At 65.7% G+C, this 230,686-nt stretch carries 186 protein-coding genes, 6 tRNA genes and 3 pseudogenes (2 of these 195 running past the window's edge); 77 read left to right on the top strand and 118 right to left on the bottom strand.

Features of this window, described 5'->3' with window-relative positions:
• The 3 genes from CA260_RS08975 to CA260_RS08965 form a co-directional block, all read left to right on the top strand.
• Window positions 1-11, top strand: the 3' portion of a protein-coding gene (locus tag CA260_RS08975; RefSeq protein ID WP_111982368.1) for a GMC oxidoreductase. Its footprint begins 1,663 nt before the window's first position; 11 of the gene's 1,674 nt are visible here — the last part of the coding sequence; its start codon lies beyond the left edge, outside the window; the stop codon is at window positions 9-11.
• Window positions 12-50: 39 nt separating this feature from the next.
• A complete protein-coding gene (locus tag CA260_RS08970) occupies window positions 51-812 on the top strand; it encodes a 4'-phosphopantetheinyl transferase family protein (RefSeq protein WP_172461763.1) in 762 nt (253 codons plus the stop codon).
• Window positions 813-938: 126 nt separating this feature from the next.
• The gene (locus CA260_RS08965) at window positions 939-2,339 is read left to right on the top strand and encodes a TIGR03013 family XrtA/PEP-CTERM system glycosyltransferase (RefSeq protein WP_111982366.1); all 1,401 of its coding nucleotides are present in this window, start codon (window positions 939-941) and stop codon (window positions 2,337-2,339) included.
• 107 nt (window positions 2,340-2,446) lie between these two features.
• On the opposite strand, the gene CA260_RS08960 is transcribed toward CA260_RS08965, so the two are convergent.
• Window positions 2,447-3,175 carry a J domain-containing protein gene (locus tag CA260_RS08960; protein ID WP_172461762.1) on the bottom strand — a complete coding sequence of 243 codons (729 nt, stop codon included), beginning with the start codon at window positions 3,173-3,175 and terminating at the stop codon, window positions 2,447-2,449.
• A gap of 181 nt (window positions 3,176-3,356) precedes the next feature.
• Here CA260_RS08960 and CA260_RS08955 point away from each other — a divergent pair, with 181 nt between their 5' ends.
• From CA260_RS08955 to CA260_RS08910, 10 genes are all read left to right on the top strand, one after another.
• Window positions 3,357-4,223, top strand: coding sequence for a hypothetical protein (locus tag CA260_RS08955; RefSeq protein ID WP_111982364.1), 867 nt, complete (start codon window positions 3,357-3,359; stop codon window positions 4,221-4,223).
• Window positions 4,224-4,623: 400 nt separating this feature from the next.
• On the top strand, window positions 4,624-5,538 hold the full coding sequence (locus CA260_RS08950; protein WP_111982363.1) for a cupin-like domain-containing protein: 915 nt from the start codon (window positions 4,624-4,626) through the stop codon (window positions 5,536-5,538).
• A gap of 34 nt (window positions 5,539-5,572) precedes the next feature.
• On the top strand, window positions 5,573-12,847 hold the full coding sequence (locus CA260_RS08945; RefSeq protein WP_111982362.1) for a polyketide synthase: 7,275 nt from the start codon (window positions 5,573-5,575) through the stop codon (window positions 12,845-12,847).
• Window positions 12,844-19,296: a non-ribosomal peptide synthetase gene (locus CA260_RS08940; protein ID WP_111982361.1), complete on the top strand. Its 6,453-nt coding sequence runs from the start codon at window positions 12,844-12,846 to the stop codon at window positions 19,294-19,296. Before CA260_RS08945 ends, CA260_RS08940 begins: the two co-directional genes overlap by 4 nt.
• Before the next feature lie 30 nt (window positions 19,297-19,326).
• Window positions 19,327-20,457: a glycosyltransferase family 2 protein gene (locus CA260_RS08935; protein WP_238149658.1), complete on the top strand. Its 1,131-nt coding sequence runs from the start codon at window positions 19,327-19,329 to the stop codon at window positions 20,455-20,457.
• The gene (locus CA260_RS08930) at window positions 20,451-21,563 is read left to right on the top strand and encodes a polysaccharide deacetylase family protein (protein ID WP_111982360.1); all 1,113 of its coding nucleotides are present in this window, start codon (window positions 20,451-20,453) and stop codon (window positions 21,561-21,563) included. The genes CA260_RS08935 and CA260_RS08930 overlap by 7 nt, the downstream gene beginning before the upstream one ends.
• On the top strand, window positions 21,551-22,816 hold the full coding sequence (locus tag CA260_RS08925; protein ID WP_111982359.1) for an O-antigen ligase family protein: 1,266 nt from the start codon (window positions 21,551-21,553) through the stop codon (window positions 22,814-22,816). The genes CA260_RS08930 and CA260_RS08925 overlap by 13 nt, the downstream gene beginning before the upstream one ends.
• Window positions 22,817-22,874: 58 nt before the next feature.
• Window positions 22,875-24,233, top strand: coding sequence for a phenylacetate--CoA ligase family protein (locus CA260_RS08920; protein WP_111982358.1), 1,359 nt, complete (start codon window positions 22,875-22,877; stop codon window positions 24,231-24,233).
• Window positions 24,233-25,354 (top strand): glycosyltransferase, encoded by a 1,122-nt coding sequence (locus CA260_RS08915; RefSeq protein WP_111982357.1) that lies wholly within the window; start codon window positions 24,233-24,235, stop codon window positions 25,352-25,354. Before CA260_RS08920 ends, CA260_RS08915 begins: the two co-directional genes overlap by 1 nt.
• Window positions 25,345-26,526, top strand: a complete 1,182-nt coding sequence (locus CA260_RS08910) for a glycosyltransferase family 4 protein (RefSeq protein WP_111982356.1) — start codon at window positions 25,345-25,347, stop codon at window positions 26,524-26,526. Before CA260_RS08915 ends, CA260_RS08910 begins: the two co-directional genes overlap by 10 nt.
• A 9-nt stretch (window positions 26,527-26,535) precedes the next feature.
• Here CA260_RS08910 and CA260_RS08905 read toward each other — a convergent pair whose 3' ends face one another.
• Window positions 26,536-28,641: an NAD-dependent epimerase/dehydratase family protein gene (locus CA260_RS08905; RefSeq protein WP_111982355.1), complete on the bottom strand. Its 2,106-nt coding sequence runs from the start codon at window positions 28,639-28,641 to the stop codon at window positions 26,536-26,538.
• On the bottom strand, window positions 28,638-29,828 hold the full coding sequence (locus CA260_RS08900; RefSeq protein WP_172461761.1) for a glycosyltransferase: 1,191 nt from the start codon (window positions 29,826-29,828) through the stop codon (window positions 28,638-28,640). The genes CA260_RS08905 and CA260_RS08900 overlap by 4 nt, the downstream gene beginning before the upstream one ends.
• A 442-nt stretch (window positions 29,829-30,270) precedes the next feature.
• Between CA260_RS08900 and CA260_RS08895 the strand changes: the two genes are divergently transcribed.
• From CA260_RS08895 to CA260_RS08880, 4 genes are read left to right on the top strand one after another with little or no spacing between them, the layout of a single operon-like run.
• Complete coding sequence (locus CA260_RS08895; RefSeq protein ID WP_111982353.1) at window positions 30,271-30,903, top strand: polysaccharide deacetylase family protein; 633 nt, start codon at window positions 30,271-30,273, stop codon at window positions 30,901-30,903.
• 27 nt (window positions 30,904-30,930) lie between these two features.
• Window positions 30,931-32,172 carry a hypothetical protein gene (locus CA260_RS08890; protein ID WP_238149657.1) on the top strand — a complete coding sequence of 414 codons (1,242 nt, stop codon included), beginning with the start codon at window positions 30,931-30,933 and terminating at the stop codon, window positions 32,170-32,172.
• A 5-nt stretch (window positions 32,173-32,177) separates the two neighbouring features.
• Entirely contained in the window at window positions 32,178-33,119 is a 942-nt protein-coding gene (locus CA260_RS08885; RefSeq protein WP_111982352.1) for a methyltransferase domain-containing protein, read from the top strand.
• Window positions 33,116-33,868, top strand: a complete 753-nt coding sequence (locus CA260_RS08880) for a glycosyltransferase family 2 protein (protein WP_172461760.1) — start codon at window positions 33,116-33,118, stop codon at window positions 33,866-33,868. Before CA260_RS08885 ends, CA260_RS08880 begins: the two co-directional genes overlap by 4 nt.
• Before the next feature lie 5 nt (window positions 33,869-33,873).
• On the opposite strand, the gene CA260_RS08875 is transcribed toward CA260_RS08880, so the two are convergent.
• The 9 genes from CA260_RS08875 to CA260_RS08835 form a co-directional block, all read right to left on the bottom strand.
• Window positions 33,874-35,421 (bottom strand): oligosaccharide flippase family protein, encoded by a 1,548-nt coding sequence (locus CA260_RS08875; protein ID WP_111982350.1) that lies wholly within the window; start codon window positions 35,419-35,421, stop codon window positions 33,874-33,876.
• A gap of 46 nt (window positions 35,422-35,467) precedes the next feature.
• Window positions 35,468-37,279: a hypothetical protein gene (locus tag CA260_RS08870; protein ID WP_238149656.1), complete on the bottom strand. Its 1,812-nt coding sequence runs from the start codon at window positions 37,277-37,279 to the stop codon at window positions 35,468-35,470.
• Window positions 37,228-38,232 carry a UDP-glucose 4-epimerase GalE gene (gene galE, locus CA260_RS08865; RefSeq protein WP_238149655.1) on the bottom strand — a complete coding sequence of 335 codons (1,005 nt, stop codon included), beginning with the start codon at window positions 38,230-38,232 and terminating at the stop codon, window positions 37,228-37,230. Before galE ends, CA260_RS08870 begins: the two co-directional genes overlap by 52 nt.
• Before the next feature lie 5 nt (window positions 38,233-38,237).
• Window positions 38,238-39,056: an alpha/beta hydrolase gene (locus tag CA260_RS08860; RefSeq protein ID WP_111982349.1), complete on the bottom strand. Its 819-nt coding sequence runs from the start codon at window positions 39,054-39,056 to the stop codon at window positions 38,238-38,240.
• The gene (locus tag CA260_RS08855) at window positions 39,056-39,829 is read right to left on the bottom strand and encodes a serine aminopeptidase domain-containing protein (protein ID WP_111982348.1); all 774 of its coding nucleotides are present in this window, start codon (window positions 39,827-39,829) and stop codon (window positions 39,056-39,058) included. Before CA260_RS08855 ends, CA260_RS08860 begins: the two co-directional genes overlap by 1 nt.
• On the bottom strand, window positions 39,826-41,169 hold the full coding sequence (locus tag CA260_RS08850; RefSeq protein WP_111982347.1) for an outer membrane beta-barrel protein: 1,344 nt from the start codon (window positions 41,167-41,169) through the stop codon (window positions 39,826-39,828). Before CA260_RS08850 ends, CA260_RS08855 begins: the two co-directional genes overlap by 4 nt.
• Before the next feature lie 66 nt (window positions 41,170-41,235).
• Window positions 41,236-42,009: a polysaccharide biosynthesis protein gene (locus CA260_RS08845; protein ID WP_238149654.1), complete on the bottom strand. Its 774-nt coding sequence runs from the start codon at window positions 42,007-42,009 to the stop codon at window positions 41,236-41,238.
• A 2-nt stretch (window positions 42,010-42,011) separates the two neighbouring features.
• On the bottom strand, window positions 42,012-43,535 hold the full coding sequence (locus tag CA260_RS08840; protein ID WP_111982345.1) for an XrtA system polysaccharide chain length determinant: 1,524 nt from the start codon (window positions 43,533-43,535) through the stop codon (window positions 42,012-42,014).
• Window positions 43,536-43,592: 57 nt separating this feature from the next.
• A complete protein-coding gene (locus CA260_RS08835; RefSeq protein WP_111982344.1) occupies window positions 43,593-44,216 on the bottom strand; it encodes an XrtA/PEP-CTERM system exopolysaccharide export protein in 624 nt (207 codons plus the stop codon).
• Between the two features lie 357 nt (window positions 44,217-44,573).
• Here CA260_RS08835 and CA260_RS08830 point away from each other — a divergent pair, with 357 nt between their 5' ends.
• Entirely contained in the window at window positions 44,574-45,374 is an 801-nt protein-coding gene (locus CA260_RS08830) for an SDR family oxidoreductase (RefSeq protein ID WP_111982343.1), read from the top strand.
• A gap of 125 nt (window positions 45,375-45,499) precedes the next feature.
• Window positions 45,500-46,615 carry a DNA topoisomerase IB gene (locus tag CA260_RS08825; RefSeq protein WP_111982342.1) on the top strand — a complete coding sequence of 372 codons (1,116 nt, stop codon included), beginning with the start codon at window positions 45,500-45,502 and terminating at the stop codon, window positions 46,613-46,615.
• 221 nt (window positions 46,616-46,836) lie between these two features.
• Here CA260_RS08825 and CA260_RS08820 read toward each other — a convergent pair.
• The 7 genes from CA260_RS08820 to rlmE form a co-directional block, all read right to left on the bottom strand.
• Window positions 46,837-46,912 (bottom strand) — tRNA-Lys (locus tag CA260_RS08820).
• 28 nt (window positions 46,913-46,940) lie between these two features.
• A tRNA-His gene (locus CA260_RS08815) sits at window positions 46,941-47,017 on the bottom strand.
• Window positions 47,018-47,030: 13 nt separating this feature from the next.
• Window positions 47,031-47,107: transfer RNA gene (locus tag CA260_RS08810), tRNA-Arg, on the bottom strand.
• Window positions 47,108-47,133: 26 nt separating this feature from the next.
• Window positions 47,134-47,210 (bottom strand) — tRNA-Pro (locus CA260_RS08805).
• Between the two features lie 173 nt (window positions 47,211-47,383).
• Window positions 47,384-47,460: transfer RNA gene (locus CA260_RS08800), tRNA-Arg, on the bottom strand.
• Window positions 47,461-47,859: 399 nt separating this feature from the next.
• Window positions 47,860-49,809, bottom strand: coding sequence for an ATP-dependent zinc metalloprotease FtsH (ftsH, locus tag CA260_RS08795; RefSeq protein ID WP_172461758.1), 1,950 nt, complete (start codon window positions 49,807-49,809; stop codon window positions 47,860-47,862).
• A complete protein-coding gene (rlmE, locus tag CA260_RS08790; protein WP_111982341.1) occupies window positions 49,806-50,456 on the bottom strand; it encodes a 23S rRNA (uridine(2552)-2'-O)-methyltransferase RlmE in 651 nt (216 codons plus the stop codon). The genes ftsH and rlmE overlap by 4 nt, the downstream gene beginning before the upstream one ends.
• Before the next feature lie 83 nt (window positions 50,457-50,539).
• Between rlmE and yhbY the strand changes: the two genes are divergently transcribed.
• The gene (yhbY, locus tag CA260_RS08785) at window positions 50,540-50,836 is read left to right on the top strand and encodes a ribosome assembly RNA-binding protein YhbY (RefSeq protein WP_111982340.1); all 297 of its coding nucleotides are present in this window, start codon (window positions 50,540-50,542) and stop codon (window positions 50,834-50,836) included.
• A complete protein-coding gene (locus CA260_RS08780) occupies window positions 50,836-51,210 on the top strand; it encodes an Mth938-like domain-containing protein (protein ID WP_111982339.1) in 375 nt (124 codons plus the stop codon). The genes yhbY and CA260_RS08780 overlap by 1 nt, the downstream gene beginning before the upstream one ends.
• 105 nt (window positions 51,211-51,315) lie before the next feature.
• Here the strand turns inward: CA260_RS08780 and CA260_RS08775 are convergent, their stop codons facing one another.
• The 4 genes from CA260_RS08775 to surE form a co-directional block, all read right to left on the bottom strand.
• The gene (locus tag CA260_RS08775) at window positions 51,316-52,296 is read right to left on the bottom strand and encodes a peptidoglycan DD-metalloendopeptidase family protein (protein WP_111983078.1); all 981 of its coding nucleotides are present in this window, start codon (window positions 52,294-52,296) and stop codon (window positions 51,316-51,318) included.
• A gap of 65 nt (window positions 52,297-52,361) precedes the next feature.
• On the bottom strand, window positions 52,362-52,970 hold the full coding sequence (locus tag CA260_RS08770; RefSeq protein WP_111982338.1) for a YqaA family protein: 609 nt from the start codon (window positions 52,968-52,970) through the stop codon (window positions 52,362-52,364).
• Between the two features lie 190 nt (window positions 52,971-53,160).
• Window positions 53,161-53,841 carry a protein-L-isoaspartate(D-aspartate) O-methyltransferase gene (locus CA260_RS08765; protein ID WP_111982337.1) on the bottom strand — a complete coding sequence of 227 codons (681 nt, stop codon included), beginning with the start codon at window positions 53,839-53,841 and terminating at the stop codon, window positions 53,161-53,163.
• A gap of 4 nt (window positions 53,842-53,845) precedes the next feature.
• Window positions 53,846-54,637 carry a 5'/3'-nucleotidase SurE gene (gene surE / locus CA260_RS08760; RefSeq protein WP_111982336.1) on the bottom strand — a complete coding sequence of 264 codons (792 nt, stop codon included), beginning with the start codon at window positions 54,635-54,637 and terminating at the stop codon, window positions 53,846-53,848.
• A gap of 182 nt (window positions 54,638-54,819) precedes the next feature.
• Between surE and CA260_RS08755 the strand changes: the two genes are divergently transcribed.
• On the top strand, window positions 54,820-55,365 hold the full coding sequence (locus CA260_RS08755; protein WP_111982335.1) for a Smr/MutS family protein: 546 nt from the start codon (window positions 54,820-54,822) through the stop codon (window positions 55,363-55,365).
• An 895-nt stretch (window positions 55,366-56,260) separates the two neighbouring features.
• On the opposite strand, the gene truD is transcribed toward CA260_RS08755, so the two are convergent.
• The 19 genes and pseudogenes from truD to cyoA all read right to left on the bottom strand — a co-directional run bounded on the left by truD (window position 56,261) and on the right by cyoA (window position 75,229).
• The gene (gene truD / locus CA260_RS08750; RefSeq protein ID WP_111982334.1) at window positions 56,261-57,274 is read right to left on the bottom strand and encodes a tRNA pseudouridine(13) synthase TruD; all 1,014 of its coding nucleotides are present in this window, start codon (window positions 57,272-57,274) and stop codon (window positions 56,261-56,263) included.
• Between the two features lie 52 nt (window positions 57,275-57,326).
• Window positions 57,327-58,745 carry a magnesium transporter gene (gene mgtE / locus CA260_RS08745; protein ID WP_111982333.1) on the bottom strand — a complete coding sequence of 473 codons (1,419 nt, stop codon included), beginning with the start codon at window positions 58,743-58,745 and terminating at the stop codon, window positions 57,327-57,329.
• Window positions 58,742-59,215 carry a 2-C-methyl-D-erythritol 2,4-cyclodiphosphate synthase gene (ispF, locus tag CA260_RS08740; protein WP_111983077.1) on the bottom strand — a complete coding sequence of 158 codons (474 nt, stop codon included), beginning with the start codon at window positions 59,213-59,215 and terminating at the stop codon, window positions 58,742-58,744. The genes mgtE and ispF overlap by 4 nt, the downstream gene beginning before the upstream one ends.
• 16 nt (window positions 59,216-59,231) lie before the next feature.
• Window positions 59,232-59,921 (bottom strand): 2-C-methyl-D-erythritol 4-phosphate cytidylyltransferase, encoded by a 690-nt coding sequence (gene ispD / locus CA260_RS08735; RefSeq protein WP_111982332.1) that lies wholly within the window; start codon window positions 59,919-59,921, stop codon window positions 59,232-59,234.
• Between the two features lies 1 nt (window position 59,922).
• Window positions 59,923-60,246: a cell division protein FtsB gene (gene ftsB, locus CA260_RS08730; protein ID WP_111982331.1), complete on the bottom strand. Its 324-nt coding sequence runs from the start codon at window positions 60,244-60,246 to the stop codon at window positions 59,923-59,925.
• A gap of 19 nt (window positions 60,247-60,265) precedes the next feature.
• Window positions 60,266-61,581 (bottom strand): annotated as a pseudogene (gene eno, locus CA260_RS08725) (phosphopyruvate hydratase).
• Between the two features lie 93 nt (window positions 61,582-61,674).
• A complete protein-coding gene (gene kdsA / locus CA260_RS08720) occupies window positions 61,675-62,508 on the bottom strand; it encodes a 3-deoxy-8-phosphooctulonate synthase (RefSeq protein WP_111982330.1) in 834 nt (277 codons plus the stop codon).
• Window positions 62,505-64,175, bottom strand: coding sequence for a CTP synthase (locus tag CA260_RS08715; protein WP_111982329.1), 1,671 nt, complete (start codon window positions 64,173-64,175; stop codon window positions 62,505-62,507). The genes kdsA and CA260_RS08715 overlap by 4 nt, the downstream gene beginning before the upstream one ends.
• Before the next feature lie 220 nt (window positions 64,176-64,395).
• Entirely contained in the window at window positions 64,396-65,943 is a 1,548-nt protein-coding gene (locus CA260_RS20880) for a glucosyltransferase domain-containing protein (protein WP_146745300.1), read from the bottom strand.
• Window positions 65,944-65,989: 46 nt separating this feature from the next.
• Window positions 65,990-66,802, bottom strand: a complete 813-nt coding sequence (locus CA260_RS08705; RefSeq protein WP_111983076.1) for a glycosyltransferase family 2 protein — start codon at window positions 66,800-66,802, stop codon at window positions 65,990-65,992.
• A gap of 5 nt (window positions 66,803-66,807) precedes the next feature.
• On the bottom strand, window positions 66,808-67,164 hold the full coding sequence (locus tag CA260_RS08700; protein ID WP_111982327.1) for an EamA family transporter: 357 nt from the start codon (window positions 67,162-67,164) through the stop codon (window positions 66,808-66,810).
• Complete coding sequence (locus tag CA260_RS08695) at window positions 67,161-67,994, bottom strand: sugar phosphate isomerase/epimerase family protein (RefSeq protein WP_111982326.1); 834 nt, start codon at window positions 67,992-67,994, stop codon at window positions 67,161-67,163. Before CA260_RS08695 ends, CA260_RS08700 begins: the two co-directional genes overlap by 4 nt.
• Window positions 67,991-68,785, bottom strand: coding sequence for an NAD(P)-dependent oxidoreductase (locus CA260_RS08690; RefSeq protein ID WP_111982325.1), 795 nt, complete (start codon window positions 68,783-68,785; stop codon window positions 67,991-67,993). Before CA260_RS08690 ends, CA260_RS08695 begins: the two co-directional genes overlap by 4 nt.
• Window positions 68,782-69,909 (bottom strand): FAD-dependent oxidoreductase, encoded by a 1,128-nt coding sequence (locus tag CA260_RS08685; protein WP_111983075.1) that lies wholly within the window; start codon window positions 69,907-69,909, stop codon window positions 68,782-68,784. The genes CA260_RS08690 and CA260_RS08685 overlap by 4 nt, the downstream gene beginning before the upstream one ends.
• 17 nt (window positions 69,910-69,926) lie before the next feature.
• Window positions 69,927-70,955, bottom strand: a complete 1,029-nt coding sequence (locus CA260_RS08680) for a glycosyltransferase (RefSeq protein WP_111982324.1) — start codon at window positions 70,953-70,955, stop codon at window positions 69,927-69,929.
• Window positions 70,956-71,215: 260 nt separating this feature from the next.
• The gene (cyoD, locus tag CA260_RS08675; RefSeq protein ID WP_111982323.1) at window positions 71,216-71,593 is read right to left on the bottom strand and encodes a cytochrome o ubiquinol oxidase subunit IV; all 378 of its coding nucleotides are present in this window, start codon (window positions 71,591-71,593) and stop codon (window positions 71,216-71,218) included.
• Window positions 71,593-72,228, bottom strand: coding sequence for a cytochrome o ubiquinol oxidase subunit III (gene cyoC, locus CA260_RS08670; protein ID WP_111982322.1), 636 nt, complete (start codon window positions 72,226-72,228; stop codon window positions 71,593-71,595). Before cyoC ends, cyoD begins: the two co-directional genes overlap by 1 nt.
• A 3-nt stretch (window positions 72,229-72,231) precedes the next feature.
• Window positions 72,232-74,257 (bottom strand): annotated as a pseudogene (gene cyoB / locus CA260_RS08665) (cytochrome o ubiquinol oxidase subunit I).
• 3 nt (window positions 74,258-74,260) lie between these two features.
• Window positions 74,261-75,229 (bottom strand): ubiquinol oxidase subunit II, encoded by a 969-nt coding sequence (gene cyoA, locus CA260_RS08660; RefSeq protein ID WP_111983074.1) that lies wholly within the window; start codon window positions 75,227-75,229, stop codon window positions 74,261-74,263.
• A gap of 224 nt (window positions 75,230-75,453) precedes the next feature.
• Here cyoA and CA260_RS08655 point away from each other — a divergent pair, with 224 nt between their 5' ends.
• The 4 genes from CA260_RS08655 (at window position 75,454) to CA260_RS08640 (ending at window position 81,191) form a co-directional block, all read left to right on the top strand.
• On the top strand, window positions 75,454-77,256 hold the full coding sequence (locus CA260_RS08655) for an aminopeptidase P family protein (RefSeq protein WP_111982321.1): 1,803 nt from the start codon (window positions 75,454-75,456) through the stop codon (window positions 77,254-77,256).
• Between the two features lie 181 nt (window positions 77,257-77,437).
• Complete coding sequence (gene parE / locus CA260_RS08650; RefSeq protein WP_111982320.1) at window positions 77,438-79,327, top strand: DNA topoisomerase IV subunit B; 1,890 nt, start codon at window positions 77,438-77,440, stop codon at window positions 79,325-79,327.
• 210 nt (window positions 79,328-79,537) lie between these two features.
• The gene (locus tag CA260_RS08645) at window positions 79,538-80,608 is read left to right on the top strand and encodes a PLP-dependent cysteine synthase family protein (RefSeq protein WP_111982319.1); all 1,071 of its coding nucleotides are present in this window, start codon (window positions 79,538-79,540) and stop codon (window positions 80,606-80,608) included.
• A gap of 61 nt (window positions 80,609-80,669) precedes the next feature.
• On the top strand, window positions 80,670-81,191 hold the full coding sequence (locus CA260_RS08640) for a 3-hydroxyanthranilate 3,4-dioxygenase (protein WP_111982318.1): 522 nt from the start codon (window positions 80,670-80,672) through the stop codon (window positions 81,189-81,191).
• Between the two features lie 232 nt (window positions 81,192-81,423).
• Here CA260_RS08640 and CA260_RS08635 read toward each other — a convergent pair whose 3' ends face one another.
• The gene (locus CA260_RS08635) at window positions 81,424-81,954 is read right to left on the bottom strand and encodes an NUDIX hydrolase (RefSeq protein ID WP_111982317.1); all 531 of its coding nucleotides are present in this window, start codon (window positions 81,952-81,954) and stop codon (window positions 81,424-81,426) included.
• A 241-nt stretch (window positions 81,955-82,195) separates the two neighbouring features.
• On the opposite strand from CA260_RS08635, the gene CA260_RS08630 reads away from it, so the two are divergent.
• A complete protein-coding gene (locus CA260_RS08630; RefSeq protein ID WP_111982316.1) occupies window positions 82,196-83,746 on the top strand; it encodes an APC family permease in 1,551 nt (516 codons plus the stop codon).
• A gap of 84 nt (window positions 83,747-83,830) precedes the next feature.
• Complete coding sequence (locus CA260_RS08625; protein WP_111982315.1) at window positions 83,831-85,312, top strand: amino acid permease; 1,482 nt, start codon at window positions 83,831-83,833, stop codon at window positions 85,310-85,312.
• A gap of 494 nt (window positions 85,313-85,806) precedes the next feature.
• Here the strand turns inward: CA260_RS08625 and CA260_RS08620 are convergent, their stop codons facing one another.
• Complete coding sequence (locus CA260_RS08620) at window positions 85,807-86,142, bottom strand: high-potential iron-sulfur protein (protein WP_111982314.1); 336 nt, start codon at window positions 86,140-86,142, stop codon at window positions 85,807-85,809.
• A gap of 160 nt (window positions 86,143-86,302) precedes the next feature.
• Here CA260_RS08620 and CA260_RS08615 point away from each other — a divergent pair, with 160 nt between their 5' ends.
• From CA260_RS08615 to CA260_RS08600, 4 genes are all read left to right on the top strand, one after another.
• The gene (locus CA260_RS08615) at window positions 86,303-86,950 is read left to right on the top strand and encodes a methylthioribulose 1-phosphate dehydratase (RefSeq protein WP_111982313.1); all 648 of its coding nucleotides are present in this window, start codon (window positions 86,303-86,305) and stop codon (window positions 86,948-86,950) included.
• Window positions 86,947-87,513, top strand: coding sequence for a 1,2-dihydroxy-3-keto-5-methylthiopentene dioxygenase (locus CA260_RS08610; RefSeq protein ID WP_111982312.1), 567 nt, complete (start codon window positions 86,947-86,949; stop codon window positions 87,511-87,513). The genes CA260_RS08615 and CA260_RS08610 overlap by 4 nt, the downstream gene beginning before the upstream one ends.
• Before the next feature lie 163 nt (window positions 87,514-87,676).
• Window positions 87,677-88,363 carry an acireductone synthase gene (gene mtnC, locus CA260_RS08605; protein ID WP_111982311.1) on the top strand — a complete coding sequence of 229 codons (687 nt, stop codon included), beginning with the start codon at window positions 87,677-87,679 and terminating at the stop codon, window positions 88,361-88,363.
• 18 nt (window positions 88,364-88,381) lie between these two features.
• Window positions 88,382-89,401 (top strand): C13 family peptidase, encoded by a 1,020-nt coding sequence (locus tag CA260_RS08600; protein WP_111982310.1) that lies wholly within the window; start codon window positions 88,382-88,384, stop codon window positions 89,399-89,401.
• A 10-nt stretch (window positions 89,402-89,411) separates the two neighbouring features.
• On the opposite strand, the gene CA260_RS08595 is transcribed toward CA260_RS08600, so the two are convergent.
• The 14 genes from CA260_RS08595 to CA260_RS08530 form a co-directional block, all read right to left on the bottom strand.
• Complete coding sequence (locus tag CA260_RS08595) at window positions 89,412-90,530, bottom strand: sulfate/molybdate ABC transporter ATP-binding protein (RefSeq protein WP_111982309.1); 1,119 nt, start codon at window positions 90,528-90,530, stop codon at window positions 89,412-89,414.
• Between the two features lie 277 nt (window positions 90,531-90,807).
• Complete coding sequence (gene cysW, locus CA260_RS08590) at window positions 90,808-91,659, bottom strand: sulfate ABC transporter permease subunit CysW (RefSeq protein WP_111982308.1); 852 nt, start codon at window positions 91,657-91,659, stop codon at window positions 90,808-90,810.
• A gap of 8 nt (window positions 91,660-91,667) precedes the next feature.
• On the bottom strand, window positions 91,668-92,492 hold the full coding sequence (gene cysT, locus CA260_RS08585; RefSeq protein ID WP_111982307.1) for a sulfate ABC transporter permease subunit CysT: 825 nt from the start codon (window positions 92,490-92,492) through the stop codon (window positions 91,668-91,670).
• Between the two features lie 4 nt (window positions 92,493-92,496).
• Complete coding sequence (locus CA260_RS08580) at window positions 92,497-93,498, bottom strand: sulfate ABC transporter substrate-binding protein (protein WP_111982306.1); 1,002 nt, start codon at window positions 93,496-93,498, stop codon at window positions 92,497-92,499.
• Window positions 93,499-93,623: 125 nt separating this feature from the next.
• Window positions 93,624-95,027 (bottom strand): FAD/NAD(P)-binding protein, encoded by a 1,404-nt coding sequence (locus CA260_RS08575; protein ID WP_111982305.1) that lies wholly within the window; start codon window positions 95,025-95,027, stop codon window positions 93,624-93,626.
• Window positions 95,028-95,281: 254 nt separating this feature from the next.
• The gene (hisIE, locus tag CA260_RS08570) at window positions 95,282-95,911 is read right to left on the bottom strand and encodes a bifunctional phosphoribosyl-AMP cyclohydrolase/phosphoribosyl-ATP diphosphatase HisIE (protein WP_111982304.1); all 630 of its coding nucleotides are present in this window, start codon (window positions 95,909-95,911) and stop codon (window positions 95,282-95,284) included.
• A 39-nt stretch (window positions 95,912-95,950) separates the two neighbouring features.
• Window positions 95,951-96,721: an imidazole glycerol phosphate synthase subunit HisF gene (gene hisF, locus CA260_RS08565; protein WP_111982303.1), complete on the bottom strand. Its 771-nt coding sequence runs from the start codon at window positions 96,719-96,721 to the stop codon at window positions 95,951-95,953.
• Window positions 96,715-97,443, bottom strand: coding sequence for a 1-(5-phosphoribosyl)-5-[(5-phosphoribosylamino)methylideneamino]imidazole-4-carboxamide isomerase (gene hisA, locus CA260_RS08560; RefSeq protein WP_111982302.1), 729 nt, complete (start codon window positions 97,441-97,443; stop codon window positions 96,715-96,717). Before hisA ends, hisF begins: the two co-directional genes overlap by 7 nt.
• Complete coding sequence (gene hisH / locus CA260_RS08555; RefSeq protein ID WP_111982301.1) at window positions 97,440-98,030, bottom strand: imidazole glycerol phosphate synthase subunit HisH; 591 nt, start codon at window positions 98,028-98,030, stop codon at window positions 97,440-97,442. Before hisH ends, hisA begins: the two co-directional genes overlap by 4 nt.
• A complete protein-coding gene (gene hisB, locus CA260_RS08550) occupies window positions 98,030-99,094 on the bottom strand; it encodes a bifunctional histidinol-phosphatase/imidazoleglycerol-phosphate dehydratase HisB (protein WP_111982300.1) in 1,065 nt (354 codons plus the stop codon). The genes hisH and hisB overlap by 1 nt, the downstream gene beginning before the upstream one ends.
• The gene (hisC, locus tag CA260_RS08545) at window positions 99,091-100,152 is read right to left on the bottom strand and encodes a histidinol-phosphate transaminase (protein WP_111982299.1); all 1,062 of its coding nucleotides are present in this window, start codon (window positions 100,150-100,152) and stop codon (window positions 99,091-99,093) included. Before hisC ends, hisB begins: the two co-directional genes overlap by 4 nt.
• Complete coding sequence (hisD, locus tag CA260_RS08540) at window positions 100,149-101,456, bottom strand: histidinol dehydrogenase (protein ID WP_111982298.1); 1,308 nt, start codon at window positions 101,454-101,456, stop codon at window positions 100,149-100,151. Before hisD ends, hisC begins: the two co-directional genes overlap by 4 nt.
• Window positions 101,457-101,483: 27 nt before the next feature.
• On the bottom strand, window positions 101,484-102,377 hold the full coding sequence (gene hisG / locus CA260_RS08535; protein ID WP_111982297.1) for an ATP phosphoribosyltransferase: 894 nt from the start codon (window positions 102,375-102,377) through the stop codon (window positions 101,484-101,486).
• Complete coding sequence (locus CA260_RS08530) at window positions 102,374-102,721, bottom strand: YerC/YecD family TrpR-related protein (RefSeq protein ID WP_111982296.1); 348 nt, start codon at window positions 102,719-102,721, stop codon at window positions 102,374-102,376. Before CA260_RS08530 ends, hisG begins: the two co-directional genes overlap by 4 nt.
• Window positions 102,722-103,280: 559 nt before the next feature.
• Here CA260_RS08530 and CA260_RS08525 point away from each other — a divergent pair.
• The 3 genes from CA260_RS08525 to CA260_RS08515 are packed head-to-tail and all read left to right on the top strand — an operon-like array spanning window position 103,281 to window position 105,837.
• Window positions 103,281-103,715, top strand: coding sequence for a MarR family winged helix-turn-helix transcriptional regulator (locus CA260_RS08525; RefSeq protein WP_111982295.1), 435 nt, complete (start codon window positions 103,281-103,283; stop codon window positions 103,713-103,715).
• Window positions 103,712-105,223 (top strand): MDR family MFS transporter, encoded by a 1,512-nt coding sequence (locus CA260_RS08520; RefSeq protein WP_111982294.1) that lies wholly within the window; start codon window positions 103,712-103,714, stop codon window positions 105,221-105,223. Before CA260_RS08525 ends, CA260_RS08520 begins: the two co-directional genes overlap by 4 nt.
• Window positions 105,224-105,243: 20 nt before the next feature.
• Entirely contained in the window at window positions 105,244-105,837 is a 594-nt protein-coding gene (locus CA260_RS08515) for a DUF998 domain-containing protein (protein WP_111982293.1), read from the top strand.
• A 243-nt stretch (window positions 105,838-106,080) separates the two neighbouring features.
• Here CA260_RS08515 and CA260_RS08510 read toward each other — a convergent pair whose 3' ends face one another.
• Window positions 106,081-107,973: an HAL/PAL/TAL family ammonia-lyase gene (locus CA260_RS08510; protein ID WP_111982292.1), complete on the bottom strand. Its 1,893-nt coding sequence runs from the start codon at window positions 107,971-107,973 to the stop codon at window positions 106,081-106,083.
• An 84-nt stretch (window positions 107,974-108,057) separates the two neighbouring features.
• The gene (gene hisS, locus CA260_RS08505) at window positions 108,058-109,431 is read right to left on the bottom strand and encodes a histidine--tRNA ligase (protein ID WP_111982291.1); all 1,374 of its coding nucleotides are present in this window, start codon (window positions 109,429-109,431) and stop codon (window positions 108,058-108,060) included.
• Window positions 109,432-109,632: 201 nt separating this feature from the next.
• On the opposite strand from hisS, the gene CA260_RS08500 reads away from it, so the two are divergent.
• Window positions 109,633-109,709, top strand: a tRNA-Pro gene (locus CA260_RS08500).
• Between the two features lie 339 nt (window positions 109,710-110,048).
• Here the strand turns inward: CA260_RS08500 and CA260_RS08495 are convergent.
• The 13 genes from CA260_RS08495 to CA260_RS21125 all read right to left on the bottom strand — a co-directional run bounded on the left by CA260_RS08495 (window position 110,049) and on the right by CA260_RS21125 (window position 128,389).
• On the bottom strand, window positions 110,049-110,861 hold the full coding sequence (locus tag CA260_RS08495) for a ferritin-like domain-containing protein (RefSeq protein ID WP_111982290.1): 813 nt from the start codon (window positions 110,859-110,861) through the stop codon (window positions 110,049-110,051).
• 118 nt (window positions 110,862-110,979) lie between these two features.
• Window positions 110,980-112,455, bottom strand: coding sequence for an amidophosphoribosyltransferase (gene purF, locus CA260_RS08490; protein ID WP_111982289.1), 1,476 nt, complete (start codon window positions 112,453-112,455; stop codon window positions 110,980-110,982).
• A 16-nt stretch (window positions 112,456-112,471) separates the two neighbouring features.
• A complete protein-coding gene (locus tag CA260_RS08485; RefSeq protein ID WP_111982288.1) occupies window positions 112,472-113,077 on the bottom strand; it encodes a CvpA family protein in 606 nt (201 codons plus the stop codon).
• Window positions 113,078-113,104: 27 nt separating this feature from the next.
• Window positions 113,105-114,160, bottom strand: a complete 1,056-nt coding sequence (locus CA260_RS08480; RefSeq protein WP_111982287.1) for an SPOR domain-containing protein — start codon at window positions 114,158-114,160, stop codon at window positions 113,105-113,107.
• A gap of 61 nt (window positions 114,161-114,221) precedes the next feature.
• Entirely contained in the window at window positions 114,222-115,517 is a 1,296-nt protein-coding gene (folC, locus tag CA260_RS08475) for a bifunctional tetrahydrofolate synthase/dihydrofolate synthase (RefSeq protein ID WP_111982286.1), read from the bottom strand.
• A complete protein-coding gene (locus CA260_RS08470; RefSeq protein WP_111982285.1) occupies window positions 115,514-116,131 on the bottom strand; it encodes a GNAT family N-acetyltransferase in 618 nt (205 codons plus the stop codon). Before CA260_RS08470 ends, folC begins: the two co-directional genes overlap by 4 nt.
• 3 nt (window positions 116,132-116,134) lie before the next feature.
• Window positions 116,135-116,542, bottom strand: coding sequence for a ketosteroid isomerase-related protein (locus CA260_RS08465; protein WP_111982284.1), 408 nt, complete (start codon window positions 116,540-116,542; stop codon window positions 116,135-116,137).
• 127 nt (window positions 116,543-116,669) lie between these two features.
• Window positions 116,670-116,828 carry a hypothetical protein gene (locus tag CA260_RS21130; RefSeq protein ID WP_172461756.1) on the bottom strand — a complete coding sequence of 53 codons (159 nt, stop codon included), beginning with the start codon at window positions 116,826-116,828 and terminating at the stop codon, window positions 116,670-116,672.
• A 97-nt stretch (window positions 116,829-116,925) separates the two neighbouring features.
• Window positions 116,926-119,355, bottom strand: a complete 2,430-nt coding sequence (locus CA260_RS08460) for a heavy metal translocating P-type ATPase (RefSeq protein ID WP_111983073.1) — start codon at window positions 119,353-119,355, stop codon at window positions 116,926-116,928.
• A gap of 2 nt (window positions 119,356-119,357) precedes the next feature.
• Window positions 119,358-119,783: a MerR family DNA-binding protein gene (locus tag CA260_RS08455; protein WP_111982283.1), complete on the bottom strand. Its 426-nt coding sequence runs from the start codon at window positions 119,781-119,783 to the stop codon at window positions 119,358-119,360.
• A 119-nt stretch (window positions 119,784-119,902) separates the two neighbouring features.
• Window positions 119,903-120,589, bottom strand: coding sequence for a methyltransferase domain-containing protein (locus tag CA260_RS08450; RefSeq protein ID WP_111982282.1), 687 nt, complete (start codon window positions 120,587-120,589; stop codon window positions 119,903-119,905).
• Between the two features lie 415 nt (window positions 120,590-121,004).
• Window positions 121,005-121,832, bottom strand: coding sequence for an OmpA family protein (locus tag CA260_RS08445; RefSeq protein WP_202864044.1), 828 nt, complete (start codon window positions 121,830-121,832; stop codon window positions 121,005-121,007).
• Window positions 121,833-121,846: 14 nt separating this feature from the next.
• Window positions 121,847-128,389, bottom strand: a complete 6,543-nt coding sequence (locus CA260_RS21125; protein WP_172461754.1) for an ESPR-type extended signal peptide-containing protein — start codon at window positions 128,387-128,389, stop codon at window positions 121,847-121,849.
• A 1,349-nt stretch (window positions 128,390-129,738) separates the two neighbouring features.
• Between CA260_RS21125 and CA260_RS08385 the strand changes: the two genes are divergently transcribed.
• Together CA260_RS08385 and CA260_RS08380 are read left to right on the top strand one after the other, a co-directional pair.
• Window positions 129,739-130,326 (top strand): recombinase family protein, encoded by a 588-nt coding sequence (locus CA260_RS08385; protein WP_111983069.1) that lies wholly within the window; start codon window positions 129,739-129,741, stop codon window positions 130,324-130,326.
• A gap of 194 nt (window positions 130,327-130,520) precedes the next feature.
• A complete protein-coding gene (locus tag CA260_RS08380) occupies window positions 130,521-131,720 on the top strand; it encodes an amidohydrolase family protein (protein ID WP_111982281.1) in 1,200 nt (399 codons plus the stop codon).
• Between the two features lie 108 nt (window positions 131,721-131,828).
• Here the strand turns inward: CA260_RS08380 and CA260_RS08375 are convergent, their stop codons facing one another.
• On the bottom strand, window positions 131,829-132,710 hold the full coding sequence (locus CA260_RS08375; RefSeq protein ID WP_111982280.1) for a LysR family transcriptional regulator: 882 nt from the start codon (window positions 132,708-132,710) through the stop codon (window positions 131,829-131,831).
• Between the two features lie 118 nt (window positions 132,711-132,828).
• On the opposite strand from CA260_RS08375, the gene CA260_RS08370 reads away from it, so the two are divergent.
• The 3 genes from CA260_RS08370 to CA260_RS08360 all read left to right on the top strand — a co-directional run bounded on the left by CA260_RS08370 (window position 132,829) and on the right by CA260_RS08360 (window position 136,103).
• The gene (locus tag CA260_RS08370) at window positions 132,829-134,283 is read left to right on the top strand and encodes an amidohydrolase family protein (protein ID WP_111982279.1); all 1,455 of its coding nucleotides are present in this window, start codon (window positions 132,829-132,831) and stop codon (window positions 134,281-134,283) included.
• 138 nt (window positions 134,284-134,421) lie between these two features.
• The gene (locus CA260_RS08365; protein WP_111982278.1) at window positions 134,422-135,498 is read left to right on the top strand and encodes a catalase family peroxidase; all 1,077 of its coding nucleotides are present in this window, start codon (window positions 134,422-134,424) and stop codon (window positions 135,496-135,498) included.
• Window positions 135,495-136,103 carry a cytochrome b gene (locus CA260_RS08360; RefSeq protein ID WP_111982277.1) on the top strand — a complete coding sequence of 203 codons (609 nt, stop codon included), beginning with the start codon at window positions 135,495-135,497 and terminating at the stop codon, window positions 136,101-136,103. The genes CA260_RS08365 and CA260_RS08360 overlap by 4 nt, the downstream gene beginning before the upstream one ends.
• A 69-nt stretch (window positions 136,104-136,172) precedes the next feature.
• On the opposite strand, the gene CA260_RS08355 is transcribed toward CA260_RS08360, so the two are convergent.
• From CA260_RS08355 to CA260_RS08345, 3 genes are read right to left on the bottom strand one after another with little or no spacing between them, the layout of a single operon-like run.
• Window positions 136,173-137,639 (bottom strand): efflux transporter outer membrane subunit, encoded by a 1,467-nt coding sequence (locus CA260_RS08355; protein WP_111982276.1) that lies wholly within the window; start codon window positions 137,637-137,639, stop codon window positions 136,173-136,175.
• Window positions 137,636-140,806 (bottom strand): efflux RND transporter permease subunit, encoded by a 3,171-nt coding sequence (locus tag CA260_RS08350; protein WP_111982275.1) that lies wholly within the window; start codon window positions 140,804-140,806, stop codon window positions 137,636-137,638. The genes CA260_RS08355 and CA260_RS08350 overlap by 4 nt, the downstream gene beginning before the upstream one ends.
• Window positions 140,803-142,077 (bottom strand): efflux RND transporter periplasmic adaptor subunit, encoded by a 1,275-nt coding sequence (locus CA260_RS08345; RefSeq protein WP_338065724.1) that lies wholly within the window; start codon window positions 142,075-142,077, stop codon window positions 140,803-140,805. The genes CA260_RS08350 and CA260_RS08345 overlap by 4 nt, the downstream gene beginning before the upstream one ends.
• 6 nt (window positions 142,078-142,083) lie before the next feature.
• Here CA260_RS08345 and CA260_RS08340 point away from each other — a divergent pair, with 6 nt between their 5' ends.
• Entirely contained in the window at window positions 142,084-142,695 is a 612-nt protein-coding gene (locus CA260_RS08340) for a TetR/AcrR family transcriptional regulator (RefSeq protein ID WP_111982273.1), read from the top strand.
• A gap of 4 nt (window positions 142,696-142,699) precedes the next feature.
• Here the strand turns inward: CA260_RS08340 and CA260_RS08335 are convergent, their stop codons facing one another.
• Window positions 142,700-143,437 carry a nuclear transport factor 2 family protein gene (locus tag CA260_RS08335; protein ID WP_172461753.1) on the bottom strand — a complete coding sequence of 246 codons (738 nt, stop codon included), beginning with the start codon at window positions 143,435-143,437 and terminating at the stop codon, window positions 142,700-142,702.
• Window positions 143,438-143,802: 365 nt separating this feature from the next.
• Here CA260_RS08335 and CA260_RS08330 point away from each other — a divergent pair, with 365 nt between their 5' ends.
• From CA260_RS08330 to CA260_RS08310, 5 genes are all read left to right on the top strand, one after another.
• Window positions 143,803-146,331 carry a TonB-dependent receptor gene (locus tag CA260_RS08330; protein WP_238149650.1) on the top strand — a complete coding sequence of 843 codons (2,529 nt, stop codon included), beginning with the start codon at window positions 143,803-143,805 and terminating at the stop codon, window positions 146,329-146,331.
• Window positions 146,332-146,370: 39 nt separating this feature from the next.
• Window positions 146,371-147,501: a phosphatidylinositol-specific phospholipase C1-like protein gene (locus tag CA260_RS08325; RefSeq protein WP_238149649.1), complete on the top strand. Its 1,131-nt coding sequence runs from the start codon at window positions 146,371-146,373 to the stop codon at window positions 147,499-147,501.
• A complete protein-coding gene (locus tag CA260_RS08320; protein ID WP_172461752.1) occupies window positions 147,501-149,006 on the top strand; it encodes a CehA/McbA family metallohydrolase in 1,506 nt (501 codons plus the stop codon). The genes CA260_RS08325 and CA260_RS08320 overlap by 1 nt, the downstream gene beginning before the upstream one ends.
• Before the next feature lie 213 nt (window positions 149,007-149,219).
• A complete protein-coding gene (locus tag CA260_RS08315; RefSeq protein ID WP_111982270.1) occupies window positions 149,220-149,672 on the top strand; it encodes a PaaI family thioesterase in 453 nt (150 codons plus the stop codon).
• Window positions 149,673-149,760: 88 nt separating this feature from the next.
• The gene (locus CA260_RS08310) at window positions 149,761-150,915 is read left to right on the top strand and encodes a thiolase family protein (protein WP_111982269.1); all 1,155 of its coding nucleotides are present in this window, start codon (window positions 149,761-149,763) and stop codon (window positions 150,913-150,915) included.
• A 9-nt stretch (window positions 150,916-150,924) separates the two neighbouring features.
• Here the strand turns inward: CA260_RS08310 and CA260_RS08305 are convergent, their stop codons facing one another.
• A complete protein-coding gene (locus tag CA260_RS08305) occupies window positions 150,925-151,494 on the bottom strand; it encodes a DUF6496 domain-containing protein (RefSeq protein ID WP_111982268.1) in 570 nt (189 codons plus the stop codon).
• Between the two features lie 378 nt (window positions 151,495-151,872).
• Window positions 151,873-153,726, bottom strand: coding sequence for an ABC transporter ATP-binding protein (locus tag CA260_RS08300; protein WP_172461802.1), 1,854 nt, complete (start codon window positions 153,724-153,726; stop codon window positions 151,873-151,875).
• 257 nt (window positions 153,727-153,983) lie between these two features.
• Here CA260_RS08300 and CA260_RS08295 point away from each other — a divergent pair, with 257 nt between their 5' ends.
• Complete coding sequence (locus CA260_RS08295) at window positions 153,984-154,616, top strand: PadR family transcriptional regulator (protein ID WP_111982266.1); 633 nt, start codon at window positions 153,984-153,986, stop codon at window positions 154,614-154,616.
• Window positions 154,609-154,998 carry a Fur family transcriptional regulator gene (locus CA260_RS08290; RefSeq protein ID WP_111982265.1) on the top strand — a complete coding sequence of 130 codons (390 nt, stop codon included), beginning with the start codon at window positions 154,609-154,611 and terminating at the stop codon, window positions 154,996-154,998. The genes CA260_RS08295 and CA260_RS08290 overlap by 8 nt, the downstream gene beginning before the upstream one ends.
• Here CA260_RS08290 and nfi read toward each other — a convergent pair.
• Window positions 154,995-155,687 (bottom strand): deoxyribonuclease V, encoded by a 693-nt coding sequence (gene nfi, locus CA260_RS08285; RefSeq protein ID WP_111983066.1) that lies wholly within the window; start codon window positions 155,685-155,687, stop codon window positions 154,995-154,997. The genes CA260_RS08290 and nfi overlap by 4 nt on opposite strands.
• 93 nt (window positions 155,688-155,780) lie before the next feature.
• Here nfi and CA260_RS08280 point away from each other — a divergent pair, with 93 nt between their 5' ends.
• The 7 genes from CA260_RS08280 (at window position 155,781) to CA260_RS08250 (ending at window position 162,294) form a co-directional block, all read left to right on the top strand.
• Window positions 155,781-158,222 (top strand): DUF3772 domain-containing protein, encoded by a 2,442-nt coding sequence (locus CA260_RS08280; protein WP_111983065.1) that lies wholly within the window; start codon window positions 155,781-155,783, stop codon window positions 158,220-158,222.
• Between the two features lie 49 nt (window positions 158,223-158,271).
• A complete protein-coding gene (locus tag CA260_RS08275) occupies window positions 158,272-159,087 on the top strand; it encodes a helix-turn-helix domain-containing protein (protein WP_111982264.1) in 816 nt (271 codons plus the stop codon).
• A 132-nt stretch (window positions 159,088-159,219) separates the two neighbouring features.
• The gene (locus CA260_RS08270; protein WP_111982263.1) at window positions 159,220-160,062 is read left to right on the top strand and encodes a DUF72 domain-containing protein; all 843 of its coding nucleotides are present in this window, start codon (window positions 159,220-159,222) and stop codon (window positions 160,060-160,062) included.
• 82 nt (window positions 160,063-160,144) lie between these two features.
• Entirely contained in the window at window positions 160,145-160,870 is a 726-nt protein-coding gene (locus CA260_RS08265) for a DUF4440 domain-containing protein (RefSeq protein WP_172461751.1), read from the top strand.
• Window positions 160,871-160,974: 104 nt separating this feature from the next.
• On the top strand, window positions 160,975-161,376 hold the full coding sequence (locus CA260_RS08260; protein ID WP_111983064.1) for a ribonuclease domain-containing protein: 402 nt from the start codon (window positions 160,975-160,977) through the stop codon (window positions 161,374-161,376).
• Window positions 161,373-161,807 carry a barstar family protein gene (locus CA260_RS08255; RefSeq protein ID WP_111982261.1) on the top strand — a complete coding sequence of 145 codons (435 nt, stop codon included), beginning with the start codon at window positions 161,373-161,375 and terminating at the stop codon, window positions 161,805-161,807. The genes CA260_RS08260 and CA260_RS08255 overlap by 4 nt, the downstream gene beginning before the upstream one ends.
• 265 nt (window positions 161,808-162,072) lie before the next feature.
• Window positions 162,073-162,294: an RNA-binding S4 domain-containing protein gene (locus tag CA260_RS08250; protein WP_111982260.1), complete on the top strand. Its 222-nt coding sequence runs from the start codon at window positions 162,073-162,075 to the stop codon at window positions 162,292-162,294.
• A 6-nt stretch (window positions 162,295-162,300) separates the two neighbouring features.
• Here CA260_RS08250 and CA260_RS08245 read toward each other — a convergent pair whose 3' ends face one another.
• Window positions 162,301-163,122 (bottom strand): arylamine N-acetyltransferase family protein, encoded by an 822-nt coding sequence (locus tag CA260_RS08245; RefSeq protein ID WP_111983063.1) that lies wholly within the window; start codon window positions 163,120-163,122, stop codon window positions 162,301-162,303.
• Between the two features lie 178 nt (window positions 163,123-163,300).
• On the opposite strand from CA260_RS08245, the gene msrA reads away from it, so the two are divergent.
• Window positions 163,301-164,005, top strand: a complete 705-nt coding sequence (msrA, locus tag CA260_RS08240) for a peptide-methionine (S)-S-oxide reductase MsrA (protein ID WP_111982259.1) — start codon at window positions 163,301-163,303, stop codon at window positions 164,003-164,005.
• A gap of 623 nt (window positions 164,006-164,628) precedes the next feature.
• Here the strand turns inward: msrA and CA260_RS08235 are convergent.
• The 5 genes and pseudogenes from CA260_RS08235 to hutU all read right to left on the bottom strand — a co-directional run bounded on the left by CA260_RS08235 (window position 164,629) and on the right by hutU (window position 172,180).
• Window positions 164,629-167,376, bottom strand: coding sequence for a putative bifunctional diguanylate cyclase/phosphodiesterase (locus CA260_RS08235; protein WP_172461749.1), 2,748 nt, complete (start codon window positions 167,374-167,376; stop codon window positions 164,629-164,631).
• 75 nt (window positions 167,377-167,451) lie between these two features.
• The gene (locus CA260_RS08230) at window positions 167,452-168,225 is read right to left on the bottom strand and encodes a TenA family transcriptional regulator (protein ID WP_111982258.1); all 774 of its coding nucleotides are present in this window, start codon (window positions 168,223-168,225) and stop codon (window positions 167,452-167,454) included.
• Window positions 168,226-168,458: 233 nt separating this feature from the next.
• Window positions 168,459-168,848 (bottom strand): MAPEG family protein, encoded by a 390-nt coding sequence (locus CA260_RS08225; protein WP_111982257.1) that lies wholly within the window; start codon window positions 168,846-168,848, stop codon window positions 168,459-168,461.
• Between the two features lie 58 nt (window positions 168,849-168,906).
• Window positions 168,907-169,929 carry a class A beta-lactamase gene (gene bla, locus CA260_RS08220; RefSeq protein WP_111982256.1) on the bottom strand — a complete coding sequence of 341 codons (1,023 nt, stop codon included), beginning with the start codon at window positions 169,927-169,929 and terminating at the stop codon, window positions 168,907-168,909.
• A gap of 581 nt (window positions 169,930-170,510) precedes the next feature.
• Window positions 170,511-172,180 (bottom strand): annotated as a pseudogene (hutU, locus tag CA260_RS08215) (urocanate hydratase).
• 274 nt (window positions 172,181-172,454) lie between these two features.
• Here hutU and CA260_RS08210 point away from each other — a divergent pair.
• Window positions 172,455-173,945, top strand: a complete 1,491-nt coding sequence (locus CA260_RS08210; protein ID WP_111982255.1) for a DNA-3-methyladenine glycosylase 2 family protein — start codon at window positions 172,455-172,457, stop codon at window positions 173,943-173,945.
• Between the two features lie 4 nt (window positions 173,946-173,949).
• Window positions 173,950-174,471, top strand: coding sequence for a methylated-DNA--[protein]-cysteine S-methyltransferase (locus CA260_RS08205; protein WP_111982254.1), 522 nt, complete (start codon window positions 173,950-173,952; stop codon window positions 174,469-174,471).
• A gap of 37 nt (window positions 174,472-174,508) precedes the next feature.
• On the opposite strand, the gene CA260_RS21435 is transcribed toward CA260_RS08205, so the two are convergent.
• Window positions 174,509-174,640, bottom strand: coding sequence for a hypothetical protein (locus CA260_RS21435; RefSeq protein WP_272946562.1), 132 nt, complete (start codon window positions 174,638-174,640; stop codon window positions 174,509-174,511).
• A 252-nt stretch (window positions 174,641-174,892) separates the two neighbouring features.
• Between CA260_RS21435 and CA260_RS08200 the strand changes: the two genes are divergently transcribed.
• Complete coding sequence (locus CA260_RS08200; protein ID WP_111982253.1) at window positions 174,893-176,173, top strand: ectonucleotide pyrophosphatase/phosphodiesterase; 1,281 nt, start codon at window positions 174,893-174,895, stop codon at window positions 176,171-176,173.
• Window positions 176,174-176,432: 259 nt separating this feature from the next.
• Here CA260_RS08200 and CA260_RS08195 read toward each other — a convergent pair whose 3' ends face one another.
• Window positions 176,433-177,677 (bottom strand): MFS transporter, encoded by a 1,245-nt coding sequence (locus CA260_RS08195; RefSeq protein WP_111982252.1) that lies wholly within the window; start codon window positions 177,675-177,677, stop codon window positions 176,433-176,435.
• Window positions 177,678-177,959: 282 nt separating this feature from the next.
• On the opposite strand from CA260_RS08195, the gene CA260_RS08190 reads away from it, so the two are divergent.
• Window positions 177,960-179,669, top strand: coding sequence for a GGDEF domain-containing protein (locus CA260_RS08190; protein WP_172461748.1), 1,710 nt, complete (start codon window positions 177,960-177,962; stop codon window positions 179,667-179,669).
• Window positions 179,670-179,682: 13 nt separating this feature from the next.
• The gene (locus tag CA260_RS08185) at window positions 179,683-180,594 is read left to right on the top strand and encodes a hypothetical protein (RefSeq protein WP_111982250.1); all 912 of its coding nucleotides are present in this window, start codon (window positions 179,683-179,685) and stop codon (window positions 180,592-180,594) included.
• Window positions 180,595-180,615: 21 nt separating this feature from the next.
• Here the strand turns inward: CA260_RS08185 and CA260_RS08180 are convergent, their stop codons facing one another.
• The 5 genes from CA260_RS08180 to CA260_RS08160 all read right to left on the bottom strand — a co-directional run bounded on the left by CA260_RS08180 (window position 180,616) and on the right by CA260_RS08160 (window position 187,845).
• Complete coding sequence (locus CA260_RS08180) at window positions 180,616-181,599, bottom strand: alpha/beta hydrolase (RefSeq protein WP_111982249.1); 984 nt, start codon at window positions 181,597-181,599, stop codon at window positions 180,616-180,618.
• Window positions 181,600-181,625: 26 nt separating this feature from the next.
• The gene (locus CA260_RS08175; RefSeq protein WP_146745299.1) at window positions 181,626-184,631 is read right to left on the bottom strand and encodes a glycoside hydrolase domain-containing protein; all 3,006 of its coding nucleotides are present in this window, start codon (window positions 184,629-184,631) and stop codon (window positions 181,626-181,628) included.
• Between the two features lie 103 nt (window positions 184,632-184,734).
• Complete coding sequence (locus tag CA260_RS08170) at window positions 184,735-185,721, bottom strand: multidrug resistance efflux transporter family protein (protein ID WP_111982247.1); 987 nt, start codon at window positions 185,719-185,721, stop codon at window positions 184,735-184,737.
• 70 nt (window positions 185,722-185,791) lie between these two features.
• Window positions 185,792-187,162, bottom strand: coding sequence for a HAMP domain-containing sensor histidine kinase (locus tag CA260_RS08165; protein ID WP_111982246.1), 1,371 nt, complete (start codon window positions 187,160-187,162; stop codon window positions 185,792-185,794).
• Window positions 187,159-187,845: a response regulator transcription factor gene (locus CA260_RS08160; RefSeq protein WP_111982245.1), complete on the bottom strand. Its 687-nt coding sequence runs from the start codon at window positions 187,843-187,845 to the stop codon at window positions 187,159-187,161. Before CA260_RS08160 ends, CA260_RS08165 begins: the two co-directional genes overlap by 4 nt.
• 151 nt (window positions 187,846-187,996) lie before the next feature.
• Here CA260_RS08160 and CA260_RS08155 point away from each other — a divergent pair, with 151 nt between their 5' ends.
• Window positions 187,997-188,500, top strand: coding sequence for a Spy/CpxP family protein refolding chaperone (locus CA260_RS08155; RefSeq protein WP_111982244.1), 504 nt, complete (start codon window positions 187,997-187,999; stop codon window positions 188,498-188,500).
• A 223-nt stretch (window positions 188,501-188,723) separates the two neighbouring features.
• Here the strand turns inward: CA260_RS08155 and CA260_RS08150 are convergent, their stop codons facing one another.
• On the bottom strand, window positions 188,724-189,839 hold the full coding sequence (locus CA260_RS08150) for an aldo/keto reductase (protein WP_111982243.1): 1,116 nt from the start codon (window positions 189,837-189,839) through the stop codon (window positions 188,724-188,726).
• Between the two features lie 100 nt (window positions 189,840-189,939).
• Here CA260_RS08150 and CA260_RS08145 point away from each other — a divergent pair, with 100 nt between their 5' ends.
• Window positions 189,940-190,857: a LysR family transcriptional regulator gene (locus tag CA260_RS08145; protein ID WP_111982242.1), complete on the top strand. Its 918-nt coding sequence runs from the start codon at window positions 189,940-189,942 to the stop codon at window positions 190,855-190,857.
• A 92-nt stretch (window positions 190,858-190,949) separates the two neighbouring features.
• On the opposite strand, the gene CA260_RS21120 is transcribed toward CA260_RS08145, so the two are convergent.
• Together CA260_RS21120 and CA260_RS08135 are read right to left on the bottom strand one after the other, a co-directional pair.
• Window positions 190,950-191,120 (bottom strand): YXWGXW repeat-containing protein, encoded by a 171-nt coding sequence (locus tag CA260_RS21120; RefSeq protein ID WP_172461747.1) that lies wholly within the window; start codon window positions 191,118-191,120, stop codon window positions 190,950-190,952.
• 134 nt (window positions 191,121-191,254) lie between these two features.
• Window positions 191,255-192,685: a formimidoylglutamate deiminase gene (locus CA260_RS08135; RefSeq protein ID WP_111982240.1), complete on the bottom strand. Its 1,431-nt coding sequence runs from the start codon at window positions 192,683-192,685 to the stop codon at window positions 191,255-191,257.
• A gap of 84 nt (window positions 192,686-192,769) precedes the next feature.
• Here CA260_RS08135 and CA260_RS08130 point away from each other — a divergent pair, with 84 nt between their 5' ends.
• From CA260_RS08130 to hutI, 3 genes are read left to right on the top strand one after another with little or no spacing between them, the layout of a single operon-like run.
• A complete protein-coding gene (locus CA260_RS08130) occupies window positions 192,770-194,344 on the top strand; it encodes a bifunctional GNAT family N-acetyltransferase/carbon-nitrogen hydrolase family protein (RefSeq protein ID WP_111982239.1) in 1,575 nt (524 codons plus the stop codon).
• Entirely contained in the window at window positions 194,341-195,825 is a 1,485-nt protein-coding gene (locus CA260_RS08125; RefSeq protein WP_111982238.1) for a chloride channel protein, read from the top strand. The genes CA260_RS08130 and CA260_RS08125 overlap by 4 nt, the downstream gene beginning before the upstream one ends.
• A 4-nt stretch (window positions 195,826-195,829) precedes the next feature.
• Window positions 195,830-197,065: an imidazolonepropionase gene (hutI, locus tag CA260_RS08120; RefSeq protein ID WP_111982237.1), complete on the top strand. Its 1,236-nt coding sequence runs from the start codon at window positions 195,830-195,832 to the stop codon at window positions 197,063-197,065.
• Window positions 197,066-197,086: 21 nt separating this feature from the next.
• Here hutI and CA260_RS08115 read toward each other — a convergent pair whose 3' ends face one another.
• From CA260_RS08115 to CA260_RS08090, 6 genes are all read right to left on the bottom strand, one after another.
• Complete coding sequence (locus CA260_RS08115) at window positions 197,087-197,815, bottom strand: hypothetical protein (RefSeq protein WP_111982236.1); 729 nt, start codon at window positions 197,813-197,815, stop codon at window positions 197,087-197,089.
• A gap of 130 nt (window positions 197,816-197,945) precedes the next feature.
• Window positions 197,946-198,107, bottom strand: a complete 162-nt coding sequence (locus CA260_RS08110; RefSeq protein ID WP_111982235.1) for a 30S ribosomal protein THX — start codon at window positions 198,105-198,107, stop codon at window positions 197,946-197,948.
• 69 nt (window positions 198,108-198,176) lie between these two features.
• Window positions 198,177-199,160: a cation diffusion facilitator family transporter gene (locus CA260_RS08105; protein ID WP_111982234.1), complete on the bottom strand. Its 984-nt coding sequence runs from the start codon at window positions 199,158-199,160 to the stop codon at window positions 198,177-198,179.
• A gap of 63 nt (window positions 199,161-199,223) precedes the next feature.
• Window positions 199,224-199,649, bottom strand: a complete 426-nt coding sequence (locus CA260_RS08100) for a MerC domain-containing protein (RefSeq protein WP_111982233.1) — start codon at window positions 199,647-199,649, stop codon at window positions 199,224-199,226.
• A gap of 110 nt (window positions 199,650-199,759) precedes the next feature.
• Entirely contained in the window at window positions 199,760-200,266 is a 507-nt protein-coding gene (locus CA260_RS08095; RefSeq protein ID WP_111982232.1) for a transcriptional repressor, read from the bottom strand.
• A 25-nt stretch (window positions 200,267-200,291) separates the two neighbouring features.
• Window positions 200,292-200,558 carry a hypothetical protein gene (locus tag CA260_RS08090; protein ID WP_425479729.1) on the bottom strand — a complete coding sequence of 89 codons (267 nt, stop codon included), beginning with the start codon at window positions 200,556-200,558 and terminating at the stop codon, window positions 200,292-200,294.
• 113 nt (window positions 200,559-200,671) lie between these two features.
• On the opposite strand from CA260_RS08090, the gene CA260_RS08085 reads away from it, so the two are divergent.
• The 5 genes from CA260_RS08085 (at window position 200,672) to CA260_RS08065 (ending at window position 208,776) form a co-directional block, all read left to right on the top strand.
• Window positions 200,672-201,367 (top strand): response regulator transcription factor, encoded by a 696-nt coding sequence (locus CA260_RS08085; protein WP_111982230.1) that lies wholly within the window; start codon window positions 200,672-200,674, stop codon window positions 201,365-201,367.
• Window positions 201,354-202,733, top strand: coding sequence for a sensor histidine kinase (locus CA260_RS08080; protein ID WP_111982229.1), 1,380 nt, complete (start codon window positions 201,354-201,356; stop codon window positions 202,731-202,733). The genes CA260_RS08085 and CA260_RS08080 overlap by 14 nt, the downstream gene beginning before the upstream one ends.
• Window positions 202,734-202,899: 166 nt before the next feature.
• Entirely contained in the window at window positions 202,900-204,075 is a 1,176-nt protein-coding gene (locus CA260_RS08075; protein WP_111982228.1) for an efflux RND transporter periplasmic adaptor subunit, read from the top strand.
• A 37-nt stretch (window positions 204,076-204,112) separates the two neighbouring features.
• Window positions 204,113-207,301 (top strand): efflux RND transporter permease subunit, encoded by a 3,189-nt coding sequence (locus CA260_RS08070; RefSeq protein WP_111982227.1) that lies wholly within the window; start codon window positions 204,113-204,115, stop codon window positions 207,299-207,301.
• Entirely contained in the window at window positions 207,298-208,776 is a 1,479-nt protein-coding gene (locus tag CA260_RS08065; RefSeq protein WP_111982226.1) for an efflux transporter outer membrane subunit, read from the top strand. Before CA260_RS08070 ends, CA260_RS08065 begins: the two co-directional genes overlap by 4 nt.
• Before the next feature lie 1,188 nt (window positions 208,777-209,964).
• Here the strand turns inward: CA260_RS08065 and gltX are convergent.
• Complete coding sequence (gene gltX, locus CA260_RS08060) at window positions 209,965-211,365, bottom strand: glutamate--tRNA ligase (RefSeq protein ID WP_111982225.1); 1,401 nt, start codon at window positions 211,363-211,365, stop codon at window positions 209,965-209,967.
• Between the two features lie 26 nt (window positions 211,366-211,391).
• On the opposite strand from gltX, the gene CA260_RS08055 reads away from it, so the two are divergent.
• Complete coding sequence (locus CA260_RS08055; RefSeq protein ID WP_111982224.1) at window positions 211,392-212,195, top strand: transporter; 804 nt, start codon at window positions 211,392-211,394, stop codon at window positions 212,193-212,195.
• 25 nt (window positions 212,196-212,220) lie between these two features.
• Here CA260_RS08055 and CA260_RS08050 read toward each other — a convergent pair whose 3' ends face one another.
• Entirely contained in the window at window positions 212,221-212,655 is a 435-nt protein-coding gene (locus tag CA260_RS08050) for a DUF4399 domain-containing protein (protein WP_111982223.1), read from the bottom strand.
• 167 nt (window positions 212,656-212,822) lie between these two features.
• Between CA260_RS08050 and CA260_RS08045 the strand changes: the two genes are divergently transcribed.
• Both CA260_RS08045 and CA260_RS08040 read left to right on the top strand, forming a co-directional pair.
• Window positions 212,823-213,983 (top strand): glycosyltransferase family 4 protein, encoded by a 1,161-nt coding sequence (locus CA260_RS08045; RefSeq protein ID WP_111982222.1) that lies wholly within the window; start codon window positions 212,823-212,825, stop codon window positions 213,981-213,983.
• The gene (locus CA260_RS08040) at window positions 213,952-214,524 is read left to right on the top strand and encodes a phosphatase PAP2 family protein (protein ID WP_111982221.1); all 573 of its coding nucleotides are present in this window, start codon (window positions 213,952-213,954) and stop codon (window positions 214,522-214,524) included. The genes CA260_RS08045 and CA260_RS08040 overlap by 32 nt, the downstream gene beginning before the upstream one ends.
• A gap of 928 nt (window positions 214,525-215,452) precedes the next feature.
• On the opposite strand, the gene accD is transcribed toward CA260_RS08040, so the two are convergent.
• From accD to trpB, 3 genes are all read right to left on the bottom strand, one after another.
• Window positions 215,453-216,325 carry an acetyl-CoA carboxylase, carboxyltransferase subunit beta gene (gene accD, locus CA260_RS08035; protein ID WP_038619355.1) on the bottom strand — a complete coding sequence of 291 codons (873 nt, stop codon included), beginning with the start codon at window positions 216,323-216,325 and terminating at the stop codon, window positions 215,453-215,455.
• Between the two features lie 182 nt (window positions 216,326-216,507).
• On the bottom strand, window positions 216,508-217,305 hold the full coding sequence (gene trpA, locus CA260_RS08030; protein WP_111982220.1) for a tryptophan synthase subunit alpha: 798 nt from the start codon (window positions 217,303-217,305) through the stop codon (window positions 216,508-216,510).
• The gene (gene trpB, locus CA260_RS08025; protein ID WP_111982219.1) at window positions 217,302-218,510 is read right to left on the bottom strand and encodes a tryptophan synthase subunit beta; all 1,209 of its coding nucleotides are present in this window, start codon (window positions 218,508-218,510) and stop codon (window positions 217,302-217,304) included. Before trpB ends, trpA begins: the two co-directional genes overlap by 4 nt.
• Before the next feature lie 103 nt (window positions 218,511-218,613).
• Here trpB and CA260_RS08020 point away from each other — a divergent pair, with 103 nt between their 5' ends.
• Window positions 218,614-219,510: a LysR family transcriptional regulator gene (locus CA260_RS08020; protein ID WP_111982218.1), complete on the top strand. Its 897-nt coding sequence runs from the start codon at window positions 218,614-218,616 to the stop codon at window positions 219,508-219,510.
• 214 nt (window positions 219,511-219,724) lie between these two features.
• Here CA260_RS08020 and CA260_RS08015 read toward each other — a convergent pair whose 3' ends face one another.
• The 10 genes from CA260_RS08015 to prmB all read right to left on the bottom strand — a co-directional run bounded on the left by CA260_RS08015 (window position 219,725) and on the right by prmB (window position 230,010).
• On the bottom strand, window positions 219,725-220,729 hold the full coding sequence (locus CA260_RS08015; RefSeq protein WP_111982217.1) for a cupin-like domain-containing protein: 1,005 nt from the start codon (window positions 220,727-220,729) through the stop codon (window positions 219,725-219,727).
• Window positions 220,730-220,864: 135 nt separating this feature from the next.
• Window positions 220,865-221,485 (bottom strand): phosphoribosylanthranilate isomerase, encoded by a 621-nt coding sequence (locus CA260_RS08010; RefSeq protein ID WP_111982216.1) that lies wholly within the window; start codon window positions 221,483-221,485, stop codon window positions 220,865-220,867.
• Window positions 221,482-222,249 (bottom strand): tRNA pseudouridine(38-40) synthase TruA, encoded by a 768-nt coding sequence (gene truA / locus CA260_RS08005; RefSeq protein WP_111982215.1) that lies wholly within the window; start codon window positions 222,247-222,249, stop codon window positions 221,482-221,484. Before truA ends, CA260_RS08010 begins: the two co-directional genes overlap by 4 nt.
• 105 nt (window positions 222,250-222,354) lie before the next feature.
• Window positions 222,355-224,706 carry a FimV/HubP family polar landmark protein gene (locus CA260_RS08000; RefSeq protein ID WP_111982214.1) on the bottom strand — a complete coding sequence of 784 codons (2,352 nt, stop codon included), beginning with the start codon at window positions 224,704-224,706 and terminating at the stop codon, window positions 222,355-222,357.
• A gap of 176 nt (window positions 224,707-224,882) precedes the next feature.
• On the bottom strand, window positions 224,883-225,179 hold the full coding sequence (locus CA260_RS07995) for a hypothetical protein (protein ID WP_111982213.1): 297 nt from the start codon (window positions 225,177-225,179) through the stop codon (window positions 224,883-224,885).
• Window positions 225,179-226,207, bottom strand: a complete 1,029-nt coding sequence (locus tag CA260_RS07990; RefSeq protein ID WP_111982212.1) for an aspartate-semialdehyde dehydrogenase — start codon at window positions 226,205-226,207, stop codon at window positions 225,179-225,181. Before CA260_RS07990 ends, CA260_RS07995 begins: the two co-directional genes overlap by 1 nt.
• A 121-nt stretch (window positions 226,208-226,328) precedes the next feature.
• Window positions 226,329-227,348 (bottom strand): 2-hydroxyacid dehydrogenase, encoded by a 1,020-nt coding sequence (locus tag CA260_RS07985; protein ID WP_111982211.1) that lies wholly within the window; start codon window positions 227,346-227,348, stop codon window positions 226,329-226,331.
• 49 nt (window positions 227,349-227,397) lie between these two features.
• Complete coding sequence (aroC, locus tag CA260_RS07980) at window positions 227,398-228,486, bottom strand: chorismate synthase (RefSeq protein ID WP_111982210.1); 1,089 nt, start codon at window positions 228,484-228,486, stop codon at window positions 227,398-227,400.
• A gap of 51 nt (window positions 228,487-228,537) precedes the next feature.
• A complete protein-coding gene (locus tag CA260_RS07975; protein WP_111982209.1) occupies window positions 228,538-229,077 on the bottom strand; it encodes a GNAT family N-acetyltransferase in 540 nt (179 codons plus the stop codon).
• Window positions 229,078-229,083: 6 nt separating this feature from the next.
• On the bottom strand, window positions 229,084-230,010 hold the full coding sequence (prmB, locus tag CA260_RS07970) for a 50S ribosomal protein L3 N(5)-glutamine methyltransferase (protein ID WP_111982208.1): 927 nt from the start codon (window positions 230,008-230,010) through the stop codon (window positions 229,084-229,086).
• Window positions 230,011-230,104: 94 nt separating this feature from the next.
• Between prmB and asd the strand changes: the two genes are divergently transcribed.
• Window positions 230,105-230,686, top strand: the 5' portion of a protein-coding gene (asd, locus tag CA260_RS07965) for an archaetidylserine decarboxylase (RefSeq protein ID WP_111982207.1). 264 nt of this gene lie beyond the right edge of the window; 582 of the gene's 846 nt are visible here — the first part of the coding sequence; its start codon is at window positions 230,105-230,107; the stop codon falls past the right edge of the window.

Below are 230,686 nucleotides of genomic sequence, written 5' to 3'. Positions count from 1 at the left end.
GCTTGTTGTAGGCGCGTGACGCCATGGCAGCAGTGACGGCGATGCCGGCCATGAGTCCATCCCCATCGCTACGCATGCTGGTGGATGGCGACCTGCCGAAGCCCGGCGACACCGAGGCGCTGGTCGTGCTGTTCGACTGCAGGCACTGCATGGCGTTTCGCGATGAAGCCACCAACCTGTTGTCGCCGGCCGAGCGCCAACGTTCGCTGCGCTTCCGTCAGCCGCAGCACCGCGACGAGTACGTGATCGCCCATGCGTTATGGCGCATCGTGCTGGCGGAGATGCTCGATACCTCGCCCACGCATGTTCCGCTGGCGAGCACGTCCCACGGGCAGCCCTGCCTGCCGGGCACCGGCTATGCGACCAGCCTCAGTCACAGCGGCGGACAAGTCGCCATCGCGGTTGCACGCACCGCGTGCATCGGCGTCGACATCGAGCGATCGCCACCGCGTGCCGGCATGCAGGATCTGCTCAAAGTCGTATGCACTCCCGAAGAGTCCCATGCGCTGCAATGCCTGCCGCCATCCGTGCGTGATGATGCGATGCTGGCACTGTGGACGCGCAAGGAAGCAGTGCTGAAAGCATTTGGCGTGGGACTGCTCGTGGCGCCATCGAGCATCGCCGCCGATGCAGGCGTATCGATTTCGCCGCCACCGCTCGCCGCCGACGCCATCGCGTGTATCGTGCGCGAACTCATGCTTCCCACGGGTTGGGTCGGCGCATTGGCCGCGCCCGAAGTCATTACCGGATTGCGACTGCACTGGCTTTCCACGCAGTGGCGGCATGCATCGGAAGATCGTCCCGCGATGTAACAGCGCTGAGACAGCCGAACGGCTGCCATGCGGCTCTGCCCTAAGTTGCATCGACGCCAGCGAAACAATCACGTTAGCCTCTCGCCTCGCTAAATGGACTCGGCTTTGGGGGCAAGGGGGATCCGGATGCTTCGTTTCCTGCGTCGGCAATCGGTACGCTGGTTGATGCTGCTCGGCCTGTGCGAGCTGTTGTTGCTCGCCATGTCGCTGGTCATCGCCACGTACATCCGTTACGGGCACAACGCGGATGAACTCGCCGAGTTCACCGTGCATTTGCCCGAGCGCGCCCTGGTGTTCGCCACCGCCATCGTGTTCGGCATGGTGGCGCTTGGGCAGTACCAGTCACATATGCGCATGAGCCGTTTTGGCCTGATGGCGCGCCAGGCGGTGGCCTTCGTGCTCGGCGGCGTGCTGCTGGTGATCGGCTACTACGTGCTGCCGCAGGCCTACGTGGGTCGCGGCGTGCTGGCCATTGCGCTGCTGCTCGGCTTCATCCTCGTGCTGGGCATACGCATCGTGTTCCTGCAGCTGGTCGAGGTGGAGGCGCTCAAGCGGCGCGTACTGATCCTCGGCGCCGGTACGCGCGCCTCGCAGATCCACAACCAGATGCGCCGCCGCACCGATCGCCGCGGCTTCTGCGTGGTGGGCTACGTGCCGCATGCGCGCGAAACCGTCGCCGTACCGGAGGAGCAGCTCATCCGCACGTCCCTCTCGCTGTGCGAGATCATCGCGCGCGAGCAGATCGACGAAGTCGTGGTCGGCGTCGACGATCGGCGCGGCAACCTGCCGATGGACGACCTGCTCGAATGCCGGCAGCTGGGCATCACCATCACCGACCTCACCTCGTTCTTCGAGCGCGAATCGGGACGCCTGCAATTGTCCTTCCTCGATCCGTCGTGGCTGGTGTTTTCCGGCGGCTTCAACGGCACGCCGCTGCGCCAGCTGAGCAAGCGCTGCTTCGACCTGGTGGCCGCTTCCGTGCTCCTGTTGTTGTGCTGGCCGCTGATGCTGATCGAGGTGCTGGCGATCCGGATCGAATCGGGCGCGGGCCAGCCGATCCTGTATCGGCAGGAACGCGTCGGCGCGCATGGATGCACCTTCCAGTTGCTGAAGTTCCGCAGCATGCGCACCGATGCCGAACGCGACGGGATTGCACGCTGGGCCAGCAAGAACGATGACCGCGTGACGCACGTGGGCCGCATCAGCCGCAAGCTGCGCATCGACGAGCTGCCGCAACTGTGGAACGTGCTGAAGGGCGACATGAGCATCGTCGGCCCGCGCCCGGAGCGCCCGCAGTTCGTGGCCGACCTCGACACCAAGATCCGCTATTACAACCTGCGCCATTGCCTCAAGCCCGGCCTCGCCGGCTGGGCGCAGCTGAGCTATCCGTACGGCGCCACCGTCGAGGAGGCGGCCGAGAAACTGAAGTACGACCTGTTCTACGTGAAGAACCACAACCTGCTGCTGGACCTGCTGATCCTGATCCAGACCGTGGAAGTGGTGTTGTTCGGACGAGGCGCTCGCTGAGCGCCGCCGGCTGCAGTGGCCGCCGGGTGGCGGGGGCGTGCAACGCGATCCGCGAAGCTAACGGACCGTGCACGGCAGCCGCCTGGCGACCACTGTGGCCAACGAACTCAGCGGCCGTCCCGCGCCGGCGGTTCTCCCGTATGCAGGACGCGCAGCGGGGAACTGTGCCAATCCACGACCCGGTCGTGATCGAAGCGGACCCAGGATGGCCCGTACTCCCAGAGGTCGCCATGCATCGATACCGGATCGCCCTCGACGGCCCTCACCTCGTCGGCCGACATGCCGATGCGAAGCGCGGGAGCGTCGCCCGCATCGGCATGTTCACCGGCACCTGCCTGAAGCGCAGCCGGCGTGTCGTCCGGCGAATCCCCCGCACCTGCCTGCCCGTAGAGGGAATACAGGCTGTACGCGAATACACCGAGTGCGACCACGACGAGGAGCAGCGCGAACCGGCCATGCGAGCGTCGCTTCGGCGCATCCACCGGATGCGCGGCGTGCGCTGGCGGGGATGCTTCGCGCACCACGCTGCGCGGCACGGCGAAGGGATCGGGCACGAGTGCCGCGCGTTCGCCCGCGTTTACCGGATCGCCGACGCGCGATGCGGGCGAGCCGGGCAACCGCCCGTGGCGCCGGTGGAAATCCATCGCCGCGCCGTATTGCGCGGTAAGGCGTTGAAGCCGTGCCGATGCGCGGGCATCGACGGAACGATCCGCCTGGCGATCGGGGTGCAGGACAGCCACCTGGCGGCGGTAGGCCTGCTTCAGTTCCGCAAGCCCGCATCCCGGATTCACACCGAGCTGACGGTAGAGGTCGAGAAAATCGGTCTCGTGCGTCACCGCCATCCCCCGGGCCGTGGCGTTGAAACATGGCGGGACGCCCCTGCGCCGAGGCCGCCGCGTGAGCGGAGACAGCGCACGGACTCCGTTCGGTTTGGCCGTCCATACGGCGCTCACGTCGAGCTTGACACGATGTGATGCCGATCACAATATCGACTCAACGTGACAGGAAACGACGTGTATGCGACGCATCACCTCCCAGCTTGCTGTCCGTACCGCCTGCGCGCTCGCGCCCCGCTTGCTGCTTTGCCTGGTGACGGTCGTCGCGCCCGTGGCGATGGCCAGCAGCATCGATGACGTGATGTCCTCTTCCCCGCCCAAGGCGCCCAAGCTGGGCGCGCATACGTTGCTGACCCAACCCGAGGGTGAAGGCAGCACGCCCGCGGTGACGTCTTCGTTGAACACGCAGGAGAACGGCAGCTCGCTGCTGGTCCTGGTCGCCGGCCACGCCGACAACGCGGGCATGCCTACCGACAGCTACGATAACCTGTGGAAGCCGGTAGGCGAACCGGTGGTCTACAACGGCTACGACGAACGCTTCAATGCGCGTGCCTTTCTCGCCATCGCCGCGCGCGGAGGCAAGAAGCACACCGTGCAGGTCGTGAAGGAGGGCTCGCCTGCCGGCGAGATCACCATTCCCTTCATCGAGATCGCGCACGCCGGCAAGCTGGAGGATGTGGCGCAGAACTATCCCACCCCGGGTGTCGCCGCGCGCGCCACCAATCGGCTGATGCGCGCCTGGCAGGGTTTCAAGGGCGAGCCCGATTCCACCAGCTCAGCGCTGACCAGCGGCACCGTCACCACCACCGGCCCCGCCACGCTGGTCGCGGTGTGGCTGGGCGACGCATACGTCTACTCGATGACCGCCATCCCCGGCGATGGCTTCAAGGTGATCGACAGCTACCTCAACCTGCCGCCAAGCAGCGGCGTGCAGGCTGCCGTCGCGGTACGCGAAGTGGACGCCGCGGGTACCTACTCCATCACCTGGCATGGCACGCCCGCGCAGGGCGCGATCCTCTGGTTGTTCGCGTTCCAGGCGGCGCCCTGACACCCGCCGGGCCGCCTACCTGTAACAGGTATGTATCACTCGTCCGCGCATGAGGGCGATGCGTGCGCATCAGCACGATGGGTGGCGCGCGACACGCACATCACCGTGCTACCCCTAACAGCCTATTCCGTCGGAACGGTCGTGTATCGCACGTCGCGGCCTCCTGCTGCTTAGGGCGTATTCACACAAAAAACGCGGCGACCGAGACTACAGACGTTCCGGTGCATGACCTGCGTTGTGTGGCATCTGCACCGATCTCAAGGACACGGCTTCAGGGGAAGGTGTCTTCGACACGCGGCAGGACCATCCCAGGTCCCACCGCCCCGCATCGAAAGCCAACCAGGGATCGGCAGAGGACATCGCGGCAGTGCAAACCACGATTGTTCAGGGGGAAGAAACCATGAACGCCGATGTCGCTCGGCTCATCGATCTGGATTGGGATCACTTCGATCCCTGGCGCATCCAGCCCGCACGTCACCGCCTCGCCGACCATCCCCTCCTGCAGCTTCCGCAACTGGTGGAGCTGGGCAAGCGACTGGAAGCCCGTGGCCGCGTGCGCACCCACAGCGACGACGCCACGCCCGGCACGCCGTTCAACAATGCGCCGCGCCTGCATCCCAATGCGAAATCGGCCGCCACTACCCTGCAGGACATCGCGCAGGCGAAAGCCTGGATGTCGCTGCTCAACGTGCAGACCGACGATGTCTATCGCACGCTGGTGGATGAAGTGCTGGATGGCGTCCGTCCTGCGATCGACCGCGTCGATCCCGGCATGAGTTATCGCGGCGGTTGGATCTTCATTACCTCGCCGAACACGGTCACGCCGTTCCATTTCGACAAGGAACACAACTTCATCATGCAGGTGAGCGGTCGCAAGACGCTCTACGTGTGGGACCACCGCGACACCGTGGCCGCCAGTGAGGAAGCGCGCGACCTGTTCCATGCCTGCCATGAGCGTGACCGCTTGCGCTGGGACGAAAGCCTGCGCGAACGCGCCACCGTCTTCCACCTCGAGCCGGGCCAGGGTGCGTACATGCCCTCCACCAGCCCGCACATGGTGGAGAACGGAGACAACGCGTCGGTCACCATCAGCTTCACCTATTACACCGACTCCACCCGGCGCGACAGCCTGTTGCATGCCGCGCACGAGCGACTGCGCCGTTGGGGCATCAACCCGCCGGCGGTGGGCCAAAGCCCGTTGCTCGACGCGCTGTTGCACGCAGGCTTTCGCTCCAGCGTCGATTCGCGCGAATGGCTGCGCCGTTCGCTGGGCAAGCAACCGAGTACGGACCGCGCGACCTATGCCGTCGCCTGAGCAGTAGCCGCCCGCACGGGCGCAGGGGTTTCCCATGACGCAGTCAAACAACGCGCAAGCGACATCGGCCAACGAGCCACTCTCGTTGCTGGACGTGCTGGTACGCCACGCGTCGCCTTCGACTGCGCCGGCGCGCGAACGCCTGCAGATGGCGCTGGACCAGGCCGCGTTCGCCATGCTCGCACGGCGCGCCGAGCGTCTGGACATGTCGCTGCATGCCGTGTTGACGGCCGCGCTCGCCTTGCTCGAGTCGCGCCTGACGGGCAACGATTCGGTGGCGCTGGCGACCGCGAATGGCGCGGTGCGCTATGACGTGCCGCGCCAGGGTTCCATCGACGCATGGCTGGTCGCGCCGACGTCGGCAGCAACGTCCACCGAGCCCAGCAGCATCGGCAGCTGGAGTGAAGCGCCCACCACGACGGAGATCGCTTCGCCCATGCATTGGTCGCTGTGCGCCGATGGGAAGCACTTCGCGCTCGATGCCGATGCCCGTGTGTTCGATGAAGGCATGCTGCTGATGCTCGGCAAGGGCCTACTCCACGCGTGCCAGGGCCTGGCACAGGCCGATCGCCTGGAGGACGTCGTCGCGTTCGACGCGGCTTCGCAGCAACGCCTGCTGGCCGCGTGGAACGACACGGCTGTCGCTCGCCATCCGCTGGACACCGTGCACGGCCTCTTCCGTTCCGCCGCCGCGACGCGTGCCGATGCGATCGCGCTGGAAGCTGCCCACGGACACATGAGCTATCGCGATCTGGACGCCTGCAGCGACCGCATCGCCGCGGGCCTTATCCAGGCCGGTGTGCATCCGGGTGACATGGTGGGCATGTTGCTCGACCGGTCGCTGGAAGCGGTCGCGGTGATGATCGGCATCCTCAAGGCCGGTGCCGCCTACCTGCCGCTCGATCGCAGCTATCCGGCGGAGCGCCTGCTGTTCGCGCTCAAGGATGCCGAGGTCTCGGTCATCGTGGCACCCGAGAGCATGGAAGCCTTGCAGGATCTTCCGGCCCGCTGGCTTTCCTACGCATCGCTGGATGCCAGCGCTCCGCTGCCTGCGCTCCCCCCGGTGGACGGTGAGGCACTGGCCTATGTCATGTACACCTCGGGCTCGACCGGCATGCCCAAGGGTGTGGAGATCCGCCACTGCTCGATCATCCGGCTGGTGCGCGGCGTCGACTACGTGACGTTCGGCGACAGCCCGCGCGTGCTGCATGCCGCTCCGCTCGGCTTCGACGCGGCGACCTTCGAGATCTGGGGCGCCCTGCTCAACGGCGGCACCTGCATCGTCCACGAGGAACGCGTACCCAGCGGCGCCGGCCTTGCGCTGACCATCGCGAACCACCAGGCACGCATCGCCTGGCTCACCGCAGCGTTGTTCAACGCCATCGTCGACCAGGACGCCACGCAACTTCGCGGGCTGGAACAGGTCCTCACCGGCGGCGAAGCACTGTCGGTGGCGCACGTGCGCAAGGCGCAGGCCGTGTTGCCAGGCACGCGCCTGATCAACGGCTACGGCCCCACCGAATGCACGACGTTCGCCACCACGTTCGGCATTCCGCAAGACCTCGACGCTTCCGTGCGTTCGATTCCGATCGGACGTCCGATCGCCGACACCTCGCTGCACGTGCTCAATGCGCGTGGCGAGCCGTTGCCCATCGGCGTGGTCGGCGAACTCTTCATCGGCGGCCTGGGCGTGGCGCGCGGCTATCTCAAGCGCGCCGAACTCACCGCGGAACGCTTTGTTCCCGATCGCCTCGGCCATGAAAGCGATCGTCTCTACCGTACCGGCGATCTCGTGCGCTGGCTGCCGGAAGGCGTGATCGAATTCATCGGGCGCGCCGACACGCAGGTGAAGATCCGCGGCTTCCGCATCGAGATCGGCGAAATCGAAGCCGCCTTGCAGCGGCTCCCCGGGGTGCGTTCGGCCGCGGTGCTCGCACGCGAAGACCAGCCCGGGCAGAAGCGTCTGGTTGCCTACTTCGTGGCCGAAGACGATGCTGTCACGGCGCGTTCGCTGCGTGCGCAACTGGCGCAGAGCCTGCCGGAATACATGGTGCCGGTGGCCTATCTGCGCCTGGACAGCCTGCCGGTGACCACCAACGGCAAGCTGGACCGCCGCGCCCTGCCCGCGCCCGGCCGTCGCCGTCCCGAACTCGCGGATCAGTACGTACCGCCGGTAGGCGAACTCGAACAGGCGCTATGCGCGCTGTTCACCGATGTTCTCGAGATCGACCAGGTCGGTCGACTGGACCACTTTTTCGACCTCGGCGGCCATTCGCTGCTCGCGGTGCGGCTGATGGAACGCATCCACGCCAGCGTGTCCACCACGCCGACCATTCCGGCCTTCTTCGCCGAGCCCACGCCTGCGGCGCTGGCCGCACTGATCGAAGGACGCAACGCGCGCTCCGCGCTGTCCCAGCGCCTGTCGCGCGGTCGCCAGGGCGATGCCGGCGAACCGATCGCGATCGTGGCGGTCGCGGGCCGCTTCCCTGGCGCCGCCGACGTGGAGGCATTCTGGACCAACCTGTGCGAAGGGCGCGAGACGATCACGCGCTTCACCAGCGACGACCTGGACGCATCGATTCCGGCTTCGCTGCGCAACGATCCCGACTACGTCGCCGCGCGCGGCATCGTCGACGGCGTGGAGGATTTCGACGCCGCGTTCTTCGGCATGTCGCCGCGCGAGGCGGAACTGATGGACCCGCAGCAGCGCATCTTCCTGGAACTGTGCTGGGAGTGCCTGGAGCGCGGCGGCTACACGCCCGACCACCACGACGTGCCGGTGGGCGTGTTCGGCGGCATGTACCACGCGACCTACTTCCAGCATCACCTGGTGCAGCGGCGCGATCTCATCGACAAGCTCGGCGCGTTTCAGGTGTCGCTCGCCAACGAGAAGGACTTCCTCGCCACGCGCGTGTCGCACAAGCTCAACCTCACCGGTCCGGCGCTCAGCGTCAACACCGCGTGCTCCACCTCGCTGGTGGCGATCTGCCAGGCCGTGGCCTCGTTGCGCGCGGGCCAGTGCGAGATGGCGCTCGCCGGTGGCGCTTCGATCACCTGCCCGCCACGCAGCGGCTATCTCTCGCAGGAAGGCTCGATGCTGTCGCCGGACGGCCATACGCGCACCTTCGATGCGAACGCACAGGGCACCGTGTTCAGCGACGGCGCTGCCGTGGTGCTGCTCAAGCGCTGGTCGGATGCGCAGCGCGACGGCGACGAAGTGCTTGCCCTGATCCGCGGCATCGGCGTCAACAACGACGGTGGCGGCAAGGCGAGCTATACGGCCCCGAGCAGCGACGGCCAGGCGGCGGTGATCGCCATGGCGCTCGATGACGCGGGCGTCGATGCACGTTCGATTTCCTACGTGGAGGCGCACGGCACGGCCACGCCGCTGGGCGACCCGATCGAGATCGAAGGCCTCACCACGGCGTTCCGTCGTCACACCGATGATCGCGGCTTCTGCGCGGTCGGCTCGGTGAAGAGCAACATCGGCCACACGGTGATCGCCGCCGGCGCCACCAGCGTGATCAAGACCGCGCTGTCGTTGCATGAGCAGCGGCTGCCGCCATCGCTGCACGTGCAGGCCACCAATCCGAAGATCGATTTCGCCGGCTCGCCCTTCGTCGTCAACGAGACGCTGCGCCCCTGGATCGCGGAGGGCCAGCCCCTGCGCGCCGGCGTCAGCTCGTTCGGCGTCGGCGGCACCAACGCGCATGTGATCATGGAGCAGGCGCCGACGCTGGCACCCTCGGACGCCGCCGAGGGACCCCAGTTGCTGGTGCTGTCAGGCCGCACGCCGACCGCTGCGCTCGCCACCGCCGCCCGGCTGGCCGATCACCTCGCTGCCCATCCGCACGTCAACCTGGCCGACGTGGGCAGCACGCTGCTTCATGGTCGCAAGGCCTTCACGCATCGCGCGCAGCTAGTGGCGAGCGATGCCGAGGAAGCCATTGCGCGACTGCGTGAACTCACCGCCACCTCGGTGCGCGAAGCGAAGCAGCCGGGGCCGGGCGTGGTGTTCCTGTTCCCCGGCCAAGGCTCGCAATACGCCGGCATGGGCAAGGTGCTGTACGACAGCGAGCCGGTATTCCAGGCCGCCATCGACGATTGTGCCGAGGCGCTTCGGGGCGAGCTGGGCTTCGACCTGCGCGAGCGCCTGTTTGCCGGCGACGCCGATGCCCTGCGCGAAACCTCGTTGACCCAGCCCACCACCTTCGCGATCGAATACGCGCTGGCGAAACTGTGGATGGCGATGGACGTGCTGCCTGTGGCGATGATCGGCCACAGTGTGGGCGAGTTCGTCGCCGCGGTGATCGCCGGGGTGATGACGCTGGCTGACGGCGCCCGACTGGTGGCGCGGCGCGGCCGGCTGATGCAGTCGATGCCCGCCGGTGCGATGCTGTCCGTGCGCCTTGCCGCCGAGCAGTTGCTGCCGCGCCTGCCCGGCCATCTTCAGCTCGCCGCGGAAAACAGCCCGACGGCGAGCGTGGTCAGCGGTGAGATCGACCATGTCGAAGCGTTCCGCGCGCAGCTCGAAGCGGAAGGCATCGCCTGCCGACGTCTGCAGACGTCCCACGCGTTCCACTCCGCGATGATGGATCCGGTGCTCGCGCCGTTCCGCGAAGAAGTGCAGCGTATCGCGCTGTCCGTGCCCGCGATTCCCATCGTCTCCACGCTGACCGGCGAGCCGCTGGGCGATGCCGAGGCGACCTCCGCCGATTATTGGACGCGCCATCTCCGCGGCACCGTGCGTTTCTCGCCCGCACTGCAGCGCCTGCTCGACCAGCCCACGCATGTCTTCCTTGAAGTGGGTCCGCGCAATGCGCTCACCACGCTGGCGCGCCAGCACGCGGGCAGCCGTCCGCACCTGATGGTCGCCAGTGTCGCCGATGCGCCGGCCTCCGAGCGCGCTGCCTGGGTCGGCGCGATGGGCCAGCTGTGGTGTGCCGGGCTGCCGGTGGCCGTGTGCTCACTGGATCGCCGCCAGCGTCGCCGCCGCGTGCGCCTGCCCACCTATCCGTTCGAACGCAAGCGCCATTGGGTCGAAGCCGCCGCGCCCAAGCCCGCAACGTCGCCATTGCCCGCACCGAACAGCGCACCGGACAACGTCGTCCCTCTCTTCGCCTCTTCTTCCGTACCCGTCGTGGAGCAAGCCATGGAAGCCAACGTCACCGGAGCCCATGCCGGCTCGGCCCGCCAGACCCGCCTCGTCAACCAACTCGTCGAGCTGTTCGAGGACGTCTCGGGCACCGAGCTGCAGGGTGTGGATCCCAGCTCCGGTTTCGTCGAGCTCGGCCTCGACTCGCTCGCCCTCACCCAGGTCGCGCTGCAACTGCAGAAGACCTTCTCGCTGAAGATCACCTTCCGCGAGCTGATGGAGTCGTTCTCCTCCTTCGAGCGCCTTGCCATGCATATCGATCAGATGCTGCCGCCAGAGGCCACGCCGGCCGCGCCTGCTTCCGTTGCGGCAACCGCCGCTGTCGCTGCGCCCATACAGGCGGCGGTCGCCATGCCGACCATGGCCCTCGCCGCTAGCGGCAACGTGGTGCAGGACCTGATCCAGCAACAGATGCAGATCATGCAGCAGCAACTGGCGCTGCTTGCGGCTTCGTCAATGGGCAGTGTGCCTGGCGTCGCCACCGTGGCTACTGCACAGCCGGCCCCGGCTACACCGGTCGCGACGGCTCCTGTCGCCGCTGCACCGGCACCTGTCGCAGCGGCGAATCAGCCGGCGCAAGACGAGGAAGCGGCGTTGGCGCACACCAGCTACGACGTGAAGAAGGCCTTCGGCGCCATCGCACGCATCCACTCCACCCAGACCGAACTGACCGACCGCCAGCGCGCGCGGCTGGAAGCCTTCATGCGCCGCTACATCGAGCGCACGCGTGCCTCCAAGGAATACACCGCACGCCATCGCGATCATCTGGCCGATCCGCGCGTGGTGAACGGCTTCCGCCCGCTGCTGAAGGAGATGATCTACCAGATCGTGGTGAACCGTTCCAAGGGTTCCAAGGTGTGGGACCTGGACGGCAACGAGTACGTCGACGCGCTCAACGGCTTCGGCATGAACCTGTTCGGCTGGCAGCCGGACTTCGTGCTCGACGCCGTGCGACGCCAGCTCGATGCAGGCTACGAGATCGGCCCGCAGCATCCGCTGGCTGGCGAAGTGGCCGAACAGGTCTGCGAGCTCACCGGCTTCGACCGCGCCGGCCTGTGCAATACCGGCTCCGAGGCGGTGATGGGCGCGATCCGCATCGCACGCACCGTGACGGGTCGCGACACGCTGGTCATCTTCACCGGCTCCTACCACGGCATCTTCGATGAAGTGATCGTGCGCGGCACCAAGAAGCTGCGTTCGGTGCCGGCCGCGCCGGGCATCCTGCGCAACACCTCGGAGAATGTGCTGGTGCTCGACTACGGCACGCCCGAGTCGCTGCAGATCATCCGCGAGCGCGCTTCCAGCATTGCCGCCGTGCTGGTGGAACCGGTGCAGAGTCGCCGCCCCGACTTCCAGCCGCGCGACTTTCTCAAGGAGCTGCGCGCGATCACGGCCGATGCGGGCGCGCTGTTGATCTTCGATGAAGTGGTCACCGGTTTCCGCTCGCATCCGCGCGGCGCACAGCATGTGCTGGGCATCGATGCGGATCTCGCCTCCTACGGCAAGGTGGTCGGTGGCGGCTTCCCGATCGGCGTCATCGCGGGCAAGCGCCGCTACATGGATGCGCTGGACGGCGGCGGCTGGCAGTACGGCGATGCGTCGATTCCCACCGTGGGCGTGACCTATTTCGCCGGCACCTTCGTGCGCCATCCGCTCGCGCTGGCCGCCGCGCATGCCGTGCTCAATCACCTGAAGGCGAATGGCGCGGCGCTGCAGGAGCGCCTCAACGCCCGCACCAGCCTGCTGATGGACGAGCTCAACGCGTTCTTCGCCAGCGTCGGCGCACCGATCCAGCTGGTGCACTTCTCCTCGGTGTGGAAGACCAACTTCACCGAAGACCATCCGCTGCAGGACCTGCTGTTCGCGATGATCCGCAGTCGCGGCATCCATCTGCTGGACAACTTCCCCTGCTTCTTCACCACCTCGCACACCGAGCAGGATTTCCAGGCCATCGCCAAGGCGTTCAAGGATTCGGTGCTGGAGATGCAGGAAGCGGAATTCCTTCCGCGCAACAAGAAGGTTGAGGCACTCGCTTTCGACGCCAACCGGCCGCCGGTCGTCGGCGCGCGGCTGGGCAAGGATCAGGAAGGCAATCCGGCCTGGTTCGTGCCCAATCCCGATGCGCCCGGGAAGTACATGAGGGTCAACGCATGAACCCGAACGAACCGGCCGGCGCCGCCAGCGAGGCGGTAGCCGTCGACTACGATCCGTTTGCCGGCGCGACACTCGAACGCGTGGTGCCCGCCACCGCGCCGCAGCGCGAGGTGTGGCTTGCTTCCACGCTGGAACCGAAGGCGTCGCTGGCCTACAACGAATCGGCCACGCTGCGCCTGCATGGCGACTTGAACGCCGCCGCGATGCAGGCGGCATTGCAGCAACTGGTGGATCGCCACGAGGCGCTGCGCGCGACCTTCGGCAAGGATGGCAGCGAGCTGTGCATCGCCGCGCAGCAATCGCTCGAATGCCCGCTGCGCGATCTCTCATGGCTCGGCCCCGATGAGCAGGAAGCGGAAGTCGCCGCCACGCTGATGCGCGTGGTCAGCGAGCCGTTCGATCTCGAAGCCGGCCCGCTGGTACGTACCGAACTGCTCCGGCTGTCGGGCGACGAACACCTGCTGGTGTTCACCGCGCACCACATCGTGTGCGACGGCTGGTCCTTCGGCGTGATCGTGCGGGAGCTGGCGGCGCTGTATGGCCGGCAGCTCGGCCTGGGCGGCGAGCTGGCACCCGTCGATGCATTTGGTGACTACGCGCTGGCCGAAGCGGCACACGCACAGAGCCAGCAAGGCCATGACGCCGAAGCCTACTGGCTGAAGCGTTTCGCCGACGCCGCCCCGTCGCTCGATCTTCCGACGGACCGCCCGCGTCCTCGCCGGCGAACGTTCGCCTCGCAACGGGAAGACCTGTTGCTCGACGCCGCGCTGGTCGCCGCCGTGAAGCGCACCGGTGCGCAACGCGGCGCGAGCCTCTACGCCACCCTGCTCGCCACGTTCGGCCTGCTGCTGCAGCGGCTGAGCGGACAGGACGATGTGGTGATCGGCATACCTTCCGCCGGCCAGGCCGCTGGTGGCCATCACGGACTGGTAGGCCATTGCGTGAATGTGCTGCCGTTGCGCGTATCGATCGATACGACGGCGCCGTTCGCGACCAGTCTCGCCAAGGTACGCGGCGATCTGCTCGACGCTTTCGACCACCAGCAGTACACCATCGGCAGCCTGCTCGCGCGCCTCGCCTTGCCGCGCGATCCGGGACGCCTGCCACTGGCGAGCGTGCTGTTCAACCTCGACCAGGCCCTGGATGAGCGTACGCTCTCCTTCCCCGGGCTTTCGTTCGAATTCGCCGGCGTGCCACGCGCCTTCGAGAACTTCGAACTGTTCGTCAACGCCGTGCAGTTGCCGCACGGCCTGCGACTGGAATGCCAGTACAACTCGGATCTGTTCGAAGCCGCCACGGTGCGCGCCTGGCTCGATGCCTACGCCACCCTGCTGAGAAATGCCGCCGACACGCCGGACGCTGCGGGTGGCGCGCTGGGTCTCGTATCGGACGCCGCGCACGCCGCGCTGCATGCGCTGCAACCGCTGCGCACGTCCTACCGGGCCGAACAACTGGCGCATGAATACTTCGAGGCGCAGGTGGATCGCGCGCCGTCGCGCATGGCGCTGGCCGGCGTGCCGTCGTGGTCTTATGTGCAACTCGAAGCGCGCGCCAACCGCATCGCGCACGTGCTTCGTGCCCGAGGCATCGGCCAAGGCAGCCTGGTGGGCCTGTCGCTGGCGCGCAGTCCGGACATGCTGGCCTCGCTGCTTGCGGTGCTGAAGTGCGGCGCAGGCTATGTGCCGCTCGATCCGGGCTTTCCTGCCGAACGGCTCGCCTTCATGGCACAGGACGCGGCCCTTGCCGCACTCATCGTCGACGACGAGGCCGCGGCGGTGTTCGACTTCCCGGCGGCACAGGTGCTGTCGCTGCAGCGCGACGCCGCGTCGATCGACGCCGCCAGCGATACGCGGCTGCCGCGCGACGAACGCTCAGCCACGCCCGAATCGGTGGCCTACGTCATCTACACTTCCGGATCCACCGGCAAGCCCAAGGGCGTGCGCGTGCCGCACCGCGCCACGTCGAATTTCATCAGCAGCATGCAGCGCGAGCCGGGCATCGTCGAAGACGACCGCCTGGTCGCGGTCACCACGCTGTCCTTCGATATCGCGTTCCTGGAGCTGATGCTCCCGCTCAGCGTCGGTGCCGCCATCGTGCTGGCGACCCATGACGATGTCCGCGACGGCGCGGCCCTGTGCCGCCTGGTCGAACAGCGCGACGCCACCATCATGCAGGCCACGCCCGCCGGGTGGCGCGTGCTGCTGGAGTCGGGCTGGACGGGACGCACCGGCTTCAAGGCCATCGCCGGCGGCGAGCCGCTGCCGCTGGACCTCGCCGAATCGCTGCTGGCCTGCTGCGGGGAACTGTGGAACGCCTACGGCCCCACCGAAACCACGGTGTGGTCCACGCTGTGGCGCGTACGCGATCCACGCGCCGGCATCACCATCGGCCGTCCGATCGCCAACACCACCGTGCATATCCTGGACGAGCACGGCGCGCCCTGTCCTTTGGGCATGCCCGGCGAAATCCACATCGGCGGCGACGGCGTCACGCTCGGCTACCTCAACCGGCCCGAGCTGACGGCGGAGCGTTTCCTCGCCGATCCTTTCACCGGCGAAACGCAGGCGCGCCTCTATCGCACCGGCGATCGCGGCCGCTGGCTCGCCAACGGCGAGCTGGAACATCGCGGCCGTCTGGACTTCCAGGTGAAGATCCGCGGTTACCGCATCGAGCTGGGCGAGATCGAAACCGTGCTGGCCGATCTGCCCGAGGTAGCGCGCGCCGTGGTCGTGGCACGCGAGGATCGGCCCGGCGACGTGCGCCTGGTCGCCTACCTCGTGGCGGCCGACGACGCGGACCTCGAACACGTGGACCTGTGCCCGCTCCTGCGCCAACACCTGCCCGACTACATGGTGCCGCAGCACTTCGTGGCGATGGATGCGATTCCGTTGCTGCCCAATGGCAAGATCGACCGCAAGGCGTTGCCGGCGCCGTCACAGCCCGTCGCAACGGCTCGCCGCGAGCGCCGCGCACCGCAGACCGAAACGGAGCAGCGCGTCGCCGCCGCCATGGAGGCCGTGCTCGCCCTGCCCGATCTCGACGTGCGCGACAACTTCTTCGCGCTGGGCGGTCATTCGCTGCTGGCCGCGCAGCTCACCGCGCGGCTCAATCGCGAGTTCGGCATCGCGCTGTCGTTCCGCACGCTGTTCGACGCGCCAACCGTCGAAGGGCTGGCCGAAGCGATCGACAGCGAGCGTGGCCTCGACACCCTGGTGATGACGGACGAGATCCCGCGCCTGGCAAACCGCGAGCAGGCACCGCTGTCGTCGATGCAGCAGCGCCTGTGGTACATGGAGCAGCTCCATCCCGGCCGCGTGGTCTACAACACGCCATCCGCGCATCGCCTGCGCGGGCCGATGAACATCACCGCGTTCCAGCAGGCCCTGCGCGATGTCGTGCAGCGCCAGCCGGTGCTGCGCACGTCGATCGAGGCGGGCGAAGTCGCGGGCCTGCAGCGCATCCATGCGGACATCGCGTTGGCGTTGCCGGTCGAGGATCTTTCTTCCCTGCCCGCCGACGCACGCCTGCCCGCGCTGATGCGCGAACTCGAGGCCGATATCGCCAGGCCCTTCGACCTGTCGTGCCCGCCCCTGTTCCGCGCACGGCTGTTCCGCCTCGATGACCAGGACCACGTGCTGTACTTCATGGCCCACCACATCATCTGGGATGGTTGGTCCTTCGACCTGCTGTATGAAGACCTCTCGCGCGCCTACGTGGCGCGCTGCGCGGGCCAGACCTCGTCCGCGCTCGCGCCCTTGCCGGTGGAGTACACCGACTTCTCGGCCTGGCATCGCGACCGCATGCGCAGCGACACCGTGCAACAGCAACTCGCGCACTGGATGAAGACGCTCGACGGCGCGCTGGAGCCGCTGGAGCTGCCCGCCGATCGTCCGCGCCCCGCACGCATGTCAGGCGCCGGCGCCACCGAGTGGGTGCGCATCCCGGCCGAGCGGGCCGCTGCCGTGCATGCGCTGGCGCAGCGTGCGGAAGCCACGCCGTTCATGGTGCTGCTGGCGGCTTACTACGTGCTGCTGCATCGCCTGAGCGGCCAGCGCGACCTCATCGTCGGCACGCCAGTGCGCGGGCGCGACCGCGTGGAGACGGAAAGCATCATGGGCCTGTTCGTCAACGCGCTGCCGCTGCGCGTGTCGGTCGACCCTGAAGCGCCGTTCCTCGACGTGGTGAAGCAGGTACGCCAGGTCGTGCTCGATGCCTTCGCGCATCCCGACGTGCCATTCGAACAACTGGTCTTTTCGCTGGGCGTGGCCCGCGACGAAAGCCGCCCGCCAATCTACCAGGCGATGTTCTCCTTCCAGGACGCGCGTCGCCGCATCCTGTCGTGGGGCGATCTCGCGCACGAGCACCTGCCGGTGTTCCAGCGTGGCGCCGCGGACGACATCGGGCTGTGGTTCCTGGAACAGGAGCAGGGCCTGCTCGGCGGCATCACCTACAACACCGACATCCTCGACGCGTCGACCGCGGCCCGTTTCCGCGACTGCTACGAGACACTGCTCGCCTCGGCGCTGGCCGAGCCCGCGACCACGGTGTCCCGCCTCGACATGCTGCCTGCCTCGCAACGCGAGGCGCTGCAACGTTGGAACGAAACCAGGCTCGACGTGCCGGCATGTCCGCTGCATACGCTGATCGAAAACCAGTGCGATCGCGCACCGACGCGCACGGCGATCCGCTGTGGCAACAACGTGCTCGACTATCGACAGCTCGATGCACGCGCCAACCGCATCGCGCATGCGCTGCGCGCGCGTGGCGTGGCGCACGGCGCGCTGGTCGGCGTTTCGCTCACGCGCGGTACCGACATGGTGGCGACCCTGCTCGCCGTGCTGAAGGCCGGCGCGGGCTATGTGCCGCTCGATCCCGAGTTTCCGCCGGATCGTCTTGCCTACATGGCCGAAGACGCGAACCTTGCCGTGCTGGTGGCCGAATCCGCCACGGCAGGACGCTTCAGCGAGAGTACGTGTCCAAAGCTGCTGCTCGATGAGTGCAGCGCCGAGCTCGAGGCTGCGCCGGCGTCGCGTCTCGCTGCCGATCCCGCGCTTACCGGCGACTCGACCGCTTACGTCATCTACACCTCCGGTTCCACCGGTCGTCCCAAGGGCGTGGCGATTCCGCATCGCGCGGTGGCGAACTTCCTCGCCGGCATGGCGGTGCGCCCGGGTCTGGCGATCGACGACCGCCTGCTCGCGGTCACCACGCTGTCGTTCGACATTGCGGTGCTGGAGCTGTTTGGTCCGCTCAGCGTCGGCGCGCAGGTGATCCTTGCCACGCGTGACGAGTCGGTGGATGGCGACTCGCTCAACCAGCTGCTGGCCACGCATGCCGCCACCATCATGCAGGCCACGCCCGTCACCTGGCGCATGCTGCTGCAGACGCCGTGGCAACCGCCAATGGGTTTCCGCGCGCTGTGCGGCGGCGAACCGCTGTCGGCGGACCTGGCGGCCCTGTTGATGGCTCGTGGTTGCGAGGTGTGGAACATGTACGGGCCCACCGAAACGACGGTGTGGTCCACCTGCTGGCGCGTGGAGCATCCGGGCCGCGGCATTTCCATCGGCACGCCGATCGCCAACACCAGCGTGTGGATCGTCGACGAACAGGGACAACCCTGCCCGATCGGCGTACCGGGCGAGATCTGGATCGGCGGCGAAGGCGTGGCGCTGGGCTACCTCCATCGCGAGGATCTCACCGCCGAGCGCTTCCCCGTCGATCCCTTCAGCCGCCAACCGGGCGCACGCATCTATCGCACGGGCGACCGCGGCCGCTGGCTGGGCAACGGCACGCTGGAACATCTCGGCCGTCTGGACTTCCAGGTGAAGCTGCGCGGCTTCCGCATCGAACCGGGTGAAATCGAGGCGATCGCCCGCACCGAGCCTTCCATCACCGATTGCGTGGTGGTCGTGCGCGAGATCGCACCGAACGACGAGCGCCTGGTGCTCTACGCCGTCTGCAGCGAGGACGAAGCAACGGCGTGGCCGGCGCTGCGCGCGTTGCTCGCGTCACGGCTGCCGGCCTACATGCAGCCGCAGCACTACGTGCAGCTCGCCGCCCTGCCACGCACGCCGAATGGCAAGACCGACCGCAAGGCCCTTCCCGCGCCTTCGCTCAACGCCATGCCGCAGGCGGACGGTGCCGAGCCAGGCGTCAGCGCCAGCGACGACGCCCGCGAGCGCTACCTCGGTGCCGTGTGGTGCGAGCTGGTCGGTGCGGATGACGTGCGCGCCAGCGACAACTTCTTCGACATCGGCGGCCACTCGCTGCTGGCGATCGAGATGGTGACGCGGGTGAGACGCGAGACCGGTATCAAGCTGAACCTGCTGGACGTCGCTACCAGCCCGCTGGCCTCGCTGGCCGCCGCGCTGCCCGAAGGCGATCTCACCGAGCCCGGCAGGACGGCTTCGCTGGGTGGCCGCCTGCGCCAGCTGTTCGGACGGCGGTGACATGAACGGGATGCCCGCAGGGGGGCCGGCATGACGACCATCGCGTACCTCGTGTGCTGGGGCAGCTTCTGGGCGCTGCTCTACATCTACGTGGGCTATCCCGTGCTGGTGTGGCTGTGGGCACGGCTGTGGCCCCGGCCGGTGCGCAAGCAGTCCTATTTGCCCACGGTGTCGGTGATCATCGTGGTACGCGACGGCGTGCGGCATATCCGCTCGAAACTGAAGAACCTGCGCGCACTCGACTATCCCCCGGAATACATCGAGATCATCGTCGCCTGCGATGGCTGCACCGATCGCACCGCCGCACTGGTGCGCCACGCGCACGATCCGCGTGCCCGCGTGATGGATTTCCCGGTGCCTCGCGGCAAGGCGCTGTGCCTCAACGACGCCGTCGCCACGGCGCGTGGCGACGTGCTGCTGATGACCGACGTGCAGCACAAGCTGTCGCCGCTGGCGCTGCGCGAACTGGTGGACAATCTCGGCGATCTACGCGTGGGCGCGGTCAGCGGCAGCCTCGACCTGGAAAACGTGCACAGCGCCTTTGCGCACGGCGTCAATGCCTACTGGCGCTACGAGAAGTTCATCCGCACGCAGGAAAGCCGCTGCGCGTCGGCGGTCGGCGCGAGCCATGCACTGTATGCGGTGCGACGCGACCTGTTCCAGCCCTTGCCGCCCGACACGCTGCTGGATGACGTGCTGTTGCCGATGCGCGTGGCGGCGGCCGGTCATCGGGTGGTGTTCGAGCCGCGCGCCGTGGTGTGGGGCGAACCTGCGCAGGATCCGTTGACGGAGCAGCCGCGCCGCCTGCAGGCCAGCCTCGGCTGCTTCCAGCTGATGGAACTGGCACCGTGGCTGTTGTCGCCGTCGCGCAACCCGCTGTGGTTCCAGTTCGTCAGCCACAAGCTGCTGCGCCTGCTGGCGCCCTGGCTGTTGCTGTCGCTGTTGTTGTCCTCGGCGTTCCTGGCGCGTCACCACCAGGCCTATGCCGCCGTGCTGGTCGCCCTGCTGCTTGCGATGGCGCTGGTGCCGATGGAACGGCTGCGTCCGCATGCCGGGCGCTGGCTGCCGGTGCGGCTGATGGTGGCGTTCTTCTATCTCAATCTATACGCGGCGCAGGCGTCGATCGCCTTCGCCCGCAGTCGGGGGGAGCATCCATGGTGAGTGAGTCGACGCACGACGTGAAGTCCACCGGCATTCGCGAGAGGCTGGGCGAGTTCTGCTACAGCGCGGGGCTGTTGAGCCCGCTCCAGCGCGTGCGTTCGTGGTGGCACAAGGACCTGCGCATCCTCGCCTACCACCGGGTGATGCCGCTGCCCGATCCCGACAGCTACGACTTCGACATGGAGCTGATCAGCGCCACGCCGGAAGGTTTCCGCGAGCAGATGCTGCTGGTGAAGGAACGCTACCGTCCGATGCGCCTGTCCGACGTCGCCGCGGCCATCGATGCCGGTCACGCGCTGCCGCCGGATACGGTGGTGATCACCTTCGACGACGGCTACGACGACAACTATCACATCGCCTTCCCGATCCTGCAGGAGCTGGGCATCCCGGCGACGTTCTTCGTTTCCACCGGCCATATCGACAGTGGGCGCCCGTATGCCTACGACTGGCTGGTGCACATGATCCTGATGACAGGCGCAGCGCGCCTTGAGCTGCCGGAACTGGGCATGGACATGCCCATGCCGGTGGGTCGCGCCGCGCGTCGCGCGCTCGCCACCAGCGTGCTCGATCACATGAAGGAGATCAGCGCGCTCGCGCAGGCCGGCATGATCCGTCGCCTGGAAAAGGAATGGCACATGCCTTCCGACGCCGCGGTGCCTGCCGACTGCCGCCCGATGACCTGGGACCAGCTGCGCGAGATGCACGCCGCCGGCCTGGAGATCGGTTCGCACGGCGTGAATCACTGGATGCTGTCCAAGCTGCCTCTCGATGAACTCGAACGCGAAGTGCGCGACTCACGTGATGCGCTGCTGCGCGAACTGGGGCCGATGCCGCTGCTGATGTCCTATCCGGTGGGCAGCAATCGCGCGTTCGATCGCCAGGTGATCGAAGTCACCCGCAGCGCCGGCTTCGACGTGGCCTGCAGCTACATCAGCGGCACCAATCCGCAGCCCGCGGCGAACCGCTATTCGCTCTATCGCCTGGCGGTGGAGCGCTACATCGGCAAGCGCTGGTTCGCCGCCATGCTGACCATGCCTGGCCTGATCAACCATCCCACGCCGGCCCATCTGGCCACGTCCGACGAAGCGCCGTCATGTTCCCACTGATCGTCCTCTACGTGGTGCTGGCCATCGTCAGGCCGCAGGAGTACTTCGCCTCGCTGGCCGGCGTGCCGGTGCTGCCCGTGGTGCTGGCGCTCGCGTTCGCCGCGTGGCTGGCCTCCGGCACGCGCGTGCCCTCCGCGCCCCAGTTCCTGCTGCTGCCGGCGTTCTTCGTGGTGCTGATGGTGTCGGAGGTCGCCAACGGCTGGTTCGGGGGCATCAAGGACCAGTTCGGCAAGTTCGGGCCCATCGTGCTGGCGTTCTTCATCATCGCCACGGCGTGCAACACGCACCGGCGCGTTCGTGTGTTGATGGCGGTGATGGTGATGTGCGCGTCCATCCTCGCGCTGCATGGCGTGGGCCAGGCCCGCACCGGCATGGGCTGGAGCGGCATCCCCATCGGCGAAGACGGTCGCATCCAGTACGTCGGCATCTTCAACGATCCGAACGACCTCGGCATGCTGTTCGTGTCGGTGTTCCCCATGGCGTGCCTGCTGCTCACCCGCGCCCGTGCGCTGGGCAAGCTGTTCTGGCTGGCTTGCATCGGCATGCTGCTTTATGGCGTCTACCTCACCAATTCGCGTGGCGCGATGCTCGGCGTGCTGCTCGTGGTCGGCGCCTATGTCTGGTACCGGCGTGGCCTGGTGGTGGCGGGCATCCTCGGCGTCGCCGGCCTCACCGTGATGAAGATGCTGTCCTCGCGCATGCAGGAGCTCGACGCCGGCGAAGAATCGGCCAGTGGGCGCGTCGATGCATGGTACGAAGGCCTGCACATGTTCACCTCGCATCCGCTGCTGGGCGTGGGGCCGGGCAACTTCACCGACTACAACCATCTCACCGCGCACAACTCGTTCGTGCTGGTGCTGGCCGAGACGGGTTTCATCGGCTACCTGCTGTGGCTGGCCATCATCGGCTACAGCTTCTGGATGGTCGCCGCGGTGCTTCGCTTCAAGGTCGATGCGGTGGCCGAACCGGAACGCTACGCCCGCTGGCAGGACGAACGTCCGCTCGCGCTCACCCTGCTGCTTTCGCTCTGCGGCATGTTCATGTGCGCGTTCTTCCTGAGCCGCAGCTACATGATCGTGCTGTATTTCGTGCTGGCCATCGTTACCGGCTTCTATGTCGGTGCGCGCCAGCGGGTCGACGGCCTGCCCACGCTCGCCATGTCCGAAAGCGGCGGGCGCTGGATTCCGGCCGCCATCGGCAGCATTGCCGGCCTGTTCGTGCTGGTGGCTGTCTTGCTGAGGACGTCGGGATGACAGGACGTCGTTCACCAATGAAGCGCGGCATGCGCGCTCGTCACAGGGAGTACGTGTCATGAGTGGCTGGTACGAACAGGCTTTTCGCCACGTGCTTTATCCCGCCTACGAAAGCGGCCTGCGTCGCAGGGACACGCTGTCGTGGCTGGCGAAGTACGAGGGCGACCAGTGGTTGTCGCCCGGCGCCATCGCGGAGCTGCAGTTCCGCCGGCTGAAGGCGCTGCTGGAACATTGCTACCGCGACGTGCCCTACTACCGCCGTCGCTGGCGCGAACTGGGCATCACGCCGGACGACATCCGGGACCTCGACGACTATGCCCGCCTGCCTACGCTGACCAAGGCCGACATCCGCGAGAACTTCCAGGACCTGCAGGCCTCGTCATGGCGCGGCCGCCTGCTGTTCAAGCGCACCGGCGGCTCGACCGGCGAACCGCTGGAACTGGGCTATACGCGCGAAAGCTACGACCGCCGCATCGCCGTCATGTGGCGCGGCTACGGCTGGGCCGGCTCACGGCCGGGGCGGCGCACGCTCTACCTGTGGGCCGGCAACGTGGGCACCCCGGGGCATGCGCACCAACTGAAGGATCGCCTGTACAACGCGATGTTCGCGCGGCGCGTGCTCAACAGCTTCGAGATGACCGAGTCCAATCTCGCCAGCTATGCCGATGCGATCGACCGTTACCGGCCTGACATCATCGTCGGCTATGTCAGCCCGCTGGCGCAGCTTGCGCAGTGGATGGTGGCGACGGGCCGGCGCGTGCATCGTCCGGAGTCGGTGATCGGCGCGGCGGAAGCGCTGCATCCGTTCCAGCGCGAGGCGATCAGCCAGGCGTTCGGCTGCCCCGTCTACAACACCTACGGTTGCCGCGAGTTCATGCTGATCGCTTCGGAGTGCGATCACCACCATCGGCTGCACGTGAACGCCGACCATCTCGTGGTGGAACTGCTGGGAGAGGATGGCGTGCCTGTCCGCCGCGGCATCGGCGAAGTGGCGATCACGGATCTTTCCAACTACGGCATGCCGTTCGTGCGCTACGTCAACGGCGACCTGGCCAGCACCTCCTCGGAACACAGCTGCCCTTGCGGCCGCGGGCTGCCGCTGCTGGATCGCATCGAAGGCCGCGTGCTCGACGCGATCCGCACGCCGGACGGACGCATCCTGCCGGGCGAATTCTTCCCGCACATGCTCAAGGACGTGCGCGGCCTTTCGCGTTTCCAGCTGGTGCAGCGGCAACTCGACCGCCTGGAACTGTCCATCGTGCGCAGCGAGGGCTTCGACGACGAATCGCTGGCCTACATCCATCGCGAGACCACGAAAGTACTCGGCCACCAGGTGACGCTGGACTGCCGCTTCGTCGATGACATCCCCCTCACCCGAAGCGGCAAGCGCCGCGTCACGCTGTCGGAACTGGCTTGATGAACATCACCCACGTGGTCGAGAACCTCAACCGGGGCGGCATGGAACGCATGGTCCTCGACCTGGTGAAGCTGCAGCAGCGCCAGGGGCATCGCTGCCAGGTGGTGTGCCTGTTCGAGGCGGGTGTGCTGGCGCATGAACTCGATGCCGTCGGCATCCCCGTGGTGGCCTGCCACAAGGGGCCTGGCCTTGACCTGCGCGCCCTGGCCCGCGCGCGCCGCGCGATCGACCGGCACGATACCGACATCCTGCATACCCACAACGCCGTGGCGCACTACCAGACCGTGCTCGCCGCCTGCGGGCTGGACCTGCTGCGCGTGCTCAACACCCGCCATGGCATGGGTGCGGGATCGCGCACCGGCCGCAAGGAATGGCTGTATCGCCGCGCGCTGACGCGCACCGACATGGTGGTCACCGTGTGCGAGGCGGCAAAGCGCAGCGGCGTGGAGAAAGGCATGCTGCCGCCATCGATCACCCGCGTGGTGCCCAACGGCATCGCGGTGGATCGTTTCTCGCCCGCCTCGATGGACATGCGCGAACGCCTGCTCGCGCTGCTCGGCTTGCCCGAACACGCCATGCTGGTCGGCAACGTCGGTCGGCTCAACTGGACCAAGGACCAGGCCGGGCTCATCCGCGCCTTCCGCCAGGTGCATGCGCAACATCCGGAGGCGGCACTGGTAGTGATCGGCGACGGCGAACTGCGCGAGGACCTGGAGCACTGCGCGCGCTACGAAGGCGTGCGTGACGCCGTGCATTTCCTGGGCGACCGCAGCGATGTGCGCGAACTGCTGCGCGGGCTGGACCTGTTCGTGCTTTCCTCGGTGAGCGAGGGCTATTCCATGGCGCTGCTGGAAGCCTGCGCCGTGGCGCTTCCCATCATCGCCACCGACGTCGGCGGCAACAGCGAGATCGTCCGCAGCGGGCACACCGGCCTGCTGGTTGCCGCCGGCAACCCCGATGCACTGGCCGACGGCATGCTCGCGCTGCTGCACGATCCGCAGCGCGCCAGCGCCTATGGCCGCGCCGCGCGGCACTGGGTCGAGAACCATGGCTCGCTGGAAGCCATGGCACGTCGTTACCAATGCCTCTACCAGGACACGGAGCAACACGCATGCGCTTGAAGCTGCTGGTGCTGACCAACCTGTTTCCCTCGCCATGGGATCCACTGCGCAGTCCGTTCAATCGCCAGCAGTTCGAACGCCTGGCCAAACAGCACGAGGTGGATGTACTCACCGCGGTGGATTTTCGCGAGCGCTTCAGCCGAAAGCCCTCGCCGATGCCGTTCACGAGCCTGCATACCGACCATTTCGTGTTCTTCTATCCACCGATCATCGGCCGCTCGCTGCACGCGTTCTGCTGGCTGGCATCCCTGCTTGCCCAGAAGCTGCGCCGGCTGCGCCAGGGAAACTACGACTGCATGCTGGTGAGCTGGGGTTATCCCGACGCTGCCGCGGCGAGCTGGCTGGCGCGGCGGCTGGGCATTCCCTATGTGGTGAAGGTGCATGGCACCGACCTCAACGTGAAGGCGGAGCAGACGCTGTTGCGCCCGCAGATCCGCTATGCCCTGCAGGGTGCGCAGGCCGTCGTGGCGGTGAGCCAGGCGCTGGCCGACAAGGCCGTGGCGCTGGGCGTGGAGCCCTCGCGCGTGCACGTGATCTACAACGGCGTCGAACCCAATCTGTTTTCGCCCGGCCCACGGCGCGAGGCGCGCGAGCGGCTCAAGCTTTCGCCGCACGAACGCCTGCTGCTGTACGTGGGCAATCTCAAGGACAGCAAGGGCTGCCTCGACCTGCTCGAAACCTTCCCTCATGTGCTGACCACGCATCCGGACACGCGCCTGCTGTTCATCGGCACGGGACCATGCAAGGACGCCCTGCTCCAGCGCGCCGCCGCGCTGGGCTGTGCCGACCGCGTGCGGCTGGTCGGTGCGATCGAGCATTTCGCCCTGGGCGACTGGTTCCGCGCCGCGGACCTGCTGTGCCTGCCGAGCCACAACGAGGGCGTTCCCAACGTGGTGCTGGAAGCGATGGCCTGCGGCACGCCGGTCGTCGCCACGCGCGTGGGCGGCATTCCCGAAGTGTTGCCCAACCACGCCGGCGTGCTGGTGCCCGCGCGTGATCGCATCGCGCTGCGTGGCGCGCTGATCGCGGCGCTGGCCGAATCGTGGGATGCGCAGCGCATTGCCGCCCACGCCAGCCGGTTCCGCTGGGACGAGAACATCCAGCGCCTCGGCGACATCCTCCAATCCGCGGCGATGAGCCGCGCGGACGTGGTCGACTATTCCTCGCCCTGAGCTCGGTGCCTATTTGTCGGACGCGGGCGACACGACGACCGCGGGCGGCATGCTTTCGTCGGCGAACATGAGGTCCATGCCGCGCTTGAGCCCCGCGCGCGGCTCCCAGCCCAGCACGTCGCGCGCCACACGCTGGTCGAAGTTGGCCAGAGGACGCAACGACTGCACGCGATAGCGCGTGAGCGGCACTTGGCGTCCCAGCAGCTTGCCCAGGGTTTCCACGCCCAGCGCCAGGGTCAGCAGCACGCTCTTGGGCCAGCGCATAAGGCGAAGCGTGCTGCCACGCTTGCGCGACACGCGGGCCAGGTATTCGCCTTGCGTGACGATGGCCGGATCGACCACGTGCACGAGACGCCCATCGGCCGCCGGCGCGCAACCGGCCAGCAGCAGCGCGTCGACCACATCGTCGATGTACACCAATGGCAGCGTCTGCGAAGCAGGGCCGACGGCGATCCAGCGACCGCCGATCGCCAGCGTGCCGTTGGGCGTGACGTTTTCCGAGCCTGGTCCCACGATCTGGCCCGGACGGATCACCACCGCCGGCAGGCCATGCTCGATCATCGCGTCGCGCACATGGTTCTCGGCGGTGAGCTTGGTCTGCGTGTAGCTGCCGCGCCGTTCCGGGTACGGCTCCAGCGGGGAGCTCTCGTGGATCTGCACCAGCGGATCGCGGCCGGCGTGATCGAGCACGCTCATCGAGCTGACGTACACCAGGCGATGCGTGCCATGCCTCAGGCAGGCATCGACCACGTTGCGCGTGCCCCAGACGGTGCCCGCCTCGAAGTCGCGCGGACCGCCACCCATCGCCGCTCCCACGTGGTACACCGTGCGCGCCCCCTGCACGGCATGATCCACGATGCGGGGGTCGCCGAGGTCGCCGATCACCACCTGTTCCACCGACGTGGCGAGACGCGGATCGGTGCGCCGTACCAGCACGCGCACGCGTTGTCCGCTGCGCCGCAAGGCCGCCACCAGGGCGCGCCCGAGGAAGCCCGACGCACCTGTCACCAGCGCATCGACCGGTTCCAGCGGCGCATGGCGGCTGGCAAGCTCCTGCTCACGCTCGGCGTCCGCGCGTCGGCACGCTTCTTCCATCCAGGCGATCGGTCGCCGTCCGTCCTCCGCGCTCACCGGCGGCGGCCTGCCTTCGTGCAAGGCCTGCGCGAACGCCTGCGCACCGGCCTGGATGCCAGGCGAAGGCCGCAACATGCCGGTGGCGAACCGGAACACGTTCCACGGTACGCGAAACACGTCGGCGAGCGCACCGAAGAACGCGCCGGCCACGATGCCGATGAACTTGGGCCCCGGCAGCATCCGCCGCACGCGGCACACCTGCAGGAAGCGGTCTACTTCGATCACGCCGCGCGTGCCCTGCACCACCAGGCGGTTCAGCATCGGCCGCACGTTCCACGACAGCATCACGCGGCCGCTGCCATGCGCGCCGTCCGCCGTGGCCTGCCATTCGTCGAACTTGAGCGTGGTGGAGCGACCGCTGGAGCGATGCCGGATGTCCACGTGTTGCAACTCGCCCAGGAATGCCTCCAGCGTATACAGGCCATGCACGCCCAGGTCGCGGAACGGGTAGGAGCCCTGCGCCACCATCGGCGGCAGCGGTCCACCACCGTAGGGCGCGTAGTCGGAGCTGCGCCACACATCCACCGCCACCACGTCGCCGCACGCACCCGACTGCACGAGTTCGCGTGCGCGCATCACCACCGGGTCGAACAGATCGGAATGATCGACCGACAGCACCAGCCCGCGCTCCTGCGCCCGGGCGATCATCGCGTCGCATTCGGCCACGGATTCGGCCATCGGCTTCTCGACGAACACGTGGCAGCCCATGTCCAGCGCACGCAAGGTCAAGGCGCAATGGCTCGACGGCGGCGTCAGCACATACATCGCATGCGGCTTGCGGTCGGCCAGGTCCGCCAGGCTGGCGGTGGCGAGGTCCAGCTTGAAGGCGGCGGCAAGCTTGCGTGCCGCCCCCAGGTCGAGGTCGCAGATGCCGACGATCTCGACGAAATCCAGGCGCTGCAGGGCCTCGATGTGATAGCGCGCCACATAACCGGCACCCACGATGCCGATGCGCAGCTTGCCCCTGACAGGTGCATTCATTCCGATACCCGACGATCAGCCAAAGTCATGTCCGCCGCCGCGATCGACGCGGCGACTTCGCGCAGCACGTCCTCCACGCGACGATCCCAGGTCTGGTCCGCCACGGCGGCCATGCGTGCCGCGGCGCCGTGTTCCGGACCCTCGGCAATGGCCTGCTCCAGGCCCGCCAGGAAATCCTCGTGTCCCTCGGCAATGCGCACGACACCAGCGAAGCGCGCGATCTCCGGGTTGCCCACCGCCACGACCGGTTTGCCGGTGGCGAGGTATTCGCGCAGCTTGAGTGGATTGGCGTTCTCCACCTGGCGGTTGCGCCGGTAGGGAATGATCGCCACGTCGAACGCCCTCGCCCAGGCCGGCAGCGACGCGTAGGGCTGGGCGCCGGCAAACACCACGTTGGGCAACGACGCGAGTTCAGGTGCCCTGATCGCCGCGTAGCCCACCAGCAGAAAGGTCCATTGCGGCCGCACGCGCGCAAGCGACGCGATCAGCTCGATATCGATCCAGGCGTGGATCGAACCGAAGTAGCCCACGACCGGATGCCGCAATCCCCGCGCCGCCGGTGGAATCACCGTGGCCGGGTCCGACGCCTGCGCAAACAACGTCGCGTCCACGCCATGCGGCGAGAAATGCGTGTTGGGATTCAACGCCTGCTTGCCGGCGAGCAAGGCGGGCGGCGCGACGAACACGACGTCCGCCTTGCGCGTCAACGCCAGGTCGCTGGCCGCGATCACGTCGGCATCCACGCCAGGATGCGCCGCATAGTCGTCGATGCAGTAGTAGACGCAGAACGCTTCGCCGAGCCGCTTGGCCAGGAAGCCGGGATGCGGCGTCACGAACCACGAGATGCGCGGGCGCGCGCCCAGCACGCGCATCGCGCGGCGCAACGCCCACTGGCTGAACAGGCGATTGAACAGGCTGACGCCCGGAATCCGCCGGAACGGCAGTTGCGGCACCGTGCAATGCCAGAGGTTGGCATCCACGCGACGCGGTGCGCGCAACGCCTCGGCGAACTTGCGAAAGGCCCGCCGAAGATCGCGCCCGCTCGCATTCGGCGCACGCATGCCCGGCGAATCCACGTACAGCACCGGCATCGTCGCCGCCAACCGCGCGGCCACATGGTGGCTGCTGGTGCGGTTTTCGGCGAACCAGTCATTGCCGAAATAGACCACCCCGTACTTCTCTAGCATGCCCGCTCCCGCGCACGGGGCCGATGCGCAACCACCATGTTCTCGTCCCCTGTCCGGTTGATCACGCAAAAACGGAAGCGTCCGCATGTCGCGGAACGCCTGCCGGCATGCCGGGACGTTTCTCGACCCGCATGTGTCGAAAAGCAGCCTAACGGAACCCCCCGGGTGCGCCCATCCGTCGAATTGCCAAGGCATGCGCGATGGTTCTTCACGAAACGGCTAGCTGCTGCACAAAAGCGGAGGCCTCGCCACCGGCCCATCGGCCGTTCGTCATAGCCTGTCGGTCGCATGCCGGCATTGCCGATGTGCCAATGGATATCGAAGCCACAACAGGAGACAGTGGGCATGTCAGGACGGCCTGCTGCATGCGCCGTCCGTAGACGGATCAGGGGAATACCGGAATGGATCCGTCGCGCCCAGGGCCCAAGCGCGAGCCGTCACCATGAGTTTTCGTCCCAAGAAGATGCGCATGCTGCAATGGTTTCCCGACGCGGTGGTCTCCACCCGTGGGCCACGCACCGGCAAGGCGCTCTATCTCACCTTCGACGATGGACCGAACCCCCAACACACGCCGGCGCTGCTGGAGCTGTTGCGACGCCATGGCGCCAAGGCCACGTTCTTCCTGATCGGACGCGAAGCGGAGCGCCACCCCGAGCTGGTGTGGCGCATCGTCGAGGATGGCCACAGCCTGGGCAATCATTCGTACACGCATCCGCTGTTCCACGCTCTCTCGCACCGTGAGCAATGGCAGGAGGTGCAACGCACCGACAAGGTGCTGCGAGGATTCGATGGCCGGCGTCATCATCGCTTCCGCCCGCCGCGCGGCGCGTTCTCGCCTGCCCTCGCACTGCGATTCGCGCTCAATCGCCGCAATCTCGCGTACTGGTCGTACGACACGCTCGACTACCAGCATCGACAGCCCGAGGAACTGACTGCGAGGCTGCGCGAGCAGCCGCCACGCGACGGTGACGTGATGCTGATGCACGACGACAGCGACTGCTCGCGTCACGTCCTGGAAACCATGCTGCCCGAGTGGAAGCAGCACGGTTTTACCTTTCCTGCATTGCCCGCCTGAACACGCGACGGCCGCCGGGGACCCACCATGATCCAACCCATCGTCATCGCGCTGCTGGTCGTTGCCGCCATGGGCGCGGCACTCGGCCTGGTTGCCTGGCTAGCCATACGCTCGCGCAACATGCAGGTGTGGCTGGGCAGCTACCTGCGCCGCCGCAGGCATCCGCCGGTCAAGGGCCCGATCCACGTGATGTTCTGCTTCGTCGACCACTACGAACCCGCGTGGGGCCGCGTCGATCTCGAAACGCAACGCCGCCGCGTCGATCGCTGGCATCGCGACTATCCCGCCATGGCATCGCAGCATCGCGATGCGGATGGCCGGCCGCCCCAGCACACCTTCTTCTATCCGGAAGAGGAATACCTTCCCGAGCACCTCGACAAGCTCGCCGAGCTTTGCGCAAACGGCTACGGTGAAATCGAGATCCACCTTCACCACGACAACGACACGCCGGACAACTTCCGCGCAACCATCGCGCGTTTCAATGAACTGCTGCACGCCCGCCATGGCGCGCTGTCGCGCGATCCACGCACGGGACAGCTGCGCTTCGGCTTCATCCACGGCAACTGGTCGCTGGACAACTCGCGCGCGGACGGTCGCTGGTGCGGTCTCAACAACGAGCTGATCCTGCTGCGCGAACTGGGTTGCTACGCGGACTTCACCCTGCCCTCCGCGCCGAGCGAAACGCAGACCCGCACGATCAATGCGATCTATTACGCGACCGACGACCCGCATGGCCCCAAGTCCCACGACACCGGCACGCGGGTGAAGGTCGGTGGCGAGGCCAGCGGCGACCTGATGATCGTGCAAGGCCCCCTCGGGCTGGACTGGAAGCGCCGCCGCAAGGGCATCATGCCCCGCATCGAGAATGCCGACGTGCGCCACAGCTGCCCACCGACGCCCGAGCGTGTCGATGCGTGGATCCGCACCGGCATCCATGTCGAAGGGCGTCCGGAGTGGATCTTCGTGAAGATCCACACGCACGGCACCCAGGAACGCGACATGGATACCCTGCTCGGCGCGCCTGCCCATGCCATGCATGCACATCTCGAACGCGCCTACAACGACGGCGAACGCTACGTGCTGCATTACGTCACCGCGCGCGAGACCTACAACATCATCAAGGCGGCGGAAGCCGGCCTGGACGGTAACCCCTCGCGCTATCGCGACTACGAGTTGCCGCCACCGCCCGGCGCGGCCCGGTGGGCATCTCCGGCGATGCCGCATGCGCAGCGGGCCGACGCGCTCGCTGGCGTTCCCGACATGGAGTAGCTGCTATGCATTGGCGTGCGAAAGGCGTGTTGCAGAAGGTGCTCGGCCACGTGCCGGGCGGCGAGCGGGCGCATTACCTGCTGCAGCGCCGCTTCGGCGGCCTGCGCGATTTCAGGCGCGAATTCGACATCAAGATGGACGACTGGCGCCTGATGGCGGGGCACCTGCAGGCCGCCGGTCGTCCCATCGCCGGCGCGCGCCTGTTCGAGATCGGCAGCGGCTGGTATCCCACCTTTCCGTTTGCCTGCTACCTGGGCGGTGCGCGCCAGGTGATCACGGTCGACCTCAACCGCCACATCAAGCCCGAACTGGTACGCGACTGTGCCCAGCACCTGGCGCGGCACGTGGCCTTGATCGCCGAGGCCTGCGGCGTGCCGGAGGACGACGTCCGTCAACGCCAGCAGCAACTGGCGGCACGCCTTCGACAAGGCGACGACGTGGGCATCGCCACCGATGGCGTGGTGCGCTATGAGGCGCCGGCCGATGCGTCGCGTACCGCCCTGCCCGGGCAGCAGGTGGACTGCGTGTTTTCCAACAGCGTGCTCGAGCATGTGCTGCCGGATGTGGTGGATGGCATCTACCGCGAAGCCATGCGCATCCTCGCGCCCGGCGGCATCATGTTCCATTCGGTGAACTGCGGCGACCACTACGCCTACGTCGACCGCCGCATCAACCAGCTCAACTACCTGCAGTATTCCGACCGCCAGTGGCGGCAGTGGGACAACGCGTTCCTCTACCAGAACCGCATGCGCGCCTACGAGTTCGTCGATCGCGCCGTCGAAGCCGGCTTCGACATCGTGCTCAACACCGAATGCCCGCGCGAAAAGCGGCTGGCCGAACTGGCGAACATGAAGGTGCACCCGCAGTTCGCGCACATCCCTGCCGAGCGGCTGTGCGTGACGTCGATCGATTTCATCGGGCGCAAGCGCGCGCAGGCGGCTTCATGAGCCAGGCGCTGGTCAGCGTCGTGATGCCTGCCTACAACGCGCAGGCCTATATCCGCGGCGCCGTGCTTTCGGTGTTGTCGCAAAGCTATGCCTCGTGGGAACTGCTGATCGTCGACGACGCCTCCACGGATGGAACGGCCGCGCTGGTCGACGCGCTCGCCGCCGCGGACGACCGCATCCGCGTCATCCATGCCGAGGTCAACGCCGGCGTGGCCGCCGCGCGCAATACCGCCATGGCGGCGGCGCGGGGTTCCCACATTGCATTCCTCGACAGCGACGACGCGTGGCACTCGTCCAAGCTGGAGTGGCAGATGCGGCACATGGAGGAGACCGGATCACGCGTGTGCTACGCCCCTTACGATCGCGTGGGCGAGGACGGCCGGTTGCTGTCGCACGTGCGGCCGCCCGCCAACGTCAGCTACGAGCAGATGCTCCGCAGCAACCACATCGGCAACCTCACCGGCATCTACGAGCGCAGCCTGGGCGACGCGCCGTTCCGCCGCGTCGGTCACGAGGACTATGTGTTCTGGCTTGAGATGGTGCGGCGCGCCGGCAGCGCCACCTGCGTGCCGAGCGACCACGCACTCGCCTATTACCTCGTGCGGGACGGCTCCGTCTCCGCGGACAAGTGGCGCGCGGCGTGCTGGCAGTGGCGCATCTACCGCGACGTGGCGCGACTGGGCTGGCTGTCCTCGTCACAGCACATGTGCCACTACGCGTGGCAGGCCGTGATGAAGCGCGTGGTGTAACCGGCTCAGGGAGTCGCGCGTGGCAGCGGCCCCTGCAGGTGGCCGAGCACGCGCATCACCACGCGGCCCAGCGGCCCCAGCTTGTCGGTGATCATGCCCATCAGGCGGAAGTCCTCGTCGCTCCAGTAGCGCACCAGGAAACTGGCCGGCACGAACACCGCCACGAAGGTGATGGCACCGGTGACGAAGGCCGCGTGCCCCGGCGTCACATCCGCCACCAGCCACCCGGCGCCCGTGGCCGCCAGGCCGACCACCAGCAGCCGTGCCATCAGCGCGACGGGCAGGCCCGCACTCGCGACGCGACGGATATAGAAAATGCAGATCAGCAGTTCCGCCAGGCGCGTGCCGGCATAGCAAAGCACCGCACCCAGCAGGCCGAAGCGGGGTATGAGCGAGAAACCGAGCAGCACGTTGATCACCAGCGCGCTGGTGGAGATGCGCAGGCGATCGCCCTGGCGGTCGGTCACCACCTGGAAGGCGGCGATGCTGTTGGTGATCAGCAGCAGGCCGGCGAGCACCAGCGTGACCTCGATGGCGGGGATGGCGTCGACGTAACGATTGCCATACATCAACGTGACCAGGCCCGGCGTGGTGACAAAGCCGAGACCGGCGATCATGAGGCCCGTGGCCCAGTAGAAACGCGTGGCTTCCGACAGCACGCGCGTGGCCTGCGACTGGCCGCTCTGGCCGAACGCACGCGCCATGTAGGGCAGCAGCGTGGTGGTCAGCCCCACCGAAAACAGCTCCACCGCGCCGCGCGTGAGCGTACCGGCGATGGCGAAGAAGCCGACCGCTGTCGAGTTGGCGTATGTGTTGAGCAGGAACACCTCCACCGTGTTGGTCTTCAGGCCGATGATCAGGATGAGCACCGCGGTGAGGCGCAGGTGCCGCGACAGCCGGCCGGCCATTTCCTGCGGGATGTCGCCCGGTACGTACGGCAGGCAGTAGCGGCGATAGGCGATGCGGTTGATCAAGCCCAGCGTCAGGCAGGAGATGGCGAAGATCGCGACGAAGGCGAGCAGCCCGAGATGGAACCACGAAGCCACCGCCACCAGCGCCAGCGTGATCACGCCCGAGAGCACGGTCGCGATCGACACCGGTTCGAAATGTTCCTGGCCCTTGGAAATCGCCACCAGCAAGCCATAGTTCGCCTTCGCCACCACCGCGACGCACACGAGCGCGGTGATCGGCACGGTGAGACCCTTCCATTCGGATGGCTGGATGATGGCGACACCCACGACGAACAGTGCGATGACGATGGCCGAACTCAGCGACTGGTAGCGCATCAGGCGCGCCGAGAGATGCGACGCCACCCCGGGCGTTTCTGCGCCGTACGCTTCGGCGATGAACTTGGTGGACGACGTGGTCAGCGCATGGTTGCTGCAGGTCATCAACCAGCCGCACAGCCATACGGTAAAGGCATAGCGGCCGAAATCCGCCGGCCCGAGGGTGCGTGCGATCCAGACGCTGATCAGCAGGCCCAGGCCGTATTCCACATAAGTGGAGGCCGACACCAAGGCCATGCTGCGAAGTGCTGCCAAACGACGACTCATGTGCGACCGCCCCTGATCATCCCGTTATCCTCTCGCGCCTTCGCTTTCATGGCATGGCATGCCCGGCCATCGATGACGTCGCGCCACTGCCCGCCGGCTGCTGCAGGAACCACATCGCCACGCCGGCGCCCCGGTTGTTCCAGTTGAAACGACGCGTCGTGCCGCTCACCTCGGCGCACTCGGTGCTGTAGGACGACTTCAGCGCATCGAGCCGCTGTTTCAGCGCCTCGCTTTGCGCAGGGTCCGTTTCGAAGTAGTAGGCCGCGGCCACCGGCATCACCAATTCCACGTTGTGTGCATCGCTGTACCAGCCGTCCGAGTCTTCGATGTCGGCGAGCCTGGCGAAGCTGGCCCGTGAGGAAGACCAGTACCAGGCGATCTGGCCTTGCGGACCCGAGCAGGGATTGCGCCAGTCGCGGCCGGACTTGATCGCCTTCACGTCGATCCATCCGTAGCGCTCCATGTAACGGCCGAAGGCGATGATCATGGTGGGGATGCGCGGATCGCCGGTGACCAGCCAGGTGTGCCACAGGCCGTCGATGATGTTCTCGCTCATCCAGGGAGACGAACCGCGCACGTCCTTCTCGGGCTGCCAGGAATCGTCCTCGTGCAGGTTCCAGCTGTTGCGCCACGAACCGTCGTCGCCGAGCTTGTCCGGGTTCGCGCGCTGGTGGTCATACAGCCAGTCCACGCGTTCGCGCGTGTAGCGCAGATAACGCAGGTCGCCGGTCAGCTCGTACGCGTTGACGGTAGCGAGCAGGCCAAGACCCGCCAGGCGTTCGGTGAAACGTTCGCCCGGGCTCGTATAGGGGCCGGGCGTGCCCGACCAGCCGCCGTGCTGCCACAGCGTCACCATCTTGTCGACGAGGGCCGCATCGTATTCGCTGTCGTCGCCTGTCAACGCCAGCGCAAGCAGGCTGGGCTCGATGTAGACGTACTTCACGTCGCACGGCTCCTTGCCGTACGTCCACCCGCCCGCGCAGAAGGGGCTGATGGGCAGCCCTTCGCGCTTCATGTAGCGCATGTAGAAGTGATAGCTCTGGTCGGCCGCCTGCAGGTAATCGAAGCGACCGGTGCGCACATAGGCCTTGAACAGCGTGGACGGCCGGTCGAACAACCAGGCGGTGTGGTCGTCCGCCGGCAGTTTGCGCGCCCAGTCGAACTGGGTCGACACGTAGCGTGCATAGGCTTCGTCCTGCGAGGCAGGCACCTGAGGCCCCGCAATGAGCGACTCACACAACCACGACGGTTCCAGCGTGGCGAGCGCCGCAGCGACCTTGACGCCCTGCGCATCGGCAACCCGCTCGTCCACGTATGGCCATCCATCGGCCTCGCGCGTGCGCGGCTTGCCCACGGCGAAATAATAGGTGGCCTCGTTGTCCTGCAACGGCGCGTGGAACTGCGCGCGTACCGCGCGGATGCTGTGGTCCCTGGCATACCAGCGCAAGGTCGCCTGCACATGCGACGGCACTTCTTCCCCCTTGGCGTCGAGGATGCGCACGAGGCCGGCGTCGCGCAGCATGCCAGGCGGGAACGGAATGCCCACCGAGACACGCACCTCCACGCCATTGCCCACGTTGCGGTGGACGACGATGCGCTGCTCCGGCGTGGTGTCGGCGGGCGCAGATGGCGCGGCATGCTTCGCCGGTTTTGCTGCGGCTGTCGCCGCGTGCGGGCGATGCGGCAGGGCCATGGCATGGGTGGCCAGGCACAGCAAGGCAAGCAGCACCAGCAGGCTTCGGCACGGGCGACGCCACCGGCCCGGGACGAACCCGGCAGCAAACGCGCGTGGCCGTGCCTTGCCCATCACGCCACCGACGAAAGCGGCATGCGCTTGTTCACGAGCTTGCGTTCCCACACCAGTGCCGTGCGCACGATGAAATCGAGGTCGTCGTACTGGGGTTGCCAGTCGAGCACCTGCTTGAGCCGGTCACTGCATGCAATCAGCTTCGCCAGGTCGCCCTCGCGGCGCGGAAGCTCGACGATGTTCAGCGGCTGCCCGCCGACACGCGCCACCGAATCCAATACTTCGCGCACGCTGTAACCATGGCCGTAGCCGCAGTTGAGCGTGAGCGACGAACCGCCCGAACGCAGGTGGTCCAGCGCGCGCAGGTGCGCCGCAGCCAGGTCGTCGACATGGATGTAATCGCGGATGCCGGTGCCGTCGGGCGTGTCGTAGTCGGTGCCGTAGATGGCCAGGGAATCGCGCTTGCCGACGGCGTGCTCGCAGGCCGCCTTGATCAGCAAGGTCGCGGTAGGCGCGGAGTGCCCGATACGGCCCTTGGGATCGCAACCCGCCACGTTGAAGTAGCGCAGGATCACGTGCCGCATGCGACCGGTCGCGCAATAGTCGGTAAGCATGGTCTCCGACATCAGCTTGGAGGTGCCGTACGGGTTGACCGGATGCGTGGGCGTGTTCTCATCCGCCACGCCCTGCTCGGTCAGGCCATAGACCGCGGCGGTGGAAGAGAAGATGAATTTGTCCACGCCCGCCTCGGCGCAGGCAGCCAGGAGGTTGCGCGTGTTGCAGGTGTTGTTGCCGTAATACTTGAGCGGATCGCTGACCGACTCCGGCACCACGGTATGCGCGGCGAAGTGCATCACCGCATCGATGCCGCAGCCGCGCAGCACCGACGACACCAGGCTCGTGTCGCCGACATTGCCCACTACCAGCTCGGCATCCTGCACGGCTTCGCGAAAGCCCGTGCTGAGGTTGTCGATCACCACCACCGACTCGCCGCGTGCCACCAACTGCTGCACGACATGACTCCCTATGTAACCGGCGCCGCCGGTGACGAGTACCTTGCGCATAAGCACTACCCTGGTCGAGTGGCGGGAAAGTGGCGCGTCATCCATTGCGCGACATGGTCGAGCAGTCGCTGGCGGTCGCCACTGAGTACGTAGGTGTGATCGGTTTCCTGGAAATAGCTGACGCTGACGCCGGCGTGGTCGGCCAGGCGGCCGAAGCATTCGCGGAACTGGCGGACGTGGTTGAAGTAGCGGGAGACGCCACCGCTGTAGACGAAGTCGAGCTTGAGCCCTCGCCCGAGCATGTCGGCGAGCTGGCTGCCCACGACCTTGCCCGGCAAGGGTTCGACGACGAAGGCGGGCTCTGGTGGTCGTGGGCCGGATGCCGCGCGCTTGCGCGTAAGCCACTGCTTCCACACCGACGCTTTCACCAGGCGCGGCAGGTAATGACGCAACCGCTGGCCCAGCGTGCGATGGCCATAGCCATCGAGGAAGAACGCGCCCACCACGCGCGGGTCGGCATGCGCTACCGAGTGGGCATTCTGCGCGCCCGAGCAAAGACCAAAGAGCACGAACCGCCGGCAACCTGTCTGCTGGTGCAGCAGATCCATCGCTTCGCCGACATCCGCCACCACCTGTTCGGGCCGCGCGAGCAGCTTTCCACCGGCGCCGCTGTCGCCGATGGTCGACTGGTCGAAGCGCAGCGTCGGGTAGCCCAATGCATTGAGCCGCCGTGCCAGGTCCACATGAAGGCGGAACGGGCCGATGCGATAGACCATGCCCGCGTTGAGCAGGATCACGCCCACGCCATGGTCGATCACCGGCGGCAGGCCCATGATGCCGACGAGGTGGCGAGCGCTGCCGAAGCGGAAGGCCTGCTCGTGCATCACGCCATCTCCTGCACGCGCCGTTTCACGGCGTCGATCAACGGATGCGACAGGATCGCCATTTCCAGGCGATCGATGTCGTTCCAGTGCGGCGTGACCTCGATCGATTCGACGGATCTCCCCTGCCATGTCGCCTGCCGGCCGCCCTCGTCGGATTCCAGGGACAGCAGCCAGGCGATCCGCGATCCGGGCGCCGGTAGGCCCACGCGCCCGAGCTGCTCGCGCAGGCGCTCGGTGGTTTCAAAGCCCTGCCATTGCATACGGACGTCCAGATCCGGACGAGCCTGGTCGAAACGGTTGAGATCGACTTTCAGCGCGTCCTGCATGCGGTCGAGTTCACGGATCAACGCCGCGCCATCGACGATGGCATCCCAGGCGATCACGCCGGCAAGCACGGCTTCCGTTGCGAGCAGGGCGGCGTTGGCGCCCAGGCGCGCGCCGAATGCCAGCAGCCGCTGCGCACCGCTGCGCGCACGCAGTTCGGTGGCCGCCGTCGCGACGTCCGCGACGCAGCGCGTCCAGTCGACCTCGCGGCTGCCGCCGGCGGAATCGCCCGTGCCGTAGTAGTCGAAGCGAAGCACCGGAAACCCGCTCTCCGCCAGGCCATTGGCGAGCTGCCGGTACAGGCGATGGCAGCGGATCTGTTCCGCGCCCAGCGGCGGACACAGCAGCACTGCCGTGCCGCCCAGGGCAGGCGCGGGATGATAGAAGCCGAACAGCTCCCTTCCCGGGCCGAAATAGAACGGCAGGTCGGCTTCGATCCGCGCTTTCATCGGTGGTACACCACGGACAGCATGTATTCGTTCTCGTGGTAACTCTGGCCGGCCACCGTGCTGTTGCGCAGCTGCCGCGTATAGGACACGCGCCAGCTCCACTTGTCGGTGAGCTGATGGCTCAATGCGGCGCCGAAGCGATAGTCCTTATCGGTGCGGTCGATGCTGTGGTATTCGGTATGGTCGACATTGAGGAACGTCGACAGCAGCAGCGTCGGCCTCAGCTTGTAGTCCAGGCTGAAGGCGCCGTTGCGCTCGGTCTGGTTGAAGGTCGGGTCGTTGAGATAGGACAGCTTGCGATAGAGCGGCGCGACGGTGAGCGTGATCCGGTCGGTGTGGTAGCTGTAGGTCGCCTGCACGCTCTGGTCCAGGTAGACCTGTGCGTCGACCACCATCGATCCGGTGTTGATGCCGCGCGTCGGGTCGTTGATCAGGTCCAGCGGGTTGGCCGGCACGTTGGTCATGCTGTCCACGATCTTCTGGCCGGGCTGCAGCAGCATGTCCTGCGCGGCATCCGAATACTCGTAGACGCCCATCACGCTGAAGCTGTTGTCGATATTCGGCCGCCAGCCCAGCGTCACGCGCGCCATGGGCTTGGATGCACTCGGCGCGTTGTTGAAGTCGATGTAGGTCCAGCCCAGCAACGCATCCACGTCGAAGTCGCGCAGCGTGCGCACGTAGTGGCCGTACAGCGAGTTGCGCGTGTAGTCCGGCCCGCCGGTGTTGTTCCTGAAATCCACCCGCTGCGATTCCGCATTCAGCGATACCTGCGTGGTCGGGCTCACGTCGCGAATCACACGGAACGCGCCCAGCCCGCGGGACGAATCGAAGTCGTCGACCTTGGAGGCGTAGCTGTTGAAGTACTTCACCTCCGCCTGGCCGCGCGTTGCTTCGTTGAAGGTGAAGTGCAGCACCGGTCCCAGCGCCAGTACATTGGTCTGCTGCTGGTTGTTCGGCGCGTTGCTTGCCAGCGTATCCACCGGCTGGATGCCCGCGTCGTCTTCGATGGTGAAATCCAGGCGCTGCGGCATGATCGACCAGTTGGCCTGACCGGTGAGCGTCGTGCGCGTCTGGCTGTCGTACTGGCTGTTGGTGTAGTCGAGGTACTCCAGCGTGCCCACCACGTTGGCCTGGAAGCTGGAACCCAGCTCCTGGTACGCGAAGTTCACCCCGGGGGTGATGATGTTCGTGCTGGCCGGGTTGCTGGTGGTCAGCGCGATGTTGTCGCTGTGTTCGATGCTGCCGAACAAGGCGTAACCGAACGTCCCCGCAAAGGACATGCCGGGCATCGCGACGAATGCGAGCATGGTGGCGCGGGCGAGCTTGTTGAAAGCCGGCATGTACCGTCCTCTGACCCTGGTCCCCAATGACGCCGGGCCGTGGCCCGACGCGCCTTCCCTACTCGCCTACTGCACCTGGTTGAACACCACTCCTGCCAGCTTGCTCGGCTCGAAATGCGTGAGAGCCTGGTTGATCGCCCCTGGCGTGTCCTTGCCATACCCCGCGACCACCACCACGAAATCGGCGAGGTCGGCGAGAATCCGCGCGTCCGGCGCACCCTTGATGGCGGGACCGTCGAGGAACAGATAGCGATCCGCATAACGCGAGCGCAGCGAATCGATCACCGTGCGCATGCGGAACGAGGTGAAGTACTCGCTCCCGCTTTCGCGCGCGCTGCCGGCAGGAATCAGCCGCAGGTGGGGCACGCCGGTGTGATAGAGGATCGACTCCACGCCGATCGCCGGATGATCCATCAGGTCGGTCAGGCCACCGCGCGTTGCCTCGATGCCCATCGCCTTGTGCTGGCTCGGATAGCGCACGTTGCAATCGATCAGCAGGCTCGTCTTCGCCTCGTCGAAGGCGAACGCCGCCGCGAGATTGCGCGCCACGAAGCTGCCGCCCGAGCGCGGGCTCACCGCCACCACCAGGGTCACGAAATTCTGCTGGCCAGCCATCGCGAGCAGGCGCGTGCGGATCTCGCGGAAGGCGTCCGCCTGCGGGCGCACGGATTCCTCGCGGTGGATCATCCGCCGCTGTTCCAGCTGCACTGGCGCCAGCGAACCGCCATGCTCATGCATGCGGGCAATGGACTGGCTCGACGACTTGCGCATTTCCAGGCTGTGCGCCGCCGCCTCGAGCACTTCACTGATGCCCGGCATCTTGTCGTCTTCGATATTCATGGTCATCCCTTCAGCCGTAGCCAGACGGCAACCAGATAGACGACCGCCACGCCAAGCACGATCAGCGTCACGATCATGTTCCGCACGTGGTCGCGCCGGCGATCCCTGGGCGTCGGATAGAACGGGATCGTTGCCAGCACCGGCACGCCGATGGCGTGCTCGACCTGCCAGGCCGAACGCACCCTCGGGTCGAACCACACCAGCGCGATCAGCAGCCCCAGCGGAATGGCGATGGACAAGGCGATGCCGGCCAGGCCGAAGTGCATGAAGCGCAAGCCGGAGGGCGTGAGCGGCATCACGGCGGGATTCTGGATCAGGAAGTTGAGTCCACGCTGCTCGGCGTCGAGGTTCATCGACACGCGGGCGTTCTCGCGACGCTTCAGCAGATCCTGGTAGACATCGCGGTTGACGTTGTAGTCGCGCGTCAGTTCGGCCGTGACGTTTTCCGAATTGGCGATGCGCGTGCTCCGCTGCAATTCCGACTGAAGCATGGACTCGCTGGCGCTCATGCGAGCCGCGGCCGCCGCCGTGGCGGCACGCGTGGTAGCCAGCTGCGTCTTGATCTGCTGGTACGCCGGGTTGAACGTCACGCTGCTTTCCAGCGCGGTCGGCGTGCCGGCCATCTGCGCGGCATGCTGGTGCTGCTCGGCCGCGGCAAGCTGGCGCTTGAGGTCATCCATCTGGTGGCGGATCCGCACCACATCGGGATACGAGTCGGTGTAGGTCAGCAACAGCTTGCTCAGCTGCGCCTGCAGCTCGCCCAGCTGCGCACGCAACGCACCGTCGGCGGTCTGCACCGTGTTCACTTCGGATTCGCCGTTGAGCTGCGCGGCCAGCGAGGCCTCCTGCGAGCGACGCTCCATCAGGTCCATCCGCGAGGATTCGATCTGCGTACGCAACTGGCTGATGCGCGCGGCCGTATCGGCTTCGCTGCCGGGACGCGCATCGGTATTCGCGTCGCGATAGACCTTCAGCTTGTCCTCGGCGTCGGTGAGCTTCTTGCGATAGGCCTCGACCTGGCTGTTGATGAATTCGTAGGCTTCGCGGCTCTCGCGCTGCTTGGACGACAGGCTCTCGCTGATGAAGAGCTGGGCGAACGCGCGCGTTACCTCGTAGGTGCGACGCGCATTGTTGTCGTTGTAGGTGATGGTGATCAGGTTGTCGCGGGCGATCTGCACCAGCGTGCGCGACTTGATGCCTTCGATGATGCGGTCCTGCTCCACCGGCGAAGGACGCGTCGCCATCCAGCCGCCCACTTCAAGAATCCTCGTCATCACCTTGTGACTGAAGATGACATCGCGCGCCATGTTCGCCCGGTTCTTGTTACCCGTCGGCGCGGCCGCACCTTCCATCAACGGCGTGATGATGGTGCTTTCCTGCGCAAGGATGGTCGTCGAAGCGACGTACTTGCGTGGCCAGGCCATACCCACGGCCAGGGCGATCAAGGCGATCAGCGCGAAACCCACGCCAAGCGCCAGGCGGCGGCGACGCGCCTCGTTCAACAATGACGGCACGAGGCTCGTCATGGGCCTGAGTTCTCCACTCATGGCTGCACCTCCCTATTTCCTTCCCCTGGCGCGGCGTCAGAACGCTCGCATCGGCACCGTGACCACATCCCCCGGCTGCACCGGATAATTGGTGGCGAGGTCGCCTTGCTGCAGCACCTTGTCCAGGCGTATGGCGTACGGCGTCGTCACTCCATTGGAGCCTTCGCGGAACAGCTCGGTGCGATCGGGCGCGGCGAACTCGGTCGTTCCGCCCGCCGCCAGCACGGCATCGAGCACCGTCATGCCCTGGCGGTAAGGCAGCGAAACCGGGGTGCGCACGGCACCCGTCACGCGCACGCGCGAGAGATATTCATGGCTGCGCAGCGCGGTGAGGATCACCGCCACCTGCGGGTCGCGCACATAGGACTGCAGCTTGTCCTTGATCTCGGCCGACACTTCCTCGGGCGTCTTGCCACCGGCCATCACGTCGCCGATCAGCGGCACCGTGATCTTGCCGTCCGGCCGTACCGGAACGCTGACACTGAGATCGGGGTTCTGCCACACCGTGATCTGCAGCTGGTCATCGACACCGATCCGGTAGGTTCCCACCGCCTGCGCCTGAGGATCGATCTTGGGCGCTTCAGTGGAACCGCGTCCGGTCGCACAGGCGGCCAACATGGCGGCGGTACACAGCACGAGCAACAAGCGTAGACATTTCATGGCGGGGCCCCCTGCGCATACAAAATGTGAACTGCGTCACTTGCGAGTATATCCACGCCCCAGGAAAACTTGACAAAGCCATTCGTTCTATGCCTTGACGCACATGGATTACCGCAAAAACACGTCGCGCATTTCGATGCACCAACCATGGAACCGTCGGCGATACTGGAAGACGACATCCATGACCTCCGTCGCCGTGAATCCATCCGCCACAAGGCAGCACCGGGTTTAGGCCGTTTGGCCGATGAAATCACCCAGAGGCAGACACAGGCAGGCTCGACGAAGCCCGGACATCCCGCTTCCGGTTGATCCGGCATCATCATTGGACGCGCAGGTCGACGCGCAGCAGGACTCCGCATGCCCAAAGCACCCACCATCACCGCTTACGATCCAAGCCCGCTCAAGGACCGCACGGTCCTCATCACCGGCGGCGCGCAAGGCATTGGCCGCGGCATCGCGCAAGCCGTACTCGGTGCGGGCGGTCGCGTCTGCATCGGTGACCTCGATGCGGAAGCCGGCAAGGCGTGCCTCGATGAATGGCAGGTGGGTGCACGCGCGCATTTCATGCGGCTCGATGTCGCGCGCGAGGCCAGCGTCCGACGCTGGATCGACACCGCGCGAAAACGCTTCGGCCGCATCGATGGCCTCGTCAACAACGCGGGCATCGCCGATCCACACGCCGCGCATTTGACGGATCTATCGCTGGCCGACTGGAACCGCTACATCGCCACAAACCTCACCGGCGCGTTCCTCTGCAGCAAGCACGCCCTGCCCGAGCTGCAGAAACATCGCGGCGCCATCGTGAACATCGCCTCCACCCGCGCCCTGCAATCGGAACCCGACACCGAAGCCTATGCCGCCAGCAAGGGCGGACTGGTCGCCTTCACGCATGCATTGGCGGTCAGCGCGGGACCGGACGTCCGCGTCAACGCCATCCTCCCCGGCTGGATCGCCACCGATGCCTGGCGCAAACCCGATCAACGCGCCGCGCCCAGGCTCAGCCGTCGCGACCATGCGCAGCATCCTGCCGGCCGCGTCGGCACGCCGGAGGACATCGGCGCCCTGGCCGTCTATCTGCTGTCTTCCGCATCCGGCTTCGTCACCGGTCAACAGTTCGTGGTGGATGGCGGGATGACCATCAAGATGCAGTACGCCTGATCGCATCGCCGGCGGCCGCGCGGCCACGGCGATCGCCACGTGATGCGTTTCTTTGCATTTTCCATGACGTGGCTTGCACGACCGTCGTGGCCCCATGACTCGACCGTCGGGGGTCCAGGCAGGCCATGGCACGACATGCACGAAACACCGGCGATCCGGTCGCCGCCGCCAAGCAGGAAGCCCGATCCGCCGGGCTGGTCTACGTCACCGACGAACTACCCGGACTGCACCGGCAACGCGCAGGCAAAGGTTTCAGCTATCGGGATGAACACGATCGTCGCGTGACGGAACCGGCCACCCTGGAGCGCATTCGCAGCCTGGCGATTCCCCCGGCGTATACCCGGGTATGGATCTGCAGCAATCCGCACGGGCATCTGCAGGCCACCGGGCGCGATGCCAAAGGGCGTAAGCAATACCGCTACCACCCTCGCTGGCGACAACTGCGCGACGCCGGAAAGTTCGATCGCATGCAGGCCTTCGGCCAGGCGTTGCCACGCATCCGCCGGCAGGTCACGCGCGATCTCAAGCGCAAGGAACTGTCACCGCCACGCATACTCGCCGCCATCGTGCGCCTGCTCGACACCACCCTGCTGCGCATCGGCAACGAAGACTATGCGAAAGACAACGGCAGCTACGGCCTCAGCACGTTGCGCAATCGCCACGTGAAAGTCTCGCGCCAAAACGTGAGGCTGCGCTTTCGCGGCAAGAGCGGCATCGAGCGCGAAGCAGCCATACACGACCCCGTGGTTGCCCGACTGGTGGATCGCTTGCAGGAGCTTCCGGGGCAGCGCGTATTCCAGTACCTGGACGAAGACGGTGTCGCCCATCCCGTCGATTCCGGCATGGTCAACGATTATCTGCGCGAGATCAGCGGCGCCGACTTCAGCGCCAAGGACTTCCGCACGTGGGGCGCCACCGTTCTCGCCACGACCGCACTCGGCTGCATCGAACTCGCCGAAGCATCCACGCAACGCGCCCACCGTGCGCAGATGAAGGCCAGCATCGAAGCCGTGGCCAGGCAGCTCGGACATACGCCCACGGTCTGCCGCCAGTCCTACATCCATCCTGCGATTTTCGCAGCCTGCGAATCGGGAACCCTGCAACGCGCCACCACCCAGCTCACCCGCCGCAACCGTGCCTCGCTCGAGAAGCTCACCTTGCGAGTACTGAAGGCACATGCGGCGGATGCCAGGCGAAACACAGGACAACGTTCGCGGAAGAGAAAAGCGGGCGCGGACTGATACGTCGGAGTAGCGGCCAATGGGTTCGATCCGCCATGTCCGCGTTCACAGCCGAAGGCTCGCATCACCCACTCTGCGACCACGACCTGCACCATCGCGTCTGAATCATTCGAACCGAACCGATTCGCAGAACGAGGTTTGCGGAACGCGAAAGCAACACGCCGCCATCTACTCATGCGCAAAGAAAAAGGCACCCAACTTCCGTTGGATGCCTTTTGAATTGGTGGGCCGTCTAGGATTCGAACCTAGGACCAATTGATTAAGAGTCAACTGCTCTACCAGCTGAGCTAACGGCCCGTAAAACTAAATTGTAAACGCTTGAAACTGGGGTGGACGATGGGATTCGAACCCACGACAACCGGAATCACAATCCGGTACTCTAACCAACTGAGCTACGCCCACCATAAACTTGAATTGGCGCGCCCGACAGGAATCGAACCTGCAACCGTCGGCTTAGAAGGCCGATGCTCTATCCGGTTGAGCTACAGGCGCTTGTGCACATTGTGCATAGCATCTGCTGGTCGGGGCAGAGGGATTCGAACCCCCGACATCCAGCTCCCAAAGCTGGCGCTCTACCAGGCTGAGCTATACCCCGATTTCGAACCCTCAACCGCTTCCGCGGGCTGAAGCTTTGAAATGCTACGGGTGACGCCTAGCCTAGTCAATCCGTATCAAAGCACACCGAACTTCAACTCTTCGTCCGGTCCGCTTGGCGATTCACTGCCTTGCGGTGCAATCCGTGGTGTTTCCACCTCGTCTTGCCTTGTATGGCGCGCCCGGAGAGATTCGAACTCCCGACCACCAAGTTCGTAGCCTGGTACTCTATCCAACTGAGCTACGGGCGCGTTTTTTAAACTTTGCCTTGTCGCTTAACCATTTTAGTGGAAAGCGCCGAAGCGAGAAGCGGAATTATTCAGATTCGAGGTGGGTGCGTCAATACTTTTTTTCATATTTTTTTCATCGCCGTTGAAGAATCTTCATGTCCGGCGGTGAAAACGCTTCACCCGAGCCGCCTAGTTTAACGACCATCTTCATATTCGGCTATACCTTCGCTGGAAATATTTCTGCGATGTGTCTGGGCGATATGGTGTGGCGCGTGTGTCGACCAAACGATGAGGCATGCCATGAGGCTTCGGTCGCGCACTGGGTGCGCTCCTACAAAATGCGCGGACTAAGCGCACGGCGAGAAATGGAAGGCAAAAAAAGCGGCCATGAGGCCGCTTTTTTGTCGTGCTGTGCTTTGCTCAGCGATCGGCGAAGCGGCTCTGCGTGGCAGGGTCGCCCACCTTGGCGCCCGTATCGCCGCGCGGCGGCGGAGGCGGTGGCGTGGAGCTGCTCGTGCTGTTCTTCGACCAGTCCGCCGGCGGTCCCGGAATACGGCCGGCCATGATGTCGTCGATCTGGTGCGCGTCGATGGTCTCGTACTGCAGCAGCGCGTCAGCCATCACGTGGAGCTTCTCGATGTTCTCGGTGAGCAGCTCCTTGGTGCGCGAGTAGGCGCGATCCAGGATGGAGCGCACTTCCTCGTCGATCTTGCGCGCGGTCTCGTCGGAAACATTCTTGTGCTGCGTGACGGCGCGGCCCAGGAACACTTCGTCCTCTTCCTCGCCGTAGGTCACCGGACCGAGGTTGTCGGACAGCCCCCACTTGGTCGCCATGTTGCGTGCCATCTTGGTGGCGCGCTCGATGTCGTTGGAGGCACCCGTGGTCACCTTGTCTTCGCCGAAGATCAGCGCCTCGGCAACACGACCGCCGTACAGCGAGCACAGCTGCGACTGGATCGCCACGCGGTTCATGCTGTATTTGTCGCCTTCCGGCAGGTACATGGTCACGCCCAGCGCGCGACCGCGCGGGATGATGGTGACCTTATAGACCGGATCATGCTCGGGCACGAGGCGGCCGACGATGGCGTGGCCGGCTTCGTGGTAAGCGGTCAGCTTCTTCTCGTCTTCGCTCATGGCCATCGAGCGACGCTCGGTGCCCATCAGGATCTTGTCGCGCGCCTTGTCCATATGGGTCATGCGCACTTCGCGCGCGTTCTCGCGCGCAGCGAACAATGCAGCCTCGTTGACCAGGTTGGCGAGGTCCGCACCCGAGAAGCCAGGCGTGCCGCGCGCGATGGTCATCGGATCGACATCGGAAGCCGTGGGCACGCGGCGCAGGTGCACCTTGAGGATCTGCTCGCGGCCCTTCACGTCCGGCAGGCCGACCACGACCTGGCGGTCGAAACGGCCCGGACGCAGCAGCGCCGGGTCGAGCACGTCCGGACGGTTGGTCGCGGCGATGACGATCACGCCCGAATTGGCTTCGAAGCCGTCCATCTCGACGAGCAGCTGGTTCAGCGTCTGCTCGCGCTCGTCGTTGCCGCCGCCCAGGCCGGCGCCGCGATGACGGCCGACGGCGTCGATTTCGTCGATGAACACGATGCACGGCGCGTGCTTCTTGGCCTGCTCGAACATGTCGCGCACGCGGCCGGCGCCCACGCCGACGAACATTTCGACGAAGTCCGAGCCGGAGATCGAGAAGAACGGCACCTTGGCCTCGCCCGCGATGGCCTTGGCCAGCAGGGTCTTGCCGGTGCCCGGCGGGCCCACCATCAGCACGCCACGCGGGATCTTGCCGCCCAGCTTCTGGAACTTGCCCGGGTCGCGCAGGAACTCGACCAGCTCGCCCACTTCTTCCTTCGCTTCGTCGCAGCCCGCGACGTCGCTGAAATTGACCTTGATCTGGTCCTCGCCCTGCAGCTTGGCGCGCGAGCGGCCAAAGCTCATGGCGCCGCGGCCACCCGCGCCGGCCTGCATCTGCCGCATGAACCAGATGAACACGCCCACGATCAGGATGATCGGCAGCCAGTTGAGCAGCAGGCCGAGCAGCGAGAAACCGTTGTTGGACGGCTCCTGGCGGACCTCGACGCCCTTGTCCTGCATCTGCTTGACCACCGAGTTGGTGGACCAGCCCAGGACCGGCGCGACAGTACGGAATGAGCTGCCGTCCTTCAGCTTGCCGCTGAGCGTGGCCGGCTGGTCAGCGCTGATGGTGGCCGAGGCCACGTTGCCGTTGTCCACGCTCTGCACAAAGCTGCTGTAGGGCAGATCCGAAGCGGACGCGCCATGCGGATTGAAGCTCTGGAACACCGTCAGCAGTACCACTGCGATGATCAGCCAGAGCAGCAGGTTTTTCGCCATTTCATTCATGCACGGTTCTCGCCCGATTGCCCGCCATGGATCTTGCGACCCGTGGCCAATGCATACACTTCCCGCGAACGCGCGCGGGAAGCCTTAGGTTTACGCATCGTTACGCGGGTGAAGTCTGCGCGCAAGCTGCGTATGTATTCGTCAAAGCCTGTCCCCTGGAACAACTTGATCAGGAAGGACCCGCCCGGCTTGAGCCACTGGCGGCTGAAATCCAGCGCCAGCTCGGCCAGGTCCATCGCCCGGATCTGGTCGGCCAGGGCCACACCACTCATATTGGGGGCCATGTCGGACAGCACAAGATCGACCTGCTGGCCCTGCAGGCGGCTTTCCAGTTCGCGCAGGACCGATTCCTCGCGGAAATCGCCCTGCAGGAAATCCACCCCGCCGATGCCCTGCATGGGCAGGATGTCCATGGCAATCACCGTACCGTTGTCGCCCATGCGCTGCCGCACGAGCTGCGACCAACCGCCCGGGGCGGCGCCCAGGTCGACCACTCGCATGCCTGGCTTGAGCAGCCGATCCTTGTCGATCAGCTCTTCCAGCTTGTAGACCGCACGCGAGCGAGCCCCCTCAGCCTGGGCCTTCTTCACATAAACGTCATCGAAATGTTCCCGCAGCCAGCGGGAACTGCTTTTGCTGCGAGACATGGGTCGGCGGCGGCCACAGATACGGGGAGATGACCCCATGATAACCTTAGCGGTCCTATCGCAGCGAATCCGAGACTGAACGCATGGCACTTTCCCCCTCGCAACGCCGCTATCTGCGCAGCCTCGCCCATGACCTGCACCCCGTCATCCTGCTCGGCGCCAAGGGTGCGACCGACGCCGTGGTGAAGGAGCTGGACCTTGCCCTGTCCCACCATGAGCTCGTGAAGGTGAAGCTGTCCGGTGGCGACAAGGAAGAACGCCAGCAGCAGATCGACTTCCTCGCCGAAGGCACCCGGTCAGAGAGCGTGCAGCAGATCGGCCATATCGTGGTGCTTTTCCGCCGCAATGAAGACGAGCCCAAGCTCGCCCTGCCCCGCTGATGGATCTTTCGCTCGACCGCCCCGGCAATTACCTGTTCGTCCGCCGCGTGGGTCCACGCAGCATTACCGTGGTCGATCGCGAGCTCACTTCGAGCTTCCTGCTGTCGCCCGAACGTGCCGTGGAAGATTGGCCGGTGAAGGCATCGAACGAGCTGGATGCCAGCCATATCGATGCGTTCCTCGCATTGGATCCCGAAGTCGTCCTGCTGGGTACGGGCGAACGCCAGGTGTTTCCCGCGCCTGCCTTCATGGCCGGCCTGCTGCGCAAGGGCGTGGGCATCGAAGTGATGGACAACGCCGCCGCGGCGCGCACCTATGACCTGCTGGCCGGCGAGCATCGCCGCGTCGTGGTCGCTTTCATTTTGCCGGGCTGATCGCGCCCCTCTGTAGGAGCGCACCCTGTGCGCGATAGGCCTACGAAGACAACCTGCTGCCACGCTGCGGTCGCGCACTGGGTGCGCTCCTACAACAGCCGAACCTCAGCGCGACGGCAGATAACCCAGCGGATCGACCGGATTGCCATCCTTGCGGATCTGGAACTGCAATTCGTCGCGCGACGCGCCGGTGGAACCCATCTCCGCGATCTGCTGCCCCGCGGTCACGCGCTGGCCTTCCTTCACCAGTCGCTTGCTGTTGTGGCCATACGCGGACAAGTAGCTGTCGTTGTGCTTGACGATGATCAGCTCGCCGTAGCCCACCAGGCCATTGCCGCTGTAGACCACCACGCCATCGGCGGCAGCGCGCACGGGATCGCCCGACTTGCCGGCGATCTCGATGCCGGGAATGGCATCGCCGGACTGGAAACGCTTGATCAATGAACCATCGGCCGGCCACCGCCACGTCACGCCGCCGTTGGCACGCGTGGCGCCCGGCGCAATGGCCGACGGAGGCGTTGGCGGAGGGGTATTGCTGGTCGTGGCTGCTGGAGCGCCCGCCACCGGCACCACGGGCGTGGTGGACGCTGCCGGGGCAAGCGACGCTGCCGGAGCAGGCGTCTGCGCTGCCGTTGTTCCGGAAGGCGCAGGTTGCGTGCCTGCTGGCGTCTGGGCCGCTGGAGCCGGGTGTACGCCCGTCGGAGCGGGAGTCGCAGGCTTGGCAGCCACAACGGCTGCGGGAGCAGCGTGCGCCGGGGACGCCGGCGTGGCGCCATTGGGCGCGGCCAGCTTCAGCTCCTGCCCGGGCCAGATGGTGTACGGCGCCGCGATGTTGTTCCAGCTCGCCAGGTCGCGAACATCGACCTTGTTGCGGAACGCTATCGAATAGAGCGTATCGCCCTTGCTGACCTTATAGACGCCACCCGGTGCCGGCCGAATCGCCGGCGTCACCGTGGTCGCGGCGCGAGACGGCGTTCCCGCCGAGGGCTCGACCACGACCGAGCGCTGCGTTCCGCAGGCGGCCAGCATCACGATGGCAGAGGTCAGGGTGACCGACCGGAGATATCCATTCATGGGAATGAGCATAGCGAGGCGGCACGGTATTTTCATGCGTACGGCGACCTGCGATGCGTCAGCGCCACGGCCATCGTTCAGCGCGACCAGATCCACCAGGCCAGCAAGGCCGCCAATATCACGAGCGCCGCCCATCCGATCCGCTCGATGTGCTTGTGCAGAATGCGCTCGGCGCGCTCGCCGAAAATGCGGATCAGCAGCGCGAGCAACCACACGCGCTTGCCGCGGCCCACGGCCATGCAGACCAGGAACGGAATCACCGGCACACCCACGATGCCCGCCGCCCACGTCACGAACTTCATCGGCACGACGGGCTGCAGCGCGGCAAGCGCCAACACCACCAGCAGGCCGAGCCAATGCTCGTTCATCTGCATGCGCAGGTTGTCGACGCCCTTCTCGATCGGCGCCAGCAGATGCAGCGAATCGAGCAAGGGCGAGAGTGCATGGAACGCCCAATGGCCGAGCGCGTAACCGACCAACGAACCCAGCAGCGAGAACAGCAGGCTGATGTTCGCGTAGAAGAAGGCCTTGTGACGCTTGCCGAGCATCATCGGCGCGAGCATCACTTCCGGCATGATCGGGAAGATGAAAGCCTCGACGAAGCTCAATCCGCAGAGGTAGTACACGGCCCTTGGGTGGCGCGCCCACGTCAGTGCGCGCGCATACAGCGGTCCAAACAGACGCATGCTCAGGAGTTTCCTTGTGGGTAGGGCCTGTTTGATGGCTCCGCGTGGCTCGCACCGGAATCTGTTTGCGCGCAGGCCAAGGAAGAATGAGGACGTGTATGTCGATACACAACCGAGTGATGGCGCTGGCATGCGGGCAAACAGACCCGGCCCGGGCTACACGGAGCCATCAGGAAGGCCCTTGAGCGCATCAACCGATGCCGCCGAGCAAGGGCACGAAACTGACCGCGCCCAGTTCCTCTTGAATGAAATCGCCCTGCCCGTCGCCGCGCATGCGGATCAGCATCTGGTTGCTCGGCGAACCGACCGGTGCCACCAGCACGCCCGTCGGGCCGAGCTGATCGAGGATGGCGTGCGGGATCGCATCGCCCGCCGCGGTCAGGATGATGGCGTCGAACGGCGCTTCATCGGCCCAGCCGAGCTTGCCGTCATCGTGACGCGAGCGGATGTTGCTCAGGCCCAGCTGGCGGAAGCGACGGCGTGCCTGGCGCAACAGCTCTTCGATGCGCTCGACCGTGTAGATCTGTGGCACCACTTGCGCGAGCACCACGGCCTGGTAGCCGGAGCCGGTGCCGATCTCCAGCACTTTCTGCGGCACGCCGAATTCCAGCAGCGCCTCGGTCATGCGCGCCACCACCCACGGCTGGGAGATGGTCTGGCCATGGCCGATCGGCAGCGCGGTGTTTTCGTAGGCGCGCGAGTGCAACGCCTGGTCGATGAAATGGTGGCGCGGCGTATTGCGGATCACGTCGATCACGCGCTGGTCGCGGATGCCCTCTTCCTTGAGCTTGGTCGCGAGGCGATCGCGCGCGCGCTGCGAGGTCATGCCCTCGCCTTTCAATGCGGATGGCGGCAATGGATGCACGTTCATGCCCTCACGCCGCCTCTTCGGCGTTTTTGCCGCCGACGCCTTCGTTCAACGCACCGACCCAGCTGCTGACCTTTTCCAGCGCCTGGAAGCGCGTGAGGTCCACATGGATGGGCGTCACCGACACATAACCGCGACGCACCGCGTTGAAGTCGGTGCCCGGGCCGGCGTCGTCCACGTCGCCCGCGGGGCCAATCCACCAGATGGTCTTGCCACGGGGATCGGTCTGCTTGATGCACGGCGCGGAACGATGGCGCTTGCCCAGGCGGGTGACTTCGAAACCGTGGATTTCATCCCACGGGCGATCGGGCACGTTGACGTTGAGGATCGTGTCGGCCGGCAGCGGGTCGACCAGCAGTCGCTGCATCAACCGCAGTACCGCGTTCGCCGCCGATTCGTAGTGGACGCCGTTATGGTCCTTGCTCACCAGCGACACGGCGATGGCAGGCAGGCCGAGAAAGCGCCCTTCCATCGCCGCGGACACGGTGCCGGAATAGATCACGTCGTCGCCGAGGTTGGCGGAATTGTTGATGCCGGACACCACGATGTCGGGCTCGTAGTCGAGCATGCCCGCCAGCGCCAGGTGTACGCAATCGGTCGGCGTGCCGGCGACGCGGTAATAGCCGTTGTCCATCCGCAGCGCGCGGATGGGAGCGTCCAGCGTGAGGGAATTGCTGGCGCCGGAGCGGTCTCGATCCGGTGCCACCACCGTGACTTGGCCGACCGCGCCGAGGCGCTCGGCGAGCACGCGGATGCCAGGTGCATCCACGCCGTCGTCGTTTGAAACCAGAACTCGCATGATGATCCGTTCAAAGCCAATCGCAGCGCCTTCGTTCTCGACGAAATGCGCCAGGTGAAGCCTGAAGTCTACCGGACCGGGACGATGGTTTCACATCGGCCGGCCAGGAGCGCGGAGTCCGTCTCAGGCTGGCTCATGGCTGACGCGACGCCGACATCCTCGCGCTGCATTACGATGCAGGCATGAAACATCGCCCTCCTGCCCAGGTCTCCGACGATGACGCTCGCCTGTTTCGCGAGGCGATCGGCGAGGTGAAGGCTTTCGATCCGGTGGCGCCCCCGCCCGCCGCGCCCAAGCCGGCTCCGGAGCCGCGCATGTTCGAAGCGGACGAGGCCGCCGTACCGGGCGAACTGCTGGACATGGCCTTCGATCCCTCGCTGCTCGAAGTGGGCGAAGAACTGAGCTACCTGCGGGACGGCTATCCGCCCAAACTGCTGCGCCAGCTCAAGCGGGGCCAGTTCAGCGTGCAGGACGATATCGACCTGCACCAGATGAACGCTGCCGCGGCGCAGGCCTGCATCAACGATTTCCTGGCTGACGCCAAGCGAAGGGGCATCCGCTGCGTGCGTATCGTTCACGGCAAGGGATTGCGCTCGCGCGCGGCCGGCCCGGTGTTGAAGGTGCTGACGGACCGGATGTTGAGGCGACGTGATGATGTGGTGGCGTTTGCTTCGGCCAGGCCGATGCAGGGGGGAACGGGGGCGGTGGTGGTGCTTTTGAAGGGGTGAAGTATTGCTCGTCCCTGTCACTATTCTATTCGTTGTGACGCCCCGGGGCGCGCGCTAGCTTTGCGGCGCCATCCCCGCGCAATCGCCGTCTCTTAAATTGTAGGAGCGCACCCTGTGCGCGACAGCCTTTCGCGCTGACCTACATGTTTCTCGCTCTAGCTGAGAGCGGCTACGCCCTTCAGTTGCCGCGCTGCCGCGAGCCTGCCGCTTGCGACCGAAGGGAATCCCCGTGGGACGCAGCGGGCGTTTCGATCTCCTGCCGGCGACGCGAAGCTAGTCCCTGTGGGGCGACGCGAAGCTAGCCCTGTGGGAAGCTCGAGTCACTTTTCTTTTGCCGGCCCACGCACGCACTCTCTGCATGCGAACGGCGAAGCCGGCCCGCACGCGTGGAGGCGCCATGGATGGCGCCGGCTTTGAGGGGCGAGGAAGGGCGGAGGGCGCCAGCCCGAAGTCAAAGTCCCACGGGATTAGCTTCGCGTCAAAAGTAACCCAAAGAAAACGGCCTTCAGAGCCAGGGCTCATAGCGATATGTGGGATAGAAGCGTCGGACGACCGAGGTTAGTCGGGATGCGCTCGTTACTACCTCACACGGTGCCGCTACACCGCAACGCGCCGATGCAAAAAGGACTTGATGCAAAAAGGACTTAAGGATTGCCGCTGCATAAGCGGCCCGTTGGGGGCAGCGCCACAATCGAAGACTGACGCCACTGGATGCCTCGCGCGCACGCCCCTTCAGGCGTTCTGCGCGCTCCGCACTCCGTCCGGCCTGCGCCGGGACCACGAACATGGAGACCGACGCGAAAGGATGTCGCGCACAGGGTGCGCTCCTACAGGAGGCGGCGCGGAGACGACTGCGTCTACCGACGCACTCTATCGGAGGAAGGGCGACTGTCGCCTACGTCCTCGCCAACTCCCTCACCACCGTCGTCGCATAAGCACCTGCGGGCAACTCGAAGCTCAACTCCAGCGCATTACCTTCCAGCCAGCGCCAGTTGAGGTTACGCGGAATCATGCGCAGCGCGCGACGCTCCTGATCCATCTTGGCGGCGACCAAGCCATCGGAAAGATCGGCGTTTGCCGCCGCAATTGCGTTCTCCAACGCAGCCGCGTCCGCCTGGGCGGGCGTCTCGCCGCGGCCCCACAGCGGACCCGAGGGATGGATATCGCCTTTCGCCAATCGCTCGGAAAGCACGGCGTCGAACGGTTCCGGACCGAACCACGAGCGCGAGCCATCCAGCGCCCAGATTTCGCCTTCCATCGGCGAATCCCAGCTGCCCTGCTCCACGCGTGCGGCAAGCACGCCGTTGAAGATATGCGAGCGCGCCGCAGAGAGAAGGAAATGCCGCTTGTCGCGATCGACGCGGCGTCCCGCGAACATGGCCCGGGCCTGCGCGACGTTGCCGCCTTCGCGCCCGAAACGCTGTTCACCGAAATAATTGGGCACCCCGCGTTGCGCGATCTGGCCAAGCACCTGCTCGGCCACGCCGCGATCGCCCTGTGCGTCGCGCAGCACCAGTACGAAACGATTGCCACGCAGTGCGCCGCGCTTCAGCTTGCGCTTGTGGCGCGTGGCTGCCAGCACCTTCACCTCCGCGTGCGGGAACGTGGACCAATCGGGGTCGGGCTTGCCCGCCAGCTGCACCGAGAAGGTCTGGCGCGTGACGGCATGGCGATCCTTGAGGCCGGCGTAACCGACATTGAGCGGCGGCACCCCGGCGAAACGCGCAAGCTCCTTCGCGACCCAATCCGTATTGGAGCCGCGCTTCTCCACCCACAGCAGTGCGTGCTCGCCTTCGCCGTCGGCGTCATAGCCGAGGATTTCCTCCACCTGGAAATCCTCGGGATGGGCGCGCAACACGGCAGTCAGCGAGGGATTGCCGTAGGCATAGGGCAGTTCGAGATCGGACATGGGACTCCGCCGGCCATGCCGGCATCAGGAAATAAGGTGCGCGAACGGCGCATTACATCAGGAACAGCGTGGCGAGGCCGAGAAAAATGAAGAAACCGCCCGAGTCGGTCATGGCAGTGATCATCACGCTGGAGCCCAGCGCGGGATCGCGTCCCAGCTTCGTCATCAGCAAGGGAATACCCACGCCACAGAACGCCGCCAGCACCAGGTTCAACGTCATGGCGGCAGTCATCACCACGCCGAGTGGCAGGTTGTCATAGAGCATCCACGCCACCGTACCGATCACACTGCCCCAGACCAGGCCGTTGACCAGCGCGACGACGCTTTCCTTGCCCCACAGCCGCCGGGCGCTTGCGGGAGAAATCTGGTCCAGCGCCAGCGCGCGCACGATCATGGTGATGGTCTGGTTGCCGGAATTGCCGCCGATGCCGGCGACGATGGGCATCAAGGCGGCCAGTGCAACCAAGTGCTGGATAGAACCTTCGAACAGGCCGATGACGCGCGAGGCAATGAAGGCGGTGACCAGATTGATCGCCAGCCACGCCCAGCGGTTGCGCACGGATTTCCAGGCCGAGGCGAAGATGTCCTCTTCTTCGCGCAGGCCGCCGCGACTCAGCGCTTCGCTTTCGCTTTCCTCGCGCAGCACGTCCACCATCGCATCGATGGTGATGCGTCCGATCAGGTGCCCACTGCCATCGACTACCGGAGCGGTCACCAGGTCGTAGCGCTCAAAAGCCTGCGCGGCCTCGTAGGCGTCGTCGGTGGGATGAAAGGTGTTGACGTCCGGCGCCATCACCTCGCTCACCGTTTTTTCCGGCGAATTGACCAGTAGCCAATGCAGCGGCAGTACGCCGGTGAGCAGGTTGTCCTGATTGATCACGAACAACTTGTCGGTCTGCGCCGGCAGCTCGTCGAAGCGGCGCAGGTAACGCAGCACGGTCTCCAGCGTGATGTCTTCGCGGATGGTGACCATCTCGAAATCCATCAACGCGCCGACCTGGTCGTCCGGATAGGACAACGCCGCCTGCACGCGCTCGCGCTGCTGCGCGTCGAGGCTGGCCATCAGCTCGGGCAGCACCTCGGTGGGAAGGTCTTCGACGAGGTCGGCCAATTCGTCCGCATCGAGCGGTTCGACCGCGGCGAGGATCTCGTGATCGTCCATGTCCGCGATGAGCGATTCGCGCACCGCGTCGGATACTTCCAGCAGGATTTCGCCGTCGCGATCGGCCTTCACCCGTTGCCAGATGGCCAGGCGGTCTTCCAGCGGGAGCGCCTCAAGCACGTATGCGATGTCGGCGGGATGCAGCGCATCGAGCAGGCGCTGCAGTTCGAGCTGGCTTTCACGGAAACCCTGGTCGGTGCCGGGCTGGGGCAGATGGCCCGGCCTGCGCAGCTTGCGCAGCAACTCGCTGATGAGGTCGAGCTGCTCGTGCAGGCGCGAAGCCGAGCCGCGGGCGCCGGCCTCGCTCATGCCATGACCAGCAACACGCAGGCCTGGGCGGCGATGCCTTCGCCACGACCGGTGAAACCCAGCTTCTCCGTGGTGGTCGCCTTGATGCTCACGCGGCTGATGTCGGTGCCCAGCTCTTCGGCCACGGCTTCGCGCATCGCCAGGGAATGCGGCCCCACCTTGGGCGCTTCGCAAATCACCGTGACGTCGGCGTTGCCCAGCGCATAGCCGTGCTCACGCATGAGCTTCGCGGCGTGGCGCAGGAACACCCTGCTGTCCGCATTGCGCCATTGCTCCTGGCTCGGCGGGAAATGGCGACCGATATCGCCCAGTGCCAACGCACCGAAGATCGCATCGCACAGGGCGTGGATCACCACGTCGCCATCGGAATGCGCTACCACGCCACGGCTGTGCGGGACGCGCACGCCGCCGAGCATCACATGGTCGCCCTCGCCAAAGACGTGGACATCGAAGCCCTGGCCGATCCGCATCATCGTGTGTCGCTCCTTACTTCGTCCGCGGCAACAGGAATTCGGCCAGCGCGAAATCCGCGGCCGTCGTCACCTTGATGTTGTCCTCGGCGCCCTCCACCAGCAAAGGCGAAAACCCCACCCGCTCCATCGCCATTGCCTCGTCACTCACCGTCACGCCGGCCGCCGATGCTGCCCGCAGTGCCTGCGAAAGATCACCCCGGCGGAACATCTGCGGCGTGAAGGCGCGCCAGCGATGGTCGCGCGGCTCGGTTTCGTGGCTGCGCCCGTCGGCGCCGGCGCGCTTGAGCGTATCGCGCAGCGGCGCGCCCAGCAGCCCGCCGCCGGCTAGCACGCCACGTTCGATCAACCGGGTGATATCAGCTTCCCGCACGCAGGGGCGCGCGGCGTCGTGCACCAGTACGAATGCGTCTTCGCCCACGCCGGAGGGAAGCGCATTAAGGCCCGCCAGCACGGAATCGCAACGCTCGGCCCCCCCGATGGCGGTCAGCACCGGCTTGCTGCCAAGCAGGCCAACGGATGGCCAGAGCTCGTCACCCGCGCCCAGCACCACCATCAGGCCGGCGATGAGGGGGTGCGCGGCCAGCCGGTCCAGCGTATGCAGGATCAGCGGACGCCCTGCGAGCGGCAGGTATTGCTTGGGAAGATCGCCACCGACCCGGGTGCCGCGACCCGCTGCCGGCACCACGCACCACAGGGGCGCCATGTCAATGCGCGCCGGTGGAAGCGGCCGGCGCGGGCACCTGGTTGGCGCCCGGCTTTTCGACCACCTGGTAGAACGTTTCGCCCGGCTTGATCAGGCCCAGCTCGGCGCGTGCGCGCGCTTCGACGGCCTGCTCGCCATGCTTGAGGTCGTCCACGTCAGCGCCCAGCGCCTGGTTGCGCTGTTGCAGCTTGTCGTTGTCCTCGCCCTGCTTTTTCACCGCCGCGCGCAAGGTTTCCACCTCGCGCACGCCGCCGTTGCCGTGCCACAGCTTCATCTGCAGCGCGATCAGCAGAACGATAAGAACCAGGGCGACCCAACGCAGCATCGGCGATCGTCGCTCCCTGTCAGCCCGGCAGGTGAGCGAGGTTCGGGAAGGCGTTGCGACCGGCGTAGGTCGCCGCCGAGCCCAGCGCCTCTTCGATGCGCAGCAGCTGGTTGTACTTGGCGACGCGGTCGGTGCGGCACAGCGAACCGGTCTTGATCTGAGTCGCGGTGTTCAGGCCACGGCGATGTCGGCGATGGTGGTGTCTTCCGTTTCGCCCGAGCGATGCGAGACGATCGCGGCGTACTTGGCGGCATCGGCCATGGCGATGGCTTCCAGCGTCTCGGACAGCGTGCCGATCTGGTTCACCTTGATGAGGATGGCGTTGGCGATCTTCTTGTCGATGCCTTCCTGGAAGATCGTCGGGTTGGTGACGAACAGGTCGTCGCCCACCAGCTGCACGCTCTGGCCGAGCTTGTCGGTCAGGTGCTTCCAGCCGGTCCAGTCGCCCTCGCCCATGCCGTCCTCGATGGTGACGATCGGGTACTGCTTGGCCCAGCTGGCCAGCACGTCGACCCACTGCTCCGGCGTGAACACCTTCCCCTCGCCTTCCAGGTCGTACTTGCCGTCCTTGAAGAATTCCGAGCTGGCCACGTCGAGGCCGAGCAGGATGTCGCTGCCCACCTTGTAGCCAGCCTTGTTGACCGCCTCGAGGATGGTGTCCAGCGCTTCGACATTGGAGCGCAGGTTCGGCGCGAAACCGCCTTCGTCACCCACGGCGGTGTTCAGGCCCTTGCCCTTCAGCACGCTCTTGAGCGCGTGGAAGATCTCGGCACCGGCACGCAGTGCTTCGGCGAAGCTCGATGCGCCCACCGGCAGCACCATGAATTCCTGCACGTCGACGTTGTTGTCGGCGTGCGCACCGCCGTTGATGATGTTCATCATCGGCACCGGCAGCGCGCCCGGCTTGCCGGTCGTGCCATTGATGCTGGCGAGGTACTGCCACAGCGGCTGGCGGTTCTGCGCGGCGACGGCGTGCGCGGCAGCCATGGACACGCCGAGGATGGCGTTGGCGCCCAGCTTGCCCTTGTTCGGCGTGCCGTCGAGGTTGATCAGCTTGGCGTCCAGGCCGCCCTGGTTAGCGGCATCAAAGCCCTTCAGCTCGCTGGCGATGGAGTTGTTGACGTTGAGCACCGCGTTCTTCACGCCTTTGCCCAGGTAACGCGATTTGTCGCCATCGCGCAACTCAACCGCTTCACGCGAACCCGTCGACGCACCGCTCGGCACCGCGGCGCGGCCAAAGCCGCCGCCAGCAAGGGTCACTTCCGCTTCAAGCGTGGGATTGCCGCGGGAATCGAGGATTTCACGTGCGTGGATGCGGGTGATTTCTGTGCTCATGGGTCCGTAGCTTGATGAGGTGAATGAAGCGAGGGGGAAACATCCTGCCTGATTTGAGGGGAGTTCGCTTCATTCGCGCCTCCCCGCGGCGAATCAGAGCGTGTGTTCCAGGAAGGTGTGGCGCTTGGTCACCTGGTCGAGTTCGAGCAGGGTTTCCAATAGCGCTTCCATCTTGCCGAGCGGCCAGGCGTTGGGGCCGTCGCTCAGGGCTTTTTCCGGGTTGGGATGCGTTTCCGCGAACAGGCCCGAGACGCCCACGGCCACCGCTGCACGCGCCAGCACCGGCACGAATTCGCGCTGGCCGCCCGAACTGGTGCCCTGCCCGCCCGGCAGCTGCACCGAGTGGGTGGCGTCGAACACCACCGGGCAGCCGGTATCGCGCATCACGCTCAGCGAGCGCATGTCCGACACCAGGTTGTTGTAGCCGAAGCTCGCGCCGCGCTCGCAGACCAGGATGTCGTCATTGCCGACGGCCTTGGCCTTCTCGACCACGTTCTTCATGTCCCACGGCGCGAGGAACTGGCCCTTCTTGATGTTCACCGGCTTGCCGGCGCGCGCCACGTTCTGGATGAAATCGGTCTGGCGGCACAGGAAGGCCGGCGTCTGCAGCACGTCGACCACGGCGGCCACTTCGTCCATCGGCGTGTACTCGTGCACGTCGGTGAGCACAGGCACGCCGAGCTGGCGCTTCACTTCGGCCAGGATCTTCAGGCCCGCTTCCATGCCCGGACCGCGAAAGCTGTTGCCGGAAGAGCGGTTGGCCTTGTCGAAGCTGGACTTGAAGATGAAGTGGATGCCGAGCTTGGCGGTGATTTCCTTGAGCTTGCCGGCGGTATCCATCTGCAGCTGTTCGGATTCGACCACACAGGGGCCGGCGATCAGGAACAGAGGCTGGTCGAGGCCGATTTCAAATCCGCACAACTTCATGCAACGGACTCCTTGGCGAGACGCTCACCCTCGCGCACCGCCTTGAACTCGCGGGCGGACTGCACGAAGCCGATGAACAGCGGGTGGCCGTCGCGCGGGGTGGAGGTGAATTCCGGATGCGCCTGGCAGCCGAGGAACCACGGGTGCTTCTGCTGCGGCAGCTCGACGATCTCCACTAGCAGGTCGTCCATTGACTTGCCGGAGATCACCAGCCCCAGATCCTCGAAGGACTGGCGATAGCGGTTGTTGAACTCGTAGCGATGGCGATGGCGCTCGCGCACCACGTCCTGACCGTAAAGCTGGCGGGCCAGCGTGCCGGCCTTGAGGCGGCACTCCTGCGCACCCAGGCGCATGGTGCCGCCCAGGTCCGAGCGCTCGTTGCGCTGTTCGATCTCGCCGGTGGCCGTGGTCCACTCGGTGATGAGGCCGATCACCGGGTTCGGCGTGTTGCGGTCGTTCTCGCTGGAATCGGCATCGGTGAGACCGGCGACATTGCGCGCGAAATCGACCACCGCGGCATGCATGCCGTAGCAGATGCCGAAATACGGCACGCCCTTCTCGCGGGCGTACTTGGCGGCCAGCACCTTGCCTTCGAAGCCGCGCTTGCCGAAACCGCCCGGCACCAGGATGGCGTCGGCGCTGCCAAGCACCTTGGCGGCGCCTTCGGCCTCGACCTGCTCCGAATCAACCCAGTTGAGATTGACGCGGGTCTGCTGCTTGATGCCGCCATGGCGCAGCGCCTCGCCCAGGGACTTGTAGGCGTCCTTGTGCTCGACGTACTTGCCGACGATGGCCACGGTGACCTCGTCCTTCGGGTTTTCCACGGCATCGACCGTGCGCTGCCACGAGGACAGGTCGGCCGGGCCGGCCTGCAGGTTCAGGCGCTTGACCACGATCTCGTCGAGGCCCTGCTTGTGCAGCCACAACGGTTGCTTGTAGATGATGTCCACGTCGGCCGCGCTGATCACGGCGTTCTCGGGGACGTTGGTGAACAGCGCGATCTTGCGGCGCTCGCCGTCGGGCAGCGGCTGCTCGCAGCGGCACAGCAGCACGTCCGGCTGGATACCGATGGAGCGCAGCTCCTTTACCGAGTGCTGGGTCGGCTTGGTCTTGATCTCGCCGGCCGCCTTGATGTACGGCACCAGGGTCAGGTGCATGAACAGGCACTTTTCCGGGCCGTGCTCGATGCGCATCTGGCGGGCGGCCTCGAGGAACGGCAGCGACTCGATGTCGCCCACGGTGCCGCCGATCTCGACCAGCGCCACGTCGAAGCCGCGGGTGGCCTCGTGGATGCAGTGCTTGATCTCGTCGGTGATGTGCGGGATGACCTGCACGGTGTTGCCGAGATAGTCGCCGCGGCGCTCCTTGCGGATCACCGATTCGTAGATCTGGCCCGTGGTGATGGAATTCTTGCCCGTGAGACGGGTATGGACGAAGCGCTCGTAGTGGCCCAGGTCCAGGTCGGTCTCGGCGCCGTCGTCGGTCACGTAGACCTCGCCGTGCTGGAAGGGACTCATGGTGCCCGGATCCACGTTGATGTACGGATCGAGCTTCATCATGGTGACCGAGAGGCCACGCGCTTCCAGGATGGAAGCCAGCGACGCCGCGGCGATGCCCTTGCCAAGCGAGGACACCACACCGCCGGTGACGAAAATCAGGGGGGTCATGGGATGCAGCCGTGCTGGAAATCGGCATTTTAGAGGAAGAACGGTCTCGCGGCGAGACCTTGAAAACGGCACCGAGCGGCCTCCCTTCAGGCAAACGCTTTGGGGCCACGTCGTCTGGGCTTTAGGAGGGCCACCCGCGCCATTGCCCTTCGCCCTTCGCCCTTCGCCCTTCGCCCTTCGCCCTTCGCCCTTCGCCCTTCGCCCTCGCCCTCGCCCTCGGTCAAGGCGAGAGCGGCGCTTTCAGGTGCGAACGTATGGACCGGAATCGACCTGCCGTGTCGAGTGCGGGAAAGTCGACGTAGATGTCGGAGGTACCCACCGCCATGCCAGGCGGCGTGTCGTGCGCAATAGGCACGAGTTCCGCGCCCTGAAACCGGTTAAGGCTCAGGCGCGCCAGATCCACAATGACGGTCGCCCGATGATCATCCAGCGAGGACTGCATCCCGAACTCGTCATAAAGTACCGGATTGGCCGCCGAATCCATCCATGATGACGGCCTTATGAGAATACGGCTGATGGGCTGATCCGTTCGCCCTTTAAAAAGACTGGCCAGATTATTGATTTCCATAAGATTTGGCTGAACAAACGAGCGAGACACGCGCCCCGCCGCGGTCACCGATAGGCACAGCAAGACGGCGGCAAGCAGAGCCACCCTCGCGTTCAATGGACGGTTTTCATCGCCCATTCCAAGCCGGCCAGCCAAAGGAACGAAAGCCAAGAGCACCGCAATTGTGAAGAGCGCGCACGCAAGCACGCCGATGGAGCGATAAGAGGCCCAGTTCTCTGCTGTTGCGAGATTAGGCAGATAGGAAACGAGGACGACACCCAGCGAGACAATCAGTACATAGCCCCCCTGCCGCATGCCATGTTTTCTCGCATAGCCGACGTAGCCAAGAACCATCACTGCAGCCACCGCCCACACGCCCCACTTGCTCACCGGCACCCAGAAGAACGACAAAGCATTGGGAAGCGGCTCCTCGAAGAACCATTTCGCTTTACCAGAGAAGTCGCTTACCAGCCCGTAACGCGCGCTGCCGTTGGGGTGGTAATGCTGGCCGATCTTGAGCGCGACAAACCCCACCACCATGGCAAAAGCGAAAACCACTCCCGTAACGACGAGACGGGCAAATCCGTACTCCCGCATCGGCTGCCGGGACGTCACAACTGAAATCAGCACGCCAACGGCGAAGATCATAGCCATTGGCTGATAGATCAATACCGCCATCGTCAGCAACAAAGCTGACTTGCAGGCCACGCTCATGCGCAACGAACCCGCAGGGCTATAGGCCAGACTCAGCAAATAAGCTGCAACCAACGCCAGCAATCCGGCATAAGGCGTGGTGAAGTGCTGCGCCCAGGCTGCATAGACCTGAAAAGACGGCAGTAACACCGTGCCGGCGGCCAGCGCGAAAGAAGCAACTAAAGACAGGCCGTGTCGCCTGACAAAAACAAACAAGCCACTTGCGAGCAAGGCGAACCCTAGCAGGGTTATGGCCCTCAGTCGCGCCAGGCCTTCGATGCTCCCTGCAGCGCGGAACCCCCAGTCGAGCAGGTAGGCATTTAGCGGTCGACCAGCCCCCAGCAGCAAGGTGACGGTATCGTTGTTGCGACGTATCGCGTTGTACAGAAAGTTGTAGTCATCCAGAACACCGAAGCTGTTGACCAGCACAGCAGAGTAGACCAGGAAAACCAGCACCGTCAGGAGGGACATGCCAAGCAGGTCTTCCTGTGCAAGCAGCCCGGTTCGTTCGCCTTCGACTCGAGTCATCACCACTCCATCTCCATGTCCTCAACGTATTCCATCCAGGCAGCCATCAGGGGTTGTATACCCCTACGCACGCCTTCAGCAGCACCGTCATCACCGCGAGGTTGCCGCGGAACGCACTGATCTTCGTGGGCACCTGCCCCTTGGGGTACTTCCGGCTCGTTGCCAACTCCACACAGCGGTAACCCAGTCGCGGAACGCGGGCAGACAGGTAGGCGAGCAGTTCGTAAGTGGAAAACACGTCACGAAAGGGAGCCACCCGCGGATCGAGCAACATGCGTCGGCTGTACGCCCGGAAGCCTTGCGTCGTATCGGTCCACTTGAAACCCGACGCCATGCTCAGGAAAGGCGCATGGATATACCGAATGGCAAAATCACGGGAAGCGGGTGTGTTTTCGGCGATACCGCCCGATATGAACCGTGACGCCTGAACGAAATCGACGCCTTCCTTGAGCGCCTCGATAAAGCGAGGTATGGCTTCGGGATCATCCTTGTCATTGCCGTCAATGGTAACCAGCCCTTCGTAACCTTTCTCCAGGGCGAACGCATAGGCGCAACGAAGCTGCGCGCTGAGTTTTCCCGGCCCTGTCTTGAGCAACAAGCCAGCCACCCCCTCCTGCTGAAGCGCAGCTAGGGTGAGCGAGCCATCCTTGCTTCCACCATCGACGATGATGATGTCCGCCAGCGACGAGACATGCAGCGCGCTCATTCTGGCCAGCAGGTTGCGGATACGCTCACCTTCGTTGATCACCGGAATGATCACGCACCACGCATGCCGGCGACCGGACCAGAGAGGTACTTCGTACGTGGGGACCTGCCACGACGAGTGACCGGCCAAATCGATGTCGTTGTCCAAGCTCATGTTCGTCACGCCACCCGTGCGGTAATCAATGCCACGCCGGCAATCACCAGCAAAATGCCGGTCGCCGTGGTCCAGTGAAACGGCTCCTTGAAGATCAATGTCGAGAGCGTCGCCACCGCGGCGACCGCACCGGTGGTCAACACCGGATGGGCAACATTGAGCGGCAACCGCGCAAGCGCCGCCGCGTAGAGTAGAAACGCCGCGCCATACAAAAACAATCCAAGCCAGAACGGCCAGTTGGACAAGGCGGCCATCGGATCAGACGGCGAGGGAAACCTGCGTGGCGGCAGCATGGCCAATTTGACCAGAACGCTGGCGGACGCGTTGGAGGCGATGCCCAGCGCCAATATCAGCCACTTCATGAAACACTCCTGTTCGGTACTCGATACCATTCGACGGCGCGCCCCACCGCCCTGTCGATGGCGATCAGGTGAGGCTCGTCCTTGGTAGCCAACATCTCGATGACCACGACGTGGTCGGGAAGCTGCTCGCGAAGCAATGAATGAATGAGGCGGTGATCGGTCGCACCATCGCCGAGCGGCACCAGATCAGGCTCACTGGCATGGACGTGACCGATGAACTGGGCGCAGCGTTCTAGCGCCTCAGCCGGTTGCTCGCGATTGATGGTCAAAGCGCCCGTATCAAGCTGCATACGTATGGCCGGATGATCGACAAGTTCCACGACACGCACAGTCTCTTCGGCCGTTGTCATGAAATTGGCACCGTATCGCTCTGGGTTGGGTTCCAGGCAAATGACCACCCCATGCGCCTGAGCGACATCGCCAAGTTCCCGAAAGAACGACACCGCAATTTCGTCCACCTGCTCATCAGAAAGATCAAGGCGATCGCGATTCCTGGGCGAACCAAAAACCAGCCGGCTTGCACCCAACCCTTGGGCGATCCGACAGATCGCGCACAAATGGTCCAGCATCTTGCGGCGCACCTCGGCTGGCCCGAACAGGTTTAAGCCGGTCGTGCCGAACAACAACGCCTGCATGCCGGTAATCTCAACCCCCCTTTCCTTCCACCACGATTTGACCGCAGCGATCTCGGCGACCGTAGCAAGACCCGGTTCTGAGAAATATTTACCGGGGGCCACGTCGATGGCATCCACCGCGTACCGAGCCAACAGTGCGGCCACCCCCTCGTCTTCGGAGGGGTCCCACGCGATGTTGGAAATGGAGAGCCTCATGCGCTAGCCCCCATCGCCGCCTTCGCTATGAGGGGCTCAGACTGGGCGTATGCACGAACCGCTTGGAGCGTCTCGCGTGCGCTGTACTGATACATCCCCTCACCACCGAATACCTCCGCGTGGCGCGTCCGCATGTCATAGCGTGCGGGAACGCCCGCGAGCTCATGATTGAACGGCCTCCCGAAGCCCTGCACGGATACCTCCGCAACACTGACGGGGCCTGCGGTGAGATGCACAAGCTTCAACTGTGCCCGGAGCGATGCAAGCAGATCGAACCAAAGATTGACCATCGGATAGAACTGGAAGACACCGCGGCTCTCGATCGCCTCGAGATTGTTGTTATTGAGGAAATCGAAGATGACGTTCTTGCGCAGCCCGGGCCCGACCAATCCCGGCAGGCGCACCACCAAGTGGTTGGAGAACCGTGTTTCCACGAACTTCTCCAGCAAACGACGATGCAGACCGTAGGCATGCAAACCATCCTCGATCACCGGCGTTTCCTCATCCACACCGACCGGAGTCTTGAATACATCCACCGTGCTGATCAGAACAAAGGTCTTGCAACGTACCGTCCGCAAATAGCCAATCAAGGCTTCGATCTTTTCTCTGTCGGCCGCCGGATCGCGGTTGGCAATCCACTTCTGCGCCGGAGCACCAGCGCACACCACCAAGTCGAATTCCTGATCTTCGATTTCATGGATGTTAGTGGAACGATACAGCGCATCGAAATGCGCCTGCCTGAGCAGCGTACCTCCGACAAACCCGGAAAATCCAATTAGCGCGCTCTTCATGAATTGCCCCTTGCGCTCGCAAACTCTTCGATCTCGAGCTTTTCGAGTACGTCAAAAATATTATCGATCTTGCCTCCAAGGATAGAAAAGCACCCTGGAATGTCGGCATGTTTCTCGAAAAGAATCGGGCGGCCATCATCCCCCTCGTTCTTCACGAGCACTGTCTTCACCTCAAAAAGCGATTCCACGTACTGGGCCTGCGCCACCGCCGGCAGGTATCGTTGGACGTCCCGCACCATGCGATCCACGCGTGTCTCCTGCAAGTAATCGCGCAGGCGGTCATAAGGGTCGACGCCGGGCTCGTCCGGCCAGCTGAAATGCGGCGTATAACGCACGTGCGAAAGGGTGTGCAGGTCACGGGCAGGAAAAGGCATGATGGAAAAGAACGGACCGTCCATCACGGTGACGCCGATGTTCTTCAGGGATGAAGGCACCTGCATCAACGCCATCTCGGTGATTTCATGCTTCAACCCCATCTGGGTACCGTGAAAATCTCCCGCCAACTGGTTGAGCCCGGCATAGGCGCAGTTGAAGACATAGCGCGAACGAACCACTTCCCGAAGACCGTTACCGTGCTCAAGCTCGACGGCTAGGCCGCACCCGACATCGCGCGATACTCCGAGAGCCTTCGTGCCAAGAATGGTTCGCACACCGCTGCTATCGAGTTCGCGCTCGGCCCATCCGGCCAACCGGGTGGTATCGAACGCATATTCCTCAACGAGGAACACCTCTTCGATAAGCTTGTTGTCGAAAAGCTCGTGGAGTGACTTAGGAGCCACTTCGATCCTTGCACCAATCTCTCGACAGAAGCGCTCGAATTGCCGGGCTGTGACTTTCGAATTCCTGCGGGCAATGGCGTATAGCTTCTCGAAGTCCTTGCTCACCGCGTATGACCACTGCTGAACGAACTTCGGAAGATTGATCCGACTTCGATAGGCCGTCGTAAAGCTGCGCGGATAATGGTAACCGTTGTGGACGCGCGCCTGGTTGGTATAGGACGCACGACTCAGCAGATGGCGATCCCGCTCCACTAGCAGGACGCGCTTCATCTCCCGCTGTTGGGAAAGGTAGATGGCAATGGCCGCGCCATAAAACCCTCCGCCTATAACAACAGCGTCGAACATGTCGGTGTCGCCCCCCATCAGGGGTTTCGCTCCGAGATACCGCCAGAGACGACAGTTGAGCCTGTGACCGAGGCGTCCTCGATATTGAGCTTCTCACGGCGCGTCATCCGCGCACTCGTGAACTCCTGCGCCACATGATAAAGCGGCCCTTCGCTCGAAAGCGCAGCCATTTGCAGAATGTATTCGCCAAGTACCAGCAGGACGAGGGAAATGAGGAAAAACATGCCCGATTGCTGCAGCGACAGACTCACCCATCCTGGCGCGACATTCGCCTTGAATATGCCGATCGCAACGACATAGCCCGAATAGATCAGGTTTGCTCCCGCACCAAACAGCGAAAGGCTTGTCACCAATCGCATGGGGGCGCGCGTCGTCGAAACGAGAAGGCGCATCCCGCGATCAATGCTTTCGCCCAGCTTCTTTTGGTGAGCGGTCAACGGCTCCGCGCTGTAATCCATATTGGCGCGCGCAAATCCACCCGTTGCCGGCAAATGACGATATGTCACTCCAGGCTGGGGATGCTGCAAGATGAAGTTGATGACGCGCTTGCTCAGCAGGCGATACTGCGGCGCCTCCTTGGCCAAATGTATCCCGCTGAAAAATTTGTACAGCCCATTGAAAGCCCAGTACGCAACGCGATAGGCCAGATTCTGCCGCGGCTTCCGGCGATTATTGGCAAATACTACGTCAGCGCCGCTGACAGCCTTTTCGAGCATGTCGGCAAGGAAGGCGATGTCGTCGACAAGCGGATCAATGACTGCGACAAAATCGCCGAGCGCACTCTCGAGGCCGGCCCAGGCAGCGGTATCCGCGTCCACGCTCTTGGTCAGCGCATAAACTTGCACATTGGGCAGCCCGCCTGGCCCGGTAATGTCTTTCAGGACCAAAAGGCTGTTGTCGTCCGACGCATTGTCGACCACGATCAACTCGTAATCCGCAGCAAGCGAATTCAAGCGCGACGTCGCGCTGTTCAAAATGGCTTCAAGATCGCCACCTTGATTGCGTACAACGTACACAACCGACAGAAAGATTGGAAAAAAGGCCATCTGTTATCCCCTCTCGCCTTCGCAGCTTGACCTGCGCAACGAACGCAAGTTAAAGGCGTAACTTTAATTCACCCAAGGAGTGATGTCGAAGGGGCAACTGTGAGGGGTTCAGTGGATCTGAACCATGCTGAGGCCCATGTATTTGCACCAAAGCGACTTGTCGCAACGCACCAAGCGTTGGTTGCGATGCCGCCAGAGCCGTCAAAACGAATATGCCCCGGATTACCGGGGCATATCTTGTCTCACATGACGATGGAGCCTTACTCGACCGGCATCATGTGGGACGTCGGGTGCATCATGTTCACGTTCATGTTGTGCAGCACCCACAGCGAACCGACCACCACGATGGCGAGGATCAGCAGGGTGAACAGCATGATGGCGAGGTTGCTGCGCTGCGACGGCGAGGTGCCCATGTGCAGGAAGCAGACCAGCTGGACGACCAGCTGGGCCACGCCGAACACGATGATGCCGGGCATCATCAGGTCGTGCGGCACCAGGCCGCTCATGACGACGCCGAACGAGGCCAGGGTCAGCACCACCGACAGCGCGAAGCCGATCAGGTAGGACCTGGTGCTGCCGTGGTCGGCGTGGGCGGCGTCGTGATGGGCCGCGTCGTGGGAAGGGTGAGCGCCCGACATCAGATGGCCCCCCGCAGGTAGACAAAGGTGAACACGCAGATCCAGACGATATCCAGGAAGTGCCAGAACAGGCTCAGGCACGACAGGCGTCGACGGGTCGCGTCGCCCAGGCCATGGCGACGGATCATGTCCATCATCACCACCAGCCAGATCAGGCCGCAGGTGACGTGCAGGCCGTGCGTGCCCACCAGGGTGAAGTAGCTGGACAGGAACGCGCTGGTGCTCGGACCGGCACCTTCGTGGATCAGCTTGGCGAACTCGTAGACTTCCATGCCGATGAAGCCGGCGCCGAACACGAAGGTCACCGCCAGCCACGCCAGCAGCCTGCCCTTCCGGCCGGCATGCATGTTGAGCATGGCCATGCCGAAGGTGACCGAGGAAATCAGCAGCAGCATGGTCTCGCCGAGCACGTACGGCAGCTCGAACAGTTCCTTGCCGGTAGGACCGCCCGCCGTGCTGTTGGCCAGCACGGCAAACGTGGCGAACAGGCCCGAGAAGATCAGGCAGTCGCTCATCAGATAGATCCAGAACCCCAGCAGGGTCTTGGATCCATCGTCGTGGTGGTGATGATCGACGCCGCCACCGTGGACGTCGTCGAGTGCGCCGTGGGAGACGCGAACTGCGGCACTGCTCATGGGTTACGCCACCTTCTGACGCTGGGGCGCCGCCACCGGAGCCACCTGCGTGGTCTGGACCTGCTGCAACCTGGCGTGGCGCGAACGCTCGATCTTCTCGACCTCGGCCGCCGGCACCCAGTAATCGATGTCGCGGTCGTAGGCGCGGACGATGAACGCGGCCACCATGCCCACCAGGCCAGCGGCAGCCATCCACCAGATGTGCCACACGAGCGCGAAGCCCAGGACCGTACCGAACGCGCCCATCACCACACCGACGCCGGTGTTGCGGGGCATATGAATGTCTTCGTACTTGGCAGGTTGCACGTAAGCGACTCCGTTTTGTTTGTCTTCCCAGAACTGATCCAACTCACGCACCTGCGGAAGCGTGGCGAAGTTGTAGAACGGGGCGGGAGAACTGATGGACCATTCGAGCGTGCGGCCACCCCACGGGTCGCCACTGGGATCGGTGAGCTTCTTGCGGTCGCGGATGGACACGTAGAACTGCACGAGGGTGCAGAAGATGCCCACGGCGATCACGGCCGCGCCGAGCGCGGCGACGATGAGGTAGGGCTGCCAGTCCGGGTTGGCGTAGTGGTTCATGCGACGCGTCATGCCCTTCAGGCCCAGCACGTACAGCGGCGCGAAAGCCAGCCAGAAACCCACCAGCCAGCACCAGAACGATGCCTTGCCCCAGAACTCGTTGAGGCGGAAGCCGAAAGCCTTCGGGAACCAGTAGTTGATCGCCGCGAACACGCCGAACACCACGCCGCCGATGATCACGTTATGGAAGTGCGCGATCAGGAACACGCTATTGTGCAGCACGAAGTCCGCGCCCGGCACGGCCAGCAGCACGCCGGTGACGCCGCCGATCACGAAGGTGACCATGAAGCCCACCGTCCACAGCATCGGCACGTTGTACTCGATGCGGCCGCGGTACATCGTGAACAGCCAGTTGAACAGCTTCACGCCGGTCGGCACCGAGATGATCATCGTCGTTATGCCGAAGAAGGCATTGACGTTGGCGCCCGAGCCCATGGTGAAGAAATGGTGCAGCCACACCACGAACGACAGCACGCCGATGCACGAGGTGGCGTACACCATCGTCTTGTAGCCGAACAGCGGCTTCTTCGAGAACGTCGCGATGACTTCCGAGTAGATGCCGAACGCACGGCAGGATCAGGATGTAGACCTCCGGGTGGCCCCAGACCCAGATCAGGTTCACGTACATCATGGCGTTGCCGCCAAGCTCGTTCGTGAAGAAGTGCATGTCGAGGTAGCGGTCGGCCGTGAGCAGCGCGAGCGTGACCGTCAGGATCGGGAACGCGGCCACGATCAGGATGTTGGTGACCAGCGAGGTCCAGGTGAACACCGGCATCTGCATCAGCTTCATGCCGGGCGCGCGCATCTTCATGATCGTCACGATGAAGTTGATGCCGCTCAGCGTGGTGCCGAGGCCGGACAACTGCAGCGACCAGATGTAGTAGTCCACGCCGACCGTTGGGCTGTACTTGATGCCCGACAGCGGTGGATACGCCAGCCAGCCGGTAGCGGCGAAGTCGCCGATGAACAGCGACACCATCACCAGCACTACGCCGGACACGAACAGCCAGAAGCTGAGCGAGTTGAGGAACGGATAGGCGACGTCGCGCGCACCGATCTGCAGCGGCACCACCAGGTTCATCAGGCCCGTGATGAACGGCATCGCCACGAAGAAGATCATGATCACGCCATGGGCGGTGAACACCTGGTCGAAGTGGTGCGGCGGCAGGTAGCCGGCGGCGTCGGAGGCGGCCATGGCCTGCTGCAGGCGCATCATGATCGCGTCGGCGAAGCCGCGCAGCAGCATCACCAGCGCCACGATGATGTACATGATGCCGATCTTCTTGTGGTCCACCGAGGTGAACCACTCCTTCCACAGGTAGCCCCACAGACGGTACTTGGTGACGACGGCGAACAGCGCCAGGCCACCGAGGATGACGGCGGCGAGCGTGCCCATCACGATCGGCTCGTGATACGGGATCGCATCAAGGGTGAGCTTTCCAAACATGGCTTACTTCTCTGCCTGAGTCGGGGTGGTGTTCGAGGACACGGCGTCCCCGTCCTCGTGGTGATGCATGTCCATCGGCATGTCGGCCTGCGACATGTCGTGGTGCGAATCCATCGGCATCTCGCCGTGCGACATGTCACCCATGTGCTTGTTGACCACGCTGCTGAACAGAGCCGGCGCCACCTGGCCGTAGTACGACACCGGCACCTTCTGGCTGGGCTGCGCCAGCGTCTTGTAGCTCTCGTCATCCAGCGTGACCTGCGTGGCCTTGGCCTTGGCGATCCAGTCCTTGAAGCCGTCCTCGGAAGTAGCGATGGCCTTGAAGTGCATGTCCGAGAAGCCTTCGCCGCTGAAGTTGGTCGAGAGGCCCTCGTAGCTGCCCGGCTCGCGCGCGATCAGGTGCAGCTTGGTCTCCATGCCGGCCATGGCGTAGATCTGGCTACCCAGCTGCGGGATGAAGAACGCATTCATCACCGAGTCGGAGGTGATCTGGAAATTCACCGGACGATCGACCGGGAACGCCAGCTCGTTGACCGAAGCCACGCCGTACTCGGGATAGACGAACAGCCACTTCCAGTCCATCGACACGACCTGCACCGTCACCGGCTTGGCTTCGGACTCCAGCGGCTTGTACGGATCCAGCGCATGCGAGCTGGTCCAGGTGATGGTTGCGAGGATGACGATGATGATGGCCGGGATGGTCCACACCACCAGCTCGATCCTGGTCGAGTGCGACCAGTTCGGCGTGTAGGTAGCCTTCTTGTTACCGGAGCGATACCGCCAGGGAAACCACAGCGTCATCGCAATCACCGGGATCGCCACGATGGCCATCAGGCCCAGCGCGATCAGGATCAGGGATTTCTCATGGGCGCCGATGTCACCCTTGGGGGTGAGCACTTCCATGTTGCAGCCGCTGAGCAGCACGGCGACGCCAACGCTTGCATGGCGCAAGCGCGAAAGGAGGGAATGCATGTTCACGAACAACCTGGGGGCACTGCGTGGGGACGCGGCATGCTAGCGGCATGCCGCGCGGGTTTGAATGCCTCCGAGACACAATGTCGCAGCTGAAAATTCTTGCGCATCCGACTGCGGCGGCTTGACACAAGAATGCAAGAGCCAGCACCCGCGTTGCAGGCAAGAAAACGGCACAAAAAAGCATAAATCGCCGCTGCTGGACGCCCTGCTACCATGCGGCGATGGAAACCACCGCACCCTCGAAACTGGCCGCCTTGCGCCAGGCGATGCAACAGCACGGCATCGCCGCCTGCCTGATTCCCAGCGCCGACCCACACCTTTCCGAGTACCTGCCGGCCCACTGGGAAGCCCGCGCCTGGTTGTCGGGGTTCACGGGTTCGGCCGGCACGCTGGTGGTGACAGCGGATCACGCCGGGTTGTGGACAGACTCCCGGTACTTCGCCCAGGCCGCGCAGCAGTTGGCGGGCAGCGGCATCGATCTGATGAAACAGCGGGTGGCACATGCCCCGGAACATATCGAGTGGCTGCTGCAAACCCTGACGTCCGGCCAGGTTCTCGCCGTCGCAGGCGACAGCGTGTCGTTGGCCACGGCGCGTAACCTCGAACGTCGACTGCAGGCCATCGATGCACGCCTGCGTACCGACCTGGATCTGCCCGGCCAGATCTGGCCCGACCGCCCCTCCCTGCCTACGGCACCTGTGACGGAGCATCCGCCACGTTTCGCCACGCAGCCACGCGGCGACAAGCTGGCGCGCCTGCGCACCGCGATGCGCAAGCTCGGCGCCACGCATCACCTGGTATCCAGCCTGGACGATATCGCCTGGCTCACCAACCTGCGCGGCAGCGACGTGGAGTGCAACCCGGTCTTCCTCGCGCACTTGCTTGTGCAGGCGGAAGGCCACGCCACGCTGTTCGTCGGACGCGGCAAGTTCACCGACGTGCTGGTGCAGTCCCTGGCGACGGACGGTGTCCGCATGTCCGACTACGCCACGGTCACCGACGCCTTGTCGGAGCTGGGTGCGAATGATCGCCTGCTGCTGGACAGCAGTCGCGTCGTCGTGGCGGTGGCCTCGGCCATTGGGCCGAACGTGCCGCTCATCGAAGCGGCCAATCCCTCGACGCTGTTCAAAGCCCGCAAGACCGAGCCCGAACTCGACCATATCCGCGATGCGATGCGTCGCGACGGTGCCGCACTGGCCCGCGCGTTTCGCCGGCTGGAAGAACGTGTCAATGCCGGCATGCGCCAGACCGAGCTCGACGTCGATGCCCTGCTGCGCGAGGAGCGATCGGCGCAGCCGGACTTCGTGGGCGAAAGCTTCTCCACCATCGCCGGGTACCAGGCGAACGGCGCGCTGCCGCATTACCGCGCCACACCCGAGTCACACAGCACGTTGAAGCCGCAGGGCCTACTGCTGGTCGATTCCGGCGGCCAGTACCTGGGCGGCACCACCGACATCACCCGCGTGCTGACGCTGGGCGAGACCACCGCCGAACAGCGTCGCGACAGCACCCTGGTGATGAAGGGCATGATCGCGCTGAGCCGCGCACGCTTCCCCAAGGGTGCCAGCGGCCCGCAGCTCGACGCCCTTGCCCGCGCCCCGCTCTGGGCCAGCGGCATGGACTACGGCCACGGCACCGGGCATGGCGTGGGCTACTTCCTCAATGTGCACGAAGGCCCGCACGGCATCCGCCCGCCGGCCTCGGGCGCCACGCTGGTTCCGCTGGAGCCGGGCATGATCACCTCGATCGAGCCCGGGCTGTACAAGCCGGGCCGCCACGGCATCCGCCACGAGAACCTCGCCGTGGTGGTTGAGGCCGACAAGACCGAGTTCGGCGAGTACTACGCCTTCGAGACCCTGACCCTGTGCCCGTTCGACCGCCGCGCGCTGGAACCGGGCCTGCTCAATCCCGAGGAACGCGCCTGGCTGGACGACTATCACGCCACCGTACGCGCCGCTCTGGCACCCTTGCTGGAGGACGCGGACCTGGCCTGGCTGGAGCGGCATTGCGCACCGCTGGCCTGAGGGCTAAAGACCCACTGTAGGAGCGCACCCAGTGCGCGATAACCCGGCGGAACGGCGACTCTCCACGCTGCGGTCGCGCACTGGGTGCGCTTCTACAGGTGAGGCGCACGCCGCCCAACCCTTGACCTCCCCGCCCGGGCAACCCATTCTCCCGCGCCTGACCTGAGCCGAACCTTCCCGCATGAGCAGTCGCTACAACGCCGCCGACATCGAAGTCCTTTCCGGCCTTGACCCGGTCAAGCGCCGCCCCGGCATGTACACGGACACCTCCCGCCCGAACCACCTGGCGCAGGAAGTGATCGACAACTCGGTGGACGAGGCCCTGGCCGGCCACGCCAAGTCGCTGGAAGTGATCGTGCACACCGACGGCTCGGTGGAGGTCACCGACGACGGCCGCGGCATGCCGGTGGACATCCACCCGGAAGAAGGCGTGCCAGGTGTCGAGCTGATCCTCACGCGCCTGCATGCGGGCGGCAAGTTCTCCGGCAAGAACTACAACTTCTCTGGCGGCCTGCACGGCGTCGGCGTGTCGGTGGTGAACGCGCTGTCCAACCGCGTGGAAGTCACCATCCGCCGCGACGGCAACGAATACCGCATGGCCTTCGAGAATGGCGACCGCGCCAGCGAGCTCGAAGTGATCGGCACGGTGCCCAAGAAGAAGACCGGCACCACCGTGCGCTTCTGGGCCGATCCCAAGTACTTCGATTCACCGAAGATCTCGCTGGGCAAGCTGCGCCACCTGCTGCGCGCCAAGGCGGTGCTGTGCGCGGGGCTCAGCGTGAAGCTGGTCGACGAGGCCACCGGCGACACCAACGAGTGGTACTACGAGGACGGCCTGCGCGATTACCTGCGCGATGAGCTGTCCGGCGCCGAGGCGATCCCGTCCGAGCTGTTCGTGCACCATGTGCAGCGCGAGGCCGATGGCCTCGACGTGGCGCTGGCCTGGCTGCCCGAAGGCGAGCTGGTCCAGGAAAGCTACGTCAACCTGATCCCCACCGCGCAGGGCGGCACCCACGTGAATGGCCTGCGCTCGGGCCTCACCAATGCCATCCGCGAGTTCTGCGACATCCGCAACCTGCTGCCGCGCGGCGTGAAGCTGGCGCCGGAAGACGTGTGGGAGCGCCTCGCCTTCGTACTGTCGGCCAAGCTGCAGGATCCGCAGTTCGCCGGCCAGACCAAGGAACGCCTGTCCTCGCGCAATGCCGCGGGCATGGTGGAAGGTGTCATCCACGACGCGTTCAGCCTGTGGCTCAACCAGCATGTGGACCTGGGCGAGCGCATCGCCCAGCTGGCCATCGAACGCGCGAGTGCGCGACTGAAGGCCGCCAAGCAGGTCGTGCGCAAGAAGATCACCCAGGGCCCCGCCCTGCCCGGCAAGCTGGCCGACTGCACCGCCACCGACCTCACCCGCACCGAGCTGTTCCTGGTGGAAGGCGATTCGGCCGGCGGCAGCGCCAAGCAGGCGCGTGACAAGGAATTCCAGGCGATCCTTCCGCTGCGCGGCAAGATCCTCAACACCTGGGAAGTCGAATCGACCTCGGTGCTCGCCTCCGAGGAAGTGCACAACCTCGCCGTGGCGATCGGCTGCGATCCAGGCAAGGACGACCTAAGCGGCCTGCGCTACGGCAAGGTGATCATCCTGGCCGACGCCGATTCCGATGGCCTGCACATCGCCACCTTGTTGAGCGCATTGTTCCTCAAGCACTTCCCCTCGCTGGTGCGCGAAGGCCACGTGTTCGTGGCCATGCCGCCGCTGTTCCGCGTGGACGTGGGCAAGCAGGTGTTCTACTGCCTGGACGAAAACGAAAAGAACGCCATGCTCGAGCGCATCCAGCGCGAGAAGATGAAGGGCCAGGTCAGCACCACGCGCTTCAAGGGCCTGGGCGAAATGAATCCCTCGCAGCTGCGCGAGTCCACCATCCATCCCGACACTCGCCGCCTGGTGCAACTCACCGTCGACACCGACGACGGCACCACCAAGCTGATGGACATGCTGCTGGCCAAGAAGCGCGCCAGCGACCGCAAGGCATGGTTGGAAGAAAAGGGCGACCTGGCGACGCTGGAAGTTTGAGCCCGCGCTTCCTCCCTCTCCCCTGAGGGGAGAGGGCTGGGGTGAGAGGCCAATCTTGCGATAAGGCTGGTTCGAGCCGGTTTCTATTTGTAGTCCGCCGCGAGCACCCGCCCCTCACCTCGATCCTCTCCCCGCAGGGGAGAGGAAGAAATCCCGCCCGCACTGACTCACGTCAACGCCCCACTCACACCCGGGCGCTAGACTGCTTGAATGCACGCAGCGTGGACTCGCCAAGCCGTCCAAGTCCTCGAGTCCGAAGCCAACCGCTCGGCCGACACGCATCTGATCCGCCTGGATCTTCCCGCGTTCCCCGGCATTCCGCTGTATCTCAAGGACGAATCCGTCCACCCCACCGGCAGCCTGAAGCACCGGCTGGCGCGCTCGCTGTTCCTGTATGCCATCTGCAACGGCTGGCTGCAGGCGGATCAACCCGTGGTGGAGGCATCGAGCGGCAGCACCGCCATCTCCGAGGCGTATTTCGCCCGCCTGCTTGGCCTGCCCTTTTTCGCGGTGATGCCGCGCAGCACGTCGCGTGACAAGGTCGCGCAGATCGAATTCTTCGGAGGCCACTGCCATTTCATCGACGACACCGACGTGTACGGCGCTGCACAGCGCCTCGCCTCGGCGCTCGGTGGTCATTACATGGACCAGTTCACCTACGCCGAACGCGCCACCGACTGGCGCGGCAACAACAACATTGCCGAATCCATCTTCCGCCAGATGCAGCGCGAACCCGATCCGGATCCACGCTGGATCGTCGTGCCTGCCGGTACGGGCGGCACCTCGGCCACCATCGGCCGCTATATCCGCTATCGCTCCGCGCAACACGCCCCGGTGCGCCTCGCCGTCGTCGACCCGGAGCATTCGGTGTTCTACGACTACTACCACTGCCGCGACGCCAGCCTGCAGTTGGGCCGTGGCTCGCGCATCGAAGGCATCGGCCGGCCACGCGTGGAACCCTCATTCCTGCCCAGCGTCATCGACCGCATGATGCGCGTGCCCGACGCCGCCTCGATCGCCGCGCTGCGCCTGCTCGAACAACTGCTGGGTCGCCGCTGCGGCGGTTCCACCGGCACCAATCTGGTCGGCTCCCTGCAACTGATGGCCGAGCTGCGCGAGGCCGGTGAACGTGGCCCTGTGGTCACCTTGATCTGCGACGGCGGCGATCGTTATCGCTGCTCGTACTACGACGACGCATGGATTGCCGCCGAAGGCCTGGACGTGGCGCCACAACTCGCCCGCCTTGAGTCCATCGTGCGCGAAGGTCGCTGGATCGACTGACGGCTTTGCCCGGGCTCCGCCGTGGCGTTATCTTGACAGCTCCCACCCATCGGACGGCGCCATGTCCCTGCTGCCACCCATCGACCTGAAGCGCTGGATCGACGAGCACCGCCATCTGCTCAAGCCCCCTGTGGGGAACAAGTGCATCGTCGACGGCGACTTCATCATCATGATCGTGGGCGGCCCCAACGCGCGCACCGACTATCACTACGACGAAGGCCCTGAGTTCTTCTATCAGATCGAAGGGGAGATGGTGCTGAAGGTGCAGGATGAGGGTGTCGCCCGCGACATCCCGATTCGCGCCGGCGAAGTGTTCTATTTACCGCCCTGCGTGCCGCATTCGCCGCAGCGCATGCCCGACTCCATCGGCCTGGTGATCGAGCGGCGTCGCCTGGCCGGCGAGAAGGATGGCCTGTTGTGGTTCTGCGAGCGCTGCAACCGCAAGCTGTACGAGGAGTACTTCACCCTCGACAGCATCGAGCATGATTTTCCGCCGGTGTTCGAACGTTTCTATCGCTCGATCGATGCGCGCACCTGTGAGCAATGCGGGCATCTCAACCCGGCGCCGGCGAAGTACGCCTGACTCGTCGCAGCTGCCTTTCTGTAGGAGCGCACCCAGTGCGCGATCAACGCCGCGACTGAAATCGCAACCGCGACAGAACCATTCAGTGGGAGCGCATCCTATGCGCGACTGGCGTGCCGAGAAGACTCGCGCGGCCGTGCATTCAATGTCGAATTCTGACGCGTTGATCCAGATTGCGGCGTTGATCGCGCACTGGGTGCGCTCCTACAAGAGCAAAAAGCGTGGGGCCGTGTCAGCGCCGAAGCCACTTCCTTGCCATGCGGCGCAGCGATTCGTCACTGTGCGGGTCGTCGGCGATGTCGCGGATGGAACGCCAGGCGAGCGCATGGGATTCGTCGCTGACGACAAACGCTTCGCTGACATCCGCGCGCACGACGTAGCGCACGTCGTAATGCCAATGCTCCGGTTCCGCGCCGCGCGCAGGGATGCGATGACGATCGAGATCGAATGGTGTTGCCTCGACGTTGAGCCCGACGATGCCTGATTCCTCCTCGGCTTCGCGCAGCGCCACGCGCGCTAGGTCCACATCGCCATCGGCATGGCCACCCAGTTGCAGCCACCGCCCAAGCTTGCGGTGATGGGTCAGCAGCACGCGTTGCCCGTCGGCGCTCACCAGCCAGGCGGAGCCGGTGAAATGGGCCTCCAGCGATTCGCGACGGAACCGGTGTTCGCCGCCCTCGAGCAGCGCGATGAAACGCGATACGTCCTTTTCCTCCGGCCAGGCCCGGCCGTATTGCTGGAACTGCTCTGACAACGCGTGCATGGATGCTTCCCGACTGACCGTCAACCACCACCTTGAGGGGCGGCAAACCACGATTATTTCAGAGCTTCTTCCGTCACGCATCGCCGAACGAGGCAGGCTCGGGCCGACCGCAGTGCAACTTGTCCCCCCGTGCCCCGCTAGGCTATGGTGCCCCGTCGTTGCCGGGGTAGCGACGAGTCGACCGTGACGTTTGGCACGGTTACAAGCGGTAAGAACGAACACAAGGCGGTAGGGGAGAAACATGCTGAAAAACCTGTTCGCGACGCATCCGATCCAGGCGTCGCCGCACGTCGATGCGGGCGAAATTCCGCATGACAGCCTGCAAGGCGAGGCCAGTCTCAAGCGCGTGCTGACAGCGCGCCATCTGGTCATGCTGGGCATCGGCGCCGTGATCGGCGCAGGTATTTTCGTCATCACCGGCCAGGCCGCCGCGGAACACGCGGGCCCCGCCCTGATCATCAGCTTCATCGTCGCCGGCATCGCCTGCGCCTTCGCGGGCCTGTGCTACGCCGAATTCGCCGCGATGATCCCGGTTTCCGGCAGCGCCTACGCCTACTCCTATGCAACCCTCGGCGAAATCGTCGCCTGGTTCATCGGCTGGAACCTCGTTCTCGAATATCTCTTTGCCGTCGCCACGGTGGCGGCGGGCTGGTCGGGCTATTTCAACGAGTGCCTGTCCATCCTCAGCCACTGGACGGGGCTGTCGTTGTCGCTGCCCGAAAGCCTGGCGTCGGCGCCGCTCGCGTTCATGGATGGCAGCCAGATCGAACATCTGAAAGCCGGCCAGCAGGTGATCGCGAAGTTCTCCGAACACTTCTACCTGGTCAGCACCAACACCATCATCAACCTGCCCGCGATCCTGATCGTGACCGCGCTGACGATGCTGTGCTATCGCGGCATCACCCAGTCGACCTTCGTCAACTCGGTCATCGTGGCGATCAAGGTGATCGTGATCCTGCTGTTCCTGGTGTTCGCGTTCCGCTTCATCGATCCCTCGAACTGGCATCCGTTCATTCCGCCGGAAGAAGGCCCCGGCCGCTTCGGCACCAGCGGCATCTTCCGCGCCGCCGTGCTGGTGTTCTTCTCCTACGTGGGCTTCGACGCGGTGTCGACCGCAGCCGGCGAAGCCAAGAACCCGCAGCGCGACATGCCGATCGGCATCCTGGGCTCGCTGCTCATCTGCACCATCCTGTACATCGCGATGGCGCTGACGCTCACGGGCATCGCCCCGTACCGCATGCTGGGTACGCCCGAACCGGTGGCCACCGCGCTGAGCATCCATCCCGAACTCAACTGGCTGAAGGCGATCGTCTCGTTCGGCGCGCTGGCCGGCCTGAGCTCCGTGATCCTGGTGATGCTGCTGGGCACTTCGCGCATCTTCTTCAGCATGGCGAAGGACGGCTTGCTGGGTAAGGGCATCTCCCGCGTGCATGCCAAACACCGTACGCCGCACGTCGCCACCATCATTGCGGGCGTGTCCGCATTGGTGCTCGCCGGCCTCTTCCCGGTCAGCATCCTGGGCGAGCTGGTGTCCATGGGCACCCTGCTGGCCTTCACCACGGTGTGCATCGGCGTGCTGATCCTGCGATACACCCGTCCCGAGCTGCCACGCACCTTCCGCGTGCCGGGTATCTGGGTGGTCAGCATTCTCGGTTCGGTGATCTGCCTTTACCTGTTCTGGCAGTCGTTCCGCGCCAACTGGCCGCTCATGGTGGGCTGGACCACCTTCGGCATGCTGATCTATTTCTTCTATGGGTATTCCCATAGCAAGCTCCGCAAGCAAAACTCCTGATCCGACACACGAAGGGCCGGCCCAGTGCCGGCCCTCTCGTTATGACCGGGGGCGCTGATGGCCCCAGCTTTACCAGGTTGACGCATGCTCAAACAGCTACTCGCCCGCAAGACCGACTTCTCCGACGCCGACGACGCCGACGACGCCGCCCACGGCCCTACCCTGCGCCGCACGCTCGGCCCTTGGGGCATCACGGCCCTGGGCATCGGCGCCGTGATTGGCACCGGCATCTTCGTCGTTACCGGCCAGGCAGCCGCGGAACACGCCGGCCCGGCGGTGCTGATCTCCTTCATCCTCGCGGCGATCTGCAGCGGCTTCACCGCGCTGTGCTATGCCGAGTTCGCCACGCTGATCCCGATCTCGGGCAGTTCGTATTCCTATGCATACGCCACGCTGGGTGAACTGGTGGCCTGGTTCATCGGCTGGAACATGGTGCTGGAATACGGCATCTCCGCGTCCGCGGTCGCCGCCAGTTGGACGGGCTATTTCACCAGCCTGCTCGACCAGCTCGGCATCCATCTTCCGCAGGCCCTGACTGAAGCGCCGCTGGCGTTCACCGACGGGCACCTGGTCGCAACCGGCCACATCATGAATCTCCCGGCCGTGGCGATCGTGCTCGCGCTCACCTGGCTCTGCTACGTCGGCATCCGCGAATCGTCGGGCCTGAACGTGCTGATGGTCGGCCTCAAGGTCGGCCTGATCATCATCGTGGTGGTCGCTGGCTATCGCTACATCGATCCGTCGAACTGGCATCCGTTCATCCCGGAAAACCAGGGGCCGGGCAAGTACGGCTGGTCCGGCATCATGCGTGGCGCGGCCATGGTGTTCTTCGCCTATATCGGCTTCGAGGCGACATCCACCGCGGCGCAGGAATGCAAGAACCCGCAGCGTGACCTGCCGTTCGGCACGCTGGTCTCGCTGGTGATCTGCACCATCCTCTACCTCGCCATGGCTGCCGTGCTGACGGGCCTGGCTTCGTACACGGACCTGGGTACCAGCGAGCCCGTGGTCACCGCCATCAAGGGCCATCCGGAGCTGGGCTGGCTGCGCACCGTGGTGGAAATCGGCGCGCTGATCGGCCTGTCCTCGGTGATCCTGGTGATGATCATCGCGCAGCCGCGCATCTTCATGATCATGTCGCGCGACGGCCTGCTGCCGAAGGTGTTCAACCGCATCCATCCGAAGCACCGCACGCCACACATCAACACCGTGATCACCGGTGTCGGCATCGCGATTCTCGCCGCCGTGTTCCCGCTCGACCTGCTGGCCGACCTGACCTCGATGGGCACGCTGATAGCGTTCGTCGCGGTATGCGCGGGCGTGTTGATCCTTCGCTATACCTCGCCGGAACTGCATCGTGGTTTCCGCGTGCCCTGGGCATGGGTGATCTGCCCGGCCGGTGTGCTCAGCTGCCTGGCCCTGCTGGCCTTCATGAGCTGGTTCAACTGGTTGCTGATGATCGTCTGGACGGCCATGGGCCTGGCCATCTACTTCGGCTATGGCATCCGCCACAGCCGCCTCCATCGCCAGCCTGCCCGCCAAAACAGCGATTCTTCGTCGATCTGACGGCAATTTCACCGAAAACGCCGGGTAGCCGATGCCCTACCCGGCGTAACGAATGAAAGCTTCCTGCCGAACATTCGTGAGGTCCAGTCTCGAATGTGTTTTTAAGTTATTGTTTTTTATCGTTTTAACGAGACTTTTTCGATAAAAATTTAGGACCGCCCGGCCCCAAAACGGCCCTCCAGGAGTATCATCTGTGCTCCGTGGGTTGATCACTTGGCAGTGGGCCCCGGATTGCCGCCCGGCGCGTCAGGCGGGTCAGCTCCTCGGCCTGACGCGTCTGGGCAGCATCTTCTACTCACCGAGTTCTTCGGTCCGAGTTCTTCCCTTGTTGCATAAAGCTCGCGCGAAGATCAGGTCATCGCGGTGTCGTTGCGAGCATGCGGATCGATGCTTCATGCGAAGCACTGATCGATCATGAGGCACACGCCTTATTGCAGCGCTCAAAAACAAGAAGGCCGGCGATCGCCGGCCTTCGCATCGATCCGTGTCGTGCGTCAGGCTTTCTTCGGCGCGTGCGACACGCACCAGCCCTTCGCATTGACCGATTTGCCGGGGAACAGCTGGCACGGACCGTAACCCGTCGCACCACCGGAGTAGAACTGGCAGTTGGCGCAGTCGTCGCCGGCCTTGTGCTTCGCATCGCTCGTCTTGCTGGCGTCTTCGACGTAACCGAGGGCCTTCGCCGTCGGATCGGATTCAGCCACGTGGGGAAGGTCCGCAGCACGCGCGAAACGCGGCAAGCCGCCACCAATCACCACCGCGGCCGCGGCAGTTCCCGCTGCAGCCTTGAGAAAGCGACGACGCGATTCGATATCTTTTTCATGCGACATTGGTCCAACCTCCGTCCGACAAAATATCCACCACGCCCGTGGCGGATCTCTCCGCATGCTACTAGCCTCGCGGATAAGTCGTGAGAACGAATCGCATTTTCGGCATTGGACGTGAAATCGCCGTGGTATAGTTGCCGTTCATTTGGACGTCCATAACCCCATGAGCCAGATCCTTCCCGCCACGATTCCCGCCGAGCTGTTCGCGGAGCGCGCCGATGCCATTGCCGTTGCCGCGGGCGAATTGGCCGCAGCCGGATGGACGCCCGCCACCAGCAGCAATTTCTCCATGCGCCTGGATGGCGAACACGCCGCCATCACGATCTCGGGACGCGACAAGGGCAAGCTGAGTCGCGACGACATCATGGTGATCGACATGCACGGCAAGGCGGTCGGCACTTCCGCCCGCCCCAGCGCGGAGACCGAGCTGCATACGCAGATCTATCGCCGCATGCCCGAGATGAATGTCGTGCTTCACACGCATTCGCGCACGCAAAGCGTGGCCTCGCGTCTGTTTGCGCGCGAAGGCGTGGTAAAGCTGGAAGGCTGGGAACTGCAGAAGGCCATCGCGGGTCAAACCACCCACGACGCCGAACTGGCGATCCCGGTATTCCCCAACACCCAGCACATGCCCGAGCTGGTGGCACAGGTGGATGCCTGGCTCGACGCCGGCAAGCCGCTGCACGCCTATCTCATCAACGGTCACGGCATCTACACCTGGGGCCGTGACATGGCCGAGACGCGCCGCCATCTGGAGGCGCTGGAATTCCTGCTTGGCTGCGAACTCGATCTGAGGAGACTCTCCGCATGAGCCGTCTGCGTATTTTCCAGGACAGCCGCCCCGACGCTCCACTGAGCGTGTACACCGACCACGCCGAGATCGCCACCGAACTGGCGAAGGCCGGCGTGCGCTTCGAGCAGTGGGAAGCCAGCCAGCCGATCGCGCCGGGCGCCAGCCAGGACGAAGTCATCGCGGCATACCGTGCCGACATCGATCGCCTGATGTCCGAAGAAGGCTACCAGGCGGTCGACGTCATCAGCCTCAAACCGGACCATCCGGATCGCGCGACGCTGCGCCAGAAGTTCCTTAGCGAGCACACGCACAGCGAAGACGAAGTCCGCTTCTTCGTGGCCGGCGCTGGCCAGTTCACCTTGCACCTGGGAGACAAGGTCTACGACATCCTGTGCGAACAGGGCGACCTGATCGGCGTGCCTGACGGCACCCGCCACTGGTTCGACATGAGCGAGTCGCCGTATTTCGTGGCGATCCGCCTGTTCACCAACAAGGAAGGCTGGGTCGCGAACTTCACCGGCGAGGACATCGCCCAGCGTTTCCCGCGCATGACGCCGCACGGATCTGCGCAGGCAGCCTGAGCGTCCCGTCCCCCTGTAGGAGCGCACCCAGTGCGCGATCGGTCTCGCAGATCGACGCGCCGATCGCGCACTGGGTGCGCTCCTACAGAAGAGGTGACGTCGGCCCTCGCCGGGCGCCGCGGCCACGGGTAAGCTTGTCTGCCCTGCAGCCTGGTTTCCCCGCATGACCACCATCCGCGCCGTCGTTACCGACATCGAGGGCACCACCAGTTCCATCCGCTTCGTCAAGGACGTGCTGTTTCCGTACGCCCGCGAGCGCCTGCCCGCCTTCGTGGAAACCCATGGCGACACGCCGGAGGTGCAGCATTGGCTGCACGAGGCGGCCAAGGAAGCCGGCATCGTGGAAGCTTCGCGGCAGGAAGTGATCGAGATGCTGCTGCGCTGGATCGACGAGGACCGCAAGTCCACGGCGCTCAAGGCGCTGCAGGGCATGATCTGGAAGGACGGCTACGAGAACGGCGACTACCAGGCCCACATGTATCCGGAAGTGTCCGCGCGGCTGCACGCCTGGCGCGCGGATGGCCTGCACCTCTACGTGTATTCGTCCGGCTCGGTGCCCGCGCAGAAGTTGTTCTTCGGCTACAGCGAGGCGGGCGATCTTCGGCCGCTGTTCTCCGGCTACTTCGATACCGAGACCGGCGCCAAGCGCGAACGCGCGTCCTACGAGAAGATCGCCGAGGCAATCGGCGAACAGCCGGGCCATATCCTGTTCCTGTCCGACATCGTGGAAGAACTGGATGCCGCCAAGGCCGCCGGCCTGCAGACCGGCTGGCTGCTGCGCGAGCCGCTGACGGTGCCGGACGCGCCGCGCCATCCTGCCTATCGCGATTTCGACGCCATCGTTCTCTGACCTGCCCGGGCTCCCGCCATGCGTATCGCTCTGACTGCCCTGCTCGCCTTCGCGGCCGGCGTGTTGCTCATGTTGGGACTGACGCGGCACGCGCCGCCAGCGGGTGAACCAGGCACCGCCGTCAATCACGCCGCGGCCGCGACCAGCAGTGCGTTGCCGGCCGATAACCAGAGCACCGACGAGCCCGACAACTCGGCCGACAACTGGCCACAGCATGCGCCGTCGCCGGAACAGGTGATGTATGCCCAGCGCGGCATGGTGCACAAGGCGCTGGCGAACCTGGGTCCACGCGTCGCCGGCCAGCCCAACGTGTATGTGCTCGCGTTCGGCGGCGACGCCGGCGAAGACGTGTTCCGCAACGAAACCGAATATGCCGCCAGGATGTTTCCGCAGCGCTTCGGCGCGGCGACGCACGTGATGGTGCTGGAAAACAACCCGGCCTCGCTGGACGAGCGTCCGCTCGCGTCGTGGAGCAACCTGGAAACGGCGCTGGATGGGCTCGCCGACGTGATGAAGCCCGACGAGGACATCCTGCTGCTGTACATGACCACGCATGGCGACGAGGACCACAACCTGCTGGTCGACATGGACCCGCTGCCGCTGGACCAGATCGGCGCGCCGGACCTGGCCGACATCCTCCACAAGCGCCCGTTCAAGTGGAAGGTCGTGGTGGTGAATGCCTGCTACTCGGGTGGCTTCGTTCCTCCCCTGCAGGGCGCAGGCACGCTGGTGATCACCGCCGCCCGTGCGGACCGCAGCTCGTTCGGCTGCGGCAGCGATTCGGACATCACCTATTTCGGCCGCGCCTGGCTGGTCGACGGCCTCAACCACACGCCGGATTTCATGGAGGCGTTCCGACAGGCTTCCCGCGAAATCACGCAGTGGGAAGCGAAGGACAAGCTGACGCCCTCCGAACCGCAGATGAGCGTAGGCGCGGGTATCGCCGACCAGTTGGCCCAGTGGCGCCGCCACGTCGTGCCCGGGCCGGTCGTGGCGTTCAAGCCGGCACCATCGGCCCACGCCTTGCCGACGCGGTAAAGCCGCGCGCTCAGGCGGGCACGGGGCTTCGTGCGTGCCAGATCCAACGCTCGTGGTTGAGCGTGGCGCCCTGCCCGTCACGCGGGAACAACACGGCACCGCGCGGCGCCACGCGCAATTCCATGCCTGCATGCAGGCCCAGCCGCGACAAATCCTCGCTGGCGATATCGGCTTCCAGCGGCTGGCCGAGTGATTCCACATGCAATTCGAGGTGCGCCACGCTACCAGCCAGGTAGATGTGGCGCAGCCGCGCTTCCCACGCCGGTTGCGAAGCCGGTACCGCCAGGCGCAGCTGCTCAGGACGCACGTAAGCCACTGCTTCGTGATATCGGCCCTGCCAGGGATCATCCCCAGGCTGCCATCCGCCGGCAGCCCATCCGGTGCCGTTGCGCCTCACGATGAAGCGGTTGACCTTGCCGATGAACTCGCACACGAAGGGCGTGGCCGGCTGTTGATAGATCATCTCCGGGGACCCGACCTGCTCCACGCGACCGTTGTTCATCACGGCGACGCGATCAGCCAGCTCCAGCGCCTCTTCCTGGTCGTGCGTGACGAACACGGTGGTGAGGTCGAGTTCCTCGTGCAGTTCGCGCAGCCAGCGACGCAAGGTGACGCGGACCTGTGCATCCAGCGCACCGAACGGTTCGTCCAGCAGCAACATGTCCGGCTCCACGGCCAAGGCGCGCGCCAGCGCCACGCGTTGGCGCTGGCCACCCGACAACTGCGACGGATAACGGCGCCCGAGGCCATCCAGTTGCACGCGCTTGAGCAGGCGCTCCACGCGCTCACGGATCACCGCTCGCGACGGCCGCTTGCGCCAGGGCCGCACGCGCAGGCCGAACGCGATGTTCTCCAGCACGGTGAGGTGGCGGAACAATGCGTAATGCTGGAATACCATGCCGATGTTGCGCTCGCGCGCGTTCGTGGCGAGAAAGTCCTTGCCATCCTTCAGCACGCTGCCGGTGTCGGGGTAATCCAGGCCAGCGAGGATGCGGAGCAGCGTTGTCTTGCCTGAGCCGGATGGTCCCAGCAAGGCAAGAAACTCTCCGGGCGCGATCTGCAGGCTGACATCGTCCAGTGCCTGGTATTCGGCGAAGCGTCGGTTCAGATGGGACAGCTCGAGCGTCATGGATGTCCCCAGAGCCTGTTCAATGTCTCCGCGTGGCCCGCGCCGGAAGCTGTTTGCACGCAGACCAAGGAAGAACGAAGGAGTGTACGTCCGTACACGACTGAGTGATGACGCCGGACTGTGGGCAAACAGACCCGGCCCAGAGGGTTGTTCACCCCAAGCGCCCTGTGAGCCGCCCGCAGCTTGACCTGACGGCCAGTCAGGCGCGGCGCTACGGGCGGCTCACAGGGCGCTTGGGATGAACAACGCGGGCTACGTGGAGACATTGAACAGGCTCTCAGTGCCCGCCCGGCGCGTGCGCGGCGATTTCGTCACCATACCGCCATTCCAGCAGGGTTTTCACGGCCAGCGTGAGCAGGGCCAGCAGCGCCAGCAGCGAAGCCACGGCGAAAGCGCCCACGTAATCGTATTCGTTGTAGCGCATCTCCACTTCCAGCGGCATGGTGGTGGTCAGTCCGCGGATGTGGCCTGACACCACCGATACCGCGCCGAATTCACCCATCGCGCGCGCGTTGCACAAGAGCACGCCGTACAGCAGCGCCCAGCGGATGTTGGGCAGGGTGACGCGGAAGAACATCTGCCAGCCGCTGGCGCCCAGCACGCGTGCGGCCTCCTCTTCCTCGCTGCCCTGCGCCTCCATCAGGGGAATGAGTTCGCGGGCCACGAACGGCAATGTGATGAAGATCGTCGCCAGCACCAATCCCGGCACCGCGTAGATCACCTTGACGCCATGCGCATCCAGCCAGGGACCAAACCAGCCCTGCGCACCGAACAGCAGCACGTAGACCAGGCCCGAAATGACCGGGGACACCGAGAACGGCAGGTCGATGAGCGCGCCGAGCAAGGTCTTGCCACGGAATTCGAAGCGCGTCATCGCCCACGCGGCCGCGATGCCGAAGATCACGTTGAGCGGCACGGCGATGACGGCAACCAGCAAGGTCAGGCGAATGGCCGAACGCGCTTCAGGCTGGCGGATGGCCGCGAGATAAGGCGTCACGCCGTCGCGAAATGCCTCGGCAAAAACGGTGGCCAGCGGCGCTAAGAGGAACGCGACCAGGAACGCCAGCGCGAGCAGTATGAGTGCGACGTGGCCGAGACGACGCGGCCAACTGGTCGAACGCGAACGCATGCCGCGGCTCACTGGGCGCGCTCCGCCCAGCGGTTGCTCCAGCGCTGGAGCAAAGCGACCAGGACCAGCAGCAGGAAGGAAAGCAGCAGCATCGCGACACCCAACGCGGCAGCGCCGGCATAGTCGAATTGTTCGAGCTTCTGCACGATCAGCAGCGGCGCGATTTCCGAGCGCATCGGAATGTTGCCCGCGATGAAGATCACCGAACCGTACTCGCCCACCGCGCGCGCCAATGCCAACGCGAAGCCGGTCAGCAGCGTGGGCGCCAGCATCGGCAGGATCACGCGGAAGAAGGTCTGGTAGCGACGCGCACCGAGGCTCTCGGCGGCTTCTTCCACATCGCGCTCCAGTGACGCCAGCACGGGTTGCAAGGTGCGCACCACGAACGGGAAGCCGACGAACACCATCGCGACGAGCACGCCGACCGGCGTGTACGCCACCTTGATGCCCAGCGGCTCCAGCCATCGTCCCAGCCAGCCGTTGGGCGCATACAGCGTCGTGAGCGCGATACCCGCCACCGCCGTCGGCAATGCGAATGGCAGATCCACCAGTGCATCGAACAGGCGCCGCCCGGGAAAGCGATAACGCACCAGCACCCAGCCGATCAGCAGTCCCACCACGGCGTTGATCAAAGCCGCCAGCACGGCGCCGAACAGGCTTAGCCGAAGCGCCGCCAACGTGCGTGGACCGGACAGCAACTGGATCAATCCATGAACGCCGATGCCGGTCGCCTTCCAGGCCAACGCAGCCAGCGGCAGCAGAACGATCAGCCCCAGGTAAGTCAGCGCATAGCCGAAACTGAGACCAAAGCCGGGCAGCACCTGCTTTCGCATGGCATCAACGCCCTGCGCCCAACTGGTCGAAGATGGCGCCCTCGGCGAAGAATTTCGCCTGCGCCTGCCGCCAGTCGCCAAACAGCTCGCTGATGGTGAACGTGTGCGTGGCCGGGAATTGCCCCGCATAGCGCGCGGCTACCTCCGGCGAGCGCGGGCGATAGTAGTTCTTTGCCGCGATCTCCTGGCCCTGCGGTGTATAGAGGAACTGCACGTACGCCTCCGCGACGGCGCGCGTACCGTGTTTGTCCGCGTTCGCGTCGACCACCGCGACCGGTGGCTCGGCGAGGATGGTCACCGACGGCACCACGATGTCGAACTTGTCCTTGCCGAGTTGCCGCTGCGCAAGCAACGCTTCGTTTTCCCATGCAATCAGCACATCGCCGATGCCTCGCTGCGCGAAGGTATTGGTGGCGCCGCGCGCCCCGGTGTCGAGTACCGGCACGTGCTTGTACAACTCCTGCACATACGCCCTGGCCTTGGCCTCGTTGCCGCCCGGTTGCTTCAACGCATAGCCCCACGCGGCCAGGAAGTTCCAGCGTGCGCCGCCGGACGACTTCGGATTGGGCGTCACCACCTGCACGCCGGGACGCACGAGGTCGGCCCAATCCCTGATGCCCTTGGGATTGCCCTTGCGCACCAGGAACACGATGGCGGAGGTATAGGGCGATGCGTTGTCCGGCAGTCGCGTCTGCCAGGTCTTGGCAATCAGCCCATGATCGGCCACGGCATCGATGTCGTAGGCGAGCGCGAGCGTGACCACGTCGGCGGGCAGGCCATCGACGACCGAGCGCGCCTGCTTGCCGGACCCACCATGCGACATCTGGACGGTCACGCTGTCGCCATGCTGTGCCTTCCACTGCGCGGCGAACGCGTTGTTGATATCCCGATACAGTTCGCGCGTCGGATCGTAGGAAACATTGAGCAGGGTGACATCCTTGGCTGCCACGCTGGCCGCCAGCAGAGCGCCGGCGAGCGCCACCAGGCACGGAACGAGCTTCTTCATGACGTCTCCTGCGATGGCACGAACGACCAGATTATCGGGCCGCCATGCGTTTGCGAAATCGCAATATGGCATAACCTCATGGCATCGCCATGCGTGAAATCAGTGCAAAGCCACTGGCGCGCCCTTCACGAGCCCTCGCTGGCGCTCTCGCGCGGACCACCCGCCCTTCCCGCCGTCGCCAGCTGTACCGCCAATCGGTGCGCTGCCGCGCGGATTTCCGGCATGGCGGTACATTCCCACAAGTTGCCGCGGAGCAGCGATCCGATCGCGTAGAGGCCGGGAAGGGGCGCGCCGCGGGCATCGACCAGTTGCCCATCCGCTTGCGCGGAAACACCCAGCTGCAAGGGGTCGGCTACCGCGAGGCCATCGCGCAACAACTGCGCAAGTAGCTCATGCGCACCGTACGCGACCGCCGTATCCAGGCCCGTCGCCTGAATCACCAGGTCCGCCTCGATCGTCGTCACGAGCTGGGTCGCGCGCTCGCGCAGCGTGAGCTGCAAGGGTGACGTGCCGTCGACATCAAGCACGCGCGACGCGAGCACCTGCAGTCTTCCTTCCTCCTGCCATTGATGGATGGCCTCGCCGGACGCGGGTGCCATGCGGTGACGCGCGGCCTCCCAGATCCAGCGCGCATGCCGCAAGAACTGCCGCCGCCGCGCATGGCTCATGCCCTGCCAGAGCAGCGCGTTGATGGGGCGCATGCCGTCGACGAGACTGCGCCAGTCCGTCTCCGGCGCGTCCGCCATCGCACGCCGAACATGACGAAGCATCTGGGCGGGGCCACAGCTGCCCAGCAATGCCTGGTTGAGTTCCTCCTGGCGTGCATAGGGGGCCAGCGGCAGTGCAGAGTGCGTGAAAGGCCACAAGCCATGGCGCGAAACGGCTATCAGCTCCGCATGCGGCCATCGCACGGCGGCCGAGAGCAAGGTATCGACGGCCGTGAGGCCCGTGCCGATGACCACGATGCGTCGCGGTGGTTTCGGATGACGATCGAGCCGCCACGGATCGAGCTCGTACGCGCCGCCGGCCAATGCCGTGGTCGATACCGTGCGCAGCGGACGCTGCGACAACGCACCGATCGCCAGTACCACCCGTGAGACGTCGAGCCAGCGATCCGCTCCCACGCGCACCGCGTAACCGCCTTCGGCGCGGGCCAGCACTTCGCGCGCGCTGCCCGGATGGATGCGAAAGCTTCGCCCTGCGCGCCGAGCCGCATCGATGCGCGCGCCAACCTGTGCCTGGATGAAATCGCCGAACAGTCGGCGCGGAAGGAAATCCGTACCTTTTACCTGGCCGAGCTGGCGCGAGGCATGCTGGATGAAATCCTCCGCATGCTCGTGGAACACGCCCATGCCTGATGCGCGCACATTCAACAGATGCCTGTCGTCGCCCGTCGCATAGGCAACGCCACGTCCCGGCGCCTGCTGCCCGACGATCCAATGCACCGTGCCGGCGTCGTACTGCGCCAGCAATTCGCCAAACGCGGCTGCGCCCGCTGCCCCACCACCGATCACTGCGATATCAGCCATCACTCGCTCCTCGGACTGCGGACATGAAGCCGGACGACCCGACGACGACGGGTCAACCGGCCACGCTCCCCTCGCTGGACATCACGGGTGAAAACCACCTTCACGACTTGGGCTGTACGGACGTCCAGCCGTCATCCGCATTCACGACGTGTGCCTTCGTGCGTGATGCAGAATCAAACACAGGCACCGTTAAGGTGACGCTAGCCGTCCGTCGGATTGCAGCGCGCCTCATTCCCGGGAGGTTATGAGGCCTCTCAGTGCGAATGGCGTTCCGCATGGCGCTGCGCGAGCACGCCTGCCACATCGGAGAGGCCCAGGCCGCGGGCACGCAGTGTCACCAGCAGGTGAAACACCAGATCGGCCGCTTCGCCAAGCAATGCATCGTCGTCCTGCGCGACGGCGGCGAGCGCGGTCTCCACGCCTTCCTCACCGACCTTCTGCGCCATGCGGCGGATACCGTCTTCGAACAGCCGCGTCGTATAGCTTCCTTCGGGCCGCTCGGCATATCGCTGCGCCACCAGCGCATCCAGCTCGGCAAGGAAGCCGGCCGCGGGGCGCACATCGTCGCCGAAGCAACTGCTGGTGCCCTTGTGGCAGGTCGGCCCGTGCGGCTCTGCAAGCACCAGCAGCGTGTCCGCATCGCAATCGACGCGCAGCGACTTCAGCACCAGCACATGCCCGGACGTTTCACCCTTGGTCCACAGGCGCTGCTTGCTGCGACTGAAGAAAGTCACATGGCCGATGGCCTGGGTCGTCGCCAGCGCATCGGCATTCATGTAGCCCAGCATCAACACTTCGCCGGTCAGCCAGTGCTGCACGACGACCGGCAGCAGGCCTGCGCCCTTGGCCCAATCGAGTTGCGCGGGATCGAGAGTGGAAGTCATCGTAGGTGTCCGGAAAAGTGCAAAGTGCGTCGATCGATACTAAGGCCTGACGTGGATGCCCCACGCCGCCAGCGACTGTTTCAAGACAGGTATCGCGATGGCACCGGAGTGGAACACGCTGGCTGCAAGCGCGCCGTCCACGTCCGACTGCGCGAAGGCGTCGCGGAAGTGCTCCGACGCGCCAGCGCCACCCGACGCCACCAGCGGCACACGGCACAACGCGCGCACGGCCGACAGCTGCTCCAGGTCGTAACCCTGCCTTACGCCATCGCTGCCCATGCAGTTGAGCACGATTTCGCCGGCGCCGCGCCGCTGCGCTTCCTCGATCCAGTCCAGCGTGCGGCGCGGCAAGGCCTGCGTCCGCGTCGGATCGCCGGTGTACTGGCGCACGCGCCATTCACCGTCCGCATCGCGCAGGCTGTCCACGCCGACCACCACGCACTGCACGCCGAAGGCGGCCGCGAGTTCGTCGATCAGTTCCGGTCGTTCCAGTGCGGGCGAGTTGACGGAGATCTTGTCCGCCCCCGCATGCAGCACGGCCCTCGCCTCTTCCACGCTGCGGATGCCGCCCGCCACGCAAAAGGGGATATCGATGACGCTCGCGACACGCTCGACCCATCCGCGGTCGACGCTGCGCCCTTCGGGGCTGGCGGTGATGTCGTAGAACACCAGTTCGTCCGCGCCCTCGTCGCGATAGCGCAGCGCGAGGTCGACGATTTCGCCCATCACGACGTGATCGCGGAAACGCACGCCCTTGACGACCTTGCCATCGCGCACGTCCAGGCAAGGAATGATGCGGCGACTCAGCATGCCAAGGCCTCCTGCACGGTGAAGCGCCCTTCCAGCAAGGCGCGCCCGAGGATCACGCCCTTTGCGCCGGCCTCGCGTGCGGCGCGGATATCGTCCAGCGAACGCACGCCGCCGGAAGCCTGCACTGCCAGGCTCGGCACCGTGGCCGCCAGGTGGCGATAAAGGTCCAGGTTGAAGCCGGCGAGCATGCCATCGCGATGGATGTCCGTGCACAGCAGGTGTTGCGCACCCTGCGCGGCGTACCACGGCGCCAGCTCATCCAGCGTGCGCGACTCGGTTTCGGTCCAACCCGCACTGGGCAGGCGCCATGCGCCATCCTGCTGCAGCGTATCCAGCGCCAGGGTGATGCGGCCGGCACCGTGGGTCGAAAACCAGCCGACCACGCGCTCCGGCTCGCGGATCGCCAAGCTGCCCACCACGACGCGCGATACGCCCGCGTCGAACAGGCGCTGCACGTCCGCTTCGGAACGAACGCCGCCGCCCGCCTGGATGCGCATGCCGTCGCGCGCGATCGCTTCGATCACGGCGAGGTTTTCCAGGCTACCGCCACGGGCGCCGTCCAGGTCCACCAGGTGCAGCCACTCGGCGCCGGCCTGCGCGTAGCTGCCGGCCTGAGCACGTGGGTCGAAGTCATAGGTGGTCTGCTGCGCGTAGTCGCCCTGTTTCAGGCGTACCACGCGGCCGCCGCGCAGGTCGATGGCGGGAATGACGGTGAAGTTCATAGCTCGAGGAAATTCTTCAGCAGGCGGGCGCCGACCTTGGCCGAACGTTCCGGGTGGAACTGCATGCCATGGAAATTGCCACGCGCGATCACGCAGGCGAACTCGTCGCCGTAATCGGTGGAAGCCAACGCATAGTCGCCCATCGGCACGGCATAGCTGTGAACGAAGTACGCCCAGTCGTCATCGCCCAGGCCATCCAGCAGTGGATGCTCGCGCCGCTGACGCACGCGATTCCATCCCATATGGGGTACGCGCAGGTTCGGCTGCTCCACGAAGCGGCGCACGGTGGCGGGCACGACGCCGAGACATTCGGTATCGCCTTCTTCCGACCGTTCGCACAGCAACTGCATGCCAAGGCAGACGCCGAGCACCGGCTGCGTGAGCGAGCGCATCAGCTCGACCAGCCCCAGCTCGTTCAGGCGCGCCATGCCGGGACCGGCGGCACCCACGCCGGGGAGTATCACCTTGTCCGCCGTGCGGATGGCCTCGGCGTCGGACGTCAACGCGGCCTCGGCCCCGAGGCGCTGCAAGGCGTAACGCACCGATCCAATATTGGTGCCACCTGCATCGACCAGCACCACGCTCATTACAGCGCTCCCTTGGTGCTTGGCAGGTCACTGCCTTCGCGGCGGATGGCCTGGCGCAACGTACGCGCCACTACCTTGAAGCAGGCTTCCACCATGTGGTGCGCATTGTGGCCCTGCACGCTCAGGTGCAGGTTGGCGCCCAGTGTCTCGCACAGCGAGCGGAAGAAATGCGGCACGAGTTCCGTCGGCACGTCACCCACGCGCTCGCGGGGGAACTGTCCTTCGAAGACGAAGTACGGACGTCCGGACAGGTCGAGCGCGGCACTGGCTTGCGACTCATCCATCGGCAACACGAAACCATAGCGGCCGATGCCGCGCTTGTCGCCTAGCGCCTGTCGCAAGGCCTGTCCAAGCGCGAGCGCGCAGTCTTCGATGGTGTGATGCTCGTCGATGTGTGTGTCGCCATCGCAGCCCAGGGCCAGCGCAAAACCGCCGTGCTTGCCGATCTGCTCCAGCATGTGATCGAAGAAACCCAGCCCGGTGTGGATCTGCGGCTCGGCGGTCTTGTCCAGGTTCACGCTGACGGTGATGCGCGTCTCGCGCGTGTTGCGCTCCACCGTCGCCATGCGCGGCGCATCGAGCAACCGGTGCGCGATCTCGTCCCAGGCCAGGCCCTGCGGGCCGACGCGAAAACCGCGCACGCCCATGTTCGCGGCAAACTGAAGGTCGGTTTCGCGATCGCCCACCATCGCCGAGGCCGCACGGCTCCAGCCGTCGTCCGCGAGGTAATGGCGCAACATGCCCACGCCCGGCTTGCGCGTGTCAAGGTTCTCATGCGCAAAGCTGCGGTCGATCAACACCTCGCGCACCTTGATGCCCTGCGAGGAGAGTATGCGCATCAGCAACGCGTGCGGCCCCGCGAAATGCGCTTCGGGGAAGCTGTCGGTGCCGAGACCGTCCTGGTTGGTCACCATCACCAGTTCGTAGCCACTGGCCACGATGCGCTGCAACGCGGCGATCACACCCGGCAGCAGCGCAAACTTCTCGAAGCTGTCGATCTGGAAATCCTCCGGTTCCTCGATGAGGCAACCGTCGCGATCGATGAACAGAATCTTGCGGCTCATGCGTAGATGTCCTGAAGCACGGCGAGCACGCGGTCGTTCTCGCCCTCGGTACCGATGGTGATGCGCAGCGCGTCACCCAGCCCCGGGTAGCGACGCACGTCGCGCACCACGATGCCGGCGGCCAGCAGGCGCTGGTAGACGGTGGCGGGATCGTCCAGCCGCACCGCCAGGAAATTCGCCTGCGACGGCAGCACATCGCGCACGCCAGGCAGTGCCGCCAAGGCCTTGGCCATCCGCTCGCGCTGCTCGCGCACGATGGCGACATGCTTGCGCGCTTGCACCTGGCCTTGCGCCGACAATGCCTGCAGCGCCAACGCCACGCACGGACGTGGAAGCGGGTACGGCGCGATGATGCGACGGAGCAGCGCGATCACCTCTTCATTCGCCAGCAGGGCGCCGATGCGGGCGCCCGCCAGCGCCCACGCCTTCGACAGCGTGCGCAATACGGCCAGGTTGTCATAGCGATCGATCAGCGGCGCCACGCTCGGCGTGTCGGCGAACTCGATATAGGCCTCGTCCGCCACCAGCAGGGCACGCCCCGCGAGCGCCTGCGCGAGGCGCTCCACCTGGGCCAGCGTCACCTTCTGGCCAGTGGGGTTGTTCGGCGTGCACACGAAGACCAGCTTCACCGCCGGCGTCAGCGCAGCCAGCACGGCGTCCACGTCCAGCGAGAAATCATCGGCCAATGGGATCTCCAGCACCGCGGCATTCTGGATACGCGCGGATACCGCATACATGCCGAACGTTGGCGGCTGGATCGCGATGGCGTCCTCGCCGGCACGGCAGAACGCGCGCACCAGCAGGTCGATCGCCTCGTCGCTGCCCCGCCCCACCAGCACCTGCGCCGGACGCACGCCGTAGAGCGCCGCCAGCGCTTCGATCAAGGCGGGCGGCTGCGGATCGGGATAGCGGTTGCAATCGAGCGCATCGTCGCCGGGCGGCGCCCAGGACGATTCGTTGGCGTTGAGCAGGATCGCGCCGCCACTTGCCTCCATGCGCGCTGAGGAATACGGCTGCATCGCGCGGATCTCCGGGCGTGCGAGGTCCACGATGCTCATGCTGCCGTCTCCAGCGCTGCCAGCCGCAGCGTGACGGCCCGGCGATGCGCCTCCAGTTGCTCGGCCGCCGCGAGGGTTGCCGTGCAGGGGCCGATTTCGCGCAACCCGGCCGGCGACAGCTCCTGCACGGTGATCTGCTTCTGGAAGCTCGCCACGGACACGCCGCTGTAACTGCGTGCATAACCGTAGGTCGGCAGCACATGGTTGCTGCCGCTGCAGTAGTCGCCCACCGATTCGGGCGTCCATGCACCAAGGAACACCGAACCGGCGCTGGTCACGGCATCCAGCAGATCACGCGGCTGCTCCGCCTGCACGATCAGGTGTTCGGGCGCGTAACGATTGCTCACCTCCACCGCCTGCGCCAGCGACGACACGGCGATCAGGCGGCTTTGCGACAAGGCCTGCCGGGCGATATCCGCGCGCGGCAGCAAGGCGCACTGCCGCTCCACTTCCGCCTCCACCGCATCCAGCAACGTTGGCGATGGGCTGAGCAGGATCACCTGCGAATCCGGACCATGCTCGGCCTGGGACAGCAGATCGGCGGCGACGAAAGTTGCGTTCGCCTTGTCGTCCGCGATCACCAGGACCTCCGAAGGGCCTGCCGGCATGTCGATGGCGGCGCCGTCCGGATCGGCCGACACCTGCAGCTTCGCCTCGGTCACCCAGGCGTTGCCGGGCCCAAACAGCTTGTCGCACTTGGGCACCGATTCGGTGCCATAGGCCATCGCCGCAATCGCCTGAGCGCCGCCCAGCTTGAACACCTTGTGCACGCCCGTGATGCGCGCCGCGTACAGCACTGCCTCGTCGCAGCGGCCATCGGCACGCGCCGGCGAACACAGCACGACCTCGGTGCAGCCGGCGATGCGTGCGGGCACACCCAACATGAGGGCGGTGGATGGCAAGGGTGCGCTGCCGGCGGGTACATAGAGACCAACGCGATTGATCGCGCGAAGTACGCGCTCGACGCGAACGCCACGGGCCGTGTCCAGCGCCACGGGCTGCGGAGCCGCGACGCGGTGGAACGCCTCGATGCGTGCGGCGGCCTCGTCGATGGCGGCCTTCAAGGTCGGCGCCAGGCGCGCTTCGGCTTCGTCGATTTCCTGCGAGGAAACCTCAATGACGTCGAGCGTACAGCGGTCGTAACGGGCGCTCAGTTCGCGCAAGGCCTGATCACCGTCGGCGCGCACACGCGCGATGATCTGCTCCACGCCGTTGCGCAGCGTCTCGGCGCGCGATTGCGCGGGACGGGCCAGCGCCGCGCGGCGCGCCGCGTTGTCGAGTGCATTCCAATCGAGGCGGTTCATCACGGTCTACCTTTCAGTCCGCCTGCATCACGCAAGCATCTTCTCCACCGGCAGCACGAACATCTCGCGCGCACCGGCCTTCTTGATTTCTTCGAGCTGTCGCCAGCTGACCTCGCCCGCACACAGCGCCTGCAGCATCAACTGGTCCGGCTGACCGGCGACGGGAAGCAAGGTCGGTTGCGGGCCGCCAGGCAGCAGGCGGATCACCGCATCCAGCGCATTGCGCGAGGTCTGCAGTAGCAGGAGCCGTGACTCGCGCACCTGGATCACCCCGTCGAGGCGCTTCAGCAGCAGATCGATCATGTCGCCACGCTCGTCGGTGGGCAGCGCCTCGGGGCCGGCGAGCACGGCCTCGCTCTCCAGCAACACATCGGCTTCGCGCAACTGGTTCGCCACCAGCGTGCCGCCGCTCTGCACGAGATCACAGATGGCATCGGCGGTGCCCAGACGCGGCGCGATTTCCACCGAACCGGCCAACGTCACCACACCGGCATCCACGCCCTGGGTGCGCAGCCATTCGCCCAGCAGGCCCGGATACGACGTGGCGATACGCAAGCCCTGCAACTGCGCCGGCTCGCGATAGTCGAGCTCCTGCGGCACCGCGATGGACAGGCGGCAACGACCGAAGCCCAATGACCGCCATTCGGCCAGCGCCGGCCCTTCGCGCCCGGCGGTGTACTGGAATTCGCTGAGCACGTTGCGGCCCACGATGCCCAGGTCGCACACGCCCTGCGCGATCAACCCGGGAATGTCGTCGTCGCGCACCAGCAGCAGGTCGACGGGCTCGCCCTCGCCGAACAGGAACAGCTTGTCGCGGCTCTGGCGGAACGAGAGCCCGCAACGGTTGAGCAGCTCCAGCGCCGGTTCGGTGAGCCGGCCGGATTTCTGCATCGCTATACGAAGTCGATCCCGCGGTTTCATGCCTTTGCCTTCTTGCTTGTTGCCTTGCCGGCCGCACGGCGACGCGCAGCGCGGGCGGCGGCGGCGAGATAGCCGCCATTGCCCTGATTGAGGAAACGCGCCACACGCCCGATGGTGGTGATGCTCACCGCCGTGCGCTCGTGGATCTCGCGATACGCCACGCCGTCGAGCAGGTACGGCACTACCCGCCAGCGATCGACCAGCACCTCCAGCTCGGCCGGCGTGCACAGGTCGTGCAGGAACGCAGACATCTCCTCGGCGTTCTTCAGCGAGAGCAAAGCCTCGCAGAGACTGAGCTCAGCGGACTCCGCGGGGGTTTCAGGATCGAGCGATCGGCGCTTCATAATGTACTAATGAGTTAATACAATGGAGCGCATCATACGCGACGCGACGCAGCGCAGCAACCGGGCATGCGGAACACCCTGTTGCGCCATCAAGCGAGTGATCCGCAACGACCGCCGTGATTTCCTGCGAATCGCGCAACTGCACTGCGTGGGGACACACACCTTGCGTGTGACAAGCCTATGTAGCCGTAACGCCGATACGCCGCGGCCGCCCACAGGGCGGGCTCCTACAACGGGAATCCGGGCATTCGCCTCTCCTGTAGGAGCGCACCCAGTGCGCGATAAGCCTACGAAGCGGTAACACCGATGCGCCGCGGTCGCCCACTGGGTGGGCTCCTACAACGGGATTCCGGGCATTCGCCTCTCCTGTAGCAGCACACCCAGTGCGCGATAAGCCTACGAAGCGGCAACGCCGATGCGCCGCGGTCGCCCACTGGGTGGACTCCTGCAAGGAAAAAAACGCAGAACGCACCCATTACTGCGCCGGGCACGTATCCATCCTCCCGCCAGACCAGCTATATTAGATAGGTAGCCTACCTATTAAGGTGGAGAGTCCGCGATGTCCCCGATGACTGGCGAGGCCCGCCTGCTGGCCGAAGAACTGCGCACGCCGCTGCGGCGGATCTACCGGCAGCTGCGCCGCGATGCCCACGACGACGGCATCCCGCCTCTGCGCAAGCAGTTGTTGATCGCGATCATCGACCAACCCGGCATCGGCGTCGGCGATCTCGCACGACAGGAGAACCTGCGCAGCCCGACCATCAGCGGCCACATCAACGCGATGGTGGCTGCGGGGCTGGTGGAACGCACCGACGCGGCGTCCGGTGATCGTCGCCGCGTGGGCCTTGTCGCCACCCGCCAAGGAAACGACGCCATCGACGCCCATCGCAAACGGCGCACCGACCGGCTTGCGCAAGCGCTGGCCAATCTTCCCGCCGAGTCGCGGAACGCCATCCGCGCCGCCATTCCGGCCCTGAACGAACTGGATCTATGACGTCCCCACACACCGACACCACCATCGCCCCCACCGAGCGCGAGATACGCCAGGTCTTCATCGGCCTGATCATCATGCTGGCGCTCGGCGCCATCGACCAGAGCATCGTCGCCACCGCCTTGCCGCGCATCGTCAGCGACCTCGGCGGCATCAACCATCTGTCGTGGGTGGTGACCGCGTACGTGCTCGCATCCACCGCGACCATGCCGCTGTACGGCAAGCTCAGCGATCAGTATGGCCGCAAGCCGATGGTCTACGTGGCGGTGATCACTTTCCTGCTCGGCTCGGTGCTGAGCGGCGCCTCGCGCAACCTGGTCGAGCTGATCGTGTTCCGCGCCGTGCAAGGCCTGGGCGCGGGCGGCCTGGTTCCGCTGGCGCAGATCATCATCGGCGACATGCTCACGCCGACCCGCCGCGGCCGCTGGCAGGGCGTGATCGCCGCGATCTTCGCCATCTGCAGCGTGCTGGGCCCATTGCTCGGCGGCGTCATCACTGACCTGCTGTCGTGGCACTGGATCTTCTACATCAACCTGCCCGTGGGCGCGGTAGCCATGGTGATGATCGGTCGCGCCTTGCGGCAATACACGCCGCTGCACGCGCGACGCATCGACTACATCGGCTCGGTGCTGATGACGGTGGCGACGGTCGCCTTCCTGCTGGTGCTGACCCTGGGCGGCTCGACCTGGTCGTGGTTCTCGACGCCGCTCACAGGCATGGCGCTCCTCGCGCTGGTGTGCGGCGTGCTGTTCGTGCACCACGTGCAACATGAGCCGGAACCGGTGCTTCCGCTGGGCCTGTTCCACAACCGGCTGTTCGTCATCGCCAGCTCGGTGATGGCGTTGACCTTCATGGGCCTGATGGGCGCCAGCCTGTTTTTCCCGCTGTTCTTCCAGTTGGTGATGGGCGCGAGCCCGGCCAGGTCCGGCCTGCTGATCGGACCGCTGATGATGGGCATGGCGGCATCGTCGCTGTTCAACGGTCGCGTGCTGCTGCGCGCGGGGCGCTACAAGCCCGCACAGATCACTGGCCTGGCAGCAGCCACGCTGGCGTTTGCCGTGCTGACCTGGGGAGCAGCGACATCGCAGAGCCTGGTGGTGATCGAGCCCGCCATTCTCGCACTGGGTCTCGGCCTTGGACTGGTGATGCCGAACATGACCATCGCCGTGCAGAACGCGTTGGCACCGATCCATCGCGGCGTCGGCACCGCGACGCTGGCGTTCTTCCGCTCACTTGGCGGTCTGGTCGGTGTCGCGGGTTCCGGCGCGATCCTGACATGGCAGCTTCGCGCCCAGGGCGGTGCACCTGGCGTCATGCCCCTGCCCGGCGAGGGCACGGCGGCAACCTTGTCGAATGCAGCGAGTCTCGCGGCGCCGCTTTACCGGCACGCCATCGCCACGACGTTCCTGGTAGGCACCTGCGTGATCGCCTGCGCATTTCTATTGATCCTGCTGATGCCGGAACATCCGTTGCGCGATCATCACCACGCGCCGGCCACCGCGGCCGACTAGAGACCAAGGCAAGGACAGCGATGGAAAGCACCCGCCCTGCACCACTGCAACGACTATCCATCGCCCTGCTGTACGCCGCAGTTGTGGCCTTTGCACTGACCGCCGGCGCGTTGCAGTTCACCCGCACCGATCTCGACCCCATGGCGATGCCGCTCAGCACGTATCTGCGCGGTCCCGGCGGCGCCTGCCTGCGCGGCGCCTACGACCTGATGGCCGCATCCCTTGCCGTGTTCGCGTTCGCGGGCTATCGCGCCACCTTGCGTGCCCAGCGCAGCGCACTGGCCAGCATGCTCTTCATGGTCGCCGCGCTGGCCTTGCCGGTCGTGGCCCATACCGTGCTGTTCGAGAACACGGCGCAGGAAAACCTTGCGCGACTGCTGCATGGCCTGGCGGCACAGGCCACCTTCCTTTGCCTGGTCATGGGCATGCTGCTGTGGTCGTCGCGCTGGCAGCGAGAGGAAGGCGTACGCAAACGGCGAGCCGGCGTGGTGCTTGCCTGGCTCGCCTTCGTGCAGATGTGGATGCTGGCGCTGTGGAAAGGCCTGCCGCCCGGCCTCATGCAGAAGCTGCTGATCGTGCTCATCCTGCTGTGGCTGGGATGGGCGGCTTCGTAGCTAAGGCGTGGGCGGCGGCGAGGTTGAATCGCGCACTGGGTGCGCTCCTACAGATGTGGGTGCTGGCGATGTGGAGGGATTTTGCCGCCCGGCCTCGCGCAGCATCTGGTGATCGTGCTCATCCTGCTGTGGCTGGTGGATGGCTGGCAGACACGGCGCGGACTGTGGCGAGGTTGAATCGCGCACTGGGTGCGCTCCTACAAGGAAAATGTAATGTAGGAGCGCGTCCGGTACGGCTCGCCCTTATGCGGTGAACACACGCTGGCGCACCAGCTCGCACACCGTGCGCACGTCACCATCCATCGCGCGGTCGCGCGCCATGAAACCGATGTGCTCGCGCAGGACATCGTGCGCCTTGCGCACGGCTTCGCCCGCGTGGAAGTCGCCCACGCTCGCCAGCGCCTGGGTCAGCTGCTGCACTTCGGCGACGAACTGCGCGTAATGCGGATGACCTTCGCGCGGTGCGTTGGACACCTTGCCCGCCAATGCCTGCCAGTCGCCACGCGATGCCAGGCGACACGCCGCGTTGAGCATGGCCTGACGGAAATCGAGCGCCTGCGCCGCGGTGTAGAGCTCCAGCGAGATCACGTGGCCGAGGTCTTCCATCATCTCCAGCACGTGGCGCGCCTCGTTGGCGCCCATGGACACGTGGTCTTCCGCGTTCGCACTGGTCGGCACCGAGTACACGCTGGCCGGATGCGCGCGCGTGGCGAGGTCGTTCACCAGCGCTGCAGCGGTGTACTGCACGATCATGAAGCCCGAATCGGTGCCGTCTTCATTGCCGGTAAGGAAGGCCGGCAGGCCGTCGTTGGTGGCCGGATCGACCAGCTTGTTGAGGCGACGCTCGGAGATGGAAGCGAGCACCGGGATCGCCGCCTTCACATAGCTCATCGCCAGCGCCAGCGGCATGCCATGGAAATGGCCCGCGGAGATGACCTGCTCTTCGATGAACTGCGCGTTCTCGGCGTCAGGGAAGATCAGCGGATTGTCGGTAACAGCGTTGAGCTCGATGTCGATCACGCGGCAGGCCTGTGCCCAGGCATCGCGCACCGCGCCATGCACCTGCGGCATGCAGCGCAGGCAGTACGCGTCCTGCGGCTGGTGCTTCTTGCCGCCCCTGAACGGCAGGAAGCGCGCGTAGAACGCCTCGCGGCCATGCCGCTGGTTGGCGGGCACCCAATCCCAGCCGATGTCGAAGGTGAGCGCCTGGTCGGCCGCATCGGTCCACGAGTCGGCCGTCCATTGCTTGAAGCGCGGCACCAGGTGATAGGGAATGTCCACCAGCGTGCTGCCTTCGAGCAGATCGCGCACATGGGCGGCCGTATCCACCTGTCCGGGATGCGGGCGCAAGGCGTGTACCTCGGGGCGCAGCGCGCCGCTGCGTCCGGCGAACGCATCGAGCGTCATCGCGGCGGCGAGATCCGCCAGCTCGAGCAGATGCTCCAGGTCGTCCAGTGCCAGCGCGCCCGTGGCGAGCATCTGCGCCGTGCCGTTGTTGAGCGCGAGGCCCTCCTTGAACGACAGGCGGATGGGCGACAGGCCCGCGCGCTTCAGCGCTTCGGCGCCCGGCAGTCGCTCGCCCTGGTAGAACGCCTCGCCACCACCCAGCAACACGATGGCCAGATGCGAAAGCGGCGCAAGATCGCCGCTGGCGCCCACCGAGCCCTTCTCCGGCACCACCGGCACGATGTCGGCATTGAGCATCGCGGTGAGTGCCTTCAGCGTCTCCACGCGAATACCCGAGTGGCCACGCATCAGCGTGTTGATGCGGATCACCAGCATCGCGCGCACCACGTCCGGCGCGAACGGCTTGCCCACGCACACCGCGTGCGTGGTGATGAGGTTGTGCTGCAGTTCTTCCAGCAGCGTGCCTTCCGGCTTGTCGGGGTTGCCACCCGGCAGTTCATCACGCAGGCGATGCGCGCCCAGCAGCTTGTCGGCATTGCTGCCGAAACCCGTGGTGACGCCGTAGGTCGGCTCGCCGCAGCTCACCTTGTCGGCAAGGAAATCCGCCGCGCGCTGCACGCGCTTGAGCTGCGTTTCATCCAGCGCCACGCGCAGGCCCTGGCGCGCCACGGCCACCAGTTGCTCGCGGGTGAGGCTGTTGCCGTCCAGGAGTATCGTCTTTGCGGTCATGCCTTGCTCCAGCCCGGACGGGCCATCTGTTGAGGTGGTGCGGCCGCGCCCAGCCGGCGCGGCCTTCGCTTCAAGCGCGACGGATCAGCGACCGATTTCGGCCTGCGCCAGTTCCACGCGCAGCGACTTGATCAACTCGGCGCGCGATACCTCGAACTGGTCTTCGCGACGCAGGTCCTTCACGGTGACCACGCCCTTGGCGATCTCGTCCTCGCCCAGCACGACCACGAAGCGGATGCCCGCGCGATCGGCGTATTTGAACTGCTTGCCGAGCTTGCCGCCTTCCAGCACGACTTCGGTGGCGATGCCTGCCGAGCGCAGCTCGTTGGCGAGAGCGAGGTAAGCCGGCATCTGCGCCGCGTCCATTTGCGTCACCAGCACGTCGACCGTGCTTTGGCTGGTAGCGATCAGCCCGGCATCGCGCAGCTGCCAGTAAAGTCGCGTGAGGCCAATGGAAATGCCCACGCCCGGCAGCTTCGACTTGGTGTACTGGCTGGCCAGGTTTTCGTAGCGGCCGCCCGAACAGATCGAACCGATCTGCGGATGATCGTTGAGCGTGGTCTCGTAGACGGTGCCGGTGTAGTAGTCCAGGCCGCGCGCGATCGACAGGTTCAGCACGTAGTGCGTTTCCGGCACGCCGAAGTCGCGGATCAGGCCGAGCACTTCCTTCAGTTCAGCGCGGCCCTGCTCCATCGATTCGGGGCCGGAGCCCAGCGCGTCGAGCTTGTCGAACGCATCCTGCAGCGAGGTTGAGCGCACCTGCACGAAGTCGAGGATTTTCTGCGCCACCTCGGCACTCAGGCCGAACTGCTCGCCGGTAAGCGTGTCGCGCACGTAGTCGGCGCCGCGCTTGTCGAGCTTGTCCACTTCGCGCAGCACCAGCGTCTGCTGCTCGCCATCGGTGACACCCAGGCTTTCGAAGAAGCCACGCATCAGCTTGCGGTTGTTGAGCTGGATGGTGAACGCACCGATGTTGAGTTCGCGGAACACGCTGTAGATCACCGCGGGAAGCTCGGCGTCATAGCGGACCGACAGGCCGTCCTTGCCGATCACGTCGATGTCGCACTGGTAGAACTCGCGGAAGCGGCCGCGCTGGGCGCGCTCGCCGCGGTACACGCGCTGCATCTGGTAGCGGCGGAACGGGAACGACAGGTCGTGCTCGTGTTCGGCCACGTAGCGGGCCAGCGGCACGGTGAGGTCGAAGCGCAGCGCCAGCTCGGGCTTCTCGCCCTGCTCCAGCGCGCCGGTGGACTGCACGAAATAGACCTGGCGCTCCGTCTCGCCGCCGGTCTTGGTCAGCAGCACGTCAGAGTATTCGATCACCGGCGTCTCGACCGGCAGGAAACCAAAGCGCTCATAGTTGCGGCGGATCACGTCGAGCATGCGCTGGAACGCGATCTGGTCGAGCGGCAGCAGCTCGAGCACGCCGGGCATGGTACGGGCCGGGGTAAGCGCCATGAAATCCTCTGCTAAACGATGAGAAAAGCGTCGGGAAACCGCCAGATGGCGATGGGTCCGACAGAGCCGTATAGGTTAGCAGAAGGCCGCCCTGGAGCCTCTGCCGAACGACCCTGGAAAGGCACTCCGGACCGCATGACGAAAAAATTTCACAATCCTGTTGCCAAGGTCCGGGAAGGTCATTAAGATACGCGGCTCCCACGGGGTGTAGCTCAGCCTGGTAGAGCGCTACGTTCGGGACGTAGAAGTCGCATGTTCGAATCATGTCACCCCGACCAAAGATTCGATGAAAAAGCCGGCCTTGTGCCGGCTTTTTTGTTGCCTGTTTTTGCAAGACGCCACCTGTAGGAGCGCACCCAGTGCGCGAAAAGCCTACGAAGCTGTGCCGCCGAAACTCCGCGGTCGCGCACTGGGTGCGCTCCTACAGTTGAAGCCTGCAGGTGAAGCAGGTGCTTCAGCGGTTCGGCAAAAACAGCGCAAGCCGCGCACCCTGCGGGTCACGCAACATCGCGTAACGCCCGATGCCGGGAATGTCCTTCGGTGTCGTGGTGATGTCTGCGCCCAAGGATCCTGGCTTCGCCGCACTCGCATCGGCATGCGGCCGCGAAGCGGCCCCGTCAGCTCTGCAGCGCCAGCTCGGTCAGGCGGTCGAGCTCTTCATGGTCGAAGCCGGCTTCCAGGCGTGCCGGACGGTTGAACGGGCCGCGCAGGTTGCGGCCCATGTAGTCGCGCAGCAAGTCGAGGAAGGTCTCGCGCGGGTCGAGGCCATCGCGTTCGCAGCAATGGCGGAACCAGCGTGTACCGGCTGCGACATGCGCCACTTCTTCGCGCAGGATGACTTCGAGGATGGCCACCGTGCGCTCGTCACCCACGGAAAGCAGGCGATCGATCATGCCCGGGGTAACGTCGAGTCCTCGCGCCTCCAGCACCCGCGGTACCAGCGCCATGCGCGCGGTGTCGTGGTGTGCGGTCTTCTCTGCCATTTCCCACAGGCCGTTGTGGGCGTCGAAGTCGCCATAGGCGTGGCCGAGTTCGGCGAGGCGCCCGGACAGCATGGCGAAATGGCGTGCCTCGTCGTGCGCGCAACTGGCCCAGTCACGGTAATACTCGAGCGGCTTGTCGCGGAAGCGATAGACCGCATCCCAGGCAAGATTTATCGCGTTGAATTCGATATGCGCCACGGCATGCACCAACGCGGCGCGACCTTCCGCCGTGCCGAGGCCGCGATGCGGCACCTGCCGTTGGGGCACGAGTTGCGGACGGTCCGGCCGGCCGGGTGCTCCGATGGGTTCGGGCGCCGGCGACGACGCTGTGGGATGAAGCTCGCCGGCGAGGAAAGCTTCCCACGTCGCGTGCGTCAGGCGCAGCTTTTCCGACGGATCGGTGGCGTCGAGGCAGCGCTTGGCGGCGGCGTGGAGGTCGGCGGTCATGGCGCGAGATAGCTCTACTGTAGGAGCGCACCCAGTGCGCGATAGCCTCACGGAGCGGATATACCGCCGCCCTGCGGTCGCGCACTGGGTGCGCTCCTACAGTATTTGACTCTTGCGATCAGGCGCTGCGGCGCGCGGCCTTGGCGTCGTCCGAGCGCAGCATCTCGATCTGCTGGAGGTACTGCTGCTCGAGGCCAGTGACGTACTCGCCCGAGAAGCAGGACGCATCGAAATGCGTCAACGACTCGTTGCCATCCTGCACCGCCCACACCAGGTCCTTGAGATCCTGGTAGATCAGCCAGTCGGCGCCGAGCATCTTCTCCACTTCCTTCTCGGTGTGGCCGGCGGCCACCAGTTCGGAGGCGGCCGGCATGTCGATGCCGTACACGTTCGGGTAGCGCACCGGCGGCGCGGCGGAGGCGAAGAACACGTTCCTGGCGCCGGCGTCGCGGGCCATCTGGATGATCTGGCGCGAGGTGGTGCCGCGCACGATGGAGTCGTCCACCAGCAGCACGTTCTTCTTGCGGAATTCCAGCTCCACCGGATTGAGCTTGCGGCGCACCGATTTCACGCGCTCGCCCTGCCCCGGCATGATGAAGGTGCGACCGATATAGCGGTTCTTGACGAAGCCTTCGCGGAACGGCACGCCCAGCGCCTCGGCCAACGCGGAGGCAGCGGTGCGCGCGGTATCGGGGATCGGGATCACCGCGTCGATGCCGTGGTCGGGACGTTCGCGCAGGATCTTCTCGGCCAGTTTCTGGCCCATGCGCAGGCGAGCCTTGTAGACCGACACGTTCTCGATCATCGAGTCCGGGCGGGCCAGGTACACGTATTCGAAGATGCACGGCGCGTGCGTCGCGCCATCAGCGCAGTGGCGCGCGAACAACTGGCCGTCGTCGGTGATGAACACCGCCTCGCCCGGCTCCACGTCGCGCAGGCGCTTGAAGCCGAGGATGTCGAGCGCAACCGACTCGGAGGCCACCGCATATTCGCGGCCTTCGGCGGTGACGCGCTCGCCCAGCACCAGCGGACGGATGCCGTTGGGATCGCGGAACGCCAGCAGGCCGTAGCCCAGCAGCAGCGCGATGCAGGCGTAACCGCCGCGGGCGCGCTGGTGCACGCCGGCCACGGCCTTGAAGATGTGGTCGGGCGTCAACGCCATGCGGTCCTGGATCTGCAGCTCGTGCGCGAGCACGTTCAGCAGCACTTCGGAGTCCGAATCGGTGTTGATGTGGCGGCGATCGTCCTCGAACATCTCGCGCCGCAGCGTTTCGGTGTTGATGAGGTTGCCGTTGTGCGCGAAGGCGATGCCGTAGGGCGAGTTCACGTAGAACGGCTGCGCCTCGGACGAACCTTCCGAACCGGCCGTGGGGTAGCGGCAGTGGCCGATGCCGATGCGGCCGCGCAGGCCGGTCATCGAGCTCTGGCTGAACACGTCGCGCACCAGGCCGTTGCCCTTGTGCAGGCGCAGCCGGGCGCCGTCCACCGTGGCGATGCCGGCGGCGTCCTGCCCGCGGTGCTGCAACACGGTCAGGCCGTCATAGAGTGACGCGGCGACCTCGCTGGTGCCGACGATGCCGATGATTCCGCACATGGTTGAAAGCCCGTAATTAGTGAGTCGTTGCCGGAGCGGCCGTGGATGCGGCCGCCGGATGGGTCTGGTGCCCGGTCGCTGGTGAAGCGCCCGGTGCTCCCGCCGGCAAGGCGGGCAAATGGTCCAGCAAGGCTGGAGGATTGAGGTAATGGCGGACACTATCCGGCACCCTCTCTCCCAGCCACGCAGCCATTCCCTTGAACTGCGGCAGTAACGCCGATTCGTTCCACCACGGGTCCCGCGTGAACGCGGTAAACCCGAGCAGGAACACCGCAAGCGTCACCAGCAACACGCCGCGGACGAACCCGAACACCATGCCCAGCAGGCGATCGGTACCGGACAATCCGGTGCCCTCGATCAGCTTGCTGACCAGGAAGCGCAACAGCGCCCCGGCAATCAGCACGGCAAGAAAACAGATGCCGTATCCCACCAGGATCCGCGCCGACGGCAGCTGGATGCTGTGTTCGAAATACCCGGCCACGCTGGGACCGAACGTCCACGCCACCCAGAACGCCGCGACCCAGATCGCCAGCGCCAACACCTCGGAAATGAGGCCACGCCACAGCCCGATCAAGACCGAGAGGGCCAGCACCGCGAGAATGATGTAGTCGGCCCAATTCACCGGGTCAGCGTCTCGATGGATTCAGGTTCACGGAGCGCTGACAACGTTGCCGTCCACGCCCATCTTGGTCTTGATCTCATCGCGGATGCGGACCGCATCGGCGCGCTGGGTCTGCGGGCCGGCGCGCACGCGCCACAGCTGCTTGCCGCTTGCGTTCACCGTATCCACGTAGCCGTCGAAACCGTTCGCACGCAGCTTGTCGCGCAGCGCATTGGCGTCGGCCTGGCTGCCCATCGCGGCGATCTGCACGGCCCAACCGCCCGGCTTGGAACTGCCCGCGGCCGGCGTGGCGGCAGTCGAACCGGCGGGCTTGGCGGCCGGAGCCGGATCGTCCTGGGTCGGCGTGCTGGCGCTGCTCTCAAGATGAGCCGGCGCGCCCGGAATGGTCTGGGTGATCTTCAGGCGGGCCGCTTCAGCCGCAGCGCGCGACTCGAACGGACCGGCGGTCACCAGGGTGAGCTGCTTGCCGCCCTGGCTGATGCTGCGGCCCGAAGCCGGGTAGCCCAGTCCGCGCACGCGCTGAATGAGGCTCTGCGCGCTGGCGCTCGACGCATAGGCGCTGAGATTGAGCGAGTACTGGCCGTGGGCAGCCGTTGCCGGCGGCGCGGCGGGCGTCGCCGACGGAATTGCCGCCATGGAAGCGGTCGTCTTGGCGGGGGCGGCGGTCGTGTCCGCCTTGCCCTGCGCCGGAATCACCGGCTGCGACGCGCTCGAGCCCGGCCGGGTGACCGTGGTCGGCTCGGGCTTCTGGCCGGCGGTGGGATCGGTTTCCACATCCTTGGGACGATTGGAAGCGATATTCACCGTAGCGAGCTGGTCGGACGTGCCCACCGGCGCCGCGGTCGGCGCGGGCGTCGGCGTCTGCACGGCCGGCTTGGGCGCGGCCGATGCGGCGGAAGCCGGGGTCGCACCAGGCGTCAGGCTCATGGTCTTGGTCTGCAGATCGCGATCGGGCGCCGGCGGAATCGCCAGGCTGACCGTTTCATCGCCACTCGTGCTGGGCGGATTGCTGGAGAAGAGCATCGGCACGATCAGTACAGCCAGTGCGATGAGCACGGCAGCGCCCAGCAGACGTGTTTTCAAGACAGGCTCCAAACGACAGGGGTGCGGGAACGGGCGCGATTATACCTGCCCCGCCCGCTGTTCAGGCCGAAAGCGGACCTTTCGATTCAGCAAGCACCGCGGAGGCAACGAAGAACGAGCCGAAAGCAAGCACGCGTTCGCCGGCGCGGGCCGTGGCGCGAGCGGCCGACAACGCCGAACGCACATCTTCGTGGATGTCGTAGCGCGCCTTGGGCAGCGCCAGCAGCAGCTGATCCAGCAACACGCTGGAAGGCAGGCCACGTGGCGTGTCCTTCTCGAGTCCCGCCAGATGCCAGTGATCGATGCGCGAACCCAGCGCGCGGATCACGCCGCCCACGTCCTTGTCCGACAGCGCGCCGTAGACCGCGTGCACGCGCCCACCCGGATGGGCATCCAGCCATTCCGCCAATGCACGGGCAGCCTGGGGGTTGTGCCCGACGTCCACCACCAAGGCAGGATCGCCGCCCAGCGATTGCAGGCGGGCCGCCACGTGGACCGTTCGAAGTCCAGCGGCAGCGATCGTCTCCAGATTGATGGCAGCAGCGGCCTCATCGCTTGCCTGCAGCGCATGAATCGCCGCGACGGCGGCGGCGGCGTTGGCGTATTGCACCGGCGCGGCCAGTGCGGGATCGGGCAGTTGCATGTCGGTGCCGTCGACGTGGGCCCAGCGCCAGCCGCGTTCGGCAAGGTGTTCCACGGAAAAATCCACGCCAGCGCGTTGCACCTGCGCGCCGATACGCTGCAGGGCGTCGAGCAGCCCCTTCGGTGGCTCGGTCTCACCGACGATGGCCGGCCGATCCGCGCGCGCAATCCCGGCCTTCTCGACGCCGATGCTGTCGCGATCGGGCCCCAGCCAATCCATATGGTCCAGGTCGACCGTGGTGATGATGGAGATATCCGCGTCGATGATGTTCACCGCATCCAGGCGACCACCCAGCCCCACTTCCAGCACGGCGACGTCCAGGTTGGCGCGAGCGAACAGATCCAATGCGGCGAGCGTGCCGAACTCGAAATAGGTCAACGGGATCTCGCCACGTGCCGCTTCGATGCGTTCGAAGCTGGCGATCAGCGCGTCATCCGATGCGTCCACGCCCTCGATGCGCACGCGCTCGCGGTAGTGCAGCAGATGCGGCGAGGTATAGCAGCCGACGCGCTGGCCCGCCGCGGCAAGCATGCTTTCCAGCAGCGCCACGGTGGAGCCCTTGCCGTTGGTGCCGCCGACCGTGATCACGCGCCGGGCCGGTGCGGGCGCCCCCATGGCCTGCCATACGGCGCGCACGCGATCGAGGCCGAGCTCGATGCTGCGCACGTTCACGCGTTCCTGATAGGCCAGCCATTCGTCGAGGGTGCGAGTCATGCGGAGGAATTCGTCAGATCGGCATTGAGGGGGCGCAGCCAGAAACGCAGGCGATGAGCCGAGGGCTCCACCGCGTCGATCTCGGTCCAGTCCAGCGTGCAGAACATGTCGTCCTGGCGCCGGTAGCCGCGCTTGGTCCAGAACGGGTCATTGGCGCGGTGATCGAGTGGGCGTCGGGGGTCGTTCGGCGCGCGCTCCACCGCGCAGAATGCCGTCCAGCGGAAACCACCCTGGTGCCGCGCATGCGATTCGCGCAGGTCGAAGAAGCGATGGCCGATGCCCTGCCCGCGGTACGCCGGCAGCAACACCGATTCGCCGAAGTAGAACACTTCGTTGAGCAACATGCCTCGCTCCACGAAAGGCTGCTGGATAGCCGCCACCTCGTCCGCCAACGGGATGCCGGTCGAGCAGCCGACGACTTCGTCGCCATCCAGCGCCAGCACGAACACGCTGCGTCGCGAGCGTGCATAGGCTTCGAGGTAACGATGCTCGTACGACATGTCGCCGTCGTACAGATAGGGATAGTCGCGGAACACACTTATGCGCAGCCGTGCCAGCGCATCCAGGTACGGACGCACTCCTTGTCCCATGCTGGCAATGACGCGGACGGTCATCGATCAGGCGCCCGTCACCTGGGCGATCCAGTCCTGCAGGTTGTAATAGTTGGTGACACGCGCAATGCGGCCGTCGCGGATGTCGAAGAACGCGCCGCCCGGCAGCACGTAACGCTGGCCACGCGCCGGCGGCAGGCCTTCGTCGTCGGCCAGGTATTCGCCGTGCACCACGTATTCGGCCGCGACGCGGCTGCCGTCGGCGTTGGCCATCACGCTGATGTCGCGCAGCCGTTCGCGATAGCAGCGGTTCATGCGCCCGAGGAAACGGCGGAACGTATCCAGCCCGGTCTCGCGATGTCCCTGGTTGATGTCGTGCGCCACGTCCTCGGCGAGATGGCCCAGCATGGCCTCCCAGTCGCCGCGGTTGAAGGCGTCGTAGTAACTCTCGATGAGGGCGATGCTGGTCGGCATGGCGGCATCCGGCGGTAAATCGGGTCACACAGCTTAAAGCATGGCTGCCCCGCGACGCAGTGCCGTCCCTTCGCACGAGGCGCGCTGCCACGGCTGGCCGCCAGATGCCGGAAGCTGCCCGGCGGGATCAGAAATGGATGCCGCTGGCGCGCAACGCCCAGTACATGCCAAACGCGGTCCAGAACATTTTCTTCAAGGCGCGGCCGGCAAGCAGCGCGACCAGCAGGCCCAGCAGCAGCGGCAGGTGTTTTTCAAGCGTGCTGCGGGTGTCGTTGACGATGTTCATGTGATGCCCTCCCGCACCCCTTTGGTGCGGGAGTCATCTTCCGTATGGCCTCGCCTGCGCGGCAGGGCTGGCCGTCAATCATCGCGGGTGACAATCATCACAGCTGGCTACGCCGCAGGCGCAGCGCATTGCCGACCACCGAGACCGACGACAGGCTCATCGCCAGCGCCGCCACCATGGGCGAGAGCATCACACCAAACAACGGATACAGCACGCCAGCCGCCAGCGGCACGCCCACCGCGTTGTAGACAAAGGCGAAGAACAGGTTCTGCCGGATATTGCGCACGGCAGCCCGCGACAGCGCACGCGCACGCACGATGGCGGTCAACTCGCCCTTCACCAGCGTGACCTGCGCGCTCTCCATCGCGATGTCGGTGCCGCCGCCCATCGCGATGCCCACGTCGGCCACCGCGAGCGCCGGGGCATCGTTGATGCCGTCGCCTGCCATCGCCACGCGACGGCCTTCCGCCCGCAGAGACCGGATCACCGCGGCCTTGTCGGCAGGCGAGACGTCGGCGTGCACCTCGTCGATGCCGAGCGAACCGGCCACGGCCTTCGCGGTGATGGTGTTGTCGCCGGTCAGCATCACGATGCGCAGGCCGGCCGCGTGCAGGTCGCTGATCGCCTGCGGCGTGCTTGCCTTCACGCGATCGGCGACGGCGATCAAACCGGCCAGCGCGCCATCGACCACGATGAACATCACCGTCGCGCCTTCGGCACGCATGGCATCGGCTTTTTCGAGCGCCGACGCATCCGCAGTGATGCCCATATTCGCCAGCATCTGCCGATTGCCCAGCGCCACGGGATGCCCCTGCACCGAACCCGCGACGCCCGCACCGGTGACCGAGCGGAAATCCTCCACTGCCGGAGCACGGATACCGCGCGACTGCGCACCGTCGACGATCGCACGCGCCAGGGGATGCTCGCTGGGCTTCTCCAGCGCGGCTGCGAGCGCCAGCAGCTGGTCGAACGGATACGCGCCGAGACTCACCACATCCTTCAGGGCAGGCTTGCCTTCGGTGAGCGTGCCGGTCTTGTCCACCACCAGCGTATCGATGTCGCGCAACGCCTCGATCGCGGCCGCATCGCGGAACAACACACCGTTCTGCGCGGCACGTCCGCTGGCCACCATGATGGAGATGGGTGTGGCAAGGCCAAGCGCACACGGACACGCAATGATCAGTACCGACACCGCGGCGATCAGTGCATAGGCCAGCTTCAGATCGGGTCCCAGCCAGGCCCACAGCGCGAAAGCCCATGCCGCCACGGCCACCACTGCAGGAACGAACCACGACGCGACGCGATCGGCCACGCGCTGCAGCGGCGCCTTGCTGCGCTGCGCCTGCGCCACCAGCGTGACGATCTGCGCCAGCATGGTTTCCGCGCCGACCTTTTCCGCGCGCATCAGCAGGGCGCCATCCTGGTTGAGCGTGCCGCCAGTGAGCTGGTCGTCCCGTCCCTTGGCGACGGGTAACGGCTCGCCGGTCAGCATCGATTCGTCCACATGGCTGCGGCCATCCAGCACCACGCCATCCACCGGTACCTTTTCGCCCGGACGCACGCGCAATGTGTCGCCGCCATGCACGTCATCGAGCGGCACATCGTGCTCGCTGCCATCGGCATCCACGCGGCGCGCGGTCTTGGGGGCAAGTTCCAGCAGGCCCTTGAGTGCCGCACTGGTACGCCTGCGCGCACGCAGCTCGAGGAAATCGCCGAGCGTCACCAGGGTGACGATGACGGCGGCCGATTCGAAATACACGCCCACGCGCCCGTGCATGTCATGGAAGCCTTCGGGAAACAGCGCGGGCGCCAGGAAGGCCACCGCGCTGTAGACCCACGCCACACCCGTGCCCAGAGCGATCAGTGTGTACATATTGGGCGACCACGGCTTGAGCGAACGCCAGCCGCGCGCAAAGAACGGCGCGCCACCCCACAGCACCACCACGGTGGCGAGCGCTGCTTCGGACCAGGCGGCCACGCCATCCCACGGCGACGGCCAATGCCAACCGAACAGGTGCGGACCCATCGCCAGCAGGAAGACCGGCAAGGTCAACACCGCCAATGCCCAGAAGCGGCGCGACATGCTGCGCAGTTCGTGTCCGTCGTCCTCGTCGAGGCTGGGCATCATCGGTTCCAGCGCCATGCCGCATTTCGGGCAATGCCCCGGGCCGACCTGCTGCACTTCCGGATGCATCGGGCAGGTGTAGATGGCACCGGCCAATCCGGGCGAAGGTTCAGGCTGAGGTTCGAGATAACGCTGGGGGTCGACCTGGAACTTGTCCTTGCAGCGCTGTGCGCAGAAGTAATACGTGTGGTCGCGGTGCTCCAGGCTGTGCGGCGTCTTTTGCGGATCCACCGTCATGCCGCAAACAGGATCCTTCACCGTATGCGCGGCCTGGTCGTGGTGATGTCCGTGATCGTGATGATGCTGCTCATGCCCCGCTGCCGTCGATGCGCCACCACAGCAGGATTGCGCGGCAGGCGCGGGCGCCGCGTCCTTCGCGCTGCAGCAGGCGTGCTTCTCCATGCTCATGCATCACCCTCCTGATCGGCCAGCGCACGCAGGATCGGGCACTGCTCCGGCGAGCCATGACCCGGGCAGGCATCGATGAGTTGCTCCAGTCCGTCGCGGACGCGGGTGAGCTCGGCGATACGCTCATCGATGGCGGCCAGGCGTTCCTGCGCCCGCTTCTTCACTGCCTTCACGCCACGCTGGCGGTCGGCGGAAAGCGCCAGCAGGTCGCGGATTTCGTCCAGCGTGAAGCCGAGATCCTTCGCGCGCCGGATGAAGCGCAACTGCCGCACCGCGCCCTCGTCGTAGCTGCGATAACCCGACGCTCGCCGCAGCGGCTCAGGCAGCAGCCCTTCACGCTCGTAATAGCGGATGGTGTCGATCGCCACGCCGACGCGCTTGGCGACGGCACCGATGGTCATGGGGGTCTGGGGAGTGTTCATGGGTCAAGTCTAGACCTTTGATCAAGGTCCAGAGTCAAGCCCCTGCTCTCCACGCGAAGCAGGCCCCGGCTGCAACGCACCGCCCTGCCCGCGTCACCCTTGCTTGCGAGGCGAGCCGATCAGGTCACGCTGCCCTTTCCGTAGATGTAGAAATCGGCGAGCGAGCCCGTGTCGTTGTCGCCAGCGTAGGGATGCCGGTTGGGTATGTGTCGCAGCAGGCGCCAGCCCGGCGCGTTGGCGCGCACCCACGCACTGAACTGGCGGTGGCGGACGTGTGCGCTCGGCGTGTTTGGCTGGTCGATGTCGGAGGAATAGATCACGACGTAATCGCGCGCCGCGCCAAACAAGGTGCGCATGTAGGTTTCGTACACCTCGTCTTCGGTGAGGTGGTAGATCACGTCCAGCGAAAGCGCGAGCTGGGCGGTCTGTCCCATGTAGTCATGCACCAGCATGAACGACTTGCCGGCATCGCCGGCGAAGCGGCGTGTGCAACGTTCGATCGCGTGCGGACTCACATCGAAGCCAAGATAGGAAGGATAGCGGGCGAGCGCCAATTGGTTGCCGTCGCCGCAACCGAATTCGATCACGTCGCGGATGTCGTGGCTGGCAACGAACTCGTTGAGCACTTCCGCCTTGAATTCGGCGAGACGGTTATAGGAGCCCGCGCCGGAATTGCCGCCGTTGCGGTAGCGCGCGATCCAGTAATCCTCGGAGCCATGAAACGGTTTGGCCGGATGTATCAGACGCTGGTAGACACTGCGCGCAACGGGACCGATGACCGGTATCCGCTTGATCAGCTCTTTCATGACAGCGCTCCTATAACGCGATCCGTTATATCGCCTAGGTGGTCCCCCACCCCACGCGTCGGCACTGGTTGTCGTGCTCTTTCGCCCCTCGACGAAGCGGCCAGCAGACGCGTCGATTCATCGATGCGTCGACACCGGCAGAACGAGGGACGGACCAAGAGTAGTCGCTGACCGGACGGAAAAGTCTTGCCCGGCGCCTGCCTCGATGTCTTGGTTCAGCGCCGATACGGTTTCTCGTTCAGTTCATTGGCGAGACCGTCACGCCACCTTCGCCGGTGCGCGCCATCGCGAGGATGCGTGAGATGACTGAACAGCGAAGTTCGCATGACACGGTTCGAATCGAGATGAACGACAGGGCCCGGATGATCATGGGGCCCTGCCGTTGCATTCGACTTTCCGATGTTGCGAACGAGTGTTACCGCAGTATGACCTCGACACGCCGGTTGGGTGCGAGGCAGGCGATCAAGGCTTCACGCCGCTCGTCCCCGCAATCCTTCACCGGATCGGACTCGCCATAACCTCTGGCCGTTATCAGGCTGCTCGCCACGCCGCGGGTCACCAGGTATTCCCGCACGGCGCGCGCGCGGCGTTCGGACAGCTCCTGGTTGTATGCATGGGAGCCCAGCCGATCCGTATAGCCTGCGATGCGAACGTCACGAAACGCGTGGCCCTGTCCGTTCAGTTCATCGGCCAGGTCATCCAGCGCCTGGCGACCGCCTTCCGACAGCTCTGCACTGTCGAACGCAAACAGCGCATCGCCTGAAAACACGCGCGGCTTGGGTGTGGCGACGGAAGGTGCAGGCACGGTTTCCTTCAGCACGCCGGCGCACGACTCGGGCTTCCAGTAGAAGCTGCGCGCGAGCTTGTTTTCATCGAACAGCACCTTGTACTGGCAGGTCATCACGTCGTCGTTGTCGGCGTTTCGAAAATGGAACACGTAGTTCCATTCGCGCACGCCCCACACACCTTCGCTGAAATGCGGATAGCCGATGAGGTCCGACACCTGCTGCTTGTTGAACCCGGCCTTCACCTGGCGCAAGTTCGCCAGATTCGGGAACGTGCCGCCCTTGTGCATGGGCGTAACGCTTTCCGGTGATGGCCACACCAGTTCGCCGGCCGAGCCGCCGTCCTTCGCCACCTGTTGGCTGACGTTGCCGCAGGCGGCCATCGCGAGTGCGAGCGAAGCAGCGATCAGTGTTTTCAAGGAGACGTGCATGTGCTGGATTCCTTCGATGCGATTCATGGTTGCGTCCTCCCTCACCACACCATGCCGGCGCCGACGCCGGCGCCGGCATCGCCACGCGTATTGGTGGTGGCGTTGAGCTTGAAGATGTAGCGTCCGCTTTCGGTGACGGTCGACATGCCCACGGCGATGCTGGTCTCGCCGTGGAACGTGCCGAAGGCCACGCCCGCCGAACTCTGGTTGGGCTGGTAGGCCTGCGGCAGGCTCGCCATCGCCATGGCCGATGCGACACCCGCGTTGGCGCGATTGCCGATGCGATTGAGGTCGCGATCCACGGATTCAAAACGCTGGTCGGTGTAGTTCTTCGACCAGTCCTTGGCGTTGGCGATCGCGTCGCTCAGCTGGCCCACGTTCACTGCGTCCGTCGCATTCACGCCCGTGGCCACATTGGTGATGGTGCGTTCGTGACCGACCGAACCGACCGACACCGTGTTGGCGCTGGTCGCCACCGAACCCGAGCCGATCGCCACGCTGTTGTCGCCGGTCGCGCTCGAGTTCGCACCCACGGCCGTGCTGTTGTTGCCCGAAGCCACCGAACCGCCGCCCGCCGCCGTCGAGTTGTTGCCGGAGGCCGAGGCCGAGCTGTTGTTGTCTCCGCTGGTCTGGTACGTGTTGATGGTGGTGCCGACGCCACCGTTGCCACCTCCGTTGTTGTTCGGCAGGTTGTTCACCGTTTGCGACAGGTTGGTGAGCTGCGAGTACAGCTGCTCCAGCGTCTGGTTGGTGACATACAGCTGCGAGCCATTGATCGCATCGGTGCTGATATTGCTGATGCGACCGGCCGCGAGATTGGTCAGCGTTCGCTCCGCCCCCACCGCGCCCACGCTCACCGTCGAGCCCGGCGTCGTGCCCGCGAACGTATAGGCCGTGCCATTGAGCGTCACGCCGGTGGTGGCGACGGGCCCATCGGTGACCGAGCCCGCACCCAGCGCCACGCTGCCGGCGAACGCGGCCTGCGTGCCTGCGCCCAGCGCCATCGCCTGGATGCCGTTGGATGTGGCATTGGTACCCAGTGCCACGCCGTCGGCGAGGTTCACCGTGGCGTTCTGGCCGATCGCCGTACCGCCCGGTGCTGTCTGCTGCACGATCGCGCCATTGCCCATGCCGATGCCGTTGTCACCGTTCACCGTGGTCTGCGGACCGACGGCGACCGACTCCGCGCCCGCCGCCAGCGAATCGGAAGCGGTGGAGTTGGCGTGGAAGTACTTGATTGGCGTGACCGAGAACGAACTCATCGCGCCCTTCAGCTGGCGCAGCGTCACCGCGTCCTGATCGAGCGTACCGTCCGCGACGTTGGTGATCTGGCGGAAGTCGGTGGCATTGCCCACCGACACCGCACCGAGCAGGTTGCGATCCGTCGTGTTGTACGGCACCACGTTCGTGCCGACCAGGATTGAACCGGACGTCGGTGCGATGGGGCGATCCGACACCGCACCCGAGCCCAGCGCCACGCCTCCCAACACCGATACGCCACTGTTCTGGCCGACTGCGGTACCGCTGTCGGCCGTTGCGCTGGAGCCCACGCCGGCCGCCAGCGCGTTGACGCCGGTGGCGCCGTTGTTGGCGTAGTTGCCGCCCTGCGTGCCGCCATCGTTGACGCTGTAGTAGTGGATGGCGTTCGCGGTCACGGTGCTGCTGAGGTTTTCCACCGCCTGGTTGGTGGCGAATAGCTGCGAACCGTTGATCGCGTCGGTGCTGTTGCCGTTCACCTGCCCCGCCGCCACGTTGGTGATGGTGCGCTCGTTGCCCACCGTACCCACGCTTACCGTGCTGGTCGGCATGGCGCCGGCGTAGCTGTACGTGTGGCTATCGATGGTGCCGCCGCCGGTCTGGACCACCGCGCCCGTGACGCTGCCCGCGCCCAGCGCCACGTCGCCCACGTTGGTACTCGCGGTGGCGCCATGGCCGATCGATACCGCGTTGTCCGCACCGGCGGTGGACACCGGCCCCACCGCCACGCTGTTCACGCCGGTGGCCAACGAATCGGCGAGGTTGGAGTTGGCGTGGAAGTACTTGATGCCGCCGGTTTCGATCTGGTTGAAGACCTGCTGCAGCGAGCTGTAGGTGTTGCCGCCATAGTTGATGCTGGTGCTCAACGTGCCCGTCGCCGGATCGTAAGTGGTGCTGCCGCCGTAGCTGTTGGCGATGGACGTGCCGAGGTTGGTCACCGTGTTGCCCAGGTTGGTGACGCTGGTGCCCACCGTACCGATCGCCTGGTTGGTGGCGAACAGCTGCGAGCCGTTGATCGCGTCGGTGCTGTTCCGGTCGATGCGTCCGGCGGCGACATTGGTAATGGTGCGCTCCGCGCCCACGCTGCCCACGCTCACCGTGGAGCCCGGCGTGGTGCCGGCGAAGTTGTAGGTCTGGCCATTGACGATGCCCGTGGCCGTACCCACCGCCGTGTCCGTGGATGAACCCGCGCCCAGCGCCACGCTGCCGGCAAATGCCGCCTGCGAACCGGCACCCAGCGCCATCGCCTGGATGCCGTTGGATGTCGCATTGGTACCCAGTGCCACGCCGTCGGCGAGGTTCACCGTCGCGTTCTGGCCGATCGCCGTGCCGCCCGGCGCGGTCTGCTGCACGATGGCGCCGTTGCCCATGCCGATGCCGTTGTCACCGTTCACCGTGGTCTGCGGACCGATGGCGACCGACTCCGCACCCATCGCCGCGGAATCCGAAGCGGCTGAATTGGCGTGGAAGTATTTGATCGGCGTGACCGAGAACGAGCTCATCGCACCCTTCAGCTGGCGCAGGCTCACCGCATCCTGGTCCTGCGTACCATCGGCCAGGTTGGTGATCTGGCGGAAGTCCGTACTGTTGCCCACCGAAACGGCGCCGAGCAGGTTGCGGTCCGTGGTGTTGTACGGAATGAGGTTGGTGCCGACGATGATCGAGCCCGAGGTCGGCGCGATCGCACGATCGGACACCGCTCCGGCACCCAGCGCCACGCCGCCCAGTACCGACACGCCCGTGCCCTGGCCCAGCGCCGTGCTGCGATCGGCCGTAGCGGTCGAGTCGACACCTGCGGCCAACGCATTCAGCCCGGTCGCGCCGTTGTTGGCGTAATTGCCGCCCTGCGTGCCGCCATCGTTGACGCTGTAGTAATGCGTGGCGCCCGCCGTGACGGCGGTGCTGAGCGATTCCAGCGCAAGGTTGGTCGCGTTCAACTGCGAGCCGTTGATGGCGTCGGTGCTGCTGCCACTCACCTGGCCTGCCGCCACGTTGGTGATCTGGCGCTCCGCACCGCCCGCACCCACGCTCACCACGCTGGCCGGACTGGTGCCGGCGAAGTTATAGGTGGTGCCGTTGATGACGATGTTCGACACCGGGTTGGCCGCCGCCACCGTGCTGTTGTTGCCCAGCGCCACCGAACCGTCGAGACCCGCAGCAATGGTGACGTTGTTGCCCAGCACGAAGGCGTTGTTCGCGCCGACCGTGTTGTTGTTGCCGAAGGCATACGAACCCGTGCCGTTGACAGTGTTCGGATCACCGAACGCACCCGAGTTGTCGCCGGTCACGATATTGCCCGTGCCGATGCTGATCGACTGTGCACCGTTGGCCTGCGCGCCATTGCCGACGGCGACGGCATTGCTGCCGGCCGCCTTGCTGTCGACGCCGACCGCCGTGCCGTTGGTGCCCGAGGTTGTAGCGCGCAAACCCACGGCCAGGCCCTGCACAGCCGACACATTGGTGCTGCTGCCCAGCGCAATGCCTGAGCTGCGCGTCACGGTCGCACCTTGTCCCAGCGCCACCATGCCGCCGATGTCGCCTGCGACACTCATGGCCACGTTGGCCCCTGCACCGATCGCGATGCTTGCAGCCGTGGTTTGCGAGCCGATGGTCACCAGATCAGCCTGTGCACCCTTGCCGATCGCAATCGACTGGACGTTGCCCTGTGCGTTCGAACCGAGCGCAACCACATCGGCTATGCCCTTGGTGTTGACGCCGATGGTGACGGACTGCTGGTTCGCATTGGCACCGCTGCCCAGCGCGACCGAACCGCTGTTGGCGACCGTCTGATAACCCATCGCGATCGTGCCCCAGTTGATGGCTCCGCCAACGGAAACGGTGACCTTGGCCGCCGAGCCGTAGCCCATCGCGATCGAGCCGGTGCCCGTGGCGGTGTTGCCCTGGCCGATCGACACGGCGCCGTTGCCGGCGGAAAGCAACTGGTTGCGCGAAACGATGACCGCATCACTCGCCGTGTTGCCGGAACCCAGCGCCACGGCACCGGTGGTGGTGCCGGTATTGATCGTGTTCCTGCCGGCAAAGTTGCTGCTGCCCATCGCCAGCACGCCAGGGCCGTACGCCGTGTTGCTGCCGCCGATAGACACGGCCGTGCCGCCCTGCGCGACGGAGGAGAAGCCGATCGCCACCGCATTCGTCGCGTCGGCCGTGGTCGATGCGCCGACGCCCGCGGCGAGCGAGTTCACGCCCAGTGCGCCGTTGTTGGCGAAGTTGCTGCCCTGCGTGCCCCCATCGTTGACGCTGTAGTAATGCGTGGCATCGGCCGTCACGCTATTGCTCAGCGATTCCAGTGCAAGATTGGTCGCATACAACTGCGAGCCGTTGATGGCGTCGGTACTGCCGCCGGAGATGCGTCCCGCCGCCACGTTGGTGATGGTGCGCTCGGCGCCGCTCGTGCCCACGCTGACCGTGCTGGCTGGCGTGGTGCCGGCGAAGCTATAGGTGGTGCCGGCGATCGTGTAGTTCGGCGTACCGACTGCGGTGGCCGTGGTCGAGCCGGAGCCCAGCGCCACGTCGTTGGCGTGGTTTGCGATAGCCGCGTTGCCGAACGCGACCGCGCCCGCCGCCAGCGCCTGGCTGGTGTTGCCCAATGCCACCGAACCCTGGCCGATGGCCTGGTTGCTGTTACCGATGGCTACGGCGCCATCCGCGGCCGTGGTGCCGGCGGCATCGCCCGCAGCGATGTTGTTGGAACCCATCGCCACGGCGCCGTTGCCGTTGGCGGTATTGGGGTCGCCGATCGCCACGGCGCCGTTGCCGGTGGCGGTCTGTGCTTCGCCGAGCGCAACGGCGCCAAGGCCGCCGAGCACCTGCGAGTTGTGGCCGCCGGCGATGGAGCCGGCGCCTGCAGCGGCGGCGACGGTGTTGGTATCGCCCAAGGCCACCGTCGAAGCGGCCAGCGCTTGCGAACTCGGGCCAATCGCGGCGGCGCGCACGCCCGATGCCTTGGTCGCGTCACCAACCGCCAGCGCTTGTACCGCTGAAGCAGTGGCCAGCGCACCGATGGCGGTCGATGCCCCGCCGGAGGCCGTGGCCACCGCGCCTACGGCGATGTCGTTGACCTGGCTGGCCGTGGTGGTGGTACCGAGCACCACCGAATTGGTGCCGGACGCGGCCGAGCCGTTGCCCAGCGCTATCGCACCCGCGCCGTTTGCGCTCGTACTGACGCCGAAGGCTGCGGAGTTGTTGCCGATGGCGTGCACGTCGTAGCCGAGCGCTGCCGCATTGGCGGCCGTGGCGCTGGAGCGGGTACCGATGGATGTCGCATTGTCGCCCGAGGCATTGGCGCCCGCGGTGGAGTCGCCACCGATCGCGATGGACGCAAGCCCTGAAGCGTGTGTCGTGTAGCCGATGGCGATGGCCTGCGCCTGGCTCGCGCTGGCCTGAAGGCCCATGCCGATGGCGTAGGCGCCTGCCGTGTTCACGTCGGTGCCGATGGCGACGGACGACTCCGCCGATGCGCCCGTGCCGGTGCTGCGTGCACCGAGGTACACCGCATTGAGTCCCGTCGCATACGCCTGCCAGCCAACGGCGGTGGCGTGGGTGCTTAGGCTTTGCGAGCCCAGACCGAGTGCTGCGGCTCCCTCTCCGCTTGCCTTGGTGAACGCACCCAGCGCTACGGATTGCCCGGTGCTCGCGAGGGCGGACGAACCGATGGCGACCGAATTGATGGCCTTGCTCACGCCGGCCGCGGGGCCGATCGCCACGCTATTGCCGGAGTTGGCGTCGACACCGCTGGACACGCCGATGGCAACGGCATTTCCGGCGAGGGCCTTCGAGGTCGCACCCACGCTGATGCCGCCCGTGCCTGATGCGGTGACATCCGTGCCGAGTGCAATGGTGCTGTCCGCCAACGCACCGGTGGTCGGGCCCGTTCGTGCGCCCAGATAGATCGAGTTGACGCCCGCGGTGTAGGCCTGAAATCCCAGCGAAATGCCGTTCTGGGCATTCGCGAGCGAGTTGTAGCCCACCGCCAGCGTGCCAAGCACATTGGCGTGCGCAAGCGAGCCGAGAGCGGTGGCGCCCGTGCCGCTGGCCGCGGATTGATAGCCCATGCAGGAGGCGGTGCCGCTGTACACATTGAATGGGTTGAGACTGCAATCCACCGTCTGCGCGTGCGCCGAGGGTGTCCATCCCATCCATCCAAACGCCGCCATCGCGGCAAAGATGCCCGCGCTCAGCCGACCCAACGAACGTCGGCGCACGTCGCCGCCTTCGCTCGCGCCGCCACGACGACACGTGGCCAATTCCGAGACCACCACGAGCTGTTGCAGCTGGTGGCTCCAAACCTTGCCATGGATCTTGTTCATACCATCTCCTTGGGTGGGGGGCAGGAGCCGAAGGCCACGAGCACAAGCGAAAACACCAGCGCGCACACGCCCGTGGCGTGAAGCTTCAACAAGCTCCACACGCGCGTGGTTTCGTTGATGGCGAGTGCCCTGGCTCTTCGAGCGCCTGTGACTTCGTCTACTCGATGTGCTCGTTACGCCGGTCGGTCGTGCCGGATTCCGCGCGACCGAGACCGCTTGCATGCCACGAAGCCATGCAAGATTCGAAGACTGCAGGTGCTACCGGAGCGCGATTATTCGGGCCGCCAGAGCCGTTCGTCGGGGCCGCCGTACAGGCATGCGGGATCGTCTCGCCAGGACGGTTCCATGTAGTCGAGCGTCCTGTGGATGGCCGTCGATCTTATCGATTGCATCATCGATGCTCCCTTGCCTCATCCGTCTGGTGGATACGTGTCCGATTCGTATGCCACTTCCCGTCCAGGGAAGGCTCCTTCAGGCGCCGCCGGTGCATTCGCAAGACCATCATGCGCCCGCACCGCGCCTGCCGGCACGGCAAACTGCGTGTGCAGATGCTGGGATATCGAAGCGAACCGTGGCGCCGCCGACGACTTGCCGGTCGAGCGCGACATGCATGCACGCGACCGGGCGAGACATCGACGTACAGGACTGCATGCGCAACACGATCATGGCCTCTCGATCCCGAGGATGCACCGGCGGATCCAGCGAACGGCGCAAAGCATCCGGCGAGGTCGCGCCTGGCGACTTCGTTCAAGCATGCTCTACACGCAACAGGAATTCCGCTTCGATGCCCCCTGTAAGCATCCGCAACCGAAAGCTCCGTCATGCGCCCTGGAGTGCGCTTTTCCGCGCATGACGACGTCATGCAAAAGCCATTCTTCCGGGGAACCGGGCTTACGGGGATCTTAATCACCCCGCCGCAAATGAGAAGTGGTCCGCGTATAAATATGCGAAGCACATCACTAACCGACGGCTACATACGCGAGCGCATTTAGACGTCTAAATGAAAACGCCAAAAATTTGGCGCACGCTCCCGGGGAAAATCATGCTTCCACCGCGTGCGCGGCGGTTTCTCGATCAACTCTCGTTCGATGGATGCCGCGATCACGGCCAAGAGGTGTTCCCCGCTGCGAAGCAGTGCTCTCTCATTCCCATGTGTCTTGCACACAAGGGTTCCTTTTTTGTGAGCATCCCGCCAGGGCGTTTTAGCCCTGACATCACGGAGCCTGCCGCAGAATGCAGGCCTCCGACGCAAAGGAACCCTTCTGTCAACAAGATGAGCGCATGCTGTCTGGGTCCGCTTGACATCGCGGAGATCGGTTGAAGGAACAACAGCGCTCGCGGGAATGACCATGTCCAGCAAGACGATCGGGTATGCACGCGTTTCCACCGAAGACCAGAGCCTCGCCCTGCAGATACAGGCGCTCGAGCGCCTGGGTTGCGAGAAGATCTTCACGGACCACGGCGTCTCCGGGGCGCTGCATTCGCGACAAGGCCTGGATCGTGCCCTGGTATCGCTGCGGGCCGGCGACAAGCTCGTCGTATGGCGACTGGACCGACTGGGCCGCTCGCTGTCGCACCTGGTGACGCTGCTCGAAAAACTGGGCCGGCGACACGTGCGCTTCCAGTCGGTGACCGAGAACATCGACACCAGTTCGGCAGGCGGACGCCTGGTTTTCCACATGATGGCCGCGCTGGCCGAATTCGAACGGTCGCTCATAAGCGAGCGCACGCGTGCGGGAATGGCCGCAGCGCGCGCGCAAGGGCGGCGCATGGGACGGCAGCCATCGCTCACCGCTGCCCAATGCCACGAAGCCCAACGCCTCATGCGGGAGGAACATTGGGCCCTCGCGAAAGCCGCCCACCACTTCGGCGTCCACCCCCGCACCCTGCTGCGTCATCTGCGTGCCACCTGCGTCAACCTCGTCGAGTCGGCTTAGACGACTTTGCAAGCCTCCGGGGGCGGCGAATGCCCATGCCTGTGTCGACGCATATTTCATTTACGAATAGCATTGATCCAATCATTTAATTTGCGAATGGCTCCGTCCGGCCCTACCGTGATGTTCTCTTCCCCATGACCTGCCGCGCCGAAGAGCGTCGTGTCCACTGGTCATGACAGCCACGGGACCGCACCATGTTGGATCGCCTGTTTCACAACGCCGTGGATATCCACGGTGAACCCCTGCGCCTGGCCGTGAAGGACGGTCACTTCGTCGATATCGGGGACGATACGCCCGGGCATGCATTCGGTGACATCGTCGACCTGGGCGGCCGCCTGGTGATGCCCGGCTTTGTCGATGGCCATATCCACCTCGACAAGAGCTTCGTGGGCGATGCATGGCGGCCGCACATCGAGGCGCATGCGCTGCGCGACCGGCTTGCCGCGGAGAAGGCGCTGCTCGCGCGGGCGCGACCGATGGAGGAGCGCGCACTCGCCCTCATCGAGCAGGCGGCGGCGTTCGGCACCGTGGCGATGCGCTGTCATGTCGACGTGGATGCCACCACGGGCCTGGATCATCTGCACGCGGTGATGCAAGCGCGCAGTCAGTGGCTCGACCGCGTCGCTATCGAGATCGTGGCGTTTCCGCAGGCCGGCGTGATGTCATGCCCGGGAACCGCGGCCCTGCTCGATGCGGCCATGCGCGAAGGCGCGACCGTCATCGGCGGCATCGACCCGACCACGTTCGACGGCGACGCGGATGGCCAGTTGGATGTCGTGTTCGGCATTGCCGAGAGGCGTGGCGTCAAGGTCGACATCCATCTGCACGAACCCGGCATGCATGGCATCGAGCAGTTGCAGCGCATTGCCGAACGCACGCGGGCGCTTGGCATGGCTGGCCGCGTCGCGGTCAGCCATGCGTATGCGCTCGGTGAAGTGCCGGTGGACGTGGTCGATCGCATCGCCACGGTGCTGGCCGATGCGGACGTAGCCATCATGACCAATGCACCGGGCGATCGTCCGTTTCCGCCGGTGCTCCGCCTTCGTGCAGCGGGCGTGCACGTGTTCGCCGGCAACGACAATATTCGCGATGCGTGGTGGCCGTACGGTAACGGCGACATGCTCCAGCGCGCGAACATGATCGGCTATCGCTCAGGCTTCTACACGGACCAGGACCTGCTCGTCGCGCTGGACATGGCCACGTCGGCGGGTGCGGCCGTGCTCGGCATGCGCGATTACGGCCTGCATGCCGGCAACGAGGCGACCTTCCTGGTGATCGACGCGCCGAACGGCGCGGCGGCCGTGGCCGGCATGCCCTCCCGGCGGACCATCGTGCGTCGCGGCGAAATCGGCAGGGGTGACGAGGGCACACGCCTGTTTGAGCACGTGAACTGATTTCTCCTGTCTGCCTGCGGCGTGGGATGCCCGCCGACAACCGAGTTCGGCGGGCTCGCCGTCACCGTGGCACGGCGTGAACCTCCACGGCGGTGGCGCGCCCGCCGGCTACGCCCTGAAGCGGTCCAGCATGCGGCCCAGTTCACGCCCCAGTTCCTGCACGACAGGATCAGCGGTCGGGCGGTAGAGAAGCGCGATGTCCATGGTGTCGATCGCCGGGAAACCCTGCCTGCGCGTCAGCACCGCGTGCTCCGCCGTGACGGCGCGCGCGGGCAGCAGGCTGATGCCGAGTCCGCCCGCCACGGCCGACTGGATGCCGGACAGGCTCGAGCTGGTGAAGCTGATGCGCCAGCGACGTCCCATGCCCTCCACTACCTTGATCATCTCGTCGCGATAGAGCCCGCGCGGCGGGAACGCGACCAGCGGCACGGGATCGAGTGCGAAGGCGGGACTCTTCGCGCTGTCGATCCAGCGCATGCTCTCGGGCCAGCGAGCAACGGCCTCGCGACTGTTGCGTCGTTGCTTGATGAGTATCAGATCCAGTTCGCCACGATCGTAGCTGCCCGCCAGGTCGCGACTGAGTCCGGTGGTGACTTCGAGCTTCACGCGGGGATGCTTGCGGTTGAAGGCGGCGAGCAGTTGCGTGGTGCGACCCGCCGCGAAATCCTCGGGCACGCCCAGGCGCACGGTCACCGCGACGTCGGCGCCGGCCAGCGCATCCAGCAATTCGTCGTTGAGCGTGAGCATCCGTCGCGCATAGGCCAGCACGGTTTCGCCCGCATCGGTCGGCCGCACGTCGCCCTTGCCGCGCACCAGCAACTGGTGCCCGGCCATCTCCTCCAGCCGGCGCACCTTCTGGCTCACTGTGGATTGGGTGGAATGCAGTCGCGCCGATGCCGTCGTGAAGCTGCCGCAATCGGCCACTGTGACCATCGCGCGCAGGAGGTCGAGCTCGAACAAGGCCCTATTCGATTTTGCACTGGTAGCCATTCGAATATTTACCTACTCAATGGATGGAACGGTGTCTAACATGGTCAGCCACGCCCGGCAAACATGCCTTTCCCACGCATGGCCGCGCCTGACGGACGCGCCAAGGAAAATCCAACCGATGAAGAAGTCTCTCGCCAGCGCCATCGCCCTGCTGATCGCCTTCACTGCGCCTGCCCATGCGGAGCGCTCGCAGGGCGACGTAATGATTCGCCATGCCACGGTGATCGATGTCGAGCACGCCCGCAGCGTCGCCGACCAGGCCGTCGTGTTGCGCGGCGCCGATATCATCGCGGTCGGATCCGATGCGGAGATCGCCAAATCCTGGACGGCCGCGCAGACCGTCGACGGCAAGGGACGTTTCCTGATCCCCGGCCTGTGGGACATGCACGTGCACTTCGGTGGCGGCCCGGACCTGATCGACGAGAACAAGGCGCTGCTGCCGCTTTATATCGCGCACGGCATCACCACCATCCGCGACTGCTCCGGCGACCTGCCCGAGCAGGTGCTGCAATGGCGCGGCGAGATCGCCAAGGGCACGCTGTTCGGGCCGCAGCTCTTCACCTCCGGCGCGAAGATCGAGGGCATCCATCCGGTGTGGAAAGGCACCATCGAAGTCGGCAGCAAGGCGGACGTCGATGCCGCGTTTGTCCGGTTGAAGAAGGACCGGGTGGACTTCGTGAAGATCACCGACAGCACGCTCGATCCGCAGCTGTTCCTCTATGCGGTATCGCAGGCGAAAAGCTTCGGCATTCGTTCTTCGGGCCACATCCCCATGGCCCTGACCGTCGAACAGGCCGTGGATGCGGGCATCAGCTCCATCGAGCATCTCGACTACGCCTACAAGGCGGGCGTGAAGGACGAGGCGGCGATTTCCGCCGATTTCGCTGCCGGCAAGATCAACCGCGCCGAAGCCAATCGCCGGCTGGACGCGGGCTTTGATCCTTCCACGGCGATGACCGCCTACCGGCACCTGGCCGACAAGGGCGTGTATGTGACGCCCACCCTCAACGGCGGCCGCGTGCTCGATTTCCTCGACAGCGACAACCACGCCAATGATCCCTACCTGGCCTACATCGGCCCCAAGCTGCGCAAGACGTATGACTGGCGTATCGAGCGCGCCGCCAAGGCCACGCCCGAGCAGGTTGCGGCACGGCACGCGCACTACGAACACCTGACCAAGGTGCTGCCGATGCTGCAGCAGGCGGGCGTGACGATCATGGCGGGCACCGATGCCGGCTTCCTCAACTCGTTCGACTACCCGGGCATCGGCCTGCACGACGAACTGACCGTGTTCGTGCAGAACGGGCTGACCCCGGACCAGGCACTGTCTTCGGCTACCCGCGCCGGCCCGGCGTGGTTCGGCAAGCTCGATCGCTACGGTGCGGTGTCGACGGGCAAGGCCGCCGACCTGGTGCTGCTGGATCGCAACCCGCTGCAGGACATCAACGCCACCCGCGCCATCGACACCGTGATCCTTCGCGGCCACGTCTACGACCGCAAGGCGCTGGACGGCATGCTGGAGGACACCCGGAAGAAGGTCGCTGCGTGGAATGCCGCCGCGGCAAAGGGTTGAACGCCGGCGCGGCCGGTGGCCCGGGTCGCCTCGATGGCACCTCGGGCATCGCCGCGCCATCAGGCACAGGTGGCGTCGTGACGTAACCTTCGGGTTCGACGGACGAAGATAAGGGAGACTTCTTCGTCCGGAGCCCTCATGCCCACCCCCTCCCGCAAGCCTTCGCACCTGTTCTGGCGCTGGTGCGCCATCGGCGCCGCCGTTGTATTGCTCGCGCTGGCCTTCGGTGCCGTCGGCGGATGGCTCACCCCGCATCGACTCACCCCGCAACGCATCGTGGATGCCCTGCAGGCCAATGGCGGCGTGCATCCCGGATTTCGTCGCAACCATGCCAAGGGCGTTTGCGTAGCCGGCTATTTCGAAGGCAACGGTGCCGCCACGCCCTATTCGAAAGCCAGCGTCTTCACCGCGGAGCGCACGCCCGTGGTCGGGCGCTTCGCCCTCCCCGGCGGCAACCCGTATGCGCCCGACGGCAGCGTGCCGATCCGCAGCTTCGCGCTGCGCTTTGCACTGGCGAACGGCCAGCAGTGGCGCACCGGCATGAACAGCATGCCGGTGTTCCCGGTAGCGACGCCGCAGGCCTTCTACGAACAGTTGCAGGCAAGCCAGCCCGATCCTGCGACCGGGAAGCCGGATCCCGCGCGGCTCAAGGCGTTCTTCGGTGCACACCCGGAGGCAGGCCCTTTCCTCGCCTGGATCAAGACGGCCAAGCCATCGGCGAGCTACGCCACCGAAAGCTACAGCGCGCTTGACGCGTTCTATTTCGTTGACGCCAAGGGCGAGCGTCACGCCGTGCGCTGGCAGGTCGTGCCGGAAACGAAAGACGCTGCCCCTGGCCCAGCCGGCGACACCGACTATCTCGCCAGTGACCTGCGCACGCGCCTCGCCGCAGGTCCGCTGCGCTGGCACCTGATGGTGACGCTGGCGGCGCCCGGTGACCCTACCAACGACGCGACCAAGGCATGGCCTGACGATCGCACCACGATCGATGCCGGCACGCTGGTCATCCAGAGCGAACAACCGCAGGAAAGCGGTCCGTGCCGCGACATCAACTACGACCCGACCGTGCTGCCCGATGGCATCGAGGTCTCGGACGATCCCTTGCTCGCCGCGCGCTCGGCCGCCTACGCCGATTCGTACCTCCGTCGCACCAGCGAAGAAGCCCACATACCCGGCGCGGCCCATGCCGCGTCCAAGCAGGAGCAGACGCGATGAACGCGCCCCAAGCCTTCCATCCGCTCGCGCGCCTGCTGCACTGGACCATGGCCTTGCTGATTCTGGCGATGTTGTTCGTTGGCGTCGGCATGGTGACGACGGTTTCCGAAAAGCACCAATGGCTGCTCGCACTCCACCGGCCGCTCGGCGCTGCCATTTTCGTGCTGGCCCTGATCCGCATCGGCGTGCGCCTGCGCTTCAGGCCGCCGGCCCTGCCAGCGGACATGCCCGCGTTGATGCAGTTCGTGGCGCACGCGTCGCACTGGGTGCTTTATGGCTTGATGCTCGCGATGCCGCTGATCGGCTGGGCGATGCTGTCGGCGGGCGGCTATCCGGTCATGCTGGGACATGCATGGCATCTGCCGCCGATCGCTCCGGCGAACGGCGCGCTGTTCGCCTGGCTGCGTGAAGCGCATCGCTATGTGGCCTATCTGTTCTTCCTCACCATCCTCGGGCACATGGGCGCCGCGCTCTATCACGCGCTGATCCGCCGCGACGACGTGTTTCCCAGCATGACCGTCGGATTCCCGCACCATGACGCGCCGCTGGAACCGCCACGAAACGTGGCGACGGACGAAGGCGATGCCACGCCGCCCTCCCCCTGAGAAGCGGGCGTCACTGCGCGTATCGACGTCATCCTGGCACCGCCAGCATGGCGTCGATACGCGAATGGCTCACCGGGCGGCTTCGTTACGCGCCACGTCCTGCTTTGTCTCCAGCGGCTCGCCCATGGCCTGATAGAGCGCCGCCGTGTCGATCAAGCGCGCGGCCGCTGCCTGGATGTCCGCCAGTCGCGCGTTCTGCCAACGCTGCTCGCTGAGCAAGGTGGCCGGGTACGACACGGCGCCCAATCGATAGCGCGACCGCGTATCGGCATGCGACTGCCCGGCCGCCGCGGAAGCCGCCTGCGCGGCCTGCAGCGCGAGCGCATCCTGCTGCAACGCGATGAGCGTGTCGGCGACATTCTGGAAGGCGTTGAGCACCGTCTGCCGGTATTGCGAGACGCTGGCGTCGTACTCGGCGATCGCAGCCTTGCGCTGCGCACGCAAGGCCCCGCCGTGGAAGATCGGTTGTGCGAGCGACAAGCCCACGCCCCAGATCGAAGTGGAACCTGTAAAGAGTTGCGAGTCCTTGAAGGACGCCGAGCCCAGCGACGCCGACAGCGAGACATGTGGAAACATATTGGCCGTGGCGACACCGACCTGCGCCGACGCCGCCTGCACCGCGGCTTCCGCTGCCCGCACGTCCGGGCGCTGGCTCAGCAGTTCGGATGGCACGCTCACCGGCACGTGGTCGGGCAATGTCAGTTGCGCCAGCGGCAGCGGTTCGGGCGCCTGGTCGGGCGTACGGCCCATCAGCACCGCGAGCAGATGCCGCGTTCGTTCGACCTGGAATCGCAGCGGCGGCAGCGATGCATCGAGCGCGGCAGCGTTCTGTTGCGCCGTGAGCACATCGTCATGTGAGGCCGCGCCGAGCGCGTAGGATTTCTCCGTGAGTTCGGCCTGCTCATGCGCCAAGGCGGCGAGTCGCGTGGATGCAGCCAACTGCTCGGACAGCGAGGATGCATTGACAGCGGTGATCACGATGTTCGCTGCCAGTGCACGCCGCGCGCCATCGAGCTGGAACGCCTGCTGGTCCACCTGCGCCGCCGTCTGCCTGATGCCGTAGCGCGTCGCGCCAAACAAGTCGAAGGTGTAGTTGAGGCTCAGCTGGCCGGCGTAGACGTTGTAGATGCTGGTCGGCGGCCCGAGCTTCGGCAGCCCGAGATCGCGCTGGCGGCTCGCCTGTCCCTGCGCATCCAGCGACGGCCATGCCGTGTTGCCCACCTGGGCGCGGAACTGCTGGTGCGCCGCTTCGAGCGTATGCCGCGTGGCATCCAGGGAGGCGTTGTTGCGCAAGCCTTCGTCCACCCAGGCATCGAGTGTGTCCGAGCCATATAGCCGCCACCAGTCGGGCACGGGATGCTTGGCGGTGTCGAAGTGCTGCGCTACGCCGCCCGCTTCCACGCTGCCTGCAGGCGTGGGCGCCACCGCATAGTGCTCCGGCGACGGCGGCGCGGGCGGCTTGGTCGAGGGTGCGAACGAGCAGCCGGCCAACATGACGGCGGCGGCCAGCAGTGTCATGTGCAACTTGGGGATCATGGCGCGACCTCCTGCGCGGGTTCGTCGGCACGTACGCGAAACCACGCCGCATACAGCGCCGGCAGATAGAACAGGGTGAGAATCGTGGCGCCGGTGATGCCGCCCATCAGCGCGGTGGCCATCGGCCCGAAGAAGTTGCTGCGCAACAGCGGGATCAGCGCCAGCACGGCCGCGGCGGCGGTGAGCGTGATCGGGCGGAAGCGCCGCACGGTGGCGCCGATGATCGCCTCCCAGCGCGGATGGCCGGCCCGGATGTCCTGCTCGATCTGGTCCACCAGGATCACCGAGTTGCGCATGATGATGCCCAGCATCGCGATCGTCCCGAGCATCGCCACAAAACCGAATGGCTGATGGAACAGCAGCAGCGAACCGATCACGCCGATCAATCCCAGCGGCGCGGTCAGCACCACCATGAAGGTGCGGCCGAAGCTTTGCAGCTGGATCATCAGCAGGGTGAGCACGGCGATCGCCATCAGCGGCATCTGCGCATTGATCGACCCCTGCGCCTTCTGGTTCTGCTCGACCGAACCACCGACCTCGATGCGATAACCCACCGGCAACTGGTTGCGGATGTCGCCCAGCTTCCTGTCGATGGCGTTGGTGACATCCAGGCCCTGTGCGCCACTGCGGATGTCGGACTGCACATTGATGGTGGGCTGGCGATCGCGCTCCCAGATCACGCCATATTCCAGGCCATACGTGACGTGGCCCAACTGCGACAGCGGGATCGCCGTGCCGCTCGGCGTGGGTATCGCCAGCCGCTCGATCTGGTCCGGATGCACGCGGTCCGCCTTTGGCGCACGCAGGTCCACCGCGATCAGCTTGTCCCGCTCGCGGTACTGCGTCACGGTAGTGCCCGACAAGGTCATGGCGAGGAAGCCGGCGACATCCTGCGAGCTGATGCCGAGCTGGCGCGCCTTGTGCTGGTCGATCTCGAATCGGACCGAGCGTTCCCCTGGCTCGTCCCAGTCGAACTGCACGTTGCGTGTCTGCGGATCGGCGCGCATCACGCCGGCCACCTGGTCGGCGATGCGACGCACGGTGGCGATGTCGTCACCTTGCACGCGGAACTGCACCGGGAAGCCGACCGGCGGACCGTTCTCCAGCCGGCTCACGCGCGTACGGACAGCGGCGAAGTCGCGCGGCAGCATGCCATCGAGATAGCGCGCCAATTGCTCGCGCTGCTCGACATCCTTGGCGGTAATCACGAACTGCGCGAAGTTCGGCTGCCCGAGCTGCTGGTCCAATGGCAGGTAGAAGCGCGGCGCACCGGAACCGACGAAGCTCACGTAGTTGGCAATCTCCTTGCGGTCCTTGATGGCAGCTTCGAAGCGCTTCACCTGGGTCAGCGTGGCGTCGAACGAGGCGCCCTCGGGCAGCCGCAGGTCGACCAGCAGTTCCGGCCGGTCCGAGCTGGGGAAGAACTGCTTCGGCACCAGGCCGAACCCGGCCAACGCCACCATGAACAACGCCACCGTCGCGCCCAGCACCAGGAAGCGGTTCCTGAGGCAGAAACCAAGCCATCGGCGGAATCGCAGGTAGAACGGCGTCTCGTAGATCTCGATGTCGCCTTCGTGGTGCACGATCGCCGCGGCGCGTGCGCGACGCGTGTCGTTCCAGTGCTGCGGCAGCCAGCGCGCCCACCACTCCTCGCCGGGCTTCGCACGTTGATGGTGTTCCGGCAGCATGTGATAGCCCAGCAACGGGATCACGACCACCGCCGCCAGCCACGACACCAGCAAGGCGATGGCGGACACTTCGAAGATCGAGCGCGTGTATTCGCCCGTACCGGACTTGGCCAGTGCGATCGGAAGGAAGCCTGACACCGTCACCAGGGTGCCGGTAAGCATGGGGAACGCCGTGCTGGTATAGGCAAACGCGGCGGCGCGCACGCGGGTCCAGCCCTGCTCCAGCTTCACCGACATCATCTCGACCGCAATGATCGCGTCGTCCACCAGCAGGCCCAGCGCGAGCACCAGCGTGCCCAGCGACACCTTGTGCAGGCCGATGCCGAACAGCTCCATGCCCAACGCCGTGGCCGCCAGCACGAACGGAATGGAGATCACCACCACCATGCCGGTGCGAAAACCGAGGCTCAGCAGGCTCACCAGCAGCACGATGCCCACCGCTTCGGCCACCGACTCCAGGAAATCGTCCACCGAATGCGATACCGCATGCGGCATGCTCGTGACTTCGGACAACTTCAGGCCGGCCGGCAGGCGCTTCTGCAACGTGGCTGTGGCCGTATCCAGCGCCTTGCCGAGACGGATCACGTCGCCGCCCGGTTGCATGGTGACACCGATGCCAAGCACCGGCTGCGCCATGAAGCGCACCTGCTGGCTCGGTGGATCGTCGTAACCCTTGTGGATGGTGGCGATGTCGCCCAGCCGGAAGGTCTGGCTGCCGATGTGCAGCAGCATGTCGCGCAGCGCATCGACGTTGTCGAACTGGCCGGTGGGCCGGACGTACACGCGGTCGTCCGCCGTGGTCAGCACGCCGGCCGCCGCCACCGCGTTCTGCTGGTTGATCGCCTGCGCCAGCTGCTGCGGACTGATGCCGAGTTTGGACAGCCGCGCGTTCGTCACCTCGATATACACGTGCTGGTTCTGGTCGCCAAGGAAATCGACCTTGCCCACGCCCGGCACGCGCAGCAGTTCGGCGCGCAGCTGGTCGGCGTAGTCGTGCAGCTGCGCCGGCGAGAAGCCGTCGCCTTCGAGCGCGTAGATGTTGGTGTAGACGTCGCCGAACTCGTCGTTGAAGAACGGCCCCTGCACACCTTGCGGCAACTGCACGGCGATGTCGCCCACCTTCTTGCGTACCTGGTACCACGTGTCGGGCACGCTGGACGCAGGAGCGGAATCCTTGATGTTGAAGAAGATCAGCGATTCGCCCGGGCGCGAATAGCTGCGCAGGAAGTCGATCGACGGCGTTTCCTGCAGCTTGCGCGAGATGCGGTCGGTCACCTGCTCCTGCACCTGTTTGGCGTCGGCGCCGGGCCAGAAGGTCTGGATCACCATCACCTTGAAGGTGAACGGCGGATCTTCCGATTGGGACAGACGGCTGTACGACAGCAGGCCGAACAGCGTCACCATCACCATCAGGAAGAACACCAGCGACTGGTGCCGCAGCGTCCACGCGGAGAGATTGAAGTGGCCCTCCCCATTCATAGCGGCGCGTCCTCCGGATGCGGCGGAGCGATGGGCTGGACCTTCTCGCCGGCGGACACCGTATGCACGCCCTGCATCACTACGCGCTCGCCCGCGTGCAATCCCTCGCCCACCAGCACGTCGCGCTCGCCGTAGCGCAGCACGGACACCGGACGCAGTTCGAGCGTCCCGTCGTTCGGACGCACCACCCATACGGCAGGCTTCTCGCCCTGGTGGAACAAGGCCGTGGCCGGGAGACGCACGCCGTGCGCCGTGTTCGACGACGCAAGGCTGACCTGGGCCGTCATGCCTAGCCGCAGGTGCTCATCAGGCTGGTCGATCGCGAGCTTGATGCGATAGGTGCGCGACTGCGGATCGGCTGCCGGCGCGATATCGCGCACGTGGCCCGCGAAGGCCTTGCCCGGCAGCGCCAGCAGGGTCACCGTCGCCGGTTGTCCCACGCTGATACCGGCGAGCCGGTCTTCGGGCACGTCGAGGAACACGTCGCGATCGCCGGACCACGCGAAGCCGAATACAGGTTGGCCCGCCGCCACCACCTGCCCCACGTCGGCCTGCTCGCTGGTGATGCTGCCGTCGCGGTCGGCGACCAGCGAGGTGTAGCGCGACTGGTTCTGCGCCAGCGCCAGTTGCTGCTTCGCCTGGTCACGCGCCGCCCGCGCCGAGGCGTACGCATCGTGCGTCTGGTCCAACTGCAGCTGACTGATCAGGTTCTGCTTCGCCTGGGCCTCGTCGCGGTCGCGCAGCTGTGTCGCAAAGGTGAGGCGGTGCTCCGCCGCCTCCAGTGCTGCCGCCGCCGACGTCTGGGAGCGGGCTGCGTCGGCATCGTCCAGCTGCGCCAGCACCTGCCCTTTCTTCACCGTGTCACCCAGATGGGCTTGGCGCGCCACCAGCTGGCCGCCGATGCGGAACGACAGCGGCATTTCATAACGGGCGTGCACTTCGCCCGGATAGGGCTGCTGGGTCTGCCCATCGGCGAGCTGTACCGGCGAGGCGATGACCGGCCGCGCCGCTTCGGCCTCCGGCTTTCCCTTCCCGCAGGCGGAAAGCAAGGCGGCGACGGCCAACGCGAGCGGCAGCCATCGGTATCGGGCCGGGACGCCGGCCGGGGAATCACTACGGAAAGTCACGAGCCACTCCTGCATGGGATGCCTGGGGACGGCCGGCAGGGGTGGCCGGCACGGGGAGATCAATTCAGCGGCGAATACAAATACAACTCTGTATTTGAAATCGCAAGTGTATTCCGATGCAGGCTGTAGACCCCGTGCTACCATCCGCCCATGGCACGCAAGCGATTGACCCGGGAAGAAAGCCGCGACCAGACCCGCCAGCGCCTGCTGGAGGCGGCGGCCGTCGTCATCGCCAAGAAAGGTCTGGCCGCCACCAGCGTGGAGGACATCGCTGCCCATGCCGGTTACACCCGCGGCGCGTTCTATTCGAACTTCAAGAGCAAGAACGACCTGTTCATCGAGCTGCTGAAGCGCGACCACGCCGATATCCAGCAGGGCCTGCAGGAGATCCTCGATTCAAAGCTGTCGATCGAAGACATGCAGAAGAAGCTCGCGCAGTTCTACGTGCAGGCCTATTGCGGCGACAACAGCTACATCCTGTGGGCCGAGGCCCGCCTGCAGGCGATGCGCGATGCGCGTTTTCGCGCCCGCCTCAACGCGATGTGCCTGGAAAAGCGCGATGTGATCGCGTACTTCATCGAGAAGTTCTGCGCGCTGATGGGCAAGACGCTGCCGGCGCCGGCCACCGATCTTGCGTTCGGCACCATGGCGCTCATCGATGGCGTGCGCTTCTTCAACGACTCCATGCCCAACGAGCTGTCCGACCAGCGCGCCCAGCAGTTGCTGAGTGCGATGTTCAGCGCCACGTTCTTTCCTTCGTGAGGCGCTAGCCCGTACGGTCCAGGCGCAGGTCGTTGAACTTGCGCCGCTCGATCAGCGCATTGACCTTGCCGTCGGCGCCACGGCGGAAGATGAAGAGATTCCGCTCGTCATCGCTGCCCATGAAGATGTCCTTGCCGATCGGCTGCAGCAGGTTCGGCTTTGCGCCTGGTCGGGCGAGCACGTGCAACTCGCCCTGTTCGTGGCTGACCGTCCAGATGCGGTCGGGCGCATAGCGATAGCTGCCTTGGTAATCGCCCAGGGTAAGGCCGGTTACCGTGAGTTTCGGCGGCTCGGTGGGCAGCGTGACGTCCTCGTAGCCGGCCAGCTTCCAAGCACCGGACTGCTTCACGAAGGTGAGCAAGGACTCATAGCGCACCACCAGCGGCTGGCCGAACACTGTTTCGCGCTCGTATTCCTCCACCTGAAGGATCGCGGTGTCGCCGTACTGCTGCACGTGCGGATCGCGCAGTTCGATGCTGCCCGAGAGCCCTTTCGGGAATGCGTGGATCGACGCCACCGTATCGGCCTTGTGCGCAATGCGGCCGAACTCGTCGATGATCACGGCATCGTCGGTGAGCGATTTCTCCCAGACGTCCCTGTCGCCCGTGGGCAGTGCGTCGACCAGGGCCTGCGTCGTGCGCAGCAGTTCTTCCCGCAACGCCTTGGGCGCCTCGCCGGCGAAGGCTGATGGCGCGGACGCGACGCCGGCGATGATCAGGAATCCCAGCGTGCGCACGCGCATGGACGATCTCCCTGTGGACCCGTGCAGCGTGCACGCACCACCACGGACACGCCTGTGCATGAAGTCATCGAACCACGACATTTGCATCGGCGCGTATACGTGCAGCGATGCGCCGTTACGCTCCGCAGTGCCAACCGCATCACACCTGTCGCCGTTCCGTAGCAAATATCAAAGTTTTCGCAAGAAACTGTCACGCTTTTCGCACGAACTTGTCACTCGGCATGCCTAGTCTTCCGGCCCGCTGTGCAGGGCTTGTCTGGTTCAGGATTTGAATCGATTTAGACACGCATTTCTGCGGCGTCGCATGACGCAGCGGACGGAAATGCATACGAACGCACGGCTCGATCCCCCACTGGAGCAGACCCGTGCATTGCCGCCCCATCTCCCACGCCATTCGCCTCGCCCTGTTCGCCTCCGTCAGCCTGTGCAGCATCGCGCTGCACGCACAGGATGCGTCCGCGCCCGACAACGACACCAAGAAGATGCAGGCCGACAAGGACAAGGCCAAGAACCTCGATGGCATCGTGGTGACAGCGCGCTCCGGTGTCGACGTGCGTACCAAGGCCGAGACCAGCTATTCCATCACCACCATCGACGAAGACCGCCTGCGCATGCAGGCCCCGACCTCGGTGACCGAGGCGATGAAGTCGGTGCCGGGCTTCTGGGTGGAAGCCTCCGGCGGCGAAGCCAGCGGCAACATCCGCGCGCGCGGCATCCCGGTGGACGGCTATGGTTCGGTGAACCTGCTCGAAGACGGCGTGCCGGTGCAGCATGATCCGGCGCTCGGCTACCTCAATGCCGACCAGGCGTTCCGCCTCGATGAAACCATCGAGCGCATCGAAGTGGTGCGTGGCGGTCCGTCGTCGGTGTTCTATTCCAACGCACCGGCGGGCGCGATCAACTTCATTCCGCGCCAGGTGGGCGATACCGCCGAAGGCCTGTTCAAGTTCACCGTGGGCGACTACGGCATGGAGCGCGGCGACTTCTGGGTCGGCACGCCGGTGGGCGACGGCTGGAAGCTCGGCATGGGCGGCTTCTATCGCAAGGACAACGGCATCCGCGATCCGAAGTTCCCGGCCAACGACGGCGGCCAGATCCGCATCAACCTCGCCAAGCAGTTCGAGAACGGCAGCTTCAGCGTCGACTACAAGCACATGGACGACAAGGTGGCGCTGTATCTGGGCATCCCGATGCGCACGCTGCCCAACGGCGACATCCGCGCCGTGCCCGGCTTCGATGGCAACTACGGCACGCTGGCCGGTCCGGAGACCGAGCACATCCAGATGAAGATGGGCGACGGCAGCCTGTACAACTTCGACAACACCGAAGGCACGCACGTCAAGCGCGACCAGGTCACCATCAAGTTCGACCATGACCTGATCGACGACTGGAAGCTGGCCGAATCGTTCCGCTATTCCAACACGCAGACGCAGCGCAACGGCGTGTTCCCCAATGCGCTTTCCAGCGGTACGGCCTTCCTCGCGACGGCGCAGAAGGCCGTGAACAGCTATCTGCCGGCAGGTACCGCCGGCCTGCAGCTGCGCTACGTGGACAACCCGAGCCAGGTGTTCAACCTCGCCAACCAGAACGGCAACGCGCTGGTGGTGCAGGCGGGCCTGCGCGGCGTGACGATGCCGGTGAACGAGTTCGACAACGACACGCGCATCCTGCGCAAGTTCGAACTGGGCGGCCAGACGCATGACGTGACGTTCGGTTACTACTACGCGCATTTCAACCAGGACTTCAGCCGCTACTCCTCGGTGGCGCTGACGGACGCACAGGACAATGCGCGCCTGCTCGACCTGGTTGCGGTGAATGCGGCCGGCCAGCCGATCGCCAAGCTCACCGACAACGGCATCTACCGCTATGGCTACGAGTGGGAGCACGCTGGCGGCAAGTCCACCACCAATGCGTTCTATCTCTCCGACGAATGGCAGGTGACGGACAACCTGCGCATCGATGGCGGTGCGCGCTGGGAACAGGTGAACACGCGCGGCCAGACCGAGACCAAGCAGACGGTGAACCAGGGCACCTTCGCCACGTCGAACATCCTCAACGGCACCGGCGTGTTCGTGCCTTACGACCACACCTTCAGCAAGCTGGGCTGGACGCTGGGCGCGAACTGGCAGTTCTCGCCGAACTCGGGTGTGTTCGCCCGCTGGACGCCGACCTTCCGCCTGCCGAACCTGAGCTCTTACATCACCAGCCCCACGGCCACGCCGATCACGCAGACCATGGACCTGGGTGAGGTCGGCTACAAATACACCGACCGCCAGTTCGACGTGTACGCCACGGCGTTCTACACCAAGTACAACAACGTCGGCTTCAGCAATTACGTGTTCAACGCCACGTCCAACTCCTCCACGGTGCAGCAGGGCTACGCGGACACCAAGACCAAGGGCCTGGAACTGGAAGGTTCGTGGTTCCCGAGCCAGTTCTTCGACGTGCAGTTGACCGCGACGTACCAGGATCCGACGTACCAGGGCCTGCGCTACACCGAAATCGTCAACGGCGCGCCGGTGCTGCGCGATTATGTGGGCAACCAGCTGATTCGCGTGCCGAAGGTGAGCTACCGCGTGGTGCCAGGCGTGAACCTGCTGAATGGCAAGCTGCGCCTGCAGGTGGCATACGAATACGAAGGCGAGCGTTTCGTCGACACCGCCAACTCGGTACGCCTGCCCTCGTACGACGTGTGGAGCGCCAGCGCGCGCTACGACGTGTCGCAGCACTGCTCGCTGTACCTCTACGGCGACAACCTCACCAACTCGCTGGGCCTCACCGAGGGCAACCCGCGCGCTGGCGAATTGCAGAGTGCCGACGCCGGTGCGAACACCTTCATCGCCCGCCCGATCCTCGGCCGCGCGTATCGCTTCGCGATCATGTACCGTTTCTGACGGATGACCGTCGCAACGACATGTCGATGGAAGTGGCTGGTGGCAGGGCTCGTCTTGAGCCCTGCCCTGGCCATCGCGCACTCCTCGTGCGATCTGGAGCGTCCCGCGACGGGATGTGACATCGCCACGCTCGATCGCACGCTGCACATGAACCAGTTGCAGGCGATCGGCACGCACAACAGCTACAAGCAGGCGATGCCGCCCGAGGAATGGGCGGCGCACCATGCCCGCGATCCGCGCGGTGCCGAAGGCCTCGACTACGCGCACCCGCCGCTCGATGTGCAGCTGAATCGTGGTGCGCGCACGCTGGAACTGGATGTCTACTACGACCCGCAAGGCGGTCGCTACGCGCATCCGCCGGGTGCGTTGCGCAAGGGCTATGCGACGTCGCCGTGGCCAGCCGGGGTCGCTGCGGACATGGGCAAGCCAGGCTTCAAGGTGATGCATCTGGCGGATATCGATTTCCGCAGCTCCTGCCAGGTGTTCGTCGACTGCCTGAGGATCATCCGCCGCTGGTCGCTGGACCATCCGCGGCACGTACCCATCATGTTGCTGCTCAATGCCAAGGATGGACATGGCGGCCCCGGCGCCGTGGATCCCCTGCCCTTCACCGCGGCGGCGTTCGACGCGATGGACACGGAGATACGCAGCGTGTTCGCGCCGAACGAACTCATCGTTCCCGACGACGTGCAGGGCAAGCGGTCCACGCTTCGCGACGCGGTGCTCGCCGGCCAATGGCCGACGCTGGGGAGTGCACGCGGCAAGGTGTTCTTCGTGCTGGACGAGGACGCCGCCAAGGTGGCGACCTATCGCGGCGCCCGGCATTCGCTCGAAGGACGCGTGGCCTTCGTCAACACCGACGAGCAGTCGCCCGCGGCGGCCTACCTGACGCTCAACGATCCGCTGGCCGAAGGCGAACGCATCCGTCGCGACGTCGACGCCGGCTACATGGTACGCACGCGCGCCGACGCCGATACGCGCGAAGCACGTCGCAATGACACGAGCCGTCGCGAAGCCGCATTCGCCAGCGGCGCGCAATACGTATCGACGGATTACATGGTTCCCGATGCGCGCTTGGGCGCTTATCGCGTCACCCTTCCCGATGCAGCGGTGGCACGCTGCACGCCACGCCTCAAAGCGGCAGCCCGTTCGCCGCAAGGACACCCCTGATGCGCCGTCACCTTGCCCTGCTCCTGCTGGCTCTCGCTGCTGCCTCGCTGGCCCACGCCGATGCCACGGACAAACCCGACCTCAACCTGCATGGCGAAGTGACGGGCAAGGACAACCAGACCTATCGCCCGGTGCCTTTCGACGTGCCCGCCGGGACCACGCGCATCACCGTGCAGTTCGACTACGACAACAAGACCGACCACACCACCATCGACCTCGGCCTGCTCGGTCCCGATGGCTTCCGCGGCCAGGATGGCTTTCGCGGCTGGAGCGGCGGCACCAAACGCCTGTTCACGGTGTCGGCCACCGACGCCACGCCCTCGTACCTGCCCGGCGCCATCCGCCCGGGCCGCTGGCAGTTGCTGCTGGGCCTGCCCAATGTCCGCGCGAACGCGCGCACGCCGTACGACATCAAGATCTGGTTCGGCCACGCGGGCGATCCGGCGTGGAAGCCGGACGTGCTCAATCCGCCGTTGCGTGAAGGCGTCGCGTGGTATCGCGGCGACCTGCACATGCACACCGCGCACAGCGACGGCCAGTGCGACAGCCAGGGCGGCAAGCGCGTGTCGTGCCCGCTGTTCCTCACCGTGCAGGCGGCGGTGGCCAGGCATCTGGATTTCATCGCCATCACCGACCACAACACCGTGTCCCATGTGAATGCGATGCGCGAGCTGCAACCCTATTTCGACCAGCTGCTGCTGATCCCGGGTCGCGAGATCACCACGTTCACCGGCCACGCCAACCTGTTCGGCAGCACCGAGCCGCTGGATTTCCGGGTCGGCAGCAAGGACGTGCCCAACTGGAACGACGTGGCCGATGCCGCCGCGAAGCTGCATGGATTGCTGTCGATCAACCACGCGATTCGTCCCAGCGGCGAGATCTGCATGGGCTGCGGTTGGACGGCCAAACCCGGCATCGACATGCGCAAGGTGCAGGCGGTGGAGATCGTCAACGACAGCGACGCCGGCTCGCCGCTGTCGGGCATCCCGTTCTGGGAGCAGCAACTCGACGCGGGCTATCGCGTCACCGGCATCGGCGGCAGCGACAACCACAACGCAGCCGCCGTCGAGGCGCGCCCGGGCTCCAGCACGGTCGGCAGCCCCTCCACCGTCGTGCATGCCGACGCGCTCTCGATGCCTGCCATTCTGGATGGCATACGTGCGGGCCATGTCTTCGTCGACGTGCAGGGAAGCAGCCAACGCGTGCTCGAATACCAGGCGAGCACTGCAGGCAGCGAGGCGGCGATGGGTGATTCGCTGCAGGCGAAAATCGGTAGCGTCGTGCACTTCGCCATCCATGCCACCCACGCCGCCGGCGGCCATGCCGTGGCCGTGCTGGATGGCAAGCCGCTGCCGTTGCCCGGCGACGGCAAGCTCGGCAGCGATGACGCCAGGCTCGGCTTCGATTGGACGTCCGACGGCAAGCCGCACTGGCTGCGCGTGGAAGTGCGCGGTGGCGACAATGCGCCGTGGCTGTATGGCAACCCCATCTACGTGAATCGTTGATCGAATCCGGCCGTCGCTTCCCCATCAGGGAATCCGCTGCCATGCGCGCGTGATCCCTTAGGCGGTTCGGCGGCAGGCTGATCGCCTCGTTTCCGGGCCCTTTGGCCACTACCGGAACATGCGTGGCCTTCTCATTCCCATGGGAAGGCCTCCTTGCCCTTGAATAGTATTATGATAAACATATAAAGATGACGAATTCCGTGGAGAACACGCATGGACATGACGACTGACGGCATCGGCCAGGGCCTGGGCGGACTGGCGCTGCTGCGAGCCTTCATCGGCTCGGGCAGGCGGCCCGGCATCGGTGATTCGCTGGATTTCGACCTGGTCGACGTGGACGATGGCTTCGCCGCCTTCGAAGGCGTGCCGGGCCCCCATGCCTACAACCCGATGGGCGTCGTGCATGGCGGATACTTCGCGACCCTGCTCGACTCGGCCTGTGGATGCGCCGTGCATTCCAAGCTGACCGCCAGCCAGGCCTACACCTCGCTCGAACTCAAGGTCGCCTTCCACAAGGCGATGACGCACGAGACCGGCCGTGTACGGGCCGAAGGACGCGTGCGCAGCATCGGTCGCCGCGTGGCATTCGCCGAGGCCAGCCTGATGGATGCGGAAGGCCGGCTTTACGGCAGCGCGACCTCCACGCTGCTCGTGTTCGAGCGCTGATCGACACCTTCCCACAAAGCGAGCGACCCACAGCTCGCCATCTCCCTGCGGCCCCGAGCAAGACTCCCTTCACCACTGGATACTTCTCATGAACGACGCCGTCATCGCGGGCTACGTCCGCACGCCTTTCGCTTTTGCCCGCAAGGGTCCTCTCGCCACCGTGCGCCCGGACGACCTGGCGGCGATCACGCTCAAGGCACTGGTACAACGCTCCGGACTCGACCCTCGCCTGATCGAGGACGTGCTGATGGGCTGCGCCTATCCCGAGGGCACGCAAGGCGATAACGTTGCGCGTATCGCGTTGCTGCTGGCCGGCCTGCCGATCGAACTCGGTGGCGCCACGGTGAATCGCTTCTGTGGCTCGTCCATGTATGCGATCCACATGGCGGCGGGACAGATCGCCATCGGCGCCGGTGAGGCCTTCATTGCAGCGGGCGTGGAAAGCATGACCCTGGTCCCTCAGGGCGGCCTGAACTTCTCGCCCAACCCGCGCTTTGCGAGCCCGGGACATCCGGACGCGGAGATCGGCATCGAAGCCTATGTGACGATGGGTCAGACGGCGGAGAACGTTGCGCGCAAGTACGGCATATCGCGCGCGGACCAGGAACAGCTTGCCTTCGAATCGCAGCAGAAGGCCGCGGCCGCGCAGGCTGCAGGCCGCCTGAACGACGAACTCGTCGCCGTGACGACGCCCGAAGGCATCGTGGTCGACCATGACCTGTGCCTGCGCCCGCAGACATCCCTGGAAGGCCTGGCGGCGTTGAAGCCGGCCTTCGGCGGCACCGTCACCGCAGGCACGGCGTCACCGCTGACGGATGGCGCCGTCGCCGTGCTGGTGACGTCGTCCGCGTTTGCCCGCAGGCACGGACTGGACGTGCTGGCCCGAATCAAATCCACTGCCATCGCCGGCGTGGAACCGGAGCTCATGGGCATGGGTCCGGTGCCCGCGACACGCAAGGCGCTCCAGCGCGCAGGCCTTCGCATCGAAGACATCGATGTGGTGGAGATCAACGAGGCGTTCGGCTCGCAGGCCGTGACTTGCCTGCGCGAACTCGACATCGACCGCAACCGAGTGAACATCGATGGCGGTGCCATCGCACTAGGACATCCGCTGGGCGCCACCGGCGCACGCATCACCGCCAAGGCCGCGCAGATACTGAAACGCAAAGGCGGCCGCTACGCGCTGGCCACCCAGTGCATCGGTGGTGGCCAAGGCATCGCGACCATCCTTGAGGCGGTTTGACCGCCCGCGTCAACGCGAACGGGCGCGCATGGCACGCGTGCGCGCCGCCTTCTTGGCCGAGGCGGATCGGCTGGCTGCGCTGCGGTGGGCGGCGGCCTTCTTGGCCGCGGCCTTGCGCTCGGCTGGCCCCTTCGTGCGCGCCGCCTTCTTGGCAGCTGCCGAGCGGCTGGCCGAACTCCGCTTGGAAGCGGCCGTCCTCGCCTGACGCGACAGGGCCGACTTCGACGCGGATGCGGTGCTCTCGCGCTTCAATGCCTTCGTCGTAGCCCGGCTGCGGCGAGCCGACGTCTTCTTGCTCGCCTTCTTGGCCGCAGGGCGCTTGCGGGTGCTCTTTTTCGCTGTGCTGCCGCTCTTCTTCGCGGTGCTGCGCTTCTTGCTGCTTTTGTCTGGAATATCGACGCCGGCACGCCGCGCCTCCGACAGGCCGATGGCGACGGCCTGCTTGGCCGATCGGGCACCGTGCTTGCCCTGGCGGATGTGATGGATTTCCTCGCGGACGAATTCCCCGGCCTGCGTGCTGGCCGACTTGCCTTCGCGCTTGTCCTTGCGGGCACGAGCCGTGGCTTGCTTGGTAGGCATCACGCTGCTCCAGTATCGAACGGAGTCTTGATGCTGAAGGCGACACCGTGAAGCACGAGACAAGGAATGTTGAAGGTGACGGCAAGCATATCGTGCCGTGGAGGCGGGTATTTCACGGGTTTCAGGGGAAACAGCGGCGGGCCACCAGGCAGAGAAGCGGTTTTTTGTAGGAGCGCACCCGGTGCGCGAAAAGCCTACGAAGCGAGGAAACCGCAACGCCCATCGCGCACTGGGTGCGCTCCTACAGGAGGGCGAATCGGTTCCGATGTCCCTGTGCGCGACAGCCGAACGGAGAGAGACGTCCCCGCCCTGCGGTCGCGCCAGGGTGCGCTCCCACACGAAACAAGCAAGCGAAACGCTCTCGCGTCACGACCCTTCTCAGGCCATCAGGCCTTCCGCGGGATCCTCCGCCGCCACGAAACCGCCGGTCTGGCGACGCCACAGGCGTGCATAGAGGCCACCGTGCGCGATCAGCTCGGCATGGCTGCCGGTTTCCACGATGCGGCCCTTGTCCATCACCACCAGTCGATCCATGCGGGCAATGGTGGAAAGCCGGTGCGCGATGGCGATCACCGTCTTGCCGCGCATCAAGAGCTCCAGGCTGTCCTGGATGGCGGCTTCAGCTTCCGAATCCAGGGCCGAGGTCGCCTCATCGAGGATGAGAATGGGCGCGTCCTTCAACAGCACGCGCGCGATGGCAATGCGCTGGCGCTGGCCGCCGCTGAGTTTCACGCCACGCTCGCCGACGTGTGCGTCGTAACCCACGCGCCCTTCCCCATCCACCAGCTGCGGGATGAACTCGTCCGCCTTCGCCTTGCGCACGGCCTCGATCACCTGCGCCTCGGTGGCATCCGGACGCCCGTACAACAGGTTGTCGCGAATGGAGCGATGCAGCAGCGAGGTATCCTGCGTCACCACGCCGATCTGCGCGCGCAGGCTTTCCTGCGCCACCTTCGCGATGTCCTGTCCGTCGATCAGTATGCGGCCACCCTCCAGGTCGTAAAGGCGCAGCAGCACGTTCACCAGGGTGGACTTGCCCGCGCCGGACGGACCGACCACGCCGATCTTCTCGCCGCCACGCACATCGAGGTTGAGCCCCGAGATCACGCCGCCCTGCTTGCCGTAATGGAAGTGGATGTCGTCGAAGCGCACGCCGCCTTCGGTGACTTCCAGAGGCATGGCGCCCTCATGGTCCTGCACGGTGCGCGGCTTGGAGATGGTCTCGATGCCGTCCTGCACGGTGCCCACGTTTTCGAAGATGCCGTTGACCACCCACATGATCCAGCCGGACATGTTGTTGATGCGGATGACCAGGCCGGTGGACAACGCGATGGCGCCCACCGTCACCTTGCCCTGGCTCCACAGCCACAGCGCCAGCGCCGAGGTGCCGACGATGAGGAAGCCGTTGAGCGTGGTGATGGTGGCGTCCATCGCGGTGGTCAGGCGCGTCATCGCGCGCATGCGCTTGATCTGCTCGCCCATCGCGTCCGCGACGTACTGCTCTTCGCGCTGGGTATGTGCGAACAGCTTGAGCGTGAGGATGTTGCTGTAGCCGTCGACGATGCGGCCCATCAGGCGCGAGCGAGCCTCGGACTGCTTCCACGAACGGTCCTTGGTGCGCGGCACGAAATATGCCAGCGTCGCCACGTACGCACCCAGCCACAGCACCAGCGGCAACGCCAGCCACACGTCGGCCTTGGCGAACATCACGATGGCGCTGCCGGTATAGATCGCCACGTACCAGATGGCGTCCACGATCTGCACCGCCGATTCGCGCAGCGCACCGGAGGTTTGCATGATGCGGTTGGCGATGCGGCCCGCGTAGTCGTTCTGGAAGAAGCCCAGGCTCTGGCGGATCACGTAGCGATGGTTCTGCCAGCGGATGCGGTTGGTGAGGTTCGGCACGATTGCCTGGTTCACCAGCAGATCATGCAGCCCCATCAGCACCGGCCGCGCGATCAACGCCACGATGCCCATCCAGATCAGTTCACGGCCGTGCACGTGGAAGAAATCCGCCGCCGCGGTGCCCTTGGCCATGTCCACGATGCTGCCGATGAAGCCGAACAGCGACACCTCGACGATGGCCACGCCGAAGCCCACCACGATGGCGGCGGCGAATACCGGCCATACCTGGCGCAGGTAGAACAGATAGAAACGCCACACCGATGGCGGCGGCATGCCGTCGACGGGTTCCTTGAACGCGTCGATCAGCGATTCGAACCAGCGGAACACCATGGGGAGTCGTCCTTGGAAAGCGGGCGGGCGCAATAAACCTGAGTAAAGGCGCAGGGCCTGAGATTCAACCCAAAGCTCCTGCCTCTGCAGGAGCGCACCCAGTGCGCGACCGCGGAGTTCGAGCGCCCAGCGTGCCCGAGGGTTGCGGTCGCGCACTGGGTGCGCTCCTACACAGGAGGGCCCCGCCACTTGCACTCTGGAAAAGTTGCGATATATCTTAAGACTGTTACTTACGATATATCGGAGTTTTACCCATGAGATTCCATCACTGCTTTGACCACCACCATCAGCACCACCACGAAGGCCGCGAGGCCTGGATCCGCGAGGCCATGGGCTTCGGCCGCGGGCGCGGCTTTGGCCGCGGCTTCGGCGACGACGAGGGCCTGGGCGGCTGGGGCGGCATGGGCGGGCGCTTCCGCGGCGGCCGCGTGTTCGGCCACGGCGACCTCAAGCTCATCCTGCTGTCGCTGATCGCCGAACAGCCGCGCCACGGCTACGAGCTGATCCGCACCATCGAGGAGATGTTCGACGGCGCCTACGCACCCAGCCCCGGCGCGGTATACCCCACCCTCACCCTGCTGGAAGAACTCGGCCACGCCAGCGTCAAGAACGACGACGGCAAGAAGCTCTATTCGATCACCGAGGAAGGCAAGGCATTCCTTGCGGAAAACAAGGACGCCGTCGACGCGGTGATGTCGCGCATGGAGCAGACCGCCAAGATGTTCGCCCGCGCCGCCGCTCCGATGGCCTTGCGCGAGGCCATGCACAACCTCAAGCGCGCACTGTTCATGCATGGCGGCCCGTGGAATGCGGCCGAGGTGAAGCGCATTCGCGACATCATCCAGAAGGCGGCCGACGAGATCGCCAAGGGCGGCAAGGATGCCTGAGCGCACGCCCGCCGCCTTGCCCGACGCCCATGCGGCGCTGGCGCAGGCCGGATTGCGCCCCACGCCGCCCCGCCTGGCGATCTGGCAGGTATTGCATGAAGCCAACGACGAGCCCGACGCAGTGGACGTACTGCGTCGGGCGCAGTCGCTGGAGCCACGCACCAGCCTGGGCACGGTATATCGCTTTCTGAGGGAGCTGGAGTTGCTGGGCCTCGCTACCTCGCAACCCGTATCGCATGAACGATCGCGATGGAGGCTCGCCGATACAGCCGCAGGCCGTGGATCGCCGCGGCAACAGGCCGCGGTAGCGGCCATCGCTCAGCTGGCGGCGGCGTTTGGTTACACGTTGGTGCCGAGCACAGGTCGCGCACAGGCGCGCTAGGTGCCCTGCTCCCGCACACGGTCACGCCTCGACGCCAACCGATCCGCCAATCGCGTCGGCTCAGGCAACCGGTATTTCGTGCAGAACGAAAGCACCAGTTCGGGTGCCGACTCCATGCTTACCCGATGGCCGGGCGAGACGATCAGCGGGCGGATCTTGTCCTTGCTGCGCAGGACGCTGGCGATCACCTTGTCGCGGTAGCGCAGCGGCACACGTTCGCCACGCGATGGTCCCAGCTCGCCGTGCGTGCCGACCAGGATCGACTTGGCCACGCCGATGGTGGGCAGGCCGGTCACCACGCCCAGGTGCGCCGCGATGCCCAGGCCGCGCGGATGGGCGATGCCGTGGCCATCCACGAAGATCAGATCCGGCACGCCGGCCAACGCCTGCAGCGCCTGCAGCACGGTGGGCAGTTCGCGGAACGAGAGAAGTCCGGGGATATACGGCATGCACGTGGGTCGCCTCGCCACGATTTCCTTCACTGGCAACAGCGTCTTCGCATCGAGCAGGACGGCCGCGGCGCGTGTCACGGCGCCACCGTCTTCAAACCCCACATCGACGCCGGCGACATGCCGCAGGGGTGGGAAATCGTCTTCCAGACGCACCTTCGTGGCCAGTTCCAGTTGCAGCTGCCGTGCCTTGGCGACGTTGCCGTCCCAGGCGGGAATCAGATCGGGCGAGAGAGGCATCTTCATCAGCACAGCGTGAACGTGGCGCGCTGAACGGCGCGTCAAACCCAATTATTCATTGACCCGTCCGGCATGCGACCGGATCATGCCGTCATGCCTATCGCGTTCCGCTTGCTGCTGACACTTTTCCTCGCCGTCGCCGGCGTCTCGCCCGCCATCGCGCAGAGCAACAACAACCAGGCGACGGCGCAGATTCCGCAGGCCACCCTGGCCACGCCCGACCAGCTCGGCGCGCAGCTCGACCAGATCAAGCAGGCGATCACGGACAAGGGCAAGCTCACCGACAGCCTGCTCACGGATGCGCGCAGCAAGGCGGCCACCGTACAGCAGCAGGCGGAGCAACTCGCCGCCAGCCTGGTGCCCCAGGTCGACGCAATGAAAGCAAAGCTCGACGTGCTGGGTCCCGCGCCGGTCAAGGGTGCGCCGCCCGAAGCGCCCGAAGTCGCCGCGCAGCGCAAGCAGCTCACCAAGGACAAGACCGACCTCGACGGCCAGCTCACGCAGGCCAAGTCGTTGAGCCTGGAAAGCCAGCAGCTCATCACGCAGATCGCCGGCCTGCGCCGCGACCTGTTCCAGGCGCAGGTTTTCCAGCGCACCGCCTCGCCACTGGCGAAACCGTTCTGGTCGCGTCTTGCGCAGAACCTGCCGGACGATCGCGCCAGCCTTGGCTTGTTGGGTGCGTCGATGCAGGGTGCACTGGCGCAGGCGTGGCAGCCGGCCAACCGTGTGCCTTTCATCCTGTGCCTGCTGGCAGCAATCGCGCTGCTGGTGGTCGGGCGGCGACTGCTCGAACACAAGGTGCTGGATCTGGCGAGCAAATACCTGCCCTCCGGCCATCTGCGCCGCAGCGCCCTGGCGCTGATCATCACGCTGATCACCATGCTCACGTATGGCATCGCCGCGTGGCTGATCTATCTCGCCGTGAACTGGAACGGCGTCTTCGACGAAGAACTGGATGATCTCACCAAGCCGCTGGTGCGCCTGACCTTCATCGCGGCGAGCATGGCCGGCATCGGTCGCGCGATGCTGAGCGTGAGGCGCCCTTCGTGGCGCCTGCCGCCAATCTCGGACGATCTCGCGCGGCGGCTGTCGCTGTTCCCCGCACTGCTCGCCCTGAGCATGCTGCTGCTGGGCATCGTGGAGCAGATCACCGGCGACATCGGCGCCAGCCTGGGTACGGCCATGGCCGCCAACGCGCTGGCGGCCACGGTGATCGGCCTGCTGCTCGCCTCGGCGCTGGTGCGCATGGGCAAGGCGCGCCGCGCGCTGATCGCCAGCGGCGGCACGCCGGCCAAGCGTCCGCTGTGGGTAGGCCTGCTGGTCGCGGCCGCCTTCATCACGACGGTGATCGTGCTGGCGGGCGTACTCACCGGTTACATCGCGCTTGCGTTCTTCATGGCGCGGCAGGCGATGCGCGCGGGTTTCCTGATCGCGTTGCTCTATCTGCTGATGCACCTGGTCAACGACCTGTGCGAATCGCTGCTGTCGCCCGATTCGCGCAGCGGCCAGCGCATGCAAGACACCTTCGGCATCGCGCCGGCACGGCTCGAACAGGCCGCCACGGTGATTTCGGGCGTCGCGCGTGCCTTCCTGCTGCTGTTGGCGGTGCCGCTCGTGCTGGCGCCCTACGGCGCAGGCACCAACGAGCTGATCGATCGTGGTTCGCAGCTGTTCGCCGGCCGCTCGCTGGGCACGCTGACGATCAATCCGACGAGCATCTTCAACGCGATGCTGGTATTGCTGGTGGGCGGCGTCATCGTGCGCCTGATCAAGCGCTGGCTCGGTACACAGCTGTTGCCCAAGACCACGCTGGATGTCGGCATGCAGTCGTCCATCGTCACCCTGCTCGGCTACGTGGGCGGTGTGCTGGTGTTCGTGCTGGTACTGGGCGCGCTGAAGGTGGATGTGCAGAGCATCGCCTGGGTGGCCAGCGCGCTCTCCGTCGGTATCGGTTTCGGCCTGCAGGCGATCGTGCAGAACTTCATCTCAGGCCTGATTCTGCTGGCGGAGCGGCCGGTGAAGGTCGGCGACTGGGTCAGCATCGCCGGCGTGGAAGGCGACATCCGCCGCATCAACGTGCGCGCCACCGAAATCCAGCAAGGCGACCGTTCGACGGTGATCGTGCCGAACTCGCAGCTGATCACCCAGAACGTGCGCAACGTAACCATGGCCAACGCGCAGGGCCGCGTGCAGATCCGCCTGCCGATGCCCTTGAGCACGGATCCGGCCAAGGTGCGCCAGATCATCTTCGACATCCTCCGCAACCATCCTTCCACGCTGGATACGCCCTCGCCCAACGTGCAGCTGGACAGCATTGACGCGGGCTCGCTGCTGTTCGTATGCACGGCCTACGTGAACAACCCGCGCGATGCCGGCAATACGAAGAGCGATCTGTTGTTCGAGATCATTGATCGCCTGCGCCAGTCGAACATGCCGCTCACCACGCCGCAGGACATGGTGGTACGCACGATGCATCCGGAAAATACCGCTGGCGCGCCGCAGCCCACGACCATCGTGCCCGGCACCAAGACCTGACATGGCGCACGTGTCGGCCTAGACTCCCGGCACCGCCCGGAGCCAGCCGATGGGATTCCACGCCGTCGCCCCCGCACCACCGCTCGATGCCCTGGTTGCCCGCCTGTGGGACTGGGACATGCCGCCTGCCGCGCATCACTACGAGCGCGTGCTGCCGGTGCCGGGCGCTGCGCTCATCATCAATCTTCACGAGGATGAAACGCGCGTCTACACCGACGACGCCGAGCGTCGTTGCGTGCGTGCGCCGGCAGCGGTGATCGGCGGCCCCTGCCTGCGCAGCCAGATCATCGACACTGCCGAGCAGATACGCGTGATGGGCGTGGTGTTCCGTCCCGGCGGCGCGCATGCGCTTACCGGCGAAGACCACGAATCGCTGATGGCGCGCGATATCGGGCTGGAGGACATCTTCGGCAGTCGGGCGCGCGGCCTGCGCGAACGACTGCTCGATACCCCTGATGCCATGCAGCGCCTTGGCGTGCTGGAGCGCTGGTTGCTCGCGCACATGCACATGCCCCGCCTCGCACCGGAGGTGCTGCATGCGCTCTATCGCATCGGTGCCTGTCCGCAGGTGGCCCGCATCGGTTCGCTGGTGCGCGAAACGGGATTATCCGACTATCGTTTTGGACGGCTGTTCCGGCGGCAGGTGGGCATGGGCCCCAAGCGCTATGCGCGGCTACTGCGCTTCCGCGCGGTGGTGGAAACGGTGCATCGCTGCGGGACCGTGGATTGGAGTCGCGTGGCAGCTGATGGCGGCTACGGCGACCAGTCGCATCTCGTGCATGAGTTTCGTGAATTCGCCGGCATGACGCCGACGGCTTTCATGGCGGCGCGCGGGCCGTATATGAATCATCTGCCGCTGGATTGAATGGTTCAGTTCGGTGACCGGGGTGCCGCGGACGCAGGGAATCCGTAGCGCTGCGGTCGCGCACTGGGTACGCTCCTACATGAGGGGCGGGGGCGTGGCTACAATCGGTTGCTCCTTGCTCGGGACTGCGCCATGCCCAGTGACCTGTTCTCCGCTTCGCCTGCCAAAGGTCCCGCCGCCCGCGTTCGTGTCGGCATCGGCGGCTGGAACTTCGCGCCGTGGCGCAACAACTTCTATCCGTCGGGCCTCGTGCAGCGGCGCGAGCTGGAATACGCCAGCCGTCACCTGCGCGCGATCGAGATCAACGGCACGTTCTATGGCGCGCAAAAACCGGCCACCTATGCGAAATGGGCGGCCGAAACGCCGGAAGGCTTCGTCTTCTCGCTCAAGGCGCCGCGCTACATCACCGAAGGCAAGAAGCTGGCCGGTACGGCGCGGGGCATCGACGGTTTCGTGTCCGGCGGGCTCGCGGAATTCGGCGATCGCCTCGGTCCCGTGCTGTGGCAGCTGCCGCCGTCGCGACCGTTCGATGCCGATGACCTCGCAGCGTTCCTCGATCTGCTTCCGCGCGAACTCGACGGGCAGCCCATGCGGCATGTGCTGGAGGTGCGCCACAAGAGTTTCCTCGACGAGCGTTACGTGGAACTCGCGCGGGAACACCGCATCCCCACCGTGTTCACCGATTCGCCGAAATATCCATCGCTCGCGGACCTCACCGGCGACTTTGCGTATGCACGGTTGATGCGCAGCGAGTCGCATATCGATACCGGCTACGCCGCGGATGACCTAGACACCTGGACGGCGCGCGCCCTCGAGTGGGCCGAAGGTGGCGACCCCGCCGAACTACCCCACGTGGCGGCGACCACGAAGAAGGCGAAGGCGCGCGACGTCTTCATCTACTTCATCAGCAGCGCCAAGGAACGCAACCCGGCGGCGGCCATGGCCTTGCAGCAGCGGGTGGACGCTTCGCGCTGAGAGCCGGCGCCGGCGACAGGACGACCGGCACATGAAACCTCCTGTGGTGGCGATACATTGGCGCCACTTCCAGGAGGCCACCATGCGATACGTCTTGCCTTACGCAATGACCCTGCTTGCTGTTGCCGTGACCGTGCCGGCGCAGGCCACCGATGATGTCGCCACGCTGATCCGCCGGCAGTCCCAGGAATTTTCCGACGCATCGGCCTCCAACGACACGGCGACGCTGTCGAAGTACCTGGACGACCGCGTCATCTTCATCAACGAAGGTGGCGACATCGCCACCAAGAAGGACATCGTGGCGCCCGGCCCGGCCGGCCCGAAGAACGTCAGCAACCACCTGGTGCAGACCGATTTCAACATCGAGATCCATGGCAACGTGGCGGTGACGAGCTTCACCGACAATGCCACCGTCAAGGTCGGCGAGCAGACCATGACGCCGCGCTTCCGCTCCACCGAGGTGTGGCTCAACGAAGGCGATGCGTGGCGGATGATTTCCAGCCAGACGGTGGCACTGTCCGATGACCCGCCGGCCCATGCGCTGAACGCGGCCGAGATGGATCAGTACGTCGGCACCTACGAGGCCGCGCCCGGACTCAGCGTCGCCATCACCCGCCAGGGCGGCCAGCTGTTCAGCGCGACCAACGGCGCCAAGCCCACGCCCTTGCTCGCGGAAGTGCGCGACGTGCTGTTCACGCCCGGGCAACCCCGGGCAAGGCGCGTGTTCGAACGCGACGAGCAGGGCAAGGTCACCGGCTTCCATTCGCGCCGCGAAGGCCATGGCGTGGAGTTCAGGAAAATCGGCTGAGTCGCGATGCCTGGCATGGCGTGGCCCCGGCTGCGCTGTGCGCACGACGCGACCTGGAGAAGCGTAAGCTTTACACTCGCGCCTTCGCCACGAAGCGTCCGCCCATGCGCGCACTCAAACCCATTGTCCTGCTGGTCGTGCTGGCCATCGCTGCCCTCATGTGGGGGCGTCATGCGCCCGAGCCCTCGCCACCCGGCGGCCTCGCCGTACCGCATGAAGCGGGCACGGCGTTGCCTTCGTTCCTTCCGCCCGAGGCGGCGGACGTGCTGTCGCGCATCGCGCGCGGTGGGCCGTTCGAGCATCGGCAGGACGGCGTGGTGTTCCAGAACCGCGAGGGCCGGCTGCCACGCGAGCCCGAGGGTTACTACCACGAGTACACGGTGGCAACGCCCGGCCTGGACTATCGCGGCGCTCGGCGCATCATCACCGGCGGCACGCCACCGGTGACGTATTACTACACCGACGACCACTACCGCACGTTCCGCCAGTTCGAGGTAGCCCGATGAATGCGCAGTTCGATCTCGACTTTGGCGATGCGGCGCACAGCGGCATCTTCTTCGTCACCTCGGAAGATCTCGAACCGCTGGCCGAAGCCGCGGGCATGCAAGGCCTGCGCGTCTGCCGCATCGACCTTGCCGCTTACACCGATCGCGACGGACTGTTCGATCGCCTGGCCCAGGCACTGCGCCTGCCGGCCGATTTCGGCCGCAACTGGGATGCGCTGGCCGACAGCATGCGCGACCTCTCCTGGCTGAAGGCACCCGGCTTCATCCTGCTGTTCGACCACGCCGAAGGCATGCGCGACACGCACGAGGAAGACTTCGACACCCTGCTCGACATCCTCGAGGAAGCCGTGGACTACTGGCAGGACGCCGGTTCGCCGTTCTTCGTATTTTTCGCGCTGCCCGAAAGCGCCTTCGACGACGTGGAAGAATAGGGCCCGTCGATGCTATCCGCGTATCTCGCGGGGTTCGTCCGTGGCCATTCAGTGGCAGTGCGTGGCGCGGGCCTGGCTGGCGGCCAGGTCAACCCACGCACTGCCGCTGGGCGATCACGGACGGATCACCCTTCGGGGCGGGGCTTGTTGCCCACCATGCCGCGTCATCCCTCGGTCGTGTACTGACGTACACTCCCTCTCTCTTCCTTGCCTGGCGGGCAACAAGCTCCCGGCGCGAGCCACGCAAATAGCATTGATAGGCCCCATGCACGAGCTCGAATTTGAACTGGACCGCGACTACGTGGAACTCAACCAGCTGCTCAAGCTGGTGGGCCTGTGCGACAGCGGCGGCGCCGGCAAGGCCATCGTGGCCAGCGGCGTCGTTTCCGTGGACGGCGAGCAGGAGCTGCGCAAGACCTGCAAGATCCATGCGGGCCAGGTCGTGCAGGTCGAGGACATCGTCATCCACGTGCACGCGGCGGAGTGACACCCTTCATTCGGCCGCCGGCAGCTCCGCGAGCTTGCGGTCCAGATCGGGATGCGCTGGCAGGCGGATGCCGAACTCGTCCCGCATTACCTGCTTGATCTCGTCGACGCCCGCCAGTGCGCGGCGCACCGATTCGCCGCCGGTGTGGTGCACCACGAACTCTCGATTGCGCAGGCCCAGTCGGCGGTCCGCCAAGGTGCGGGCCATGATCAGGCTGTGCAGGAAGTGCGATTCGGGATACGTCGAGGTGTAGTGGTTCGCCACCACGTAGTCGATCGTCGGCCGCGGTTGCAGGTCGAAACGGTAGAGCGTGCGCCACTCGTCTTTCACCTGTGCCTGCATGCGCCATTCGCCCTGCCGGTGAAGCAGGCGGAACGGTTCGTTGCCGGTGGGTTGCTCGATGTCCGGCTGCAGCTTGAGCGCGCCGCTCAATGCCATGCTGCCGAAGCCGACATCGACCAGCCAGCTCTCGCCGGCCAGTTCCACGCGCAGCAGCATATGCGTCTGCGCCACCACGGCATCCTCCGGCTTCATCCACAGCACGCGCGCGATCAGGCCCGACACGTCGTAGCCGAGCGCACGCAGCACCTGCAGCAGCAGGCCGTTCTGCTCGAAGCAGTAGCCGCCCCGGTGCTCGTGCACCAGCTTGCGTTCGATGTCCGCCGTCTCCAGCGATACCGGCAGGCGCAGCAGCGGATTGAGATTTTCGAATGGAATGGCTGCCACGTGCGCGGTGGTGATCGTACGCAAGGTGGCCAGGTCGGCGGTCACCGGTCCGTCGTGGCCGATGCGGCGCAGGTACGCGTTCAGGTCGATCACATGGCTCATGCAGATACCCATGGGGACGTGGGACGCGCACCATAACACCGCGTTGCCGCCGGTTTCGCACGCCGGCTTCGTGCCGGTGAGAGCATGCGCGTAACCGCGGGCGTCCCGGCGACGAATAGATGGGTGACGGCCACGGCTTGCGTGGCCGCTTCCTGCCCGTCCGATGGAGCGTTCCGTCATGACCATCCGCCGCTTTTCCCTGTTCCCCGCCCTGGCCGGCCTGCTTCTGCTGGCCGGACTCGGCGCCTGCAGCCTCGCCGCCGGCACTGACGCTGCCACCCTGCCCGATCCCGCCGTGGACGCCGCTCCCCAGCAGGGCGACCAGGTGGCCGTGCTCGCGGGCGGCTGCTTCTGGGGCCTGCAGTCGGTGTTCGAGCACGTGAAAGGCGTGAAGAAGGTCTGGGCCGGTTACAGCGGAGGCGAGGCTGGCACGGCGCAATACGAGCGCGTCAGCGACGGTGACACCGGGCATGCCGAGTCGGTGAAGATCCTCTACGACCCGGGCAAGGTGAGCTACGGGCAACTGCTCAAGGTGTACTTCTCGGTGGCGACCGACCCCACCCAGCTCAACCGCCAGGGCGCGGACGTGGGCACGCAGTACCGCTCCGTCATCTTCTACGGCAACGACGAACAGAAGCGCGTCGCCACGGCGTATATCGAGCAGTTGAAGGCGGCGCATGCGTTCGCCGATCCGATCGTGACGCAGGTGGCGCCGCTCAAGGCGTTCTACGTCGCCGAGGCATATCACCAGGATTACGCCGAGCGCCATCCGAACGAACCCTACATCCTGTTCAACGATGCGCCGAAGGTGGTGCACCTGAAGCAGCGGTTCCCCGCGCTGTATCGCCCGGCGGAACAGGTGGTGGCGGTGGATCTGCACTGAGGGTGCGTGGCTTTTCTTGGGAGCGAACCCCTTGCGCGACAGGCGCATGCATCGGTGAACTGCGGCTCCGCGGTCGCGCACTGGGTGCGCTCCTACGTGGGGAGCGAAACCGGCAGGGCTGATGCCTCGCGCTGTACTGTCTGGCGCGGAACAGGTGTGGCGGTGGATCTGTACTGGGCGTGCATGGCTTTTTTTGTGGGAGCGCACCCTGTGCGCGATAGCCGCGCGCATCGGCGAACTGCGGCTCCGCGGTCGCGCACTGGGTGCGCTCCTACGTGGGGAGGGAGACAGCAGGGCTGATGCCTCGCGCTGCACGGTCCAGCGGAATAGGTGTGGCGGCGGATCTGTACTGGGCGTGCATGGCTTTTTTTGTGGGCGCACCCTGTGTGCGATAGCCGCATGCATCGGTGAACTGCAGCGCCGCGGTCGCGCACTGGGTGCGCTCCTACGTGGGAGAGACAGGCAAGGCTTGATGCGCGGGACTTCGGTGCTGCCGGGGTTGGGGTCGCATCGAACTGCAGCGTAACTTGTAGGAGCGCACCCAGTGCGCGACCGCAACGCCACGCCGTCCACGCTTCGTAGGCTTGTCGCGCACTGGGTGCGCTCCTACAAGGGAAAGTTGCTCAGACTTCCGGCGGCACCAGGCGCAGGTGCGAATTGCCCTGCCGCTTGCCCACGGTCATTAGCTGCACGATTTCCTCGGGCTCGATCGGCCTGGAATAGAGATAGCCCTGGCCTTCCGTGCAGCCGGCGCGCAGGAGGAAGCGGTGCTGCTCCTCGGTCTCGATGCCTTCGGCGATCGGGCTGATGCCGAGTTTGCGGCATAGCGTGAGCATGGTTTCCACGATGGCGCCGTCGCTTTCATCCTCCGGCAGGCCCGCCACGAAACTCTGGTCGATCTTGAGGTAGGCGATGGCGCGCATCTTCAGGTAGCTCATCGACGAATAACCGGTGCCGAAATCGTCGATGGCGACGCCGACGCCGAGTGCGTGCAGCGCGTGCAGCGTGCGCTCCATCTCTTCGCCCAGGCGCAGGATCGCACCCTCGGTGATTTCCAGCATCAGCCGCTCGGCCGCCAGCCGCTGCGATTCCAGCAGCGCGCGGATGTCGTCGACGAAGTTGGCCTGCCCGAACCAGTGGGCCGACACGTTCACGGCCATGCGCAGCGGCGGCAGGCCGAGATGGTCCCATTCGGCCAGTTGCCGGCATGCGGCCTGCAGCACCCACTGGTCGATGCGGCGAATCAGGCCCAGCTTCTCGGCCATGGGAATGAACTCCACGGGCGGGATGCGTCCGCGCACCGGGTGATGCCAACGCAACAGCGCTTCGACCGCCACGACGCGCCCGCTGCGCATCTCTACCGTGGGCTGAAACTGCAGGTGGAACTCGTCCTCCGCCAAGGCCTTGCGCAGCTCCGAGGCGAGCGCGATGCGACGACGGGCATCCGCCTGCATGCGGGGCGAGTAGAAGCGGAAGGCGTTGCGCTCTTCCGTCTTGGCCGCGTACATGGCCGCGTCCGCATTGGTGATGAGCGTGGGCACGTCGGTACCGTCCAGCGGGTAGCACGCGATGCCGATGCTCGCGCTCAGCGCGAGCTCGTAGTCGCCGACGACCACCGGCGCGGCCAGCGCAGTGAGCAGGCGCCCGGCCATCGCGCTGGCTTCTTCGCGCGTGTAGAGGTCGTCCATCAGCACGGTGAATTCGTCGCCACCGATGCGGCCGGCGAGGCCCTTGTCGCCCAGCTCGTAGGCGATGCGCTCGGCCACCTTCACCAGCAGGTGGTCGCCGATCGCATGGGTGTAGCTGTCGTTCACGGCCTTGAACGCGTCCAGGTCGATGAACAGCACGGCGATCATGCCGCGATCGCGTTCGGCTGCCGCCACCGCCTGCACGCAGCGCCGCTCGAACTCCGCACGATTGGCCAGGCCGGTGAGCGGATCGTGCGCGGCCATGTACTGCAGGCGCTGTTCGTTGGCCTTGGCGGTGCTGATGTTGTTGATCACGGCCACGTAGTGCTGCACCTGCCCTTCCGCCTCGCGGATGGCGCTGATGCTGAGCCATTCGGGATAGGTCGTGCCGTCCATGCGACGCGTACGCACTTCGCCGACCCAATTGCCTTCCGTGTAGATCGTCTCCCACACGGAATCGGGCAGCGGCGAGCCGTCCGGCATGCAGCGCAGGTCGTCGAAGCGCACGTCCTGCAGCGCCTGCGCGGTGAAGCCGGTCATGCGGATGTGCGCCGCATTCACCCGCGTCACGCGCCGGTCGGCGTCGGCGATGATCACGCCCTCGGCGATGCTGGCCATGGCCTCGGAGGCGATGCGGCGCTGCTGCTCCAGGCTCACGCGTTCGGTGATGTCGCGCATGATCGACTGGTGCACGCTCTGCGTACCCCAGTACGCCACGCTGCTGCGCATTTCCACGGGGCGCATCTCGCCATCGCGGGTATGCAGTTCACCCGTCACCGCACCGTCGGAACGGTGCAGCAGCGGCACGAACAATTCAGGCAAGGCCTTGCCCATCAGCGCTTCCATGCTCAGCCCGGTCCACTGCATCGCCGTGCGGTTGGCGCCGAGGATCCGCCCGGTCGCTTCGTCCACCATGACGATGGCGTCCGCCGCGCTGTCGAACAGCAGGCTGTAACGCTCTTCGGTACCGCGAATGCCGATCAGGATGCGTCGCGCCATCACCAGCCACAGCAGCAGCGCGAGGCTGGCGACCAGCACCACGCTGCCGAACAGCACGCGCCCCAGCCACATGGCGCCCTGCGCGACCTCGAGCGAGAAACGCTTGGTCAGCGGCTCCAGTTCGTCGTTGAGGGCGTTGATGCGCGCGAGCCTCCGCGCGGTTTCAGGCTCGTCCGGCGACCCGTGCCTCGCCGCCTGCTTGAGCTCGTCGGCGATCGCGCCCAGCTGCTTCAGCGGAACGTCCGCCGCGCGCCATACGGCGACCGCCTCGTGCATGTGCGATACGTGGGTGCAGCAGCGCAGCATGAAGATCATGCCGGGCTTGGCCTGGGGCATGATCTTCCCGCGCTCGAACGCGCGATCCACCTCCCCACGATCATAGGTGCCGGACGCGATCGCATCGCGCGCCCAGCCATCGGACATCAGCAGTCCGTAATTGTCTTCGAATGCGGCAAGGCGTTCGGCATTGCCGGTTTCCGCATAGATGGAAAGGTCGATCACCGCCTGCTTCTGCGCCTTGCTCCAGACACTCTCGCCGTTGAGAAACCCGGCGAGAGTGACCTGGACCTGGAGTGCTCCCCAGGTAAACAAGAGGATCAGGCCGATGACGGCCACCAGCCCATAGGCCAGTGGCCTCAAGCGTCGTTCCAGCGGTCTTAGCGAGGTGCTACGGATGGAATCCATGGCGTCCCTTTTACACGACCACCTCATTAAGCTACATCTCGCCTCATCACGGTGTCGACGACGAGGCGGCTCGCGTCATGCAGCCTGCTCCTCGACTTCCTTCATTTGCGGCTGCAACAGGCAGCGCTCCAGCCCGTAGTGCAGGCTGAGATAACTGCGCTCGACGCATTCGCGCAAGTGCTCAACGGCTTCCGGCGCCGGACGGCTGCCCATCAAGGTGCAGACGATCTCCAGCGCCTCCCAAGGATGGGTATCGTCATAGGCGGCGTGCAACTGAAGCCAGCGCAGGGTGGCCTTGCGTCCTGCCGACGGCAGGCTCTCGGCATACGCCACGCTGTCGTAGACCTTCTGCGACCACTCGCCGGTCACGCCCTCGATGGCGTAGTTGGTCGCCAGCATGCCGGCGGCCAGGCTGTCCTGCCCGCATACCTCGAGGCACCACTCGGTCGCCGCCTGCGTGCCGCGCGGCGGACGACCATCGAGCACCTCTGCGCGAGGCACGCCCGAACCGTCGGCCCAGTCCAGCCAGTACTCGGCATGGTTCTGTTCCACGCGGATGTTGCGCACCAGCCAGCGGCGCGCCATGTTGTCGCCGGCACTGCGCCCGTACTGCGTCTTCAGCAGGTTCAGCGCCATGAACGATGGAAAGCGCTCGATCAGCGACCACGTGCCAACCATGAAGTTGCGCATGGTGACGGCGTCGATGCGTCCCTCGCCCATGAGGTCCCACATCGCGTGGTCGCGGACGCGCCGGCGGGCGGGTTCGCAGGCCGCGACCAGATCCTGTGCCCATTGGGGGTAGCTCGACAGGTCGCCCAGCGGTCCGGTGCGTTCGAAATGAGTGTTCATGCAGTTCTCCTAGGATCGAAAAGAAACCGTCAGCCCCAGCCGACGGCCCCGGCGGAAGCGCCAGGAAACTGCATAGTGGTCACCCCTGGTTTCGCGTGCGACACCCGCTTGATCTTTTATCTCAACAATTGTGTATAATTTGTTGATTTTATTATTAAACTGCAAAGAGCACGAGCGCCGATCAAGGCACAAAAAACCGCCCGGCGCGTGCCGGGCGGCGGAGTCGGTTCTCGTCAGAACAAAGCGCCGAGCACCAGCACGATGCCCACGACCGAGGCAGCCCACACCAGCGTACGGAGGTAAGGGATGCCGATCGCGTACACCGGCAGGTAAACCACGCGCGCCCAGAAATACAGCTGCACGCCCAGCACGGTATGGGCATTGCCGCGTTGCGCCAGCACTACGGCGAGTACGGCGGCCACGAAGAAGCCAAAGGTCTCGAGAAAGTTCCGGGTGGCGCGATCCGCCCGTGCCGCGGCGCCGCTCAGCGGCACCACGTCACCATCCCGGTTGCTTGCGTTCCAGCCCAATCCGCGTTGCAGCGTGGACAAGGTGGTCGCCACCACCACATACACCAACCCCAACACTATCGACCAAGCCAACACCTGCAGTTCGACCGGCATGTCGCACCTCCCCGTTGGATGTGCGGGCATGATGCGCCTGGGCTGGCGGTGGCACCAGCTACGGTCGTGCGGCCCGGGCCACCGCGCGAGCCAGGTCGGCAAACAGCGCGTCGCGCTGAGGCGCAGGCATGGCCGAGTCGCTCAGGAAGGCGGCCACGATCACGGCCTGCCCGTCCGGCCAGGTCAGGATACCGATGTCGTTGTACGCCGCTATGCGTCCCCGCTGCGTACCCGACGTGCCGCTCTTGCCGGCGAAACGCACGCCCTGCGGGACACCGGCGCGCAGGCGATTGGGAAGGGTCTGCTCGGCCATCAGGTGCTGCAGGCGCTGCGTCGATGCCGGCGACAACAGTTCGCCGCCCTGCAGCTTGCGCAGGAACTCGACCGCAGCCGCCGGCGTGCTGCGATTGCGTGGATCGGCGAGGAACGCCCGATAGCCTCGCTCGCGACGCTGGTCGAAGGCCTGTTCGCTTTCGTCCGACGGAATCGGCTGCCCGGGCCGCACGTCGTTGAAGACTTCGTTGACGCCGCCTTCGCCCAGATCCACCCGCATGCCCTTGAGGCCATGCGCCTGCAGGAACGCCGTCACTTTCTGCGGCCCGCCCAACACGCGCAACAAGGCGTCCACCGCCGTGTTGTCGCTTTCCGATACCGCGCCCCGCAGCAGACGCCCGATGGTGAAGCTTGTCTTGCCCGCGGCCAGTTGCGCGCCAATCGAAGGCACGGCGGAGCCGTCACGCAGGTCAGTACGCGCCAGCGTCACCTCCTGCTCGAGCGACAGCGACCCTTCTTCGACCTGGGCAAGCACCGCCGCCGCAACCGGCGCCTTGAACACGCTCATCATGGGAAAGGCTTCGTCCGTATGCACGCCTGCGCGCGCACCGCTGCCCATATCGAGCACCGCCACACCGAGCGTGCCGGGCCTTGCCCGCTGCACCGCCACATCCAGTGCCTGCTGGAGTCGACTGGTTTCACTGGAAGCGGCAACTTCACGCTCGGCAGCCATCACCGTCTGCGGCCACTGGCCTGCCACGGCGACAGCCATGAGGCACAAGCAAAGGCAAAGGGGAAAACGTCTCATGGGATCCATCCTGATCGAAGAAAGGACTGTAGGAATCTTGCATGGCAGCGTGGCGAAACCGGGGCACGCGTGAGCCGGTCTGCTGTAGGAGCGCACCCAGTGCGCGATCGCGGACTGGCATCTTGCCCCAGTCTGCGGTTGTCGCGACGAGGCAGGATGAAGTACATCGCCACGCTGCGGTCGCGCACTGGGTGCGCTCCTGCAAATGGCAAACACGGGCCTTTAGCTCGGCGATGCGATGCGCCACTTAGCGGCCCAAGCCTACGCACTACCCTCGATCAGGCCCCGCAGGAGCGCCCGAGACAGGACGCGGACTGGCTGGGCGTAGTCCAGGCAACGCCACACGGGATGCCTTTCTCTTTGGCATTGCCACCTTTACCGGTGGTTACTTTCTCTTGGGCAAGCAAGTGAAAGTAACCTGAGCCGTGGCGGCTCGGGAGTCCGCAGCAGGCGAACCATCAAGCGGTATCGCTGCAACCGGAAACCGAGGCCCAGGGTCCCGGCCTACGCTGGGACGACGAACATGCAGACCGATGCGAAAGGCTGTCGCGCACAGGGTGCGCTCCTACAAAATCACGAGGTCAGAGCATCGGCAACTTCAGGCCCTGCTTTCTCGCGCACTCGATGGCGATCTCGTAGCCCGCATCGGCATGACGCATCACGCCCGTACCCGGGTCGTTCCACAGCACGCGCGCGATGCGCTTGTCGGCCGCTTCGCTACCGTCGCACACGATCACCACGCCCGAGTGCTGCGAATAACCCATGCCCACGCCGCCGCCGTGATGCAGCGACACCCACGTCGCGCCGCCGGCCGTGTTCAGCAGGGCGTTGAGCAGCGGCCAGTCGCTCACGGCGTCCGAGCCGTCCTTCATCGATTCCGTTTCGCGGTTCGGGCTCGCGACCGAACCGGTGTCGAGGTGATCGCGGCCGATCACGATCGGCGCCTTCAGCTCGCCCTTGCGCACCATCTCGTTGAACGCGAGGCCGAGCTTGTGGCGCAGCCCCAGGCCCACCCAGCAGATGCGCGCCGGCAGGCCCTGGAAGCGATGCGCTCCCGCGCCATGTCGAGCCAGTTGTGCAGGTGCGGATCGTCGGGAATCAGTTCCTTCACCTTCTGGTCGGTCTTGTAGATGTCTTCCGGATCGCCCGAGAGCGCCACCCAGCGGAACGGACCGACGCCGCGGCAGAACAGCGGACGCACGAAAGCCGGCACGAAGCCCGGGAACGCGAACGCATTCGCGAGGCCTTCGTCCTTCGCCATCTGGCGGATGTTGTTGCCGTAGTCGAACGTGGGAATGCCCTGCGCGTGGAACGCGAGCATCGCTTCCACGTGCGTCTTCATCGACTGCTTCGCGGCCTTCGCCGTACCGGCCGGATCGCTCTTGCGACGCTCGAACCACTGCTCCACGGTCCAGCCTTGCGGCAGGTAACCGTTGACTGGATCGTGCGCGCTGGTCTGGTCAGTCACCGCATCCGGGCGCACGCCGCGGCGCACGAGTTCCGGCAACACATCGGCCGCATTGCCGAGCAGCGCGATCGACTTCGCTTCACCCGCGGCGGTGTACTTCGCGATGCGCGCCAGCGCGTCATCGAGATCGGTGGCCTGCTCGTCGACGTAGCGCGTCTTCAGGCGGAAGTCGATGCTCTTCTGCTGGCATTCGATGTTCAGCGAGCAGGCGCCCGCGAGCGTCGCCGCCAGCGGCTGCGCGCCGCCCATGCCGCCAAGGCCGGCGGTGAGGATCCACTTGCCCTTGAGGTTGCCACCGTAATGCTGGCGACCCATTTCCACGAACGTCTCGTACGTGCCCTGCACGATGCCCTGCGAGCCGATGTAGATCCAGCTGCCGGCCGTCATCTGGCCGTACATCATCAGGCCCTTGCGATCGAGCTCGTTGAAGTGCTCCCAGTTCGCCCATGCCGGCACCAGGTTCGAGTTGGCGAGCAGCACGCGCGGCGCATCCGCATGCGTGGGAAACACGCCGACCGGCTTGCCCGACTGGATCAGCAGCGTTTCGTTTTCGTCGAGATCCTTCAGCGACGCGAGGATCGGATCGAAGCATTCCCAGTTGCGCGCGGCACGGCCGATGCCGCCGTACACCACGAGTTCGGCCGGATTTTCCGCCACTTCCGGATCCAGGTTGTTCTGCAGCATGCGGAATGGCGCCTCCGTGAGCCAGCTCTTGCAGCTCAGCTCGGCGCCACGCGGCGCGCGAATGGTACGGGTGGTGTCGATACGGGTCGGAGCGTTCATGGGAAGCATCACAGCCGGAGAAAACCCGATTGTGGCGAGCCATGGCGACAGCCGCAAACCGCAGTGCGGCAAACCACGGCGCCGCGGGACGAAAGTGCCCCGCCATCTGGCTGATTGAACGGCGGTTCCGGCGTGACAAGGTGGCAACGGGGATCCGGGCTCAGCCGTCAGCATCCTGATGGGAGAACCTCCATTCAAACAGTTCAGGAGGCGGCCGGGCATTGATGTCCGAAAACGGCGAGTCCGTGCGACGGAGGAGTGCTAGCCTGCGTCCATGGCTGATACCCGCGACCACGACCTTCTCGATATCCGGACCTGCGAGCAGGCCCGGCTGAGCCGCGATGCGCGCTTCGATGGCTTGTTCTTCACCGCCGTCACCAGCACGCGCATTTATTGCCGACCGGTGTGCCCCGCTCCGTCGCCGAAGTCGCAGAACGTGCGCTACTACGGTAGCGCAGCGGCGGCCGAAGCGGCGGGCTTTCGTCCTTGCCTGCGCTGCCGGCCGGAACTCGCACCGGGTAACGATGCATGGCAGCGCGGCGACCACGTCATCGCACGGACGCTGAAACTGATGGAAGAAGGCGCACTCGACGAATCGTCGATGGAAGCGATGGCCGAGCGCGTGGGCTTGGGTGCACGACAGCTGCGGCGGCTGTTCGTGGACCGCCTCGGTGCACCGCCGATCAGCGTGCACACCACGCGGCGCCTGCTGTTCGCGAAGCAACTGCTGACCGAAACGGCGATGCCGGTGACGGAAGTGGCGCTCGCGTCGGGTTTTCGCAGCCTGCGGCGCTTCCATGCCGCGTTCCAGCAGGCCAATCGCATCGCCCCGCGCGATCTGCGGCGCCATCCCGCCGCGGTGCGCGGTGACGCGATCGCGCTGCGCCTCGGCTATCGACCGCCGTACGATTTCGAGGCGATGCTCGCGTTCCTGCGCGGCCGTTCGCTGCCGGGCGTCGAGCTCGTCGACGAACACAGCTATTCGCGCGTGTTCGGCCCTGCGGAGTCGCCGGGCTGGCTGCGCCTGAGCGCGTGGCCGGGCGACGACCACGCGCTGCGCCTGGAACTGCATTGCCCGCAACCGGCGCGCATGCTCGCCATCGTGACGAAGCTGCGGCGCATGTTCGACCTGGACGCGAATCCGCAGTCGATCGGCGACGCGCTCAGGCAAAGCGCCGTGCTGAAACCGCTGTGGCGCAAGCGCCCCGGCCTGCGCCTGCCCGGCGGATGGGACGGTTTCGAGATCGCCGTGCGCGCGATCCTCGGCCAACAGGTCAGCGTCGCTGCGGCGCGTACGCTGGCGTCGCGCATTGTGCAGCGTTATGGCACGCCGGTCGTCACCGGCGTACCGGGGCTGGAGCGCCTGTTTCCCGGGCCCGAGGCACTTGTCGACGTGGACCTGCGCGAGATCGGCCTGACCACCGCACGATCCGCGACCGTGCGCGGCGTCGCGCAGGCGTTGCTGGATGGACGCATCGATTTCCGCAGCGAACAGCCGCTGGACGAGTTCGTCGAACGCTGGGTCGCGTTGCCGGGCATCGGCGAGTGGACGGCACATTACATGGCGATGCGTGCATTGAGCCACCCCGATGCGTTTCCCGCGGCCGACCTGATTCTCCGGCGCGCCGCAACGGGCGACGGCTCGACCTTGAGCACCAAGGCGTTATCGTCGCTCGCCGAGGCCTGGCGTCCATGGCGCGCGTATTCGGTGATGCATCTGTGGCGCAGCGCCAGTGACGCCGCGAAGGCAGCGACGAAAAGGTGAACTGATGTCCGAGGTCATCTGGTACGACGAAATGACCACGCCCGTGGGCGTGCTGCGCCTGGTCGGCGATGTGCATGGACTGCGCGAGATCTGGTTCGAGCGTGAACGCCATCCGAAGAAACCCCACGCAGGCTGGCAGCGCGCGAGCGAACCGCTTGCCTACGCCAGAAAGCAACTGGGAGAATATTTCGCCGGCACGCGGCAACAGTTCGAGCTGCCGTTGTGCCCGCATGGCACGCCGTTCCAGAAACAGGTGTGGTGGGAGCTGGCGCGCATTCCATATGGCACCACCATCAGCTACGGCGAACTGGCACGGCGCATCGGGCAACCGGCCGCCATGCGCGCGGTGGGCGCCGCGAACGGGCGCAATCCGCTGCCTATCGTGCTGCCCTGCCATCGCGTGATCGGCGCAAACGGCAGCCTCACCGGCTTCGGCGGCGGCCTGCCGACCAAGCGCTATCTGTTGTCGATGGAAGACCGCATCGCTCGCGGCGATCTGTTTGGTGCGCAGCTACGCATGGTCTGAGGCGCTGCCGTTGCGCGGTGCCGTGCGCACGGATTGATCAGCGCCCGCTGTCGACGGGTGGCGTGACGGCGTTGCGATACGAATCCATGTAGCCGCGCTGGCTCGCCTGGTAATGGCCTTGCGGCTTGGCGGCTTCGGCGGTGGTGTTCACCGCGACGGTCGCTTTCACGCTAGAGGTGGACGCCTTCTTCGATGACGGCGTCGCGTGCTCATGCGCTGCAGCATGCGACGACGTGATGGGGTCCCCTTTCTGTGTCGCGACAACGGATGACGATGCAGCGGGCTGTTGCTGCGCATGCGCGTCACTCGTCCACACGCATGCGCCGAGCGTCGAGAGCAATGCGATGCAGGAGAAAAGACGTGTAATGGTCATACGGCTGGGTAATGATAGGGGCTTTGTTTTCATAGTACGGACCCGCGTATGAAAATCCTGTTTCGCCTGTTGCTCTGCTCGTTGGTAGCGATCAGCGCCGGTTGCGCCACTCAACACACGCCACCCACCGCCGCCGCCACGAGCCAGGCCACCAAGGCGAAGCCCGCTCCCTTGCCGCTGCTGTTGATTTCCATCGACGGCTATCGCGCCGACTACATCGAGCGCGGACTCAGCCCCACCTTGTCGGAACTGGCGAAGACGGGCGTGCATGCCGCCAGCATGCAGCCATCGTTTCCTTCGCTGACGTTCCCGAACCACTACACGATCGTCACCGGTCTGCGCCCGGATCACCATGGCATCGTCAACAACACCATGTTCGATCCCGCACTCGGCCGCTTCTCGCTGGGCAACCGCAACGCCGTGGGCGATGGCCGCTGGTGGAACGAAGGCACGCCGCTGTGGGAAACCGCGGGCCAGCACGGCCTCAAGAGCGCGACGATGTTCTGGCCAGGATCGGAAGCGGATATCCACGGCAGGCACCCGGATTACTGGAAGACGTACGACGGCAACGTTTCGCCCGACCAGCGCGTTGACCAGGTGCTGGCATGGCTGGACATGCCCGCCGGCGAGCGGCCCACCTTCCTCACCCTGTACTTCGACGAAGTGGACCATGCCGGCCACACGTTCGGGCCGGACACGCCGCAGGTCGACGATGCACTGCGCAGCACCGACGCAGCCATGGCGCGACTGGTACAGGGACTGAAGCAGCGCAAGCTGCTCGATCGCATCAACCTCATCGTGCTCGCCGACCACGGCATGGCCACCGTGCCGGCGAAGAACAGCGTGATGCTGGACAAGGTGATCCCGCTGACCCGCGTGGATGTGGTGAGCCTGGGCGTGCTGGTCGGCCTCAATCCCACGCCGGGCCACGATTTTTCCAAGATCGAAGCCCAGCTTGAAAAGCCGCAGAGGCACATGACCTGCTGGGACAAGTCGCGCGTACCGGCGCGCCTGGCCTACGGCAGCAACCCGCGCGTGCCGCAGATGCTGTGCCTGGCCGACGTCGGCTGGCGCATCACCACCAGCGATATCGCGAAAAAGCGCAAGAACACGTTCAGCCTCGGCGAACATGGCTACGACAACGAAGCACCGCAGATGCAGGCACTGTTCGTCGCGCACGGGCCGGCGTTCCGCGAAGGCGCCAGCGTGCCCTCGTTTCCGAACGTGGACGTCTATCCGCTGATGACCCATCTGCTCGGCCTGCCGCCTGTCGCGAACGATGGCGACTACAACGCGGTGAAGGACATGCTCAAACCCGAGGCGCAGTAAAGAAACGCGCCTTCCGAACTGTGGGAGCGCACCCAGTGCGCGACAGACCTGCGAAGCTGCGACCCGGCGACTCCGCGGTCGCGCACAAGGTGCGCTCCCACAAGTTCTCTCGCTGGAGACGATCCCGTGCGGACATCTCTACGCAGATCTTCTTCTGTAGGAGCGCACCCAGTGCGCGAAAAGCCTACGAAGCGCTGACACCACGACACTGTGGTCGCGCACAAGGTGCGCTCCCACAAGCGACGCCATATGCCGCGACTCACTGCGGAATCGGCGGCTCGGTCCCCGGTGACGGCGGACCAGGCAACGGCGGCAGGTAGTAGAGCCTCCAGGCAACCAGCAGGCCAGCCAGTACGAGAATCGCGACGAACGCCGCCACGCCGTTCCATCCGTACGACGCGTAGAACACGCCGCCGCCCGCGCCGGCGAGGCTCGATCCCATGTAATAGGCAAACAGGTACATCGACGACGCCTGCGCCTTGGCGTCGCCGGCGCGACGCCCCACCCAGCTGCTCGCGATGGAATGACCGCCGAAGAATCCGAACGTCACCGCCACGATGCCCAGCACGACCAGCGGCAACGGCCTCGACACGGTGAGCCCCACGCCGAGCAGCATCAGCGCGAACGCCGTCCACAGCACCTTGCGACGCCCCAGCTTGCCGGCAAGGTGCCCCATCCAGGCCGAACTGAAGGTACCGATCAGATAGACGCTGAAGATCGCACCCACCACGGCCTGGCCCAAGTCATACGGCGGCGCGAGCAAGCGGTAGCCGATGTAGTTGTAGACGGTGACGAACGCGCCGAGCAGCAGGAAGCCTTCGGCAAACAGCCATGGCAGGCCGGCATCGCGGAACGCGAGCGCGAAGCGCCCGACCAGCGTGCGCAGTTGCAGCGGGTGACGCACGTGGTGCCGCGAGGGCGGCAGGCTGCGCCAGAAGACCAGGCCGGAGACCAGGCCGATCAGGCCGACCGTGGCGACGCCCCAGCGCCAGCCCACGAAGTCGGCCAGCACGCCTGCCACCAGGCGACCGCCCATGCCGCCGATCGCGTTGCCGCTGATGTACAGGCCCATGCCCAAGCCGATCGACTCGGGATGCATTTCCTCGCTGAGATACGTCATCGCGACCGCGGGCAGGCCGCTCAGGGTCAGGCCAAGCAGCGCGCGCAGGACCAGCAGCGTGTTCCAGTCCGGCACCAGCGCCGTCAGCAGCACCAGCACGGCGGACGACAACAGCGATGCCGTCATCACCGACTTGCGGCCGACCGCGTCGGATACGCCACCGGCAAACAGCATGGCGAAGGCGAGCACGCCGGTCGTGAGGGACAGCGACAGGGCCGACGTGGCGGCGCTCACCCCGTAGTCCTTGCTGAACTCGGGCATCAAGGGCTGCGTGCAATAAAGCAGGCCGAAGGTGGCCACGCCAGCGGCGAACAGGGCCAGGTTGGTGCGGCGGAAGGCGGCAGTGCCGTGGCGGATGTAGCCGGAGGAATCGGGCTCCACCATGCCGGGTCGATGCCCCGGGGGAGACATCGGGTCCGCCTCATCTTGCCTGCCCATCCACTCGTACCTTGACCGCATCGGGAGGCGCCAAGCATAGGGCGTGGCGTCGCCCGGATCGAGGAAGGGCTCAAACGGCTGTTTGGAAAACGTTTTCTTCGCGGGCGGGCCCGGATGAAAATCGACCCGGCCGCCGGCGAACGTGATACATAGTGCCCAAGGAGAGTCCCACGACAAAAAACGGGGCTCGGGCGCCGGCACGTGGGGGGCCGGAAAATGGGGGAATCCGTGTATCGCAAGCCCGTTGCGGTGTTCGTCGCTTGCCTGTTCGCGGCGCTCTGCGCGCTGGTGCTGCATGCTGCCCCTGCCCCGTCGGGTGCGCCGAAGCTGCGGATCGCTTCGCTGCCGGCCACGGCGCCGACGCTGTCCGCCGAGCAGGTCGTGTACGGTGCACTGGATGCGTCCTTCGTACCCGGCAACTCGCCTTACACGCCCAACGCCGCCGACACCCGCCGCTGGTATCGCCTTGCCACCGATCGCGACTGGAATGCCGCCAGCCCTCCGGTGCTGAGCTTCACCGGCGCCACCTATATCCGCATCACCGTCTACGCGCCGCCCGGTTACCAGCCCGAAGGCCTGTGGTTTGCGCAGACTGAAGGCATCCATCGATTCTCGCGCCACCATTTGGCCGTCCAGCTGCCACAGGACCTGCGCGCGGGGCAGCCCATCTATGTGGAGATCGCCTCGGACAGCTTCACTCGGCAGATCAAGCCCACGCTCACGGACATGGCGCACTACCAGGCCGAAGACCTCGCCCATGTGCGCCTGACCACGCTGTTCGCCAGCGTGCAGTTCACCATGATCCTGGCCGCGATGTGCCTGTGGCTGGTGTTGCGCGATCGCGTGCTGTCCTACTTCATCGGTTACGCCACGTTCCAGCTGGTGTACCAGATGCTGATGAGCGGCGAGATCTATGAACTGCCCGGCGGCAGCCTTCTCGTGCCGCTGGGCACGCGCGCGCCATGGTTGTTCGCCACGCTGAGCGCGCCACTGTCGATGTCCTTCATCCTGGAATTCTGCGACCTGCGCGAAATCACGCCGAAGGCCGCGAAGATCATGGGTTGGATGCGTTGGCCATTCCTGCCTGCCGCGCTGTTGATCTGGATGCCGTTCGCGGTGCGCACGAACACGCTCGTCAACTCGTTCAACCTGTGGTTCATGGTCACGTCGATCTGGTCGCTGGGCGCGGTGATTCTTGCCGCTCTGCGTCATGGGCGACAGGCGCGCTTCTTCCTGATCGCCTGGATGCCGCAGGTGATGCTCACGCTGCTGCGTGTGCTGCAGATCCTGTTGAAGCTGGACCTGCCGCCGTGGCTGGAATACGGCTACCCGTTCACGATGGCGTTCTCCTGCGTGGTGGTCACCATCGGCCTGGCCGATCTCTCGCTGCGCGCGCGTCGCGAACGCGACATGGCGCATCATCTTGCCGACCACGACGCCCTTACCGGCGTGCTCAACCGGCGCGCCCTGGTCCGGCGCCTGCACGCCGCCATTGCGGACGCACGGCTGCACAACGAGCCACTGGCGCTGCTGTTCCTGGACATGGATCACTTCAAGTCGGTGAACGACCGCTACGGCCACCAGGTTGGCGATGCCTGCCTGCGCGCCGTCGCCGAAGCGATCGCCGACGAGCTTCGGCCCACGGATTGGCTGGGCCGCTACGGCGGCGAGGAATTCGTGGCCTGCCTGCCGGGCGCCAGCCACGACAACGCCATGCACATCGGCGAGCGCATCCGCCATCGCATCGAAACCCTGCAGGTGCATTCGCGCGGCACCACGTTGCAGACCACGATCAGCATGGGCGTCGCCATCCTGGGCGACCAGACGGACACGGCCGATGAACTGATCGCGCGCGCCGACGCCGCGCTCTATCGCGCGAAGCTCGACGGACGCAACCGCATCGTCGCTCACTCGCCTTTCGCCGCTACCGGTCACTGACCGAAGGAATCCCGTGGACACACCGCACGTGTTGCAGCCGCACGACCTGGAAGCCGGCGATGTGCTGTTGCACATGGGACGCGGCGAACTCTCGCGACTGATTGCCTGGGTGGGCGACAGTGCCTACAGCCATGCCGCCGTGGTGTACGACGACACGCAGCTGATGGAGGCGGCCGCCAGCGGCGTGCGCCTGGCGACGCTCGACCAGCGCATCACGATGAAGGAGAACTTCCACTATATCGACGTGTTCCGTCCGTCACGCCTGCAGCAGGCCGATCATGATGCGATGCTGGCCGACCTGCGTACGGCACTCATGCCCTACCTCGGCCGCCCCTATCCGATGACGTCGTTGTTCGTGCTGGGCCTCGTGTGCTCCGTGCGCAACAAGATTCCCGGCAGCCGCGACCTGCGTCGCGTGGTGCGCATGGCGCTGGACCTGGTCATCGACAACGATCCGACGCGCGTGGTGTGCAGCGAACTGGTCTATCGCGGCTTCGACGAAGCGCCGACCTCGCCGGCCCATGCATTGCGCCTGCCGGTGATCACGCGCTCCCGCCAGCACACGCCGCTGCCCGACATCGACCTGCTCGCCCTGGCGCACGAAACCCTGGAAGACTTGCGCCGCGCCGACCGCTCGCCGAGCCTGGCCAGCGAAATCGCCCTGCTCTCCTCGCCGATGCACGGCATGCGCGAGCTGACGGCCGCTGCCGTTGAAGACGCCTCCGAGGACGAAGACCTCGCGCTTCGCCTGTTGCAGGCGCGGACGCGTCTTGGCATCACGATGCCCAAGCAGGCGTCACTCACCGCCGTTGGTGGGCTCGCCCTGCCCGAGCCCACGCCCAATCCCAAGACCGTGTTGCCAGCCGATCTCGAGTTCAGCCCTGGGCTGGTGAAGATCGGCCGCCTGGCGCTGGCTTCGGCCTAGCGAAACGACGCACGCCGGCGATTACTTCGCCGGTGTGCCAAAGGCCCATACGAGGAACGGCGGCAGCATCCGCTTCCACGTCGCTTGGTTGTGCTCGCCATCGGCCAGCACGTAGAACGCGACATCCGCATCAGGCGACGGACGATCGTCATGTTCGTCGTCCACGCGGTAGCCAAGGCCGCGCAGTCCACGTTCCTCCGTACCGTCGGGCAGGCGAAAGCCTTCGACGAGATCCCGCGCGTCTTCCACCGCGTCGATCACGCCGTTGCCGTTGCGATCGTTCGTCTCCTCGCGGCCACCCACGGTGATCCAGAAGCGCAGCGGCTTGCGCGCCGTGGCGCGATCCACCATGGCCTGCGCCAGGCGCGACGATTCCACCGCCTGCGGACTGCTGCGATCCGCGGCGAGCCAGAACGACGGCGAGAAGGCACCGACGCGGCCGAACACGTCGGGATATTCCCAGCCGAGGTTGAACGCATTCAGCGCGCCCAGCGACCAGCCGAGCACCGTGCGGTCACTGGCGTTCGCACGCGTGCGGTAGTGCGCATCCACATAGCGCACCAGTTCCGTCGCGACCCAGTCGGAATACTCATAGGCGCGGCTGCCGATCGGCCCGATGCGCGAGCCGCCCACCACGCTGCGGCGACGTGCGCGGTCCGACAATCCGTAACCCGACGCGCGATCCGCCAGCATGTCCACGGCGACCACGATCACCGGCTCGATCGCGTGCCCGGTATAGAGCTTGGCGAGCGTATCGCGCAGGCCGACGGCGGCCATGTCCTGTCCGTCGTTGGCGTAGAGCACGGGATAACGGGTGTTCGCCGCCTCCTTGTCTGCATAACCTGGCGGCAGATAGACCGTGACCTTGATCTGCTCCGGCGCAAACGCTTTCGCGTCCAGCGCCAGATGCACCACCGATGGGTCATCGGCCGCTTGCGCGAGGGCCTGTCCATGCATGCCACCCGCCAACAGCAAGGCGAACACCCACGGCCGACTCCGCTTCATCACACTCTCCCGCCCTTGCGAGGCCATCATTCGAGCACCAGCAGCCAGCCCTTGCCGGGCTCGACGGGAATGGCATCACCGGGCTTGAAGGTCGCCGCCGGCTGGAAACCTTCGATCGGCGCGGCCACCAGCGTTGCCTTGCCGGCAGAGATGCCGAGCGCCTTCCAGTCGATCGCGAGCTTCACCGAGGTTTTCTCCGGCGCCCAGGAAGCCAGCGCCACGAGGGTCTTCTTGCCCTTGCGCACGTAACTGGTCACCAGCACGTCGGCACGATCGGTCTTGATCGGCGTGTCATGTACCCACCAGCCGACCATGTCGGCCTGCTCGATGCCGAACGCATCCCACAGCTTCCACAGCCCGCGCGGATCGCTGCCCGGCGACCAGCCCAGGCGGTTCGTCATGCCGAACAACATGCCGCGCCACGGGTTGCCATCGTGCTGCAGCATCTCTCCCATCAGGCCATACGGAATGCCGGAGATCTCGGTGAGCCAGTAGCTCGGCGACGTCTTCTCGTAATCGAACTCCTCGCCGAACCACAGGCGGTCGATGTACGGGAAAAGCTCCATGTACAGCAACACGCTGTTGATGTAACCATCGCGCGGGTTGTACTGGCTGGCCGAATGCAGGTCGATCAGCGGATGCTCACGATGCGCCTGCAGCACCTTGCGCACGCGTTTCATGGTGGTGCGATCGTAGGCGACGTCATCAAGATACAGGCCATCGATACCCATGTTGCGCGCGAGCCAGTCCAGCCCTTCGATGTAATAGTTGTGCCAGCGGCTCTGGCCCGCATTGATCACCGCCGCATCGCGATTCTCGGGTACATGCCAGGCGGCGATGTAGTCGCCATCCAGGTGCTCCTGCAGCCACGAGAAGCCGCCGCCCTTGCCGCTGCTGATGACTTCATGACCCAGGCTTTCCAGCATCGGCAACTCGGGCGCGCGATCGGACAACTCGCGTACCGTGTCGTAGATCTTCACGCGCACGCCACGCTGGTGCGCCGTATCGATGTACGCGCGCATCGCCCCCGGTTCGAGGAACGGATAGTTGATCCACGGGTTGATCGGCGTCGCATGGTGGATGTTCACCACGTTCGCGCCATCGGCCTTGATCGCATCGAGGTCGCCGTACTTGTGGAAGAAGCGCTCGGCGAAGTGCTCGGCCGGCTTGATCGTCTTGAACGGGGTGACGCGCATGACGAGGTCGTAGTGCAGCGTTTCGCCCGCTTGCACCTGACGCGGGCCGCTGAACGCCTGCACGGCGTACGCGTCGCGATCGCTGTGCAGGCGAATGCCGCCCTGCCCGGCGTTGTCCCACGACACCGGCATGCGCAGCGGCTGCTGGTGGTAGAAGTTGGTGTTCAACGGACGAAGGTAATGCTCGTCGCGCAGATGGAACTCCAGGCCGGCGTTGACCGTACCGATCCACGCGCCGTCCTGGTTGTTCTGCACGTTCCACTTCCATTGGAAATCCGCCGGCGCATGATCGCCAGTGCGCCCGAGACCCAGCTGGTACTGCGCCATGTCGTGGCTCAGTGGCATCTCCAGGCGGATGTCCCGCAACGTCACCGCATCTTTCGCCGTCAATGCGATCGAGTAGACCAGCGTGCCATCCGCCTCGAGGCTGGCCTGTACATCACCCTGCAACGGTCCGGCAATGCCGGCCACCTGCCAGTGCACCTTGGCCGGACCATTCGTCTGCACGGTGGGCGCCTTGGAGCCGGTCAACACGTGGACGCCGCTCGCGTCTTCCACGACGAGGCGCATCGGCGCCGCCAGCATGTTCGTCGGCCTGGGCGCGAATCCCGTCATGCGTTCATCGAAACGACTGGTGATCTGTGCCGGCAGACCATTGGCATCGAGCTTCACCTCGCGACCCAGCAGGCCCAGCGTGGCGCCCTTGACCGTGATCGCGGTGAACGGCTTCACCAGCTCGTCGTCCTGCGCCAACGTGGAATTGAGCCAGCGCAATCGCGTGAGCTTGTACGGATCGTCATCGCCATGCGCGACTGCCTGCCCGGCTTCCACCGTGATGGCGAGCGGAATCTTCCGTGCCGGCACGCCATCCGCGCTGACCGTGACCTCGCCGTGATACACGCCAGGCGCGATCGACACCGGGACATTCAATCCCATCCATAGCGGCTGGATCTTTCCTTCCGCCACGTCCACGCGCGTCGTGAACGGCTTGCCTGCGTAGTCCACGCCGCCGAGGTTGAAACAGGTCAGCGCGGATGCCGGAATGCTGGCGCCCGCGTCACTGCGCAGGTCGGCGAAGGACACACGCACATCGTCGACCTTGCCATGCGGCGCCCATGCGCCCACCTGGAAACTCAGGTACTCGCCGCGCAACGCGCTGTCGCTCAACGCACCACCCGCGCCGCGCGTTGCCCAGCTCTCGGGCAAGGCATCGAACATGCGCACCGGATGCTCGCGCGTCTCCGGAAACACCAGCAGGCGCTCGTTCGCGTGCGCTGCCAGCAATGCCTTGACTTCGTCGGGCGTGGCGGTGCGCTCCATCGAGGTGTAGGCATCGAAGTCGTCGACGGCTTCGTAGCGCAACACTGTCGCTTCGGGCAGCTTGCGCCAGGCGCGCGGATCGATGCCAACCTTGTGCGCCCAGTTCACATCCGCCGTATCCGTCGGCGCTGCATAGGTCACGGTGGGATAGTTGCTCCGTCCCTTGCTGACGTAGGGCTGGTAGTAGACGGCATACGTGCCAGCCTGCGCCGCCTCGAACACCAGCTCGCCCTGCGCCTGGCTGATGCCGCCACGCAGGACGTTCGCCACCGGCTTGCCGTCGGGCCCGGTGACCAGCACGGCCACCTGCTCCGGATGCGCGTCGCGGCGTCGCCACGGAATCACCACATGCACGGCCTTGGCCGCCGCCTTTACGTCGAGCAGGTAACGGTGATTGCCCAGCGCATCCGCATTCCAGCGCAGCGGCTGGAGATCCGCCGGTGCCTGCGCATAGGCCAAAGGCGTCGCGCCAAGCAAAGCGCCCATCAGGATCCACGCACTACGCTGCTGCCCCATGATCACCCCAGATCGCAAAGAGGAAATCGGCCACGCCATGCATGGCCGCAATCAGCGTGTTTAACCCGAGTATGCAGCCCGGAGCAAGTTCCGGAGGTGCCGATCACGCACCGCGATCGGTGCGCAAGGTGCGTACCGCCTCATCATGCCCCGCCGCGGAGCGTCCGCTGATCCAGCCGAACAGCGCGATGCCGACCACGATCATCAACGCGCCCAATGCGGAATAGCCGTGCGGCCACGCCTCGCCGAGAAAGCTTGCGCCGATGACCGTGGCAAACAGCAATTCCGCTGCCTGCATCGCCTCCACGGCCGCGAGCGAGGTCGGCTCGCTGCGCACCATGTCGGTGGCGCGGAAGAACAGCACCGTGGCGATCACGCCGGAAGACAACGCCACGCCACCTGCCAGCCATGCCTCTCGCATGTTCGGCGGGCCGACGGTGAACCACGTGACAGCCGCCAGCACCAGCCATAGCGGCCAGCTGCACAACGTCATGCCGAATACACGCTGCGTGGCGCCGATGCGCGTGCCGGTCTGTTCCAGGTGCAACAGCACCATGCGATTGCCGAGCGGATAGGCGAACGCGGAAAACACCACCGCCGCCATTGCCATCCAGTCGCTGGCCTGCAGACGCCCCTGCGCATGTCCCCATTGCAGCGCGAACACGCCGGCAAGAATCAGCACGCCGATCGCCACGCTGCCCCAGGCCAGCCTCCGTCGTTCATCGCGATAGATGAACGGCGCCAGCAGAGGGCCCGCCAGCACGGTGCTCTGGAAGCTGCCGGCGACCAGCCACGATGGCCCGCTGTTCGCGGCCCAGGTAAGCGGCAGGCCGAACAGCACGAAACCGACGGTGCTCCACAACAGCCACGGGCGCGGATAGAGACGCAGCTCTTTCGGCAATTCGCCCAGACCACCCTGCCACGGCAACACCACGGCCAGCAGTGGCAGCGTGATCAGGTAGCGCAGGATCACCGCCCATGCCCAATGACCGCCGCCCGCCACCAGGCTGCGATTGAGCACATACGTCATGGTGAAGAACAGCGCCGAGCACAGCGCCAGTCCTACCGCGGCGAAAGCATGGGAGCGCATCGGCGTTCCGTGGTCGAAAACACCGAGTGTGGCAAATGCCGGGGCGTTTTCGAAGGGCGGGCGCGGACGGTCAGCCAGCCATCACCGCCGGCGCGAGCGGCAAGGTCAGTTCGACCTGCAGGCCGCCACCCTCGGCATGGCGCGCCTCGATGTCACCGCCGTGCGCCCGCGCCACGCGCTGCGCGATGGCGAGCCCCAGGCCATGCCCTTCCGCGCGTGATGCGTTGCTGCCACGGAACAACGGACGGAACAGCGACGACAGCTCGGCGTCGGGCACGCCCGGACCGTGGTCGCGAACGATGCAGCAGGCACGATCGTCGACCTGACGCACCGCCAGTTCGACCGGGCTGCCTTCGGGACTGAACTTGATCGCATTCGCGATCAGGTTGTCGAAGGCCCGCTCCAGCAGCAGGACGCTGCCCGAGACCATGAGCGGCGCCGACGAAACCAGGGACAAGGCGATGCGTCGCGCCTGGGCCTCCACGTTCGCACGTTGGATGCAGTCGTGCAGCAGGGACACCACGTCGATGCGCTCGCGGTTCTCCCCGGGAATGCCACCCTCCAGGCGTGACAGCGCGAGCATCTCGCCGGTCATGTGATCCAGGCGACCGATTTCCTGCTCGGCCTGACGAAAGTAGCGAGCGGCGTCTTCGGCGCTGTCGCTGCGCTGGGCCAGATCCAGGATCAGGTGCAATCGCGCCAACGGCGAACGGAGTTCGTGCGAAAGGTCCTGCAAGACGCTGCGGTCGTGGGTCACCAGCGCCTCGATGCGTTCGGCCATGGCATCGAAATCGCGCGCCAGCTGCGCGAGCTCGTCATGGGCGCGTTGCCCCTCCCTGCCCACGCGTGCCGACAGCTCGCCCGACGCCATGCGTCGCGTAGCCTGTCGGATCGCTTCCACCGGGCGCGCCACGCTGCGCGCCACCCACCAACCGACCAGGCCGATGAACAGCAGCGAGAGCACGGCCTGGCTCGCGAGAAAAATGGTCGTGCGCGTTTGCGGGCGCATGCGGGAGTGCGTGCGGCTCAGCGCCACCAATTGCCGCACACGGCCATCGCTGCCGTTTACCTGCTGCACGGCTACGTAGATGTTCGGCCACGGTTGCAACACCATGTCGCGCTTTTCGTCGAGCCAGTTCTGCAGTGAGCCGCGTACCCAGGCAGGCGTACGCATGGGCGTCAACGCTTCGCCGTTTTCGTACAGCGTGGCGTCGATGCCTTCGCGGCGCTGCTGCTGCGACCACACGGCGAGCGCACCGGTGCCGCCGTTTTCATAGACCTCGTTGGCACTTTGCGCAAGCGATGCCCAGTTGATCTCCACCGCCGTGCCGTATTCGATGAAGCGCTGCGTGAGGAAGCCGCCGAACAGCAGCGCCAGCAGGTTCACCGCGCAGAAGCTGACCAGCAACCGCCAATACAGCGAACTCTTGAATGGACTCACGCGGCCCCCGCCACCAGGCTGTAGCCGGCGCCACGCACCGACTCGATGCGTGGCGACTGCGTCGATGCTTCCGCCAGCTTGTGACGCAGGCGGCTCACGTGCACGTCGATGCTGCGGTCGAAGCGTTCCAGCTCACGCCCAAGCGCCATGCGCGTCAACGTGGCCTTGTCCACCAGCTCGCCCGTTCGCTGCGCCAGTGCGAGCAGCAGCTGGAATTCCGCGCCGGTGAGCGTCAGCTCCTGCTCGCCGACATAGGCGCGCCGCTCGCCGGGTTCCAGTCGAAGCACGCCCACTTGCATGCTGCCCGCCGTCGCCGGCGCATTGCGGCGCAGTTGCGCGCGGATACGGGCCAACAGTTCGCGCGGCAGGCAGGGCTTGGTGAGGTAATCGTCGGCGCCCAGCTCCAGCCCGACCACGCGGTCGACCGGCTCGCCCTTGGCGGAGAGCATGATCACCGGCAGGCGATGCTTCAGGCGTAGCTCGCGCAACGTATCCAGGCCATCGCGGCCAGGCATCATCACATCGAGGATCAAAAGGTCCGGCCGCGTCGAGGGGTTGTGCAGCAGGGCCAGGCCCGCCTCGCTGTCGTGGGCGATGTCGACCACGAAACCCTCGCGCTCGAGGTAATCCTTGAGCAGGCCACACAGGGCCCGGTCGTCATCGACAATCAATAGTCTCGGCATGGCATGACTCGTGCTGCTGGACTCATTGAAACGGCGCCCGGGTCCCGTCTCCACCGGCTTTACGCTTCTTTACCCTTGCGCAAAGAACATACACGTGGCGCCGTCGTCAAATGGACACACCTCCCCGTCCACGACGACACAGGAACACTCCATGCGCAAGAACATTACCCTCGCCCTGGCCATGGCTTCGGCTCTGGCCCTCGCCCCGTTTGCCATCGCTGCTGCGGCCGGCCAGGACGGCGGCCCCCACGACGGTTGGCATGGCGGTCACGGCCATGAGTTCGCCGGCGCCTACGCCAAGCTCAATCTGAGCGACGCCCAGAAGGCGAACATCAAGCAGATCATGCAGAACGCCTTCAGCCAGACCAAGACGCAGCGCCAGAACCTGCGCCAGCAGCGTGAAGCCTTCGAGCAGATGGCCCCGAATGCCTCCGGCTACCAGGCCGCCGCCACTGCGCTGGCCCAGGCCGAAGGCGCTGCCGCCACCGCCCGCGTGCAGCAGCGCGCCGCCATCCGTGCGCAGATCTACGCCGTGCTGACGCCCGCCCAGCAGGCCCAGCTGGCCACCATGAAGGCCGACCGCCAGGCACGCCGCCAGCAGTGGCAGCAGTTCAAGGCGCGGCACCCGGCATCGGGCTCGTCCACGGCACAGTAAGCACGTCACACACAAAAACATTCCACGGCAAAACAACATCGGCGCCAGCCTGCATGCTGGCGCCGTTTCTTTTCCACGCAGCCATTCTTTTTTGTAGGAGCGCACCCAGTGCGCGACCGCAGAATGGCAGATCACCGTGAAGTCGGTCGTCGAGAGAGACGTGGCTTCACTGCTCCGTAGGTTTTTCGCGCACTGGGTGCGCTCCTACAAAGGGGGGCTCGCCTCAGTCGGCCTTGAACCCACCCACCGATTCCGCCTTCACATACACCGGCGGCGCATAATCCGCCGGCTTGCTGCCCACACTCACGCCGCCATGGATGCGGGTCTGCTGCGTGTCGCCAAAGAACCAGTAGGGGAACGGCGTGTCCGGCGCGCTGGCCTCGTTCAGTCGCTTGCGCAGTTCGGTCGGTATCTCGAAGGACAACGCACTGAGGTTGTCGTCCAGTTGCGCCAGCTTGGTCGCGCCCACGATCACCGACGCTACCGCCGGTTGCGTCGCCACCCAATTCAACGCCACCTGCGCCATCGGCTTGCCAAGCGCCTGCGCCACCTCTTCCAGCACGGCGACGATGCGCCAGTTGCGTTCGGTGAAGCGATCGAAGCCGGGCAGGCCCGACACCTTGGCCAGGCGGCCTTCGCCCGCACCGCCCGCTTCGCTCGGCTTGTACTTGCCGGACAAGAGGCCCATGCCGAGCGGACTCCATGCCGTGATGCCCATGCCCAGCTCCAGCGCCATCGGCGCGAACTCGTGCTCCAGGTTGCGCTCGACCAGTGAGTATTCGAGCTGGAGATTGACCAAGGGCGACAGCGCGTGCGCCTCGGCAAAGGTCTGGGCGCGCGAGGCATACCAGGCCGGCACGTCGGACAGGCCTGCGTAGCGGATCTTGCCGGCGCGCACCAGGTCGTCGAGCGTGCGCACCACTTCTTCGGCCGGCGTGATGCGGTCCCAGGTGTGCAGCAGATAGAGATCGATGTAGTCCGTGCGCAGCCGGCGCAGCGAGCCTTCCACCGCGCGCAGGATGTTCTTGCGGCCGTTGCCGCCCGCATTCGGGTTGCCGGGCTGGGCGTTGTAGCTGAACTTGGTGGACAGCACCACGCGATCGCGCACGCCGGCGTCCTCCACGAAGCGGCCCAGCAGTTCTTCGCTGGCGCCTTCGGTGTAAAGGTCCGCGGTGTCGATGATGTTGCCGCCGGCGGCCAGGTAGCGGTCGAACATGGCGCGGGCGGTGTCTTCCGCCGCGCCCCAGCCCCAGTTGTCACCGAAGGTCATCGTGCCGAGGGCGAGGCGGCTGACGCGCAGACCGGAACGGCCGAGGGTGTAGTACGAGTCGAGAGACATGGCGATTTCCTTGCGCTTGGGGGAATAACGCCAGTCTGGGCCTTGTCATTACGAGGAAAAATAGCCATTGTTTACATGCTTTATTAAGCATGACTAATCAATGGCGACCGACCACACCACCGCCCTGCGCGCCTTCCGGCTGATTGCCCGGCATGGCAGCTTCACCCGCGCCGCCGCGGAGCTGGAGGTCACGGCCTCGGCGTTGAGCCAGACCCTGCGCCAGCTCGAAACCCACGTCGGTGTGCGCCTGCTTCATCGGACCACCCGCCGCGTAGGGCTCACCGAAGCCGGCCGTGCCTTTCTCGAACGCATCACGCCGGCCCTCGGCGAAATCGACGATGCCATCGACGCGCTACGCCAGCACGGTGATCGTCCGGTAGGCACGTTGCGCATCGCCGTACCGCAGATGGTGCTGGAGACCCTGGTCGCGCCCACCCTGGCCGAGTTCATGCGCGCGTGGCCGGAAGTGCGCGTCGACATCCAGGTCGAGAACCGCCTCACCGACCTGGTGGCGGAAGGCTTCGACGCCGGCATCCGCCTGGGCGAGCGACTGGCACGCGACATGGTGGCCGTCCCGCTGGGCGGAAGGCAGCGGGCCGTCGTGGTCGGATCGCCCTCCTACCTCGAGGCACATGACAGGCCGCAACATCCACGCGATCTCGCCGCGCACGACTGCATCCGCTTCCGCTTCAGCAGCGGCGCGATCTATCGCTGGGAATTCGCCCATCCTTCAGGCCCGTCCAAAGGCCAGTGGTTCGAGCTGGACGTGGACGGCCCATTGACCACCAACGACCCCGCGCTCGCCATCCGCGCGGCGATGGATGGCCTGGGCCTCACGCATATGGTCGAACTGTCGGTGCGCGCCGCGATCGCCGACGGACGGCTGGTCACCGTGCTCGACGATTGGCTGCCGCCGTTCGATGGTTTCTATCTCTACTACCCCAGCCGGCTGCAGGTGCCACCCAAGCTGCGCGTGTTCATCGAGCACCTGCGGCGAAGCGTTCCGCATCTCCTGTAGGAGCGCACCCAGTGCGCGATCACGGCATTGCCGCTTCGTAGGCTTATCGCGCACTGGGTGCGCTCCTACAAAAGATTCACCATGTCGCTGGCTTATCCACGCCAATGACCGGAAATCCAGACGCTGCCCGGCGCGTAGTAACCCGGCACCCATACGCGCGCCGCGTAATGCGGCCGAGGCGCCACCACCACGCAGCCGGTCAGTGAAAGCAGCGCGCTGCACATGACGGCGAAGGCAAGACCGACAAGCATGAGTCGACGCATGACGCTTTCCTTGAGTGGGGGAGTTGCGTCGGAAAACGTCGCTTGGGGAAGGCCGCTGACCATGCACCGGATTGCCGATGGCTGCGGTTCATCCGGACGGCAGCCATCGTTCACGCTGTCGTGATGCTTGCGGCTCAGCGTTGCGCCAGCCGCTCCATCACCGTGCGGTAGCGTGCGGCGATGCGGTCTTCGTCGCGGTGCACGGCATCGCGCACCATCCATTCACCGCCCACCATCACGTCGCGCACCAGGGGCACGTTGCCGGCGAACAGGAAGCTGTCGATCACCGATGCTTCGTCACGTGCCGCGAGCAAGGGCGCACGATCGTCCAGCACGATGAAGTCGGCGCGCGCCGCTTCACGCACTTCGCCGACCGGCAGCCCCGAGGCCAGCGCACCACCACGCAGCGCGGCAGGCCACAGCGTTTCCCCCACGCTCTCGCCCTGGTGGCGCGAGGCGATGTTGCGATGCCGTGTGGAGAGACGCTGTCCGTATTCCAGCCAGCGCAGCTCCTCGACCGGTGACACGGAGATATGCGAGTCCGAACCGATACCGAGCGTGCCGTGCGCGTCCAGATAATCCGCGAGCGGAAACAGGCCATCGCCCAGGTTCGCCTCGGTGGTGGGACAAAGGCCGGCCACGGCGCCACTGCCGGCAAGCCGCCGGGTTTCCTGCGCGCTCAGGTGCGTCGCATGCACCAGCGTCCAGCGCGAATCGACCTCCGCATGATCGAACAGCCATTCCACCGGTCGTGCGCCGCGCGTGGCCAGGCAATCCTGCACTTCACCGATCTGCTCGGCGATATGGATATGGATGGGGCAACGCTTCGCGAGCTCATCTGCCAGCACTTCACGCATGGCCTCCGCGGGCATCGCACGCAGCGAATGCAGTGCAATGCCGACGCGCACGCGATCGCTCTCATGGGCGCGCAAGGCCTGCAGCAATCGCAGGTAGGCAGGCACGTCGTGACCGAAGCGCCGCTGCCGCGGCGCCAAGGGGCGACCGTCGAAACCGCCGCTCATGTAAAGCACGGGCAACAAGGTCAGGGCGATGCCCGCTTCGCGCGCGGCTTCGATCAGCGCCAGCGACATCGCCTCGGGCTGGGCGTACGGCGTGCCGTCGGGCTGGTGATGCAGGTAGTGGAATTCGCAGACCTGCGTGTAGCCGCTCTTGAGCATTTCCACGTAGAGCTGCGCAGCAATCGCCTGCAATGCCTCCGGCCCGACCGAGGCCGCGAACGCGTACATGGTTTCGCGCCACGTCCAGAAGCTGTCGGTTTGTTGAGAAGTGCGGCCATGGATGGCCGCTTTTTGATCTTCGCGCTCAGGGATGAGCGCATGAGCCAGCCCCCGGCGCTCGGCCAGGCCGGCCATGGCGCGCTGGAACGCGTGCGAATGCAGGTTGGGCATGCCAGGCAGCACCCAGCGCCCCAGTCGGTCACCCTCGCCTTCGCCGACACCCACGATCATGCCGCGGTCGTCCACCTGCACGCCGGCGTCACGTATCCAACCTTGCGGCGTCCACAGTCGATCGGCGGCGTAACGCGTGGGAATGACGGCGGCCATGGCACTGATTCCTGGAAGCAATGATCTGCGAGTGTAACCGCTGCGCCCGCCGCCTCGTTCAGCGAGGTACGGCATAATGCAGCGATGGCCAAGAAGAATCAGGAAAACACCCCGAAACTGCTGGTGCGCCAGGCGAAACCCGCCGACGTGCCCGCGCTGGTCGAACTCACCGGTCGCGTCTACACCCCGGAATGGGGCCATTCGGCGGAAATGCTGCGCTCCCAGCAGACGCATTTTCCGCAGGGCCAGTTCGTGGTCGAGTACGAAGGCAAGCTCGTCGGCTATTGCGCCACGTTCCGCATCGACGAGGCCACGGCTCTCTCGCCACATACCTGGATGCAGATCACCGGCGGCGGCATGGGTTCGCGTCACCGCAGCGACGGCAACTGGCTGTATGGCATGGAAGTGGTGGTGCATCCGGACTACCGCAACATCCGCATCGGCCAGCGCCTGTACCAGGCACGCAAGCGCCTGTGCACCGACCTCAAGCTGCGCGGCATCGTGTTCGGTGGCCGTATCCCCGGCCTCGCGCGCAACCTGCAGCGTTACGGCACCGCCGAGGCCTACGTGCAGGCGGTGGTGGAAGGCAAGCGCCGCGATCCCACGTTGAGCTTCCAGCTCAGCAACGAGTTCGAGGTGATCGGGCTGTTGCGCGGCTACGTGCCCTCCGATTACGACTCGCTGGGTTATGCCGCGCATCTGGTGTGGCGCAATCCGCAACTGCTCAACCAGCCGGACATCCCGTCGATTCCGTCGACGCAGCCGCTACCCGACCTCGTGCGCGTCGCTTCGGTGCAGTACCAGCAGCGACGCATCCGCTCGTTCGAGGAATTCGCCACGCAGGTGGAGTACTTCACCGACATCGCGGCCGACTACAGCGCGGACTTCGTCACCTTCCCCGAGCTGATCACGCTGCAGCTGCTGTCGATCGAGAACGAGGAGCTCTCGCCGGTCGAATCCATCCGCAAGCTCAGCCAGTACACGCCGCAGGTGAAGGAGCTCTTCAGCCGCCTGGCGGTGCACTACAACATCAACATCATCGCCGGCTCGCATCCCACCGAGCAGGCGAATGGCGACATCCACAACGTCTGCTACGTGTGCCTGCGCGACGGCTCCATCCACGAGCAGGAAAAGATCCACCCGACGCCGAGCGAACGCACCGTGTGGAACATCACCGGCGGCGACACCGCGGCGACCATCCAGACCGACTGCGGCCCGATCGGCGTGATGATCTGCTACGACTCGGAGTTCCCCGAGGTCGCACGCCATCTCACCGACCAGGGCGCCTTGATCCTGTTCGTGCCGTTCTGCACCGACGTGCGCGAAGGTTACCTGCGCGTGCGCTATTGCTCGCAGGCGCGGGCGATCGAGAACCAGTGCTATGTCGTGCTTTCAGGCAACGTGGGCAACTTGCCCGGCGTGAACAACTTCGACATCCAGTACGGCCAGAGCTGCATCCTCACGCCGAGCGATTTCCCGTTCGCGCGTGACGGCATCGCTGCGGACTCCACGCCGAACATCGAAACCGTGCTGTTCGCCGACCTGCGCCTGGAAAGCCTGGCCCGTGCCCGCAACGCGGGCGCCGTGCAGAACCTCAAGGACCGTCGCTTCGACCTGTACGAGACACGCTGGACGCGCAAGTCGGAGGCCAAGTCGTGAGCGCTGGTGGAGAAACCCCCGATCCGTCCAGTCCGCAGGCACGGCTCCGCCGGTTGACCGAGTCCGAACTTTTCTCCTTGCCCCAGTGGCGGCGACGCATCCTGTTCTGGACCGGCGCGGTGCTGGTGGGTCTTGCCGCCGTGGGTTTCGCGCAAGCGGCGGATTGGGCGTACCGGGTTTTCCACGGCGTGGTGGAGAGCAACCGGTACTGGGCGTTCCTGATCACGCCGCTGACCTTCGCGCTGCTCGCGTGGCTGACGCAGGGCGCGCTCAAGGCTACCCGCGGCTCGGGCATCCCGCAGGCGATCGCCGCACTCAAGGTGGAAGACGAGGGCTTCCGGCGGAGCCTGCTGTCGTTGCGCGTTGCGCTGGGCAAGATGGCGTTGACGCTTGCCGCCCTGCTTGGCGGTGCATCGGTCGGACGCGAAGGCCCGACCGTACACGTGGGCGCGGGCTTGCTCTACTCGCTGGGCCGACGCTTCGGTTTCGCCGAGCCCGCCGCCGCCGGACGCTTCATCCTGGCTGGCGCTGCAGCGGGCCTCGCGGCGGCGTTCAATACACCGCTCGCCGGCATCGTGTTCGCCATCGAGGAGATGAGCGGATCGTTCGAGCACCGCTTGAGCGGCATCCTGCTCACTGCCGTGTTCGTCGCGGGCATGGTGTCGTTGGGCATCCTCGGCAACTACGCCTACTTCGGCCAGTTCGACATCGGCCTGCCGCTGGGCAAAGCCTGGTGGGCCGTACTGGCCACCGGCCTCGTCTGCGGTCTTGCCGGCGGCTTGTTCGCGCGGCTGATCCTGCCCAGCGACCATGGGTTGCGCGGTATCGTCGGACGACTTCGTGCGCGCCAGCCGATCGTGTTCGCCGCCGCGTGCGGCCTCGCGCTGGTATTGCTGAGCCAGCTCACGCATACCGGCCTGTACGGCACGGGTTACGCACAGGCAAGGGAGATCATTGGAGGACATGCCGACACCGTCTCTTCGTTCGGCGTGTTGAAATTCCTTGGCAATATCGCGTCCTATTGGGCGGGCATCCCCGGCGGCATCTTCTCGCCGGCGCTCGCGGTGGGTGCTGGCCTGGGCAACAACCTCACCACCATTCTGCCGGGTGTCGATCCTTCGGCGGTGGCGCTGCTGGCGATGGCGGGCTATCTGTCGGGCGTGACGCAGGCACCATTGACCGCGACGGTGATCTCGATGGAACTCACCGCCAACCAGCAGATGGTGCTGCCGATCATGGCGACTTGCCTGCTCGCGCGCGCCGCATCGTCCATCTTCTCGCGCAAGCCGGTGTATCGCGCGCTGGCCGACAAGCTCATCGAAGGCTACGAGCGCGAACTGGCGAGGCGTGCCGCCGAAGAGCAGGACGACGAGCCGGCGAACGCGTCGGCGAAGACCTTGGCCGCGGAAGATCCCGCGACGCCGATTCCGCCATCCGTCGCCCCCGACGACCACAGACCCACGCCTTCGCCTGGACACTGATCGAATGAGCCATTCCTGGGATCACTTGCTTCTGGATGCCACGCTCGCGACCTTTGCCGGCGACGCGCCTTACGGATTGGTCCGGCACGGCGCCATTGCCCTGCATGAAGGACGCATCAGCTGGGTCGGGCCACAAGGCGCCCTGCCTGACGATGCCGAACGTCGCGCTGCGCGCGTCGATCATCTCGATGGGGCACTGGTGACCCCGGGCCTGATCGACTGCCACACGCATCTGGTCTTCGGCGGCGACCGCGCGCACGAGTTCGACCTGCGCCTCAACGGCGCCAGCTACGAGGAGATCGCACGCGCGGGCGGCGGCATCGTTTCCACCGTCAAGGCCACCCGCGAAGCCAGCGAGGATGCGTTGTTCGCGCAGACCTTGCCACGCGCGCATGCCCTGCTCGCCGACGGCGTCACCACGGTGGAGATCAAGTCGGGATACGGCCTGGATCTGGAAACCGAACGGCGCATGCTGCGCGTCGCGCGTCGCATCGGCAAGGCGCTGGGCCTCACGGTGCGCACGACCTTCCTCGGCCTGCACGCCCTGCCACCCGAATATCGCGATGATCGCGAGGCTTACGTCGCCCTCGTATGCGACGAGATGCTGCCTGCGCTGGCCAGCGAAGGCCTCGTCGATGCCATCGACGCGTTCTGCGAGAACATCGGGTTCACGCCGGATGAAACACGCCGCGTATTCGATCGTGCCACGCAACTCGGCCTGCCGGTGAAGCTGCATGCGGAGCAGCTATCGGATCTCGACGGCGCCGCGCTGGTGGCGAGTTATCGCGGCCTTTCCGCCGATCACCTCGAACACCTCAGTGACAGCGGGATCCGCGCCATGGCGTCGGCCGGCACCGTGGCGGTACTGCTGCCCGGTGCGTTCTACGCACTGCGTGAAACGAAGCTGCCGCCCATCGCCGGCTTGCGCGAGCATCGCGTTCCCATGGCGGTGGCCACGGATTGCAACCCGGGCACCTCGCCCCTGCTTTCCTTGCGCCTGGCTGCGGGCATGGCATGCACGCTGTTCCGACTCACGCCGGAAGAAGCCCTGCGAGGCGTCACGGTGAACGCGGCGAAGGCGCTCGGCTTTACTGACCGCGGCACGCTCGCCGCAGGCCAGCGTGCCGATCTTTCCGTGTGGAACGTGCGCGAGCCTGCCGAACTCTGCTACTGGATCGGCGGCAGTCACGTGTTGCGCGACATCTTCCTCGGCGGCGAGCTGCTGTCACCGGAATCCTGAGCGACAAGCAGCGCCTGCGGATTACTTCCGGGCCGCAGGTGTCAGCTCGTTCAACACCTTGCCGTCCGCATCCAGGAACTTGAGGCTGGATGCGCCGTCCGCCGCCACGCCCATGACGATGCGGGGATGTCCCTGTGCATCGCGCAGCGAAACCTTGGCTATCCCATCGTCGCTGCGCGTGACCGAAATACGCGTGGCGCCGTAGTAACCCTCTTTCTGGCGCTGCTGCATCAAGGCGTCGCGCTGCGCTTCCGGCATCGCCTTGAGCTTGTCGGCGTCGATGAAATCCTGCTCGATGGGCCGATCGGCGCGATCGCTCACGATGAGACCGGCGAGATGGCCACTGCTGTCGTGGGCACCAACCAACTGCACCAGCTGATCCTGCTCGTACTTGTCAAAGGTGAGGCTGCCGCCGCTATCGACGATCTTGCCGTCCTTGTCCTTGTGACCGCTGAAGATGAGGCCACCGTTCTCGGTGCCTTCGTCGTTGTAGAACAGCATGCCGGCGGCGCCGCGCGGATGCGGGTATTCCTTGCCCTTGAAGATCGCGCCCGGGAAGTTGGCCTTGTCAGAGATCACCATGCGCAGCGTGCCGTCAGGCTCCACCAGGTTGATCCGCTGCACGTCGAGTTCATCGATCTGCATTTTCTTGGGCTTCACCACGAAGCCGGAAAGCAGCGCCGCCACGACCGCCGTCGTCAACACGCCCGCATAGACCACCAGAAAACGCTGTCCCCACTGTCCTTCCATACCGTCTCTCCCTCGCTGAGCCGGATCGATTGGAGCATGCACCCGGCGGCGTGAAACGTGCCGGCCGTCATGCCGAAGGGCAAAAAAAACCCCCGCCTGGGCGGGGGCTTTTGTCGGGAGCCGGGCAGGCTCAGGCCGACTTCTTCTTCGGAGCAGCCTTCTTGGCAGCGGCCGGCTTGGTCACGGTCGCCTTGGCACCGGCCACGGCCGGCTGCAGCGAATGCGCGCGGGTGTTGCCGTAGCTGCCACGGTAGGTCTTGCCACGACGGGTCTTGCGGTCGCCCTTGCCCATGAGGGAACTCCTTGATTCGTGAGGGTGAACGGCCGACCATCGTATCAGCGGCCGTCCAAAGCGCAATAGTCAGCGGCGGCCCTGTCCGCCGCAGTCGCGGGCGTGGTCGGGGCACTGCTCGGTATCCACCTGCACGGTCGCGTGTTGCACGCCGAAACGCTCGGCCAGCACCCGGTTGATGGCGGTGATCGCCAGCGCGCTGCGATGGCCTTCATGCAGTTCAGCATGCAACGTCGCCATGCGCGAACCTGACGCCAGCTGCCATACGTGCACGTGATGGATGTCGCGAATCGACGGATCGGCCGCACGCAGCGCGTCGGCGACATCGCCCATGTTCAGGCCCTCCGGCACGCCTTCGAGCAGGATGTGCGAGGAACGCCGCAGCAGCCGCCACGCGCTGTTGAGTATCAGCAGCGAGACCAGCAGCGAAAGCACCGGGTCGGCCCAGTTCCACTCCAGCCAGCGCACCAGCAGCGCAGCCACCACGGCGGCGACCGAACCCAGCAGATCGCCCAGCACGTGCAGGGTCGCACCGGCGAGGTTCACGTCGTCATGTGCGTGGCCGTGCAGCGTGCGCAGCACGAGCAGATTGACGAACAGGCCGACGATCGCCACCACCAGCATCATGCCCGAAAGGATGTGCGCGGGATTGAACAGCCGCGTCACCGCCTCGTAGGCGATGAAGGCCACCAGCACGAACTGCGTGAGCGCGTTGACGAAACCCGCCAGCACTTCCAGTCGGCCGTAGCCATAGCTGCGCCGCGCATCCGCGGGACGCTTGGCGAACCAGGCCCCGGCAATGGCCAGCAGCAAGGCCAATGCATCGATCAGCATGTGGCCGGCATCGGCCACCAGGGCCAGCGAGCCCGACCAGAAACCGCCGACCATCTCCACCAGCATCATCAGCGTGGTGAGTGCGAAGGCGAAGATCAGCTTGCGTTCGCGTCCACTGATCCGGGCGTGGTCGTGGGCATGATCATGGTCGTGGCCATGCGCATGATCGTGGTGATCATGATCGTGATCATCGTGGGTATGCGCGTGGGACGTGCTCATGGGCAAATGCTAGGAACCGCGCGGCCCGTTACACAATCACCCGCTCCGCTCCCGCGGCGGGCGTCAATGGGCACAACTGGGCCCGTGCACGTGCACGGCGCGATGCGTGCGGAGGTTGACGAAATGCGCCGCCGCCACCAGCAGGCCACCGCAGGTCACCAGCACGCTATGCAGGGCGATGGAGTAGCCATCGGCAAAGGTGACGCCAACGATCAGCAGGGCCAGCCCCGGCATGGCCAGCATCAGCGGCCGCGGGCGACGGTGATGGCGGTAACTGCTCACCAGGCTGAACAGCGCCAACGCGCAGGCGAACATCACGAAGCCGCGCTCGAAACGGTGATCGGCCAGGAAACCCAGGCCCAGCAGCGGCAACAGCGCCAACACGAACGGCAGCGCCGCACAGTGGATGGCGCACAGGAACGAAGCCGTGGCGCCGATCCGGTCGGCCAGCGACCACCAACGGGTTTTGGGCTGTTGCTGGGCTTCCATCGGTCTGGACCGGGCGCATCGCGAGTCGGGCCAGTAAGCCCGGTAGCGACATGTTACATTATAACGTCGCAAAAGCAAGCCGGCCCGAAAGCGGGGCTCCGCGCCGCGATTCAGGCCTTGCGACAGTTCTTGCAGAGACCGTGCACTTCCAGGGTCTGCGCCTGCGGGCGGAAGCCGAAGGCCTTGGCCTGGGCCTCGATCAATTCGGCCACCCGTTCGTCGCACACTTCCTGGGCGCTGGAGCAGTTGTCGCAAATGAGGAAGGGCACCTGGTGCGCCTCGGCCGGGTGATGGCAGGACACGAACGCGTTGATCGATTCCAGCTTGTGGATGAAGCCGTGTTCGAGCAGGAAGTCGAGCGCGCGGTACACCGTGGGCGGCGCCGCGTTGCCATGCCGTTCGCGCAGCTGGTCGAGCAGGTCATACGCCTTTACCGGCTTGCCGGCGGCGGCTACCAGTTCCAGCACTTCCTTGCGCAACGGCGTGAGGCGCAGGCCGCGCTCCTCGCTCGCGTGCTCCACCGCACGCACGAAGCTTTGCGCATCGTCGTGGTGATGGTGGTGCGTATGCGATTTGCCGGAAACGATCTGGCTCAATGGATTCACCTCGACCACCATGATACACCCGCCCGCAAGTTCCTATTCAGGTTCGATGTTTGCGCGGCAAGGGCGGCGGCACGGCCGCGGGTTTGGGACGCGGTCGCAGCGACACCACGATCCACCCGAGCGGCCCCAGCACAGCCGCCCACACGATGCCTTCCAGCAGGCGTCCACGCCACCAGCCGATGAGCGCCCCCACCGCCACGAAGGCCACGTTCCACCAGAACAAGGCGGCCCAGGGCACCATGCCCATCAGGTTCATGAAGATGTGCAGGAACGCGTCGGGGCTGTCCGGATCCACGCCCTGCATCGCCTTGTCCAGCCATTGCTCCACGAAGCACCCATCGACTCGTTACGATGAATGGATAATGCGGCCACGGCGCGCAGCTTGCACCCGTGCCCATCACACGCCGGATCGAACCCATGCGTTGCCTGTTGATCGAGGACGACAACCAGACCGCCAGCCTGATTCGCGAAAGCCTGCAACAGGCCGGGCATGAGGCGGAGGTATGCCACGACGGCACGAGCGGCCTTGTCCGCGCCACGCACGAACTGTGGGATCTCATCGTGCTCGACCGCATGCTGCCTGGCGACCTCGATGGCCTGGACATCCTCGCGGCCATGCGCACCCGCGGCGATCGCACGCCCGTACTGGTGCTGAGCGCGCTGAGCAGCCTGGACGAACGCATCCGCGGCCTGCGCAGTGGCGGCGACGACTACCTCACCAAGCCCTTCGCCCTCGACGAACTGATGGCGCGCATCGAGGCGCTGGCGCGTCGCGCCGGCCAGCACAGCGAACTGGACCAGCTCAGCGTGGGCGACCTCACGCTGGAACCACGCACGCGCCGCGTGTTCCGTAGCGGCCGTCCGATCCTGTTGCAACCGCGCGAATACCAGCTGCTGGAATACCTGATGCGGCACCAGGGCGAAGTGGTGACGCGCAAGATGTTGCTCACGGCGGTATGGGGGTATCACTTCGATCCGGAAACCAACGTGATCGATGTGCAGATGAGTCGCCTGCGCAACAAGATCGACAAGGACGACGTCAATCCGCTGATCCGCACCGTGCGCGGCGTGGGCTTCACCATCGACACGACGACGGCCGATGGCGATCGCTAGCTTTCGCCACTCGGTGGTGTTCCGCATGGCGGCGGGCTATGGCCTCTTGCTGCTGTTTTCGGTCGCGGTGATTTCGGCCGTGTTCTACGTGGCCACGGCCGGCTTGCTGCGTCGGAACATCGACCAGCAACTGGGCAGCTCGTCACGCCACCTTGCGCAACTGGAAGAACAGGACGGCGTCGGCGCCCTCGCCCGCGAAATCGACAGCCTGCTCAACGACAACCAGGACAGTGACACGGAGATCTACCTGCTGCTCGATCGCCAGGGTCACAAGCTGGTCGGCAACCTCACCGACTGGCCTGCCGGCGCTTTTGCCGGCGACGGATTGCAACAGCTCGACGTGGTACGCCTCGGGCGCCACGCCGCCAGCCGCCTGCAGACACGCGTGCTGCCGGACGGCGCCGTGCTCGTGGTCGGGCGCGACATGGCCGACGTGCGCGAGCTGGAACACATGATCCTGGTGGCGCTGGGTCTGGGCGGCGTGCTCGCCCTCGTGCTCGCCGGCGGCGGCGCGGTGCTGTTCCGCTCCCAGTTGCAGCGACAGCTCAAGGCCATCCACCGCACCACCACGGAAATCGCGGGCGGCCAGCTCGACCGGCGCATCGCCATGGGCAGCTCGCGCGACGAGTTCGCCGTCATTGCCCATGACGTCAACGGTATGCTCGACGAGATCCAGCGGCTGATGGAAACCTCGCGCAATGTCTCCAACGCCATCGCGCACGATCTGCGTACGCCGCTGGGCCGCGTGCGTGGCGCGCTGGAACATTCCCTCCGCTCGCCCGAGCGCCAGCAGCGATTGCCGCAGGAGGCGCAACGCGCGATCGACGAGATCGACGGGCTCATCACCGTGCTCGACAAGCTGTTGCAGATCGCCGAGGCCGAATCCGGCGTACGTCGCCAGAGCTTCGAGTCGATCGCGCTGCGTCATCTGCTGGACGACATGATGGAGCTGTACCAGCCCGCGGCCGAGTCGCTGTCGATCCAGCTGAGCTGCCATGTCGAGGACGATCCCTGCGTGCTGGCCGATCGTCACTTGCTGGCAGGCGTGCTGGCCAACCTGCTCGACAACGCGTTCAAGTATGCAGGTCGTGGTGCACACATCACCGTGAGTGCCATGCAGGCAGCTGCGCGCGTACACGTATGCGTGCAGGACAATGGCCCTGGCATTCCTGACGCTGCGCTGTCGCGTGTCACCGAGCGCTTCTTCCGTACCGATGCCAGCCGGCATCAGCGCGGCAATGGGCTGGGACTCAGCATCGTGGCGGCGGTGGTCGAGCTGCATCGCGGCCGCCTCATCTTGTCCCACGCCAACCCCGGCCTGAAGGTCGACATCGACCTTCCCTCGGCAAGCCTTACCAAATCGTAACTGTCGCCCGGCATGCCTCGCGACTAAGGTGCGCCTGACCCTTTTCGCATGCCGGCCTGATCCCACCCCGTGAGGGCTGGCGTGCACCCCACTGCACAGGCCGGGCGCGCGCCCGGTCCATGGATGCGTGCGTTCCCGCATCCGGCCCGGCATAAGCGACACGATCATGAAGAACCATCAAGGACGACTGGTGGCCGTCGGTTGCCTGCTGGCAGCACTCGTGCTAGTGCTTGCCGGACGGCATGAACTGTCCACCAACGCGCATGCTTCCGCGCGTCCGCAACCCGCGGATACGCAAACCGTCACCATCAATCCACAACAGGCACGCCAGGTGCACGTCGCCGAGGTGACGCAGCGCGAGTTCTATCCGTCGGTCGAAGCCGTGGGTTATGTCGACTTCGATCAGGATCATCTCGCCCAGGTCAACTCGCCTTATGCCGGCCGCGTGCGCGAAGTCTTCGCCAAGGCGGGAGACAAGGTTGAACGCGGACAAGCGCTGTTCGCGCTGGACAGCCCCGACCTCGCCCAGGCCGAAGCCACCCTGGTAAGCGCCGCCGCCGCGCGTGCGCAGACGGGCGCGGCGCTCGAGCGCGCCAAGGGCATGGCGCAGGTGCAGGCCAATGCTCCTCGCGATCTGGAACAGGCCGTCGCGGACCAACAGAGCGCCGACGGAAACTATCAGGCGGCACGACGTGCGCTGCGCATCTTCGGCAAGAGCGATGCGGAGATTGACCGCATCGCCGCCACGCGACGCGTCGACGGCGAACTGCGCATTGACAGCCCGATGGCGGGCGTGGTGACGGCGCGCAACGTGGCACCGGGTGATCTGGTGCAGCCGGGCAATACGCCCGCCCCGTTCAGCGTGTCCGACGCCAACAGCCTGTGGCTGGTCGCCCATGTCGTCGACGCCGATGCCGCTCAGGTCCGGGTGGGTCAATCGATGACCGCGAACCTGCCCGCATGGCCGGACAGTCATATCGATACGCAGGTGGGCTATGTCGCCAGCAGCTCGGACCCGGTGACGCATCGCGTGATGCTGCGTGGCGTGCTGCACACGCCGCCGCCGGGATGGCGTCCGCAGATGCTGGCGAACTATCGCATCCGTACAGCGTCACCGACCCGCCACGATGCACTTCCGGTCGACGCCGTGGTGCGCGAAGGCACCGGCGCCATGGTGGTGTTCACCACCAACGACGGCCTGCGCTTCACGCGTCATCCGGTGCAGGTCGGCAGCCTGCAGGACGGGTTCTATCCGGTCATCGCCGGCCTTCCGCTGCATGAGCGCATCGCCACCGAAGGTGCGCTGTTCCTGAGCAACGCCTTGGCGCTGCAGTCGCAGTAAGCGCCCTTCATCCACCTGTCGACGTCAGGGATCGATCGTGTTCAAAGGCCTCGTCGCGTTCGCGCTGACCCGCCGTGCCATCGTGATGATGGCGCTGGGTGCTTTCATCATTGCCGGGCTGGTCGCCTATGCGAAGCTCAACATCGAGGCGTATCCGAATCCGGCGCCGGTGATCCTCGAGGTCACGGCGCAGGCGCCGGGCTTGTCCGCTGAAGAGATGGAGCGCAGCTATACGCGAGCGATGGAGGTGGGCCTGGCCACGACGCCGGGCGTCGAAAGCATTCGCTCCACGTCGTTCTATGGCTTGTCGTTCGTGCGCGTGACCTTCAAGTACGGCACCGACTACTACGCCGACTACACGCAGGCTGCGCTGGCCCTGCAGCAGAACGTCAGCCTGCCCCAGGGCGTGCAGCCTCAGATCCAGGCCTCCAGCCTGGTCGGCGAGATCTTCCGCTACCAGCTGGTCGGGCCGCCCTCCATGAGCCTCACCGAGCTGCGCACCTTGCAGGACTGGGTGGTTACGCGACGCCTGCTGTCGGTGTCGGGCGTCGCGCAGGTGGTGACCTGGGGCGGCACCACCAAGGAATACGAAGTGGAGGCGGATCTCGCCAAGCTGCAGGGCTACGGCATCACCCTGCCCCAGCTGGTGAGCGCCCTCGGCAACGCCAACAGCAACGTGGGCGGACGCACGATCAACATCGGCCAGCAGTCGGTGAACATCCGTGGCATCGGCCTGATCAAGAACGTCGACGACATCGGCAACACCGTGCTCACCCAGAGCAACGGCACGCCAATCCTGGTGAAAGACGTAGCCAGGGTGCATCTCGGTGCTGTACCCCGGCTCGGCCGTGCGGGACGCGACAACCAGGACGACGTGGTCACCGGCATCGTCGTGATGAACCGCACGCTGCAAACCAATGAAGTGGTGGCGCGCGTCAAGGATGAAGTGGCCAGGCTCAACAGCGACGGTACGTTGCCGCCGGGCGTGAAGCTGGCGCCGTTCTATGACCGCTCCACCCTGGTGGCGGTCACCACGCACACCGTGCTGCACAACCTCATCTTCGGCTGCCTGCTGGTGTTCCTCATCCAGTGGATTTTCCTGGGCGACCTGCGCAGCGCGATCATCGTGAGCGCGAACATTCCGGTGGCGCTCTTCTTCAGCATCATCATCCTGGTGCTGATGGGGGACTCGGCCAACCTGCTGTCGGTGGGCGCGGTGGATTTCGGCATCATCGTCGACTCGGCGGTGATCCTCATCGAGAACATCTTCCGCAATTTCCAGAAGACCCACGAGGAGCGCCAGGAATTGCTGCACGAGACCGTGCAGAGCGATCTCGGCGCCTATATGCGTGGCGGGGCGACCCATGGCTGGACCGATCGCCTGCGCCTGTTGTTCATCAGCGCGATGCAGGTCGATCGCGCGGTGCTGTTCTCCTCGGCCATCACGGTGGCGGCGTTCATTCCACTGTTCACCATGCAGGGCGTGGAGGGCCAGATCTTCAACCCGATGGCGCGCACCTACGCGTATGCCCTGTCGGGTGCGTTGATCGCGACCTTCACCATTTCCCCCGTGCTGGCTTCACTGCTGCTGCCCAGGCATGTGAAGGAAACCGAGACGGCCTTCGTGCGCGCCATCCGTCGCGTCTATACGCCGGTGTTGCGCTGGGCGCTGGCTCGTCGCCGCACCACGGTGGGCCTGGGCGTGGGCTTCCTGCTGCTGGCCACGCTGCTGCTGACCCGTGTGGGCACCGAGTTCCTGCCTGCGCTGGAAGAAGGCAACCTATGGATCCGCGCGTCGATGCCGCCCACGATTTCGCTGGAGGCGGGTGAGGACAAGGTAAGCACGCTGCGTCGCATCCTGCTCAAGCATCCGGAGGTGGTCACGGCGGTATCGCAGCATGGTCGCCCGGATGACGGCAGCGACGCCTCGGGCTTCTACAACGTGGAGCTGTTCGTACCGCTGAAGCCGCAGGACGAATGGCCCAGCGGGCATACGAAGGAGAAGCTGGTCGCCGAGCTGCAGAGGGAATTCGAGAACGCCTTGCCCGGCGTCGAGTTCAACTTCTCCCAATACATCCAGGACAACATCGAGGAAGGCCTGTCCGGCGTGAAAGGTGCCAACTCGGTGAAGATCGTCGGTCCCGAACTGCCCGAGCTCGAACGTCTCGCCGACGAGGTGATGCACGAGATGCAGAAGGTGCGCGGCGTGCAGGACCTTGGCGTATTCCACGTGCTCGGCCAGCCCAATCTCAACATCACCATCGACCGGTCCAAGGCGGCGCGCTATGGCCTCAACACCGGCGACATCAACACCGTGGTCCAGGCGGCAGCCGGCGGCACCTCGGCCACGACGGTGCTGGAAGGCGATCGCCAGTTCGATCTGGTGGTGCGATTGGCGCCGCAATACCGGCGCAGCATCGAAGACATCGGGAACATCCAGGTGGGCTACAACCTGCCCAACGGTGGCAATGGCTACGTGCCCTTGCGCGACGTCGCCAGCATCACGCTGGATACCGGGGCGTCCTACATCTATCACGAGCGCAACGAGCGCTTCGTGCCGGTGAAGTTCAGCGTGCGCGGGCGCGACCTGGGCAGCACCGTCGAGGAGGCGCAGCGGCGCATCGCCCAGCACGTCGCCCTTCCACCCGGTTACCACCTCGCGTGGGCGGGCGAGTTCAACGACCTCCAGCAGGCGAAGCAGCGCCTGGCGATCGTGTTGCCGATCGCGGTCGGGTTGATCCTCGCGTTGCTGTTCGCGCTGTTCAATTCCCTGCGCGACAGCCTGCTCACGTTGGCCGCGATTCCGTTCTCCATCGGTGGCGGCATCATCGCGCTCTACCTGTCGGGGCTGGACTTCAGCATTTCCGCGGCGATCGGCTTCGTGTCGCTGTTCGGCGTATCGGTGATGAACGGCATCCTCGTCATCACCTACTTCAACCACCTGATATTTACCGGCCACACGCCACTCGATGCCATGGCGCAGGCCGCCGAGCAGCGCATGCGCCCCATGCTGATGACAGCGCTTTCCGCGTGCATCGGCCTGCTGCCCGCCGCGCTTTCGCACGGCATCGGCAGCCAGGTGCAACGGCCACTGGCCACTGTCGTGGTGGGCGGCATGCTGATCGGTCCCGTGATGCTGCTGGTGGTGGCACCGGCGCTGCAGGTGCTGGTGGTGGAGTGGTCGCAGAGACGGCGAAAGCGTCGCATGGAGAGGAGCACGCCATGATGTTTTCCACCAGGATCTGGCGCCGAAGCCTGCTCGCCACGACTCTCGCAGTCTGTGCTGGCTGTGCGGTGGGACCGGATTATCGGCGCCCTTCCACACCTGGGCCCGCCCACTTCACGCGGGAAGCGCTGGTCGATATCGTCGGGAGCCCAAGCGTTGCTTCGCAGCAGGGGGCCAGCAGCGAGGCGATCAGCGAGACGTGGTGGCAGGTATTCGGCTCCGAAGCGCTCAACGTGAAGGTACAGCGCGCCCTGGCACACAATCCGGATCTCGATGCCGCCATGGCGGCACTGCGCCAGGCACAGGAGAACGTGGCTGCGCAGCGAGCCACGTTCTTTCCCGGCGTCCAACTCAGCTACGCGCCCTCGCGCCAGCGCGATGCGGTGGGCACGCTCTCACCCACGCTGACCTCGGGATCGACCTACTACACGCTGCATACGTCACAGCTCAACATCAGCTACGACCCCGATGTGTTCGGGCTCAACCGGCGCACGGTGGAGTCCTTGCAGGCCCAGGCCGACAACCAGCGCTATCAGTTGGAAGCCGCGCGATTGACACTTGCGGCGAACGTGGTCAATGCCGCGATCCAGGAGGCCTCGCTGCGTGCGCAGATCGATGCGACCACCACTGTGATAGATGCCCAGACCCGCGCGCTGGCCATCCTGCACAACCAGGCCCGGCTGGGTTACGCCTCCGCGCTCGACGTGGCTGCGCAAGAGAGTGCCCTTGCACAGGCCCGCCAGGCGCTTCCCGGCCTGCAGAAGCAGCTGCAGCAGAACCGCGATCTGCTCGCCGTGCTATGCGGTGATACACCCGATCAGGCCGGTGCGCCGGAGTTCGAGCTGGGACACCTGACGTTACCGGTAGTGCTTCCGCGAGCCGTACCCTCGCAACTGGTGACGCAACGTCCCGATGTACGCGCTGCCGAGGAGAGCGTGCACGACGCGAGTGCGCAGGTGGGTGTCGCCCTCGCCAATCGACTGCCGCAGTTCACCCTGTCCGCCGCCTACGGTGGCAGCGCCACGTCGTTCACACGCATGTTCACCGACGACAACATCTTCTGGACGCTGGCCGGCAGCATCAGCCAGACCGTGTTCGATGTCGGCGCGCTGAAGCACAAGCAGCGCGCTGCCGAGGCGGCGCTGCAGCAATCGGCAGCGCAATATCGCGGCGTGGTGCTCGGCGCATTCCAGAATGTGGCCGATGCCTTGTATGCCATCGACAGCGATGCACGCGCACTTGCTGCCGCCGACGACGCCGAGAAGGCGGCGCAACGCACGCTTGCTCTCACGCAGAAGCAGCAGCAGCTGGGTTACGTCAACTCGCTGGCATTGATCAACGCGCAGCAGGCGTATGAGCAGGCGCGTATTTCGCGGGTGCAGGCACAAGCAGCGCGGCTCAGTGATACGGCGGCGTTGATTCAGGCGTTGGGGGGTGGGTGGCAGGGTTCTTCAGGATCGAAGAAGTCTGGGTGATCGCTTTCGGGCAATCCTCCATGGGTGTTCTCCTCGATATCGCGATCGGGCTCGCCTGCCGCGGGCGTCCGGACCGCTGCCGCAACCCGGGTCACTTTTCTTTGCGTGCTCAAAGAAAAGTAACCGAAAGAGCACCCCGCGTGGCGCTGGCCGGGCTGCGCCCGACCAGTCCGTGAGGGGCGGCCGGGCTTTTCGATCGGGCTCCTGCCCGGGCGCAAAGTGCCCGACGTCCTGTCGCCCCCCCTGCGGGGCCTGATCGTCCACCCCTCACCGGCACACAGGGGACCTGTGACGGCCCGTGCCGCTGCGCGGCACGTCGCGAGATGCGAGAAGGAGGCCATCTCTTCGTTGTAGGAGCGCACCCAGTGCGCGACCGCAGAGGTCATGCCCCGCGCCGCGGTCGCGCACTGGGTGCGCTCCTACAAGGAAGCAATCCGCCTTCTGCTTTGGCTCTTGATCTCCCTCCCCTAGGCCGCGGCGGGCGGGTGGAGGATTAGCCCGAAGGGTGGCCGGCAGGACGCCGGCCAGTTTGTCGTCAGGGCAGGAGGCCTGTCGACAAACCCCGTAACCCGCCCGCGAACCTTCCGGGCGTCAGCCCGGAAGGCGCGGCATCGGGGTGGCCTTTCTCTTGGCATTGCCACCTTTACGGTGGTTACTTCTCTTGACTCCGGGCATCCTGCCCTTCGCCCTTCCTCGCTCCTCAAAGCCGGCGCCATCCATGGCGCCTCTCCGCGTACGGGCCGGCTTCGCCGTTCGCACGCGCTCCTGCGCGTGCGTGGCCACGCAAAGAGAAGTGACCCGCTGCCCGGCAGGGCAGCGGAAGCCCGCCGTCCCACGGGGACTTCCTTCGGTCGCAGGCGAGCCAGGTCGCGACAACGCCGGAAAGACCGAAAATCACTGGATGACTCGACACGCCCGCCCCTTCGGGACCGCCCTACGCGCGTTCTGAGCACTGCACGCTTGTCCAGCCTTCACCGGGATGACGAGCAATGACGACCGGGGCGAAAGGCGATCGCGCACAGGGTGCGCTCCTACAGGGGAAACGAGGTCGCTATTGGCTCTGGTTCCCGACTCAGGTGAGGCCGTTCGCGATGCGCGGAACATATACGAATGCGCCCACGCGTCGAACGACACCTGGACGAGGTTGTACGCATGCGCCATTACAGGCGCATGCACACAACCGCTCAATCAACCCTTCGCCAGGGCGATCGCGTCATCGATGCGCTTGAGCGCCACCTCGCGCCCCGCCAGATAGATCGTATGATCGATCGACGGCGACACCTGCGTGCCCGTCATCGCCACGCGCAGCGGCTGGGCGATCTTGCCCATGCCCAATTCCAGCTTCGCTGCCACCTGCTCGATCACGCCGTGGATCGGCTCGGGCTTCCACTCCACGTCCGCCAGCAGACCCTTGGCTGCTTCCAGCACGGCAACGGCGCTGTCGTTCTTCAGGTGCTTGGCCACCGCCTTCTCGTCCCACTCGACGATCGGGCCGTACCAGATCTTCGCGCGCTCGGCCATTTCCTTCAGCGTCTGCACGCGATCGCGCAACGCGACGATCACGTCGGCCGGCTTCGGCCACGTGCTGAAATCGATGCCGGCCTGCGTCAGATGCCACTCGAATTCCGGCGCGATGGCGCCCGGCTCTTCGGTCTTCAGGTAATACTGGTTGAGCCATGACAACTTGGTGACGTCGAAACGCGAGGCGGCCTTATTGACGTCGCTGATGTCGAACAGGCGGACCATCTCCTCTTCGGAGAAGATTTCCTGATCACCATGCGACCAGCCCAGGCGCATGAGGTAGTTGAGCAGCGCGTGCGGCAGGAAGCCGTCGTCGCGGTACTGCATCACGCTCACCGCGCCGTGGCGCTTGCTGAGCTTCTGGCCGTCGGGGCCGAGGATCATCGGCAGGTGGGCGAATTCCGGCACCGGCGCGTCGAGTGCCTTGTAGATGTTGATCTGGCGCGGCGTGTTGTTCACGTGGTCGTCGCCGCGGATCACCTCGGTGATGCCCATGTCGATGTCGTCGACCACCACGGCAAAGTTGTAGGTGGGCCAGCCGTCGGAGCGGAAGATCACCAGGTCATCGAGTTCGGCGTTGCTCCACTCCACGCGGCCCTTGACCTTGTCGTCGAACACCACCGAGCCTTCCAGCGGGTTCTTGAAGCGGATCACGCGGTTCAGATCGTCGCGATACGGCTCGTTGCGGTCGCGGTAATAGCCGTTGTAACGGGGCTTCTCGCCCTTGGCCATCGCCTCGTTGCGCATGGCCTCGATCTCGTCCTTGCTCTCGTAGGCGTAGTAGGCCTTGCCAGCCTTCAGCAGTTCATCGGCCACCTGCTTGTAGCGTTCCAGGCGTGCAGTCTGGTAGACCGGACCTTCGTCGTGATGAAGGCCCAGCCAGTTCATGCCATCCAGGATGGCCTGCACGGCTGCTTCGGTGGAGCGCTCGCGGTCGGTATCCTCGATGCGCAGCACGAACTGGCCGCCGCGGCGGCGCGCTTCCAGCCAACAGTACAGCGCCGTGCGGGCGCCGCCGATATGCAGGAAACCGGTGGGACTGGGGGCGAAGCGGGTGCGAACGGTCATGGGATCCAGCAGGGGACGCGAGAGAAGTGGACGATTTTAGCCGATACCGATGCAGGAACCGACGATTCCCCACCGCCGCCCTGCTCGGCCCGGCACTGGCGGGCCTGTTCGGCACGTCACCGGCCTGGGCCGACAACCCCGGCTACGACCGCCCGGGCCTCGGCTTTACCCCGGTCGTCCTCAGCGCAGGCGACATCACCCTCGAACAGGGCCTGCCCACCTGGACGCGGGACCAGGACAAGGGCTCGGTGCAATCGCAGTACACCACCGACAGCCTGTTGCGGCTGGGCATCGGTGGTCCGTTCGAAGCACAGCTGGGCACGTCACCCTTCAATGCCGAGCACGCCACAGGCCCCGGCGTCGACAGCTGGAGCCATGGCCGTGGCGATACCGTGCTCGCCCTGAAGTTCGCCCCGTGCAAGGCCGATGCAGCGCTGACCTGGGGCCTGCTCGGCAGCGTGGAACTCACGGACGGCTCGCCGGCCGTGCGCAACGACCACAAGACCACGCTGCTCGGCGCCGATGTGAACTGGCAGCTCAGCGAATACGACGGTGTCGGCGGTTATCTGGAACGCACCCGCAACGATCATGACTACCGCACCACCACGGCGCTCAACGAGAGTCATCTGCTCGGCAAGGCGGTGGTCGGCTACGTGGAACTCGCCGAGCTGCACGAGACCGGCGTGGGCAACGGTACCGAGGCGGGCGCGGGCGTCGCCTGGCTGGTGAACCGACGCGTGCAGCTCGATGGCGGCCTGCGGGGACGCATCGCCGGACACGCCCAGCAGTGGATGGTCAGCCTGGGCGTGTCGGTATTCCTGGGTCGCTAGCCCGCCATCGGGCCCGCGCCGATCTTCACTTCACCGTAATGGTGACCTGCCTGGAGACGATCGGCGGGTCGAACGGCACATGGTTCTCGTCCGCCAGCTCCAGCTGCAAGGTGTGCTTGCCCGGGGCGAGCTTCAGGCTGGTTTCGGTCTGTCCGTTGCCGAAATGCAGGTGATGTTCGTCCTTGGGAATCGGCTGGCCGGCAGCCGGCATGTCCTTCACGTCCACCAGCAGGTGATGGTGGCCGGTGCCTTCCTTCTTCACGCCCGCTGGCGCCACACCCATGCCCTTGAGGCCGAACTGCACCGTGACGTCGGTGCCGACGACGGCGCCGTCCTTCGGCGAGATGATGTAAAGCTCGGCACCCGAGGGAGCCTTCGTGACAGGCACCCCGGGCGCATCGGCGGCGAATACGCCCCCGGCGGCGACGGTAAGCGCGAGTGCGAGCAGCATGCGTTTCATCGACGTGTCTCCACGGTGACAAGTCTTCGGAGTGTAACCACGAAACAGTGTTGAGGGTGTTCATGACGATCGATGCATGACCTTCGTCATGCATGCGTCATACACACGCCATGCCGCCGCAACGCCCAGAGAGGAACCTGCACCGGGCCAGCCAACGGTAGACCACAATGCGCATCGGCATTGTCAGCGAGACCTATCCACCCGAAATCAACGGCGTGGCACTGACCGTGCACAGCCTCGCCGCCGGACTCGCGGCACAGGGGCACACGGTCGACCTCATTCGTCCCCGCCAGGAAAAATCGTTCCAGGACGAACCCGGCATCGTCGCGCTGGAGGTGCCCGGTGCATCGCTGCCGCGCTACCCGGGACTGCGCTTCGGCTGGCCGGCGGGTGGCGCGTTGCGTGAACGCTGGACACGGTTGCGCCCCGACGCGATCTACGTCGCCACCGAAGGCCCGCTGGGCTGGTCGGCCATCCGCACCGCCAAGCGACTGGGCATACCGGCGGCCACAGGCTTCCACACCCGTTTCGACGCTTACGCCGATCACTACGGCGTAGGTTTCCTCACGCCGGTCGTACGTGGCTACCTGCGCCGCTTCCATCGTCGTGCCGCCGCCACGCTGGTGCCCACCGATGCGCTGGCCAATGAACTTGCTGCGCTGGGCGTCGATACGGCGCGCCTGCTGCGTCGTGCGGTGGATACCCAGTTGTTTCATCCGCGCCATCGCAGCGCGGAGCTGCGCGAGACCTGGGGCGTCGACGGCAATACGCCGGTGGTGCTCTATGTCGGACGCATCGCGCCCGAGAAGAACCTCGATCTCGCGGTGCGCACGTTCCGCGCCATCCAGCAGCAGGTGTCCAAGGCCCGCTATGTATGGGTGGGCGATGGCCCGGCCCGCGCGGCGCTGCAGGCCGCCAATCCGGATTTCATCTTTGTCGGCATGCAGCGCGGCGAAGCGCTGGCGCGTCATTACGCGAGTGCGGATCTGTTCCCCTTCCCCAGCCTCAGCGAAACCTTCGGCAACGTGATCCTGGAAGCGCTGGCTGCGGGCCTGCCCGTGGTCGCCTACGAGGAAGGCGCCGCGCGCGAACACCTGCTGCATGGCCAGAACGGCTATCGCATCGACGCCGGTGACGAGAAAACCTTCATCGAGTCGGCCGTGACGCTTGCCGCCAACGCCAGCCTGATCCGCCACATGGGACGCGCGGCTCACGCCAGCATCGCCAATCTTTCGCCCGACGCCGTGATTCGCGAATTCGAAACCCTCTTGCGTGAACTGGCCCAGGAGAACGTGCATGAGCACCATGCCACCGCTGCACACGCCTGATCTTCCCGTCGGCCCTCGCCTGGCCATCGACCGCCGCATGTGCGTGGCCGCCAACCGCTGGGGTACGCGCCGCGCCGTCGGCGTCTTCTTCGGCATCATCAGCCGGCTCGGCGATGGTGTGTTCTGGTATTCGCTGATGGCGGTACTCGCCCTGATCGACGGGCGCCGCGGCCTGCTCGCCGCTACGCAGATGGCGGTGACCGGCCTCACTGCCTTGTTCCTGTATCGCCTGCTCAAGCGCTGGACGCGGCGGCCGCGTCCTTTTCGCGCCTGTCCTGGCGTGATCGCGCACGTGCCGCCACTCGATGAATTCAGTTTTCCCTCGGGACACACGCTGCAGGCGGTGAGCTTCACCGTCGTCGCGCTGGCCTGGTATCCGCTGCTGGCACCGCTGCTGCTCACCTTCACCACGCTGGTGGGCGCGTCGCGCGTGATCCTGGGCCTGCATTATCCGAGCGACGTGATGGCCGCGACGGCGATCGGTGGTGCACTGGGTGCATTGTCGCTGTGGTTGTTGCCGTTGCGAGCGTTGGTGGGATGAGGCCAGCGTGAATCGCGCACTGGGTGCGCTCCTACAAGGGCATCATGGTTCTTGTAGGAGCGCACCCAGTGCGCGATCAAACCTGACGCCACCCTGCACATTTCTCCACCACTGCGTCGCACGCGCTTTGCGCTCAGATAGATAGCGCACCTATCCACAGGCTTTGCCCGCACGCATCCACATTGGCTGTGGAAAACCGCGTCTGGGCGGCGAGCACCTGTTGGTCCTCGAACGTCTGACCGAATCACGACCATCGCTGTGCATTTGCGCGCCACCACGTCGCGACGCGTTTGGCATCAACGGGATAGACCACCTATCCACAGGCTATCGCGAGGCGTATCCACATTGGCTGTGGAAAACCAACGCGTACCGCAGTCGCGCACAGGGTGCGCTCCCACAAAAGCGAACGACTCGATTGCTCAAATTCGCAGCAATGCGTAGCGATGTGTTCCGCGTCAACGAGATAGCGAAACTATCCACAGGCTTCTGCAGCGCGTATCCACATTGGCTGTGGAAAACCATCGCGTATCGCAGTCGCGCATAGGGTGCGCTCCCACAAAAGCGCACGACTCGATTGCTCAAATTCGCATCAATGCGTAGCGATGCATTCCCCATCAACGAGATAGCGCAACTATCCACAGGCTGTCGTGAGGCGTATCCACATTCGCTGTGGAAAACCCTTTGGGCCTCGCGGGCATCGGCTTGAAATTCTAAGGCGTCGCTGTGGGAGCGCACCCTGTGCGCGACACGGGACAAGCCCCACGGCTGATCAATCAAACACCACCGCGTCACCACCGCTTTGCCATCAAGCAGATAGCCCACCTATCCACAGGCTGTCACCGCGCACATCCACACGAGCTGTGGACAACAGCGCAAAAAAAACAGCGCCACAAGGGCGCTGTCTCTGATGCGACATGCAGGGCGCGAATTACGCCACGCGCGGTGCCTTCTGCAGGATGCCAAGCAGGTCGGCCAGCTTGTCGCGCATTTCGCGGCGATCGATGATCAGGTCGATCGCGCCGTGCTCGACCAGGAACTCCGAACGCTGGAAGCCTTCGGGCAAGGTCTCGCGCACGGTCTGCTCGATCACGCGCGGGCCGGCGAAACCGATCAGCGCCTTCGGCTCACCGACGTTGATGTCGCCCAGCATGCCGAGGCTCGCCGACACGCCACCGGTGGTCGGATGCGTGAGCACGCTGATGTACGGCACGCCCGCGTCACGCATGCGCGCAAGTGCGGCCGAGGTCTTTGCCATCTGCATCAGCGAGAACAGCGATTCCTGCATGCGCGCGCCGCCCGTGGCGGAGAAGCACACGAGCGCGCTGCGATCGGCCAGCGCGCGCTCGGCGGCACGGGTGAACTTCTCGCCCACCACCGAGCCCATCGAGCCGCCCATGTAGGAGAACTCGAAGGCGACGGCCATCAGCGGGCGGCCCTTGAGACGGCCGCTCATCGCCAGCAGCGCGTCCTTCTCGCCGGTGGACTTCTGCGCCGCGATGATGCGGTCGCGGTACTTCTTGGAGTCACGGAACTTGAGCGGGTCGCTCGGCTCCATGCTGGCCCACAGTTCCTGCGCCGAACCCGGATCGAGGAACGAATCCAGGCGCGCGCGCGCATCGATGGTGTGGTGGTGGCCGCACTTGGGGCACACCATCAGGTTGCGTTCCAGCTCGGGCCGGTACAGCACCGTGCCGCAGCCGCCGCACTTCTCCCACACGCCTTCCGGCACCTTGCCCTTGCCACCGGTGCCGGTGGCTTCGGTGCGGGCGCGCGGCGTCATGATTTTCTGGAGCCAATTCATCTCATCAAACCTCAAACGCTTTTGCCCTCTCCCCTCAGGGGAGAGGGTCGAGGTGAGGGGTCAATCTTGCCTCAGTCCGGCTTTGAACCCTGTTATGCGTTCAAAGCTCGCTCATTCCACTGCTACCGCAAGCCCCGCCCCTCACCCCAGCCCTCTCCCCGAAAGGGAGAAGGAGCTAAGCGTCAGGCGTCCAGCGCTTGCCGTATCGGCGCGAGAAACCCCTTGGCGCGCGCGACGACGTCATCGACGTCCTCCGCACCCGCCAGGCGCTCCACCAGCGCACTGCCAATCACCACGGCATCCGCGAAGCCGGCGATGGCCCTGGCCGACTGCGCATCGCGCACGCCGAAACCCACGGCCACCGGCGCCTTGGACTTCGCACGGATATCGGCCACGCGAGCCGCGATGTCATCGGTGCTCAATCGTGCCGCGCCCGTGATGCCGGCGAACGAGACATAGTACAGGAAACCCTCGGCCGACCCGCACAACTGCACCATACGCGAGGGTGCGGTCGTAGGCGCCGCCAGCAGGATCTGCTGCAGGCCGGCATCCTTCAGCGGCTTGAGCACCGCCGCCTCTTCCAGGGGGCAATCGACGATCAGCACGCCGTCCACGCCCGCCTGCACCGCCTCCTTGGCGAAGCGGGCATAACCATGGATTTCGATGGGGTTGAGATAGCCCATCAGCACGATCGGGGTATCCGCGTCGCGCTGGCGGAACTGCGTGACCCAACCCAGCACATCGGCAAGACCCACGCCCTTGGCGATCGCACGCTCGCTGGCATGCTGGATCACCGGGCCATCCGCCATGGGATCGGAAAACGGCACGCCCAGTTCGATCAGGTCGGCACCGGCGTCCACCAGCGCATGCATCAGCGCCACGGCATTCGGCGGCGACGGATCGCCCGCGGTGACGAAGGGAATGAGCCCGGTGCGTCCGGCGGATTTCAACTGATCGAAACGACGGTCGATGCGGCTCATACCTGCACTCCTTCACGTGCAGCAATCGTGTGCACGTCCTTGTCACCGCGGCCGGAAAGGTTGCACAGCACGAGGCCATCCTTCGGGTATTCACGCGCCAGCTTGATCGCCTGCGCCACGGCATGGCTCGATTCCAAAGCGGCAAGAATGCCTTCCGTGCGCGCCAGCAAGTGGAACGCTTCGAGCGCCTCGTCATCGGTGACGCCGACGTATTCGGCGCGCCCTGCGTCCTTCAGGAACGCGTGCTCGGGGCCGACACCCGGATAATCGAGACCGGCCGAGACCGAATGCGTTTCGGTGATCTGTCCGTTGTCGTCGCACAGCACGTAGGTGCGATTGCCGTGCAGCACGCCGGGCCGCCCTGCCGCCAGCGAAGCGGCGTGATGGCCCGTGGCAATGCCTTCGCCCGCCGCCTCGGCGCCAACGATGCGTACCTTCTCGTCGTTGAGGAACGCGTGGAACAGGCCGATCGCATTGGAACCACCACCCACGCAGGCAGTGATCACGTCCGGCAGGCGGCCGAACTGTTCCTGCACCTGCACGCGCGCCTCGCGGCCGACGATGCTGTTGAAGTCGCGCACCATCAGCGGGTACGGATGCGGACCGGCAACGGTACCGATGATGTAGAAGGTGTCGGCCACGTTGGTGACCCAGTCACGCATCGCTTCGTTGAGCGCATCCTTCAGCGTCTTGGAGCCCGAGGTCACCGGCACCACTTCCGCGCCGAGCAGCTTCATGCGGTAGACGTTGATCTTCTGCCGCTCGATGTCGACCGCGCCCATGTACACCACGCACTTGAGGCCGAAACGTGCAGCGACCGTGGCACTGGCCACACCATGCTGGCCCGCGCCGGTCTCCGCGATGATGCGCGGCTTGCCCATGCGTTTGGCCACCAGGGCCTGGCCGATGGTGTTGTTGATCTTGTGCGCGCCGGTGTGGTTGAGGTCTTCGCGCTTGAGCAGGATGCGCGCGCCGCCCACCTGCTGCGACAGCCGCTCGGCGTAATAGATCGGGCTGGGACGGCCCACGTAGTACTTCAGGTCACGGTCCAGTTCGGCCAGGAACGCGGGATCCTCGCGCAGGCGCAGGTAGGCCTCGGTCAGCTCGGCCAACGGAGCCATCAGGGTTTCGGCGACATAGCTGCCGCCGTAGGCGCCGAACCGGCCGTGCTCGTCGGGATAGGCGCTGAAGTCGATCTTCGTCATGGGGACACTCGCAAGCGGGGATGCGCTCGACACCCTACCCCAGCGGCTGGTTCCCCAAAAGCGATATGATCGCCGTCATCTGTCAAATAAACTCACAGATGCCATGCCCCGGCCATTGCCCTCATTGAATGCCCTGCTCGCCTTCGAAGCCGCTGCCCGACTGGGAAGCGTGAGCAAGGCAGCGGTCGAGCTGCACGTCACCCACGGGGCCGTGAGCCGACACATCCGCTCACTGGAGGAAGAGCTCGGCCTGGCCTTGTTCCAGCGCCAGGGACGCGGTCTGGCGCTCACGCCGGCCGGGCAGCGCCTGCGCGACACCAGCACGGCGGCGTTTGCCCAGTTGCGCGACACGGTGGAGTCGCTGCGGCCCGAAGCCGGCCACACGCCTTTCGTGCTGGGCTGTCCGGTCAGCCTGCTCGCACGCTGGATGATTCCCCGCCTCGAACGCCTGATGGCCGACCTGCCTGACCTCGACCTGCACCTGCGCCCGCAGGAGGCACCGTTCGATGATGCCCTCGGTGGCCTCGACGCCGCCGTGCTTGCCGGGGAAGCGCCCTGGCCGGCGTCGTGGCATGTGCGTCCCCTGCTGCGCGAACGCATCGGCCCGGTGGTCAGCCCCGAGTTTGCGAAAGCCCGCCGGCTGATCGGGAGACCACCCGAGGTGATCCTCGAGCTGCCGCTGCTGCATACGCAATCGAGACCCCGCGTGTGGAGCAGTTGGGCACAGGCCATCGGCATGGTGCCTGCGCAACTGTCCATGGCGCAGGGCTATCCGCACCTCTACCACCTGATCGAAGCTGCCGTCGCCGGGCGTGGCCTCGCCATGGCGCCTGAGCCGCTGGTGGCCGACGACCTGGCATCGGGGCGATTGGTCGCACCCTGGGGTTTCGTGGACTCTTCCGCGCAATGGGTGCTCGCTACGCCGTCACGCATGCCGGCCGAACGGTCGGAGGCCCTGGCCCGCTGGTTGAAGACGGAATTCAACCGCCACGCCGAGTAGAACGATTGCGCATTTGCGCAGCATCGCGTCGCCGCGCTTTTGCCATCAAGCAGATAGCACACCTATCCACAGGCTTTTCCCGTGTGCATCCACATGGGCTGTGGAAAACGCGCCGCTCCCTATCACTGTAGGAGCGCACCCAGTGCGCGACCGCGGAGCTGAGGCGCTCCGCTCGTGGTCGCGCACTGGGTGCGCTCCTACAGGAGATATCGCGCTAGAGGTAGTGGCGAATGCGCTCCAGCAACTTCATCGACTGCTCAGCGTCGAGCTCACCCAGCCAGCCACGTTTTCCCTCGGGAAGATGTGCGGCAGGATCATCGTCGCCGAACACGTAGTAATCGAGCAGTTCGCGCCACGCCGCACGTTCCGCCGGCGGCAACGACTTGAACAACAGGATGGCGTGCAGAAGGCCGCCAAGGCGCGTATTGGGCACCAGGCCCTTGCCTTGCGGAGGCTTCCACCAGTAGTTCACCAATGCATTGAGCTTGCCGAGCGAAGCGACGTGGTGCCACCACATCGGCGGGATATAGACCGCATCGCCAGGCTCCAGCTCGGCCACCAACGCATGCTCCAGCGCGAGCTTCAATCGCGGGAAGCGGGGGTCGTCCGGGCGATCGAGGCGCGCGATGCTTATCGCCGCGCCGGTCGGCGCGAAATCCAGCGGGCCGACATAGAGGTTACGCACCTGCTCCGGCGGAAACAGCGTGAATCGCCGAACGCCGCATACCACGCAGGCGATGTTCTGGTATTCGTCGAAATGCGCGGGCGTCGTGACCCGGTTGCCGATCCACAGCCGCGGCGGAATCGCAGGGTCGAGCATGGGCACCGCATGCTCGGCAAGCAGCTTCGGCAGGCAACCGGCGATGGTGGCGCTTTGCAAGGCAATGCCCGGCGCCTGGTCCTGATCGATGGATGCCAGCAGGCGTTGCAGCACCTGCGTCACGGTCACCTTGTAGTGGCTGAAGTTGAACGCCTCCACGTCGCCGCGATAACCCACCACGCCATCGGCCTCGGGCGGCATCACCAGCGCATCGACGGTCGTGCCGTTGTCGTGCGCGATGAGGTGCGATGCGAATGCCCGGTCGGATTGCCGCGCCATCGCCACCAGCGGCCAGTGCTTCACCAGCCCCCGAATGATCCTGGGGCGCGCATCGGCGACGAGCGCATCCAGCGCCTCGGGCTGGCCGTCAAAACGAAACTCTTCGATCGGTGCGGACATGCGGTACCCGGGCTGCATCGCGGCTGACCAGCCATGCTAGCAGCGCACCTCGGTTTCCCTGTAGGAGCGCACCCAGTGCGCGATGACCAACGGAGCGGGACAGCCAGCCTCTGCGGTCGCGCACTGGGTGCGCTCCTACAATGAAGCGTTGCGGACGGCCTCGATGAAATCGGCGAGCTTCTGCGGGTCCTTGATGCCCGGCGCCGACTCGACGCCGCTGGCGACGTCGACCGCCCACGGCCGCGCGATGCGGATCGCTTCGGCGACGTTTGCCGGCGTGAGGCCGCCCGCCAGGATCAGCGGCTGTTCCAGTTCCGTCGGCATCAACGACCAATCGAACGCCTTGCCACTGCCGCCGGCTTCGCCGAGGCCATGACCGTCGAGCAGCAAGCCGGCCACCGACGGGTAACGCCGCAGCTTGTGCAACGCCACCTTGCCGTCGCCCATGGCGATGGCCTTGAGGAAACGCCGGCCGAACTGCGCGCACCAGTTGTCCGGTTCTTCGCCGTGGAACTGCAGCAGATCCGGTTGCACGGCCTCGATCACTTCCTGCACGAGTTCGGCGTCGTCATCCATGAACAGCGCGACGGTGCCGACGAACGGAGGCAACGCGCCCACGATGGCCCGTGCCTGCTCAAGCGTGACGCGTCGCTTGCTGCGCGCGGTGAAGACCAGGCCGATCGCATCCGCGCCGAGCCGCGCCGCCAGCACGGCGTCTTCGACGCGGGTCATGCCGCAGCACTTGATGCGTGTCATTGGCTCACCTCCGCAGGCAGGCCCCAGTGTGCCTCGTAGCGCGGACCGAGAAAGGTCAGCCCCGACGCCAGCGCCGTGGGGCCGGCCACGGCGCGGTTGCGTCCGTCGAGCAGTTCACCCATCCAGGACACCGGTTGCTCGCCGCGCCCGATCGGCAGCAGCGAACCGACGATGTTGCGCACCATGTGGTGCAGGAACGCGTTCGCCTCGATCTCGATCACCACCTGCTCGTCCTCGCGACGCACGCTCACTGCCAGCACGTCGCGACGGGCGTGAGCAGCCTGGCAGGACACCGCACGAAACGCGGTGAAGTCGTGCTCGCCGATCAGCACCTGCGCGGCCTCGTGCATGCGCGCGGCGTCCAGCGGCAACCGTTCCCATGTCACGTAGCGTGCATCCAGCGCGGCGCGCACGGGGCGATTGAGGATGCGATAGCGATAGCGCCGGCTGCGCGCGGAGAAGCGCGCATGGAACGACTCATTCACCGGCTGTGCCCACAGCACGGCAACGCTGGTCGGCAGGTTCGAGCAGGTGCCGAGCACCCAGCCGCGCATGTCGCGCTGCACGTCGGTATCGAAGTGCACCACCTGGCAACGCCCGTGCACGCCGGCATCGGTGCGCCCCGCGCAGGTCACTTCCACGGGGTGGGCCGCCACGAACGAAAGCGCCTTCTCCAGCGCGCCCTGCACCGTGTCGCCGTGGCTCAGTCGCTGCCAGCCGGAGAACTCGGTGCCGTCGTATTCGATGCCCAGGGCAAGTCGCATGAAGGAAAAACGCCATCTGCAGGAACGACAAGGGTAACAGGCCCCAAACGGACTCGGGCCGGCAAAGGCCGGCCCGAGCGGGATGTGCAGCGATGGAACCGCGCGTCAGTGGATGCTGTCGAGCAGGCGCCTGGCCACGTCCTTCTGCATCTGGGTACCTTCGTGCATGACTTCCTCGAGCATCGCCTGGGCGCCATCGGGGTCGCCCATGTCGAGGTAGGCACGCGCGAGATCGAGCTTGGTGTCCACCGGATCGTCGCTGAACTGCCCGATCTCGTGGTCCAGCGGCTCCAGCGCATGCGCCGGAAGGTCTTCGGCCGGCTCCGCGAACGCCCAGCTGGTGCTGCCAGTTTCCAGCTCTTCCTCGACGTGGTTTTCGACGGCCGTCGCCGGCGCAGCTGCGGGCGCGCTGGCCTGGTTGTGTGCGTGGCGCGGCGTCAGGTCGAAATCGAAATGGTATTCGCTGACCTTCTTGTTGGGCGCCGAGGGCTGCTGCGGAAGCGGAGGCGGCTCAAGATCGTCCGAGTCGCTGGCATAGCGGTCCAGGTCGAAGTGGTCGAGCGCGTCGTGCTCGTCTTCGCTGCGCGGCGGCACCGGCGCGCCGTGGGAGAACAACGGGTGCTCCGGCACGAGGTCTTCGCCCATGTGCACCACGTCCTGCCATTCGGCCTGCTGCGGATCGGCGATGTGCGCATGCATCGCTTCGGCGGCGGCCTCGAAGTGCTCCACGTCGCGGCGGCTGTAGTAGAGGCTGACCAGTTCCAGGTGCAGGCCGATGTCATCCGGGTGCTCGGCCAGCTGGTCGAGCAGCTCGTCCTGATCGGGATCCGCACTGCCCAGGCCGAGGGTCGGCTCGGTACCGAACCGGTCAGCCAGCGAACCGGTCGAGGCAGCGGCAGCGGTGGCAGCCGGCTTGCGGTTGCGGCCACGCAGCGCGAGCAGGAGCAACAGCACGGCCGCGCCAGCACCCGCGCCCCAGGCCCACGTCTGCATGTACCAGGGTTCTTCCTCGGCCACCGGCGTCGGCGCCGGTGCGGCGGGCTTGGCGGCGGGCTTCGCGATGACCGGCTTGGCAGCGGCGGTGGTGCTGGCGTGCGCCGGCTCGCTGGCCGGCGCCTGGGTCGCCGCAGACGGAGCGGTGGCCGCCGGGGCCGGCTCGTTCGCCTTGACCACGGTGTCTTCGGAGGGCTTCGCAGCCTCCGGCTTGCCCGCTTCCGGTGCCGCGGCTGCGACCTTGGCCGGCGCCGCAACCGGAGCCGGAGCCGGCTGGCCGGCAGCCTTGCGGGCCTCCGCCAGCTGGCGCTGCAGGTCGGCGATCTCGCTGTCCTTCAGGGACAGCAGACGCTCGTTCTTTCCGTTGATGTCTTCCAGGTCCTTCAGGCGCGACTTCAGCTCATTGCCCTGCTGCTGCAGGGTGGTGAGCGCCTCCTGGCTGCGCAGCAGATCCTGGTGAAGGGCGGCCATGCCCTTCTCCGCCGCCTTGTCGCCGCCCTTGCCACCCTTGCCGGCGGCGTTGTCGGCACCTTCCTTGGCGGGAACCAGGGACAGGCGATCACCGGCCGGCGCCGTCGTGGTGGGCGCAGACGAAGCATTCGCACGGGTGCCGGCATCGGCCACCGTGGTGGGCGTGCGCGCGGCGCCGGAACGCCAGTCACCGTTCTGGCGCATCACTTCGGCAGCTGCCGCGGCGACGGCCGTCGCCTGCGCATCGGCCTTAGATGGTACGCGCAGCACGGCACCGGTCTTCAGCGCGTTGATGTTGTCGCGATAGAACGCATCCGGATTGGCCTGCTTGAGCGCCAGCAGCATCTGGTTGATGTCGACGCCTTCAGGCGCCGTCTGATGCGCAATGGCCGACAGCGTCTGGCCACGCTCGACCGGGCCGAACGTGTCGCCCGTCGCAGCACGCGGCGCCGCCGCCGGCTTGGCGGGCTTGGCTTCGGGGGCCGGCGCCGGAGCGGCGGCCTGGCTGGTGCTGGCGGCCGGTGCCGCGCTGGCAGCACGACGCGAAGGCTTGGCGGCGGCCTGCGTCGGGGCGCTGGTCGCCGGCACGTTGTTGGCCACGCTGCTCGGCGGATCGAGCAGGATGGTGAACTCGCGCAGGCTCTTGCCCGCCGCGTTGTTCACTTCGACCAGGAGATCGAGATAGGGGTCGTTCACCGGTGCGGAACTGGTGATGCGGATGACCTTCTTGCCGTTGGCGCCATCGACCACGGCGAACTGCAGGGGAACCGCAGGGCCGGCAGCGACGCCCGCCTGGGCGGCATCCTCGGCGGAAGCCAGGCGCGCGGTGAGGTTCTGCAGCTCGGCCGGGCTGTCGGGATTGACCGGGATTTCGGCCAGCAACGGCTGTCCCAGGGCGGATTTCACCTGGATCTGGCCCAGTTCCAGCGCTGCTGCCTGGCTGCTGCCCAGGGCAAGCGCCAGCAGCATCGACAGCTTCAACGAACGATTCATCGTGTATTCCCCCGAACGACCCCGACGTTTTTATTGGCTCACCGCAAAACGGTGGCATCCGCAACGGGGGTCACTTTAGTTAGGTACAAGCCAATCAACAATAGTACCGGCCAGTATTTACAACATCTTGCTGCAGTTTGTTCTTGTCCGTCCGCATCCCTTCGGCGCGGACCTGCTCAGGGATGACCGGTTCCCTGCTGCGTGGTCTGAAGGGCTTTGAGCTGCCGCTGCAGGTCGGCGATCTGCTGATCCTGCTGCTTCAGTTTCTCGTCCGCCTGGTGCGTCCGGCTTTCTTCCTTCTGGACGTCGCCCTGCAACCGCTTCACCTCTCCCTGTTGCGTGGAAATGGCCTGCTCCAGCTGCTTTTGCTGGGCGGGAGCCTGGCTTTCCGACGCGGCGGTTTTTTGCGCTGCCCAGGCCGGTACCGCAAGCACCAGCCCACACCACACCAGCCTGGACAGCACGACGTTCATTACAGGTAATCCTTGATGAGCAGCTCGGCGACCTGCACGGCGTTCAGTGCAGCGCCCTTGCGGATGTTGTCGGCAACGACCCAGAGATCGAGGCCACGCTCGTGCGAGATGTCCTCGCGAATGCGCCCGACAAACACCGGATCCTTGCCCGCGGCGTCGCCCACCGGCGTCGGATAGCCCCCGGCCTTGCGTTCATCCATCACCACCACGCCCTCGGCGTTCTCCAGCAATTCGCGTGCCTGCTCGGCGGTGATCTTGTCGCGCGTTTCGATGTGCACCGCCTCGGCGTGGCCGTAGAACACCGGCACGCGTACGGCCGTCGGGTTCACCTGGATGGTGTCGTCCTCGAGGATCTTGCGCGTCTCCCACACCATCTTCATTTCTTCCTTGGTGTAGCCGTTAGGCTGGAAGTCGTCGATGTGCGGGATGACGTTGAACGCGATCTGCTTGGAGAACTTCTTCGGCTCCACATCCTGGAAGCTCAGCATCGCGGCGGTCTGCTGGCCGAGTTCTTCCAGGCCGCTGCGGCCGGCGCCGGAGACGGACTGGTAGGTGGCCACGTTGATGCGCTCGATGCCCGCCGCGCGATGGATCGGCGCCAGCGCCACCAGCATCTGCATGGTCGAGCAGTTCGGGTTGGCGATGATCCCGCGCGTGGTGTACTCGGCGATCGCGTGCGGGTTCACTTCGCTGACCACCAGCGGGATGTCGTCCTGGTAGCGGTATTCCGACGTGTTGTCGATCACCACCGCGCCCGCCGCCGCCGCACGCGGGGCATGCTCGCGGCTCACCGAACCGCCGGCCGAGAAGAAGGCGATGTCCACGCCGTCGAAATCGTAGTCGGCCAGGTTTTTAACGGTGACCTGTTTACCGCCAAAGGTGATTTTTTCGCCCGCCGAACGCTCGCTGGCCAGCGGCACCAGCTCGCTGATCGGAAATTCGCGCTCGGCCAGGATGGCCAGCAGGGTTTCGCCCACGGCGCCTGTCGCGCCGACCATTGCCACCTTGTAGCTGCTCTTCTTGCTCATGTCCCGTTATCAGGTAGGAGGAATCGGAAAATCGCCTCGCGGCACCGATCTCCGCTATGCGCGGAAATCTAGCCGGGGCAGCGCACAAAACAACCTGCGACACCCATGGGCGTGAAAGTCATCACGCTTTGGATGCCGCCCAGCGGTTCATCACCGCCGGATTCAGCGGCGTCGGCGGTTTTCCGGCCGACTCGCCAAAACCCATCGCCGCGATCACATTGTCGATGGCCAGATCGGCCATGGCGCGACGCGTTTCTTCGCTGGCGCTGGCGATATGCGGGCTCAGCACCACATTCTCCAACGACATCAGGTCCGGATGCACGGAAGGTTCGCCTTCGAAGACATCCAGGCCCGCGGCGGCCAGATGACCTTCGCGAAGGGCGACCGCCAAGGCAGCATCGTCGACGATGCCGCCTCGTGCAACATTCACCAGCACGGCCGAACGCTTCATCCGCGCCAGTTCCGGCGCGCCGATGACGTGCCGGTTCTCGGGCGTGAACGGCAGCACCAGCACCAGGAAATCGGCCTGGCGCAGCAGTTCGTCCTTGCTGACCAGGGTGGCGTGGCACTCGCGTTCCACCGTCTCCGGCAGTCGCGACCGGTTGTGATACAGCACGCGCATGTCGAAACCGAACGCACGCCGGGCGATGCCCTGCCCGATGCGGCCCATGCCGAGGATGCCCAGGGTGCGGCCGTGGATGTCCCCACCCAGCCAATCATCGAAGCGCATATGGCTGCCCGGCCAATGCCCCGCCCGCAACCAGCGCTCTGCCGCGTTCACGCGGCGACCGGCGGCCAGCATCAGGGCCCAGGCGAAGTCGGCGACGCTTTCGGTGAGCACCTCGGGGGTATTGCTGGCCAGGATGCCGGCACGCGTCAGCGCGTCCACATCCAGGTTGTTGAAACCGACGCCGAGGTTGGCGACCACCTTGAGACGGTGATTGCCTTCCAGCACGGCTGCGTCCACGCGATCAGCCAGGCCGACCACGGCCGCATCCACGCCCGCCAGCTTCCGCTTCAGCTCATCAGGGGTATGGCGATGCTCGACGGCCTCGGCCTCGACGTCGAAGTGTTCGGACAGGCGCGCAAGCACATCGGGGAACAGCGGGCGCGACACCCAGACTTTCGGTTTGGCAGTCATCGGCTTATAGGTCTGTTCAACACCGGTTGGCGCAAGCGTCGCGCCGGAACTAGGGAATGCGGGGGCTGATGTCACCGACATCGCCGCACTGGGCACGATGGCGCAAGGCGTGATCCATCAGCACCAGCGCGACCATGGCCTCGGCAATCGGCGTCGCGCGGATGCCTACGCAGGGATCATGACGTCCTTTGGTGACCACGTCGGTCGCCTCGCCGGCAAGGTTCACACTTCGACCGGGAATCAGGATGCTCGATGTGGGCTTGAGCACCATCGACGCCACGATGGCCTGCCCCGTGCTGATGCCGCCGAGGATGCCGCCGGCGTGATTGGACGTAAAGCCGTCCATCGTCATCTCGTCGCGGTGCTGGCTGCCATGCTGCGTGACGGCGTCGAAACCGTCGCCAATCTCCACGCCCTTCACCGCATTGATCGACATGAGCGCCGCGGCGATATCGGCATCGAGCTTGCCGTAGATCGGCTCGCCCCAACCCGGCGGTACGCCGTCGGCCACCACGTTGACGCGCGCACCGACGGAATCGCCGGACTTGCGCAGCGCATCCATGTACGACTCCAGCACCGACACCTCATGCGCATCGGGCCAGAAGAAAGGGTTCTGCTCCACCACGCTCCAGTCAAACGAGCCGGGCGTGATCTCGCCGATCTGCGCCATGTGGCCACGCACGCGCACGCCATGGCGCTCGGCCAGCCATTTCTTGGCGACGACGCCAGCCGCCACGCGCATGGTCGTTTCGCGAGCGGAGGAGCGACCGCCGCCGCGCGGATCGCGGATGCCGTACTTCTGCCAATACGTGTAGTCGGCATGCCCCGGGCGGAACGTCTGCGCGATGTCGCCGTAATCCTTGCTGCGCTGGTCGGTATTGCGGATCAGCAGCGCGATCGGGGTACCGGTGGTTTTGCCTTCGTATACGCCGGAGAGGATTTCCACCTCGTCGGCCTCACGCCGCTGCGACGTGTGACGGGTCTTGCCGGTGGCACGGCGGTCCAGGTCGGCCCGGAACTCTTCCACCGCCAGCGGCAGGCCCGGCGGACAACCGTCGATCACGCAGCCGATGGCCGGGCCGTGGCTTTCGCCGAAGGTGGTGACGGTGAAGAGTTTGCCGAAGGAATTGCTGGACACGAGGCTCGGTCGTCTGCGGGGAAACCCGCACAGCTTAGCGCGATGCGGGCATCACTGCGTTCTTTGCGCCGATCCCGGCCACTCGCGCGCAAGCATCGCGAAAACCACGTCGTCCACCCAATCGCCGCGAAAGCGCAGGCTCTCGCGGAAATGAGCTTCCTGGCGCAGGCCCAGGGAGCGCATCAGCGCCATGCTGGGTGTGTTGCGCGGATCGACCGAGGCGTGCACGCGACGGACGTCCAGCCGGCCGAACAGTTCGTCAAGCAACGCCTGCACCGCCTCGCGCGCAAAGCCGTTGCCCTGGTGCGCCGGCGCCATGGTGATGCCGAATTCGGCCTGCCCATCGTCCGACAGGCAAAAACCCAGGTCACCGATCAGCTCGCCACGGTGCAGCCGGATCGCGCGCTGGAACCAGGCTCCAGGCGCTGGCGTTGCCGATTGCTTACCGATGAAACGACCCGCATCCACCAGCGTTTCGGGCTGCCAGCCCTGGTATCGCGCCACGTCCGGGTCGGATCGGTAGCGAAACAGCGCCTCCGCATCCGCCGGTTGCAAAGCGTCGAGCCGGAGTCGTGCGGTCTCCAGCTCCACGGTCGATCAACGCCCCTGGCGCGCCTGCGCTTCGGCGCGGATGGCCTCGGCGTGCTCGATGAGATCGCGACGCTCCAGCGCAAACACGCCCATCGCACCGACCTTGAACTCGATCCATACGAAGGGCACCCCGGGCAGCACTTCGACCAGCGCACGCTCGCTCTCGCCCACTTCGACGATCAGCAGGCCGTCTTCGGTGAGGTAATCCGCCGCTTCGTCGAGCATGCGGATGCAGATGTCCAGGCCGTCCTCGCCCGAGGTCAGGCCGAGCTTCGGCTCATGGCTGTACTCGCCCGGCAGCGCGGCGTATTCGTCCTCGGTGACATAAGGCGGGTTCGACACGATCAGGTCGTAACGACGGCCCTTGAGGCCGCTGAACAGATCGGACTTGACCGCCTCGACACGACCCTCGACGTGCTGGAACACGATGTTCTCGCGCGCCAGCGACAGCGCTTCGTCGCTGATGTCGACGATGTCGACCTGCCAGTGGGGGTTGTACTCGGCCATGGCGATGCCGATGCAGCCCGACCCCGTGCACAGGTCCAGCGCGCGTTCCACGTGGCGATGGTCGAGCCACGGCGTGAAGCCCGACTCGATCAGCTCGGCGATCGGCGACCGCGGCACCAGGGCGCGGCGGTCGCTCTTGAACTTCAGCCCGGCAAACCAGGTTTCGCCCACCAGGTAGGCCACCGGCAGGCGCTCGTTGACGCGGCGCTCGATCAGCGCCAGCACGCGCTCGCGCTCCTCGCTGGTCAGGCGACCGGCACCGTAAGCCGGCGGAATGTCCGGCGGCAGGTGCAGGCTGGCCAGCACCAGGTGGGTGGCCTCGTCGATCGGATTGTCGTGGCTGTGCCCGAAGGTGAGCCCCGCCGCGGAAAAGCGGCTCGCGCCGTAACGGATGAAGTCGATGATGGAGGCGAGTTCGTGGGTCACGGCGGCTTGTCAGGCGTCAGGGGGCCGCAAAGTATAGCCGGAGCCGGGCTGTCACCCAGGCGTAATCAGCGCGCGCATCGTTCATACTTGCCGGATGACCTTCAACGTACTCCTCCAATACATCCTTCCCCACCGCGCCCTGTCGCGGGTGGTCTACTGGGCCACGCGCTGGACCTTCAAGCCGTGGAAGGATTTCCTGATCGGCACCATCGTGCGCAACTACCAGGTCAACATGGCCGAGGCGGCGCAGCCTGATCCGCTGGCCTACCAGCACTTCAATGCGTTCTTCACGCGCAAGCTGCGGCCGGACGCGCGGCAGGCCGATGCCGATCCCGCGGCCCTGCTCTCGCCGGCCGACGGCAAGATCAGCCAGATGGGCCGCATCGTCGACGGACGCATCTTCCAGGCCAAGGGCCAGGAGTACACTGCCGCCGAACTGCTCGGCGACGAGGCCAGCGCGGCGCCGTATCGCAACGGCAGCTTCGCCACCATCTACCTGTCGCCGCGCGACTATCACCGCGTGCACATGCCCCTGAAGGGCACGCTCAAGGAAACCGTGCACGTGCCCGGCCGCATCTTCAGCGTGGCGCCGTTCGCGGTCGAAGCCATCCCGCGGCTGTTCGCACGCAACGAGCGTTTGGTCTGCCATTTCGAAGGCGAGCACGGCCCGTTCGTG

This window comes from Dyella jiangningensis, from assembly GCF_003264855.1.
Taxonomy (GTDB): domain Bacteria; phylum Pseudomonadota; class Gammaproteobacteria; order Xanthomonadales; family Rhodanobacteraceae; genus Dyella; species Dyella jiangningensis_C.
The sequence above is the reverse complement of the archived record's forward strand: the minus strand, read 5'-3'. Positions and strand labels throughout refer to the sequence as shown.

Coding starts and splice junctions, on each gene's coding strand:
- cysW (WP_111982308.1), bottom strand. CDS start 91,659: ATGCGTTCGCGTTCGACCAGTTGGCCGCGTCGTCTCGGCCACGTCGCA.
- trpB (WP_111982219.1), bottom strand. CDS start 218,510: ATGACGAAGATCGACTTCAGCGCCTATCCCGACGAGCACGGCCGGTTC.
- CA260_RS08080 (WP_111982229.1), top strand. CDS start 201,354: ATGGCGATCGCTAGCTTTCGCCACTCGGTGGTGTTCCGCATGGCGGCG.
- cyoA (WP_111983074.1), bottom strand. CDS start 75,229: ATGCATTCCCTCCTTTCGCGCTTGCGCCATGCAAGCGTTGGCGTCGCC.
- CA260_RS08200 (WP_111982253.1), top strand. CDS start 174,893: ATGAAAATCCTGTTTCGCCTGTTGCTCTGCTCGTTGGTAGCGATCAGC.
- CA260_RS08265 (WP_172461751.1), top strand. CDS start 160,145: ATGCGATACGTCTTGCCTTACGCAATGACCCTGCTTGCTGTTGCCGTG.
- CA260_RS08580 (WP_111982306.1), bottom strand. CDS start 93,498: ATGAAGAAGCTCGTTCCGTGCCTGGTGGCGCTCGCCGGCGCTCTGCTG.
- trpA (WP_111982220.1), bottom strand. CDS start 217,305: ATGAGCCGCATCGACCGTCGTTTCGATCAGTTGAAATCCGCCGGACGC.
- CA260_RS08495 (WP_111982290.1), bottom strand. CDS start 110,861: ATGACCGCCGACCTCCACGCCGCCGCCAAGCGCTGCCTCGACGCCACC.
- CA260_RS08320 (WP_172461752.1), top strand. CDS start 147,501: ATGCGCCGTCACCTTGCCCTGCTCCTGCTGGCTCTCGCTGCTGCCTCG.
- CA260_RS08830 (WP_111982343.1), top strand. CDS start 44,574: ATGCCCAAAGCACCCACCATCACCGCTTACGATCCAAGCCCGCTCAAG.
- CA260_RS08050 (WP_111982223.1), bottom strand. CDS start 212,655: ATGAAACGCATGCTGCTCGCACTCGCGCTTACCGTCGCCGCCGGGGGC.
- CA260_RS08520 (WP_111982294.1), top strand. CDS start 103,712: ATGACGTCCCCACACACCGACACCACCATCGCCCCCACCGAGCGCGAG.
- CA260_RS08295 (WP_111982266.1), top strand. CDS start 153,984: ATGAGATTCCATCACTGCTTTGACCACCACCATCAGCACCACCACGAA.
- CA260_RS08620 (WP_111982314.1), bottom strand. CDS start 86,142: ATGTCGCATGAAAAAGATATCGAATCGCGTCGTCGCTTTCTCAAGGCT.
- CA260_RS08110 (WP_111982235.1), bottom strand. CDS start 198,107: ATGGGCAAGGGCGACCGCAAGACCCGTCGTGGCAAGACCTACCGTGGC.
- CA260_RS08115 (WP_111982236.1), bottom strand. CDS start 197,815: ATGGAAGGACAGTGGGGACAGCGTTTTCTGGTGGTCTATGCGGGCGTG.
- CA260_RS08135 (WP_111982240.1), bottom strand. CDS start 192,685: ATGGCCGCCGTCATTCCCACGCGTTACGCCGCCGATCGACTGTGGACG.
- CA260_RS08895 (WP_111982353.1), top strand. CDS start 30,271: ATGAGTTTTCGTCCCAAGAAGATGCGCATGCTGCAATGGTTTCCCGAC.
- CA260_RS08610 (WP_111982312.1), top strand. CDS start 86,947: ATGAGCCGTCTGCGTATTTTCCAGGACAGCCGCCCCGACGCTCCACTG.
- CA260_RS08715 (WP_111982329.1), bottom strand. CDS start 64,175: ATGACCCCCCTGATTTTCGTCACCGGCGGTGTGGTGTCCTCGCTTGGC.
- CA260_RS08920 (WP_111982358.1), top strand. CDS start 22,875: ATGAGTGGCTGGTACGAACAGGCTTTTCGCCACGTGCTTTATCCCGCC.
- CA260_RS08970 (WP_172461763.1), top strand. CDS start 51: ATGAGTCCATCCCCATCGCTACGCATGCTGGTGGATGGCGACCTGCCG.
- CA260_RS08175 (WP_146745299.1), bottom strand. CDS start 184,631: ATGGGGCAGCAGCGTAGTGCGTGGATCCTGATGGGCGCTTTGCTTGGC.
- CA260_RS08245 (WP_111983063.1), bottom strand. CDS start 163,122: ATGAGCCATGTGATCGACCTGAACGCGTACCTGCGCCGCATCGGCCAC.
- CA260_RS08945 (WP_111982362.1), top strand. CDS start 5,573: ATGACGCAGTCAAACAACGCGCAAGCGACATCGGCCAACGAGCCACTC.
- nfi (WP_111983066.1), bottom strand. CDS start 155,687: ATGCCTCTCTCGCCCGATCTGATTCCCGCCTGGGACGGCAACGTCGCC.
- CA260_RS08705 (WP_111983076.1), bottom strand. CDS start 66,802: ATGAGCTTGGACAACGACATCGATTTGGCCGGTCACTCGTCGTGGCAG.
- hutI (WP_111982237.1), top strand. CDS start 195,830: ATGAGCCATTCCTGGGATCACTTGCTTCTGGATGCCACGCTCGCGACC.
- folC (WP_111982286.1), bottom strand. CDS start 115,517: ATGACTCGCACCCTCGACGAATGGCTGGCCTATCAGGAACGCGTGAAC.
- surE (WP_111982336.1), bottom strand. CDS start 54,637: ATGCGAGTTCTGGTTTCAAACGACGACGGCGTGGATGCACCTGGCATC.
- mgtE (WP_111982333.1), bottom strand. CDS start 58,745: ATGAGCGAGGCCGGCGCCCGCGGCTCGGCTTCGCGCCTGCACGAGCAG.
- CA260_RS08855 (WP_111982348.1), bottom strand. CDS start 39,829: ATGAAAGCGCGGATCGAAGCCGACCTGCCGTTCTATTTCGGCCCGGGA.
- CA260_RS21130 (WP_172461756.1), bottom strand. CDS start 116,828: ATGAACATCGTCAACGACACCCGCAGCACGCTTGAAAAACACCTGCCG.
- CA260_RS08090 (WP_425479729.1), bottom strand. CDS start 200,558: ATGCAGGGCGTGGATCCGGACAGCCCCGACGCGTTCCTGCACATCTTC.
- CA260_RS08305 (WP_111982268.1), bottom strand. CDS start 151,494: ATGCCTACCAAGCAAGCCACGGCTCGTGCCCGCAAGGACAAGCGCGAA.
- CA260_RS07995 (WP_111982213.1), bottom strand. CDS start 225,179: ATGAACGTCGTGCTGTCCAGGCTGGTGTGGTGTGGGCTGGTGCTTGCG.
- gltX (WP_111982225.1), bottom strand. CDS start 211,365: ATGACCGTTCGCACCCGCTTCGCCCCCAGTCCCACCGGTTTCCTGCAT.
- CA260_RS08015 (WP_111982217.1), bottom strand. CDS start 220,729: ATGTCCGCACCGATCGAAGAGTTTCGTTTTGACGGCCAGCCCGAGGCG.
- CA260_RS08385 (WP_111983069.1), top strand. CDS start 129,739: ATGTCCAGCAAGACGATCGGGTATGCACGCGTTTCCACCGAAGACCAG.
- CA260_RS08900 (WP_172461761.1), bottom strand. CDS start 29,828: ATGCTAGAGAAGTACGGGGTGGTCTATTTCGGCAATGACTGGTTCGCC.
- CA260_RS08065 (WP_111982226.1), top strand. CDS start 207,298: ATGATGTTTTCCACCAGGATCTGGCGCCGAAGCCTGCTCGCCACGACT.
- CA260_RS08965 (WP_111982366.1), top strand. CDS start 939: ATGCTTCGTTTCCTGCGTCGGCAATCGGTACGCTGGTTGATGCTGCTC.
- CA260_RS08160 (WP_111982245.1), bottom strand. CDS start 187,845: ATGCCGAGACTATTGATTGTCGATGACGACCGGGCCCTGTGTGGCCTG.
- CA260_RS08530 (WP_111982296.1), bottom strand. CDS start 102,721: ATGAAGCGCCGATCGCTCGATCCTGAAACCCCCGCGGAGTCCGCTGAG.
- CA260_RS08950 (WP_111982363.1), top strand. CDS start 4,624: ATGAACGCCGATGTCGCTCGGCTCATCGATCTGGATTGGGATCACTTC.
- CA260_RS08460 (WP_111983073.1), bottom strand. CDS start 119,355: ATGGAGAAGCACGCCTGCTGCAGCGCGAAGGACGCGGCGCCCGCGCCT.
- CA260_RS08205 (WP_111982254.1), top strand. CDS start 173,950: ATGTCCGAGGTCATCTGGTACGACGAAATGACCACGCCCGTGGGCGTG.
- purF (WP_111982289.1), bottom strand. CDS start 112,455: ATGTGCGGAATCATCGGCATCGTCGGCACCAGCGAGGTCGCCGCGTCA.
- CA260_RS08850 (WP_111982347.1), bottom strand. CDS start 41,169: ATGCCGGCTTTCAACAAGCTCGCCCGCGCCACCATGCTCGCATTCGTC.
- hisS (WP_111982291.1), bottom strand. CDS start 109,431: ATGGCGCTTACCCCGGCCCGTACCATGCCCGGCGTGCTCGAGCTGCTG.
- CA260_RS08595 (WP_111982309.1), bottom strand. CDS start 90,530: ATGACGCTCGAGCTGTCCCATCTGAACCGACGCTTCGCCGAATACCAG.
- CA260_RS08630 (WP_111982316.1), top strand. CDS start 82,196: ATGCTGAAAAACCTGTTCGCGACGCATCCGATCCAGGCGTCGCCGCAC.
- CA260_RS08155 (WP_111982244.1), top strand. CDS start 187,997: ATGCGCAAGAACATTACCCTCGCCCTGGCCATGGCTTCGGCTCTGGCC.
- CA260_RS08930 (WP_111982360.1), top strand. CDS start 20,451: ATGGTGAGTGAGTCGACGCACGACGTGAAGTCCACCGGCATTCGCGAG.
- yhbY (WP_111982340.1), top strand. CDS start 50,540: ATGGCACTTTCCCCCTCGCAACGCCGCTATCTGCGCAGCCTCGCCCAT.
- CA260_RS07985 (WP_111982211.1), bottom strand. CDS start 227,348: ATGACTGCCAAACCGAAAGTCTGGGTGTCGCGCCCGCTGTTCCCCGAT.
- CA260_RS08000 (WP_111982214.1), bottom strand. CDS start 224,706: ATGAATCGTTCGTTGAAGCTGTCGATGCTGCTGGCGCTTGCCCTGGGC.
- CA260_RS08625 (WP_111982315.1), top strand. CDS start 83,831: ATGCTCAAACAGCTACTCGCCCGCAAGACCGACTTCTCCGACGCCGAC.
- CA260_RS08910 (WP_111982356.1), top strand. CDS start 25,345: ATGCGCTTGAAGCTGCTGGTGCTGACCAACCTGTTTCCCTCGCCATGG.
- CA260_RS08780 (WP_111982339.1), top strand. CDS start 50,836: ATGGATCTTTCGCTCGACCGCCCCGGCAATTACCTGTTCGTCCGCCGC.
- hisF (WP_111982303.1), bottom strand. CDS start 96,721: ATGCTGAGTCGCCGCATCATTCCTTGCCTGGACGTGCGCGATGGCAAG.
- CA260_RS08840 (WP_111982345.1), bottom strand. CDS start 43,535: ATGACGAGCCTCGTGCCGTCATTGTTGAACGAGGCGCGTCGCCGCCGC.
- msrA (WP_111982259.1), top strand. CDS start 163,301: ATGACCATCCGCCGCTTTTCCCTGTTCCCCGCCCTGGCCGGCCTGCTT.
- hisA (WP_111982302.1), bottom strand. CDS start 97,443: ATGAACTTCACCGTCATTCCCGCCATCGACCTGCGCGGCGGCCGCGTG.
- ftsB (WP_111982331.1), bottom strand. CDS start 60,246: ATGCTGCGTTGGGTCGCCCTGGTTCTTATCGTTCTGCTGATCGCGCTG.
- CA260_RS08210 (WP_111982255.1), top strand. CDS start 172,455: ATGGCTGATACCCGCGACCACGACCTTCTCGATATCCGGACCTGCGAG.
- CA260_RS08370 (WP_111982279.1), top strand. CDS start 132,829: ATGAAGAAGTCTCTCGCCAGCGCCATCGCCCTGCTGATCGCCTTCACT.
- CA260_RS08340 (WP_111982273.1), top strand. CDS start 142,084: ATGGCACGCAAGCGATTGACCCGGGAAGAAAGCCGCGACCAGACCCGC.
- CA260_RS08130 (WP_111982239.1), top strand. CDS start 192,770: ATGGCCAAGAAGAATCAGGAAAACACCCCGAAACTGCTGGTGCGCCAG.
- CA260_RS08640 (WP_111982318.1), top strand. CDS start 80,670: ATGTCCCTGCTGCCACCCATCGACCTGAAGCGCTGGATCGACGAGCAC.
- CA260_RS08350 (WP_111982275.1), bottom strand. CDS start 140,806: ATGAATGGGGAGGGCCACTTCAATCTCTCCGCGTGGACGCTGCGGCAC.
- CA260_RS08695 (WP_111982326.1), bottom strand. CDS start 67,994: ATGAGGCTCTCCATTTCCAACATCGCGTGGGACCCCTCCGAAGACGAG.
- CA260_RS08860 (WP_111982349.1), bottom strand. CDS start 39,056: ATGCACGAGCAGGCCTTCCGCTTCGGCAGCGCTCGCCACCTCGTCGGC.
- CA260_RS08455 (WP_111982283.1), bottom strand. CDS start 119,783: ATGAACACTCCCCAGACCCCCATGACCATCGGTGCCGTCGCCAAGCGC.
- mtnC (WP_111982311.1), top strand. CDS start 87,677: ATGACCACCATCCGCGCCGTCGTTACCGACATCGAGGGCACCACCAGT.
- hisIE (WP_111982304.1), bottom strand. CDS start 95,911: ATGACTTCCACTCTCGATCCCGCGCAACTCGATTGGGCCAAGGGCGCA.
- CA260_RS20880 (WP_146745300.1), bottom strand. CDS start 65,943: ATGACTCGAGTCGAAGGCGAACGAACCGGGCTGCTTGCACAGGAAGAC.
- CA260_RS08150 (WP_111982243.1), bottom strand. CDS start 189,839: ATGTCTCTCGACTCGTACTACACCCTCGGCCGTTCCGGTCTGCGCGTC.
- cysT (WP_111982307.1), bottom strand. CDS start 92,492: ATGCGAAAGCAGGTGCTGCCCGGCTTTGGTCTCAGTTTCGGCTATGCG.
- CA260_RS08095 (WP_111982232.1), bottom strand. CDS start 200,266: ATGGTGGTCGAGGTGAATCCATTGAGCCAGATCGTTTCCGGCAAATCG.
- CA260_RS08255 (WP_111982261.1), top strand. CDS start 161,373: ATGAATGCGCAGTTCGATCTCGACTTTGGCGATGCGGCGCACAGCGGC.
- CA260_RS08360 (WP_111982277.1), top strand. CDS start 135,495: ATGAACGCGCCCCAAGCCTTCCATCCGCTCGCGCGCCTGCTGCACTGG.
- CA260_RS08765 (WP_111982337.1), bottom strand. CDS start 53,841: ATGAACGTGCATCCATTGCCGCCATCCGCATTGAAAGGCGAGGGCATG.
- CA260_RS08445 (WP_202864044.1), bottom strand. CDS start 121,832: ATGAATCGCATCGAAGGAATCCAGCACATGCACGTCTCCTTGAAAACA.
- CA260_RS08010 (WP_111982216.1), bottom strand. CDS start 221,485: ATGACACGCATCAAGTGCTGCGGCATGACCCGCGTCGAAGACGCCGTG.
- CA260_RS08260 (WP_111983064.1), top strand. CDS start 160,975: ATGCGCGCACTCAAACCCATTGTCCTGCTGGTCGTGCTGGCCATCGCT.
- CA260_RS08845 (WP_238149654.1), bottom strand. CDS start 42,009: ATGAATATCGAAGACGACAAGATGCCGGGCATCAGTGAAGTGCTCGAG.
- CA260_RS08450 (WP_111982282.1), bottom strand. CDS start 120,589: ATGAAAGAGCTGATCAAGCGGATACCGGTCATCGGTCCCGTTGCGCGC.
- kdsA (WP_111982330.1), bottom strand. CDS start 62,508: ATGAAGTTGTGCGGATTTGAAATCGGCCTCGACCAGCCTCTGTTCCTG.
- CA260_RS08885 (WP_111982352.1), top strand. CDS start 32,178: ATGCATTGGCGTGCGAAAGGCGTGTTGCAGAAGGTGCTCGGCCACGTG.
- CA260_RS08925 (WP_111982359.1), top strand. CDS start 21,551: ATGTTCCCACTGATCGTCCTCTACGTGGTGCTGGCCATCGTCAGGCCG.
- ispD (WP_111982332.1), bottom strand. CDS start 59,921: ATGGCGCCCCTGTGGTGCGTGGTGCCGGCAGCGGGTCGCGGCACCCGG.
- CA260_RS08290 (WP_111982265.1), top strand. CDS start 154,609: ATGCCTGAGCGCACGCCCGCCGCCTTGCCCGACGCCCATGCGGCGCTG.
- CA260_RS08020 (WP_111982218.1), top strand. CDS start 218,614: ATGCCCCGGCCATTGCCCTCATTGAATGCCCTGCTCGCCTTCGAAGCC.
- CA260_RS08465 (WP_111982284.1), bottom strand. CDS start 116,542: ATGCCGACCAGCATCGCCCTCATCGAGAGTTACTACGACGCCTTCAAC.
- CA260_RS08275 (WP_111982264.1), top strand. CDS start 158,272: ATGGGATTCCACGCCGTCGCCCCCGCACCACCGCTCGATGCCCTGGTT.
- CA260_RS08525 (WP_111982295.1), top strand. CDS start 103,281: ATGTCCCCGATGACTGGCGAGGCCCGCCTGCTGGCCGAAGAACTGCGC.
- CA260_RS08170 (WP_111982247.1), bottom strand. CDS start 185,721: ATGCGCTCCCATGCTTTCGCCGCGGTAGGACTGGCGCTGTGCTCGGCG.
- CA260_RS08225 (WP_111982257.1), bottom strand. CDS start 168,848: ATGCCGGTCGAACTGCAGGTGTTGGCTTGGTCGATAGTGTTGGGGTTG.
- CA260_RS08875 (WP_111982350.1), bottom strand. CDS start 35,421: ATGAGTCGTCGTTTGGCAGCACTTCGCAGCATGGCCTTGGTGTCGGCC.
- hisC (WP_111982299.1), bottom strand. CDS start 100,152: ATGAGCATCGTGGACCTCGCACGCCCGGAGATCCGCGCGATGCAGCCG.
- CA260_RS08335 (WP_172461753.1), bottom strand. CDS start 143,437: ATGCGCGTGCGCACGCTGGGATTCCTGATCATCGCCGGCGTCGCGTCC.
- CA260_RS08235 (WP_172461749.1), bottom strand. CDS start 167,376: ATGGATTCCATCCGTAGCACCTCGCTAAGACCGCTGGAACGACGCTTG.
- ftsH (WP_172461758.1), bottom strand. CDS start 49,809: ATGAATGAAATGGCGAAAAACCTGCTGCTCTGGCTGATCATCGCAGTG.
- hisB (WP_111982300.1), bottom strand. CDS start 99,094: ATGAGCCGCAAGATTCTGTTCATCGATCGCGACGGTTGCCTCATCGAG.
- CA260_RS08100 (WP_111982233.1), bottom strand. CDS start 199,649: ATGGAAGCCCAGCAACAGCCCAAAACCCGTTGGTGGTCGCTGGCCGAC.
- rlmE (WP_111982341.1), bottom strand. CDS start 50,456: ATGTCTCGCAGCAAAAGCAGTTCCCGCTGGCTGCGGGAACATTTCGAT.
- CA260_RS08310 (WP_111982269.1), top strand. CDS start 149,761: ATGAACGACGCCGTCATCGCGGGCTACGTCCGCACGCCTTTCGCTTTT.
- CA260_RS08365 (WP_111982278.1), top strand. CDS start 134,422: ATGCCCACCCCCTCCCGCAAGCCTTCGCACCTGTTCTGGCGCTGGTGC.
- CA260_RS08315 (WP_111982270.1), top strand. CDS start 149,220: ATGGACATGACGACTGACGGCATCGGCCAGGGCCTGGGCGGACTGGCG.
- CA260_RS08755 (WP_111982335.1), top strand. CDS start 54,820: ATGAAACATCGCCCTCCTGCCCAGGTCTCCGACGATGACGCTCGCCTG.
- CA260_RS08380 (WP_111982281.1), top strand. CDS start 130,521: ATGTTGGATCGCCTGTTTCACAACGCCGTGGATATCCACGGTGAACCC.
- cyoC (WP_111982322.1), bottom strand. CDS start 72,228: ATGAGCAGTGCCGCAGTTCGCGTCTCCCACGGCGCACTCGACGACGTC.
- CA260_RS08770 (WP_111982338.1), bottom strand. CDS start 52,970: ATGCGTCTGTTTGGACCGCTGTATGCGCGCGCACTGACGTGGGCGCGC.
- CA260_RS08085 (WP_111982230.1), top strand. CDS start 200,672: ATGCGTTGCCTGTTGATCGAGGACGACAACCAGACCGCCAGCCTGATT.
- CA260_RS08575 (WP_111982305.1), bottom strand. CDS start 95,027: ATGGCTGATATCGCAGTGATCGGTGGTGGGGCAGCGGGCGCAGCCGCG.
- CA260_RS08045 (WP_111982222.1), top strand. CDS start 212,823: ATGCGCATCGGCATTGTCAGCGAGACCTATCCACCCGAAATCAACGGC.
- CA260_RS08515 (WP_111982293.1), top strand. CDS start 105,244: ATGGAAAGCACCCGCCCTGCACCACTGCAACGACTATCCATCGCCCTG.
- CA260_RS08700 (WP_111982327.1), bottom strand. CDS start 67,164: ATGAAGTGGCTGATATTGGCGCTGGGCATCGCCTCCAACGCGTCCGCC.
- CA260_RS08345 (WP_338065724.1), bottom strand. CDS start 142,077: ATGGTAGCACGGGGTCTACAGCCTGCATCGGAATACACTTGCGATTTC.
- CA260_RS08510 (WP_111982292.1), bottom strand. CDS start 107,973: ATGACCGCAAAGACGATACTCCTGGACGGCAACAGCCTCACCCGCGAG.
- CA260_RS08355 (WP_111982276.1), bottom strand. CDS start 137,639: ATGATCCCCAAGTTGCACATGACACTGCTGGCCGCCGCCGTCATGTTG.
- CA260_RS08230 (WP_111982258.1), bottom strand. CDS start 168,225: ATGAACACTCATTTCGAACGCACCGGACCGCTGGGCGACCTGTCGAGC.
- CA260_RS08615 (WP_111982313.1), top strand. CDS start 86,303: ATGAGCCAGATCCTTCCCGCCACGATTCCCGCCGAGCTGTTCGCGGAG.
- CA260_RS21120 (WP_172461747.1), bottom strand. CDS start 191,120: ATGCGTCGACTCATGCTTGTCGGTCTTGCCTTCGCCGTCATGTGCAGC.
- CA260_RS21125 (WP_172461754.1), bottom strand. CDS start 128,389: ATGAACAAGATCCATGGCAAGGTTTGGAGCCACCAGCTGCAACAGCTC.
- CA260_RS08180 (WP_111982249.1), bottom strand. CDS start 181,599: ATGAAGCGGAGTCGGCCGTGGGTGTTCGCCTTGCTGTTGGCGGGTGGC.
- CA260_RS08635 (WP_111982317.1), bottom strand. CDS start 81,954: ATGCACGCGTTGTCAGAGCAGTTCCAGCAATACGGCCGGGCCTGGCCG.
- CA260_RS08905 (WP_111982355.1), bottom strand. CDS start 28,641: ATGAATGCACCTGTCAGGGGCAAGCTGCGCATCGGCATCGTGGGTGCC.
- truD (WP_111982334.1), bottom strand. CDS start 57,274: ATGTCCGATCTCGAACTGCCCTATGCCTACGGCAATCCCTCGCTGACT.
- CA260_RS08280 (WP_111983065.1), top strand. CDS start 155,781: ATGCCTATCGCGTTCCGCTTGCTGCTGACACTTTTCCTCGCCGTCGCC.
- CA260_RS08375 (WP_111982280.1), bottom strand. CDS start 132,710: ATGGCTACCAGTGCAAAATCGAATAGGGCCTTGTTCGAGCTCGACCTC.
- bla (WP_111982256.1), bottom strand. CDS start 169,929: ATGAGACGTTTTCCCCTTTGCCTTTGCTTGTGCCTCATGGCTGTCGCC.
- CA260_RS08940 (WP_111982361.1), top strand. CDS start 12,844: ATGAACCCGAACGAACCGGCCGGCGCCGCCAGCGAGGCGGTAGCCGTC.
- truA (WP_111982215.1), bottom strand. CDS start 222,249: ATGCGACTTGCCCTGGGCATCGAATACGACGGCACCGAGTTCTCCGGC.
- CA260_RS08825 (WP_111982342.1), top strand. CDS start 45,500: ATGGCACGACATGCACGAAACACCGGCGATCCGGTCGCCGCCGCCAAG.
- CA260_RS08680 (WP_111982324.1), bottom strand. CDS start 70,955: ATGGCCTTTTTTCCAATCTTTCTGTCGGTTGTGTACGTTGTACGCAAT.
- CA260_RS08890 (WP_238149657.1), top strand. CDS start 30,931: ATGATCCAACCCATCGTCATCGCGCTGCTGGTCGTTGCCGCCATGGGC.
- hisG (WP_111982297.1), bottom strand. CDS start 102,377: ATGAAACCGCGGGATCGACTTCGTATAGCGATGCAGAAATCCGGCCGG.
- CA260_RS08145 (WP_111982242.1), top strand. CDS start 189,940: ATGGCGACCGACCACACCACCGCCCTGCGCGCCTTCCGGCTGATTGCC.
- parE (WP_111982320.1), top strand. CDS start 77,438: ATGAGCAGTCGCTACAACGCCGCCGACATCGAAGTCCTTTCCGGCCTT.
- CA260_RS08270 (WP_111982263.1), top strand. CDS start 159,220: ATGCCCAGTGACCTGTTCTCCGCTTCGCCTGCCAAAGGTCCCGCCGCC.
- hisH (WP_111982301.1), bottom strand. CDS start 98,030: ATGAGCGTGGTGCTGGTCGATGCAGGTGGCACCAATATTGGATCGGTG.
- CA260_RS08655 (WP_111982321.1), top strand. CDS start 75,454: ATGGAAACCACCGCACCCTCGAAACTGGCCGCCTTGCGCCAGGCGATG.
- CA260_RS08470 (WP_111982285.1), bottom strand. CDS start 116,131: ATGACCGTCCGCGTCATTGCCAGCATGGGACAAGGAGTGCGTCCGTAC.
- CA260_RS08250 (WP_111982260.1), top strand. CDS start 162,073: ATGCACGAGCTCGAATTTGAACTGGACCGCGACTACGTGGAACTCAAC.
- CA260_RS08915 (WP_111982357.1), top strand. CDS start 24,233: ATGAACATCACCCACGTGGTCGAGAACCTCAACCGGGGCGGCATGGAA.
- accD (WP_038619355.1), bottom strand. CDS start 216,325: ATGAATTGGCTCCAGAAAATCATGACGCCGCGCGCCCGCACCGAAGCC.
- CA260_RS08935 (WP_238149658.1), top strand. CDS start 19,327: ATGACGACCATCGCGTACCTCGTGTGCTGGGGCAGCTTCTGGGCGCTG.
- CA260_RS08105 (WP_111982234.1), bottom strand. CDS start 199,160: ATGAGCACGTCCCACGCGCATACCCACGATGATCACGATCATGATCAC.
- ispF (WP_111983077.1), bottom strand. CDS start 59,215: ATGCGGATCGGCCAGGGCTTCGATGTCCACGTCTTTGGCGAGGGCGAC.
- CA260_RS08685 (WP_111983075.1), bottom strand. CDS start 69,909: ATGTTCGACGCTGTTGTTATAGGCGGAGGGTTTTATGGCGCGGCCATT.
- cyoD (WP_111982323.1), bottom strand. CDS start 71,593: ATGTCGGGCGCTCACCCTTCCCACGACGCGGCCCATCACGACGCCGCC.
- CA260_RS08880 (WP_172461760.1), top strand. CDS start 33,116: ATGAGCCAGGCGCTGGTCAGCGTCGTGATGCCTGCCTACAACGCGCAG.
- CA260_RS08835 (WP_111982344.1), bottom strand. CDS start 44,216: ATGAAATGTCTACGCTTGTTGCTCGTGCTGTGTACCGCCGCCATGTTG.
- CA260_RS08955 (WP_111982364.1), top strand. CDS start 3,357: ATGCGACGCATCACCTCCCAGCTTGCTGTCCGTACCGCCTGCGCGCTC.
- CA260_RS08600 (WP_111982310.1), top strand. CDS start 88,382: ATGCGTATCGCTCTGACTGCCCTGCTCGCCTTCGCGGCCGGCGTGTTG.
- CA260_RS08645 (WP_111982319.1), top strand. CDS start 79,538: ATGCACGCAGCGTGGACTCGCCAAGCCGTCCAAGTCCTCGAGTCCGAA.
- CA260_RS07990 (WP_111982212.1), bottom strand. CDS start 226,207: ATGAGCAAGAAGAGCAGCTACAAGGTGGCAATGGTCGGCGCGACAGGC.
- hisD (WP_111982298.1), bottom strand. CDS start 101,456: ATGAACCGCCTCGATTGGAATGCACTCGACAACGCGGCGCGCCGCGCG.
- CA260_RS08775 (WP_111983078.1), bottom strand. CDS start 52,296: ATGCTCATTCCCATGAATGGATATCTCCGGTCGGTCACCCTGACCTCT.
- galE (WP_238149655.1), bottom strand. CDS start 38,232: ATGCGCAAGGTACTCGTCACCGGCGGCGCCGGTTACATAGGGAGTCAT.
- CA260_RS08075 (WP_111982228.1), top strand. CDS start 202,900: ATGAAGAACCATCAAGGACGACTGGTGGCCGTCGGTTGCCTGCTGGCA.
- CA260_RS08195 (WP_111982252.1), bottom strand. CDS start 177,677: ATGGTGGAGCCCGATTCCTCCGGCTACATCCGCCACGGCACTGCCGCC.
- CA260_RS08690 (WP_111982325.1), bottom strand. CDS start 68,785: ATGAAGAGCGCGCTAATTGGATTTTCCGGGTTTGTCGGAGGTACGCTG.
- CA260_RS08040 (WP_111982221.1), top strand. CDS start 213,952: ATGAGCACCATGCCACCGCTGCACACGCCTGATCTTCCCGTCGGCCCT.